General features: G+C 66.5%; 214 protein-coding genes, 5 tRNA genes and 5 pseudogenes (2 of these 224 cut by a window edge). 130 read left to right on the top strand and 94 right to left on the bottom strand.

From position 1 onward, the window contains the following. From ABS642_RS11395 to ABS642_RS11380, 4 genes are all read left to right on the top strand, one after another. Positions 1-240: the 3' portion of a site-specific integrase gene (locus tag ABS642_RS11395; protein ID WP_350353428.1), read on the top strand. The gene continues 321 nt to the left of window position 1, outside the view; the window shows 240 of its 561 coding nt (coding positions 322-561); its start codon lies off the left edge, out of view; it ends in the stop codon at positions 238-240. Positions 241-554: 314 nt separating this feature from the next. Then, entirely contained in the window at positions 555-884 is a 330-nt protein-coding gene (locus tag ABS642_RS11390) for a hypothetical protein (RefSeq protein ID WP_350350146.1), read from the top strand. Next, the gene (locus ABS642_RS11385) at positions 881-1,252 is read left to right on the top strand and encodes a hypothetical protein (protein WP_350350145.1); all 372 of its coding nucleotides are present in this window, start codon (positions 881-883) and stop codon (positions 1,250-1,252) included. The genes ABS642_RS11390 and ABS642_RS11385 overlap by 4 nt, the downstream gene beginning before the upstream one ends. Before the next feature lie 115 nt (positions 1,253-1,367). Then, positions 1,368-2,198: a hypothetical protein gene (locus ABS642_RS11380; protein WP_350350144.1), complete on the top strand. Its 831-nt coding sequence runs from the start codon at positions 1,368-1,370 to the stop codon at positions 2,196-2,198. A 212-nt stretch (positions 2,199-2,410) separates the two neighbouring features. Here ABS642_RS11380 and ABS642_RS11375 read toward each other — a convergent pair. The 3 genes from ABS642_RS11375 to ABS642_RS11365 form a co-directional block, all read right to left on the bottom strand. Then, a tRNA-Phe gene (locus tag ABS642_RS11375) sits at positions 2,411-2,483 on the bottom strand. Between the two features lie 68 nt (positions 2,484-2,551). Next, positions 2,552-2,625 (bottom strand) — tRNA-Asp (locus ABS642_RS11370). Between the two features lie 29 nt (positions 2,626-2,654). Continuing rightward, positions 2,655-2,727 (bottom strand) — tRNA-Glu (locus tag ABS642_RS11365). Positions 2,728-2,936: 209 nt separating this feature from the next. Between ABS642_RS11365 and ABS642_RS11360 the strand changes: the two genes are divergently transcribed. After that, the gene (locus ABS642_RS11360) at positions 2,937-4,286 is read left to right on the top strand and encodes a M23 family metallopeptidase (protein ID WP_282214695.1); all 1,350 of its coding nucleotides are present in this window, start codon (positions 2,937-2,939) and stop codon (positions 4,284-4,286) included. 82 nt (positions 4,287-4,368) lie between these two features. On the opposite strand, the gene ABS642_RS11355 is transcribed toward ABS642_RS11360, so the two are convergent. Genes ABS642_RS11355 through ABS642_RS11345 form a run of 3 tightly spaced genes read right to left on the bottom strand, consistent with a single transcriptional unit; the run spans position 4,369 to position 6,590 of the window. Continuing rightward, positions 4,369-4,860: an inorganic diphosphatase gene (locus ABS642_RS11355; RefSeq protein ID WP_116634191.1), complete on the bottom strand. Its 492-nt coding sequence runs from the start codon at positions 4,858-4,860 to the stop codon at positions 4,369-4,371. A 43-nt stretch (positions 4,861-4,903) separates the two neighbouring features. Next, positions 4,904-5,590, bottom strand: coding sequence for a TMEM175 family protein (locus ABS642_RS11350; RefSeq protein WP_282214694.1), 687 nt, complete (start codon positions 5,588-5,590; stop codon positions 4,904-4,906). 31 nt (positions 5,591-5,621) lie between these two features. Then, a complete protein-coding gene (locus ABS642_RS11345) occupies positions 5,622-6,590 on the bottom strand; it encodes a LysR family transcriptional regulator (protein ID WP_350350143.1) in 969 nt (322 codons plus the stop codon). A gap of 116 nt (positions 6,591-6,706) precedes the next feature. Here ABS642_RS11345 and ABS642_RS11340 point away from each other — a divergent pair, with 116 nt between their 5' ends. From ABS642_RS11340 to tilS, 3 genes are read left to right on the top strand one after another with little or no spacing between them, the layout of a single operon-like run. Next, positions 6,707-8,080 (top strand): MFS transporter, encoded by a 1,374-nt coding sequence (locus ABS642_RS11340; RefSeq protein ID WP_350350142.1) that lies wholly within the window; start codon positions 6,707-6,709, stop codon positions 8,078-8,080. Continuing rightward, the gene (locus ABS642_RS11335) at positions 8,077-8,850 is read left to right on the top strand and encodes a 3-hydroxybutyrate dehydrogenase (RefSeq protein ID WP_350350141.1); all 774 of its coding nucleotides are present in this window, start codon (positions 8,077-8,079) and stop codon (positions 8,848-8,850) included. Before ABS642_RS11340 ends, ABS642_RS11335 begins: the two co-directional genes overlap by 4 nt. Positions 8,851-8,887: 37 nt before the next feature. Continuing rightward, entirely contained in the window at positions 8,888-9,880 is a 993-nt protein-coding gene (gene tilS, locus ABS642_RS11330) for a tRNA lysidine(34) synthetase TilS (RefSeq protein ID WP_350350140.1), read from the top strand. 96 nt (positions 9,881-9,976) lie between these two features. Here the strand turns inward: tilS and ABS642_RS11325 are convergent, their stop codons facing one another. After that, positions 9,977-10,573: a DUF937 domain-containing protein gene (locus tag ABS642_RS11325; RefSeq protein WP_350350139.1), complete on the bottom strand. Its 597-nt coding sequence runs from the start codon at positions 10,571-10,573 to the stop codon at positions 9,977-9,979. 87 nt (positions 10,574-10,660) lie between these two features. Here ABS642_RS11325 and hpt point away from each other — a divergent pair, with 87 nt between their 5' ends. From hpt to ABS642_RS11275, 10 genes are all read left to right on the top strand, one after another. After that, complete coding sequence (gene hpt / locus ABS642_RS11320) at positions 10,661-11,212, top strand: hypoxanthine phosphoribosyltransferase (protein ID WP_282214688.1); 552 nt, start codon at positions 10,661-10,663, stop codon at positions 11,210-11,212. A gap of 88 nt (positions 11,213-11,300) precedes the next feature. Then, positions 11,301-13,301 carry an ATP-dependent zinc metalloprotease FtsH gene (gene ftsH, locus ABS642_RS11315; RefSeq protein ID WP_282214687.1) on the top strand — a complete coding sequence of 667 codons (2,001 nt, stop codon included), beginning with the start codon at positions 11,301-11,303 and terminating at the stop codon, positions 13,299-13,301. 1 nt (position 13,302) lies between these two features. Next, positions 13,303-13,929 (top strand): GTP cyclohydrolase I, encoded by a 627-nt coding sequence (gene folE, locus ABS642_RS11310; protein WP_350350138.1) that lies wholly within the window; start codon positions 13,303-13,305, stop codon positions 13,927-13,929. After that, complete coding sequence (gene folP, locus ABS642_RS11305) at positions 13,926-14,735, top strand: dihydropteroate synthase (RefSeq protein WP_350350137.1); 810 nt, start codon at positions 13,926-13,928, stop codon at positions 14,733-14,735. Before folE ends, folP begins: the two co-directional genes overlap by 4 nt. A gap of 31 nt (positions 14,736-14,766) precedes the next feature. Beyond that, entirely contained in the window at positions 14,767-15,162 is a 396-nt protein-coding gene (folB, locus tag ABS642_RS11300; RefSeq protein WP_350350136.1) for a dihydroneopterin aldolase, read from the top strand. Beyond that, on the top strand, positions 15,159-15,698 hold the full coding sequence (gene folK, locus ABS642_RS11295) for a 2-amino-4-hydroxy-6-hydroxymethyldihydropteridine diphosphokinase (RefSeq protein ID WP_350350135.1): 540 nt from the start codon (positions 15,159-15,161) through the stop codon (positions 15,696-15,698). Before folB ends, folK begins: the two co-directional genes overlap by 4 nt. Continuing rightward, the gene (locus ABS642_RS11290; RefSeq protein WP_350350134.1) at positions 15,695-16,168 is read left to right on the top strand and encodes a DUF3180 domain-containing protein; all 474 of its coding nucleotides are present in this window, start codon (positions 15,695-15,697) and stop codon (positions 16,166-16,168) included. Before folK ends, ABS642_RS11290 begins: the two co-directional genes overlap by 4 nt. Next, on the top strand, positions 16,128-16,709 hold the full coding sequence (locus ABS642_RS11285) for a PH domain-containing protein (protein ID WP_282214681.1): 582 nt from the start codon (positions 16,128-16,130) through the stop codon (positions 16,707-16,709). Before ABS642_RS11290 ends, ABS642_RS11285 begins: the two co-directional genes overlap by 41 nt. Further along, entirely contained in the window at positions 16,706-18,730 is a 2,025-nt protein-coding gene (locus tag ABS642_RS11280) for a PH domain-containing protein (protein ID WP_350350133.1), read from the top strand. Before ABS642_RS11285 ends, ABS642_RS11280 begins: the two co-directional genes overlap by 4 nt. A 4-nt stretch (positions 18,731-18,734) precedes the next feature. After that, positions 18,735-19,427 carry a DUF2520 domain-containing protein gene (locus tag ABS642_RS11275; protein WP_282214679.1) on the top strand — a complete coding sequence of 231 codons (693 nt, stop codon included), beginning with the start codon at positions 18,735-18,737 and terminating at the stop codon, positions 19,425-19,427. A 19-nt stretch (positions 19,428-19,446) separates the two neighbouring features. On the opposite strand, the gene ABS642_RS11270 is transcribed toward ABS642_RS11275, so the two are convergent. Next, positions 19,447-21,339: a DUF2207 domain-containing protein gene (locus ABS642_RS11270; protein ID WP_350350132.1), complete on the bottom strand. Its 1,893-nt coding sequence runs from the start codon at positions 21,337-21,339 to the stop codon at positions 19,447-19,449. A gap of 81 nt (positions 21,340-21,420) precedes the next feature. Between ABS642_RS11270 and lysS the strand changes: the two genes are divergently transcribed. Further along, positions 21,421-22,953, top strand: coding sequence for a lysine--tRNA ligase (lysS, locus tag ABS642_RS11265; RefSeq protein ID WP_350350131.1), 1,533 nt, complete (start codon positions 21,421-21,423; stop codon positions 22,951-22,953). 13 nt (positions 22,954-22,966) lie between these two features. Here lysS and ABS642_RS11260 read toward each other — a convergent pair whose 3' ends face one another. Beyond that, complete coding sequence (locus tag ABS642_RS11260) at positions 22,967-24,085, bottom strand: DUF4192 family protein (protein ID WP_350350130.1); 1,119 nt, start codon at positions 24,083-24,085, stop codon at positions 22,967-22,969. A 112-nt stretch (positions 24,086-24,197) separates the two neighbouring features. On the opposite strand from ABS642_RS11260, the gene ABS642_RS11255 reads away from it, so the two are divergent. The 3 genes from ABS642_RS11255 to ABS642_RS11245 all read left to right on the top strand — a co-directional run bounded on the left by ABS642_RS11255 (position 24,198) and on the right by ABS642_RS11245 (position 26,721). Continuing rightward, the gene (locus ABS642_RS11255; RefSeq protein ID WP_282214675.1) at positions 24,198-24,371 is read left to right on the top strand and encodes a hypothetical protein; all 174 of its coding nucleotides are present in this window, start codon (positions 24,198-24,200) and stop codon (positions 24,369-24,371) included. 90 nt (positions 24,372-24,461) lie between these two features. Then, positions 24,462-25,922 (top strand): cardiolipin synthase, encoded by a 1,461-nt coding sequence (gene cls / locus ABS642_RS11250; RefSeq protein ID WP_282214674.1) that lies wholly within the window; start codon positions 24,462-24,464, stop codon positions 25,920-25,922. Positions 25,923-25,983: 61 nt separating this feature from the next. Further along, positions 25,984-26,721, top strand: coding sequence for a hypothetical protein (locus tag ABS642_RS11245; protein WP_350350129.1), 738 nt, complete (start codon positions 25,984-25,986; stop codon positions 26,719-26,721). A 24-nt stretch (positions 26,722-26,745) separates the two neighbouring features. Here the strand turns inward: ABS642_RS11245 and ABS642_RS11240 are convergent, their stop codons facing one another. Then, a complete protein-coding gene (locus ABS642_RS11240) occupies positions 26,746-27,744 on the bottom strand; it encodes a diacylglycerol kinase family protein (RefSeq protein WP_350350128.1) in 999 nt (332 codons plus the stop codon). Between the two features lie 205 nt (positions 27,745-27,949). On the opposite strand from ABS642_RS11240, the gene ABS642_RS11235 reads away from it, so the two are divergent. The 9 genes from ABS642_RS11235 to ABS642_RS11195 all read left to right on the top strand — a co-directional run bounded on the left by ABS642_RS11235 (position 27,950) and on the right by ABS642_RS11195 (position 36,371). Next, the gene (locus ABS642_RS11235) at positions 27,950-28,909 is read left to right on the top strand and encodes a MetQ/NlpA family ABC transporter substrate-binding protein (RefSeq protein ID WP_350350127.1); all 960 of its coding nucleotides are present in this window, start codon (positions 27,950-27,952) and stop codon (positions 28,907-28,909) included. A 44-nt stretch (positions 28,910-28,953) separates the two neighbouring features. Then, a complete protein-coding gene (locus ABS642_RS11230; protein WP_350350126.1) occupies positions 28,954-29,979 on the top strand; it encodes a methionine ABC transporter ATP-binding protein in 1,026 nt (341 codons plus the stop codon). After that, positions 29,973-30,647: a methionine ABC transporter permease gene (locus ABS642_RS11225; protein WP_350350125.1), complete on the top strand. Its 675-nt coding sequence runs from the start codon at positions 29,973-29,975 to the stop codon at positions 30,645-30,647. The genes ABS642_RS11230 and ABS642_RS11225 overlap by 7 nt, the downstream gene beginning before the upstream one ends. After that, positions 30,644-31,600, top strand: a complete 957-nt coding sequence (locus ABS642_RS11220) for an FAD-dependent oxidoreductase (RefSeq protein ID WP_350350124.1) — start codon at positions 30,644-30,646, stop codon at positions 31,598-31,600. Before ABS642_RS11225 ends, ABS642_RS11220 begins: the two co-directional genes overlap by 4 nt. Before the next feature lie 16 nt (positions 31,601-31,616). Beyond that, the gene (locus ABS642_RS11215) at positions 31,617-32,810 is read left to right on the top strand and encodes a PLP-dependent aminotransferase family protein (protein WP_350350123.1); all 1,194 of its coding nucleotides are present in this window, start codon (positions 31,617-31,619) and stop codon (positions 32,808-32,810) included. A gap of 30 nt (positions 32,811-32,840) precedes the next feature. Next, positions 32,841-34,181 carry a serine--tRNA ligase gene (gene serS, locus ABS642_RS11210; RefSeq protein ID WP_282214671.1) on the top strand — a complete coding sequence of 447 codons (1,341 nt, stop codon included), beginning with the start codon at positions 32,841-32,843 and terminating at the stop codon, positions 34,179-34,181. Beyond that, complete coding sequence (locus tag ABS642_RS11205; RefSeq protein ID WP_350350122.1) at positions 34,178-34,999, top strand: HAD hydrolase family protein; 822 nt, start codon at positions 34,178-34,180, stop codon at positions 34,997-34,999. The genes serS and ABS642_RS11205 overlap by 4 nt, the downstream gene beginning before the upstream one ends. A gap of 42 nt (positions 35,000-35,041) precedes the next feature. Next, positions 35,042-35,126: transfer RNA gene (locus tag ABS642_RS11200), tRNA-Ser, on the top strand. A gap of 24 nt (positions 35,127-35,150) precedes the next feature. Continuing rightward, the gene (locus tag ABS642_RS11195) at positions 35,151-36,371 is read left to right on the top strand and encodes an LCP family protein (RefSeq protein WP_350350121.1); all 1,221 of its coding nucleotides are present in this window, start codon (positions 35,151-35,153) and stop codon (positions 36,369-36,371) included. Here ABS642_RS11195 and ABS642_RS11190 read toward each other — a convergent pair. Next, positions 36,368-36,952 (bottom strand): TetR/AcrR family transcriptional regulator, encoded by a 585-nt coding sequence (locus ABS642_RS11190; protein WP_350350120.1) that lies wholly within the window; start codon positions 36,950-36,952, stop codon positions 36,368-36,370. The two genes, ABS642_RS11195 and ABS642_RS11190, sit on opposite strands and share 4 nt — an antisense overlap. A gap of 93 nt (positions 36,953-37,045) precedes the next feature. On the opposite strand from ABS642_RS11190, the gene ABS642_RS11185 reads away from it, so the two are divergent. Continuing rightward, positions 37,046-39,334, top strand: a complete 2,289-nt coding sequence (locus ABS642_RS11185) for a glycoside hydrolase family 3 C-terminal domain-containing protein (RefSeq protein ID WP_350350119.1) — start codon at positions 37,046-37,048, stop codon at positions 39,332-39,334. Positions 39,335-39,417: 83 nt separating this feature from the next. On the opposite strand, the gene ABS642_RS11180 is transcribed toward ABS642_RS11185, so the two are convergent. From ABS642_RS11180 to rhaI, 3 genes are read right to left on the bottom strand one after another with little or no spacing between them, the layout of a single operon-like run. Then, positions 39,418-40,827 (bottom strand): rhamnulokinase family protein, encoded by a 1,410-nt coding sequence (locus tag ABS642_RS11180; RefSeq protein ID WP_350350118.1) that lies wholly within the window; start codon positions 40,825-40,827, stop codon positions 39,418-39,420. Beyond that, positions 40,824-42,860, bottom strand: coding sequence for a bifunctional aldolase/short-chain dehydrogenase (locus ABS642_RS11175; RefSeq protein ID WP_350350117.1), 2,037 nt, complete (start codon positions 42,858-42,860; stop codon positions 40,824-40,826). The genes ABS642_RS11180 and ABS642_RS11175 overlap by 4 nt, the downstream gene beginning before the upstream one ends. Before the next feature lie 44 nt (positions 42,861-42,904). Beyond that, entirely contained in the window at positions 42,905-44,071 is a 1,167-nt protein-coding gene (gene rhaI / locus ABS642_RS11170) for an L-rhamnose isomerase (RefSeq protein ID WP_350350116.1), read from the bottom strand. A 107-nt stretch (positions 44,072-44,178) separates the two neighbouring features. On the opposite strand from rhaI, the gene ABS642_RS11165 reads away from it, so the two are divergent. After that, positions 44,179-44,961 carry a nucleotidyltransferase domain-containing protein gene (locus tag ABS642_RS11165; protein WP_350350115.1) on the top strand — a complete coding sequence of 261 codons (783 nt, stop codon included), beginning with the start codon at positions 44,179-44,181 and terminating at the stop codon, positions 44,959-44,961. Between the two features lie 6 nt (positions 44,962-44,967). Here the strand turns inward: ABS642_RS11165 and ABS642_RS11160 are convergent, their stop codons facing one another. From ABS642_RS11160 to ABS642_RS11150, 3 genes are all read right to left on the bottom strand, one after another. Continuing rightward, on the bottom strand, positions 44,968-45,807 hold the full coding sequence (locus ABS642_RS11160; protein ID WP_282217530.1) for a carbohydrate ABC transporter permease: 840 nt from the start codon (positions 45,805-45,807) through the stop codon (positions 44,968-44,970). 68 nt (positions 45,808-45,875) lie between these two features. Then, on the bottom strand, positions 45,876-46,787 hold the full coding sequence (locus tag ABS642_RS11155; RefSeq protein ID WP_282214662.1) for a sugar ABC transporter permease: 912 nt from the start codon (positions 46,785-46,787) through the stop codon (positions 45,876-45,878). Between the two features lie 73 nt (positions 46,788-46,860). After that, positions 46,861-48,177, bottom strand: a complete 1,317-nt coding sequence (locus tag ABS642_RS11150) for an ABC transporter substrate-binding protein (RefSeq protein ID WP_282214661.1) — start codon at positions 48,175-48,177, stop codon at positions 46,861-46,863. A 295-nt stretch (positions 48,178-48,472) separates the two neighbouring features. Here ABS642_RS11150 and ABS642_RS11145 point away from each other — a divergent pair, with 295 nt between their 5' ends. Together ABS642_RS11145 and ABS642_RS11140 are read left to right on the top strand one after the other, a co-directional pair. Continuing rightward, entirely contained in the window at positions 48,473-51,004 is a 2,532-nt protein-coding gene (locus ABS642_RS11145) for a family 78 glycoside hydrolase catalytic domain (RefSeq protein WP_350350114.1), read from the top strand. Positions 51,005-51,060: 56 nt separating this feature from the next. Then, positions 51,061-52,068, top strand: coding sequence for a LacI family DNA-binding transcriptional regulator (locus ABS642_RS11140; protein WP_350350113.1), 1,008 nt, complete (start codon positions 51,061-51,063; stop codon positions 52,066-52,068). Positions 52,069-52,141: 73 nt separating this feature from the next. Here the strand turns inward: ABS642_RS11140 and ABS642_RS11135 are convergent, their stop codons facing one another. Further along, positions 52,142-54,766 carry a glycoside hydrolase family 78 protein gene (locus ABS642_RS11135; RefSeq protein WP_350350112.1) on the bottom strand — a complete coding sequence of 875 codons (2,625 nt, stop codon included), beginning with the start codon at positions 54,764-54,766 and terminating at the stop codon, positions 52,142-52,144. A gap of 92 nt (positions 54,767-54,858) precedes the next feature. Between ABS642_RS11135 and ABS642_RS11130 the strand changes: the two genes are divergently transcribed. Further along, on the top strand, positions 54,859-55,722 hold the full coding sequence (locus ABS642_RS11130) for an NAD(P)-dependent oxidoreductase (protein WP_350350111.1): 864 nt from the start codon (positions 54,859-54,861) through the stop codon (positions 55,720-55,722). A 38-nt stretch (positions 55,723-55,760) separates the two neighbouring features. Here the strand turns inward: ABS642_RS11130 and ABS642_RS11125 are convergent, their stop codons facing one another. Both ABS642_RS11125 and ABS642_RS11120 read right to left on the bottom strand, forming a co-directional pair. Further along, positions 55,761-56,720, bottom strand: a complete 960-nt coding sequence (locus ABS642_RS11125) for a DUF4862 family protein (RefSeq protein WP_350350110.1) — start codon at positions 56,718-56,720, stop codon at positions 55,761-55,763. Positions 56,721-56,723: 3 nt separating this feature from the next. Further along, entirely contained in the window at positions 56,724-57,608 is an 885-nt protein-coding gene (locus ABS642_RS11120; protein ID WP_350350109.1) for an SMP-30/gluconolactonase/LRE family protein, read from the bottom strand. Positions 57,609-57,685: 77 nt separating this feature from the next. Here ABS642_RS11120 and ABS642_RS11115 point away from each other — a divergent pair, with 77 nt between their 5' ends. From ABS642_RS11115 to ABS642_RS11100, 4 genes are read left to right on the top strand one after another with little or no spacing between them, the layout of a single operon-like run. Next, positions 57,686-58,609 carry an aldo/keto reductase gene (locus ABS642_RS11115; protein ID WP_350350108.1) on the top strand — a complete coding sequence of 308 codons (924 nt, stop codon included), beginning with the start codon at positions 57,686-57,688 and terminating at the stop codon, positions 58,607-58,609. After that, the gene (locus ABS642_RS11110; protein ID WP_350350107.1) at positions 58,606-61,602 is read left to right on the top strand and encodes a glycoside hydrolase family 2 TIM barrel-domain containing protein; all 2,997 of its coding nucleotides are present in this window, start codon (positions 58,606-58,608) and stop codon (positions 61,600-61,602) included. Before ABS642_RS11115 ends, ABS642_RS11110 begins: the two co-directional genes overlap by 4 nt. A gap of 31 nt (positions 61,603-61,633) precedes the next feature. Further along, a complete protein-coding gene (locus ABS642_RS11105; RefSeq protein WP_341946420.1) occupies positions 61,634-62,038 on the top strand; it encodes a VOC family protein in 405 nt (134 codons plus the stop codon). Continuing rightward, a complete protein-coding gene (locus ABS642_RS11100; protein WP_350350106.1) occupies positions 62,035-62,316 on the top strand; it encodes a helix-turn-helix domain-containing protein in 282 nt (93 codons plus the stop codon). The genes ABS642_RS11105 and ABS642_RS11100 overlap by 4 nt, the downstream gene beginning before the upstream one ends. 22 nt (positions 62,317-62,338) lie before the next feature. On the opposite strand, the gene ABS642_RS11095 is transcribed toward ABS642_RS11100, so the two are convergent. From ABS642_RS11095 to ABS642_RS11085, 3 genes are read right to left on the bottom strand one after another with little or no spacing between them, the layout of a single operon-like run. Beyond that, positions 62,339-63,598 carry a four-carbon acid sugar kinase family protein gene (locus ABS642_RS11095; RefSeq protein ID WP_350350105.1) on the bottom strand — a complete coding sequence of 420 codons (1,260 nt, stop codon included), beginning with the start codon at positions 63,596-63,598 and terminating at the stop codon, positions 62,339-62,341. Positions 63,599-63,606: 8 nt separating this feature from the next. Further along, entirely contained in the window at positions 63,607-64,863 is a 1,257-nt protein-coding gene (locus ABS642_RS11090) for a RuBisCO large subunit C-terminal-like domain-containing protein (RefSeq protein WP_350350104.1), read from the bottom strand. A 5-nt stretch (positions 64,864-64,868) separates the two neighbouring features. Then, positions 64,869-66,860, bottom strand: a complete 1,992-nt coding sequence (locus tag ABS642_RS11085) for a beta-L-arabinofuranosidase domain-containing protein (RefSeq protein WP_350350103.1) — start codon at positions 66,858-66,860, stop codon at positions 64,869-64,871. 210 nt (positions 66,861-67,070) lie between these two features. Between ABS642_RS11085 and ABS642_RS11080 the strand changes: the two genes are divergently transcribed. The 4 genes from ABS642_RS11080 (at position 67,071) to ABS642_RS11065 (ending at position 70,942) form a co-directional block, all read left to right on the top strand. Beyond that, complete coding sequence (locus tag ABS642_RS11080; RefSeq protein WP_350350102.1) at positions 67,071-68,411, top strand: extracellular solute-binding protein; 1,341 nt, start codon at positions 67,071-67,073, stop codon at positions 68,409-68,411. Positions 68,412-68,476: 65 nt separating this feature from the next. Next, complete coding sequence (locus ABS642_RS11075) at positions 68,477-69,358, top strand: sugar ABC transporter permease (RefSeq protein ID WP_350350101.1); 882 nt, start codon at positions 68,477-68,479, stop codon at positions 69,356-69,358. A 2-nt stretch (positions 69,359-69,360) separates the two neighbouring features. Continuing rightward, positions 69,361-70,275 (top strand): carbohydrate ABC transporter permease, encoded by a 915-nt coding sequence (locus tag ABS642_RS11070; RefSeq protein WP_350350100.1) that lies wholly within the window; start codon positions 69,361-69,363, stop codon positions 70,273-70,275. Positions 70,276-70,279: 4 nt separating this feature from the next. Continuing rightward, positions 70,280-70,942, top strand: coding sequence for an aspartate/glutamate racemase family protein (locus ABS642_RS11065; protein WP_350350099.1), 663 nt, complete (start codon positions 70,280-70,282; stop codon positions 70,940-70,942). Between the two features lie 19 nt (positions 70,943-70,961). Here ABS642_RS11065 and ABS642_RS11060 read toward each other — a convergent pair whose 3' ends face one another. After that, the gene (locus tag ABS642_RS11060) at positions 70,962-71,942 is read right to left on the bottom strand and encodes a sugar-binding domain-containing protein (RefSeq protein ID WP_350350098.1); all 981 of its coding nucleotides are present in this window, start codon (positions 71,940-71,942) and stop codon (positions 70,962-70,964) included. Positions 71,943-72,098: 156 nt separating this feature from the next. On the opposite strand from ABS642_RS11060, the gene ABS642_RS11055 reads away from it, so the two are divergent. From ABS642_RS11055 to ABS642_RS11035, 5 genes are read left to right on the top strand one after another with little or no spacing between them, the layout of a single operon-like run. Next, a complete protein-coding gene (locus ABS642_RS11055; RefSeq protein ID WP_350350097.1) occupies positions 72,099-73,601 on the top strand; it encodes a DUF4038 domain-containing protein in 1,503 nt (500 codons plus the stop codon). 3 nt (positions 73,602-73,604) lie between these two features. Next, a complete protein-coding gene (locus ABS642_RS11050) occupies positions 73,605-75,698 on the top strand; it encodes a beta-galactosidase (protein WP_350350096.1) in 2,094 nt (697 codons plus the stop codon). 31 nt (positions 75,699-75,729) lie between these two features. Continuing rightward, complete coding sequence (locus tag ABS642_RS11045; RefSeq protein ID WP_350350095.1) at positions 75,730-76,650, top strand: NAD(P)-dependent oxidoreductase; 921 nt, start codon at positions 75,730-75,732, stop codon at positions 76,648-76,650. Further along, on the top strand, positions 76,647-77,564 hold the full coding sequence (locus ABS642_RS11040; protein ID WP_350350094.1) for a 5-dehydro-4-deoxyglucarate dehydratase: 918 nt from the start codon (positions 76,647-76,649) through the stop codon (positions 77,562-77,564). Before ABS642_RS11045 ends, ABS642_RS11040 begins: the two co-directional genes overlap by 4 nt. After that, on the top strand, positions 77,561-78,637 hold the full coding sequence (locus tag ABS642_RS11035) for a mandelate racemase/muconate lactonizing enzyme family protein (protein ID WP_350350093.1): 1,077 nt from the start codon (positions 77,561-77,563) through the stop codon (positions 78,635-78,637). The genes ABS642_RS11040 and ABS642_RS11035 overlap by 4 nt, the downstream gene beginning before the upstream one ends. Here the strand turns inward: ABS642_RS11035 and ABS642_RS11030 are convergent. Then, positions 78,634-79,656, bottom strand: a complete 1,023-nt coding sequence (locus ABS642_RS11030) for a LacI family DNA-binding transcriptional regulator (RefSeq protein WP_350350092.1) — start codon at positions 79,654-79,656, stop codon at positions 78,634-78,636. The two genes, ABS642_RS11035 and ABS642_RS11030, sit on opposite strands and share 4 nt — an antisense overlap. A 159-nt stretch (positions 79,657-79,815) precedes the next feature. Here ABS642_RS11030 and ABS642_RS11025 point away from each other — a divergent pair, with 159 nt between their 5' ends. From ABS642_RS11025 to ABS642_RS11000, 6 genes are all read left to right on the top strand, one after another. Continuing rightward, positions 79,816-81,009 carry a Gfo/Idh/MocA family oxidoreductase gene (locus tag ABS642_RS11025; protein WP_350350091.1) on the top strand — a complete coding sequence of 398 codons (1,194 nt, stop codon included), beginning with the start codon at positions 79,816-79,818 and terminating at the stop codon, positions 81,007-81,009. Between the two features lie 34 nt (positions 81,010-81,043). After that, complete coding sequence (locus ABS642_RS11020) at positions 81,044-82,261, top strand: ABC transporter substrate-binding protein (protein ID WP_350350090.1); 1,218 nt, start codon at positions 81,044-81,046, stop codon at positions 82,259-82,261. Between the two features lie 158 nt (positions 82,262-82,419). Further along, positions 82,420-83,268, top strand: a complete 849-nt coding sequence (locus tag ABS642_RS11015) for a sugar ABC transporter permease (protein ID WP_282217529.1) — start codon at positions 82,420-82,422, stop codon at positions 83,266-83,268. Positions 83,269-83,280: 12 nt separating this feature from the next. Next, positions 83,281-84,141, top strand: coding sequence for a carbohydrate ABC transporter permease (locus ABS642_RS11010; protein ID WP_350350089.1), 861 nt, complete (start codon positions 83,281-83,283; stop codon positions 84,139-84,141). Between the two features lie 63 nt (positions 84,142-84,204). Next, on the top strand, positions 84,205-84,993 hold the full coding sequence (locus ABS642_RS11005) for a ThuA domain-containing protein (protein WP_350350088.1): 789 nt from the start codon (positions 84,205-84,207) through the stop codon (positions 84,991-84,993). Further along, the gene (locus ABS642_RS11000) at positions 84,990-86,069 is read left to right on the top strand and encodes a Gfo/Idh/MocA family oxidoreductase (RefSeq protein WP_350353381.1); all 1,080 of its coding nucleotides are present in this window, start codon (positions 84,990-84,992) and stop codon (positions 86,067-86,069) included. The genes ABS642_RS11005 and ABS642_RS11000 overlap by 4 nt, the downstream gene beginning before the upstream one ends. Positions 86,070-86,196: 127 nt before the next feature. On the opposite strand, the gene ABS642_RS10995 is transcribed toward ABS642_RS11000, so the two are convergent. Genes ABS642_RS10995 through ABS642_RS10970 form a run of 6 tightly spaced genes read right to left on the bottom strand, consistent with a single transcriptional unit; the run spans position 86,197 to position 92,226 of the window. Beyond that, positions 86,197-87,051, bottom strand: a complete 855-nt coding sequence (locus ABS642_RS10995) for a phosphogluconate dehydrogenase C-terminal domain-containing protein (RefSeq protein WP_350353380.1) — start codon at positions 87,049-87,051, stop codon at positions 86,197-86,199. Further along, positions 87,048-87,845 carry a TIM barrel protein gene (locus ABS642_RS10990; RefSeq protein WP_350353379.1) on the bottom strand — a complete coding sequence of 266 codons (798 nt, stop codon included), beginning with the start codon at positions 87,843-87,845 and terminating at the stop codon, positions 87,048-87,050. The genes ABS642_RS10995 and ABS642_RS10990 overlap by 4 nt, the downstream gene beginning before the upstream one ends. After that, positions 87,842-88,669, bottom strand: coding sequence for a triose-phosphate isomerase family protein (locus ABS642_RS10985; RefSeq protein WP_350353378.1), 828 nt, complete (start codon positions 88,667-88,669; stop codon positions 87,842-87,844). Before ABS642_RS10985 ends, ABS642_RS10990 begins: the two co-directional genes overlap by 4 nt. Then, positions 88,669-89,139, bottom strand: a complete 471-nt coding sequence (locus ABS642_RS10980) for a ribose-5-phosphate isomerase (protein ID WP_350353377.1) — start codon at positions 89,137-89,139, stop codon at positions 88,669-88,671. Before ABS642_RS10980 ends, ABS642_RS10985 begins: the two co-directional genes overlap by 1 nt. Beyond that, on the bottom strand, positions 89,132-90,871 hold the full coding sequence (locus ABS642_RS10975) for a dihydroxyacetone kinase family protein (RefSeq protein ID WP_350353376.1): 1,740 nt from the start codon (positions 90,869-90,871) through the stop codon (positions 89,132-89,134). The genes ABS642_RS10980 and ABS642_RS10975 overlap by 8 nt, the downstream gene beginning before the upstream one ends. After that, complete coding sequence (locus ABS642_RS10970; protein WP_350353375.1) at positions 90,868-92,226, bottom strand: MFS transporter; 1,359 nt, start codon at positions 92,224-92,226, stop codon at positions 90,868-90,870. Before ABS642_RS10970 ends, ABS642_RS10975 begins: the two co-directional genes overlap by 4 nt. 120 nt (positions 92,227-92,346) lie before the next feature. On the opposite strand from ABS642_RS10970, the gene ABS642_RS10965 reads away from it, so the two are divergent. Both ABS642_RS10965 and ABS642_RS10960 read left to right on the top strand, forming a co-directional pair. Continuing rightward, the gene (locus ABS642_RS10965; protein ID WP_350353374.1) at positions 92,347-93,075 is read left to right on the top strand and encodes a FadR/GntR family transcriptional regulator; all 729 of its coding nucleotides are present in this window, start codon (positions 92,347-92,349) and stop codon (positions 93,073-93,075) included. An 86-nt stretch (positions 93,076-93,161) separates the two neighbouring features. Beyond that, a tRNA-Ser gene (locus tag ABS642_RS10960) sits at positions 93,162-93,250 on the top strand. Positions 93,251-93,520: 270 nt separating this feature from the next. Here ABS642_RS10960 and ABS642_RS10955 read toward each other — a convergent pair. Beyond that, positions 93,521-94,645: a tyrosine-type recombinase/integrase gene (locus tag ABS642_RS10955; protein ID WP_350353373.1), complete on the bottom strand. Its 1,125-nt coding sequence runs from the start codon at positions 94,643-94,645 to the stop codon at positions 93,521-93,523. Beyond that, positions 94,642-94,842 carry a hypothetical protein gene (locus ABS642_RS10950; protein WP_350353372.1) on the bottom strand — a complete coding sequence of 67 codons (201 nt, stop codon included), beginning with the start codon at positions 94,840-94,842 and terminating at the stop codon, positions 94,642-94,644. The genes ABS642_RS10955 and ABS642_RS10950 overlap by 4 nt, the downstream gene beginning before the upstream one ends. Before the next feature lie 1,013 nt (positions 94,843-95,855). Between ABS642_RS10950 and mobF the strand changes: the two genes are divergently transcribed. The 5 genes from mobF (at position 95,856) to ABS642_RS10925 (ending at position 103,742) form a co-directional block, all read left to right on the top strand. After that, the gene (gene mobF, locus ABS642_RS10945; protein ID WP_350353371.1) at positions 95,856-99,413 is read left to right on the top strand and encodes a MobF family relaxase; all 3,558 of its coding nucleotides are present in this window, start codon (positions 95,856-95,858) and stop codon (positions 99,411-99,413) included. A 350-nt stretch (positions 99,414-99,763) separates the two neighbouring features. Further along, positions 99,764-100,417, top strand: coding sequence for a GntR family transcriptional regulator (locus ABS642_RS10940; protein WP_350353370.1), 654 nt, complete (start codon positions 99,764-99,766; stop codon positions 100,415-100,417). Continuing rightward, positions 100,414-102,531 carry an Ig-like domain-containing protein gene (locus ABS642_RS10935; protein ID WP_350353369.1) on the top strand — a complete coding sequence of 706 codons (2,118 nt, stop codon included), beginning with the start codon at positions 100,414-100,416 and terminating at the stop codon, positions 102,529-102,531. The genes ABS642_RS10940 and ABS642_RS10935 overlap by 4 nt, the downstream gene beginning before the upstream one ends. Next, positions 102,528-103,490 carry a DUF4436 family protein gene (locus tag ABS642_RS10930; RefSeq protein WP_350353368.1) on the top strand — a complete coding sequence of 321 codons (963 nt, stop codon included), beginning with the start codon at positions 102,528-102,530 and terminating at the stop codon, positions 103,488-103,490. Before ABS642_RS10935 ends, ABS642_RS10930 begins: the two co-directional genes overlap by 4 nt. A 36-nt stretch (positions 103,491-103,526) precedes the next feature. Further along, the gene (locus tag ABS642_RS10925) at positions 103,527-103,742 is read left to right on the top strand and encodes a hypothetical protein (RefSeq protein ID WP_350353367.1); all 216 of its coding nucleotides are present in this window, start codon (positions 103,527-103,529) and stop codon (positions 103,740-103,742) included. 76 nt (positions 103,743-103,818) lie between these two features. Here the strand turns inward: ABS642_RS10925 and ABS642_RS10920 are convergent, their stop codons facing one another. From ABS642_RS10920 to ABS642_RS10905, 4 genes are all read right to left on the bottom strand, one after another. Then, a complete protein-coding gene (locus tag ABS642_RS10920; RefSeq protein WP_350353366.1) occupies positions 103,819-104,208 on the bottom strand; it encodes a hypothetical protein in 390 nt (129 codons plus the stop codon). 590 nt (positions 104,209-104,798) lie between these two features. Then, positions 104,799-104,993, bottom strand: coding sequence for a hypothetical protein (locus ABS642_RS10915; protein ID WP_350353365.1), 195 nt, complete (start codon positions 104,991-104,993; stop codon positions 104,799-104,801). A 148-nt stretch (positions 104,994-105,141) separates the two neighbouring features. Continuing rightward, on the bottom strand, positions 105,142-105,540 hold the full coding sequence (locus tag ABS642_RS10910) for a hypothetical protein (RefSeq protein WP_350353364.1): 399 nt from the start codon (positions 105,538-105,540) through the stop codon (positions 105,142-105,144). 330 nt (positions 105,541-105,870) lie between these two features. Further along, positions 105,871-106,473, bottom strand: coding sequence for a helix-turn-helix domain-containing protein (locus tag ABS642_RS10905; RefSeq protein WP_350353363.1), 603 nt, complete (start codon positions 106,471-106,473; stop codon positions 105,871-105,873). A 77-nt stretch (positions 106,474-106,550) separates the two neighbouring features. On the opposite strand from ABS642_RS10905, the gene ABS642_RS10900 reads away from it, so the two are divergent. The 5 genes from ABS642_RS10900 to ABS642_RS10880 all read left to right on the top strand — a co-directional run bounded on the left by ABS642_RS10900 (position 106,551) and on the right by ABS642_RS10880 (position 111,322). After that, a complete protein-coding gene (locus ABS642_RS10900; protein ID WP_350353362.1) occupies positions 106,551-107,318 on the top strand; it encodes an ABC transporter ATP-binding protein in 768 nt (255 codons plus the stop codon). Further along, the gene (locus ABS642_RS10895; RefSeq protein WP_350353361.1) at positions 107,315-108,640 is read left to right on the top strand and encodes an FtsX-like permease family protein; all 1,326 of its coding nucleotides are present in this window, start codon (positions 107,315-107,317) and stop codon (positions 108,638-108,640) included. The genes ABS642_RS10900 and ABS642_RS10895 overlap by 4 nt, the downstream gene beginning before the upstream one ends. A 303-nt stretch (positions 108,641-108,943) precedes the next feature. Continuing rightward, positions 108,944-109,519, top strand: coding sequence for a hypothetical protein (locus ABS642_RS10890; protein ID WP_350353360.1), 576 nt, complete (start codon positions 108,944-108,946; stop codon positions 109,517-109,519). 188 nt (positions 109,520-109,707) lie between these two features. Then, entirely contained in the window at positions 109,708-110,559 is an 852-nt protein-coding gene (locus tag ABS642_RS10885; RefSeq protein ID WP_350353359.1) for a PHP domain-containing protein, read from the top strand. A 241-nt stretch (positions 110,560-110,800) separates the two neighbouring features. Continuing rightward, a complete protein-coding gene (locus ABS642_RS10880) occupies positions 110,801-111,322 on the top strand; it encodes a GNAT family N-acetyltransferase (RefSeq protein WP_350353358.1) in 522 nt (173 codons plus the stop codon). 110 nt (positions 111,323-111,432) lie between these two features. On the opposite strand, the gene ABS642_RS10875 is transcribed toward ABS642_RS10880, so the two are convergent. Beyond that, complete coding sequence (locus tag ABS642_RS10875; RefSeq protein ID WP_350353357.1) at positions 111,433-112,281, bottom strand: alpha/beta hydrolase-fold protein; 849 nt, start codon at positions 112,279-112,281, stop codon at positions 111,433-111,435. Between the two features lie 80 nt (positions 112,282-112,361). Here ABS642_RS10875 and ABS642_RS10870 point away from each other — a divergent pair, with 80 nt between their 5' ends. After that, positions 112,362-112,859 carry a GNAT family N-acetyltransferase gene (locus ABS642_RS10870; protein WP_350353356.1) on the top strand — a complete coding sequence of 166 codons (498 nt, stop codon included), beginning with the start codon at positions 112,362-112,364 and terminating at the stop codon, positions 112,857-112,859. Positions 112,860-112,997: 138 nt separating this feature from the next. On the opposite strand, the gene ABS642_RS10865 is transcribed toward ABS642_RS10870, so the two are convergent. Next, positions 112,998-113,609: a hypothetical protein gene (locus ABS642_RS10865; protein WP_350353355.1), complete on the bottom strand. Its 612-nt coding sequence runs from the start codon at positions 113,607-113,609 to the stop codon at positions 112,998-113,000. Positions 113,610-114,065: 456 nt separating this feature from the next. Between ABS642_RS10865 and ABS642_RS10860 the strand changes: the two genes are divergently transcribed. Further along, positions 114,066-114,677, top strand: coding sequence for a LysE family translocator (locus ABS642_RS10860; RefSeq protein WP_350353354.1), 612 nt, complete (start codon positions 114,066-114,068; stop codon positions 114,675-114,677). A 384-nt stretch (positions 114,678-115,061) separates the two neighbouring features. On the opposite strand, the pseudogene ABS642_RS10855 reads toward ABS642_RS10860, so the two are convergent. The 3 genes and pseudogenes from ABS642_RS10855 to ABS642_RS10845 all read right to left on the bottom strand — a co-directional run. Continuing rightward, a pseudogene (locus tag ABS642_RS10855) lies at positions 115,062-115,340 on the bottom strand (IS30 family transposase); the annotation flags it as partial. After that, positions 115,295-115,825, bottom strand: a complete 531-nt coding sequence (locus tag ABS642_RS10850; protein ID WP_350353427.1) for a helix-turn-helix domain-containing protein — start codon at positions 115,823-115,825, stop codon at positions 115,295-115,297. The pseudogene ABS642_RS10855 and the gene ABS642_RS10850, both read right to left, overlap by 46 nt. Positions 115,826-115,903: 78 nt before the next feature. Then, positions 115,904-116,392 (bottom strand): hypothetical protein, encoded by a 489-nt coding sequence (locus ABS642_RS10845; protein ID WP_350353353.1) that lies wholly within the window; start codon positions 116,390-116,392, stop codon positions 115,904-115,906. A gap of 787 nt (positions 116,393-117,179) precedes the next feature. Here ABS642_RS10845 and ABS642_RS10840 point away from each other — a divergent pair. Continuing rightward, positions 117,180-117,746 carry a TetR/AcrR family transcriptional regulator gene (locus ABS642_RS10840; protein WP_350353352.1) on the top strand — a complete coding sequence of 189 codons (567 nt, stop codon included), beginning with the start codon at positions 117,180-117,182 and terminating at the stop codon, positions 117,744-117,746. A gap of 56 nt (positions 117,747-117,802) precedes the next feature. On the opposite strand, the gene ABS642_RS10835 is transcribed toward ABS642_RS10840, so the two are convergent. Beyond that, on the bottom strand, positions 117,803-118,726 hold the full coding sequence (locus tag ABS642_RS10835) for an NAD(P)-binding domain-containing protein (RefSeq protein WP_350353351.1): 924 nt from the start codon (positions 118,724-118,726) through the stop codon (positions 117,803-117,805). A 55-nt stretch (positions 118,727-118,781) separates the two neighbouring features. Between ABS642_RS10835 and ABS642_RS10830 the strand changes: the two genes are divergently transcribed. Further along, complete coding sequence (locus ABS642_RS10830; protein WP_350353350.1) at positions 118,782-119,159, top strand: MerR family transcriptional regulator; 378 nt, start codon at positions 118,782-118,784, stop codon at positions 119,157-119,159. 216 nt (positions 119,160-119,375) lie between these two features. On the opposite strand, the gene ABS642_RS10825 is transcribed toward ABS642_RS10830, so the two are convergent. The 4 genes from ABS642_RS10825 to ABS642_RS10810 are packed head-to-tail and all read right to left on the bottom strand — an operon-like array spanning position 119,376 to position 122,258. Then, positions 119,376-120,608 carry a PEP/pyruvate-binding domain-containing protein gene (locus tag ABS642_RS10825; RefSeq protein ID WP_350353349.1) on the bottom strand — a complete coding sequence of 411 codons (1,233 nt, stop codon included), beginning with the start codon at positions 120,606-120,608 and terminating at the stop codon, positions 119,376-119,378. Beyond that, positions 120,605-121,210 carry a histidine phosphatase family protein gene (locus ABS642_RS10820; RefSeq protein WP_350353348.1) on the bottom strand — a complete coding sequence of 202 codons (606 nt, stop codon included), beginning with the start codon at positions 121,208-121,210 and terminating at the stop codon, positions 120,605-120,607. Before ABS642_RS10820 ends, ABS642_RS10825 begins: the two co-directional genes overlap by 4 nt. Then, positions 121,210-121,836 carry a transcriptional regulator gene (locus ABS642_RS10815; RefSeq protein WP_350353347.1) on the bottom strand — a complete coding sequence of 209 codons (627 nt, stop codon included), beginning with the start codon at positions 121,834-121,836 and terminating at the stop codon, positions 121,210-121,212. The genes ABS642_RS10820 and ABS642_RS10815 overlap by 1 nt, the downstream gene beginning before the upstream one ends. A 17-nt stretch (positions 121,837-121,853) precedes the next feature. Continuing rightward, the gene (locus tag ABS642_RS10810; protein WP_350353346.1) at positions 121,854-122,258 is read right to left on the bottom strand and encodes a hypothetical protein; all 405 of its coding nucleotides are present in this window, start codon (positions 122,256-122,258) and stop codon (positions 121,854-121,856) included. A gap of 642 nt (positions 122,259-122,900) precedes the next feature. Here ABS642_RS10810 and ABS642_RS10805 point away from each other — a divergent pair. The 7 genes from ABS642_RS10805 to ABS642_RS10775 all read left to right on the top strand — a co-directional run bounded on the left by ABS642_RS10805 (position 122,901) and on the right by ABS642_RS10775 (position 128,298). Further along, positions 122,901-123,245 carry a hypothetical protein gene (locus tag ABS642_RS10805; RefSeq protein ID WP_350353345.1) on the top strand — a complete coding sequence of 115 codons (345 nt, stop codon included), beginning with the start codon at positions 122,901-122,903 and terminating at the stop codon, positions 123,243-123,245. A 224-nt stretch (positions 123,246-123,469) separates the two neighbouring features. Further along, on the top strand, positions 123,470-123,784 hold the full coding sequence (locus ABS642_RS10800) for a hypothetical protein (RefSeq protein ID WP_350353344.1): 315 nt from the start codon (positions 123,470-123,472) through the stop codon (positions 123,782-123,784). 114 nt (positions 123,785-123,898) lie between these two features. Beyond that, positions 123,899-124,333 carry an SRPBCC family protein gene (locus ABS642_RS10795; protein WP_350353343.1) on the top strand — a complete coding sequence of 145 codons (435 nt, stop codon included), beginning with the start codon at positions 123,899-123,901 and terminating at the stop codon, positions 124,331-124,333. Then, entirely contained in the window at positions 124,326-124,757 is a 432-nt protein-coding gene (locus tag ABS642_RS10790) for a MarR family winged helix-turn-helix transcriptional regulator (RefSeq protein WP_350353342.1), read from the top strand. The genes ABS642_RS10795 and ABS642_RS10790 overlap by 8 nt, the downstream gene beginning before the upstream one ends. Continuing rightward, entirely contained in the window at positions 124,754-125,755 is a 1,002-nt protein-coding gene (locus tag ABS642_RS10785; protein ID WP_350353341.1) for an IS481 family transposase, read from the top strand. Before ABS642_RS10790 ends, ABS642_RS10785 begins: the two co-directional genes overlap by 4 nt. Before the next feature lie 521 nt (positions 125,756-126,276). After that, positions 126,277-127,041 (top strand): methyltransferase domain-containing protein, encoded by a 765-nt coding sequence (locus ABS642_RS10780; RefSeq protein ID WP_350353340.1) that lies wholly within the window; start codon positions 126,277-126,279, stop codon positions 127,039-127,041. A 27-nt stretch (positions 127,042-127,068) separates the two neighbouring features. Beyond that, complete coding sequence (locus ABS642_RS10775) at positions 127,069-128,298, top strand: glycosyltransferase (RefSeq protein WP_350353339.1); 1,230 nt, start codon at positions 127,069-127,071, stop codon at positions 128,296-128,298. 40 nt (positions 128,299-128,338) lie between these two features. Here ABS642_RS10775 and ABS642_RS10770 read toward each other — a convergent pair whose 3' ends face one another. The 4 genes from ABS642_RS10770 to ABS642_RS10755 form a co-directional block, all read right to left on the bottom strand. Beyond that, positions 128,339-128,971 carry a TetR/AcrR family transcriptional regulator gene (locus ABS642_RS10770; protein WP_350353338.1) on the bottom strand — a complete coding sequence of 211 codons (633 nt, stop codon included), beginning with the start codon at positions 128,969-128,971 and terminating at the stop codon, positions 128,339-128,341. Positions 128,972-129,240: 269 nt separating this feature from the next. Beyond that, positions 129,241-129,861 (bottom strand): zinc-binding dehydrogenase, encoded by a 621-nt coding sequence (locus tag ABS642_RS10765; RefSeq protein ID WP_350353337.1) that lies wholly within the window; start codon positions 129,859-129,861, stop codon positions 129,241-129,243. 392 nt (positions 129,862-130,253) lie between these two features. Continuing rightward, positions 130,254-131,225, bottom strand: a complete 972-nt coding sequence (locus tag ABS642_RS10760; protein ID WP_350353426.1) for a LacI family DNA-binding transcriptional regulator — start codon at positions 131,223-131,225, stop codon at positions 130,254-130,256. A gap of 96 nt (positions 131,226-131,321) precedes the next feature. Then, positions 131,322-133,649 (bottom strand): FGGY family carbohydrate kinase, encoded by a 2,328-nt coding sequence (locus ABS642_RS10755; RefSeq protein ID WP_350353336.1) that lies wholly within the window; start codon positions 133,647-133,649, stop codon positions 131,322-131,324. A gap of 88 nt (positions 133,650-133,737) precedes the next feature. Between ABS642_RS10755 and ABS642_RS10750 the strand changes: the two genes are divergently transcribed. After that, positions 133,738-134,286 carry an AAA family ATPase gene (locus ABS642_RS10750; RefSeq protein ID WP_350353335.1) on the top strand — a complete coding sequence of 183 codons (549 nt, stop codon included), beginning with the start codon at positions 133,738-133,740 and terminating at the stop codon, positions 134,284-134,286. A gap of 20 nt (positions 134,287-134,306) precedes the next feature. Here ABS642_RS10750 and ABS642_RS10745 read toward each other — a convergent pair whose 3' ends face one another. Further along, positions 134,307-135,035, bottom strand: coding sequence for an SDR family oxidoreductase (locus tag ABS642_RS10745; protein WP_350353334.1), 729 nt, complete (start codon positions 135,033-135,035; stop codon positions 134,307-134,309). Between the two features lie 221 nt (positions 135,036-135,256). Between ABS642_RS10745 and ABS642_RS10740 the strand changes: the two genes are divergently transcribed. From ABS642_RS10740 to ABS642_RS10720, 5 genes are all read left to right on the top strand, one after another. Next, complete coding sequence (locus ABS642_RS10740) at positions 135,257-135,970, top strand: nucleoside/nucleotide kinase family protein (protein WP_350353333.1); 714 nt, start codon at positions 135,257-135,259, stop codon at positions 135,968-135,970. Beyond that, positions 135,967-136,740, top strand: a complete 774-nt coding sequence (locus tag ABS642_RS10735; RefSeq protein ID WP_350353332.1) for an ATP-binding cassette domain-containing protein — start codon at positions 135,967-135,969, stop codon at positions 136,738-136,740. Before ABS642_RS10740 ends, ABS642_RS10735 begins: the two co-directional genes overlap by 4 nt. Then, positions 136,737-137,816 (top strand): ABC transporter permease, encoded by a 1,080-nt coding sequence (locus ABS642_RS10730; RefSeq protein ID WP_350353331.1) that lies wholly within the window; start codon positions 136,737-136,739, stop codon positions 137,814-137,816. The genes ABS642_RS10735 and ABS642_RS10730 overlap by 4 nt, the downstream gene beginning before the upstream one ends. 55 nt (positions 137,817-137,871) lie before the next feature. After that, complete coding sequence (locus ABS642_RS10725; protein WP_350353330.1) at positions 137,872-138,855, top strand: ABC transporter substrate-binding protein; 984 nt, start codon at positions 137,872-137,874, stop codon at positions 138,853-138,855. A gap of 67 nt (positions 138,856-138,922) precedes the next feature. Further along, positions 138,923-140,455: a mannitol dehydrogenase family protein gene (locus ABS642_RS10720; protein WP_350353329.1), complete on the top strand. Its 1,533-nt coding sequence runs from the start codon at positions 138,923-138,925 to the stop codon at positions 140,453-140,455. Between the two features lie 96 nt (positions 140,456-140,551). Here the strand turns inward: ABS642_RS10720 and ABS642_RS10715 are convergent, their stop codons facing one another. From ABS642_RS10715 to ABS642_RS10700, 4 genes are all read right to left on the bottom strand, one after another. Next, positions 140,552-140,803, bottom strand: a complete 252-nt coding sequence (locus tag ABS642_RS10715) for a hypothetical protein (RefSeq protein ID WP_350353328.1) — start codon at positions 140,801-140,803, stop codon at positions 140,552-140,554. 715 nt (positions 140,804-141,518) lie between these two features. Next, positions 141,519-141,839, bottom strand: a complete 321-nt coding sequence (locus ABS642_RS10710) for a DUF1330 domain-containing protein (protein WP_350353327.1) — start codon at positions 141,837-141,839, stop codon at positions 141,519-141,521. A 238-nt stretch (positions 141,840-142,077) separates the two neighbouring features. Then, positions 142,078-142,179 (bottom strand): helix-turn-helix domain-containing protein, encoded by a 102-nt coding sequence (locus ABS642_RS10705; protein ID WP_350353425.1) that lies wholly within the window; start codon positions 142,177-142,179, stop codon positions 142,078-142,080. 62 nt (positions 142,180-142,241) lie between these two features. Next, a complete protein-coding gene (locus ABS642_RS10700) occupies positions 142,242-143,210 on the bottom strand; it encodes a zinc-binding dehydrogenase (protein ID WP_350353326.1) in 969 nt (322 codons plus the stop codon). Between the two features lie 207 nt (positions 143,211-143,417). Here ABS642_RS10700 and ABS642_RS10695 point away from each other — a divergent pair, with 207 nt between their 5' ends. Beyond that, entirely contained in the window at positions 143,418-143,990 is a 573-nt protein-coding gene (locus tag ABS642_RS10695) for a GNAT family protein (protein WP_350353325.1), read from the top strand. A 1,082-nt stretch (positions 143,991-145,072) separates the two neighbouring features. On the opposite strand, the gene ABS642_RS10690 is transcribed toward ABS642_RS10695, so the two are convergent. Beyond that, a complete protein-coding gene (locus tag ABS642_RS10690; protein WP_350353324.1) occupies positions 145,073-145,750 on the bottom strand; it encodes a TetR/AcrR family transcriptional regulator in 678 nt (225 codons plus the stop codon). 104 nt (positions 145,751-145,854) lie between these two features. On the opposite strand from ABS642_RS10690, the gene ABS642_RS10685 reads away from it, so the two are divergent. The 9 genes from ABS642_RS10685 to ABS642_RS10645 all read left to right on the top strand — a co-directional run bounded on the left by ABS642_RS10685 (position 145,855) and on the right by ABS642_RS10645 (position 154,803). Next, complete coding sequence (locus tag ABS642_RS10685) at positions 145,855-147,174, top strand: NtaA/DmoA family FMN-dependent monooxygenase (RefSeq protein ID WP_350353323.1); 1,320 nt, start codon at positions 145,855-145,857, stop codon at positions 147,172-147,174. Then, positions 147,174-148,169: an amidohydrolase family protein gene (locus tag ABS642_RS10680; protein WP_350353322.1), complete on the top strand. Its 996-nt coding sequence runs from the start codon at positions 147,174-147,176 to the stop codon at positions 148,167-148,169. Before ABS642_RS10685 ends, ABS642_RS10680 begins: the two co-directional genes overlap by 1 nt. Next, the gene (locus ABS642_RS10675; RefSeq protein WP_350353321.1) at positions 148,166-149,536 is read left to right on the top strand and encodes an aminomethyl transferase family protein; all 1,371 of its coding nucleotides are present in this window, start codon (positions 148,166-148,168) and stop codon (positions 149,534-149,536) included. The genes ABS642_RS10680 and ABS642_RS10675 overlap by 4 nt, the downstream gene beginning before the upstream one ends. Beyond that, positions 149,536-150,858 carry a hypothetical protein gene (locus ABS642_RS10670; RefSeq protein WP_350353320.1) on the top strand — a complete coding sequence of 441 codons (1,323 nt, stop codon included), beginning with the start codon at positions 149,536-149,538 and terminating at the stop codon, positions 150,856-150,858. The genes ABS642_RS10675 and ABS642_RS10670 overlap by 1 nt, the downstream gene beginning before the upstream one ends. Further along, the gene (locus ABS642_RS10665; RefSeq protein ID WP_350353319.1) at positions 150,839-151,756 is read left to right on the top strand and encodes a methylenetetrahydrofolate reductase; all 918 of its coding nucleotides are present in this window, start codon (positions 150,839-150,841) and stop codon (positions 151,754-151,756) included. The genes ABS642_RS10670 and ABS642_RS10665 overlap by 20 nt, the downstream gene beginning before the upstream one ends. Before the next feature lie 379 nt (positions 151,757-152,135). Beyond that, entirely contained in the window at positions 152,136-153,326 is a 1,191-nt protein-coding gene (locus tag ABS642_RS10660; RefSeq protein WP_350353318.1) for a cytochrome P450, read from the top strand. Between the two features lie 10 nt (positions 153,327-153,336). Beyond that, entirely contained in the window at positions 153,337-153,870 is a 534-nt protein-coding gene (locus tag ABS642_RS10655; protein WP_350353317.1) for an NAD(P)H-dependent oxidoreductase, read from the top strand. Positions 153,871-154,160: 290 nt separating this feature from the next. Then, a complete protein-coding gene (locus ABS642_RS10650) occupies positions 154,161-154,466 on the top strand; it encodes a CGNR zinc finger domain-containing protein (protein ID WP_350353316.1) in 306 nt (101 codons plus the stop codon). A gap of 133 nt (positions 154,467-154,599) precedes the next feature. Next, positions 154,600-154,803: a GNAT family N-acetyltransferase gene (locus ABS642_RS10645; RefSeq protein ID WP_350353424.1), complete on the top strand. Its 204-nt coding sequence runs from the start codon at positions 154,600-154,602 to the stop codon at positions 154,801-154,803. A gap of 127 nt (positions 154,804-154,930) precedes the next feature. On the opposite strand, the gene ABS642_RS10640 is transcribed toward ABS642_RS10645, so the two are convergent. The 3 genes from ABS642_RS10640 to ABS642_RS10630 form a co-directional block, all read right to left on the bottom strand. Then, positions 154,931-155,281: a GNAT family N-acetyltransferase gene (locus tag ABS642_RS10640; RefSeq protein ID WP_350353315.1), complete on the bottom strand. Its 351-nt coding sequence runs from the start codon at positions 155,279-155,281 to the stop codon at positions 154,931-154,933. Positions 155,282-155,732: 451 nt separating this feature from the next. Next, positions 155,733-156,758, bottom strand: a complete 1,026-nt coding sequence (locus ABS642_RS10635) for an NAD-dependent epimerase/dehydratase family protein (RefSeq protein WP_350353314.1) — start codon at positions 156,756-156,758, stop codon at positions 155,733-155,735. A gap of 12 nt (positions 156,759-156,770) precedes the next feature. Continuing rightward, positions 156,771-158,831 carry an MMPL family transporter gene (locus tag ABS642_RS10630; protein ID WP_350353423.1) on the bottom strand — a complete coding sequence of 687 codons (2,061 nt, stop codon included), beginning with the start codon at positions 158,829-158,831 and terminating at the stop codon, positions 156,771-156,773. Positions 158,832-159,008: 177 nt separating this feature from the next. Here ABS642_RS10630 and ABS642_RS10625 point away from each other — a divergent pair, with 177 nt between their 5' ends. Beyond that, positions 159,009-159,647, top strand: coding sequence for a TetR/AcrR family transcriptional regulator (locus ABS642_RS10625; protein ID WP_350353313.1), 639 nt, complete (start codon positions 159,009-159,011; stop codon positions 159,645-159,647). Between the two features lie 40 nt (positions 159,648-159,687). Here the strand turns inward: ABS642_RS10625 and ABS642_RS10620 are convergent, their stop codons facing one another. After that, positions 159,688-160,095 (bottom strand): helix-turn-helix domain-containing protein, encoded by a 408-nt coding sequence (locus ABS642_RS10620; RefSeq protein WP_350353312.1) that lies wholly within the window; start codon positions 160,093-160,095, stop codon positions 159,688-159,690. A 105-nt stretch (positions 160,096-160,200) separates the two neighbouring features. On the opposite strand from ABS642_RS10620, the gene ABS642_RS10615 reads away from it, so the two are divergent. Next, on the top strand, positions 160,201-161,109 hold the full coding sequence (locus ABS642_RS10615) for an NADP-dependent oxidoreductase (protein WP_350353311.1): 909 nt from the start codon (positions 160,201-160,203) through the stop codon (positions 161,107-161,109). Between the two features lie 177 nt (positions 161,110-161,286). Here the strand turns inward: ABS642_RS10615 and ABS642_RS10610 are convergent. Beyond that, a pseudogene (locus ABS642_RS10610) lies at positions 161,287-161,533 on the bottom strand (leucine zipper domain-containing protein); the annotation flags it as partial. 310 nt (positions 161,534-161,843) lie between these two features. After that, on the bottom strand, positions 161,844-162,623 hold the full coding sequence (locus tag ABS642_RS10605; RefSeq protein ID WP_350353310.1) for a DeoR/GlpR family DNA-binding transcription regulator: 780 nt from the start codon (positions 162,621-162,623) through the stop codon (positions 161,844-161,846). 166 nt (positions 162,624-162,789) lie between these two features. Between ABS642_RS10605 and ABS642_RS10600 the strand changes: the two genes are divergently transcribed. The 12 genes and pseudogenes from ABS642_RS10600 to ABS642_RS10545 all read left to right on the top strand — a co-directional run bounded on the left by ABS642_RS10600 (position 162,790) and on the right by ABS642_RS10545 (position 176,249). Beyond that, positions 162,790-164,337 carry an ABC transporter substrate-binding protein gene (locus tag ABS642_RS10600; RefSeq protein ID WP_350353309.1) on the top strand — a complete coding sequence of 516 codons (1,548 nt, stop codon included), beginning with the start codon at positions 162,790-162,792 and terminating at the stop codon, positions 164,335-164,337. A 13-nt stretch (positions 164,338-164,350) separates the two neighbouring features. Then, entirely contained in the window at positions 164,351-165,298 is a 948-nt protein-coding gene (locus ABS642_RS10595; protein WP_350353308.1) for an ABC transporter permease, read from the top strand. After that, positions 165,295-168,006 (top strand): dipeptide ABC transporter ATP-binding protein, encoded by a 2,712-nt coding sequence (locus ABS642_RS10590; RefSeq protein ID WP_350353307.1) that lies wholly within the window; start codon positions 165,295-165,297, stop codon positions 168,004-168,006. The genes ABS642_RS10595 and ABS642_RS10590 overlap by 4 nt, the downstream gene beginning before the upstream one ends. Continuing rightward, positions 168,006-168,791 (top strand): alpha/beta hydrolase, encoded by a 786-nt coding sequence (locus tag ABS642_RS10585; protein WP_350353306.1) that lies wholly within the window; start codon positions 168,006-168,008, stop codon positions 168,789-168,791. The genes ABS642_RS10590 and ABS642_RS10585 overlap by 1 nt, the downstream gene beginning before the upstream one ends. Next, entirely contained in the window at positions 168,788-169,756 is a 969-nt protein-coding gene (locus ABS642_RS10580; RefSeq protein WP_350353305.1) for an aldo/keto reductase, read from the top strand. Before ABS642_RS10585 ends, ABS642_RS10580 begins: the two co-directional genes overlap by 4 nt. Before the next feature lie 22 nt (positions 169,757-169,778). Beyond that, positions 169,779-170,546 carry an aldolase/citrate lyase family protein gene (locus ABS642_RS10575; protein WP_350353304.1) on the top strand — a complete coding sequence of 256 codons (768 nt, stop codon included), beginning with the start codon at positions 169,779-169,781 and terminating at the stop codon, positions 170,544-170,546. Further along, positions 170,543-171,778, top strand: a complete 1,236-nt coding sequence (locus ABS642_RS10570) for a sialidase family protein (protein WP_350353303.1) — start codon at positions 170,543-170,545, stop codon at positions 171,776-171,778. Before ABS642_RS10575 ends, ABS642_RS10570 begins: the two co-directional genes overlap by 4 nt. Continuing rightward, positions 171,771-172,898: a four-carbon acid sugar kinase family protein gene (locus ABS642_RS10565; protein WP_350353302.1), complete on the top strand. Its 1,128-nt coding sequence runs from the start codon at positions 171,771-171,773 to the stop codon at positions 172,896-172,898. The genes ABS642_RS10570 and ABS642_RS10565 overlap by 8 nt, the downstream gene beginning before the upstream one ends. Beyond that, a complete protein-coding gene (gene pdxA, locus ABS642_RS10560) occupies positions 172,895-173,947 on the top strand; it encodes a 4-hydroxythreonine-4-phosphate dehydrogenase PdxA (RefSeq protein WP_350353301.1) in 1,053 nt (350 codons plus the stop codon). The genes ABS642_RS10565 and pdxA overlap by 4 nt, the downstream gene beginning before the upstream one ends. Beyond that, positions 173,916-174,308: pseudogene (locus tag ABS642_RS10555) on the top strand (MFS transporter); the annotation flags it as partial. The gene pdxA and the pseudogene ABS642_RS10555, both read left to right, overlap by 32 nt. A 67-nt stretch (positions 174,309-174,375) precedes the next feature. Further along, positions 174,376-175,326, top strand: a complete 951-nt coding sequence (locus tag ABS642_RS10550) for an MFS transporter (protein ID WP_350353300.1) — start codon at positions 174,376-174,378, stop codon at positions 175,324-175,326. Positions 175,327-176,084: 758 nt separating this feature from the next. Next, entirely contained in the window at positions 176,085-176,249 is a 165-nt protein-coding gene (locus ABS642_RS10545) for an NAD(P)H-binding protein (protein WP_350353299.1), read from the top strand. A 1,250-nt stretch (positions 176,250-177,499) separates the two neighbouring features. On the opposite strand, the gene ABS642_RS10540 is transcribed toward ABS642_RS10545, so the two are convergent. Next, on the bottom strand, positions 177,500-178,684 hold the full coding sequence (locus tag ABS642_RS10540; protein WP_350353298.1) for a helix-turn-helix domain-containing protein: 1,185 nt from the start codon (positions 178,682-178,684) through the stop codon (positions 177,500-177,502). 134 nt (positions 178,685-178,818) lie between these two features. On the opposite strand from ABS642_RS10540, the gene ABS642_RS10535 reads away from it, so the two are divergent. The 3 genes from ABS642_RS10535 to ABS642_RS10525 are packed head-to-tail and all read left to right on the top strand — an operon-like array spanning position 178,819 to position 183,813. After that, entirely contained in the window at positions 178,819-180,573 is a 1,755-nt protein-coding gene (locus ABS642_RS10535; RefSeq protein ID WP_350353297.1) for an aldehyde dehydrogenase family protein, read from the top strand. Between the two features lie 31 nt (positions 180,574-180,604). Then, the gene (locus tag ABS642_RS10530) at positions 180,605-182,194 is read left to right on the top strand and encodes an AMP-binding protein (RefSeq protein WP_350353296.1); all 1,590 of its coding nucleotides are present in this window, start codon (positions 180,605-180,607) and stop codon (positions 182,192-182,194) included. After that, entirely contained in the window at positions 182,191-183,813 is a 1,623-nt protein-coding gene (locus ABS642_RS10525; RefSeq protein WP_350353295.1) for a GMC family oxidoreductase N-terminal domain-containing protein, read from the top strand. The genes ABS642_RS10530 and ABS642_RS10525 overlap by 4 nt, the downstream gene beginning before the upstream one ends. Positions 183,814-185,311: 1,498 nt before the next feature. Here the strand turns inward: ABS642_RS10525 and ABS642_RS10520 are convergent. Further along, positions 185,312-186,013: a nucleotidyltransferase domain-containing protein gene (locus ABS642_RS10520; protein WP_350353294.1), complete on the bottom strand. Its 702-nt coding sequence runs from the start codon at positions 186,011-186,013 to the stop codon at positions 185,312-185,314. A gap of 41 nt (positions 186,014-186,054) precedes the next feature. Between ABS642_RS10520 and ABS642_RS10515 the strand changes: the two are divergent. Continuing rightward, positions 186,055-186,150, top strand: a pseudogene (locus ABS642_RS10515) (ATP-binding protein); the annotation flags it as partial. Between the two features lie 156 nt (positions 186,151-186,306). Here the strand turns inward: ABS642_RS10515 and ABS642_RS10510 are convergent. Further along, complete coding sequence (locus ABS642_RS10510) at positions 186,307-186,873, bottom strand: ABATE domain-containing protein (RefSeq protein WP_350353293.1); 567 nt, start codon at positions 186,871-186,873, stop codon at positions 186,307-186,309. A gap of 266 nt (positions 186,874-187,139) precedes the next feature. On the opposite strand from ABS642_RS10510, the gene ABS642_RS10505 reads away from it, so the two are divergent. From ABS642_RS10505 to ABS642_RS10475, 7 genes and pseudogenes are all read left to right on the top strand, one after another. After that, entirely contained in the window at positions 187,140-188,237 is a 1,098-nt protein-coding gene (locus ABS642_RS10505; RefSeq protein ID WP_350353292.1) for an MFS transporter, read from the top strand. After that, entirely contained in the window at positions 188,230-189,588 is a 1,359-nt protein-coding gene (locus ABS642_RS10500) for an MFS transporter (protein WP_350353291.1), read from the top strand. Before ABS642_RS10505 ends, ABS642_RS10500 begins: the two co-directional genes overlap by 8 nt. 415 nt (positions 189,589-190,003) lie before the next feature. After that, a pseudogene (locus ABS642_RS10495) lies at positions 190,004-190,321 on the top strand (recombinase family protein). 21 nt (positions 190,322-190,342) lie between these two features. Then, positions 190,343-190,549 carry a hypothetical protein gene (locus ABS642_RS10490; protein WP_350353290.1) on the top strand — a complete coding sequence of 69 codons (207 nt, stop codon included), beginning with the start codon at positions 190,343-190,345 and terminating at the stop codon, positions 190,547-190,549. A gap of 117 nt (positions 190,550-190,666) precedes the next feature. Beyond that, a complete protein-coding gene (locus ABS642_RS10485; protein ID WP_350353289.1) occupies positions 190,667-192,481 on the top strand; it encodes a translation initiation factor IF-2 N-terminal domain-containing protein in 1,815 nt (604 codons plus the stop codon). After that, positions 192,478-193,584, top strand: coding sequence for a hypothetical protein (locus ABS642_RS10480; RefSeq protein WP_350353288.1), 1,107 nt, complete (start codon positions 192,478-192,480; stop codon positions 193,582-193,584). The genes ABS642_RS10485 and ABS642_RS10480 overlap by 4 nt, the downstream gene beginning before the upstream one ends. Before the next feature lie 430 nt (positions 193,585-194,014). Beyond that, positions 194,015-194,926 (top strand): hypothetical protein, encoded by a 912-nt coding sequence (locus tag ABS642_RS10475; RefSeq protein WP_350353287.1) that lies wholly within the window; start codon positions 194,015-194,017, stop codon positions 194,924-194,926. A 53-nt stretch (positions 194,927-194,979) separates the two neighbouring features. Here the strand turns inward: ABS642_RS10475 and ABS642_RS10470 are convergent, their stop codons facing one another. From ABS642_RS10470 to ABS642_RS10445, 6 genes are all read right to left on the bottom strand, one after another. Further along, positions 194,980-195,774, bottom strand: a complete 795-nt coding sequence (locus ABS642_RS10470; protein WP_350353286.1) for a toll/interleukin-1 receptor domain-containing protein — start codon at positions 195,772-195,774, stop codon at positions 194,980-194,982. A 202-nt stretch (positions 195,775-195,976) separates the two neighbouring features. Further along, entirely contained in the window at positions 195,977-196,588 is a 612-nt protein-coding gene (locus ABS642_RS10465) for a hypothetical protein (RefSeq protein WP_350353285.1), read from the bottom strand. A gap of 352 nt (positions 196,589-196,940) precedes the next feature. Further along, positions 196,941-197,546: a hypothetical protein gene (locus ABS642_RS10460; protein ID WP_350353284.1), complete on the bottom strand. Its 606-nt coding sequence runs from the start codon at positions 197,544-197,546 to the stop codon at positions 196,941-196,943. A gap of 331 nt (positions 197,547-197,877) precedes the next feature. After that, entirely contained in the window at positions 197,878-198,129 is a 252-nt protein-coding gene (locus tag ABS642_RS10455) for a hypothetical protein (protein ID WP_350350995.1), read from the bottom strand. A 404-nt stretch (positions 198,130-198,533) separates the two neighbouring features. Beyond that, the gene (locus ABS642_RS10450) at positions 198,534-198,908 is read right to left on the bottom strand and encodes a hypothetical protein (RefSeq protein ID WP_350353283.1); all 375 of its coding nucleotides are present in this window, start codon (positions 198,906-198,908) and stop codon (positions 198,534-198,536) included. 280 nt (positions 198,909-199,188) lie between these two features. Next, positions 199,189-199,812 carry a histidine phosphatase family protein gene (locus ABS642_RS10445; protein ID WP_350353282.1) on the bottom strand — a complete coding sequence of 208 codons (624 nt, stop codon included), beginning with the start codon at positions 199,810-199,812 and terminating at the stop codon, positions 199,189-199,191. Between the two features lie 384 nt (positions 199,813-200,196). Between ABS642_RS10445 and ABS642_RS10440 the strand changes: the two genes are divergently transcribed. Further along, the gene (locus tag ABS642_RS10440; protein WP_350353281.1) at positions 200,197-200,514 is read left to right on the top strand and encodes an NUDIX domain-containing protein; all 318 of its coding nucleotides are present in this window, start codon (positions 200,197-200,199) and stop codon (positions 200,512-200,514) included. 165 nt (positions 200,515-200,679) lie between these two features. Here ABS642_RS10440 and ABS642_RS10435 read toward each other — a convergent pair whose 3' ends face one another. Then, positions 200,680-201,222, bottom strand: coding sequence for a GrpB family protein (locus ABS642_RS10435; protein ID WP_350353280.1), 543 nt, complete (start codon positions 201,220-201,222; stop codon positions 200,680-200,682). Between the two features lie 558 nt (positions 201,223-201,780). Here ABS642_RS10435 and ABS642_RS10430 point away from each other — a divergent pair. Next, complete coding sequence (locus ABS642_RS10430) at positions 201,781-202,248, top strand: GNAT family N-acetyltransferase (protein ID WP_350353279.1); 468 nt, start codon at positions 201,781-201,783, stop codon at positions 202,246-202,248. Between the two features lie 171 nt (positions 202,249-202,419). On the opposite strand, the gene ABS642_RS10425 is transcribed toward ABS642_RS10430, so the two are convergent. Genes ABS642_RS10425 through ABS642_RS10415 form a run of 3 tightly spaced genes read right to left on the bottom strand, consistent with a single transcriptional unit; the run spans position 202,420 to position 204,613 of the window. Beyond that, complete coding sequence (locus ABS642_RS10425) at positions 202,420-203,058, bottom strand: HD domain-containing protein (RefSeq protein ID WP_350353278.1); 639 nt, start codon at positions 203,056-203,058, stop codon at positions 202,420-202,422. 25 nt (positions 203,059-203,083) lie between these two features. Next, positions 203,084-204,016 (bottom strand): NADP-dependent oxidoreductase, encoded by a 933-nt coding sequence (locus tag ABS642_RS10420; protein ID WP_350353277.1) that lies wholly within the window; start codon positions 204,014-204,016, stop codon positions 203,084-203,086. A gap of 24 nt (positions 204,017-204,040) precedes the next feature. Then, positions 204,041-204,613, bottom strand: a complete 573-nt coding sequence (locus tag ABS642_RS10415) for an HD domain-containing protein (protein WP_350353276.1) — start codon at positions 204,611-204,613, stop codon at positions 204,041-204,043. 188 nt (positions 204,614-204,801) lie between these two features. Here ABS642_RS10415 and ABS642_RS10410 point away from each other — a divergent pair, with 188 nt between their 5' ends. Further along, positions 204,802-205,803, top strand: coding sequence for a GlxA family transcriptional regulator (locus tag ABS642_RS10410; protein ID WP_350353275.1), 1,002 nt, complete (start codon positions 204,802-204,804; stop codon positions 205,801-205,803). A 371-nt stretch (positions 205,804-206,174) separates the two neighbouring features. On the opposite strand, the gene ABS642_RS10405 is transcribed toward ABS642_RS10410, so the two are convergent. The 3 genes from ABS642_RS10405 to ABS642_RS10395 all read right to left on the bottom strand — a co-directional run bounded on the left by ABS642_RS10405 (position 206,175) and on the right by ABS642_RS10395 (position 208,740). Beyond that, positions 206,175-207,059: a helix-turn-helix domain-containing protein gene (locus tag ABS642_RS10405; protein WP_350353274.1), complete on the bottom strand. Its 885-nt coding sequence runs from the start codon at positions 207,057-207,059 to the stop codon at positions 206,175-206,177. A gap of 959 nt (positions 207,060-208,018) precedes the next feature. Continuing rightward, positions 208,019-208,300: a hypothetical protein gene (locus tag ABS642_RS10400; protein WP_350353273.1), complete on the bottom strand. Its 282-nt coding sequence runs from the start codon at positions 208,298-208,300 to the stop codon at positions 208,019-208,021. 125 nt (positions 208,301-208,425) lie between these two features. Next, on the bottom strand, positions 208,426-208,740 hold the full coding sequence (locus tag ABS642_RS10395) for a hypothetical protein (RefSeq protein ID WP_350353272.1): 315 nt from the start codon (positions 208,738-208,740) through the stop codon (positions 208,426-208,428). A 140-nt stretch (positions 208,741-208,880) separates the two neighbouring features. On the opposite strand from ABS642_RS10395, the gene ABS642_RS10390 reads away from it, so the two are divergent. After that, a complete protein-coding gene (locus ABS642_RS10390) occupies positions 208,881-209,210 on the top strand; it encodes an ATP-dependent DNA ligase (RefSeq protein ID WP_350353271.1) in 330 nt (109 codons plus the stop codon). 80 nt (positions 209,211-209,290) lie between these two features. Here ABS642_RS10390 and ABS642_RS10385 read toward each other — a convergent pair whose 3' ends face one another. The 3 genes from ABS642_RS10385 to ABS642_RS10375 all read right to left on the bottom strand — a co-directional run bounded on the left by ABS642_RS10385 (position 209,291) and on the right by ABS642_RS10375 (position 212,570). Then, complete coding sequence (locus ABS642_RS10385; RefSeq protein WP_350353270.1) at positions 209,291-210,238, bottom strand: manganese catalase family protein; 948 nt, start codon at positions 210,236-210,238, stop codon at positions 209,291-209,293. 43 nt (positions 210,239-210,281) lie between these two features. Beyond that, positions 210,282-210,947, bottom strand: coding sequence for a hypothetical protein (locus ABS642_RS10380; protein WP_350353269.1), 666 nt, complete (start codon positions 210,945-210,947; stop codon positions 210,282-210,284). Between the two features lie 630 nt (positions 210,948-211,577). After that, positions 211,578-212,570: a diacylglycerol kinase family protein gene (locus ABS642_RS10375; protein WP_350353268.1), complete on the bottom strand. Its 993-nt coding sequence runs from the start codon at positions 212,568-212,570 to the stop codon at positions 211,578-211,580. A 468-nt stretch (positions 212,571-213,038) separates the two neighbouring features. On the opposite strand from ABS642_RS10375, the gene ABS642_RS10370 reads away from it, so the two are divergent. Then, positions 213,039-213,395: a hypothetical protein gene (locus tag ABS642_RS10370; RefSeq protein ID WP_350353267.1), complete on the top strand. Its 357-nt coding sequence runs from the start codon at positions 213,039-213,041 to the stop codon at positions 213,393-213,395. Positions 213,396-213,557: 162 nt separating this feature from the next. On the opposite strand, the gene ABS642_RS10365 is transcribed toward ABS642_RS10370, so the two are convergent. The 4 genes from ABS642_RS10365 to ABS642_RS10350 form a co-directional block, all read right to left on the bottom strand. Then, on the bottom strand, positions 213,558-214,463 hold the full coding sequence (locus ABS642_RS10365) for an NAD(P)-binding domain-containing protein (protein WP_350353266.1): 906 nt from the start codon (positions 214,461-214,463) through the stop codon (positions 213,558-213,560). A 46-nt stretch (positions 214,464-214,509) separates the two neighbouring features. Beyond that, positions 214,510-214,866: a hypothetical protein gene (locus tag ABS642_RS10360; RefSeq protein WP_350353265.1), complete on the bottom strand. Its 357-nt coding sequence runs from the start codon at positions 214,864-214,866 to the stop codon at positions 214,510-214,512. 29 nt (positions 214,867-214,895) lie between these two features. Next, positions 214,896-215,120 carry a DUF2795 domain-containing protein gene (locus ABS642_RS10355; protein ID WP_350353264.1) on the bottom strand — a complete coding sequence of 75 codons (225 nt, stop codon included), beginning with the start codon at positions 215,118-215,120 and terminating at the stop codon, positions 214,896-214,898. Positions 215,121-215,233: 113 nt separating this feature from the next. Beyond that, on the bottom strand, positions 215,234-215,662 hold the full coding sequence (locus ABS642_RS10350; RefSeq protein WP_350353263.1) for an Hsp20/alpha crystallin family protein: 429 nt from the start codon (positions 215,660-215,662) through the stop codon (positions 215,234-215,236). 475 nt (positions 215,663-216,137) lie between these two features. Here ABS642_RS10350 and ABS642_RS10345 point away from each other — a divergent pair, with 475 nt between their 5' ends. After that, the gene (locus tag ABS642_RS10345; protein ID WP_350353262.1) at positions 216,138-216,425 is read left to right on the top strand and encodes a MerR family transcriptional regulator; all 288 of its coding nucleotides are present in this window, start codon (positions 216,138-216,140) and stop codon (positions 216,423-216,425) included. Positions 216,426-216,488: 63 nt separating this feature from the next. Here the strand turns inward: ABS642_RS10345 and ABS642_RS10340 are convergent, their stop codons facing one another. The 3 genes from ABS642_RS10340 to ABS642_RS10330 all read right to left on the bottom strand — a co-directional run bounded on the left by ABS642_RS10340 (position 216,489) and on the right by ABS642_RS10330 (position 218,103). After that, positions 216,489-216,692, bottom strand: coding sequence for a hypothetical protein (locus ABS642_RS10340; protein ID WP_350353261.1), 204 nt, complete (start codon positions 216,690-216,692; stop codon positions 216,489-216,491). A 168-nt stretch (positions 216,693-216,860) separates the two neighbouring features. Next, the gene (locus tag ABS642_RS10335) at positions 216,861-217,538 is read right to left on the bottom strand and encodes a DUF6766 family protein (protein WP_350353260.1); all 678 of its coding nucleotides are present in this window, start codon (positions 217,536-217,538) and stop codon (positions 216,861-216,863) included. A gap of 253 nt (positions 217,539-217,791) precedes the next feature. Beyond that, positions 217,792-218,103 (bottom strand): hypothetical protein, encoded by a 312-nt coding sequence (locus ABS642_RS10330; protein ID WP_350353259.1) that lies wholly within the window; start codon positions 218,101-218,103, stop codon positions 217,792-217,794. Positions 218,104-218,233: 130 nt separating this feature from the next. On the opposite strand from ABS642_RS10330, the gene ABS642_RS10325 reads away from it, so the two are divergent. Continuing rightward, positions 218,234-218,557 carry an ATP-dependent DNA ligase gene (locus tag ABS642_RS10325; RefSeq protein WP_350353258.1) on the top strand — a complete coding sequence of 108 codons (324 nt, stop codon included), beginning with the start codon at positions 218,234-218,236 and terminating at the stop codon, positions 218,555-218,557. Between the two features lie 18 nt (positions 218,558-218,575). Here ABS642_RS10325 and ABS642_RS10320 read toward each other — a convergent pair whose 3' ends face one another. After that, a complete protein-coding gene (locus tag ABS642_RS10320) occupies positions 218,576-218,911 on the bottom strand; it encodes a hypothetical protein (RefSeq protein WP_350353257.1) in 336 nt (111 codons plus the stop codon). Between the two features lie 256 nt (positions 218,912-219,167). On the opposite strand from ABS642_RS10320, the gene ABS642_RS10315 reads away from it, so the two are divergent. Then, a complete protein-coding gene (locus tag ABS642_RS10315; RefSeq protein WP_350353256.1) occupies positions 219,168-220,748 on the top strand; it encodes a LuxR C-terminal-related transcriptional regulator in 1,581 nt (526 codons plus the stop codon). Between the two features lie 4 nt (positions 220,749-220,752). On the opposite strand, the gene ABS642_RS10310 is transcribed toward ABS642_RS10315, so the two are convergent. After that, the gene (locus tag ABS642_RS10310) at positions 220,753-221,298 is read right to left on the bottom strand and encodes a hypothetical protein (protein WP_350353255.1); all 546 of its coding nucleotides are present in this window, start codon (positions 221,296-221,298) and stop codon (positions 220,753-220,755) included. A 182-nt stretch (positions 221,299-221,480) separates the two neighbouring features. Between ABS642_RS10310 and ABS642_RS10305 the strand changes: the two genes are divergently transcribed. Together ABS642_RS10305 and ABS642_RS10300 are read left to right on the top strand one after the other, a co-directional pair. Continuing rightward, on the top strand, positions 221,481-222,092 hold the full coding sequence (locus tag ABS642_RS10305) for a hypothetical protein (protein WP_350353254.1): 612 nt from the start codon (positions 221,481-221,483) through the stop codon (positions 222,090-222,092). Between the two features lie 130 nt (positions 222,093-222,222). Continuing rightward, the gene (locus ABS642_RS10300) at positions 222,223-223,131 is read left to right on the top strand and encodes a hypothetical protein (protein WP_350353253.1); all 909 of its coding nucleotides are present in this window, start codon (positions 222,223-222,225) and stop codon (positions 223,129-223,131) included. Positions 223,132-223,197: 66 nt separating this feature from the next. Here ABS642_RS10300 and ABS642_RS10295 read toward each other — a convergent pair whose 3' ends face one another. The 3 genes from ABS642_RS10295 to ABS642_RS10285 all read right to left on the bottom strand — a co-directional run bounded on the left by ABS642_RS10295 (position 223,198) and on the right by ABS642_RS10285 (position 225,797). Beyond that, positions 223,198-224,058, bottom strand: coding sequence for an ADP/ATP-dependent (S)-NAD(P)H-hydrate dehydratase (locus ABS642_RS10295; protein WP_350353252.1), 861 nt, complete (start codon positions 224,056-224,058; stop codon positions 223,198-223,200). After that, the gene (locus ABS642_RS10290; protein WP_350353251.1) at positions 224,051-224,770 is read right to left on the bottom strand and encodes a histidine phosphatase family protein; all 720 of its coding nucleotides are present in this window, start codon (positions 224,768-224,770) and stop codon (positions 224,051-224,053) included. The genes ABS642_RS10295 and ABS642_RS10290 overlap by 8 nt, the downstream gene beginning before the upstream one ends. Before the next feature lie 94 nt (positions 224,771-224,864). Beyond that, positions 224,865-225,797, bottom strand: a complete 933-nt coding sequence (locus ABS642_RS10285) for an NAD(P)-dependent oxidoreductase (protein WP_350353250.1) — start codon at positions 225,795-225,797, stop codon at positions 224,865-224,867. A 220-nt stretch (positions 225,798-226,017) separates the two neighbouring features. Here ABS642_RS10285 and ABS642_RS10280 point away from each other — a divergent pair, with 220 nt between their 5' ends. Continuing rightward, positions 226,018-226,792 carry the 5' portion of a TIGR03885 family FMN-dependent LLM class oxidoreductase gene (locus ABS642_RS10280; protein ID WP_350353249.1) on the top strand. It continues 191 nt past the right edge of the window, so 775 of the gene's 966 nt are visible here — the first part of the coding sequence; it begins with the start codon at positions 226,018-226,020; its stop codon lies off the right edge, out of view.

The following is a 226,792-nucleotide window of genomic DNA, read 5'->3' as shown; positions in this document are numbered from 1 at the left end:
CGAGCCGTGGATTGGGATGCCCTGCGGCGGAAGCTAGATCGCCCGGATCTGCGTATTCACGATCTCCGCCACACCTTGGCAACCCTGCTGTTTGACGCAGGAGCCTCAGCGAACGATGTGCAGTCAATTCTGGGGCACTCCTCGCTGCAGGTCACCGAACGCTACAGCCGGGCGCGGGCGGACGTGGCGCTTCGAGCGAATGCGGCACTGGACTCACTCACCTGGACGGAGGAATCATGAGCGTTGTTTGGCAGCGGTTCAAGGAAAGGACGGGACTCGCGCTGCGGGCGGATCGCCTTCCGCACACCGTATGGGGATCGAACTTGCGAGCGTTTCTCCCGCGATCCAGATGGCAGGACCTCAGCCGCCGTACCGCCGAGCGTGCGGACCAGGAGTGCGAGGTGTGTGGGCGCGGCCAAGAGGGCGGATCTGGCCTCGAATGCAACGAGATGTGGGAATTTCTTGAGGCGGAAGGTGTGCACGTTCAGCGCTTGGTGGGGGTCATTGCTATGTGCGAGTGGTGCCATCTCACGCAGCACTCTGGGCGTGCAGACATGATCGGACGATACGACGACGTGGTGGCTGTGCTGATGGGCGTCAATCGCTGGACTGAGCTACGGGCTGTGCGGGACATCACGGCATCAACAACGGAATTCAAGGAGAGGTCTCAATTCGACTGGGACTTGGACTTGAGGGTGCTTGCTGGATGGTTCGACCTTCCGGACGAACCGAGTTTGCTGATCCCGGCGGATCGTCGTGGCCTGTTGGGCAACGCGCATGCCAACGTTCGCGCCGAGATCCGCCCAGTGTTCAATGGCGAGGTTCCCGTCGGTGTCTGGGAGTGGGACGAGCGGCTCCCGATGAGGCCGAAGGATGCGCGATGAGCGGTCCCGAGGATCTATCCGGCAATGGCGAGTGGAGGTTGCTCCGTGTGCAGGCAGGAGAGAGGCTTCTCTGGCTCTGCCTAGTGAATCCGGAGCTGTGGACGTACGTGTACATCCCGGACTCCGGACGCTTTCATCTCAACAAGGGCGTGTTCGTCGACTACGTGTGGGACGGCGAACTGACATACGTACCCATCGACGTCCAGGAAGCGCGAGGCCTGATCGCAGCCAGAGTCGGGGCCTTGCCTCCTGAGATGACGAGCGACCAGCGCCGACGCTATCTGACCGACGAGCAACTCGATGCCGAGGTCGCGCTTACCCATGTTGAGCGGGCCAGCCGGGAGCGTGACGTTAAGCCGGAGTCATAGCGGCCCACGCTACCCTTAGACTGCGGACCCGCCCAGTGAACACTGGTCAACGGGTCCAGCTTCTTTTTCGCGCTGATGTCGCGGGTATGTCCGAGGCTCTCGCTACGGTCACCCCATGGAACTAGCAACGGTGAGAAGCACGAATCAGTCCTATTTGGCCAGAGACTTCGCTGAACTCGATGACGCGCTCCGCGAAGAGCTGAGACGGGACTTGATCTGCGCAGGCTGCGGCGCGGACGCATACTACGTCCGACCCTCCCGAAACGGACGACCTGCCTGCTTCGGGGCACGTCCCCACAATGAGCCCTGCGACTTAGCCTCCCAGACAACCGACACCTCAACGGTCGAGAACCTCACGACAGAAGAGGAGCGGGCTGCCAAGAAGGACGGCTTCACGCTACGCGGCGCTGATGCGTCAGCGATTGGACACACGGCCCTCGACACTCCCCCTGTCGACTCGGACCGCCCCGGACGCAGCTACACTGAGCGCGACGGTGCCGCCCGTGGCTCGTATCCGGGTCTCAAACTGAACCGGCTCCTGCGGCTGCTCGTTACGGTGCCGACCTTTGGGGAGGAGAGGACCGCGCTCCACCTGGCCAACGGAACCCGCACGACGGTGCGTGACTACTGTGCGCACATGTCTCGCGTCGATCTTGAGTACCGGGATCGTGAGCGGGTGTACTGGGGCACGATTCGCTACGCGAAGGCAGTCGACGACGGAGCCTGGTTGAACACCGGCAGCAAGACAGAACCAAGCATTCGCATCAGTAATGAGATGCTCGGACGGTTGCTTGATCACTGGGAACTCGACTCTGTGGAGGATCTTGCCGGCGCTGCGTTCGCGCTGTGGGGAAAGATCAGGCGAGGCCGCAAAGCACCCGACAAAATGTTCCTGTTCGTGGAGTCGTTGACAACATTCGCGATCATTCCGGATGAACGAATCTGAGGGCGAACCGGCACAAAACCGGCACAACCTCCCGGAGAGCGCGTTTGGGCTCGCTTCGCTTGCTCAACGATCGGGAGTTCTGATCGTCCAACGACCAGGCTGGAACAGCCCAGGGGAGCGGCTCGGAAACGGCTTCTCACCAGGGCAAAGCAAAACCCCCACCATGTTAGAAGCTAGGTGGGGGTTTCTAAGGTGACGTAATGATCACCCTGTGGCTCCGACGGGCGTCGATCCCGTGACCTCACGATTTTCAGTCGTGCGCTCTACCAACTGAGCTACAGAGCCGAGCGACGGCGATGCTGCCGCTTCCTAGACGAAGAGCCCCCTCCGAAGAAAGAGCTCGTCACTTAGAGCGACCCTGACGGGACTTGAACCCGCGACCTCCGCCGTGACAGGGCGGCACGCTAACCAACTGCGCTACAGGGCCATACTTGTTTTCAATTGTATCGGATGGAGTGACCCCAACGGGATTCGAACCCGTGCTACCGCCGTGAAAGGGCGGCGTCCTAGGCCGCTAAACGATGGGGCCGAGTCAGTCCCGGGGGACTTCCTTGCCGACGCTCAAGCATAAGGGATGTGTCGGGCAAATCGCGAATCGAGGGCGCGGCGGCTTCCTCGACGGGCCGAACAGGAGGACGATGGACACGTCAGACGTGTCACGCTTCCGCACTCTCACCCTGTTGCGGAAGTGAATGTTGTTGTTAGTGTGACATGTGTGAAACCGGCGGAAGGGGCCTGGTGAACGACAGGAACACGCTGGATGCTGCTGAGGCGGCATCCGCGGAATGCGGCTGTGCACCCAGCCCGACAGAACAGCGCGCCTTCTCGAAGCCCGGGATCAGCCGTCGCGGTGCGCTCGGGCTCGGCGTGCTCAGCGTCGTCGCGCTCAGCGCTTTCGGCGTCTCGTCCGGTGTCTCCGCCGCGTACGCCGCCTCGTACCCCAGCTGGGAGGACGTGCAGGCCGCGAAGCAGAACGAGGCCGCCGCCGCCGCCGAGGTCGCTCGCATCGAGGGCCTCATCCAGGCCTTGACCCAGAAGGTCGCCGAGACCCAGGCCGCCGCGAAGCTGGCGTCCGACGAGTTCTACGCCGCGCAGCAGGCCTACTTCGCTGCCATCGCCGAAGCCGACACGCTGCAGGCCAAGGCCGACGAGCAGTCCGCCATCGCCATCGAGTCGGCGCGTAAGGCCGGCCAGGTCGCCGCCCAGCTCTACCGCAACGGCGGGGACGACACGTCGCTCGAGCTGTTCTTCGCCGGATCCGCCGACAACGCCGACGAGCTCCTCGCCCGCCTCGGCACGATGGACAAGCTCCTCGAATACAACCAGTCGGTCTACGACGACGCCGTCGCGGCTCGCAACTCCGCGCAGTCCCTCAGCGACCAGGCCGTCGTCGCCCGCAACGAGCGGGACCGTCTGCAGAAGGTCGCCGAGGAGAAGATGCAGGCCGCGCAGCAGGCTGCGGATGCCGCCCAGGCCGCACTCCTGGAGCAGTCGACCAACCTCGCGACCATGCAGGCGCAGCTCGCCGCCCTCAAGGACACCACCGTCACGACCGTCGCCGGTTACCAGGCCGGCGTCGAGGCGGAGGCACAGGCGCAGCGGGACCGGGAAGCAGCCGAGGCCGCGGCCAACGCCGGCGGCAACAGCGGCGGCGGCGGAACTCCCGGCACGGGAGGCTGGGTACGCCCGCACGGTGGCGAACGCAGCTCGGGCTACGGCCCCCGCTCGCAGCAGTGCAACTCCAACGGATGCTCGTCGAGCTGGCACTACGGCATCGATCTGGCGAACGGCTGCGGCGCGGCGATCTACGCGGCCTACTCCGGGACCGTCGACGCGGCGTTCTACAACGGCGGCTACGGCAACTACATCCGCATCCAGCACGGCTACGGGGTGGCCACGGGCTACGCGCACATCAAGCCGGATGGATTCGCGGTCGGCCACGGCCAGTGGGTCGAGGCCGGTCAGGTCATCGCCTATGCGGGCAACACCGGCGGCTCCTTCGGATGCCACCTGCACTTCGAGGTGTACATCGACGGCCGCTACACGAACCCCGCCGACTTCATGGCTGACCGGAACATCTGGATCTGAGCGCCGTCCTCCTGATGCCAGAAGACCCCCGGCCGCTGAGCGGTTCCGGGGGTCTTCTGCGTCGACAGCGTGCGTCAGCGGGTCAGTGGCCCTGCTCGCCGAAACGGACGATCGCCTCGTCGAGGATGCGCTGCGCCTCAGCGGCGTCGCCCCACTCGTCGACCTTGACCCACTTGTTGGGCTCGAGGTCCTTGTAGTGCTCGAAGAAGTGCGCGATCTCCTTCTTCGTGAACTCGGCGATGTCGCCGATGTCCTGGATGTGCGCCCAGCGCGGGTCCTTGGACAGCACGGCGACCAGCTTGTCGTCGCCGCCGGCCTCGTCGCTCATCTTGAGCACGGCCACGGGACGCACCTCGACGACGACGCCGGGGTAGATGGCGTGGTCGAGGAGCACGAGCACGTCGAGCGGGTCGCCGTCCTCGCCCAGGGTGTTGTCGAAGTAGCCGTAGTCGGCCGGGTACCCGAAGGTTGTGTAGAGCACGCGGTCGAGGTGCACTCGTCCGGTCTCGTGGTCGACCTCGTACTTCACGCGGCTGCCGCGCGGAATCTCGATGACGGCGTCGTGTGCGCCCATGCGTGTGCTCCTCAGAAATGACGGTTGGATGCCGCGGACCAGCCTACCTGCGTGTACGGGGACCGCCCGGTTCGTCGTCTCCGACGGTCTCATCCTCCGATCCAGGAGCCCGCCGCGACCAGAGCCGGTTCAGAGCGCGCGCGAGGATGCCGGTGAGGAAGAGCAGGAAGAGCGCGAAGTACCCCTGATCGACCATGACGACGGCGATCCCGAGCGCCAGGCCGAAGAGGATGATCGCGGCGACGTCGCCGGCCACGTCCTGCCGGACGCGTGAGATCGGCGTGCTGGTGAGATCCGGATGCCGCAGCAGGTACAGCTTCGCCGCGAGCGTGGCGACCTGGGTGAGGATCAGGGTGCCGATGTAGACCGTCTCCTGCAGGGGATCCGTGTCCATCTGCCCGAGCATCGCCGTCGGCACGGGCAACCAGACGATCGTCGCCAGCCACGCGATGTTGATCCAGAGAAGCGCGGGGGTGATCTCCGTGACCTCGGTGTACTGCCGGTGATGCTCCATCCAGAAATTCGCGATGAGCAGGAAGCTGAGCGCGAAGCTGAAAAGCTGGCCGCCGTTCTCGGCGAAGAACTCTCCGGTGGTCAGGTGCTTCGCGCCGGCATCCGACACCGCCTCCAGGAGCGGGAGGATCAGCAGGGTCATCGCGATCGCGACGACGGCGTCGGCGAACGCCTTGAAGCGCTCGGTCGAGAAGCGGAGGCTCGTGCGATCGGTCACGGCGCCAGACTAGACCGCCCGCAGGCGAGTGTCAGGCATCGATCGCCGTCACGGCGCCCAGCAGTGCGTCCTGCATGGCGGCCGTGCGTCGCCGCAGCGCATCCGCGACCGCGGCCACGGCCGGTTGGCGCAGGGAGTCCGGCCGCAGCACGAGCCAGTACGGCAGCCGCTCGGCGAACTCTCCCGGGAGCAGGCGCACCAGATCGGGGTGCCGGTCGGCGAGGAAGCAGGGCAGGAACCCGATTCCCGCTCCGGCCCTGGTGGCCTCGACGTGCACGAAGACGTTCGTGGAGCTGAGCGAGTCCCGCATGCCGGGGACCAGGCGCCGTGGTGCGTCGAGAACATCGACCTGCAGCATCGAGTCGACGAAGTAGACCAGCGGATGCTCGCTCAGCTCCGCGATGCCGGCGGGTGTGCCGAACTCGTCCAGATAGCTGCGCGCGGCGTACATTCCCAGCGTGTAGTGACCGAGCAGGATCGCCTCGGCCCGATGCACCTGCGGCTCGCCGACCACGACCTCCATGTCGAGACCGGAGCGATGCTGGAGAGCGCGGCGGGTGACGTTGACGATCTCGACGCTGAGACGCGGATGCCTCCGATGCAGCTGCGCGAGCGCGGGGGCGATGATGAATGCGCTGAACCCGTCGGTGGCGGAGATGCGCACGACGCCGGCGATCTGGTCGGCCTGTTCGCCGTCTTCGTGGATGCTCGCCAACGCGGTCTCGACGTCTTCTGCGGCACGCACGGCGCGGCGTCCCAGGTCGGTCAGCTCCCATCCGCCCGGGGTGCGGGCCAGCGCCCGACCGCCGAGACCGACCTCCAGCGCGGCGATCCGGCGAGAGACCGTGGTGTGGTTCAGCCCGAGGCTCTCTCCGGCGGTCGTGAAGCGACCCGTGCGCGCGACTGCCAGCAGGATCAGCAGATCGTCGGGACTGGCGGCGGTTCCGAGCGATGTGGTCACATCTGCAATTCTGCACCATGCCTCTGCTCGACTGGTCATTGGTGCACAGCATCCGTCGTGCCCATACTGGCGGGGGCCTCCCCCTCCCGATGGGTCGCGGGGCTCAGGGCAGCAGCTGTCGATGCGGACACTGCAGAACACGAAGGAGTGCACCCATGAGCGTCAACAAGACGACGACCGCCCAGGAGACGGAACCACGGACATCCGGGCTGAAGAGGATCGTGGCCGCCTCGATGGTCGGCACCGTCGTGGAGTGGTACGAGTTCTTCCTCTACGCCACCGCCGCCTCGCTGGTCTTCGGCACCTTCTTCTTCCCGGATGCCGGCACCGAGCTCGACGGCATCATCGCCGCCTTCCTGACCTACGCGGTGGGCTTCGTCGCGCGTCCGCTCGGCGGCATCGTGTTCGGTCAGATCGGCGACCGGCTGGGGCGCAAGCACACCCTGCAGATCACGATCATCCTGGTGGGCGTCGCCACGTTCCTGATGGGGTGCCTGCCGGGCTTCGACACCATCGGCTACTGGGCGCCCGCGATGCTCGTGGCGCTCCGCTTCATCCAAGGCTTCGCTGTGGGCGGGGAGTGGGGCGGTGCGGTGCTGCTCGTCGCCGAGCACAGCCCGGACAAGTCTCGGGGCTTCTGGTCGAGCTGGCCGCAGGCCGCCGTCCCCGTCGGCAACCTCCTGGCCACGCTCGTGCTCCTCGGGATGTCGTGGCTCCTGCCGTCCGATCAGTTCCTCGGCTGGGGCTGGCGCGTGGCCTTCTGGCTGTCAGCGATCGTCGTCATCATCGGCTACTACATCCGGACCCACGTCAGCGAGGCGCCGATCTTCCTCGAGGCCCGTGCACAGGTGGAGGCGGACAAGGCCGCCGGCTACGGCGTGCTGGAGGTCGTGAAGAAATACCCGCGGGGCGTCTTCGGGGCGATGGGCCTGCGTTTCGCCGAGAACATCCTCTACTACATCATCGTGTCCTTCACGATCGTGTATCTGAAGACCGTGCACCAGTACGACACCAGCCAGCTGCTGCTGGCGCTCCTGATCGCCCACGTCATCCACTTCCTCGTGATCCCGCAGGTCGGTCGGCTCTCCGACGCCTTCGGCCGTCGCCCGGTGTACCTGGCCGGAGCCGTGCTCGGCGCCACCTGGGCGTTCTTCGCCTTCCCGATGTTCGACACCATGAACCCGTTCCTGATCATCGCCGCTGTCACCATCGGACTCTGCTTCCACGCCCTGATGTACGCCGGCCAGCCCGCGATCATGGCCGAGATGTTCCCGACGCGCATGCGCTACTCCGGTGTCTCCCTCGGCTACCAGGTCACCTCGATCGTCGCCGGATCCCTGGCGCCGATCATCGCGACCGCGCTGCTGCAGCAGTACGGGTCGTGGATGCCGGTGGCCGTCTACGTGGCCGTGGCCTGCGCTGTCACCGCCTTCGCGGTGATCACGATGAAGGAGACCCGCGGGATCTCGCTGCTCGCCGTCGACCACGCCGACGCACGCACGCACGGCCTGGCCAGGGTCGCCCGGTGAGCGCCGCACCGCAGCCGCTCGCCGGCCGGCGGGCGCTCGTCACCGGCGGTGCCAGCGGGATCGGGCTGGCCGTCGTGCACGAGCTGGCGGCTCGCGGCGCGCACGTCGTCGTCGCCGACCGGGATGCCGAAGGCTGCGAAGCCGCGGCGGCGGCGGTGGGCGGGTCAACCTGGGCCGTCGACCTGCTGGACCCGGAAGCGCTCGCGGACGACCGGCTGACGGAAGCGCTGGCCGGGGTGGACATCCTGGTGAACAACGCCGGGATCCAGCACGTCAGCCCGATCCAGGACTTCGAACCCCGCGAGTTCCGCAGGATCACGACCCTCATGCTGGAGGTGCCGTTCCTGCTGATCCGCGCCGTTCTCCCGGCGATGTACGCGCAGCGATTCGGACGGATCATCAACGTCTCCTCTGTGCACGGACTGCGCGCGTCGCCGTACAAGTCCGCGTACGTCGCGGCCAAGCACGGGCTCGAGGGGCTGTCGAAGGTCACCGCGCTGGAGGGCGGTGAGCATCGGGTCACGAGCAACTGCGTCAACCCCGGGTACGTCCGGACACCGCTGGTCGAGAAGCAGCTCGCGGACCAGGCCCGCGTGCACGGCATCCCCGAGGCGGAGGTCCTGGACCGGATCATGCTCACCGAGAGCGCCATCAAGCGGCTGGTCGAGCCGGCCGAGGTCGCAGGACTCGTGGCCTGGCTCGCGAGCGAGGAAGCGGCCATGGTGACCGGGGCGAGCTACACGATGGACGGCGGCTGGTCGGCCCGGTGAGCGGGACAGCGGCGGCGCACCCCGCTAGCGTTGAGTCGTGCCGTCGCTGAAACCCGCAGTCGCCGAGATCCGCCTCGCCGTGCGCTCCGCGCTCGCCGAACTCGCCGAGGGCTCGACGGTGGTCGTCGCCCTCTCCGGAGGCGCGGATTCGCTCGCGCTCGCCGCGGCCACGGCGTTCGAGGCAGCGAAGCGGCGGATGCCGGTGACATCCGTCACCGTCGACCACGGTCTGCAGGACGCCTCCGCGGAGGTCGCCGCGCGTGCGGCGCGCATCGCCGCAGGTCTCGGCATCGAAGCTCTCGTGGTGCGCGTCGACGTCGACGGCGACGGCGGTCCTGAGGCGGCGGCGCGTGCCGCGCGCTACCGGGTGCTGCGGGATGCCGCGGCCGATGTCGGCGCATCCGCGGTGCTCCTCGGGCACACGCTCGACGACCAGGCCGAGACGGTGCTGCTCGGACTCGCACGCGGTTCCGGGGCCGCGAGCCTTCAGGGCATGGCGCCGGCGCGGGACGACGAGGACGGGCTGCGCTGGCTGCGGCCGCTGCTCGGCGTGCGGCGGGAGACAACGCGCGCGTTCTGCGCGGCATCCGCTCTGGACCCGTGGGACGACCCCCACAATCTCGACGACCGGTTCGCCCGGGTGCGCGTGCGCGAGACGGTTCTCCCGGTGCTCGAGGCGGAACTCGGGCCCGGCATCGCGGAGGCGCTCGCCCGCACCGCGGAGCAGCTCCGCGAGGACGCCGAGGCGTTCGACGACATGATCCACGAGACGATCGAGGACATCGTCGAGCACGCGGAGGCGGGCATCTCGGTGAGCGTCGCCGCCCTCGCCGCGAACCCCGCGGCCCTGCGGAATCGCATCATCCGCTTCGTCGTCGACAGCGAGTTCGGCGTGAGCCTGACTCGCACGCAGACCGTCGAGGTCGCCCGGCTCGTGACGGACTGGACGGGGCAGGGGCCGATCGACCTGCCCGGCTGCTCGGCCGTGCGCCGAGGCGGGCAGCTGGTCTTCACGGCATCCGCTCGCTGACTCCCGCGGGCGACTTCTGCGGCCGGAACGAACTTCTGCGGCCTCCTGGGTTGCAGGAGGCCGCAGAAGTGCGAAGTGGCCGCAGAAGAGCGCTGACTACTTCTTGCCGCCGAGCAGTCCGCCCAGGAGGTCGCCGATCCCGCCGCCGCCGGAGTTGCCGCCGCCGCCGAGCAGTCCGCCCAGCACATCGCCGATGCCGCCGCCGCCCGCGCTCGAGCCGCTGTTGCCGCCGCCGAGCAGGCCGCCGATGAGGTCGCCGATGCCGCCGCCGGACTCCTGACCGCCGGCATCCGCCTGCGGGTTCTTGCTCTTGTTCGCGTTCGCGATGAGACCCATCACGATGGGCGCGAGGATCGGGAGGAGCTTGCCGAAGTCGATGCCCGGAGTCGCCTTCGACTCGGTCAGCTTCGTCGTGACCTCCTTCTCCTTCCCGCCGAGGATGTGCGCCACGATCTTGCCGCCATCGGCCTGATCGACGTCGTCGACCTTCGACGCCCCCGTGGAGCCCTCGTGCTTCTGCAGCGCCTTCTGGATCGCCGCGGAGCCCTCGGCGGTCTCGGCGTTCTTGGCCAGTCCGCCCAGCAGAATGGCACCGCCCTGCTCGATCGCGACCTTCGCCTCGTCATGCGAGACGCCCAGCTTCTCGGCGATGTCGTCGATCGGCACCTGCTTGAGGATGTCGTCAAGAGCCATGGTGATTCCTTCCGTCGTTCGGGCGTCCGCCCGTCTCACCGCTCACAGTAGTGCGGATGCCCGGTCGTCGTCGCCTAAAATCGATCCATGCGCGCCGCGGAAATCCAGGACGACCTTGCCCAGATCCTCGTCACAGAGGAGCAGATCCTCGCCAAGCTCGACGAGCTCGCGGCGCGGGTCGCCGTCGACTACGCGGGGAAGGAGCTCGTGCTGGTCGGTGTGCTCAAGGGCGCCGTGATGGTGATGGCGGACTTCGCCCGGGCGCTGCCGTTCCACGCCCCGATGGACTGGATGGCCGTGTCGAGTTACGGCGCGAGCACCAAGTCCAGCGGCGTGGTGCAGATCCGCAAGGACCTCGACACCGACCTCAACGGCAAGCACGTGCTGATCGTGGAGGACATCATCGACTCCGGCCTGACCCTCAGCTGGCTGCTCGAGAACTTCGAGTCCCGCGGGGCGGAGTCGATCGAGGTGCTGGCGCTGCTGCGCAAGCCCGAGGCCGCGAAGGTCGTCATCGACTGCCGGTACGTCGGATTCGACATCCCCACCGACTTCGTCGTCGGGTACGGACTGGACTACGCCGAGCGGTACCGCAACCTGCGCGACGTGGCCGTGCTCGCGCCGCACGTCTACAGCTGACGGGGGTGGTCCCTGAGCTTGACGAAGGGTACGCCGTGGGTGAACGCACAGCGGGTGCCTAGTCCACGCGCGATACGCTGATCCGATCATGGATGTGAAGAAGCTCACCCGGAATCCGCTGATCTACGTCGCGCTGATCGGCGTGCTGCTCTTCGGCGGCTTCCTCCTGATCTCGAACCTCGGGGCGCCCAAGCAGATCACGACCCAGGAGGGGCTGAAACTGCTCTCCGGCTCCTCGGTCACCGAGGTCGTGAACACCGACGGCGACCAGCGAGTCGACATGACGCTGTCGAAGCCGTTCGAGGGTTCCGAGAACGTGCAGTTCTACTACGTCGACGCCCGTGCCGACGAGGTGGTCTCCGCGATCAACGAGGCCGCCCCGAAGGACGGCTTCAACGACGCGGTGCCGCGTGCGACGTGGTTCGACGGCTTCCTCTCGCTCCTCCTGCCGCTCGTGCTGCTCGGCCTCCTCTTCTGGTGGCTGCTCTCGTCCATGCAGGGCGGCGGCGGCAAGGTCATGCAGTTCGGCAAGTCCAAGGCCAAGCTCGTCAACAAGGAGACCCCGACGGTCACCTTCGCCGACGTCGCCGGCGCCGACGAGGCCATCGAGGAGCTCCACGAGATCAAGGAGTTCCTGCAGGACCCGGCCAAGTTCCAGGCGATCGGCGCCCGCATCCCGAAGGGCGTGCTGCTGTACGGCCCTCCCGGAACCGGAAAGACGCTGCTCGCCCGCGCGGTCGCCGGTGAGGCCGGTGCCCCGTTCTACTCCATCTCCGGATCCGACTTCGTCGAGATGTTCGTCGGCGTCGGCGCCTCGCGTGTGCGCGACCTCTTCGGCCAGGCCAAGGAGAACGCCCCCGCCATCATCTTCATCGACGAGATCGACGCCGTCGGTCGTCACCGCGGCGCCGGCATGGGCGGCGGCAACGACGAGCGCGAGCAGACCCTCAACCAGATGCTGGTCGAGATGGACGGCTTCGACCCCAACGCGAACGTGATCGTGATCGCGGCGACCAACCGCCCCGACATCCTCGACCCCGCACTGCTGCGCCCCGGCCGTTTCGACCGCCAGATCGGCGTGGACGCCCCTGATCTCAAGGGCCGCCAGAGGATCCTCGAGGTGCACAGCAAGGGCAAGCCCCTCGCGAAGAGCGTCGACCTCGAGGTCGTCGCCCGCAAGACCCCCGGCTTCACCGGTGCGGATCTCGCCAACGTGCTGAACGAGGCGGCGCTCCTGACCGCGCGCTCGAACGCGCAGCTGGTCGACAACCGCGCCCTCGACGAGGCCATCGACCGCGTGATCGCCGGTCCGCAGCGTCGCACCCGTGTGATGCGCGACAAGGAGAAGCTCATCACGGCTTACCACGAGGGCGGACACGCGCTCGCGGCCGCGGCGATGAACTACACGGATCCGGTCACCAAGATCACGATCCTGCCCCGCGGCAAGGCGCTCGGTTACACGATGGTGCTGCCGCTGGACGACAAGTACTCGGTCACCCGCAACGAGCTGCAGGACCAGCTGACCTACGCCATGGGCGGCCGCGTCGCCGAGGAGATCATCTTCCACGACCCGACGACCGGCGCCTCGAACGACATCGAGAAGGCGACCTCGATCGCCCGCAAGATGGTGCTCGAGTACGGCATGACCACGCAGGTCGGTCCCGTCAAGCTCGGCACCGAGGGTGGCGAGCCGTTCGCGGGTCGTGACATGGGTCGCGGCCGTGAGTACTCCGAGCGGGTCGCCGAACGGGTCGACGCCGAGGTGCGCGCTCTCATCGAGCAGGCGCACAACGAGGCCTACGAGGTGATCAGCGCGAACCGCGACATCCTCGACAAGCTGGCCCTGGCGCTGCTCGAGCAGGAGACCCTCGACCACAACCAGATCGCCGAGATCTTCACGGAGATCAAGAAGCTCCCCGAGCGGCCGCTGTGGCTGTCGAGCGAAGACCGTCCGGTCTCCGAGCGCCCCCCGATCGAGGTGCCGAAGAAGGACGTCTCGCTCGCGGCATCCGTCGAGGCGCCATCGGCGACCCCGCGCGCCCAGCAGGGATCGGCCGGAGTGAGCAACCCCCGCCCCGCGACGGCGTGACGTGACCGTCGACAGGCAGCGCGTCGAACGGCTCACCAGGGAGCTGCTCGAGGCGATCGGCGAAGATCCGGATCGCCCCGGCCTGAAGCAGACCCCGGCCCGGATGGCCGAGCTGTACTCGGAGTTCTTCGACGGCGTCGGCGAGGATGCGGCGGAGCCGCTGGCGCGCACGATCAGCGTGGCGCGCGGACCCGCGCCCGACACGCTCCCCTCCGGCGCCGTGCTCCTGCGCGACATCCGCTTCCGCTCCGTCTGCGAGCACCACCTCCTGCCGTTCGCCGGTCACGCGCACCTCGCGTATCTGCCGGGCGAGCAGGTCGTCGGGCTCGGCGCGCTCGTGCGCGTCGTCGAGATCCTCGCCGCCCGTCCGCAGGTGCAGGAGCGTCTGGGCGAGCAGATCGCCGACACGATCGCGGAGCACCTCGACACCCGCGGCGTCCTCGTCGTGCTCGACGCCAGCCACGGTTGCGTGACGATGCGCGGCGGCCGGCAGACCGAGGCGTCGACGCTCACGATCGCCGCACGCGGCGAGTACACGGATGCCGCGGCGCGCGCCGAGCTCATCACACTGATCGGCGCTTCGACGAGCTCAGCGAACCAGGCCAAAGGTTCCGGGACGTCTGGATGACCGGGATCTGGGGCATCGTCAACGTGACGCCCGATTCCTTCAGCGACGGCGGGCGCTATCTCGAGGTCGACCACGCCGTCGCACACGGGCTGCGGCTGCGTGCCGACGGCGCGAGCGTGCTCGACGTCGGCGGCGAGTCGACCAGGCCCGGCGCGGAACGCGTCGGCCCCGATGTCGAGCAGCAGCGCGTGATCCCGGTGATCGAGCAGCTCGCGGCGGCGGGCGTGCCGGTCAGTATCGACACGCTCAGCGCGGCCACCGCCACGGCGGCCGTGCGCGCCGGTGCGCGGATCGTCAACGACGTCTCGGGCGGCCTCGCCGACCCCGACATGCGCGCGGCGGTGGCCGAGTCCGGCGCGGACTACGCGATCGGTCACTGGCGCGGATTCTCCGCTGACATGTACGCCAACGCCGAGTACCGCCGTGCGGCCAGGGAGGTCGCCGGCGAGCTGCAGGAGCGCATCGGCGAGGCCGCGGCCGCCGGCATCGCCCCCTCGCGCCTGATCATCGATCCGGGCATCGGCTTCGCCAAGGCGGGCGCCCAGAACTGGGACGTCCTGCGCGGGCTCGACGAGATCGTGGCGCTCGGCCCCCGGGTGCTCATCGGCACCTCCCGCAAGCGGTTCCTCGCCGAGACGCTGCAGGCCGAGGCCGGCGAGACGGACGGGATCTCGGAGGCCCGCCGCGACCTCGCCACCGCCGTGACCAGCGCCCTCGCCGCACGCGCCGGGGTCTGGGCCGTCCGGGTCCACGACGTCGCCGCGACGCGCGACGCCCTCGCCATCGCCCACGCCTGGACGGGGTGAGGCGGTCCGACCGCCCACGTACGCTAGGGACATGGACTTCCTCGACGAGATCTCCCTCACCGGGCTGACCGTGTTCGGGCGCCACGGCGTCTACGACCACGAGCGCGCGGACGGCCAGGAGTTCACGATCGATCTCCGCCTTCGCCTGGCGCTGGACCAGGCCGCGGCATCCGACGACGTGCGTGACACGGTGCACTACGGCGAGCTCGCCGAGAAGGTCGCCGCCGTCGTCGCGGGGGAGCCGGTGAACCTCATCGAGACGCTCGCCGAACGGATCGCCGTCACAGCCCTCGAAGACCTCCGTGTGCAGGGCGTCACCGTGACCGTCCACAAGCCGCACGCCCCGATCCCGCTCACGTTCACCGACGTGGCCGTCACCGTGCAGCGCACCCGCACCACCCCCGGCCTGGAGGACATCACCGCATGAGTCGGAATCTCGCCCAGCCCATGGATCCGCCGGAGCGTCGGCCCGGCCGACCGGAGGCCGTCGCGGTCGTCGCCCTCGGCGCGAACCTCGGCGAGCGTCCCGCCACCATCCGCGCCGCCGCAGAACGGATCGCGCGGCTGCCGCTGGTCCGCGAGGTGCGGCTGTCCCACCTGTTCGAGACCGTCGCGCTGCGCGTGGACGGACCCGACCCCGAGGCCCCCGGCTACGTCAACGCCGTCGCCCTGGTCACGACCCGGCTCGCGCCCGAGATCCTGCTCGGGATGCTGCACGCCATCGAAGACGAGAACGGCCGCGAACGCCGCGAGCGCTGGGGGGACAGGACCCTCGATCTCGATCTCATCGCCTACGGAGACGTCGTCTCGGACGAGCCGCATCTGCAGCTCCCGCACCCGCGCGCGGCGGAGCGCCTCTTCGTGCTCGACCCGTGGCTCGACCTCGACGCCGATGCGGAGCTCATCGGGCACGGCAGGGTGGCCGACCTCGCGGCGGGCCTGCGCGCCGGGGGCGATGGATGAGACGCACATCGCCCGGCCTCCTCGCCGTGCTCGCCCTGCTCGGAGTCGGGCTCGGCTACCTCGTGGATCATCTGCTGACTGCGAGCGGTCGCGCCACGTTCACCCCGTCGCTGCTTCTGCCCGTCCTGCTCCTGCTCATCGCGGGGGCATCCCTTGGCGTCGCGTGGCCGGTGCGGCACAGCGTGCGCTCCGGCATCCGGATCGACCCGTTCCGCGCGCTCCGTGCGGCCACCCTCGCCCGCGCCTCGAGCCTGCTCGGCGCGATCATGGCGGGCCTCGGTGCCGGCCTCCTCGTGTTCCTCCTCACCCGCCCCATCGATCCGCCGGTAGGGTCGACTGTGGCCATGCTGGCCCTGATCGGGAGCGCGATCGTCCTCGTGATCGCCGCGCTCGTCGCCGAACAGTTCTGCACCCTGCCGAAGGATCCTGATGACTCAGAACCCAGAGACCGCGCCCCTGAACCCGGCTGAGGGCACTGACCTCGACGCCCTCGACCAGGGCACCTACACGCGTCTGCGCACGGCGCGGAACGAGGCGCGGCTGGAACTGGACGGCACCTGGCACCAGATCTCGCCCCGCTACGTCGTCTCGCAGATCGTGCAGAACGTGATCTTCATCGTCGTGGTCGTCGTGGCCGCCGTCGTGCTCAACATCTTCATGGAGCAGGACTGGGTGTGGATCCCCGCCGGTGCGATCCTGCTCTTCACGGTGATCGCGCTGATCATCCTCCCGCGGCAGGCCAGGGCTATCGGCTACATGCTCCGTGCCGACGACATCGTCTTCCGCAAGGGCATCCTGTGGCAGCGGATGATCGCCGTGCCGTACGGACGCATGCAGCTCGTGGACATCACGCAGGGGCCGCTCGACCGCGCCTTCGGCATCTCGCAGTTGAAGATGGTGACCGCCGCCGCCACCACCGGCGTGCAGATCCCGGGCCTCACCCAGGCTGCTTCCGAAGCACTGCGCGACACCCTCATCGAAGTGGCCGAGACCCGCCGGACCGGCCTGTGAGCGAGCAGCAGTTCCCCGCCGCGCCGAACGCACCGGCGCCCACGCAGGTCGGCGACCCGTCGACGACCCTCGCGGACGGCGAATGGCACCGGATGCATCCGCTGACGCCCCTTTTCAAGGGCGGGCTGGTGCTGATCATCGTCGCCGGCGTCCTGATCGCGAACATGCGGGACCGGATCATCACCTGGCTGGTGACGCTCTTCACGCCGGAAGAGGTGCACTACAGCGACTACGCCGGTCGAGACCCGGTCGACTGGGTGTTCGAGAACAACCTGATCCTGCTGGTGCTCCTCGGAGTCCTCGGTCTCGTGGTCGTGCTGGTGCTCGTCTTCTGGATGCTGTGGCGGTTCCACCAGTTCCGCATCACCGGCGATCACGTCGAGGTGCGCAAGGGCATCGTCTTCCGCTCGCACCGGCGCGCGCCGCTCGATCGCGTGCAGGGCGTCAACCTCACGCGTCCGTTCCCCGCCCGGATCATCGGACTCGCCAAGCTCGAGGTGGTCGGTGCGGGCAACGACGCGAACGTCGACCTGGAGTACCTCGCGACGACGCGCGCGGAGTCGGTGCGCGCCGACATCCTGCGCCTCGCCTCCGGGGCACGGGCCGCGCGTCACGCGGCGCTCAACCCGCAGGCGCCGACCACGGGGGCGGATGCCGCGGCAGTCCCGGCCTCCACCCGGGCGCAGCTGCGCGGCTCGGTCAACGAGGGCGTCACGAGCCTCATCGCCGGTGTCGACCTGGCCGACGTCGCCCCGGAGAGCGTGGTGAAGATCCCGACCGGACGTCTGATCGGGTCGCAGCTCATCTCGGGTCTGCTGTGGCTCTTCTTCTTCGGGGTGATCTTCGCGATCGCGCTCGGCAGCACGATCATCGGCCTGGTCGCCGACGGCGACACCGGCGGAGGAGTGGTGCTGCTCGGCATCGGCCTCGCCATGGGCATCCCCATGGTCATCGCCGTGGTGGGTATCACCTGGGCCCAGATCTCCAAGTCGCTGCGCTACTCGATCGCGCCGACGCCCGACGGCGTGCGCATCACGTACGGTCTGCTCACGACGGTGACCGAGACGCTCCCGCCGGGACGCATCTTCGCGGTCGAGGTCTCGCAGTCGCTCCTGTGGCGACCCTTCGGCTGGTGGACGATCAAGATCAACCGCATGAGCGGCAAGAGCGCGGCGGCGCAGCAGTCCGGCAACGCCCAGCAGTTCAACGTGGTGCTGCCGGTCGGCAAGCGCGCCGACGTGGAGCGTGTGCTCGGCCTGGTGCTGCCGGATGTTCCGGCGGCGAGCATCCCGTTCCTCTGGGAGCAGGGCATCGTCGGCCCGGCCGAGGGCGACCCGTTCCGGCGGATGCCGCGACGGGCCGGATGGCGTCGCCCGTTGTCGTGGAAGCGGCACGGGTATGCGATCGCCGACTTCGGACTGCTGCTGCGCCGCGGATTCGTGTGGCGCAAGCTCGCGGTCTTCCCGCTCGCCCGTCTGCAGGGCGTCTCGCTCTCGCAGGGACCGATCGACCGGGCACAGCGCGTCTCCGGTGCGCAGGTGCACACGGCACCCGGCCCCATCACGGGGTACCTCTCCGGACTCGAGCGCGCGGATGCGCTGGCGCTGCTCGGGGACGTCAGCCGTGCCGCCGCCGAGGCCGCGTCGAGGGACACCAGTCATCGATGGAGCGAGCACGCCGGGGTGGCGCCGTCTGCGCCCGCCTCTCCGCCTGCTCCTCCGGCCTCCGCGCCGCCGGCGTACACGAACCTTCCGGCGCCCTCCGGACCGCCCGTCGCGCTGCCGGCGCCTCCGGTGACGCCTCCGCCTGCGCCGCCGGTCGCGCCGCCGCCTGCGCCTCCCGCGCCGCCGGCACCGCCGACGTATGCGCCTCCGCCCGCTCCTCCGGTTGCGCCTCCCGCGCCGCCGGTCGCGCCGCCGGTTGCGCCTCCTGCGCCTCCCGTCGCGCCTCCGGCTCCTCCGGTCGCGCCTCCCGCGCCGCCGGTTGCACCTCCCGCTCCGCCCGCGACGAACGGGGAGTGACGCCGTGGTGCGCGACGGGCGTCTCGGCGTCGGCATCATCGGCGCGGGCCGTGTCGGACCCGTGATCGGGGCGGCGCTCGGCGGCGCCGGTCATGCGATCGTCGGCATCACGAGCGGATCGGATGACGAGCGCGCCTCGGCCGTCCTGCCCGAGGTGCCGGTGCTCGATGCCCTCGAGGTGGTGCGCAGGGCGGAGCTCGTGATCCTCGCCGTGCCGACCGACCAGCTCGCCTCGCTCGTCGCGGGCATCGCCGAGGTCGGCGGGTGGCAGATCGGCCAGCTCGTGCTGCACACGGATCCGGCGCACGGCACGGATGTGCTCCGGCCGGCCGCAGAGCGCGGGGCGATCCCGCTCGCCGTGCACCCCGCCATCACGTTCACGGGGACCTCGATCGACCTGCGGCAGCTGCAGGCCGGCTTCGCGGCGGTGACGGCCCCCGCCCCTGTGCTGCCCATCGCGCAGGCGCTCGCCGTGGAGATGGGCTGCGAGCCGATCGTGATCGCCGAGGAGGATCGCCCCGCCTACGCGGACGCCATCCAGGCCGCGACGGAGTTCTCCCGGTCGATCATCGGGCAGTCGACGGCACGGCTGCGCGAGATCGGCGTGGAGAACCCCGGTGGTTATCTCTCGGCGCTCGTGCAGTCGACGGTCGAGCGCGCCCTCCGCGAAGCATCCGATCCTCCGCCGCTGATCTGACGCGCGCGCAGGTCCCGCGTCAGCGTCCCCCGGAGAACCCTCCGCCGCCTCCGCCGCCGGAGAAGCCGCCGCCGAACGACCCTCCCGAGCTCGACGAGGTCCCCGCGGATGGCGAGGTGTAGGTCGCGGCGGCGTGCGACGACGACGTGAAGGCGGAGAGGTACACGCCGAGATAGGGGGAGGTGGGGTCGCCGATCCAGCCCGGGCCGCGCTGCTCGAGGGAGTAGGCGCGCTCGAGCACGTCGCCCCACTCCTTCTCCATGCCGAAGAGCATCGCGTAGGGGAGCAGATGCTCGTACACGTGGATGACGTCGGCGGTGCCGTCCTGACGGCGTTCGGCGCCCCTGTAGGACTGCAGCATGCGCAGCCGGTCGGCGTCGGCGACGCGGATGAACTCCTCGACGCCCTTCAGGTACTCGAGTTCCCGGGCGCCTTCGGGGGTCAGCATGGTGTGCTTCGCGAACGAGTAGAAGCTGCCGATGAGGACGAGGACGATGACGAAGGAGATCACGACGAGTGCGGGCACAGCGGAGAGGCGCCCGCCGATCACGCCCCACAGCGCGAGCCCCACGCCCACCGCGGCGACGGCGATCGCGCACCACTGCATGATCGCTGCTCCGCGACTGCGCGCCGTGGTGGTCAGGCCGCGCGATTCGGCAGCCTTCTTCCCGCTCTGCTCCAGGGCGCCCATCCGGCCGGCGAACGCCTCGCTGGCACTGGGCACGTCGACCACCCCGCCGGCGTTCGCCTGCAGGAAAAGAGCGTCCAGCGCTTCGACGTCGAGCTGGTCGGGGATGCGCGAGCCGGGGATGCGTCGCAGGCGCGGGTTCTCCGGCGAGCCGCCCTCTTCGATGCGCAAGGTGCCACGCACGGCGAGGTGCACGATCTCGGCCGGGATGGCGTCCTTCGCGCCCGGCACGATCGCGGCAGCGAGCAGCGGCGGCATCGAGTCCGGCACGTCATACTGCGCGACGACGATGCCGGTGGCGGTGCGGCGGCGGCGTTGGAGGGCCGACACGCTCACCCAGGCGCCCACCGAGAGGCCCGCGGCGCCGATCGCCGCGACGAAGGGCGCGAAGTCGGCCGCCGGGTTCGGCGTCCGGGCGGGCGGCTGCACGGCCGTCCCCGGTTCGAAGCCGATGGCGACGGTCACCCCGTCGCCGGGTGGGCGCTCGCCGGATTCGACCCGGAACGTCGCCACACCTCCGTCGACCGCCGGTCCCTGGATCGGGCATTCGGCGGTCGATCCCGAGAATCCGGTGTAGCAGCTCGCGGATCCGGTGAGCCGGTCGCTCATGGCGGGGTCGAAGACGACGTCGGCGCGGAAGCGCTCGATGGGCTGCGTGCTGTCGAGGGGGAGGAGGTCCCAGTAGAACTCGTCCACCCGAGGGGTTCCCTCGCGTTCGCCGCGCGCACCTCTCGAGGCGTCCGCGGCCAGGATGACGTCGCGCATCTCGTACTCGATCACATACGTGGTCAGTCCCCGCACGTAGTCATCGTCTCCGGTCAGCACGAAGAGCAGACCGTCTTCCCCGTCGGTCTCGTACGGCACGGCCGCGCCCTCCGCGTCTTTCACCGACAGCACGCGGGTGTCGAGGTCCGCACCCTCGTACGTCGTCGGCAGGCCGCGGACGATGCCGCGGTTCTGGTCGTCGTCGGGGAAGCGGGCGACGAGCGTCTCGGTGACGTGCATACGTGCGCGGCCGTCGTCGTCGAGTCCGACCTCGTAGATCGCGTCCCAGGAGGCGTAGGAGAAGTCATCGACGTCGGCCTGCACTGCGGCGTGCGCGGCTGCCCCCGGTGCCCGTGCGGCGACGGGTTCGGATGCGGCGACCGCCGAGGCCGGGGCGACGACCGCGGCGACGGCGAGGGCGAGGGCGGCGAACGCGCGGATGATCCGGGTGACGGTCATTCTTCGAGGCTACCCAGCCAGCGCGAAGGAGGCGGTACGTCGGCTCGGTAAACTGGGGACGACTTCCAAGGAGCCCCGCACATGACTGACGCGTCCGCCGCGCCCGAATCGGCCTCGGCCGACCCTTCGACCGAGGAGGACACTCACGAGCAGAGGACTGTCCGCCTCGCCAAGCGCGAGCGCCTGATCGAGAAGCGGGCGGATGCCGCGGGCGGTGCCTTCCCGGTCGCCGTTCCGGTCACGCACAGCATTCCGGCGCTCCGCGCGCAGTACGACGCGCTGGAGGCAGGAGCCGAGACCGGCGTCGTCGTCGGCGTCGCGGGACGTGTCGTGTTCAGCCGCAACACCGGCAAGCTCTGCTTCGCGACGCTGCAGGCCGGAGACGGCACCCGCATCCAGGCGATGATCTCGCTGGCGAACGTCGGCGACGAATCGCTCGCGGAGTGGAAGGAGTTCGTCGACCTGGGCGACCACGTGTTCGTGCACGGCGAGGTGATCTCGAGCCGTCGCGGTGAGCTCTCGATCATGGCTGACGCTTGGGCGATCGCATCGAAGGCGATCCTCCCGCTGCCCAACGCCTACTCCGAGCTGAGCGAGGAGGGCCGCGTCCGCAGCCGCTACCTCGACCTCATCGTGCGCGAGCAGGCCCGGACCACGGTCAGGGCCCGTGCGGCCGTGAACGCGAGCCTGCGCGCCACCTTCACGGGGCACGACTACCTCGAGGTGGAGACGCCGATGCTGCAGGTGCAGCACGGCGGAGCATCCGCCCGCCCGTTCGTCACCCGCTCGAACGCCTTCGACACCGAGCTCTACCTGCGCATCGCGCCCGAGCTCTATCTGAAGCGCGCCGTCGTCGGCGGTATCGAGCGCGTGTTCGAGATCAACCGCAACTTCCGCAACGAGGGCGCCGATTCGACGCACAGCCCGGAGTTCGCCATGCTCGAGGCCTACCAGGCCTATGGCGACTACAACCAGATGGCCGCGCTCACGCAGGAGCTGGTGCAGCAGGCCGCGATCGCGGTGACCGGGTCGACCACGGTGACCTGGGCCGACGGCACCGAGTACGACCTCGGGGGCGAGTGGGACCGCATCTCGATGTACGAGTCGCTCTCCGCGGCATCCGGTCGCACGGTCACTCCGCAGGACGCGGTCGAGGATCTGATCGCCTTCGCCGAGGCGAGCGGGGTCGACCTCCCGCCGCAGGCCACGCACGGCAAGCTCGTCGAGGAGCTGTGGGAGCACTTCGTGAAGGGCGACCTCGTGCGTCCGACCTTCGTGATGGACTTCCCCGTCGACACCTCGCCGCTGGTGCGCGAGCACCGCTCCATCGCCGGCGTCGTGGAGAAGTGGGACCTGTACATCCGCGGCTTCGAACTGGCGACCGGATACTCCGAGCTCGTCGACCCCGTGATCCAGCGCGAGCGCTTCCGCGAGCAGGCGAAGCTCGCGGCTCGCGGCGACGTCGAGGCGATGCCCATCGACGAGGAGTTCCTGCGGGCCCTCGAGCACGGCATGCCGCCGTCCGGCGGCATGGGCATGGGTATCGACCGTCTGCTGATGGCCATCACCGGGCTCGGCATCCGCGAGACGATCCTCTTCCCGCTCGTCAAGTAGCGGCTCGGCGCGATCATTCCACCGGACCGCGCCGGAACGCCCACTCGGGAAGCATCGCGCCGCCGATCATCGTGCCGAGCAGTTCGGCGAGCCCGTACTGCGGGTCGATCTCGTGCACCATCTCGAGGTAGCGGCCCGCGTGCGTCGACCGTCCGAGGGCCCACGACAGCCACGCCGCCGCGGTGAGCGGCGCGGGCCTCGAAGCGCGGGGCGCTCGTGCCGCCGCCGTCCGGACGACCGAGAGGGCGACACGGAGCCGTTCGACATCGGGAGCGGGACCGCGGCCGAGGAAGACGAGGCCGAGATCATCGGGGACCGTCGCACCGGAGCCGGCGAAGCTGAGCTGCGCGTCGAGGGTGCGCATGCCGCCGGCCAGATCCGTCGCCCACTGCGTGATCGCGACATCGCGGAACAGCGGCCGGTCGAGGCAACAGAGCAGTGCGGCCGTGGCGAACGGCGGCAGCTCGTCCGGCGTGCGCAGGACCGACTCGAAGAACGCCGGGATGTCTTCCAGCATCCCGAGCGACGCGAGCAGGAGGGGATTCTCACGGCCGGTCAGGGGGCTGTGCCCTTCACGACCGAGCAGGTCGGTCAGCTCCTGCAACGCCCGGCCCACGCGCTCCTTCTCGGCGAGGTCGGCGGTCGGCAGCTCGACGCCGGCGAACTGGTCTCCGGACACGTCAGCGTCGGACCGCGGCACGGGCGCGGCCCCGATATCGGAGAGCGCGCCGACCACGGGCTCGTCGACGAGGTAGCTCGACCAGCCGCCCGGGGTCACGCAGAGGGCGTCCACGACGCGGAGCCCTGCGTCGTCTGCGCAGCCGAGCAGCTCGTCGACCGCCACGGCGAACGGCAGGACGAGACCGTCGCGCGTCGGGTGCGCCTCCGCATCGGTGTACACGACGAGGGCGACGGCATCGGTCCCCTCCACGCGGGAGAGCAACCCGACCGCGGCGTCGGCGTACTCCTCGAGGGAGAGGCCGTCATCGGGAAGGTCGAGGCGCATCGCCCCGTAGCTGCGCGAGCCGCGGAAGGGGAGGAGCACGATGCTCTGGCGAGGCGTGAAGCCGGCGAGGGTGGGGACGACGCGGAGGAAGTCGGCGGAATCGGAAGCATGGAGCACGGTGGTCATTCCAGGAGTGTGCGCGAACGGCACAGCCCCGTGGCGCGAAATCGCCTCCTGTGGAGGAGTTCCCTGAACGGCGACGACTGTGCACGAAGAGTGGCTCGCGTACCATGGACCCATGGAGAACTTCTGGCTCGCTGCCGCATGGTCGATCCTGCCGACCATCGGAGTGAGCGTCGTGTTCTTCTTCGTGCTCCGCGGCATCCTCCGCTTCGACCGCACCGAGCGCAAGGTGCACGCGCAGATCGAGGCCGAGGAGCGCGCGGCGCGCGGCCTCCCTCCCCGCCTCTGATCGCGTCCGAGCCATCGGCTACTGTGTAGCCAATACGCGGGTGACCGCGCGAGCCCCCGGTGATCGACGCCGTGGGAGCAAGGGGAGACGATGACGCCGGAGAGCGTGGCCTGGTGGATCGCCGCGTTCCTGCTGCTCCTCGATCTCGTCATCCGCACCACCGCGATCATCGTGATCCCGCGCAATCGCCGCCCCACCGCCGCGATGGCCTGGCTCCTCGCCGTGTTCTTCATCCCCTTCATCGGAGTCTTCCTCTTCCTGCTCATCGGGAACCCACGCCTCCCTCGGGCCCGCCGGCGCAAGCAGGATCAGATCAACGAGTACATCGCGCAGACGAGCGAGCACCTCCACTTCGGGACTCTTCGCCCGCATGCGCCCGGCTGGTTCGGCCCGATCGTGGAGATGAACCAGAGGCTCGGCGCCCTGCCCCTTTCCGGCGACAACGGGGCGCACCTCATCTCGGACTACCAGGAATCGCTCGACGCGATGGCCGACGCGATCCGCGAGGCGCAGGACTACGTCCACATCGAGTTCTACATCCTCCAGTCCGACGACTCGACCGACAACTTCTTCCGGGCGATGGAGGAGATCGCGGCTCGTGGCGTCGAGGTCCGCGTGCTCCTCGACCACTGGGCGAACCGCTGGAAGCCGCGCTACCGCGCGACCGTCAAGCGGCTGAACGCCATGGGCGCCGACTGGCAGCTGATGCTCCCAGTGCAGCCGCTCAAGGGCAAGATGCAGCGGCCCGACCTGCGCAACCACCGCAAGCTCCTCGTCGTCGACGGGAAGGTCGCCTTCCTCGGGTCGCAGAACGTCACGGCATCGACCTACAACCTGCCGAAGAACATCAAGCGCGGCCTGAACTGGGTCGACCTCATGGTCCGCATCGACGGGCCGGTCGTGCTCAGCGTGAACGCGATCTTCCTCAGCGACTGGTACAGCGAGACCGACGAGGTGCTCGAGGAGATCGACATCGCCCATGCCGACATCGGCTCGGGCAACCTGGACTGCCAGGTGGTGCCATCGGGTCCCGGCTTCGAGGTCGAGAACAACCTGCGTCTGTTCCTCGGCCTGCTCTACGCGGCCAAGCACCGCATCATGATCGTCAGCCCCTACTTCGTCCCCGACGAGGCGCTGCTGCTCGCCGTCACCGCCGCGGTCGACCGGGGTGTCGAGGTCGAGCTGTTCGTCTCAGAAGAGGGCGATCAGGCGATGGTGTACCACGCCCAGCGCAGCTACTACGAGGTGCTGCTCAAGGCGGGGGTGCGCATCTGGATGTACCGCAAGCCCTACATCCTGCACACGAAGAGCCTCACGATCGACGACGAGGTCGCCGTCATCGGCTCCAGCAACATGGACATGCGCTCCTTCGGTCTAAACCTCGAGGTGTCGATGCTCGTGCGCGGCGAGGAGTTCGTCTCGGAGATGCGCGCTGTCGAGGACAAGTACCGCTCGTTGAGCCGTGAGCTGACGCTGGAGGAGTGGATGCAGCAGCCGCTCCGATCGACGGTGCTCGACAACCTCGCCCGCCTCACCTCCGCCCTGCAGTAGCAGCCATGCCCCTGTCGGGCTCGGGGGTGAAACCGGAATATCGGACGGGTACCCTGTGACCATGGCCACACGCACGCGTCTCGCAGCCGTCCTCTCGTCCCTCGCCGCGGTCGTGCTGCTCAGCGCGGGCTGCACGGCGACGCCAGGTGCCGTGACGCCGACGAACTCGCCGGTGCCGAGCTCGACGACCGGTGACGATGCGGGCGACATCGAGGGCGTGCTCCTCGACGAGGGTCGCATGTTCGCCGTCGTCACCTGGGGATCGTCCAGCTGCATCCCGCAGGTCGACGAGGTCTCGGCGGACGGCCAGACGGTCACCCTGAACCTCGTGGATCTCGACGCCGAAGACGGCAAGGAGAAGGTCTGCACCGCCGACTTCGCTCCGCGCGCGAGCATCGGGGCTCTCCCGGAGGGCGTCGATCCCACGGCCGAGATCACCCTGCAGGTCACCTACGGGGACATCGTGGACGATGTCGAGCTCGACGGCGACCCCGCCTTCACCGGGAAGCCGGGAACCTCGACGGAGTATCAGCCGTCGGCCGGCTGGTTCGACGACGAGAGTCTGGTGCTGCTCACCTGGGGTTCCTCGGGGTGCCCTCCGGTCGTCGAGTCCGTCGAGGGAGCAGGCAATGCGGGCACGGTGACGTTCGTCACGGATGCCGACCAGATGTGCACCATGGACATGGCGCCGCGGCTGACGATCATCGCGTTCCCGGACGACGACGTGGACGATGACGACTTCACCCTGACGCTCTCCGGCGGCGGCCTCGAGGGCGCCGTGAAGGTGCACAGCAGCTGACCGACGCCTGGGGGTTCCGCGGACTCAGAGCATCGACACCGGGTGCCCGGCGGGCAGCGCGAGCAGCAGCGCGCCGGGGTCGGCCCGACAGGTGATGCGCACCGCCTCGCCGAACTCGTCTCCGTCGAGCTCGACGGGCGTCGGACCGGGCGCCGCGGCCTCCGCCGCCGCCCCGCGGAAGTAGTGCACCGAGGCGTCGCGGCCGCGGCGCTCCAGGACGCGGCGTCCGGCCCGGGAGCGCCGCAGGACCGAGTTGTCCCACCAGATCTTGCGCCACACGCCGAGCCAGCCGAGCACCCCCGTCGGCTGGATGACGGCGACGTCGAGCGTCCCGTCGGTGATGGAGGCGTCGGGGATCAGCGCGATCCCGGCCGGGAGCGTCCCGCAGTTCGCGAACAGGATGCTGTGCACCTTCGTCGAATGCAGGCGTCCGTCGTCGATCTGGTAGACCGCGCGGAACGGCCGGGCCCGCGGGAGCGACCGGGCCGCCCCGTCGACGTACGCGATCCAGCCGACGGACTTCTTGAGGTCGGAGCGCGTGTTCGCGATCATGTCGGCGTCCAGGCCGATGCCGGCGAGCACCACGAACGCGTGCTCGGACTCCTCGCCGTCCGCGCGGCTCACCCGCGCCCAGCCGATGTCGATCGGATGCCGGAAGTCGCCGAGTGCCGCGCGGATCATCTCCCGCGGATCCCCGAGCGGGAGTCCCAGGTTGCGCGCCAGCAGGTTGCCCGTGCCGCTCGGCAGGATCGCCAGCGGCACGCCGGTGTTCGCGATCGCCTCGGAGACCGCGCGCACGGTGCCGTCACCGCCCGCCACGAGCACGACGTCGACGCCACGGGCCAGGGCCTGCGCGGTCGCCGTCTGTCCGGCATCCTCGATGCTGGTCGGGTAGAAGGCCGGATGCTCCCAGCCGGCTTCCCTCGACAGATCGCGCACCGCGGCGCGGAGACGCTTGCCGTCGACCTTGATCGGGTTGTAGACGAGCGCCGCCTGTCGTCGGGCGGAATCGCTCGTGGTCATGGCGCTACTCTAATCCCGCCATCCGCCCCTCCTCTCCGGCGGCGCGGGCCCCGTGTTTCCGTGCATTACCTCCGGGATCGTGCCGCCCCACGCGGCGCAGCTAACGTCGGAAGCCATCCCGCACCTCTCGCACAGCCGTCCCGATCGGCTGGCCGCGCACGATGGACGCACTCCCGACGATCCGCCCACCTCGCAGGAGCCCGACATGTCAGAGCAGAACCAGACCCAGAACGAGATCGACGCGCACCTCGCGAAGCAGAAGTCGCGCACGCGGCTGTGGCTGATCGGCGGCGCCGTCGCGGTCGCCGCCATCGCCGCCGCGATCGTGATCCCGATCGTCGTGCAGAACTCCGCGCCGCAGGCGGAAGGTGACGGTGCGGAGGAGCTGATCCCGCTGACGATCGCCGACACCGCGCAGAGCGATTTCCAGGACGCCATCATCGAGGTCGGCAAGGAGAACGGGCTCGACCTCACCTTCGTGAACTTCGACGACCCCTACCTGCCGAACACCGCCCTCGTCGAGGGGGAGGTCGACGGCAACTCGTTCCAGCACGTCGCCTGGCTCAGCCAGTTCAACAAGGAGAACGACGCCGACATCACCCCGGTCTTCTCGACCGTGATCTCGGCATGGGGGCTCTTCTCGGACGATCTCGACTCGGCCGACAGCATCCCGGACGGCGCCAAGGTCGCGGTTCCCGACGATCCCGCCAACTTCTCCCGCGCGCTCTTCATCCTGCAGACGGCCGGGGTCATCGAGGTCGACGAGAACGCCGGGGTGTTCCCCACCGAAGAGGACATCACGGCCAACCCGCGGGGCATCGAACTCGTGCGCATCGCCCACGAATCGGTCCAGACCAGCTATAGCGACCCGACGATCGCCGCGGTCGTGATCGCGACCGACGACTTCGACCCCGCCCTCGAGATCACCAGCGACGACGCCCTCGTCCTCGAGGATTCCTCCGCCACCACGTCGAGCCCCTACGTGATCGTCGTCGCGACGACCGCCGATCGTGCCGACGACCCGGCGTGGGCGCTGCTGGAGAAGACCTACCGCGACAAGCGCGTCGTCGCTGCGCTCGAAGAGGAGAAGCGCGGAGAGGCGACGATCGTCGAACTGCCCGTCGATGACCTTCGCAAGGCGCTCGCCGAGCTCGTCGCCCAGTAGTCCACCGCGGTGCGGAACGGCCGCGCGACCAGACAGAGGATCGAATGACAGAGCGCATCCAGCTGTCCGGGGTGTCGAAGGACTACCCGGCCCGGGGGAAGGGCGACCCCGTCCGTGTGCTCCGCGACGTCGATATCTCGGTGCGCGCGGGCGAGGTCTACGGACTGATCGGACGATCGGGAGCCGGCAAGTCGACGCTGCTCCGCATGATCAACGGACTCGAGGCTCCGACCGAGGGGCGTGTGCTCGTCGACGGCGTCGATGTGCAGGCGCTGCCGCCCGTCGAGCTGCGCACACTGCGGCACAGCATCGGGATGGTGTTCCAGCAGTTCAACCTCTGGAACTCGCGCACGGTCTTCAGCAACATCGCCACCCCTCTCAAGCTCGCCGGCTGGAAGGACGACGAGATCTCGCGGCGGGTGGCCGAGCTGCTCGACTTCGTGGGACTCGGCGGCAAGGCCTTCGCGCGTCCGCGGCAGCTCTCCGGCGGTCAGAAGCAACGCGTCGGCATCGCTCGCGCGATCGCGGCGAAGCCATCGGTTCTGCTGGCCGATGAGGCCACGAGCGCGCTGGACCCCCAGACGACGACCGAGATCGTCGATCTGCTCCGATCAGTGAACCAGGAGTTCGGGATCACGATCGTGGTGGTGACGCACGAGATGGACGTGATGAGCCAGCTCGCCGACCGCGTCTCGATCCTCAGTGACGGCGACGTGGTGGAGTCGGGCGACATCCACCAGATCCTCGCCCGACCCCAGCATCCGGTGACGGCGAACCTCGTCGGCTCGTACACACGCACCTTCCTCAGCGATGATCAGCGCGCGGAACTCGCCTCGAGCTTCGCCGGTCGGCGCATCTCGGTGGCGATGGACGGCGCGGTCGCGGAAGGCCCGCTGCTCTCGTCGCTCGCCCGCATTCACGAGGTCGACTTCTCGATCATCCAGGGCGGCGTCGCGCGCGTGAAGAACCTGCCGTACGGCCAGCTCAGCCTGGCACTGCACGGCGAGGACGCCGCCGTCGACCGGTTCGTGGCGGCGCTGTCGACCAAGACGGAGGTGACAGCATGGTGAGCTTCGACGTCCTCGACCTCGAGGTGGTGATCCCCAAGGTCGCCCGCGCTCTCGGGGAGACGCTCTTCATGGTCTCGGTCGCGTTCTTCCTCGCCTCCGTGATCGGCCTGATCCTCGGGATCTTCCTGTACGCCACCCGCCCGGGGCAGCTGCTGCACAGCCGCATCGTGCACACGACCCTGAACATCGTCGTGAACACGCTCCGACCGATCCCGTTCATCATCCTTCTCATCGCCCTGACGCCCCTCACGCGCGCCCTCATCGGTACGAGCATCGGCCCCGCCGCGGCGATCCTGCCGTTGACGATCGCGGCGTCCGTCGGCATCGCGCGCGTGGCGGAGTCGAACCTCGTCGCGGTCGATCCCGGCGTCATCGAGGCGGCGAAGTCCTTCGGCGCCTCGCCCCTGCACATCCTCTTCGGCTTCGTGGTGCGCGAGGCTTTCGGGCCGCTGCTCCTCTCGCTGACGTTCATCTTCGTGGCGCTGATCGACGCGACAGCGGTCGCCGGTGCGGTCGGCGGCGGCGGACTCGGAAACCTGGCTCTCACTTACGGCTATCAGCGCTTCGACTACGCCGTCATGATCCTGATCATCATCGTGCTGATCGCGCTCGTGCAGCTGGTGCAGTTCATCGGCAACCGGATAGCCCGACACTTCATTGACGGATGACGTCGACAGCGCGCCGCGACCGTGCCGCCCGCCGACGTGTCGTCGTCGTGGGTGCGGGGGTCGTCGGCGCGTCCGCGGCAGCGCGGATCGCCGAGCGCGGGTCGGATGTCGTGCTCCTCTCCGCCGAGCCGGCCGGGAGCACGGCGGCGTCGCGCGCGAGCTTCGCCTGGGTGAACGACCACGGCAAGGAGCCGGAGGCATATCGGCGGCTCAACGCCGACGGCCGACGCCGGCACGTCGAGCGGTCGGCTGCGCACAGCATCCCGTGGTTCGTCCGCACGGGCGCCGAGATCGACGGCGTCACGTACCCCGACGACGGCTACGTCGACGTGGCTGCCTTCCTGGCAGCGCAACTCGACGACCTCCGCCGCGCCGGCGGCACCGTGCGCGACTCCACGCCCGTCGCCTCGCTGGAGCAGGTGCGCGTCCTCGTCGGCCCGGTGGACGCGATCGTCGTGGCTGCCGGCACGGGCACGGCGGCGATGGTCGCGCCCGTCGCCCCGACGGTGCCGCGGCTCTCCTCCTCGACCGGTGACGACGGGTTCCTCGCGCGGATCGAGGTCGGCGAGCATCCGATCGACCGCATCCGCTCGCTCGAAGGTCTCCAGGTGCGCCCCGACGGCGACGGGCGGATCGCCGCGCAGAGCCTGCGCATCGAAGCGGACTTGCGGCGCGCCGGCATCACGGCGTCCGTACGGACCGTCTGGCCCGCTCTGCGCGACGAGATCGAGGGCGCTCTCGGATGGCACCTCCCGACGGGGGCGTGCGTGCGGGTGGACCACGCCGTGCGGCCGCACGCCGCCGACGGTTCGCCGCTCCTCGGTATCGTCGCGGAGGATGTCTATGTCGCCCTCACCCACAGCGGCGTGACGCTCGCCGCTCTGCTGGGCGAACTGATCGCCCGAGACCTCGACGGCGATGCCGATCCCCGGCTCGCCCCTTTCCGCCCCTGAACCGATCGGACGCTCCATGACCGACTCCGCACCGACCCCGAGCGCCCTGCTGGCCGGGCTCCCTGCGCGCCAGGGATTCGGCGACGCGACCCTCATCCGACTCGCACCGGGCTCGATCGACCTCGGCGGCGGCAACCCGGCCACGGAGCTGCTTCCCCTGGACATCTACCGCGACGCCTTCCGCGCCGTCACCGAGAGCGCGTCCTTCGGACCGCTCCTCAAGTACACACCGGCGCCCGGGCTCCCGCAGCTCCGCGCGGCCATCGCCGCACGCGAGGGCGTATCTGCTGACCGGATCCTCGTGACGAACGGCGGGGCGCACGGCCTCGCGCTCGCCGTGCTCAGCACACTCGATCCGGGCGACCTGATCGTGGTCGACGATCCGGTGTATCCGCTCTTCCTCCGCGTGCTCGACCTGATCGGCGTCGAGGTCGCTCCGGTCGCGGTGGGGCCGGACGGTATCGACGTCGACGAGCTGGAGCGCCGCCTTCGCGCAGGACTCCGCCCGAAGGCGCTGTTCACCGTCCCGACGTTCCAGAACCCGTCCGGCGTCACCCTGAGCGCCGAGAAGGAGGCGGCACTCGTCGGGCTCGCCGAGACCTACGGGTTCACGATCATCGCCGACGATCCGTATCGCGCGATCGCTTTCCCCGGCGTCACGGTGCCCGATCGTCGTGCCTTCCGCGAGTCCGACAGGGTGATCGCGGTGAACACGTTCTCGAAGACGCTCGGGCCCGGACTGCGGCTCGGCTGGATCGTGGCGGCGGCGGCGCTCTCGGAGCCCGTGACCCGTCTGCGCAACCGCCTCGACGGTCAGACCAGCGGCATCCTGCAGGCGGTCGTCGAGCGGATGCTGGGCGACGAGCGGCTGGACGCATCGATCACCGCGGCGAGCACCGGCTACGCCCGAAAGGCCCAGGTGCTGATCGCAGCGCTGCGGACGGAGTTCGGCGACGCGGTCGAGGTGGCGGAGCCTCAGGGCGGGTTCTTCGCCTGGGCGCGCGTGCGCGGCGACCTCGACTTCGCGCAGCTGTTCGAGGCCGCGCAGGATCGCGGCGTCACCTATCAGAGGGGCGAGTGGTTCGCGGCGGCGGGGGAGGGGTTCCGCGGCTTCGCGCGACTGTCGTTCTCGGAGGTGAGCGAGCAGGATCTGAGCGAGGGCGTGTCGCGTCTCGCTCGGGCGTGGCGGGAGCTCGCCGGGCGCGGCTGAAGCCCCGGGCACGCGCTCTAGACTTGGTGGATGATCGACCTCGCACTCCTCCGCGACAATCCGGAGATCGTCCGCCGTTCGCAGGTTGCCCGTGGAAACGACCAGGGCACCGTCGACACCGCGCTCGAGGCCGACCGATCGCGCCGCGCCGCGCTGACGACGTTCGAGGAGCTGCGCGCCGAGCAGAACGCGTTCGGCAAGCAGGTCGCGAAGGCGCCGAAGGACGAGAAGGCGGCTCTCGTCGCCCAGGCCAAGGAGCTCGCCGAGCGGGTCAAGCAGGCCCAGGTCGCGGCGAACGAGGCGGTGGAAGCGGCATCCGTCGCCCTCGCCCGGATCGAGAACGTCGTGATCGACGGTGTGCCGGCCGGCGGCGAGGCCGACTTCGTCGAGCTGCGCCGGGTCGGCGACGTCCCCGCGTTCGACTTCGAGCCCCGCGACCACCTGGAACTCGGCGAGCTCCTCGGTGCGATCGACATGGAGCGCGGTGCGAAGGTGTCGGGCGCGCGCTTCTACTTCCTCCGCGGCATCGGCGCCCGCCTCGAGATCGCCCTCATGAACCTGGCGCTCGACAAGGCGCTGCAGAACGGCTTCGTGCCGCTGATCACGCCGACCCTCGTGCGCCCGGAGATCATGCAGGGCACCGGCTTCCTCGGCGAGCACGCCGACGAGGTCTACCACCTCGACAACGACGACCTCTACCTCGTCGGGACCAGCGAGGTCGCGCTCGCCGGGTACCACAAGGACGAGATCGTGGATCTGAACGACGGCGCCCTCCGCTACGCCGGCTGGTCCACCTGCTACCGCCGGGAGGCCGGTTCGCACGGCAAGGACACCCGCGGCATCATCCGCGTCCACCAGTTCAACAAGCTCGAGATGTTCGTCTACACGAACCCCGAGGACGCCGAGGCCGAGCACCTCCGCCTCGTCGCGCTGCAGGAGGAGATGCTGACCTCGCTCGGCCTCGCCTACCGCGTGATCGACGTCGCGGCCGGCGACCTCGGATCGAGCGCCGCGCGCAAGTACGACATCGAGGCCTGGGTTCCGACCCAGGGCGCGTTCCGCGAGCTCACGTCGACCTCGAACTGCACGACGTATCAGGCGCGGCGACTCGATGTGCGGCATCGTCCGGCCAGCGACCCTTCGACAGGCTCAGGGACCCACGACAACAAGACGCAGCACGTCGCGACGCTCAACGGCACCCTCGCCACCACGCGCTGGATCGTCGCGCTGCTCGAGACGCACCAGCAGGCCGACGGCTCCGTGCGCGTGCCCGAGGTGCTGCGACCGTACCTCGGAGGACTCGACGTCATCCGCCCGCTCGGGTGGGTCGACGATGCCGCCCTTCGACAGGCTCAGGAACCCACTTCATGAGCGAACCCTGGCTCGTCGGCCTCGATGTCGACGGCACGATACTGCTGCAGGACGAGACGATGAGCCCCGGCGTGCCCGAGGCGATCACCCGTGTCAGGGAAGCCGGGCACGAGGTCACGATCGCCACCGGCCGCAGCTGGATGGCGACGCGACGCTACGTCGAGGAACTCGGCCTGACGGCGGAGTACGTCGTCTGCTCCAACGGTGCCGTGACCATGCGCCGCGTCGACGGGGAGTGGGAGCGCTGGAAGATCGAGACCTTCGACCCGCGGCCGGTCCTCGCGCTGCTGCAGGAGCGCCTGCCCGACGCGCGCTACATGGTCGAGCTCGCATCGGCGCAGCGTCTGTACACCGCCCAGCTCGACGACTGGACCCTCGACGGCGGCCGTCAGGTCGACTTCGACGAGCTCGGAGCCGAGCCGGTCTCGCGCATCGTCGTCGTCTCGCCGGGGCATGACGAGGAGGACTTCCACCGGCTGGTGTCGGATGCCGGACTGAACGAGGTCTCCTACGCGATCGGCTGGACCGCTTGGCTCGACATCGCGCCGCAGGGCGTCGACAAGGGCACGGCGCTGGAGCAGGTGCGCACCGCGCTCGGCGTCGACGGCAGCCGCGTGTTCGTGGCCGGGGACGGCCGGAACGACATCGGCATGTTCAGCTGGGCGCGGTCCCACGGGGGCCGCGCGGTGGCGATGGGGCAGGCTCCGGACGAGGTGAAGGATGCCGCGGGCGAGATCACGGACGACGTGGTCGACGGCGGCCTGGCGGCTGCTCTCGACACGCTTCCAGCACCCGCCCAGGTCGACGCGTCAGAATAGAACTCGGCTAGACTCACGCGTTGTCGGCAGATTCGTCTGTCGGGAGGGTTGTCCGAGCGGCCGATGGAGCTGGTCTTGAAAACCAGTGGGCAGAGATGTCTCGTGGGTTCGAATCCCACACCCTCCGCATACTGAACCCGAAAGGCCACGAGTGAGCGAGAACTCCCGACGGCGTCGCACCATCGCGCGACACGGTCAGCAGCGGACCCCCGGCGCGGTCGGTCAGCTGATGAAGTTCCTCGCCATCGGCCTCGCCGTGGTGCTCGTCAGCGGGTTCGGCGTCGGTGCGTACATCCTCTACGACTTCTCCAGCACGGTGTCCGCGAACGCGGTCGATCTGGAAGGTCAGGAGCAGGTGCCGCCGGACATCGGCGAGTACAAGGAGGGCTTCAACCTCGTCCTCACGGGTGTCGACACCTGTGAGGAGAACTACAAGGAGCTCTTCGGCGACCGCTGCACCGGAGCGGACTCCGAAGGCACGCTCAACGACGTGAACCTGCTGGTGCACGTCTCGCAGGAGCCTCGTCGCATCACGGTCATCAGCTTCCCGCGCGACCTGATGGTCCCGATCCCGGAGTGCACCGACCCGGAAGGTGAAGTGCACTCGGGCATGAGCAAGCAGCCCATCAACGTCGCTTACACCGACGCCGGACTGAATTGCGTCGCGAAGACGATCTCCGCGCTCACGGGGCAGGAGGTCCAGTTCGCGGCCTCCGTCACCTTCGGCGGCGTCATCGAGATCACGAACGCGATCGGCGGCGTCGAGGTCTGCCTCGCCAGCCCGATCGACGACGTCTACACGGGCCTCGACATGGAGGCGGGAACGCACTACCTCCAGGGGCTTCAGGCGCTGCAGTTCCTCCGCACCCGGCACGGCGTCGGCGACGGCAGCGACCTCGGCCGCATCGGCAACCAGCAGCAGTACATGTCGAGCCTGACGCGCGCGCTCATCAGCAGCGACACCCTCGGCAACGTGCCGGTCATGCTCAAGCTCGCGAACATCGGCCTCAACAACCTCGAGACCAGCACCTCGCTCGCTGATCCGATGAAGATCGTGCAGATCGCGCTGGCGGTGAAGTCGGTGCCTTTCGATGACATCGTCTTCCTGCAGTATCCGACCGTCGGCGACAGCGACGATCCCAACAAGGTCGTGCCGAACGAGCAGGCGGCGAGCGTCATGTGGGATGCCATCGCGGCGAACGCGAAGCTGCAGGTCACGCACCAGAACACCAGCAATGACGGCGTGGTCGTCCAGGACCCCGCGGCCCCGGTCGAAGGCGCGACTCCCGACCCGTCCGTGGTCGCGCTTCCCGACACGATCAAGGGAAACTCCGCCGCGCAGCAGACCTGCTCGAACGGAAACGTCCGCTAGTCGGTCGTCTTCGCGGCCGCCGGTTGCAGGGCGTCGATCAGCGCGGCCATGATGCCGGGCATGTCCACGGTGGGGTCGATCATCCACTGCAGCTGCAGACCGTCGGACGCGGCCTGGATGATCCGTGCCAGCGTGTCGGGGTCGAGCGTGCTGCGCTGCTGCTCGGAGGAGAAGCTCTCGGCGATGGTCGAGCGCAGCCGCTCGCTGCGCTCGAGGAAGTAGTCGTGGGCGGGATGCGCGGGGTCGGCGGCGTCGACCGAGAGGCGTGAGAACAGGGCGACAAGACCAGGGACCTGGGTGTTGTGGCGGATGACCTCGAGGAAGCCCTCGACGGCATCCTGGGCGTCGAGCACGGAGGGCTCGAGTCCGTCGTGCTCGTCGCGTTTGCGCAGCACCGCGGTGAAGAGCTCCTCCTTCGAGCCGAAGTAGTGCAGGAGTGCGGCGGGGGTCACGCCGACGACCTCGGCGATCTCCTTGAGGGAGGCGTTCTGGTAGCCCTTGCGGCCGATGACGTCGAGGGCGCTCTCCAGGATCTCCTCGCGTCGTGCGACGCCTTTCGCATAGGAACCTCGGGCAGCCATGACTCGAGACTAATCCTGAATGACGTTTGGAATCTAATACTGAAGCGCATATAGTTTTCGCAAGGACACCGCCGTCGCTGCGAAAGGAAGACCATGACCGAGATCTCGGCCTCCGACCTGACCCTCGAGGAGAAGGCGTCGCTGACCAGCGGCGCGGACTTCTGGACCACGAAAGCGGTCGACCGAGCCGGCATCCGGGGCGTGATGATGACCGACGGCCCGCACGGCCTCCGCAAGCAGAGCGGCGGCACGGATCACCTGGGTCTCGCCAGCAGCGTCCCGGCGACCTGCTTCCCGCCCGCGGTCGGCATCGGCTCGTCCTTCGATCCCGAGATCGTCGAGCGCGTCGGCGCGGCGATCGGCGTCGAGGCCGCGATCGAAGACGTCGCGGTCGTCCTCGGGCCGGGCATCAACATCAAGCGCTCACCCCTGTGCGGTCGCAACTTCGAGTACTTCTCCGAGGACCCGATCGTCTCCGGCATCCTCGGCGCCGCATCCGTGCGCGGGGTGCAGTCGCAGGGCGTCGGCACCTCGCTCAAGCACTTCGCCGCGAACAACCAGGAGTTCGACCGGATGCGTGCGAGCTCGGACGTCGATCCTCGCCCGCTGCGCGAGATCTACCTGCGCGGCTTCGAGCGGGTCGTGAAGGATGCTGCGCCGTGGACGGTCATGTGCTCGTACAACAAGCTCAACGGCGTCTGGACCTCGGAGGACCCGTGGCTGCTCACGAGCGTGCTCCGCGATGACTGGGGCTTCGACGGGCTCGTCGTCTCGGACTGGGGCGCGGTCAACGACCGCGTCGCCGGCGTCGCCGCGGGGCTCGACCTGGAGATGCCGGCATCCGGCGGCCGCACCGACGCGCAGCTGGTCGCGGCGGTGCGCGCGGGAGCACTCGATGAGAGCGTGCTCGACACCGCCGCCGCGCGCGTGGTCGACCTCGTGCGCAAGGCCGGAGAGCGGCCCGCGGTCGCCGGCCCGCTCGACGTCGATGCGCACCATGCACTCGCCCGCGAAGCCGCCGGTCGGTCGATCGTGCTGCTGAAGAACGACGGGGCGCTGCTGCCGCTGGCTCCCGCGCAGAAGGTCGCCGTCATCGGCGCGTTCGCGACCGAGCCCCGGTTCCAGGGCGCGGGGTCCTCGCTCATCAACCCGACACGTGTCGACGCGGCGTTCGACGAGCTGCGTGCCGTCGGGGGCGACAACGTCTCCCACGCTGCGGGCTACGCCGTCGAGGGCGGCGCGATCGCGGCATCCGGCCGTTCGGCGGATGAACTCCGCACGGAGGCGGTCGCGGTCGCCGCGGCCGCGGACGTCGCCGTCGTCTTCCTCGGGCTGCCCGCGGCGGAGGAGTCCGAGGGCTTCGACCGTGAGCACATCGATCTCCCCGCGGTGCAGCTCGCCCTGCTCGACGCGGTGCTCGAGGCGAACCCGCGCACCGTGGTCGTACTGTCCAACGGCGGCGTGGTCGCCCTGCCCTTCGCTGATCGCGTGCCGGCGATCGTGGAGAGCTGGCTGCTCGGCCAGGCGGGCGGCAGCGCCGTCACTGACGTGTTGTACGGAGCCGTGAACCCCTCGGGCAAGCTCACCGAGACGGTTCCGGTGCGCCTCGAGGACAACCCGTCCTTCGGCAACTTCCCCGGCGAGTTCGGTCACGTCCGCTACGGCGAGGGCCTGCTGGTCGGCTACCGCTGGTACGACGCCAAGGGGCTCGACGTGACGTTCCCGTTCGGCCATGGGCTGTCGTACACGACCTTCGGATACGGGCCGGCGACGGCACAGGTCGACGGGGCCGGCGACATAATCGTGCGCCTCGACGTCACGAACACGGGAGACGTCGACGGCCGCGAGGTCGTGCAGGTCTACCTCGCGCGGACCGGATCGATCGTGCAGCGCGCGCCGCGCGAGCTCAAGGCCTTCGCCTCGGTGCCGCTCGCCGCGGGGGAGACCCGCACCGTGGAACTGGTCGTGCGTCGCGAGGACCTCGCCTACTGGGACGTACGGGTCGACAGCTGGATCGTGGAGGGTGGCGAGTACACGGTGGATGTCGCCGCGTCGAGCCGCGACATCCGCTCGTCGGCATCCGTGCAGGTCGACGGCGACGACGTCCTGCTGCCGCTCACCCTCAACTCCTCGATCGGCGATGTCGTGGCGCACCCGGTCGCAGGCCCGATCGTCATGGGCGCGCTCGGCGGCTTCCTCGGCGAGCTGTCGGGCGCCGACTCCTCCGCGGCATCCATGATGCCGAACGACGAGGCCATGGAGAAGATGATGGCCTCGTTCCCGATCGGGCGTCTCATCGGGTTCCCCGGGGTCGACGTGTCGCACGAGCAGGTCGAGCAGCTGCTCGCGGCCGCGAACGCCGGCGGAGCCGCCGCGGACTAGTGGCGGAAGTGACACCTGTTGTCGCTATGGGCTGCTGACAGCGGCAACAGGTGTCAAGGGCGGCGCGAGATGCTCCGCCGATGTCAGGGATGCGGTGTGAAGCGCCGCGGGGCATGAGTGGCGGCGACGAGCGCGCGCATCTCCTCCAGCGTCGCGGGCGCAGCACCCAGGGCCCTGGCCTGCACGAGGACGTTGCCGAGCGCCGTCGCCTCGACAGGACCTGCCAGCACCGTGAGCCCGGCGCGGTCGGCGGTCGCCTGGCAGAGGAGGGCGTTCAGTGAGCCTCCTCCGACGAGGTGGATCACGTCGATCGGGCGTCCGGACAACCGGGCAGCCGTGGCGATCGCCTCGGCGAAGGCGGCGGCGATCGACTCGACGATGCTGCGGGCGAACGCGGCCCGGTCGGTCGGCGGTTCAGCGCCGGTCGCGCGCAGGAGTGCCGCGATGCGCCCCGGCATATCACCCGGGGCGTTGAGTGACGGATCGTTCGCATCGAAGAGCGGCACAGTCCCGTCGACGGCGGATGCCGCGGCCAGCAACTCCGGCAGATCGACGGGGGCGCCGTCTTCGGATTCCCAGGCGCGCACCGTCTCGCTGAGCAGCCAGAGCCCTGTGACGTTGTGCAGGAAGCGGTAGCGGCCGTCGACGCCCAGCTCGTGAGTGAAGTTCGCGTCGCGCGCGGCATCCGTCAGTACCGGATCCGACAGTTCGAGCCCGACGAGTCCCCAGGTACCGCACGAGATGTAGGCGGCAGAAGGCGAGGTCATCGGAACGGCCGCGACGGCGGAAGCGGTGTCGTGCGACCCGACCGCGATGACGGGCAGCGTCGCGCCGATGCGGTCGGCGAGCTCCGGACGCAGTTCGCCGATCACGGCCCCCGGGTCGACGAGCGTGGGCAGCAGCGCCGACGGGATGCCGAGGCGGTCGGCGAGCTCCGTGTCCCACTCGCCGCTCTCGACGCCCAGCAGACCGGTCGTCGACGCGTTCGTGCGCTCGGCGACGCGCGCGCCGGTGAGCAGGAAGGCGAGGAGATCCGGGATGAGCAGGGCTACGTCGGCGTCGGCGAGACGGGTGTCGACGCGGTACTGATAGAGCGTGTTGAACGGCAGGAACTGCAGGCCGTTGCGGCGGTAGAGCTCGGCGAACGGCGCGATCGCGTGCACCTCTTCGACGCCGCGCGCGGTCCGCTCGTCGCGGTAGTGGAAGGGCTCCGCGAGCAGCTCTCCGCCGGCGAGGAGGCCGTAGTCGACGGCCCAGGAATCGATCCCGATGCTCTCGATCGCCGGCTCACGGCGGACCGCCTGGGCCAGGCCCTCGACGATGTGCTCGTACAGGGCTGCGAAGTCCCAGTGCAGGCCGTCCTCGCGCTCGACGGGCCCGTTGGGGAAGCGCGTGACGAGCTCGAGCTCGAGCACGCCGTCGCCGACGCGCCCGATCATGACACGCCCGCTGGTCGCCCCGAGGTCGACGGCAGCGACGGCGCGCACGGTCATCGCAGGAAGGCCGCGGCGACGCCGGAGTCGACCGGGATGTGCAGCCCGGTCGTGCGGCTGAGCTCGGGTCCGGTCAGTACGAAGACGGCATCCGCGACGTTCTCGGGGACGACCTCGCGCTTGAGGATCGTGCGGTTCGCGTAGTACTGGCCGAGGTCCTCCTCGGCCACGCCGTAGGTCGCGGCGCGGTTGGCGCCCCAGCCCGAGGCGAAGATGCCAGAGCCGCGCACGACACCGTCGGGGTTGATGCCGTTCACACGGATACCGTACTCCCCGAGCTCCACCGCCAGCAGTCGCACCTGGTGGGCTTGATCGGCCTTCGTCGCCGAGTACGCGATGTTGTTCGGTCCGGCGAAGACCGAGTTCTTCGACGAGATGTAGATGATGTCGCCGCCGAGCTTCTGGTCGATGAGCGCGCGGGCCGCGGCCTTCGAGACGAGGAACGAGCCCTTCGCCATCACGTCGTGCTGCAGGTCCCAGTCCTTCTCCGTGGTCTCCAGGAGCGGCTTCGACAGGGAGAGCCCCGCATTGTTCACCACGAGGTCGACGCCGCCGAAGGCGATCACGGTCGCATCGAGCGCGGCCTGGATCGCATCGGCATCCGCGACGTTCGCGGCGACGCCGATGGCGACGTCGGTGTTCCCGAGCTCCGCCGCGGCGGCCTGCGCCTTCTCGAGGTCGAGGTCGGCGACGACGACGCAGGCGCCCTCGGCGGCGAGCCGGGTCGCGATGGCCTTGCCGATGCCGGATGCCGCGCCGGTCACGAACGCGATGCGTCCCTGGTGCGACTTCGGCTTGGGCATGCGCTGCAGCTTCGCCTCCTCCAGCGCCCAGTACTCGATGGCGAACTTCTCGGCGTCGGAGATGGGGGAGTATGTCGACAGCGCCTCGGCGCCGCGCATCACGTTGATGGCGTTGACGTAGAACTCGCCGGCGACGCGGGCGGTCTGCTTGTTGGCTCCGTAGGAGAACATGCCGACGCCGGGGATCAGGACGATGAGCGGGTCGGCGCCGCGGATCGCCGGAGACTCCGCCGTCGCGTGCGCGTCGTAGTAGGCCTGGTAATCGGCGCGGTACTCCGCGTGCAGCTCGTGCAGGCGCGTGACCTGCTCCTCGACGGAGGCCGTGGCGGGCAGATCGAGGATCAGCGGCTTGACCTTGGTGCGCAGGAAGTGATCCGGGCAGCTCGTGCCGAGAGCGGCGAGCGCCGGCGCCTTCTCGGATGCCAGGAAGTCGAGCACCACGTCGGCGTCGGTGAAGTGGCCGATCTGCGGGCGGTCGTGCGAGGCGATGCCGCGGATGGTCGGAGCGAGGGCGGCGGCGCGCTCGCGGCGCTCGGTCTCGGGCAGCGCCTCGAAGCCGGTGCGAATTCCGCCGAACTGATCGGCCTTGCCGTGCGCGGCGATGTAGGCGGCGGCGGTGTCGATGATCCACAGGGAGTTCGCCTCGACCTCCTCGGAGGTGTCCGCCCACGCGGTGATCCCGTGCCCGCCGAGGATGCAGCCGATCGCCTGCGGGTTCCGCTTCTTGATCTCGGCGATGTCCAGCCCGAGCTGGAAGCCGGGACGGCGCCACGGGACCCACACGACCTTGTCGCCGAAGATGGCCGACGTCAGCGCTTCGCCGTCAGCGGCGGTCGCGATCGCGATGCCGGAGTCGGGGTGCAGGTGATCCACGTGCGCGGCGTCGACGAGTCCGTGCATCGCCGTGTCGATCGAGGGAGCCGCGCCGCCCTTGCCGTGCAGGCAGTAGTCGAAGGCCGCCACCATCTCGTCCTCGCGCTCGAGGCCGGGGTAGACGTCCGTGAGTGCCCGCAGGCGGTCGAGGCGCAGCACGGCGAGGCCCGCCTCCTTCAGCGTGCCGAGGTCTCCGCCGGAGCCCTTGACCCACATCAGCTCGACGGGCTGTCCCGTGACCGGATCGGTCGCGGCGCCCTTGGCCGAGGTGTTCCCGCCGGCGTAGTTCGTGTTCTTCGGGTCGGCGCCCAGGCGGTTGGACCGCGCGAGAAGGGCGGCAGCGGTGGGGGTCGTCATGTTTTGCATCCTCGGTTCGAAAAGTTTCGGTGGGTGGCGGGCGCTCAGGCGCCCCAGCCGGCCTGCACGCCGCCCACGCGGTCGGCGGCGATCTTCTGCTGGTAGCCGGATGCCGCGTAGGCGGCCATCGGGTCGCCGGCGAGGCCGCGCGACTCGCGCCACTCGGCCAGGGCCGGACGCACGTCGGTGTAGAACGCGTCCATGAACACGGCGTTGGCGGCCAGCACGTCGCCGGACTTCTGTGCCGCCGTCAGAGCGTCGCGGTCGACGAGCAGGGCCCGCGCCGTCATCTCCTGCACGTTCAGCACCGAGCGGATCTGGCCGGGGATCTTGTCCTCGACGTTGTGGCACTGGTCGAGCATGAAGGCCACGTCGGGGTTGTTGAGGCCGCCGCCGCGGATGACCTCGAACAGGATGCGGAACAGCTGGAACGGGTCGGCAGCGCCCACGATGAGGTCGTCGTCGGCGTAGAAGCGCGAGTTGAAGTCGAAGGAGCCGAGCTTTCCGAGGCGCAGCAGCTGCATGACGATGAACTCGATGTTCGTGCCGGGGGCGTGGTGGCCGGTGTCGAGGCAGACCATGGCCTTGTCGCCGAGCGCGCTCACCTGGGCATAGGACGTTCCCCAGTCCGGAACATCGGTGTGGTAGAACGCCGGCTCGAAGAACTTGTACTCGAGCACGAGGCGCTGGTCGTCGCCGAGCCGGTCGTAGATCTTCTGGAGCGACTCCTGGAGCCGGTCCTGGCGTCCGCGCAGATCGGCCTGGCCCGGGTAGTTCGAGCCCTCGGCGAGCCAGATCTTGAGGTCGCGGCTGCCCGTGGCATCCATCACGTCGATGCAGGCGAGGTGGTGATCGATCGCCTTCTGGCGGATCGCCGCATCCTCGTGCGTGAGGGCGCCGAACTTGTAGTCGTCGTCCTGGAACGTGTTCGAGTTGATCGTGCCGAGGGTGACGCCGTGGTCCTCGGCGTGCTTGCGCAGGTCGTCGAACGAGTCGACCAGGTCCCACGGGATGTGCAGCGCGACGGAGGGCGCGAGTGCGGTGTAGGCGTTCACCTGCGCGGCATCCGCGATCTTCTCCCACGGATCGCGCGGCGTGCCGGGCGTGCCGAAGACCTTGAAGCGGGTGCCGGAGTTGCCGAACGCCCAGCTGGGGAGCTCGATGCCCTGCTGCTCGAGGGCGGCGAGGTTTTCGGTCGAGAGGATGCTCATGGGGCGCTGCCTTCGGTGTCGGCGCGGTCGACGTCGACCGCGAAATGAATCGTTTCAAGTGTAGGTCGGATGGGGGGACGTTGCAACTGCGGCGCTACGGTGTCGCTATGGAGCATCAGGAACGCGCGCTGGCCGCGTACATCGCGCAGGTGGCCGCCGACCCGCAGGTTCTCGGCGTCGTCCTCATCGGATCGCTGGCCCGGGGCACCGAGCGGGAGGACTCCGACGTCGACGTGTACCTCGTCGTCACCGAGGAGGCTTTCGCCCTCGCCGGCGCGGAAGACCGATGGGCGTGGATCGATCGCCACGGCGTGGACTACCCGGGGTCGTACATCGACGTGAAGCTCGCCGACCTCGCCTATCTGCGCGCGGCGGTCGACCACGCTGATGATCCGACCAGGGCGTCGTTCGCCGGAGCGCGCGTCGCGTTCAGCCGCGCTGAGGAGCTCGAGCCCCTCGTCCGCGCGATCAGCGCTCTCGGCGACGACGTCTGGGCCGGCCGCGTGCGCTCGCACATCGCCCAGGCGCACCTGCACGGCGGGTACTTCCTCCGCCAGGCCGAAGAGCACGGCGACCCCTTCCTGCTCCAGCACGCGGCCGTGCACCTGGCGATCGCCGCAGCGCGCGCCGCGATCGCGGCCGACCACCGCCTGATGCCGGGGCCGAAGTACATCCACGGGCTCGTGCGCGAGGTGCCCGCTCCCGACGGATTCGTCGCGGCCTGGGACCGCCTGGTCGCCGAGCCGTCGACGGCATCCGCGGAGGCGCTGACGACGATTCTGGACGACTGGCTGGGTGACGGTCAGACGCGCGACGAATCCCTCTCGATCTTCATCCGCGACAACGAGCTCGCGTGGCTGCGCGGCACGACGCCGGCGGAATACTTCTGACACCGGTCAGCCCTTGACGGCGCCGCTCGTCATACCCGCCACGATCTGCCGGTTGAAGAAGACGTACATGACCAGCGGCGGGATGGTGATGAGCAGGATGTTCATGAACAGCAGGTTCCACTGACTCAGGCTCTGACTCTGGAAGTTGTACAGGGTCAGCTGCACGGTCGCATTCGCATCGCCGGGCAGGAAGTAGAGCGGTCCGGTGAAGTCGTTGAACACCGCGACGGACTGCACCACGATCACCGTGATCGCGACCGGCTTGAGCAGCGGCATCACGACGGTGAAGAACAGGCGCAGGGGACCTGCTCCGTCGATCACCGCCGCCTCGTCGAGCTCGCGCGGTATCGTCGAGATGAACGCGCGGAACAGCAGGATGCAGAAGCTCAGACCGAACGTCGCCTCGATGAGGATCATGCCCGGCATGGTCTTGAAGAGCCCGATGCCCTGCAGTACCCAGATCGTCGGCACCACGGCGGGCGGGACGATGAGGCCGGCCAGCACGAAGACGTTGATGACGTGGTTCCACCGCGACTTGCGCCGCTGCAGGATGTAGCCGACCATCGCAGCGAAGACGACCATGATCGCGACGCTCGCCACCGTGAGGACGGTCGAGTTGATGAACGCGCGCACCAGCATCCAGTCGCGCGTCTCGAGGACCGTCACGACGTTCTCCCACAGGTACCAGCCCTGCGCCGGCAGCGAGAACTCGAACAGCGAGGCCTCGGCCGGGTTCTTGGCAGCCGTGAGCACGATGAACGCGAACGGGACGATGAAGACCACGATCGACGCGATGATCGCGAGGATCCCCACCACGTAGCGGCTGAGGAATCGTCGAGGGGTCATCGGGCGGCGGTCCTGACGGCGGATCTTCGCCTTCGAGGCGCCGGCCGTCGTGATGGTGCGGGTGAGGGTCATTGCTCCACCTGCCTCTTGTTGAGGATGTACTGGACCGGCACGATGATCGCGGTCACCACCAGGAAGAGGACGACGTTGCCCGCCGTCGACAGGCCGTAGAAGCCCGCCTGGTACTGCTTGTAGATGACCGAGGCGATCACGTCGCTGGTGAATCCGGGTCCGCCCTTGGTCATGGCCCAGATGAGTTCGAAGGACCGTAGTCCGCCGATCAGGGACAGCAGGATGACGGTCGCGGTGGCGGGCTGCACGAGCGGCAGCGTGATGTTCTTGAATCGCGCCCAGGCGCCGGCGCCGTCGACCTTGGCCGCTTCGAAATACTCCTGCGGGATCGCGACCAGCCCGGCGATGAAGATGAGCGTGGCGATGCCGACGCCCTTCCAGACGTCTACGAGTGCGACGGACAGGAGTGCCCAGGCGGGATCGGTGAGCCATCCGGGCCCCTCGACGCCGATGAGGGAGAGGGTCTGGTTGATGAGACCGTCGAACGGGTCCATCAGCACTTTGAACGTGATGCCGATGCCGACCGTGGAGACGAGAACGGGGAAGAAGATCGTGGACCGCAGATAACCGCGACCGAGGATCGAACCCGTCAGCAGCAGGGCGAGCGCGAGCCCGAGGACCACCTTGAGAGCGGAGGTCACGAAGCCGTAGACGAACGTGTTGACGAAGCCCTGCACGAGCATGGGTTCGGTGAAGAACTGGACGTAGTTGTCGAAGCCGATGAACTGGATGTCGAACAGCGACCAGCGGGTGAGGCTGAAGTAGAACGAGGCGAAGGTCGGGATGGCGAACAGGACGATGTAGAGCACCGCCGACGGGATGTAGAACCACGTCGGGTAGGAGCTCCTGATCCCCTTTCGCCCGCGGGGCGAGGTCTTGGCGGCGGGTGGCGTCGCAATGGCGGTCATGGGTCTCTCCGTCGAGTGAGGTCGGCGGGTGCGGGCCCGTGCATCGGGCCCGCACCCCGGGATCAGTCGGCGATCACCAGCCGTCGAGGCCCAGCTGCTGGGCCTGCTTCTTCACGTCCTCGTCGTAGAGCGCGGCGCCGTCCTCGGCGGGGCGGATGCCGCTGCCGACCTCGACCGTGATGTTCTCGAGGTTCGGTCCCTTGATGGGCGAGAGGAACTCGAGCGCGGGGTTCGTGTTGCCCTCGTCGAAGTAGACCTGCATGTCCTTCAGCAGACCGGGCACGTCGTCGCCGAGTTCGCACGTGCTGATCGCGTAGGGACCGGAGGGGACCATCGCGGTGTTCTGCACGTCGCATCCGGCCGGCGAGTTGATGAACGCGACGAACTTCTTCGCTGCCTCGAGCTGGGCGCCCTCGGTCGTCTTGGGCACGTACACGGCGTTCGGGAGCCAGACGGTCAGCTTGGTGTCCTCGGCCTTCTGCGCGGGCAGCGGGAAGACGCCGATGTCATCGATCTGGTCGGGGAAGTTCTGCTGGAAGGTCGAGACGATGCCGGTGAGGATCGGGTAGTGCGCGCCCTCGCCGGTCGCCACCATCCGTGCGCCGTCGTCGTACAGGGCGGAGGCGAAGTCCTCGTTCCACCAGCCCGACTCGAAGCCCTCCTGCTGGTTGGCGAAGCCGGCCAGGGCGGGCTCGTCGACGTACTTGCGCTCGCCCGCCGTGTACTCGGTGCCCCAGTCCTCATCCTGCGCGAGCACGTTGCCGAAGTCGCCGAGGACGAACAGCTGGCTCGTCCAGGTGTCGCCGTAGGTCTGGATGACCGGGGTGATGCCGGCCGCCTTGATCTTGTCGTTGTTGGCCGCGAACTCGTCCCACGACGTCGGCACCTCGAGGCCGAGGTCGGCGTAGATCTTCTTGTTGTAGACGACGGCACCGGCCTGGGTCGCACCGAACGGTGCGCCGTAGACGCCGTTGTCGGTCTCGACGACGGCCTTCATGGTGTCCTGCATGTCGCCGACCCAGGACTCGTCCGTGAGCGGGGCGAGGTTCTGGTCCGGGTTCAGCGCCTGGAACAGCGAACCGGAGTTGTACCAGAAGACGTCGGCCATCTCGCCGGTGGCGAGCTTGGTCTTCATGAGGTTGTCGCCCTCGGTGCCGGCCGGCTGCGACTCCACCTTCACGGTGATGTCGTCGTTCTCCTTCTCGAAGGCCGCGACCATGGCCTCCGCGGACTCGATGTTGGTCCCTGCGGTCGGAACGAGGAAGGTGATCTCGACGCTGCCGTCGGCGCTTTCGCCTCCTCCGCCGGTGCTGCAGGCGGCGAGGGGGATGGCGAGGGCTGCGACGCCTGCTGCGGCGAGGAGGACCCTCCGACTACGGGTGTTGTCCATTCTTTTACCTCCATGTAAAAGCTGACTCTTGAGTGACGATCTCCGCACCGAGAACGTCTTTTCGTCGATGGGTTGAAACCATTCAACGTCGGTAACGTACGACGATCCGGAGCGAGTGTCAACGATTGTCACCGAATCGTCAGAACCCGAGTCATCCGCGGTGCGACCGATCCGGCACCGGTGTGCGTCCAGACCTTGACATCCGATCATGAATCGTTTCAGGATCATCTCGTGTGCAGCGAGGGAGCGCATGCGGGGAATGACAACCGTGGACCTCGGCAAGAAGGCGGGAAGAATGACTCTGACAGTGGCGCGCGTCGACGTGGATGCGCCGTACCGCAGCGATGTGGTGGCCGTGGAAACTCCGGCGATCAGCTGGGTGACCGAGTCCTCCGTGCCGGGATGGACGCAGGACGCCGCGGAACTCGAGCTCACCGGCGACGGCGTGCAGACGCACGTCGTCCGCGGCCGCGAGTCGGTCCGCGTCCGCTGGCCGTTCCGCCCGCTGCGTCCCCGCGAGGAGGTGCAGCTGCGTGTGCGGGTGACGGGCGCCGACGGTGAGGTGTCGGACTGGAGCGCCCCGCGTCGCATCGTCGCAGGCTTCCTCGCCGACGGCGAATGGCAGGCGAAGACCATCGGCGTCGCGGCACCGGCATCCGCGGCGGAGCCGGCCGAGCTGCGGGGCGTGTTCGCGCTCGAGGGCGACGTGCGCCGCGCCACGCTGTATGCGACGGCGGTCGGCGTCTATCAGGCATCGATCAACGGCGTCGATGTCGACGACCAGGTGCTGAAACCGGGCTGGACGCCCTTCCAGGCCCGCACCGTGCATGAGAGCACCGACGTGACGGGACTTCTCGCTACGGGGGAGAACACTCTCTCGGTGCGGCTGGCGGGAGCGTGGGCGACGGAGCGCTACGGCTTCCGGGACGAGGCGGCCACCGTCGACGGCGATCAGCCGCGCTTCGCCGCGCAGCTTCTCATCGAGTACGCCGACGGGCGCACGGAGACCATCGCGACGGATGCCGACTGGCAGAGCGCCCCCGGCCCGATCACGGCCAGCGGCCTGTACGCCGGGGAGGACCACGACGCGCGTCGCACCGCATCGACGTGGGTGCCGGTCGCGGTGGTCGAGGACGTGCCGGTGCCGGGCGCCCGCGTCTCGCCGTTCGTCCGACGGATCGAGGAGCTGCCGGTCGTCGAGGTCATCACGACGCCGTCCGGGAGGACGGTCCTGGACTTCGGGCAGAACCTCGTCGGGCGGTTGCGCATCCGGGTCGACGGTGAAGCGGGCCAGGTGGTGACCCTGCGGCATGCGGAGGTGCTCGAGCACGGCGAGCTCGGCACGCGTCCGCTGCGCGCCGCTGCCGCGACCGACCGGTACACACTCGCCGGAGGGGGCATCGAGGAGTGGGAGCCCGAGTTCACGTTCCATGGGTTCCGCTACGCCGAGATCGACGGCTGGCCGGGGGTGTTCGATCCGGCCGACGTCACGGCCGTGGTGATCCACAGCGACATGGAGCGCACCGGGTGGTTCGACACCTCGCATCCGCTCGTCCGCCGACTCCACGAGAACGTCGTGTGGGGCCTTCGCGGCAACTTCCTCTCGGTGCCGACCGACTGCCCGCAGCGCGACGAACGACTCGGGTGGACCGGGGACATCCAGGTGTTCACGCCCACCGCGAGCTTCCTCTACGACGTCCGGGGATTCCTCGACTCCTGGTTGCGGGATCTCGCGATCGACCAGGTCGACGGCGTCGTGCCGTTCGTCGTCCCGAACGTGCTCGGCCCGGCGCAGCCGGCCGCGGCCTGGGGCGACGCCGCGACGGTGGTGCCCTGGGTGCTGCACGAGAGGTTCGACGACCTCGAGACGCTCGGGCGGCAGTACGACAGCATGAAGGGCTGGACCGACGCCATCGTCGCGCTGTCCGGCGAGCGGCGTCTGTGGGAGGGCATGTTCCAGTTCGGGGACTGGCTCGACCCGGATGCTCCGCCCGAGCAGCCGGCAGATGCGAAGACGTCGGCCGACATCGTCGCGACCGCCTACGTGTTCCGCTCCGCCGACCTCACGGCGCGCGCGGCGGCGCTGCTGGGTAGGGACGACGAGGCGGCGGAGTATGCGCGGATCGCCGAAGACGTGCGGCTCGCGTTCCTCGAGGCGTACGTCTCATCGGACGGACGGATGACCTCGGATGCGCAGACGGCGTACTCCCTCGCGATCGTGTTCGACATCGTGGACCCGGAGCAGCGGCAGGCTCTGGGCGACCGGCTGGCCGAGCTCACGGCGCAGGGCGACCACCGGATCGGCACCGGCTTCGTCGGGACGCCCATCATCGCGGACGCCCTCACCCGCACGGGGCACATCGATGTCGCCCAGCGGCTGTTGACCCAGACCGAGAACCCGTCCTGGCTGTACCCGGTCACGATGGGGGCGACGACGATCTGGGAGCGCTGGGACTCGATGCTGCCCGACGGCACGATCAACCCCGGGGAGATGACCTCGTTCAACCACTATGCGCTGGGGGCGATCGCTGACTGGCTGCATCGCACCCTCGCCGGACTCGCGCCGGCGGCACCGGGCTACGCGCGTCTGACGATCGAGCCCCATCCACTGGACGGATTCGACTTCGCCGAAGCCGCGCACCTGACCCCGTACGGGGAGGCGCGGGTGCGATGGGAGCGTTCCGACGAGGGGGTCGTCGTCGAGGCGCAGATCCCGGCGAACACCGAGGCGGATGTGAAGCTGCCGGACGGGCGGATTCAGGTCGTCGGCTCCGGACGCCACCGTTGGTTCTCGGCGACGACGAGTGCACGGCGGGCCGCGGACTAGGCGGGCCGAGGCGTGCCGTACACTCGCGGACAGTGCACGACAGGAAGGGGCACCCGGTGGCAGTGAGCGTGCGCGAGGTGGCGGCTGCGGCCGGCGTCTCCGTCGGCACCGTGTCCAACGTCCTGAACCGACCGGACAAGGTCGCCGAGGGCACCGTCCAGCGCGTGCGCGATGCGATCGACGAGCTCGGGTTCGTGCGGAACGACGCCGCGCGTCAGCTGCGCGCGGGTCGCAGCCGCAGCATCGGTCTCATCGTGCTCGACGCCGGCAACCCCTTCTTCGCCGACGTCGCCCGCGGCGCCGAGGCTCGCGCGGACGAAGACCGTCTCTCGGTCCTGCTCGGGAACAGCGACGAGGATGCCGCGCGCGAGAACGGCTACCTCGACCTGTTCCGCGAGCAGAGGGTGAACGGGGTGCTCATCACGCCGGCATCCGATGATGTCGCTGGGATCCAGAGACTCGCGGATTCGGGGACCCCGGTGGTCCTGGTCGACCACGAGATCCCGGGCAGCGGGTTCTGCTCGGTGTCCGTCGACGATGTCGAGGGCGGGTACCTCGCCACGAGGCACCTGCTCGAGATCGGCCGCAGGCGCATCGCCTTCCTCGCCGGGCCCGGGTCGATCGCCCAGGTCGCCAACCGTCTCGAGGGGGCCCGCCGTGCGGTCGCCGAAGAGCCCGAGGCCGAGCTCGAGGTGATCGAGGTGCCGGCGCTGACCGTGCTGCACGGGCGGGAAGCCGGCGAATCGATCGTCGCGCGGGCAGCCGCGGAGCGTCCCGACGCGGTGTTCGCGGCCAACGACCTCCTCGCCGTGGGCCTGATGCAGGCGCTCACGATCCTCGGGAGTGTCCGTGTGCCGGAGGATATCGCGCTGATCGGCTACGACGACATCGACTTCGCCTCGGCCACTGTCGTGCCGCTGACCTCCATCCGCCAGCCGGCGCGGCTCATCGGACACACGGCCGTCGACCTCCTCCTGCGGTCGATCGACGACCCCGAGGGCGACTACGAGCGGAACGTGCGCTTCCGTCCCGAGCTCGTCGTGCGCGCCTCGACCGCCGGCTGACCGAGCCCTGACGTCTCCCGGAGGAGATGACGTTCCGCGGAGGACTTCGCGCGGTGTCCTCCGCGAGACGTCATCAGTTCCGTGATCCGTCGCCGGATGCGGCGCTCCAGGCTCCCTCGATGCGGTGACTGCCGCTGCCGATCTCGTGGCGCTCGCCGCCGGGCAGCTCCACGGTCGCGGTCGTGCCGGTCGGGACGACGACGTCGACCCGCAGCACCTCGCCGTCGATCCGCCACGCGATCTCGGCCCGGCCGTACGGCGTCTCGTGCGCGGCGCGCGCATGTGTGAATCCGCCGCCGGGCTTCGGCGCGAAGCGGATCGCACGGTAGCCCGGCGCCGCGGGGGCGAGTCCGGCGACGGTTCGATGCAGCCAGTCGGCCACCGCGCCGAGGGCGTAGTGGTTGAACGAGGTCATCGTCCCGGGGTTGACCGTGCCGTCGGGTCGGAGGCTGTCCCAGCGCTCCCAGATCGTCGTGCCGCCCTGCAGCACCGCGTACAGCCACGATGGCGCCTCGGTCTCCAGGAGCAGGTCGTACGCGGCATCCGCGTGGCCGGTGACGGTGAGGGCGTCCGAGACGAGCGGCGTGCCGACGAAGCCGGTGGCGATGCGGTGGCCTGCTTCCTCCACGAGCTCGGCCAGGCGGGCGCCGGCGGTCGCGAGGTGCTCATCCGACACGAGCTCGAAGGCGATCGCGAGCGAATACGCGGTCTGTGCATCGCTGGTCATGCGGCCGTCCGGCAGCACGTACGCCGCCGTGAACGCCGCGCGCACCTCGGCGGCGAGCTCCGCGTAGTGATCCCGGTCGTCGTCGTGACCCAGCACCTCGGCCATCCGGGCGACGCGGTCCGCGGAGCGCGCGAAGTACGCCGTCGCCACGAGGTAGCGGTCGGTCGTCGCATCAGCGGGGTCCTCGGGCGGGGCCGCGGGGTCGAGCCAGTCGCCCAGCTGGAAGCCCTCGTCCCAGAGCCGGTCCTCGCCGGCCAGCCGTTCGAGCAGATCGACCCACTTCTTCGCGCTCTGATACTGATCGCGGAGGATGCGGGTGTCGCCGAAGCGCTCGTAGAGCGTCCACGGGGTGAAGGTCGCGACATCACCCCAGGCGGCGCCGGGCCGGATGGGCGTCCACTGCTTGTCGGCGGGGATCACCGGGACGTACCAGGGCACCGTGCCGTCGGGCAGCTGCTCGATGGCGACATCCTTCAGCCAGCTCGAGAGCATCCCCGACACGTCGTAGAGGAACGACGCGGTCGGGGCGAACACCTGCAGATCGCCGGTCCACCCGATGCGCTCGTCGCGCTGCGGGCAGTCGGTCGGGATGTCGAGGAAGTTGCCCCGCATGCTCCAGACGACGTTCTCGTGCAGCCGGTCGACGCGGGCGTTCGACGACTCGAACCACCCGGTGCGCTCCATGTCGGTGTGGTAGACCCGGGCGACGATGTCTCCCGCGGCGACCGCGGCGTCGAGGGCATCCGCTCCGCCCGGCCATTCCACCTCGGCGTACCGGAAGCCGTGGAACGTGAATCGCGGCTCCCACTCCTCGACTCCGCCGCCGGCGAGGATGTACTCGTCCGTCGACTTGGCGTCGCGAAGGGGGCGGGTGTAGATCTCGCCCTGCTGCAGCACCTCGGCGGTGCGGAACCGAACCATGTCGCCGGCCTGCCCGGTGACGCGGAAGCGCGGACGGCCGACGAGGTTCTGCCCGAAGTCGAGCACGCGCCGGCCGCTCGGCGTCGTGAGCAGCTCGACCGGCGGCACCTCCTGCGTGCAGCGGACGGGCGGGCCCTCGGGGGCGGTGAGGGTCGCGGGGTCGCGATGGGCCGCGACGACGCGGGACCAGTCGCGGGCGTCGAATCCCGCCTCCGACCAGCCTGCGATCTCGGCGGCGACCCGTGCGTCGTAGGTCTCGCCGTCGTAGTTGCCGGTGTGCAGGATCGGGCTCGGCGCCGCGCGCCAGTCGCCGTCCGTCACGACGGTCTCCGTCGAGCCGTCGGCGTATCGGAGTTCGAGCTGGGCCAGCAGCGACAGGTCGGTCCCGAAGACGTTGCGGAAGCCTCCGCGCCAGCCCATGCGTCCGCGGTACCACCCGTCGCCGAGCCAGGCGCCGATGGCGTTGGGACCCTCGGTGATCGCGTCGGTCACGTCGTAGGTGTAGTAGCGCAGCTTCTGCCGGTACGGCGTCCAGCCGGGAGACATGGCGTCGTCTCCGACGCGGCTGCCGTTGATCTCGACCTCGTAGACGCCGTGCGCGGTGACGTAGAGGCGCGCCGACACGAGTCCCTCGCGCGCCGCGAAGTCGCGCCGAAGCACCGATGGCCGGCGTTCGTCGCTGAGCGGATTCTCGTTCGCGTTCGAGCCGACGGCCATCGCCGACCAGTCCGGGGGGTCGAGCAGTCCGGCTTCCACCGCGGCGGGCTCGCTCCAGTCCGAGACCGAGCCGTCGCCGCCCGTGACGCGGACGCGCACGACCGCGCGTTCCCGAGAGGAGAGCGGATGCGACGGCCACGGGCGCAGCACCGAGTCGGCGTCTTCGGCGGACGCGGTGGACACCTCGTCCGCACGCGTCACCTCGAGTTCGTACGATGCCTGCGTCCAGCCGGCCGGCGCCTGCGTCTTCCAGGAGATGCGGGGCGTGGATTCGCCGATGCCGAGGGCGTGGCGGTGGTGCTCGAATGTGGGCGCAGCGACGACGATGCTCATGAGTCTCCAGATCGGGGTGTGTCTCGATCATTCCTGATCGATTGACACGTTTCAAGGGTGGGCGGGAAGATGGAGGAAACGAAAGGATCCCCATGCGCGTCGTCGTCACCGGCAGTTCGGGAAAACTCGGACGTGCCACCGTGGAGCGGCTGCGCGCCGACGGCCACGAGGTCGTGGGATTCGACATCGTCGGCTCGCCCGGTCCCGGCTTCGTCCGAGTGGACCTGCAGGACTACGGCCAGGTGCTCGATGCGCTGCTCGGCGTCACGGCCCGTCACGACGGCCTCGACGCCGTCGTGCACCTCGCCGCTCTGCCGGTGAACGGGCTCGTTCCGGATGCCGCCACCTTCACGAACAACATGAACGCCACGTTCCATGTGCTCCACGGAGCCCTGCGCGCCGGCATCCGCACCATCGTCCAGGCGTCGAGCATCACCGCGATGGGCTTCCCCGATTTCGCGAACCTCACGTCGCTCCCGGTCGATGAGGCCTACGTCGAGGCGAACAACACCTATGCGCTGGGCAAGATCGCCGAAGAGGCGATCGCCGCGCAGCTGGTGCACTGGGCCGAGGGCACGAGCATCACCGCGCTGCGGTTCACCAACGTCGTCGCGGAAGGGGAGTACGCGACCTTCGAGCGCGCCGGCGTCGCCGACTACCGCCGCGACCTGCTCGGCACCTATGTGGACGCGCGCGATGCCGCCACCGCTGTCGCCCTCGCGCTCGATCACGCGACCCCCGGCTTCGAGGTCTACAACGTCGCGGCGTCCGACTCCGGCGTATCGACCCCGACCGCCGAATTTGCGGCGCGCAACTATCCGGGAGTGCCGCTCAGAGAGGGGCTCGGCGAGTTCGAGACGCTGATGTCGATCGACAAGGCGCGCGACCGGCTCGGGTTCGAGCCCGTGCACCTGTGGCGTCAGGAGTACGCGGCGACACCGCAGCCGGCGTCGTAGGCGACCGGCACCGCGTCGGTCTCGCCGGTGGACCGGCGTCACGGACCCGCGTCGACGTGCGCCCAGGCGTCGGCCAGAGCGTGCAGGGTCGCGAGACCCGGCGCCAGCCTCTCCTCCAGCGTCGTCGGTGCGGCCGGTGCGCCGACCTTCACCCCCACCTGCAGCGGGCTCGCCCGCCGCGCGACCGCGACGGCATCGACGAGTGCGGCCGTGGTGAGGAGCGACTCCGGGTCGACGTCCGCGATCGCGAGATGCACGTCCTCCCACGGAAGACTGCGGGAGGTCGGCTGTCCCGACACCCCCGAGACGGTGAACCCGCAGAGCGTCCCCGCCGTCCGCAGTCGTTCGAGGTGCTCGACGGCGCCGCGAGGCGCGCGCGTCTCGATCACCGAGCGTCCCCAGTTGACGGCCTGGCCGATGGGTGCGGCGGTCCGGGCGGATGCCGTGCGCACGGCATCGATCTCCTCATCGAGGGGCAGCCAGCCCTTGGCCGGCGCGTGTACCGGGGTCGCCGCATCCGAATGCTCGACGAGGAGCCGCACGCCCGCCCAGTCCCAGCCGGCGATCTCGGTCAGCGAGGCGGCGAGGTGCGTGCTGCCCGCCGCGCCGGTGGCGGCCGAGGGTGCGCACTGCAGCTCGACCGCGGTCACGGCGAGCGGTCCGAGCGCCTCGCGCAGCGCGAAGACCTCGTCGCGCAGCCGCGCGACATCGTCGACCGCGCGACGGCGACCGTCCGCGTCGGCGGAGGCGAGGCCGTAGGCGGGGTTGACGTCGACCGCCGCGAGCGTGTGGGGCATCGTGGTGGCGATGTTCCGCCACCCGGGGTCGAGCAGGGCGGAGAGCCGCTCGATGCCGTGCGGGTGCAGGCCATGCAGGAAGCCGAGTTCGAGCCCGCCGATGAGCGGTTCGGTGCGCAGGAGGCGGTACCACTCGCCTTCCTCCTGTGCGGACGCGGCGAGCTCGGCAGGTGCGGCGTTGTAGGCGGCGTACGTGAACATCGCTCAGGCCGCGGTCGTGGTGGTGCGGATCCGGTAGAGACTCGTCGACGCCGTGATGAAGAGGTCGTGGCCGTCGTCGCCGCCGAAGGTGCAGTTCGACACCGTCTCGGGCACGGGGACGTGATGGAGCAGCTCGCCGTCGGGCGCGTAGACGTAGATCCCGTCGCCGGCCGAGCTCCAGAGCCGGCCCTCGCGGTCGACCGCGAACCCGTCGGAGGCGCCGACCGGAGGCTTCGCGAACTCCGTGCCGGGCCCGACGACGGTCGCCCCGTCGACCTCGAACACGAGGATCTGCTGGGCCTCCGGACGGTCGGCGTAGAACCCGGTGTCGGCGACGTAGAGCCGCGTGCCGTCGGGGGAGAAGGCGATGCCGTTCGGGTGCACCATGCTCGTCACGACGGCCACCGCTTCGCCGGTGACCGGATCCCAGCGGAACACGTAGCAGGCGTCGTACTCGGAGGTGCCGGGGTGACCCTCGCGACCGCTCGGGTCGATGCCGTAGGGCGGGTCGGTGAACCAGATCGCTCCATCGGACGCCACCGCGAGATCGTTCGGGGAGTTGAAGCGGCCGCCGCTCCAACGGTCGACGATCATCTCCGGGCCCTCCGCCCCCTCGCGCTCGATCGCCCGGCGCCCGTGACTGCACTGCACGACCCGGCCTTCGTGGTCCAGCGCCCTCCCGTTCGTGTACTCGGCGGGCTGGCGGAAGGTCGAGACCTCGCCGGTGCGCGCATCCCATTCGAGGATGCGGTCGTTCGGGATGTCGCTCCAGCGCAGGCGTCGGGTCTCGGGCAGCCAGACGGGGCCTTCACTCCACACGGCGCCGTCGGCGAGGCGCTCCAGTTCCGCTCCCGACGCGATCAGCGCCGGTGTCGATGCCGTTGACATGTGAATTCTCCTATGAATAAACTTGCGCTGAAACGGTTCATGACCGACCGTAGCACTCGCGGCGAGGAGATCCCACGATGACGTCCCGGCAGCGGCCGACTGTTCTGGTGCTCGGCACCTCGGGGCTCGGCTCCGGCGACGAGGAAGCCGCGGTCGAGACCGCCGTGGCGCTGCTGCGCAGCGAGCACCTCATCGACACCTCCAACAACTACTCCGGTGGAGCATCCGAACGCATCCTCGGGCTGGGGCTGGCCGCGCTGGCTCCCGAGGAGCGGATCGCGGCAGCGCGCAGGATCATCACGAAGGTCGACCGGGATCCGGAGACCGGCCGCTTCGACGCCGACCGCGTGCTGCGCTCGGTGGAGGAGAGTCTAGGACGGCTCGGCATCGACACGGTGCCGCTGCTGCATCTGCACGATCCCTACGTCGTCACGGTCCGTGAAGCTCTGGCTCCCGGCGGGGCGGTCTCTGCGCTTGTCCGGCTGCGTGAGGAGGGCATCGCGGCGACGATCGGCGTCGCGGCCGGTCCCGTGCCGCTGCTGCAGCGCTACCTCGACAGCGAGCTGTTCGACGCTGTCCTGTGCCACAACCGCTACACGCTCGTCGACCGCAGCGCCGCGTCGATGTTCCGCGATGCGCACGAGCGTGGATGGCAGGTCTTCAACGCGGCGCCGTTCGGCGGCGACCTGCTGGCCCGCGGGCCGCGTGCCGGTGCGCGGTACCACTACCGGCCGGCATCCGAGGAGCTCGTGGACTGGACGGCGCAGGCGGAGCTCGTGTGCACCCGTCACGGGGTCTCGCTGCCCGCCGTCGCCCTCGCGCTCTCGCTGCGAGAGGAGACGATCGACGGCACGGTCGTCGGCGTCTCCTCTCCGGCGCGCCTCGACGCGCTCCTGCAGCTCGCGGCGACGCCGGTCCCCGACGCGGTGTGGGACGAGCTCGACGCGCTCGGTCCGGCTCCGTCGCCCATCGACGACAGCGGATACGGGGACGACGAATGACCGGTCGCTACTGGGAGAGCACGCTGCCCGGTGCCGGCAGGCGCGCCCCGCGCGCGGATACCGTGAGCGATGCCGCCGTCCGCAGCCTGAACGGCGTCTGGCGCTTCCGGCTCGCGCCGACCGCCGCCGGGACGGGCGACGACTTCTTCGCGACGGAGTTCGACGACACCGACTGGGACGCGATGCGCGTCCCTTCGCACTGGGTGCTCGAGGAGTTCACGCCGCTGGCCGGTGGTCCTGCGCGCCGCATGCTCGGCACCGAGGAAGGCCCGCTCTACACGAACACCGCGTATCCCATTCCGCTGGATCCGCCGCACGTGTCGACCGAGAATCCGACGGGCGACTACCGACTGGTGTTCGACGTTCCGGACGACTTCGGAGCGGCCGTGCTGCGCTTCCAGGGCGTGGACTCGTGCGCGAAGGTCTGGCTGAACGGCGAGGAGCTCGGCTGGTCGACGGGCAGCCGCCTGCCGTTCGAGTTCGACGCACCGGTGCGCGCCGGCCGGAACGTGCTGGCGGTGCGCGTGCACCGCTGGTCGGCCGGGACGTACCTCGAGGACCAGGACATGTGGTGGCTGCCCGGCATCTTCCGCGACGTCGAGCTGCTCGCGCGGCCGGCCGGTGCGATCGACGACCACTTCGTGCACGCCGACTACGACCCGGTGAGCGGAGTCGGAACCCTGCGCGTCGACGCCTCGATCGATGCCGTGGTGGAGGTCCCCGAGCTGGGGATCTCGATGCCGACCGGCCAAACCGTCGCGGTCCCCGTAGAGCCCTGGAGCGCCGACAGCCCGCGCCTCTACCGCGGCACCCTGCGCGCGGCGGGGGAGTCCGTCGAGCTCGCGATCGGATTCCGCCGCGTCGAGATCGTCGACGGGGTGTTCGTGGTCAACGGCTCTCCGCTCACGTTCCGGGGAGTGAACCGCCACGAGCATCACCCCGACACCGGGCGCGCGCTCGACCGCGAGACGATGATCCAGGACATCGTGATGATGAAGCGCGCGAACATCGATTCGGTGCGCACGAGCCACTACCCGCCGCACCCCGCGTTCCTGCGCCTGTGCGACGAGTACGGACTGTGGGTGGTTCTCGAGGTCGACCTGGAGACCCACGGCTTCATCTACGAGGGCTGGGAGCACAACCCGCCCGCGCTTCCGGAGTGGCGCGAGGCGATCATGGATCGCCTGCATCGCACGGTCGAGCGCGACAAGAACCACCCCAGCATCGTTGTCTGGTCGCTCGCGAACGAGAGCATGTCGGGCGACGGCTTCACCGAGATGCGCCGCTGGCTCGCCGAGCGCGATCCGTCGCGCGTCGTGCTGTACGAGCGCGACCCGAGCTATCGCGACTCGGACTTCTACTCCCTGATGTATCCGTCGCTGGAGCTGTTGGAGAGCATCGGGCGGCGCGAGGAGCCGCGCGGCGGCAAGCTGAGCATGCACGGGATGGTGTTCGACGGCCCCGACGAGCCGCTTCCCGCCGGGGTGACCGAGGCTGAGGAGGAGCGCCGTCGGGGGCTGCCGTTCCTGCTGGTCGAGTACGCCCACGCGATGGGCAACGGACCCGGCGGGCTGCAGGACTACTGGCGCGTGCTCCGCTCGTACGACCGGCTCTGCGGCGGTTTCGTCTGGGAGTGGATCGATCACGGCATCAACGCGGTCGACGCCGAGGGTCGCGCGTTCATTCTGCAGAGCGAGGACATCGACTACGAACCGCGCGGCGGCCGATTCAGCCTCGACGGCCTGGTGCTGAGCGACCGCACGCCGAAGCCGGCGCTCGCCGAGCTCGCGAAGGCGCACGAGGTGATCGACATCGAGGTCGGCGAGCGCGTGCGCATCGCGAACGAGCGGCACACGGCCGACACCTCGGATCTGCGGTTCCGCTGGTCGGTCGAGGCGGACGGGCGGAGCGTCGCCGACGGACTGCTCGACGTGCCGACGACCGCCCGCGGAGAGCGCGTCGAGATCGCGATCCCGGATGCCGCGGCATCCGCTCTGCGTGCGACGGACGCGGTGCTGACGGTCGAGGCGACGCTCGCGGCGGAGAGTCTGTGGGCGCCGGAAGGTTACGTGATCGCCTGGGCGCAGAAGATCGCGGCGCCGGTCGAGGATGCCGTGCGCCGAACGGGGAATCCCGCAGGGGCGACCTCGCGCGACGGTGACGTCATCCGGGTCGGGGAGGCGTCGTTCGATGCCGCCACCGGCCGCCTGATCGAGCTCGGCGACCTGCAGATCGACGGCCCCTGGATCGACCTGTACCGGGCGCCCACCGAGAACGACCGCGGACAGGGAGACAACAACAACCTGGCGGCCGTGTGGCACGCCACCGGCCTGCATCGTCTGCTGCATCGGGTCGATGACGTCGGGCTCGACGGAGAGCGCCTGGTCGCGCGCGGACGGACCGCGCCGCGCACGCACCCGCACGGTGTCACCTGGACGATGACGTGGGTGCCGGACGGCGACGGGGTGCGGTTGGAGACCTCCGTCGACTTCGTGGGGCCCTGGGCGGACACTCCGTACAAGCACCGGGACATCTGGGTGCCGCGAGTGGGGCTGCGCTTCGCTCTGCCGGCCGCCGCCGACCGAGTCGCGTGGTTCGGCCGGGGGCCGGAGGAGACCTACGTCGACTCGGTCCAGGGTGCCCGCGTCGGCCGCTTCGCGCGCACGATCGACTCCGTGCAGACGCCGTATCCGATCCCGCAGGAGAACGGCAACCACACGCAGACGCGCTGGCTCGACGTGTCGGGAGAGGAGATGGCCACGCTCCACGTGGACGGCGACCCCTTCGACTTCACGGCGCGGCGGTGGACGTCGGAGCAGCTCGAGCAGGCGCGTCGTCCGAGCGATCTCGTCGCCGGCGACCGGGTGTGGCTGAACGTCGATCATCGACAGCAGGGCATCGGCTCGGCATCCGTCGGTCCTGCACTCCCCGAGCAGTACCGCGTTCCGCGCGAGCACACCGTCTGGAGCGTGCGGCTTTCGACGCCCTCTTGACGCGGCACTTGTATTTTGCAAGTATGAGCGCATGAGCCTCTTCATCACCTGCCCGGTCGAGAGCGTCGAACGCGCGACCGCCTTCTACACGGCCCTCGGCTGGACCCTCAATGCCGAGATGTCGGATCACAACGTGTCGTGCTTCGCGATCGCGCCCGAGCAGTACGTCATGCTCGGCAGCCGCGAGATGTACGCGAGCGTCGGAGGAGTCGAGGAGCTGATCGGCGGCCCCGACACGCCCTCCAAGGTCACGGTCTCGTTCGACCTCGGCAGCCGCGAGGCGGTCGACGAGTTCGTGGAGCGCGCCGGAGCCGCCGGTGGACGCATCGGCGACACCGACGACTACCCCTTCATGTACCAGCGCCAGTTCGACGATCCGGACGGCTACCACTACTCTCCGTTCTGGATGAAGCCGGCGGACGAACCCGCCGCGTGAGCGATCTCGCCGCGGCCCTCGACGTCGTCGGCGCGCGGTGGGCACTGCTCATCGTGGAGCGGCTGCTCGACGGGCCGCAGCGCTACGGCGACCTGCAGCGCGACCTCGGTGCGCCGACGAACATGCTGGCGACGCGCCTGCGCGAACTCGAGGCGGCCGGAGTGCTGACGCGGTTGCCGCTCCGGCACAACACCCGGGCCTACGCGCTGACCGAGCGCGGAGTGGCGCTCAGCGAGGCGATCACGGCTCTCGGACGATGGGGCGCGGGGAGCGCCTAGAGCCCGCGGTCCGGCTTCGCGCTCAGGCGTCGAGCGCCTCCACGTCGAGGAACAGGGTGTCGGCACCGACCTGGCCGCCCTTGAGCAGCAGCTCCAGCCCGTCGATCGCGGGGTCCGTGGCGTGCGGCCGCAGCAGCACGACGTTGCCCCACGGATTCGCGGCGATGGACAGCGCCTCGATGCCGAGCAGCCGCGTGATGCGACTGGACGTGTCACCGCCGCACACGATCACGCGGCGCGCGGCCCGCGCCTGCGCGGCGGCCTTGACGATGATCGCGGATGCTTCCGCGATGGCCTCGAGGATCGGACGCTCACCAGCCCCTGACGCGTCGGCGTCGGCGGAGGTGAAGACCACTCCGCGGCCGGAGGAGAGCGCCACCACGGCATCCTGCGCGGCTTCGGCCGCGTCGGCGACGTCGAGAGGAAGCGGCTGGACCAACCACCCCGCGGCCGCGGCGGCCTCGGCCTGCCGACGCGTCTGCGGCGAGCGGCTGCCCGAGACGACCAGCACCGCACCGGCGGCCGGTGTGGCGACGGGAACCGGCGCGCTCGTGCCGGGCGCCGCTGCGGCGATGCCCTGCGAGAGGCCCCCGGAGCCGATCGCGAACACGGGAACCGGGAGGTCGCGAAGGGCGGCGCCGACGGTGACGAGATCCGCGTCCGTCACGGCATCCAGGACGACGCCCGCCGCGTCCGCATGGCGGAGGCGCTCGGCGAGGTCGGCGTAGACCGTGAGCGACACGGCTCCGATGGGCAGGGCGGTCTGCCGGCCGATGTGGATCGCGAGATCGGCCTCCGTCATCGGGGTGGACGGGTGACTCGACATGGTCGGCTGCCGGTCCAACCGGTGCACGACGCCGTCCTCGGACGCGAAGTGCGTGCCGAACAGGGTGAAGCGCCCGAAGTCCGGCTGGGCGAACAGCATCGGCACCGGATGCGGCGCGACGATCTCGCGCCCGAGCTCGATCACGCGTCCGAGGCTGCCGACCTCCGGCGCGGAGTCGGCGGTGGAGCACGCCTTGTACTGCACGATCGGGGCGCCGGTCGCGACCAGAGCCCGCAGCGCGGGGATGACCTCGGCATCCATCTGCTCCGGCGAGAGCGATCGCGCGATGCCGGCGATCCCGACCACGTCGACGGCCTGCGCCGCCGCGTGCAGAGCCTCGGGCGTCGGGAGCGTGGTGAAGAGACGCCCCGACCATCCGCGCCGCGCGAACTGCAGCAGCGCGTCGACGCTCCCGGTGAAGTCGTCGCCGTAGAACGCCGCCCGGATCTCAGGCATACCGGACCTCAGACACGGACCGGGCCGAAAACCTCGGTCGCCCGGCGCAGAGCGGCCGATCGGTCGACCGCATCCTGAGCCGTCTCGCCGCGGGCCGCCGACGCCCAGGCGTCGCGCATGCTGCTCACGCCGGCCGCCGCGCCGTCGGGGTGGCCGTGGATGCCGCCGCCGGCGAGCACCAGCAGATCCGTCGTGCCGACCGCGCGGTAGGTGGCGTGCGCGAGGCCTCCCCATTGGCCGCTGGAGAGCACCGGAACGGTCGGGGCGATCCCCAGAAGTGGTTCGCGCACCGCGGCGATGGAGTCGAGCACCTCGTCGTCCGTCTCGTAGAACTTGTTGCTGATGCCGTTGGTGTGCAGATGATCCGCGCCCGAGAGGCGGGCGATCTTCTGCCACGCGCGAAAGCCTATCCCGACCTGCTCCGACCGGCCGATCGCACCGAACATGGTGCGGTGCCCGTGGATCGGCACGGCGGTGTGCGCGCTGAGGAATTCGAGGCCTGCGAGACCGACGAGGTTGACGCACGCCATCACGCAGGTGCCGCCGGCGGCGACCACGAGATCGTGGTTCGCCTCGAGGCGCGAGATGTCGTCGGTGATGTTGAACGCGTACATCGGCATGCGGCCGGTGCGGTCGGCGTACCGGTGCAGCACCGGCATGACCGCGGCGACGCGTGCCGACAGCGGCGAGGACGGGCCGTTCCCCTGCAGCTCGTCGTCCTTGATGAAGTCGATGCCGGCCTCGGCGAGCTCTCCGACGACCTCCGCGAGCTCGGCCGGGGCGAGGCCGATGCTGGGCTTGATGATCGTGCCGATCATCGCGCCGTCGGACGCGCCCATCAACCGGCGTGTGCCCGCCACCCCGAAGCGCGGACCGCGGTAGCGCTCGGCGAACGCGGGCGGCAGATCGAGGTCGATCAGGCGCACCGCGGAGAGCTCCTTGATCTCGAAGAGGTTCCCGGCGACGGCCGCGAGCAGGTTCGGGAGCGAGGGCCCGAAGTTGTCGAGGGGGAAGCGCAGCCGCAGCACGGCCCTGCGCCGTTCGGCGGGGTCGCCGACCGCGCCGGGCAGCGGCGAGGCTCCGGTCAGCGGAATCTCCTGGAGGGACTCGACCTGGGCGGCGAACCGTGCCCGGAGGTCGTCGGACTCGCGCTGCACGCGGACGAACGTGCCGGTGGACTGCTCCCCGGCCAGCACCTCGGCCGCGTGCTGCAGCGGAAGCGAGGTCTCGATGACATACGTCGCGATGACGTGGTGCGTGCTCATGCGAGTCACCACACCAGGGGGAGCCACACGGACATCTCGCCGGCTCCCCGGTTGCCCCACGTGTAGTACGGCACGAGGCGGGCGGGAGCCGTGGCGACCTCGGCGTCGCCGAGCAGATTGTAGAGCGAGTCCTCCGACGTGGTCGGCAGCACGGCGATCTCGGTGTCGAGGGCGACGACGCGGTGACCGTCGATCTCGGTCGGCACCGGCGTCAGTTCGAACTCGCGCCGGAGCGCCGCCTGCTCGAGCACGACCCCATCGGGCAGATCGGCGCTCTCCAGGGCGTAGACCACGGGTCCACGGCGCACCGCGACCTGGTTGGCTGTCTCCTCGGCGAGGCGGTGACCGCGCAGCATCCGCACCGGCATCGGCAGCGTCAGGACGACCACGTCGCCCTCGACCCAGTCGCGCTCGATCCGCGTGTACGTGCTCGGTGCCGACACCGCGACCTCGGCGCCGTTCACCGTCGCGGTCGCGCCCTCGCTCCAGCCGGGGATGCGCAGATGCAGAGGGAGGCCGCCGCCGGATGCCGCGGTCACGGTGAACGTGAGCGTCTCGCTCCAGGGGTAGTCGCTGTCCTCGCGCAGGGCGAGGGAGCGGCCATCCTCCGTCGTCACGTTCAGCTCGCTGCCGCCGTACTGGTGCACGTACAGGCCGTCGTCGCCGAGACTGGCAGCGCGCTCATGGAACCGGGCGAGCGTGCGCGCGATGTTCGGAGGGCAGCAGAAGCAGGCGAGGTAGCTCTCGCGCAGGCGCTCATCAGAGGGCGGCGGCGGGGGAGTCGGATGGATCGCGGTGTCGCCGGGACGACGCAGCGGATACGGGAGGTCGCGGACCTGGCGCAGGGCGTTCGTGTAGAAGTACTCGGAGCCGCCGAGGCTGATGCTCGCGAGCAGGCTGTTGTAGGCGACCTGCTCGATCACATCCGCGTACTTCGCGTCGCCGGTGAGGGCGAGCATGCGCTCGCTCCAGAAGATCATGCCGATGTTGGCGCACGACTCGTTGTGCGCGGTGGTGTGCGGCAGCTGATACGCGCGGCCGTAGGCCTGGTGCACGCGGCTGATGTCGCGCTGCCACGGGGAGGCGTCGGGGGAGGCGCCGTCGTAGAGCGCGCCGCATCCGCCGGTGATGTAGAGCTTGGTGTCGACCACGTCCTGCCACAGCCGCTCCAGCACACCCTCGAGCTCGGCGTCTCCGGTCTCGAGCACCAGGTCGGCGAGGCCCGCGTAGAGGTAGTTGGCACGGACGGCGTGACCGGCCACGACCGTCTGCTCGCGGATCGGCACGCGGTCCTGGTTGTCGTCTCCGCCCTCGAAGTCGTCACGCACGCGCACGAACGCCTCGGCGAGGCGCAGGTAGCGCTCCTCGCGCGTCACCCGGTACAGCTCGATGACGGCCATGTAGTGCGAGGGGCAGATGGCGCTGCGGGCGAGCTCCAGCGGCCTGTTCGTGGCGAGGTCTTCCAGGAAGCCTGCTGCTCTGCGCGCCGCGTTGAGAAGAGTGTCCGACCCGGTGACCTCGTGGTGCCGCACGCCGGCGGTGATCAGGTGGCCGAGGTTGTAGGTCTCGAAGTGGAAGCGGTCGGCGAGGGCTGCGACGTCCAGATCGTTTCGATCCGCGATGATCGTCGGGGTGTGCAGGTAGCCGTCGGGGCGCTGCACGGAGGCGATCAGCGCGGCGATGTCCTCGATGCGCGCGGCGAGCTCCTCGTCGGGGTCGGTCTCGAGACTGGCGATCGCCGCCTCCAGCCACTTGTAGAAGTCGCCGTCCATGAAGGAGGGGCCGAGGTGCTCGCCCTCCTCGAGGCCGGCGGCGATACGGAAGTTCGCGAGCCCCGGGCTCACCGCCGGATCGCTGAGCGACGACCAGATCTGCGGGACCGTGACGTCACGCGTGCGATCGTGGATGCTGCCCCAGAAGCCGTGGGTCCAGCGGGCGCTCTGTGCTCCGAGCGGCCGCAGCGGGCCCGATTCGCGCAGAGTGTTCGTCGTCGACATGACGTGTTCCTTCCGAGGCGGCTGCCGTCGATGGCAGCAGTCAGATCGTGCATTCTGCAAGTCATCGCAGGACTGCATGATCATGCATGCTAGCGCGAAATCAGGGTCGATGTGAATAAATTTTCAATACTGATTGTTGACACACCGTTGAAACGATTCTATTCTCATGTCATACCCCGCATCGCCCTGCACTTCGTCAAGGAGGACGTCATGAACATCCACAGCACCCGCAGCCGGAAGTGGCTCGCGCTCGGAATCGTCGTCGCGGCGGCCCTGCCGCTCGCGGCCTGCGGCGGCTCCGGCGACAACGGCGGCGGCGGTGGTGGTGGCTCGTCCGACGGCGGCACCGACCCCGAGGCCTTCACCGTGATGACGGCCAACGAGAACACGGTCATCGGCCCGACGCTCGACGCTCTCGCGGCCGACCAGTGCAAGGCCGAGAACGAGGCGCTCCCCATCGAGCACCAGAAGATCGCTCAGGCCGACACCGTGCAGCGCATCACGCTGCTGGCCAGCCAGGATGCCCTTCCCACGCACACGATCGCCGGCACCGCGCTCATCCGCCCCACCGGCGACCTCGGCGCTGCGGGCCTGGTCGGAGACCTGAAGGCGGCGCTCGAGGAGAAGGACGCCTGGGACAACGTGCTGCCCGCTGCGGCATCCACCGTCGAGCAGGTGTACGGCGGGTTCGTCTCGCTGCCGTACCAGTACAACATCGAGGGCATCTTCTACAACAAGCAGATCTTCGAAGAGCTCGGCCTCGAGGAGCCCCAGACCTGGGATGAGCTCGCCGAGGTCTCCCAGGAGCTGCAGGACGCCGGGTACACGGCCATGGCCCAGGCAGGTGCCGCGGGCTTCCCACTCACCCGTCTGCTGGGCATGTACATCTTCCGCAACGTCGGACCCGAGGCGATGCAGGCTGTCGCCGACGGCGACGCGAAGCTGACCGACCCCGAGTACGTCGCCGGTGCCGAGGCGATCGCCGAGTACGCCGAGAAGGGCTACTTCGGTGAGGGCTTCTCGACCCGCGACCCCGACGCCACGTCGAACCTGTTCCTCACGGGCAAGGCCGGCATGGCCTACGACGGCACCTGGCTGCTGAGCGCCATCAACGACCCGGAGCGCAACCAGATCGGCGGAGAGAACGTCGGCTTCATGCCGTTCCCCGCGGTCGGCGGCGGCAAGGGCTCGATCGACCAGTACCCCGCCAACGCGGGAGCGCCGATGATCATCGCGGCCGGGCAGTTCGGACCGAAGGTCAAGGACTGGGTCGCCTGCATCGCCGAGAACTACGGCCAGCAGGCGCTGCAGGACACCGGCTCGATCTCGGGCTTCGCCGTCAACGGCGAGGTGTCCGACATCAGTGAGAACACGCTCGAGATCCAGGAGCGCATCTCCGGCATCGACGAGACCGTACTGTGGTTCGAGGCGCTGATGGACCCGAAGAGCAATTCGCTCGCGTCCACCAACGGCACGCTCCTCACCACCGGTCAGATGTCTCCGGAGGACTACATGGCGGCGCTGCAGGACAGCATCGACGCCAACCGCTGACCCGGAAGCCGACTCCTCGCCGTCCGGGTGAGGAGTCGGCCTCTTTCCGAGAAAGGACCGAGCGAATGAACTCGATCTTCGGAGATCGCAAGACGATCTTCATCCTGCTCGGCCCCGCGCTGCTGCTCTACACGCTGCTGAAGATGGTGCCGGTGCTGTGGTCGTTCGGCCTCTCGTTCTTCGAGGGCAACACGCTGCGCGGGTTCGACTTCGTCGGCATCGAGAACTTCACCACGTTCTTCACCGACAAGGCCGCGCTGCAGTCGCTCGGCGTCAGCGTCTTCTTCGCCATCGTCGCCACGATCGGCCAGGTCGCCCTCGGGTACGGACTCGCGCTCCTCTACGTCTTCGTGCTGCGCAAGGGCTCCTCGCTCGTGCGCACGATCGTCTTCTTCCCGGCGATCCTCCCCACCGTCGCCGTCGCGCTGCTCTTCAAGAGCTTCGTGGCCGTGGGCGACAACCAGGGGCCGGTCAACGACATCATCAACTTCTTCGGCGGTGAGAGCGTCGAGGTGCTCGCGTCGACGGCCGGAACGATGGCGACCGCGATCGTCATGACGCTGTGGAGCTCGATGGGGTTCTACGCGGTGCTGCTCTACGCGGGCCTCCTCGACATCCCCGAGGAGATCATCGAGTCCGCTCGGCTCGATGGCGCCAACGGTCTGCGTCTGGTGAAGAACATCATCCTGCCGCTGTCGCTCCCGATCCTGCTGTCGTCGATCATCTTCAGCCTGAACTCCACGCTCAAGGTCTTCGACAGCCTCCTGGCGCTGAACAACGGTCAGCCGGGCACCTCGACAGCACCGCTGACCCTGTACATGTACCGCACGGCCTTCGAGTACGCCGAGTACGGCTACGGATCGACCATCGCACTCGTGCTCACGATCCTGTGCCTGGTCTTCACCCTCGCGATCTTCCGATCGCAGCGACAGAAGGCGGAGGTCTGATCATGACGACGCTGCAGACGCAGACACAGCTCACGGTCGCCACGCCCACGGTGCAGCGGCCCCGACCGGGTCAGGGGCGCCGCGCCGCGATGCGCGCCATCCGTCGCATCCCGGTCTGGATCCTGGTCGCGCTCCTGATGGTGGTCGTGCTCTATCCGCAGGTGTGGATGGTGCTCGGATCCTTCAAGACGCAGTCGGAGTTCCTCTCGGACCCGGCGCTGTCGCTCCCGAAGACCTGGCAGTTCGACAACTACATCTCGGCGCTCACGAACGGCGATGTGGCCCGGAACTACCTCAACAGCATCATCGTGACGATCCCGTCGGTGCTGCTGATCGTCTTCATCGGCGTCGCCGCCGGGTACGCGCTCGAGGTGATGATCTGGAAGGGTCGCAACGCGGCCCTGCTCTACGTCCTCGCCGGCATCATGGTGCCGGGGCAGATGATCCTCGTCCCGCTGTTCATCGTCTACTTCCGGCTCGGTCTCACGAACACGATGCTGCCGATGATCATCACCTACACCGTGATGGGTCTGCCGCTGACGACCTTCCTGATGGCGACGTACTTCCGCGCCGTGCCGCGGGAGATCTTCGAGGCCGCGACGGTCGACGGCTCGGGTCCGCTGCGCTCGTTCTTCCTGATCGGCATGCCGATGATGAAGAACGCCATCCTGACGGTCGGGATCGTGCAGTTCTTCAGCGTCTGGAACGATCTGCTGATCGCGCTGACGTTCACCACCAGACCCGAGCTCGCGACGATCCAGGTGGGACTGCTCAGCCTGAGCGATGAGTACGGCTCCACGCAGTACGGTCCGCTGTTCGCGGCCGTGAGCCTCAACATCCTCGTCCTGATGATCGTCTTCCTGGCGCTCAACAAGAAGATCATGGCCGGCATGGCCGGCGGTGCCCTGAAAGGATGATCCGGTGACCTCCTCCAATCCGCGTGTCGCGTTCATCCACACCGGTGCCGTCGTGATCCCGCCGGTCGCGGACCTCGCGCGCGAGCACCTCGCCGGGGTGACCACGGTCAACTACCTCGACGACAAGATCGTCGCCGATCTCGGGGATCCCGAGCGCGCGGCATCCGTTCCGGAGCGCCTGATCGACCTTGCCCAAGCGGCCCGTGCAGGCGGGGCCGATGTCGTCATGTTCACGTGCTCGTCGATCTCGCACCTGGCAGGTCCCACAGCGGATGCCGCGGGCATCCCCGTGCTGCGGATCGACGAGGCCATGGCCGATGACGCCGTGACCGCGGGGGACCGGATCGCCGTCCTGGCCACCCTCCCGACGACGTTGACCCCCACCCTCGCCCTGCTCCGCGAGCGCGCGGAGCGAGCGGGACGAGCGCCGGAGTTCGTCAGCGAGGTCGTGGAGGGAGCCTTCGCGGCCGTCTACGGCGGCGACAGGGCCACGCACGACCGGCTGGTCGGCGCCGCGATCGAGCGGTTGGCCGCGGATGCCGACGTCGTCGTGCTCGCGCAGGCGTCGATGGCCAGTGCGGCCGCAGGCGTCGACGTGTCGGCGCGGGTGCTCACGAGCCTCGACCCCGGCATCCGGCGACTGAGCGAGGCCGTCGCGGCGCTCTAGGAGCGGTGCCCCGGCGTCGTCAGATCGTCTCGGCGAGGCGCTCTGCCGTGTGCAGGTCGGTCACCAGCGCGGTGACCCACCCGCCGGCGATCGCACCCCGGATCGCATCGAGCTTGCGCTCGCCGCCGGCGATGCCGACGCGGCGCGGGATGCGCAGGAGCTTGTCGACGGGGATCGCGATCACGCGGTCGTCGATCTCGCCGGTCACCGCGGATCCGTCGATGCGGAGGACGTGGTGGCAGATGTCGCCGACCGCGCCCTCGGCGAGCAGCTGGGCGCGCTCGTCGTCGGCGAACGCATTGCCGCTGGTGGACAGCACGTCGGAGGGCTCGATGCTGCCGATCCCCATGATGGTCATCGTCAGCGACTCCCAGTGGCGCATGGTCTCCTGCATGGACGGGTCCTTGAGCAGGCTGTCGCGCACGGCCGGGTCGGCCACGATGCCGGGGGCCTGGACGTATATCGGGTCGGCGCCGAGCATCCGCGCGAGCGAGCTGAGGAGGCGGTGCGAGTGGCTCTGCGCCTCGGGCGCGCCCGTGCCCCCGAGCAGCTGCACGACCTCGGTCGCCCCGCGCGTCGGGAGCGGCCGCATCCGGTCGGTCATCGCCAGCACGGAGCGGCTCCACGACGAGACCCCGATCCGGTCGGTGCCCGACAGTGAGGCCTCGAGGTAGCCGGCGGCTCCGGCTCCGATGGCGGCGAGCAGCTCGGCTTCGTCGGCATCTGGCTCGACGTCGACGATGACCGCCTCCGCGAGCCCGTACCCCTCCTCGAGCCGCTCCTCGAGTTCGGCGTGCACGCCGGGGGCGACCGTGACGATGGTCCGCACGATGCCGGCGGTCTCCGCGCGCTTGAGGAGTCGGGACACCTTCGCCTGCGAGATGCTCAGTGCTGCGGCGATCTCCGACTGGCGGATGCCGCGCTCGTGGTACATTCGCGCCACCTTGGTGAGCAGGCGCAGCTGTCCGTCGACGGGGGTGGCGAAGGGGGTCGACGACACGGTGGTCCTCCTGCTTCAGCGCGGATCGGATGGAGATTCGCTGATGAAAGTATATTCTCTCAGATTCTCGATGAATAGAGATTCATCAGGCGCAAATTATGCAAGACTGGGGATCATCGACGCCCGACGACGGGTGGCCGCCGACGCAGGAGGATGATGATGTTCCCCAGGTACGACACCGTCGAGCTCGTCTTCGAGGGTGCCGATCGTCTGCCGATCGGTGCGGAGCCGCCCTTCTCGGTGCGCCTGCGCAACGGCGCGGAGGAGATCGTCGTCCCCGGGTTCTGGGACGGCGGGACGACCTATCGCGTGCGGGTCTGTCCCGAGTCGGACGGCGCCTGGACGTGGGAGGTCGAGGGCGCGCGCACCGCGCTCGACCGATCGAGCGGGAGCTTCGAGGTCGCGCCGGGAGCCGCGCACGGTCCGGTGCGGGTGGCGCACCGCTTCCACTTCGCGCACGCCGACGGCACGCCCTACCGTCCGGTCGGCACGACCGCGTACAACTGGCTGCATCAGGACGAACCGCTGTTCACTCAGACCGTCGACGACATCGCCGAGGTCGGGTTCGACAAGCTTCGTTTCATGGTCTTCCCGCAGGGCGGCGGCTACATCGAGCACGTGCCCGCGCTGATGCCGTTCGAGAAGACGGACGGGCACTGGGACGTCAGCCGTCCGGTGCCGGAGTTCTTCCAGCATCTCGACGGTGCCGTCGAGATGCTCGGCGCGCGCGGCATCCAGGCCGACGTGCTCATCTTCGACGCCTACGACCGTGGCCAGTTCGGGCTCGACGCCCTGACGGAAGAGGAGGATGCCGTCTACCTGCGGTACCTCGTCGCGCGGCTGTCGGGATACGCGCACGTGTGGTGGTCGCTGTGCAACGAGTTCGACCAGCTCGAGCGGCCCGACGATCGCTGGGACCGCACCGGTGCGCTCCTCGCCTCCGTCGACCCGCACGAGCACCTGCGCTCGATCCACAATTGGATCGAGATCTACGACAACAACCAGCCGTGGGTGACGCACGCCTCGATCCAGAACGGCGCGGCGACAGAGGACTTCGGCCGAGCCAACCTGTATCGCGACGTCTGGAAGAAGCCCGTCGTGCTCGACGAGATCAAGTACGAGGGCGACATCCCCGATCGCTGGGGGCACCTCGACGGCCCGGAACTCGTGCACCGATTCTGGATCACGACGGTGGCCGGATGCTACGCCTCGCACGGAGAGAGCTTCCTCACCGAGAGCGGCAGCCTGCACATGGTCGAGGGCGGTGTGCTGCGCGGCGAGTCCCCGGCGCGGATCGCCTTCCTGCGCGGCATCCTCGACGATCTGGTCGTACCCGGCCTGGACCCGATCGACAAATGGGACGACCCCGCGTACGTGGCCGGCTGGCATCGGCAGCAGTACGTGCAGTACCTCGGGCGCTCCGCGCCGGCGTCGTGGTCGTTCCGGCTCCCGGTCGGACAGCCCGGGGAGAGCCCGGAGGAGGGCGACGTCTTCGAGGTCGACGTCATCGACACCTGGAACATGACCGTCACGCCGGTGGGGCGCCGCTTCGCCCTCACCGAGGTCGCCCGCAACGAGGCCTTCGACCGCGACTCCGCGCCGGTGGACCTGCCCGCGGGGAAGCCGATCGCGCTCCGCATCACGCGCGTCGAGGTCTGAACCGTGGCCGAGAGCGGGTCTCGCCGCCGGACCGCATGGGCGGACGGCCCGCGGCTGGGCACGGCGTACTACAACGAGTACCTTCCAGACCCCTCCCGGCGGACGACGGACCTCCGGCTCATGGTCGAGGCGGGGATCACCTGCATCCGGGTGGGGGAGTCGGTGTGGTCGACGTGGGAGCCGCGCGACGGCGAGTTCGACCTGGAGTGGCTCGCGCCGGTGCTCGACGGTGCAGCGGCGCACGGGATCGACGTGATCCTCGGCACCCCGACCTACGCGGTTCCGCCGTGGCTCAGCAGGCTCCACCCCGAGTTCGCGGTCGTCCGCAAGGACGGGTCGTCGGTCCCGTGGGGCGGGCGGCAGGAGGTGGACTTCACCTCCGAGGTCTTCCGCGGGTACGCCGAGCGCGTGATCCGCGCGGTGCTCGGGCGCTACGGCAGGCATCCGGCCGTCATCGGCGTGCAGCTCGACAACGAGGCGGGTCTGCACCTCATCCACAACGCGCACGTGGTCGCGCGTTTCCGCCGCTGGGTCGCGGAGCGCTATGGCGACGTCGAGACGCTCAATCGCGAATGGAGCCTCGCCTACTGGTCGCATCGGATCTCCGAGTGGGATGAGTTGTGGGCCCCGGCGGGCAACACGACGCCGGCGTACGACCTCGCCTGGCGACGCTTCCAGGCCGAGCTCACGGCGGAGTTCATCGGCTGGCAGGCCGGGATCGCGCGCGAGCTGGTGGCCGATGACACGGTGCTCATGACCTGCATCGCCTATCAGCGCCCCGCGATGGACGACGTCGCCGTCGGCGCGCACCTCGACATCGCCAGCGGCAACGCCTACTACCTGGCGCAGGACTCCCTCGATTACGAACGCGAGGGGGCCGGCGGCCAGTGGTACGCCGACGACGTGCCGCAGCTGATCCTCAGCGCTGACCGGATGCGGGCGACCAGGCAGGCGCCCTTTCTCGTCACCGAGACCGGAGCGGCGTCGATCGGCGCGGCCTCGCTGACCCGGCCGCCGTACGACGGGCAGCTGGCGCAGGCCGCGTGGCTGCTCGCGTCGCGCGGGGCGCGCCTCGTCTCGTACTGGCACTGGCACACGCTCCACTCGGGCGCGGAGGTGCACTGGGGTGGCATCCTCGGGCACGATCTCCAGCCCGGCCGGGTGTACGAGGAGATCGCGGAGATCGGACGGCAGTTCGCCGTGGCGTCGGAATGGCTGGCGGATGCCGTGCCGGATGCCGACATCGGCATCGTGTACGCGCACGACAGCGAGTGGATGATGGCGTTCGAGCCTCCACTGGCAGCGCCCGGCGGCGCCCCGGACCGCGGCTCCTACGCGCGGATCGTCGGCGCCTTCGGCCGTGCCGCGATCGATGCGGGACTGCAGGTCGAGTACGTGAACGAGCGGCAGCTGACGGATGCGGGGGAGCTGCTGTCGCGGTATCCGACCCTGATCGCGGCCGGGCTCATCGCGGCATCCGATCGCACGCTCGAGATCCTCGCCGAGTATGCGCGGCTGGGCGGTCGTCTCGTCGTCGGACCGCGCACCGGCTACGCCGACGATCAGGGGCGGATGCGGGCGGTCACGGCGCCGGCGGTGCTCGGGCCGCTCGCCGGGGTCGCCTACCGCGAGTTCGCGGCGCCGCCGACGCCGGTGCCGATCGAGCGCGATGGGGCGGTCGTCGGCGAAGCGCGCGGCTGGATCGACGCCCTGGAGCCTGACCAGGCCGACGTGCTTCTCGGGTACCGGCATCCGCACTACGGGCGCTGGGCCGCCGTCACCCGTCGATCTGTCGGGGAAGGCACGATCACGGTCGTCGGCACGCTTCCCGACCGCTCGTCCCTCGCGGGCGTCATCGCCGAAGCCGCCCCGCCTCCCCGGTCGTCGGGAATGTTCGGCGACCGTCCGAGGTCGGTCACCGCCCACTCGCTGACCGGCGTGCGCGGGCGCGTGTGGGTGCTGCACAACTGGTCGGGCCGAGCGCAGACGATCCGTCCGGAGCGCGCCGTCTCGTCGGTGCTCGACGGCGCCGCCCATGACGCCGGCGCCCTCGTCGAGCTCGATCCATGGGACGTGCGGGTCTGGTGCGAGAGCTGATGGGGAAGCAGAATCACGGGGGAGGAGAGACATGCGAGTAGCAGTCACCGGCGCATCGGGACGGCTGGGGCGCGCGGTCGTCGACGTGCTCGTCGCCGCGGGACACGAGGTGCACCGTCTCGACCGTGCCCCGGGCGAGGAGATCACGCCGATCGACCTGACCGATGCGGAGGCGACGGTCGACCTGCTGCGCGGCACCGCACCGCAGGCGCTCGTCCACCTCGCCGCGATCGCGGTGCCGTTCAGCGCGCCGGAGCGGGACATCTTCACCGTGAACACGGGCATGGCCTTCACCGCCATCGAGGCCGCCGTCGCCGCCGGCGTCACGCGGATCCTCGTCGCATCGAGTCCGACGGTGCTCGGCTACGGCGCCCCGGATTGGACCCCGGAGCGGCTGCCGCTCGACGAGTCGGCGCCTACGGCCCCCGCGAACGCCTACGCCCTGTCGAAGGTGTGCGTGGAGGAGACGGTCGCCGCGTTCGCCCGCTCCGCACCGTCCGTGCGTCTCGCCTCTTTCCGCCCCTGCTACGTCATCACGCCCGAGGAGTGGGACGGGGCTCCCACCCAACAGGGGCACACGGTCCTCGACCGGCTGCAGGACCCCGCGCTCGCCGCCGTCTCGCTGTTCAACTACGTCGACGCCCGCGACGTCGGCGTCTTCATCGACGCCTGGCTCGCGGCGGATGCCGCACCGAGCGGGGCCCGCTACTTCGTCGGCGCGGCGGATGCCCTGGCCGTCGACCCGCTCGACGAGCTGCTGCCACGCTTCCACCCCGGCACCCGCGACGCGGCCCCTGCGCTGCGCGGAACCTCCAGCGCCTTCGACAGCACGGCAGCGACGCGCGACACGGGCTGGGTCCCGCGACGCTCCTGGCGCACCGAACTCCACCCCGACGCCCTCGCGGCTCTCGCCGCATCCACATCCGCTCCCGACGGAAGGACCTCTCGATGACACTCACATTCCGCGACGGCCCCCTCTACTTCCCGGTCACGGCCTTCGACGCCGACGGCGAGGTGGATCTCGTGACCACGGCGCGGGTGCTCGCCGAAGGGATGGAGCACGGACCCGGCGGAGTTTTCCCCGCCTGCGGCACCGGCGAGTTCCATGCCCTCTCCGCCACGGAATCCCTCAGCGTCGTGCGCGTCGCGATCGACACGGTCGCAGGGCGCGTCCCGGTGGTCGCCGGCGTCGGCGGACCGGTCGGGCAGGCGATCGCGTCGGTCCGCGAGCTGGCCGGGATGGGGGCCGACGGCATCCTGCTGCTTCCGCCGTATCTCGTCGGCAGCTCGCAGGAGGGGCTGGTCCGCTACGTGAGCGCGGTCGCGGAGGCGTCGACCCTCCCGGTCGTCGTCTACCACCGCGGCAGCGCGCGCTTCACTGCCGAGACGTTCGCGCGCCTGCTGGCCGAGCAGCCCACGATCGTGGGGTTCAAGGACGGGATCGGAGACGTGGCCCTCGCCCAGGAGATCGTCCTCGCGGCGCGCCGCGTGCGCGACGACGTGCAGTTCTTCAACGGCCTGCTCACCGCTGAGGCCAGCCAGGCGGCGTACCGCGCGATCGGGATCCCGCTCTACTCCTCCGCCGTCTTCGCCATGGCGCCGCGGATCGCCTCGGGCTTCTACCGCGCGTACGTCGACGGTGACAGCGCCGCGTGCGATCGTCTGCTCGAAGGGTTCTACCATCCGCTCGTCGCCCTCCGTGACACGACGCCGGGCTACGCGGTCTCGCTGATCAAGGCGGGGCTGCGCCTGAGCGGAGCCCCGGTCGGCGGCGTCCGTCCCCCGCTGACCGACCCGGGTGATGCCCACTCGGAGGAGCTGCGCCGGATCCTCGACGCCGGCGAGCGGATGATCGGCGGCTCATGAGCGAGATCATCCGGATCGACGTTCGGCCCCTGTCGGTGCGGATGCCGCGGCCCTGGGTGCCGGAGGCCCCCGACCTGCATCTCGTGCGCGTCGACGTGGAGGATCGCGACGGAGGTACGGGGAGCGGCTTCTCTTGGACGCCGACGATCGGAGCCCGTGCGGTCGCCGCGCTTCTGGAGGACGACATCCGCCGCTTCGCGCTCGGTCGCGACAGCGACCCGACAGTGCTGTGGCCCGCGCTGTGGGCTCATCTCCACGAGGCCGGTGGAGGCGGAATCACCACGATCGCCATGGCAGGCCTCGACCTCGCGCTCTGGGACCTGCGCGCGCGTTCACGCGGGGTCGGCGTGCCCGACCTGCTCGGCCGCACGCAGGAGCGGCTTCCGGTCTACGGCTCGGGGGTCAATCTGCACTACACAGAGGGCGAGCTCGCCGCACAGGTCGAGCGGTGGGTCGAGCGCGGCATCCGGGCGGTGAAGATCAAGGTCGGGCGGCCGGACCTCGGTGAGGACGTGGCGCGGGTCGCGCTCGTGCGCGAGATCCTGGGTGCCGACCGGCAGCTCATGATCGACGCGAATCAGCGTTGGGATGTCGATCGGGCCACGCGCGCCATGAGTGCACTCGCCCCCTTCGATCTCACGTGGATCGAGGAGCCGCTGCGCTCCGACGACACCGCCGGCTACCGCGAGCTGGCCCGGCGTATCACGACGCCGATCGCCCTCGGTGAGAACCTGCACACCGTGCACCGCTTCCGGGAGGCGCTCGACGCGGGATTCGCCGCGGTCGTCCAGCCGAATGTCATCCGCGTCGGAGGGATCACTCCCTTCCTCGAGATCGCCGGCCTGGCCGAGGAGCGCGGCGTCACGCTCGCTCCGCACCTCCTGCCCGATCTCTCGGCGCAGCTCGCCGTGACGCTTCCGCGTGCGACCTGGGTCGAGGACGTGGAGGATGCCGGATTCGACGCACTCGGCATCCTGGCCGCGCCCTCGCCCGTGCGCATCGAGGGCGCCTGGGCGACGGTGTCCTCGGCTCCGGGGCTCGGGCTCGACCTCATCGAGCCCGCCGTCGCCTAGGCGCGGCCCGGGGCCTCGGCGATGGAGCCGCCCGGCACCATCTCGCACGGGATGAGCACGGCGGGCAGCCCCGCGTCGGGATTCTCGATCCGGTCGATGATGGTGTCGACGCCGAGGCGCCCCAGCTCGTCGGCCGGTGAGCGGAGGAATGTCAGGGCGGGGTCGACCATGTTCGCCATGTGGGCCGAGGAACCCAACGAGATGATCGAGAGGTCTTCGGGCACGCGCACGCCGGCCTCGCGCAGACCGATCACGATTCCCGGCGCCGCGTGCTCGTTCAGCAGCAGCATGGCCGTCACGTCGGGGTGCTCGTCGCGGAACGCGCGTCCGAACGCCCTGCCCTCGCGCGAGTCCTCGAGGCAGTAGCGCACGGCGCCGGTCAGTCCTGCGGCCTCCATGTCGGCGAGGAACGCGGCACGCGAACGCTCGGCGGGACCGTGCTCCTCGAATCGACCGGCGCGGGAGCCGCCCGTGACCAGGCAGAAGTCGCGGTGTCCGAGGGCGACGAGCGTCTCGACCGCGGTCGTCACGGTGGCGCCGAAGTCGACGTCGACGTACGCGAGCCCTTCGGGGTCCGCGGTGCGTCCGATGAGGGCGAACGGGGTGCGGCCCTGGACCAATGCCGGCACGCGATTGTCGTTCAGCTGCACCTCCATCAGCAGCACGCCGTCGACCAGCCCGGTGTCGGCCAGCGCCATCGCCTCGTCGGACTCGTTGCTGATCGGCCACAGCACGAGCTGATAGCCGCGCTCCTGCGCGCGGACAGCGGCGCTGGTGAAGAACCCTCCGACGGTGCCGCTCAGCGGGCGCTGCAGCGCGGGGTACAGCATCCCGATGATCTTGGTGCGGCCGCGGGCGAGGGCGGCTCCGACCGGATTGCGACGGTAGCCGAGCTCCCGCATCGCCTGCTCGACGCGCGACGTCGTGGCGGGCGAGATCGGCTTGGTGCCGTTCAAGACGAACGAGACCGTCGCCACCGAGACGTTCGCTCGGGCGGCGACGTCGTGCATGGTGACCATGGTCGATCCTCTCGGGGCGAGGCGATCCCGCGGGGTTACGGGTGCGTCCATCATCGCTGATGAATATGTTGACAAGTCCAACATATGTCTGCATACTCGGACAACGGTGAGTTTAAACGCTTAACCGAAACTCTGGTGCGATGACGAACAGGAGTGGTGATGACAGAGATGTCTGACGGCCGTGAGCTCGGCGTAGGTCTCGTCGGCACGTCGTTCATGGGCCGCGTGCACGCACAGGCCTGGACCCTGGCATCGCGGGCGTTCGACCTCGCGCTCACCCCTCGGGTCGTCGCCGTCGCGGGTCAGGATCCGGAACGGACAGCCGCTTTCGCCGCGCGGAACGACATCGCCCGGTCGTCGACCGACTGGCGGCAACTGCTCGACGACCCCCGCGTCGACGTCATCGACGTCTGCGTGCCCGGCGACCTGCATGCGGTCATCGCCGAGGAGGCGCTCGCCGCTGGCAAGCACGTGCTGTGCGAGAAGCCACTGTCCAACTCGCTCGCCGAAGCCGAATCGATGGTCGCGGCCGCACAGTCGGCGCGCGAGCGCGGGATCCAGTCGATGGTCGGATACAGCTACCGCTTCGTGCCGGCGCTCGCCCACGCCAGGGCCTTGGTCGGAGCCGGGCGGCTCGGGACGATCCGCCACATCCGGGCCCAGTACCTGCAGGACTGGATCGTCGCGGAGGACTTCCCGCTGGTGTGGCGCCTCGATCGCGAGCGCGCCGGCTCCGGCGCGCTCGGTGACATCGGGGCGCACATCGTGGATGCGGCCGTCTTCGTCACCGGCCAGCGGCTCACCGGGGTGAGCGCACTCACCGAGACGTTCGTCAGAGAGCGCCCGCTTCCGGCCGCGACGGGTGCGCTCGCCGCGACGGCCGGCACCGGATACGGCCCGGTCACCGTCGATGACGCCGCCGTGTTCATCGGCCGCACCGACGGCGGCGCCCTCGCGACCTTCGAGGCGACGCGCTTCGCGGCGGGACGCAAGAACGCGATGCGCCTCGAGGTCAACGGCTCGCTCGGCTCCGTCTCCTTCGATTTCGAGAGCGCCGACGAACTGTGGTTCCACGACCACACCGTCGATGCGTCGGAGGCGGGGTTCCGTCGGATCCACGTGACGGAGCCGTCGCATCCGTACGCCGGTGCCTGGTGGCCGGCCGGCCACGGACTCGGCTACGACCACGCGTTCGTGCACGAGGTCGCCGACTTCGTCCGTGCGATCGCGGAAGAACGCACGCCGGAGCCCTCCTTCGAGGACGGCCTCTACGTGCAGCGTGTGCTCGACGGCGTCGAGCGCAGCGCAGCAGCCGACGCCGGCTGGACGCCGGTCGACGCGGATCGACCCTGAATCACATCCTGCATCACACACGAAGGAGTAGACGATGCGCACACGCAAGACACTGATCACCCTGGTGGCGGGGGCCGCCGTCCTGCCGCTCGCCCTGGCCGGCTGCGGCGGGGGAGGCTCCGCATCCAGCGGCGACCCCGACACCCTCACGATCCTCGACTACTACAACAACGAGCCGGACAAGACGCTGGTGCAGGACCTGCTCGACCAGTGCGCCGCCGACATCGACGTGACCATCGAGCGCGAGTCGGTGCCGGGCAAGGACCTCATCCAGAAGGTGCTCCAGCGCTCCTCGTCCAAGACACTCCCCGACGTGCTGATGCTCGACAACCCCGATGTGCAGGAGATCGCCGCGACCGGCGGACTCGCGCCGCTGAGCGACTTCGACGTCGACACCTCGGGCTTCGCCCAGGGGATCCTGGATGCCGCGACCTACGACGGCGAGGTGTACGGCCTCGCGCCCGTCGTGAACACCCTCGGCTTGTTCTACAACGTCGACCTCTTCGAGCAGGCCGGTCTCCAGCCGCCCACGACCTGGGACGAGCTGAAGGAGACCGCTGCGGCGCTGACCTCCGGCGACCAGTACGGCATCGCCTTCTCGGCGATCGCGACGTACGAGGGCAGCTGGCAGTTCCTCCCGTTCATGTGGACCAACGGTGGAGACGAGACCGATCTGCAGACCCCGGAGAACGCCGAGGCGCTGCAGCTCTGGGTCGACCTCGTCGGCAGCGGATCCGCCTCCGAGAGCGTCATCAACTGGAGCCAGGGCGACGTGAAGGACCAGTTCGTCGCGGGCAAGGCCGCGATGATGGTGAACGGCCCCTGGAACATCCCCGCTTTGAACGAGACCGACGTGAACTGGGCCTCGGTCCAGGTGCCGGTGAACAAGGTCGGCCAGACGCCCGTCGCACCGCTCGGCGGCGAGGTGTGGACCGTGCCGCAGACCGGTGACAAGGCGAAGCAGGCCAAGGCGGCGGAGTTCGTGGAGTGCATGTCCGGCGACGACATCGAGCTGCAGGCGGCGGAGTCGCGGTTCACGGTCCCGACCAGGACCGACCTGATCCCGGAGTACGTCGAGAAGGTGCCGTCGATGGAGGCCTTCGCCGAGCAGGTCGTCAACGCGCGTTCGCGCACGGGCGAGCTCGGCGAGGACTGGCCGGAGCAGGCGACCGTGATCTACAACGCGATCCAGCTCGCTCTCACCGGCAAGGCCACCCCGGACGAGGCCTTCGAGCAGGCGGCCAAGGGCTGACCCGATCGGCATCCGATGGTGCCCCGCGGCGATCGCGGGGCACCGAGGAGGGAATCGACCTGATGACGACGACAGCGACAGCACCCGCGGTGAGCGCACAGCGCACGCCCACGGCCCGACCGGCCCGCCGATTCCGGCGGGAGGGCGTGGTGAAGGCGATGTTCCTCGCGCCGGCCGCGCTCTACATCCTGCTCTTCTTCGGCTATCCGGTCGTGAAGAACCTGGTGATGAGCTTCCAGGAGTACACGACGAAGACCTTCTTCACCGGCGAGGCGCCGTGGGTGGGCTGGGAGAACTACGCGACCGTCGTGAACAGCGGGCTGTTCTGGCCCGCGATGCTGAACACGGCGCTCTTCACCGTCGGGTCGATCGCCGGACAGTTCGTGATCGGGCTCGCGCTCGCCGTGTTCTTCCGGCGGCGGTTCCCGCTCAGCGGGTTCCTCCGCGCGATGCTCCTGCTGCCATGGCTGCTTCCGCTCATCGTCTCGAGCGCGACCTGGCGATCCATCCTCGACCAGGACAGCGGCATCCTCAACGAGTTCCTCGCCTCGGTCGGGCTCGGGGCGGTTCCCTGGCTGAACAGTCCGGATGTGGCGCTGATCGCCGTCATCCTCGTGAACATCTGGATCGGCATCCCGTTCAACGTGACCATCCTGTACGGCGGTCTCCAGGACATCCCGGAGGAGCTCTACGAGGCGGCAGCCCTCGACGGGGCGACCGGCTGGAAGTCGTTCTGGCACATCACGCTGCCCAACCTCCGCCCTGTGATCAACGTGGTGCTGGTGCTCGGCGTGGTCTACACGCTCAAGGTGATCGACATCATCCTGGGACTGACCAACGGCGGGCCGGCGAACGCGACGCAGACGATCGCGATCCGCTCCTATCAGTCGTCGTTCGTCGACTTCGAGTTCGGCGTCGGCGCCGCGTTCAGCAACATCCTCATCCTCATCTCGCTGGTGTTCGCGATCTTCTACCTCCGCGGGAACCGCAAACAGGTGGACGAGTAGGAAGGCAGAGCAATGACCACCATGGCCATCGTCACCGACGGCGCCGCGAACCGGCGGGCGACGCGTCGCTCCGGGCGCGACATCCTCTTCACCGCGCTCGGCGTCGCGTTCCTCGCGATCATGCTGTTCCCCGTCTACTGGATGTTCAACGCCTCGCTGCAGCCGTCGGGCAACACCCTCACCGCGTCGCTCCTTCCCCTGAACCCCAGCTTCGCGGGGTATGAGAAGGCGTTCGCCGACCAGGGGCCGAACCTCGTCACGAGCCTCATCATCTCGGTGGGTACGGTCGTCTTCAGTCTCGCGATCGCTGCCCCGGCCGCGTACGCGCTCGCGCAGTTCCGCTATCGCTGGATCAACGTCGCGCTGCTCGCGGTGCTGATCGCGCAGATGATCCCCGGGGTCGTCATCGCGAATGCCCTCTACGCGGCCTACAACGACCTCGGCATGCTCAACTCGATCCCCGGGCTCATCCTCGCCGACGCCACTCACGCGATCCCGTTCTCGATCATGATCCTCCGGGCCTTCATGATGAGCGTGCCGCCCTCGATCATCGAGGCGGCGCGCGTGGACGGCGCCGGGCACGTTCGTGCGTTCTGGTCGATCGTGCTGCCCGTCGCGAAGAACTCGCTGATCACCGCGGGGCTCTTCGCGTTCCTGTTCTCGTGGAGCGACTTCCTTTTCGCCTTGACCCTCACGACCACCGACGACATCACCCCGGTCACCCTCGGCATCTACCAGTACCTCGGCACGCAGGTCGCGAACTGGAGCGCGGTCATGGCGACCGCGGTGCTCTCCTCGATCCCCGCGATCGTGCTGCTCGTCATCGCGCAGCGGTACATCGCCGCCGGCGCGACCGGAGGGGCCGTGAAGTAGTTCCGAGACACCCGATACCCCGCAGAAGATCCCCGCACCCGAGCGCAGAAGGAAGAAGAGAAAATGAGCGGCACCACCACCCCCGAGCACCCCATCCGCGTCGTCGTCTGGGGGGAGAACCGACATGAGCAGGTCGAGCAGAAGGTGCGCGACATCTACCCGTCGGGCATGCACACCACCATCAAGGAGGGCATCGAGGAGAACCTCGGCGAGCGGGCGGTCGTCACGACGGTCACGCTCGACGACCCGGAGCACGGCCTGACCGAAGAGGTCCTGGCCGACACGGACGTGCTCGTGTGGTGGGGGCATGCGGCGCACGACGAGGTCTCCGACGAGGTCGTGGACCGCGTGCAGCGCCACGTGCTCGAGGGGATGGGGCTCCTCGTGCTGCACTCCGGGCACTGGTCGCGCATCTTCGGCCGCCTCATGGGCACGACGTGCACCCTGCGCTGGCGCTCGAAGGACGACCGCGAGATCGTCTGGACGGTCGACCCGACGCATCCGATCGCGCGCGGCATCCCGCATCCTTTTGTCATCCCCGCGCAGGAGATGTACGGAGAGTTCTTCGACGTGCCGGCCCCGGACGAGCTCGTCTTCCTCTCGACGTTCTCGGGCGGGGAGGTGTTCCGCAGCGGGATGACCTACCGGCGCGGCTTCGGGAAGATCTTCTACTTCAGCCCCGGCGATCAGGACTATCCGGTGTATCACCAGGCCGAGGTGCGGAAGGTGATCGCGAACGGGGTGGAGTGGGCGAAGACGCTGCGTCCGAAGCGTGAGATCCCCGTCCTGCTGCGCTATGAGACCGAGGACTTCTACAACGGGCGCGGGTACGAGGGGGCGATGGAGCGATGACAGGCCTGGTGCGCCTGGTGCAGGTCGGCGCCGGTGGGATGGGGCGCGCGTGGCTGCGTACGATCGCCGAGAGCCCGGAGGTCGAGCTGGCAGGTCTCGTAGACCTCGACCTCGACGTCGCCCGCGCCGCGCTGGCGGATGCCGGACTGCACGGCGTCGAGGTCGGCAGAAGCACGGCGGAGATCGCGGATGCCGTCGGTGCCGACGCCGTCGTGAACGTCACGGTGCCCGAGGCGCATCTCGTCGTGAACGAGGAGGCTCTGGGCGCGGGGTATCCGGTGCTGTGCGAGAAGCCCGCGGCGCCGACGGTGGCGACCGCCCTGATCCAGGCCGGGATCGCCGAGCTCTCCGGTCGGCTGCTCATGATCAGCCAGTCGCGGCGGTACTTCGCCTCCCTCAGGGAGCTGCGGCGGCAGGCTGAGGCGCTGGGGACGATCGGCACCGTGAGCACGGAGTTCTTCAAGGCTCCGCACTTCGGCGGTTTCCGCGAGGAGATGCCGCACGTGCTGCTGGTCGACATGGCCATCCACGCCTTCGACGCCGCACGCTTCGTCATCGGCGCCGAGCCCGTCTCGGTGTACTGCGAGGAGTACAACCCGTCGTGGAGCTGGTACGCCGGTGCAGCCAACGCGGCCGCCGTGTTCGAGTTCGAGGGCGGCACCCGCTACGTCTACAACGGCAGCTGGTGCGCGCCGGGGCAAGAGACGTCGTGGAACGGTTCATGGCGTGTGAGTGCCGCCGAGGGCACGGCGACCTGGGACGGCGAGGGCTCGCCGATCGTGCATCGACCGGACGCGGGTGAGCCCGTGACGGTCGCTGCGCCGCCGATCCGCGAGGAGATCGCCGGGTCGCTCGAGGCGTTCGTCGACGCCCTGCGCTCCGGAGCCGAGCCGGAGAACAGCATCCGGACGAACATGCGGAGCCTCGCGATGGTCGAGGGGGCCGTGGCGTCGGCGGAGACCGGTGCGAGGGTGCGGATCGATGACGTGCTGGAGCAGGCGCGCGAGACGGCGAGCGCTCAGACCCGCCGGGATGACGTGAGCGAGTGGCTCCGGGGGGCGTCGATCGCGCGCTGAGGAAGGGTGGGCGACCCGGCATCCGCGCGCTTGCCAAGGAGATGTGCGTTTCCCTCGGACGTTTCTGCGGAAATCGTCCGGGGGAAGCGCACTTCTCCTGTCGAGGTGCTCGGGCAGAGTGTCCGGGTCAGCGCTCGATGGCGTCGAGGTGCAGCATCCGCGCAAGGTTCTTGTCGAGCTCGTCGTCGCGGAAGATCTTCTTCCAGTCGTCCTTGATGATGCTCTCGCGGCCGTAGTCCATCGCGATCAGGCACGCGTCGGAGAACGGGTTGTCGCCGCGCAGTCCGTTCGCGAGCGCCACCTGCGTGTGACCGTAGAGGATGCTGCGTGCCGCCGCCTCCGGAACGCCCATGGTGTTCACGGTCTCCTGCAGGGCCTCGTTGAGCAGGTCGCCGATCATGCAGGCGACGGTCTCGACGAGGGTGGGCTCGAGCTGCGCGAGCTGCTTGATCGTGACCCAGTGCACGTCGATGACGGGGGCGTAGATCGCGCGGACGGTCGCCTCGACGATGTCCTTCTTGGCCTCGTCGTCGCTCTCGATCGCGGCGATGGCGTCCTGCGGGGCGGCGATGCCGCCGAACGTGTCGGCCCACTGCTCCGGCGTTTCCCGCTGCAGGAAGATCGACGGGTGGCACGGGTGGGCGACGGCCTGGATCACGTCGTCGCGCGTCGTGAGGAGTCCCGCGTACGCGGCTGCCGGGTCGAGGGTGAGCACGATGGCTCCGCTCCTGGCCTGCGGCACGAGCTCGGCGGTGACCGGCCCGAGGGCGAGGTCGGGAACGGCGAGCACGAGGATGTCGGCGTCGGCGACGGCCGTCGCGGCATCCGTCAGTTCGCGCCCGGCGTCGATCGTGCGCTGCTGTCCGGCGGGCGAGTTCTCGACGTACCAGACGGTGTGATCGGTCTTCGCCAGGTTGTTCGATACGCGCATGCCCATCTTGCCGCCGGCGCCGATGACGGCGATCTTGTAGGTGGTGCTCATGATGTCGTGCTCCTCAGGTATTCGAGTGCGGTGCGGGTCCATTCCCGCTCGGTTCGGATGGTGGTCTCTGCGTCGTCCTGCCAGGGCAGCCAGTGCTCGACGATCTCGTTGATGCCGCGTTCGCGCGGCTGCACGGCGGCGAGCAGCTGCGCGTAGTCGTGCAGCCCGGTGCCCATGGCGGCACCGGAGTAGGTGAAGCCGACCCAGCCGGGCTGGCGGGCGAACGCGAAGTCCTTCACATGGACGTTCTTCGTGAGCGCCGCGGTCTGCTCCACGCAGGTCTTCGGGTTCTCCAGCTGGGCGACGACGTTCGCCGGATCCAGGCAGATGCCGAGGTTCGGGCTGCCGACGCGTTCGATGATGCCGATGAGATCGGCGGTCGGCACCTGCTCGTAGGTCTCGAGCGCGAGTGTCACGCCGGCGGCCTCGTAGGAGCGGATGCTGTCGCGCAGCCAGGTCTCCGCCTCGTCGAGCGTCGGCCGGGAGTCGGGTCCGTACAGCATGCTCCGCACGAGCCGCGCGTCGAAGATCGCGGCGAGCTCGAGGAAGCGCGAGAGGTGCGCGGGGACGATGCCCTTCGTGCCGAGCTCGATCGTGAGGCCGAGGTCACGGGCGGCCGCGGCGGCGTCTCGCACCTCGTCGTCGCTCATCCGCTCGAGGGGCGCGTAGTCGCAGATCTGGAACAGGTCGACGCCTTGGGCGCGGGTGTCCTCGAACGCACCCACCAGGCTCAACGGCTCGGGCGCGCGGTCGGAGTGCTGCCAGAAGTAGGCGTAGGTGCCGAGGCCGATCATGAGTCGCCTCCGCTGGGTCCCTGAGTTCCGCTGGGTCCCTGAGCTCCGCTGGGTCCCTGAGCTTGTCGAAGGGCCGCCAGCTCCGCCGCCTCGTCCAGCACGGCGACGAGGGCATCCGGATCATGCGCGAATCGGCCGAGGAAGACGCCGTCGACGTCGTCGCCGAGCGCGGTGAGAAGGCCGGGGCCGGCGGCTCCGCCGTAGATGACGGTGGAGTCCGTGCGGTCGGCATCGCCATCGAGCGCGGCGCGCAAGGCGGCCGCGACGACACGGATGTGGTCGTGCGGCGCCGGCTCGGGGGCTCCGATCGCCCACACGGGCTCGTAGGCGACGATCACGGCGCCGGCGGGGGCGTCGGTGAGGGCGGCACGCAGCTGGGCGACGGCGACGGCGGCGGCATCCGACGGCTCCTGATGCGAGGTCTCGCCGATGCACAGCAGCGGCGTGAGCCCGGCGCGCAGGGCGGCGGCGGTCTTGTCAGCCACGACCTCGTCGGTCTCGGCGAAGAGGCGACGGCGCTCGGCGTGGCCGATCTCGGCGATCGAGGCGCCCACCTCGGCGAGCTCGGCAGCCGAGACCTCGCCGGTGAACGCGCCCGTGTCGGCTGCGGCGACGTCCTGTCCGCCGATCCGCACGGGGGTGCCGGCGAACGCCTGGATCGCCGGCAGCACCTGAAGGAACGTCGGCGTGATGAAGACCCCGACCGCTCCGGACTGCACGGCGTCGTGCGCGCGGACCCGCGTGGCGACCGCGTCGAACCAGGTCGCCGCCTGCCGATGACCGAAGTACATCTTCAGGCTCACGCCGACCGTGACCTTGGCCATCAGCAGGATCCGGTGGACTCGTATTCGCCGATGACCGCGACCTTCTCGGCCGAGGCGCTGCTCGGGTCGAAGCGGTACGTCAGCCACTCGCGCACGAGGCGGCGGGCGAGCTCGATGCCGATCACGCGCTGACCCATCGTGAGGATCTGCGCGTCGTTGGAGAGCACGCCGCGCTCGACCGAGAATGAGTCGTGCGCGGTGACCGCGCGGATGCCGGGGACCTTGTTCGCGGCGATCGCGACGCCGAGTCCGGTGCCGCAGATCAGCAGGGCGCGGTCGGCTTCGCCCTTGGCGACGAGCTCGGCCGCGGCGATCGCGACGCGCGGGTACGCCGTGTGGCCGTCGGCATCCACTCCGACGTCGACCACGCTCGCGACGATGCCGTTCTGCTCGAGGTCCTGCTTCAGGATCTCCTTGTAGTCGAAGCCGGCGTCGTCGCTGCCGATCACGAGGCGGAGGGTGTCAGTCATTGCTGTTCCTTTCGAGGTCGGCGAGCAGGTCGCCGACGGCGGTCACGATCAGGGCGAGAGAGTGCGCGCCGGGATCGGGTGTGCCGACGCTGTGCTGCCCGTGGGCGCGGGCGCGGCCCATGCGGGGGAGCAGGTCGGCCGTGGCGGCGGCGGCGCGGGTGGCGGCATCCGCAGCGGTCCGCCAGGCGTCCACGAGGGAGGAGCCCCCGTCGACCGCGGCGGTCAGGGTGCTGCTGAAGGGCACGAGGGCGTCGACCAGGGTCTTGTCGCCGACCTCCGCCTTGCCGTACTCCATCACTCCGCGCGCTCCGGCGGCGACGCCCGACGCGACGGCAGCGGCATCCGGTCGTCCGGCATCGCCGAGGCGTGCGGCGATCGCGTTCAGGATGACGCCCCACAGGGCGCCCGAGGTGCCGCCTGCCCGGTCGGCCCAGGCGTCGGCGGCGTGCGACAGGGTGGTCGCCGCGCCGGCGCCCGCCTGAGCCGCCGCGGTGGCGGCGACGAGCGCGGCATGCGAGCCGCGCTGCATGCCGATGCCGTGGTCGCCGTCTCCGGCGATGGCGTCGATGCGGCCGAACTCCTCGACGTGCTCGTCGACAGTGTCCACGATGCGCTGCACGGCGGCCTGCACGACAGTGGCAGCGGCGACCGACTCGTCGTCACCGCGTTCGATCGCGGCCTCGGCGACGGCATCCGCCTCGGTGACCTCCGCGCGCGCGGAGGCGATCACGGAGCCCCGACGGTAGGCGGGGGTGTCGACCGGGGTCTCCCAGAGATGCTCGAGCTCGTCGTCCAGCCAGAAGAGCGTGAGGGAGGTACCGGCCATGTCGAAGCTCGTGCAGTACTCGCCCACGTGCGGATCGACGAGGACCAGACCCGCATCCGCGAGCAGCTGGGCGATGCGGCGGTAGACGACGAACATCTCCTCGTACTTCAGCGAGCCGAGGCCGTTGAGGATGGGCACGACGCGGGCACCGGAGGTCTCGACGCCGTCCGGAACCTCGTCGAGCAGACGGCTGACGAGAAGCTCGGCCAGGCCGTCGGCCGTCGGGATGTCGGTCTCGTCGATGCCCGGTTCACCGTGGATGCCGAGGCCGATGGCCATCCGTCCGGCGGGGACCGTGAACAGGGGCTCGGGGGCTCCGGGGAGCGTGCATCCGCTGAAGGCGACGCCGAGGGAGCGCGTGCGCTCGTTGGCGAGCGTCGCGACGCGGGTGACGCCGGCCAGGTCGTAGCCCGCCTCGGCGGCGGCGGCAGCGGTGCGGAACACCGTGAGGTCGCCGGCGATGCCGCGTCGCTTGTGCTTCTCTTCTGCCGAGGCGCTGAAGATGTCGTCGGTCACGGTGACCGTCTCGCAGGCGATGCCCTCGGCGCGGAGCTTCTCCTGCGCGGCGTCGAAGTTCAGCACGTCGCCGGCGTAGTTGCCGTAGCTGAGGAAGACTCCCGCGCCGCGGTCGGCCGCCTTGGCCACGGTGTGCACCTGCTGGGTGGAGGGCGAGGCGAACAGGTTGCCCATCACGGCACCATGGGCGAGACCCTGGCCGACGAGTCCGCCGAACGCCGGGTAGTGGCCGGAGCCGCCCCCGATCACGACGGCGACCTGCCCCTCGGGCACGACCGTGCTGCGCACCACGCCACCGGGAACCCCGCGCACCGAGCGCTCGTTCGCGGCGATGAAGCCCGCGATCATCTCGTCCGCGAAGTTGGCGGGGTCGTTCCAGAGCCTGGTCATCGCGTCTCCTCCACGGCGGGCGTGGCGGCGGTGGCACCGGGGAGGACGCGGCTCCGACGGGCGAGGATCACCATCAGCACGGCCGAGAGCAGCATGAAGCCGCCGACGATGAACATCGGCACCTGGTAGCCACCGGTCCAGTCGTGCACGGCACCCGTGATGTACGGAGCGCTGAAGCCGGCGAGGTTGCCGATCGTGTTGATCAGCGCCACGCCCGCCGCGGCTGCGACACCGGTGAGGAACTGCGTCGGCAGCGTCCAGAAGTTCGGCAGTGCGGCGAAGATCGCGCAGGCCGTGACCGTGATGACGGCGATCGTCGCCACGGGGGACCCGGTGAATAGGGCGAGCGGGATGGAGACCGCGCCGGCGAGGGCCGGGACCGCGATGTGCCAGGTCTTCAGGCCGCGCTTGCCGGCGTCCCGCGACCAGAAGTACATGACGATGGCGGCGGGCAGGTACGGGATCGCGGTGATGAGGCCCTTCTGCAGCACGTCGAAGGTGCCGCCGGTCTCGGTCTGGAAGCCCTCGATGATCGTGGGCAGGAAGAAGGCCAGCGCGTACAGGCCGTAGATGAAGCCGAAGTAGATGAAGGACAGCATCCAGACGCGTCCGCTGGAGAAGGCGAAGCGCACGGAGACGTGCTTCTGGCTCGCGGCGGTCGTCTTGCGCTCGGCCTCGAGAGCGGAGGTGAGCCAGGTCTGCTCCTCGAGGGTGAGCCACTTCGCGTCGGAAGGCTTGTCCTTGAGGTAGAACCAGGCGATCACGCCGACGACGATCGCGGGGATCGCGACGCCCATGAACATGAAGCGCCAGCCCTCGAGGCCGAAGAAGACGCCGTGCTGCTGGATGAGGGCGCCGGCGAGCGGGGCGCCGATCACGGTGGTCAGCGGCTGGGCCAGGTAGAAGAGCATGAGGATGCGCCCGCGGTACTGCGACGGCACCCAGAGGCTGAGGAAGAGGATCGCGCCGGGGAAGAAGCCGGCCTCGGCGACGCCGAGCAGGAACCGCAGCACGACGAGCTGCTCGAAGTTCCCCACCCAGGTGAAGAGGAGGGCGACGATGCCCCAGCTGACCATGATGCGGGCGAGCCAGCGACGCGCTCCGAACTTGTGCAGGGCGAGGTTCGACGGCACCTCCAGCAGGATGTAGCCGATGAAGAAGACCCCCGAGGCGAAGCCGAACTGCGCGGCGCTCAGGGCGAGGTCGTCGTTCATCCCGTTGGGGGAGGCGAATCCGATCGCTGTGCGGTCGAGGTAGTTGATGAAGAACATCAGCGCCACGAACGGTACGAGGCGGATGGAGACCTTGCGGATCGCGGACTTCGCGACAGGCGTTTCGGTCTGGGTGGTGTCCACGGTGACTCCTGTATCGACGGTGATCGCGCAGGACTTCGTTCTGTGCGCACATCCATATTGGCGAACCGGTTGACCAATTGCAAGTCCGTCTTCTGCGATGGTGCCGGTAAGTTTGCTCCCATGCCCGCTTTTCCCGGAGAACCGGTGGATGACATCGCCGCCGCCCTGACGGCCATGCCGTCGGGTACGCCGGTGTCGGAGGTGGCCCGTCGCCTCCTCGACCTCTTCACCGGAGGCTCCATCGCCCCGGGTACCCGCCTGCCTCCCGAGCGCCAGCTCTCCGCGTCGCTCGGCGTCGGACGATCCGCGGTGCGTGAGGCGCTCGCCGCCCTGGAGATCCTCGGGATCATCGACGTGCGGCCCGGTTCCGGCACGTATCTCCGAGGGGCGGCGAGCGAGCTGCTGCCGCAGACGCTCCGCTGGGGGCTGCTGATCGGGGAGCGCAACACCGCCCAGCTGCTGGAGCTGCGCGAAGGGTTGGAGATCTTCGTCGCGCGCCTGGCCGCGGCCCGCGCCGATGCCGCGATCATCGCGCGCCTCGAGAAGAGCGTCGAGCGGATGCGAGCGAGCATCGACGACCTCTCCACGTTCGCCCGCGCCGACCTGGACTTCCACCACGCGCTCGCCGAGGCCGCGGGGAACGAGACGCTGACCGATCACGTGCACGTCGTGCGGTCGCTGCTGCAGGTCTACGCCGACCGTGCCGTGCACGACCCCGCACACGCCGAGCAGGCGGTCGCCGAGCACGGCGCCGTGCTGGATGCCGTGCGCGCCGGCGATCCGGATGCCGCGGCGTCGGCCATGGCGATCCACATGTCGACCGCCACCAAGCGCCTCCTCGACGCCTGACGCCGGCGCTCATCCGCTCGGTTCGTACCTGCCCATCGGACCCGTTATGATGGCTAAGTGCATCCGTGCTTTCGGGTCGGATGCCTGGAGACGTCGCATAGTCCGGCCGAGTGCACCACCCTGCTAAGGTGGAGTCCCCTCACGGGGACCAGGGGTTCAAATCCCCTCGTCTCCGCAGTGAAAATCCCCGCTCAGGCGGGGATTTCTGGGTTCCGGGGTTGTGGGGTTGACCTGGCGCGATTGCCGCGTTTCGGCCGCCAGGTGTCCCCCAGGTGTCCCCCGATTGGGTGACGGGTTCCACTGACTGCCCGAGCGCCGCCGCTCGTCCGCCTCCATGCGTCGCGAACGTCCCTCTTGCGAGCAGAGCCCTTGAGGCCATAACGCTCGCAGATAGCAGCGCACTGATACGAACAACTCCGCATTGCGTTGTCGAGCGGGAAGAGTGTCAGTTGCCGAGCCCTGGAAGTCGATCACCAGGTGAGCGTGGCGCACGTCGGTGTTCGAAGGGTTGGTTCTCGGAAGCAGTGAGGCGTCGCAGGTGGGCGCGCCGCTGGTCGTCTCCTAGTACGTGGGCGTATACCGCGAGCACGGTGCGGGGGTCGTCGCCGAGGTACTCGGCGACCTCGTTTACGGGTGTTCCCAGCCGTAGCCAGGTGGATGCGGCGTAGTGGCGCAGGGCGTGGCGGTGGAAGCCGAGTGGGAACTTTCGGACGACTCCGACGCTCAGCTGCTCGTCACGGCGGTTGGTGAACAGGTAGGCCTCGGGTGGCTTTCCTCGGGCGTGTTCGCGGAAGATGGCTACGGCTCGAGGGGAGAGCGGGATCAGACGCGTGCCGCGCCAAGACTTCGGCTCCTTCTCCTCGTAGCCGTCGGAGTGTGAGCGCTCGACGATCAACTGCGGGAGTGGAACGTCCGACATCGCGTTCGTGCGGAGAGCGCGGAGCTCACCCCAGCGCAGTCCCGTGAGCGAGAGGAACTCGAAGACGTCAGCGATATCCGAGCGGCGCCCTCGGAGTTCGGTGAGAGCCGATGCAACGATCCGCGGCGTCGGGATGGAATGGGGGCTGACGGGACGGAGCGCGGGTGCTGAGAGCTCGGGGATCCGGGCCATCGAGCGCACGGGATGCGGCTGATGCAGAAGGTCTTCGGTCGCGGCGAATGTGAAGAGGGCGCTCAGCGTGGTCTTTGCCCTTGCGACGGTGGACGGCTTCTTTCCGGCACGCAGCTGATCGAGTAGATGGGCGCGGATGTCGCTCGCGTTGATGGATGCGAGTGGGCGTTCGAGCAGGTGCGCTGGCAGCGCATTCAGGTTGTTCACGTCAGTGTCGATGCTGTGCGGGTTCCCGCCTGCGCGTGCCATCTTGAACTGCGTTACAAGCTTCCCGAGCGTGAAAGTCCGGGGAGGAGGCACGGAGCGACCCGTCTCGACGAGATGCTTCTGTGTCCGTTCCCACACCTCTGCGTCTCGCTTGACATCGAACGCCTTGGACGCCACCAACCGGCGACCCGATTTCACGCGAACGAAGTAGTAGGGCTTTCCGGCCGCTGTCCGACGAATCTCTATGCTCACTCCGCTACTCCGCCCAGCCGTTCGAGATCGCGGAGACGATAGATCCGCTTATGCGCGGTCAGACTGACGGGCTCGATAGGGGAGCGGCCATCTAAGGCCAGCGCGCGCAGCGTCGTGCGGTGGATGCCGAGCTGTGCTGCAGCCTCTTCCTCGGAAAGGAACAACCGAGGCGAGTCCGCGCTGTGATCCGCGCTCATCGCGTTCTCCTATCTCGTGCGACACCGTTCGTGGTCCAGGTTGCGATTCCCACGTCGGCGGGGCGTGACTATAGCTCTGCAACGGATAGGTGCACGCGCAGCTCCCACGCGTCTCGAGAAGCTCGCTCGCGCTTCGGGGCCTTCTCTCAAATCGTGCGAGCTGATCACGTGATGCGAAATTATCGGTCGGCAACTCTCGGCGCCTGCCTGCTCACGCGGGAATGTCTTGCCAGCGCCTACATTCGCGACGTTTCCCTCCATACGCCGCTTCGGGCAAGTCGGATACATCGCTGGTAGCGCCGCCGAGCGTTGGCATACCTCGAACCGCCGAACGTTCGGCTTGACCGACTCAGCTACGCGGTTCACTTCGCGGCACTGACGTGCACCAACGGCGCCAGCTGTTTCCCTGTTTTAACAGCTGAATCTGACGCAGACCGCGTGCCTCATGCCGCTATTGACTCCAGGGGGCGGCGGCGTACCTTAAGAGGAGGGACCGCTGGCCCTGACGCAATATGGACGGTGCCGCAAATTTTGCGGCACCGTCATCACAAGCACACGATCGTTCGCATCGGCCGCAAGCCGCCCCCGGTATACATCGGCCTCGTCGAGTGCCCCAGCGATGCCCGCGAACTCAGCCAGCCCTGCGGTGAGGTCCGAGACGATCTCTCGAGCTTCGACCTTCAGTGACCGGCAATGAGTCGAGCACGTCCTTTTGGGCCGCGGCGGGGGTCATCTGATCCCGGACCATCAGCTCGTCAAGTGAGCCACGCCCTCGCCCTGGTTCGTCGTCGGAGGCATCCTTGCCGAGGAGATGCTCGCACGTCGCGCTCGAGGTCAAGTTGGCACGCACGCACGTCCCTCAGAAAGCAGTCCATTTCGGCCATCGAACGTTGCTGGATCTCGACCCCGCCACGGTCCAGCGTCGAAGCTGCCACGCCTCTTGCAGATCGAGGGTGAGCCCGCTTTCAGCGGGCTGTTGCTCACCTCGTGAGCAGGAGGAGAAGGGTGGCCGCATGACGGTGTCGATGCGCGTGATGAGCGCGGGCGACGGGTACAGGTATCTGCTGCGCACGGTCGCGGCCGGCGACGGCAACAGGTCGCTTTCTACCTCGTTGACGCGCTATTACAACGCTGAGGGTACCCCGCCGGGTCGCTGGCTTGGGGGCGGGGTGACAGTGCTCGGTGGCGGGAGGATCGGCGTGGGTGATCAGGTCTCCGAAGCTCAGCTCCAGCTCTTGGTCGGCATGGGCCGCGACCCGATCACCGGTGAACCGCTCGGCCGTGCGTATCCGGACTATCTGAGCGTGGCCGAGCGCATCGAAGCGCGCACCGCGGCACTCGATCCGGCACTCCGCCCCGCGTCCCATGCCGAAGCCGTCGCCGCGATCGAGGCGGAGGAGTCCGAGCGCGGGACGCGGCGGGCGGTGGCGGGCTTCGACTTCACGTTCTCGATCCCGAAGTCCGGGAGCGTGTTGTGGGCGGTCGCGGATGCGGGGACGCAGGCGTTGATCGCGGACGCGCATCATGCGGCGGTTGCGGAGGTGGTTGCTTTCATGGAGCGGGAGGTTGCAGCCACCCGCACGGGTGCAACCGGCCGCGACAGTGCGGTTGCGCAGGTCGACGTCCGCGGTCTGATTGCGACGGCGTTCGATCACTACGACTCGCGGGCGGGTGATCCGCACCTGCACACGCACGTCATTATCAGCAACAAGGTGCAGACCGTCCTCGACAACAAGTGGCGGTCGTTGGACGGGCGGCCGATGCACGCCTCCGTGGTCGCGCTCTCCGAACTGCACGAGGCGGTTTTCGCTGACCACCTGACCCGGGTGCTTGGTGTCTCGTGGGAGGCGCGAGACAGGGGCCGCGACCGGAACCCGGCATGGGCAATCGCCGCGGTGCCGGAGCCGTTGGTCACGGAGTTCTCTACCCGGGCCCGGCACATCGACACCGAGACCGATCGCCTCATCGGCCAGTACGTCGCGACGCGCGGGCGGCGGCCGTCACCGGCGACGATCATGAAGCTCCGCGCCCAGGCCACGCTTTCCACCCGGCCCCAGAAGGAGGTGCGGTCGCTGGCCGACCTCACCGCATCCTGGAGGGAACGAGCCGGACGGGCGCTCGGGTTGGACGCGACCGCGTGGGCGCGCACCGTGACCGTGAACGAGGAGCCGTTGCTGCTTCGTGCGGATGACGTGCCGTTGGACGTGGTCTCCTCGCTCGGGCAGGGCGTGGTGGCGGCGGTGGGGGAGAAGCGCTCCACCTGGCATCGCTGGAACCTCACCGCTGAGGCCGCTCGGCAGACGATGGGCTACCGGTTCGCATCAACCGAGGACCGAGAAGCCGTCCTCGGACTGATCGTGGATGCCGCCGAGGCCGCGTCGCTGCGCCTGACCCCGCCCGAACTCGCATCGAGCCCGGCCGCTTTCCGCCGGCCGGATGGCACGAGCGTGTTTAGACCGAAGCACTCCGCGCTGTTCTCCTCCGAGGTGCTGCTGGCCGCCGAGGATCGCCTTCTCGAGCATGCCCGCACCACCACGGCACCGACCGTCCCGCTAACGGCCGTCGAACGCATCGCGAAACGCCCCGTCAGCAAGGGGCGGACGCTCGGAGACGACCAGGCGGCCGCGTTGACGAAGATCGCGCTCTCGGGCCGGGTGGTCGATGTGCTGGTTGGTCCGGCGGGGGCGGGGAAGACGACGGCGATGTCGGCGTTGCGGCGGGCGTGGGAGCACGAGCACGGGCGCGGCAGCGTGGTCGGGCTCGCGCCATCGGCGGCCGCCGCGCAAGTCCTGGCCAATGACCTCGGCATCCAGACCGAGAACACCGCCAAGTGGCTCGACACCCACGACCGCACCGGCAACACCTTCCTCAAGGGTCAACTCGTCATCGTCGATGAGGCATCGTTGGCGGGCACCCTCTCCCTCGACCGCATCACGACCCTGGCTTGGGAGGCCGGGGCGAAGGTGCTGCTAGTCGGAGACCACGCCCAACTCCAGTCCGTCACCGCCAGTGGTGCGTTCTCCCTCCTCGTCCACGACCGCGACGACGCTCCGGAACTGGCTGACGTGCACAGGTTCATCAACCCGTGGGAGAAGACCGCCTCCCTCGGCCTGCGGCACGGGCGCACCGACGTCATCGACACCTACGCCAAGCACGGCCGTGTGATCGGCGGGGAGACCGAGGGCATGATTGATGCCGCCTACACCGCCTGGCGCTCCGACACCCTCGCCGGGCGGGCCAGCGTCCTCGTCACCGACTCCAACGAGTCCGTCCAGGCGCTCAATAACAGGGCGCGGGCTGACCTGATCCTCGATGGCACCGTGAACGCCCGCCGCGAGGTCGAACTGCACGACGGCACGAGCGCCGCGGCCGGGGATATCGTCATCACCCGCCGCAACGACCGCCGCCTGCGCGCCGGGCGGTCCTGGGTCCGCAACGGCGACAGGTGGACAATCGCCGAGGTCCGCAACGATGGCGCCCTCACCCTCCGACGGTCCGGACGCAGGTGGGGCGGTCCGGTGGTGGTCCCGGCCGAGTACGCGGCAGAACATCTCGACCTTGGCTACGCCGTCACCTCCTACCGCGCGCAAGGCATCACGGTGGACTCCTCGCATGTCCTCGCGGATGCGTCGATGACCAGGGAGACGTTCTATGTCGCCATGACCCGCGGCCGCGAAGAGAATATTGCCTACGTCGCCGTCGACAAGCCCGACCCTTCCCACGACGGACCGCACCCCGGCGACGATACCGAGGCAACCGCTCGGTCGGTAATGTGCGGGGTGCTGCAGCACATCGGCGCCGAGCTCTCCGCGCACGAAACCGTCATCGCCGAGCAGGACGCCTGGGCCTCGATCGGCCAGCTCGCCGCCGAATACGAGACCCTGGCCGCCGCCGCACAGCACGACCGCTGGGCCGCACTCATCAGATCCTCCGGACTCAGCAATGAAGATGCCGAGGCCGCGACCGCCTCGCCCGCGTTCGGGGCGCTGACCGCCGAGCTACGGCGGGCAGAAGCAAACCAGCACGACCTCGAAACGCTGCTACCACGCCTGGTCAGAGCGCGCGGATTCGGGGACGCCGAGGACATCGCCGCCGTCCTGCACGACCGCGTCGCGAAAGCGACGTGCCGGCCAGCAGGGTCCGGCCGCGCTCGCAAGGCACCACGCCTGATCGGCGGTCTCATCCCGGAAGCCACAGGCTTCATGCCGTCCGAGATGCGGCGGGCGCTCACCGAGCGGCGCGACCTCATCGAAAACCGCGCCGACGCCCTCCTCAACACCGCGCTCACAGACAAACACGAGTGGATCACGAAACTCGGCACGCAACCGAAGCAGGCACGAGCGGCCCGGGCATGGCGCTACAGTGCCCGCACCATCGCCGCCTACCGCGACCGCTACGGCGCCACCGGACCGTCACCACTCGGGGCGCCCGCCGAGGCCGAGACGCAGAAAATCGATGCCGCCCGCGCCGGTGCCGCTCTCCGCTGGGCGCAGAACCTCGCTCATGCTGACCCGCCAGGGCAGGCTGGAGCCCGCCGCACAGGAGCGCAGCGGGTCAGGCCGTCGCTGTAACTGCTTGCTACGACCGCTCGGTTCGACCCGGAGGTTGGATCGTCTGCACGATCGACACGCGATCCTTGTTCACGCAGTCTTGACCGAGGAGGTGAACATGCTCGCAACAGCCAAGGTCCGCCGTCGCATACACGGTGCTTTCGGCATGTGCGTACCGATGCAGAGGCGTGGGCGACACCGTTGGGCTGGAGCGCCATACCGAAAACGCTACCCCCCAAGGTTTTGGCATGTTTGGGCCTCGGCCGAGGGCTCGGATTGCCAGTCCAGACCGGTCTCATATCCGGCAATCCAGGCTTCCGCCGAGGACCGGTATACCGGTATATTTTCCCCGCGGGGGGTCATGAATGCCAGTGCCAACATCGCCTTCGTCGATCAGATTCGGCGACAGCACGCTGACTGATGCCGTCTTCACGCAGTTGTCGAACGCGATTGTCGACGGGGTTCTTGAGCCCGGGGAATCGGTACGGATCGCCGAGTTGAGCGACTGGCTCGGGGTGTCGCGAACACCGGTCCGCGAAGCGCTCGCACGACTAAGCGTGCTCGGCCTCGTCGATACGGTTCCGAGCAAGCACACCAAGATCTCCACGATCGACAGTGAGACTGTGGCCGAAACCCTGGAGTACACCGGCTATCTGGCAGGTGTTGCTGTTCATATGGCTGTCCGCAAGATGACAGAAGACGAAGCTCGCGAGTCGCTGTGTCTGCTGGATGTGATGATCGAGGACAACCGTCGCGGTGATGACGGGGCTCTGTATGAATCCAGCGCTCTGTTTGTCGCGTTTATCGCCGCTCGCGCGCACAACCGCATCTTTCTGCGGGTGATGGCTGAAACCGGCGCGTTGACGCGTCGAAACCTCCGCAATCACCAGCCGATGATCGGCTCGCAGCAGGAGCGCGATGACTGGTACACGACGTTGCGCAGTGCGATCGTAGAACGCGATGCGGATTACGCGGAGTTCGCTTTTCGCGGGCAACACCACATCACCCGCGAGGCTGGGCAGTGAAGCGCCGCCACCTGCTCGCTACCGCAGTTGCAACAGTGCTGGCTGTTGCGGTAACTCTGCTCGGTCCCCTAGCCCCGGAGCCCGTCGCTGCTGCGACGTCGTGCACCCCAACAGGCGGGGCAAACAACTGCCTTTTGTTCTCTTTCAGCGGCGGGGCGGAATCGTTCACGGTCCCTGCAGGGGTGACGTCGATCCAAGTGACGCTCAACGGTGCGGGCGGCGGCAACGGTGCCGGGGGAGCGATCTCCCAGGGCGGACAGACCACCGGAACGGTTGCCGTGACCCCCGGCAATATTCTCGCGATCACCGTCGGCCGTTTCGGGGACTACGGCGGCACGCCCGCGTATGGCGGCGGAGGCGCCGGCGGCGGATGCTTCGGCGCAGGTCTGTGCGGGCAGGGTGGCGGCGGTCTCACGGGTCTGTGGGCGAACAACACCGCTTTTGACCGCGGTAGCGCGCTTCTCATCGCCGGCGGCGGTGGCGGCAGCGGTGGCGCGACGAACGCTGGCGGCGTCGGCGGGGGAGCCGTCGGCGCGAACGGAGCAAATGGGACCGTGGGCGGTGGTGCGGGGGGTACCGCGACAGCCGCAGGGTTCGGCGGGAGCGAGTTCACGGGCGGCAATGGCACCGGCAGCACATCCGGCGGTGGCGGAGGTGGAGGCGGCTGGTACGGCGGCGGCAACGGCTTCGGCACCGAGACTCCCACGGGTGCAAGTGGTGGTGGCGGCGGATCGGGATACATCGGAGGGGCTGGGGTGACCGCGGCAACAACGACACCTGGTGCGGGCGCGGTGGCGAACGACAACGGCAGCGCGATCATCCAGTGGACTGCTCCGGCAACACAACTCACCACCCCCGTCAGCGGCGCGGTCTCAAATCAGCAGACCCCCGCGATGGGCGGCACGGGCTCCGCAGGTAACACCGTCACGGTCACCGATGGGCCTGGTGGACCGTCGGTCTGCACGGTAACGGTGCAGCCGAATGGAGCATGGTCCTGCACTCCCGGCACACCGCTCATCGCAGGCGCCCACACGCTGATCGCAACGGAGACGAACCCTGGCGGGTTCTTCTATCCCGCCTCATCGCCCAGCACCTACACGGTCGATCTCACACCCCCAGCCGCACCGACGATCAACGCGCCATCGACAACGGAGAACACTTCACCGACACTGTCCGGTACCAGCGACGCCGGGACTGCCGTGACGATCAGGAACGCTGACGGGGCGACGGTCTGCATGGCCACAGCGACAACGCAATCCACCTGGAGCTGCACCCCGGTAACCCCATTCCCCCTCGGCGCGAATCCGGTCACACCCACAGCAGTGAACACGCTCGGCAACAGCGCCATCGGCGCCGTGTTCGTCGTCACCGTCGTCGAACCCCCGCCTGCACCCGAGCCGCCCGTCCCCGAGCCCGGAACTTCCGTCCCTCCGAGCGTTCGCCCCCCGGCCTCCCGGCCACCGCAACCCGCGCCGACCCCTCAGCCCGAGGTCACACTGGCCCCGGTTCCCGCGGAAACGAACGAGCCTGCGCCGCAGCCTTCCGCGCCGTCGCGGGCGGAATCGTTGCCGATGAACTTGCGTTTCCCCGCAGCCCAGCTCACTCCGGGAACGGTTACGAGCATGCGGGGCACGCTGGGCCCCAATGCCTCGGCGGAGGAGGTCACGGTGACATTTACCGGTCGGGTCGGACAAGGCATGATCTACCGCACTGTCACTGTTGTCGTCGATGGTGAGCCCACCGAGCCCTGCGCGGTTTTGACGCGGGAGTTCACCTGCACCCTCACACTGGGCGCTGACGAATCCGCCGACATCGAGGTGCGACTGGTCGCTGACGCGTTGAACGCCCCGGACACAGCGATCCAACAGCTCGCGGTCGCATCGAGTGACCCGCAGCAGGACAACGCGGTGACCGTGTCGACTCCCGTCACCAGCACGAGCGACACCGACGAGTGGGCATCGATGTTCCAGCTGAACATGTCGAGCCTCCCAGGAGCGTTCCTCCCTCTACTCGCACTCCTTTTGCTCGCTCTTGCTGCGAGCGTCGCCGAAGCCGAACGGCGACGAGCCAGCCCTACACCCCCGCCCACGCTCGAACCGGGAGCCTCCTCATGAGCACCACACGCACCCAGAACCGCACCCGGCGCAATCCTGCACCGATCATCCTCGGCGTCGTCGGGGTCCTCCTCGTGATCTACTACGTCGTCGTCGCTTTGTCCGGCGTTCTACAAACGTCGACAGCCGTGAAGATCTCAGGCGAGAACAAGGCTCCGGGCGATACCTATGTGACGCTGCGCATGTCGACCCAGGACGTCGACCTCACGAATCGGGTCATCCAAGCCAACGTCCTCCCCATCCCGCACGGAGACCTCGAGGGCACCCAACCAGGAGAGATTGCGGCGAACCTTCGGATCGAGGTACGCAGCGGCGGGGTGACAACCTCCGTCGTCGCCATCCCCGGCGAGTCGATCGTCGACGCCACCTCTCTCACCCTTGCCTTGGACCGAGGTGACTCGGACTACCCGTTCGATCGGCCCTTCGCAGACTTCCAGCTCAGCGTCGAGAACACCGACACCGGCCGGCCCGTCCCGTTTGAGCTCGAACTCTCCAACTCCGCCCGCCCCTGGATACTGACCGCAACCCGAGGTGAAGCATCCGAAGAAGGTGGCCACGCCCTCTACCCGATCCAGATCGACGGATCCCGAGACGCACTCACGGTCACCCTCGTCCTGTTCTACGTTCTGGCGATCCTGCTCACCACCCTGATGGCGGTCGTAATCATCGGTAGCGCGATCCTGCGCCGCAAGCTCGAGTTCTCCAACGTCATCTGGCTCTCCGCGACACTGCTCTCCTTCCCGGCGTTGCGCTCCGCCATGCCCGGTGCGCCACCGATCGGCACCGCCCTGGACTTCATCGTCCTGTTCCCCTGCTTGTGCCTCATTGCGGCGATGTTGGTCTGGACCGGCGCATACCTCCTCTGGAGAGAAAGCCACGTGCTGCGCCGACGCACTCTCGAAGACGAAGAAGAAGCCGCCGCAGCCACCTCCGCCGCCGCCCCCACCGCAGACGACTAGACCACCGCCTCACCAGGCAAACGGAAGGAAACGCAAATGGGTATCGACGACCTCGTCAACAAGGGAAAAGACTTCCTCGAGCAGAACAAGGATCAGATCAGCGACATCCTCAAGAGCGATAAAGCCGAGGGCGTCAGCGACACCGTCCTCGGAGCCGGAGCCGACTTCGTCAAGAAGCTCGCCCCCGACGAGCACGATGCCACGATCGACGACGTCCGCGCCAACATCGACAAGTCCATCGGAAACGAGTAGGGCCGTAGGACTCGCTTCACGGGCATCACAAGAAAGACCCCCACCCGGGAACCGGGTGGGGTCTTGTGCGTCGGGATCAGGTCAGTGTGACGGAGATCGTCTCTGTGAAGGGAGCGATGGGCACATTGGTCGTGATCGCGTAGCCCGATCCTGATGGGCCGGTCGGGCGGAACCGGATGCGGACGTTCGTGACGTCGGCCGCGGCGATGACCGCGGTGATGGTGCCGTCCGGGTTGCTGGTCACCACGATCCCGAGGGCGCTGACGAAGGCGAGGGTCACGCCGGCGTCGGGAGTGATCGTCACCGTGCTCCCGACGGGAAGCACCGCGAGCTCTCCGTCGGCGTCGCTGCCCTCGAGCGTGTAGTTCGTGGCGTTGCCGCTGACGACGCTGACCGTAGCCCCTGTCGCCCAGAAGGCTGCGGGCGGAGCAACGGATGCCGCCGCGAGCGGCGTAGCGACAGCCACAGCAACAACAGGAACGGACCAGGCCGCGCCTTTGACGAGTGTCCTGCGGGAGAAGCCCGACGAGGGGCTAGGGGTCTGGTTTTCTTCGTGCATGATCATCCTCCGGTGCGGGTCTTCGCAGAGCCAGCGTCGTGCGCGGCCGCGATGTGCACGCCCAGGCTACTGGTATATCGGTTCGGGCCGTTCGGACGTATCCGCCCATTCGGCCATACTCGCGATAGCGGGGCTGATCATCCGTCGCGAGTCCCCGACGAGCCGAGTCGATACGCGAGCGATTCTCGGCGCGTTCCCGCCTCCCGTACAGAGGAATCACGCGCTGGTGATCTTCTTTGCGTCGTGCGGATTGAGCAGGCCGAACAGGACCGCGGCGATCACGGCACCGACGACCGGGGCGACGATGTGCAATCGAGACCGGCGTATTCGAGCGCCAGCGTCGGCTGCGTCCCTCCAAGCGGCAGCGCCACAAACGATCGTTAACGGCGAGGTGACTTGTACAGCGCTGAACAGCGGTCCAGAAACGTGCGCCGTAGGAGGGTTTCGGCAGGCGTATTCAGTGGAGAGCGTCGAGTTTGGCCTCCGCTCCAGTCAGCTCAGCGCTTGAGTCGTTTCCGGACCGCGCGTTCGGTGAGCACGGCGAAGTAGTCCGTGACTTTGCTGTTCGAGATCTTCTCGAGTTCCTCGGCCGCGAGAGCGGCGATCGTCTCATGACTGGTATCGGGATAGCGCTCGGCGAGGCGCGTTGTGACCTGCTTGACGACTTCGGCCGGATCAATTTTCGTTGCCACGCGCTCATGCTACGCCGAGTAGGGGTGGACGATGCCTTTTCACGCCAGGAGACAGAGCGCTCGAAGAAGGGCCGAGCACCCGCACGCCAGGGCGGAAGCCGTCCTGGAACAGGACGGCACGAAGATCAACGTCATCGAAAATGATCGTTTACGGTGCGATCGGGTTCACGCCGTGAGTCCTGAGCCGACCCCAAAGCCATGGCGCCGTGGCGATAACAAGGAGTCCGAACATCATCTGCAAGACGAGACCGAACGGGGACAGGCCGCCGTGCACTACGAGCACAGCCGTGTTAATCCCGACGTCGCAGACGACGATCATCACAGCAAGCACAACAGCTGCCCGCAACCGCCGCCAGAGCAGCACGACGACCAACGCATCGAGCACGGTGAGCGACACCCAGAACACACGAACTGGTGGCGGGAAACCCGCGTACACGTTGAGCCCACCTAGCGCGAGGTCGACTGTGTGCGTCACCGTTCCCACCAGAAAACCTGCCGACCACAGCGCCAGGACGAAAGTTACCCCGTGCTGCCGTGATACTCCCATTCAGCCAAACTAGCTCCTCGCAGACCAAGGACTACCGGGCGGAAGCCGGAAGACGCGGGTGCCCAGAATCCTGTGGCAAGCCTCACCGAACTAACCGTGGTGTACCCACCGGAAACGATCGTTTTCGGAGGACCGTTCGACTCCGGCCGCCAGGTGCGTGTGACCTGCGTCGTTAAATGGCCGCCTGTTCGCAACAGTAAATGTCACCCGGCTGTTGACGATCGTCAACCATGCGGGAGATTGCGACCACCGGCTCGACTCTGCCTTCGCCCGCACGAGCGGCGTTGGAGCAACCTACGGAGAGAGATTGTGGCGTGCCTCCGGCCCCGCCTAAGTGGCGAGAGGGTCTTCTGGGGAGCTAATCGGCCGGCCGGTTTCAAGGATTTGGCTTGCGGTGGGGGCGTTGTCGGGGTCGGTGAGCATTTGCAGGGCAAGTCCGATGAGTAATGAGTAGTAGTGCGATCCGACCGTGCGTCTGGTGTCTGGGTCGCTGTCGTTGCCGAGCCCTGCGAAGGCGAGGGAAAGCACGTTTCGGGAGATGGCTTGGCCGGACGCGTTCATCTGACGGATCTCGGGGTCGTGTTGAACGAACGCGATCGATTCGAAGTTGACGAACCACAGCTTCTGGTTCGCGTGAATCGATGAGATCACGCGATCCCACAGCTCCTCGGTGGCGTGTCGATCCGGGGCGACTGTTGATGGTCGATCAGATCCTGGATCCACGCCGAGGGCTTCGAAAAGTCGCACACCCCACTCGCGGTTGAGGTCGAACAGGGCCTGGTTCAGGAGCCGATCTTTCGATCCGAAGTGGTAGTTGATCGATGCCTGGTTCGCTCCGCTCTCCTCGACGAGGTCGCGCACCGTCGTTGCCGCGTAGCCCCGGTCGAGTAGGCAGCGGCGTGCGGCGACGAGGAGGTTGTCTCTGTGTCCCATGACAGCTAGTGTAGCCATCAGTAATCTAAACGTTCGTTTCAAACATACGTTTTAATCTGGAGGATGTTGTGGAATCAGTGACCCAAGACACGGTGGCGCTCAGGACGACTGCCCTGAGTTGCGTCTACGAGAGCGGCGGCGCGCCGATTCATGCGCTGCGCAGCGTCGATCTGACGATTGCGAAAGGGAGTTTCACCGCGATCATGGGTCCGTCGGGGTCGGGAAAGACGACGCTGATGCACTGCGCGGCGGGGCTGCAGAAGCCGACATCGGGGTCGGTGCGACTCGCGGACATGGATGTGACGGCACTCGATGAGAAGAGCTTGGCTCGGTTGCGACGTGTCGCTCTCGGGTTTGTGTTCCAGTCCTTCAATCTGCTTCCGGCGCTGACGGTCACGGAGAACATTGAGCTTCCTCTGCGGTTGGAGGGCCGCCGACCCGACGGGGCTGCGACGGAGCGACTGATCGCGCGGGTGGGTCTTGCGGAGCGTGCGTCGCATCGACCGCCGCAACTTTCCGGTGGCCAGCAGCAACGCGTGGCCATCGCCCGGGCGCTGATCGCCCAGCCGGCGGTCGTCTTCGCCGACGAGCCGACGGGTGCACTGGACCTCCGGAGTGCCCGCGAAGTGCTCGTGCTTCTTCGTGAGCTCGCCGATGCCGGCCAGACGATCATCATGGTCACCCACGACCCCGCTGCCGCCGCCTACGCCGACGAGGTGCTCTTTCTGGCCGACGGACGAGTGGTCGATCGCCTCTCAGACCCAACCAGCCGCGACGTCGCCGTGCGCATGACCACACTGCTCGACCAGGCAGAGAGCGCCACCCAGGCGAAGGCGGCATCATGATTCGGCTCGCTTTGTTGTCGATCGCACGCCATCGTGCAGGTGTGGTCCCGACCGCGCTCGTCGTGCTCGTCGGGGTGATACTCCTCTCCGGGATGGCAGGGGTGATGGCCACCGGTCTCGCTCCGAGCACCCCAGATGACGATCGCGCATTCCTCGTCCAGTTCCCCGCGATCCTCGGCAGCTGGATCCTCGGCATCGTTGTCTTCGCCGTCATCTCCACCGTCGGTGTCGCCCTCGGCGGACGCACCGATGAGATCCGCGGACTCCGCCTCATCGGCGCCACCCCCGGACAGGTACGACGCATGGTCGCCGTCGAGACTCTGGTGGTATCGGCCGTGGCCACCATTCCAGGCGTGCTCCTCGGCTACGGTCTCGGTGCGGGTATCGTCGCGATGACCGCATCCACCGGGGTGATCTCCGGGACCGCGCCTCTCGCCCCCGGCGTGCTCTTCCCTGTCGTTGCCGGCGTGATCGTGATCATCGCTGCAACGGTCGGTGCGTTCGTCGGCAGCCGTGAGGCGGCGGGACGCAGCCCGGTCGGTGAGCCGTCCGCCGTGAAGCGGGCGCGCGCCGCTCGTCCGCGCCGAATCACGGCCGCCGTCCTTCTCGCCGTGGGACTCGGATCATCAATGACCGCACTCGCGATGGACCCGGACTCCGTCTACGCCACCGCCGCCACCGGACCGGGATGCGTGCTCGTGGCAATCGGCGCCGCTCTCTTCGCCCCAGAACTCCTCCACCTCGCAGACCGCACTCTCATCGTCGTTCTCCGGAAGTTCGGCGGGCCCAGCGCCCGCCTCGCCGCCACCAACCTCCGCATCGCACCCGCCCGAATCCGACCGGCCGTCACCTTCCTGATCCTGTTCATCGGGGTCGCGGCAGGAACCCTCAGCATGCAAGCGATCGAGAACCAAGCAGCGGCATCCGGCTCAGGAATCGGACAGTTGATGGCAACCATCAACTACCTCGTCGTTTTCCTCATTGCAGCATTCATGTCGATCGCGCTGATCAACAACCTGGTCGCCTCAATCCGCCAGCGCCAGGGAGAACTGTCCGTGATGTCGTCCGTGGGCGCGACCATCGGCCAATCAACACGCATGCTCGTCGCCGAGACGACAATCGCCACCATCATCGCCATCGTCGCCGGCCTCATCGGGTCGATCGCCGTCGTCATCCCCTTCGCGATCCTGAAAACCGGATCAGCGACCGCCGCATTCCAAGGCATCCCGCTGCTCGCGGTCGCACTAGTTGCCGGGGGAATCGCGCTGCTCACCACCCTCGCATCAGGAACAACAACCGCACGAGCAGCCCGAATGGCCTGACGAGAACACCACGCGGCGGACCCAAACCCCACCAGCTGGAGTATGCGATGAGAGCACGCTTCCGATTCGGCCACACCACAGGTCCTCACATACGACCGTTCATGAGTCAGTCGGCACTTTCCTCGCTCAGTTCGGCGAGTCGTGTCTCATGACTTGTGGAGTTGATAGCTCCGTGGCGGCATTGTGTGATCGCTCAGTGGCGGCAGCGTCGATGGCGAGGGTGAGGGCCTCAGCTGCGATGAAGTTGTCCGTGATGTCCGAGCAGATCTACCGAGCGTGGCGTGGATTGGCTAGCCTCGGATGATGGTCAGCATTCATCGCCTGAGCGTGACGAATACCGACGCGCACGGAGTGGCCCTTGTGCTCCCGGGGGCCGGGTACACCGCTCAAGCACCATTGCTTTACTGGCCGCTTCGCGCTCTCACCCAGGCCGGCTGGGATGTCTGGGGCATCGATTGGCACAGCGATATCGATGAAACCACCTTCAGGGACGTGCAGGGGTTCGTCGAGGAGGCTCTGGCTCGCGCAGACGAGGTCTTGCCGAAGGCCCCGCAGGTCGTGCTCGCGAAATCGTTCGGCACCTTCGGTCTCCCCTACTTCGCGCACCGCGACGTGCGCGCAGCCTGGCTCACGCCCATCCTCACCGACCCAGTAGTCGCGGACGCGCTGGCGAACGTTTCCGCAGGAGCGCACCTCGGGGTGGGAGGTACGGCCGATCCAGCATGGCGGCCCGACCTCGTCGGCAACACCGGCGCACGACTTGTCACAGTCAAGGACGCCGATCACGGCCTCGAGGAGACCACTGCGCCCTGGCGCGAGGCATCAGCGCGGCAACTCGGCATCATCGGAAAAGTGGTTGGTCATCTCCTGGAATACTAAGCAGCGGCGGACCCGGGGTTGGGTTCGTCGTTGCGCTGATTGTCACCCCACGTCGTTGCCAGCGGGCGTCGTACCGTGACTCAGCGTTGCTTCATCCGGCCGACGAAAGAGTGGATGCCCGACTCCTCGCCTCTTGAGTCGGGCGCAGACCATGCGGGGCCCACGCGATGGCGCGTAGGTTGTGCGGTATGACTCTGACGGCAGATTCTCATGTTCATAGCGAGTGGTCGTGGGATGCCGGGTCGGACCCGTCGTCGGTCGGAGCAATGGATCGGATCTGTGAGCGGGCGGTCCACATTGGACTTCCAGCGGTCGTGTTCACTGAGCATCTCGATCTCGATGATTCGTGGAAGGTCGAGACCGGGGATATCGGACATCATGGGCAGAGATACGTCGATGGCGACGGGTATGTCCGGCTCCCTCCGTTCGACATCGATGGCTACTTGGCCGCTATCGATCGGTGCAGGCATACACACCCTGAGCTCCGGATCCTGACAGGGGTCGAGTTCGGGCAACCACATCTGTGGGACGATCAGGCCGCTTCGTTGTTGCGGAGCGGCCTGATCGATCGCGTGAATGGTTCTCTTCACATGCTCCCGTTCTCTGGCGGAGACCGGACGGAACCGACGACGCTGTATCGGCACAGTTCGGCCGACGCGGTGATGTGGGCATACCTCGAAGAGATCCCAAAGATGGTGAAAGGATCGGATTCGTTTTCCGTTTTCACTCACATCGACTACGCAGTCCGGTCCTGGCCGGTGGTGACAGCAGGGCCGTTCGATCCGCGCCGGTTTGAAGAGGGGTTCCGTGAAGCGATGCGTCCCATCGCGACTTCGGGCAGGGCGCTGGAGATGAACACCCGTCGTCTTTGGCCCTGGATTCCGCAGTGGTGGGCAGAGGAGGGAGGCCGCGACGTCTCGTTCGGTAGTGACGCCCACGAAGCCGGGTCACTTGCGGCGAACTTTCCGGAAGCCATGGCGATGGTGGAATCCTTCGGCTTCCATCCGGGGCGCAATCCTGAGGACTTCTGGGCGCGCTGACGGCGAGGCCGGGTGGCGGAGAAGCAATGCTCGTTCGGGTGCCGGGTCCGCACCTCCGGGCCGACCGTTCGCCGCTTAGAAGCATCTTTGCGATGACGCACGAGTGGGAGCTACCGGCCCCTGGCTGGGGAACATAATCTGTGCGCTGGAAAACGCCGGTGACTTCGGGTCGGATGATCACACGAGCGAGTCGACCTGATGACCTTGAACCGCGGCGGGTGGAGGTGCGAGACTGCGAGGCGTGAGTAGACGAGTCCTGATCCGCCTGTGCGGCTCGGGCGACCCGGCGAAATTGCATGAGGCGTTCGCAGAGGTCGGCTGGGACAAGCCTGTCGCGCTTTTTGAGAGATACGTTCAAGAGCACGCCGCGATGTCACGCCATTTCTTGCTCGCGGAGGTCGACGGGGCAGTAGCCGGGTATGTGACTCTGGTGTGGAGGTCTGCGTACCCGCCGTTCGCCGAAGATGGCATACCTGAGGTTTCCGACCTCAATGTGCTCCCGCGCTTCCGCAGATCTGGCATCGCGGCTAGCCTGCTGGATCACATCGAGCAGGTGGCGGGGCAGCGCTCGCCCGTTCTCGGGCTCGGCGTCGGTTTGTACGTGGACTACGGAGCAGCACAGCGGATCTACGTACGCCGCGGCTACCTTCCTGACGGGCGCGGCTTGATGTACGCAAACCAACCGGTGCCCACCGGCGAGACCGTGCCCCTAGATGACGACGCGACCCTGATGTTCACAAAACAGATCGATCGTCACTCGTAGCGGACCGCCTTCACGCGACGCGGAACTCAGCGAGCGTGGTGCGCTCATGACTACGCGGGAAGTTTGGACGCAAGCACGCCGGAGGTCGCCTTTAGCGAGGTTCCATCTCCCTACGACGTTTCGGACCAGAGCCACCGCAGAGCGTCGGGTAGGAGAACGCCTCCGTGGTTCGGGCTGTGCCCTCCGTCGCCGGTTACGAGTCTGAAGTCGTAGCCTGCTCGAGCGAGAGCTGCCGCCGTCTCGAGGTTCTCGGCGAACCAGTTGTCGTCGGCCGAGTTCCAGTTCAGGTCACGATGGGCGGCGTGAAGCAGCACGCGCAGGGACTTTCGCGGTTCGCTCGCGATGAGTGTGGGAAAGGGATTGCCTCCGGGCATCTGTGCGAAGCTCGCGTTCAGAGCGATCACCCGCCCGATGCCGTCGGGTCGCGTCCATGCCGCGGTCAGTGCTGCGTTTCCGCCGCTGCTGCCGCCGCAGATTCCGCGCATCCGCGGGTCGGCAGAGACGGCGCATCGCTGCTCGACCCGCGGGAGGACCTCTTCGAGAAGGAATGTTGCGTACCGTCCGTCGAACGCGTCATACTCGGCGTTACGGTGCTTGGTGGGAACGCCGTCGACGTCGAGGACCCCTGGGTCGACGAACACACCAACCATCTGCGGCAGTTCGCGTGCGGCAGCGAGGTTGTCGAGGACTATCCCCGCGCGTACATCTTCAGCGGGGTCCAGGTACCACCAGCCGTCGTTGAAGAACATCACCGCACTTTCCTGCGACGGCGAGTGACCGGCTGGGCGATGCAACCACACCTGCCGTGACGTCCCGGGAAACTGATCGCTCGCATCGATCGAGAACTGTTCGATAGATCCGGGTTGCACCCCGTCCCGGCGTGCGGAGTCTGGGCCATATTCGTAGGTGACATCAGCCTGCGAGACGGGTAGCGAAACGTAAGGCATCGTATGGGCCATGCGGCGACTTCACCGAGCATCCACGGCCTGATCGGCATCCAGCCGATCGCGAACAGCCCCCGGCCCGTAGTGTTGAAACCGTGAGCGCGATATCAACGGCGATTCCCTCTGTACGACTGGTTCCTTTGAGCGCAGCGGACGCGGGGCTACTCCGAGACGTGGTCGCGACCAATCGGAAACACCTCACCCGCAACGGGGATTATCTCGACCTGGTCGCCCTCGATGAGGCCGGCGTAGCTGAGATGCTGGAACGCGACGGCATCCGCGACTTCACCTATGGTGTGGAACTCTCGGGGTCGATCGTCGGAATCGTGAGCCTTGTCCCGGTCGATCCGCCGAGGTTCGGGTGTGGCTACTGGCTCGCAGAGTCAGTGACGGGTCGAGGGATTGCAACCGAGGCGATGCGATCCCTCATCCAGCATGCGCGCAGATCACACGGCGCGACCGACATCTTCGCGGGAGTGACGCTGGGGAACTTGCCCAGCATCGCTGTTCTAGAACGTCTTGGTTTCTCCGTCAGCCAGCACTTCCCCTCGTACACCCGCTACCACTTGAGACTCGCAGAATCGCAGGACTGAGCAGTGATGACCGCTCTCGGCGTTGGGTGTGCGTGGCCCGCGGAGACATGAGCGGTGCCAAGCAGGGCCCAATGCCTTGCGAACGCAGGATCCGAGAACAGGCTACGCGGTGTCATCGTCCGCTTCAGCGATCGCCGATCAGCTGAGTGCGTTCGCCCAGGGGTGTTCCGGGTGGGCTGTCTGGAGCGCAGTTCGGAGCCAATGTCGGGCTGGCGCATCGAGGAGGGGAAGTGCCGCATCGAAATCGAGCTGATCCTGTCGACGAAGCCCGGGCGCCTTGAATAGAAGCTGGACTTCGGGTCGGAGGTAGCGGACTCCATCCTTCGTCCAGAGGATCTGATCGAAGGGTAGTCGGACCCGAGGATCCCGCTTATAGAACCAACCGGCGGGGCCCGCGTCCATAAGAAGAAGGTCGTATTCCCACAGCTTTGACTGACTAGCGCGCAACCAGAGATTGTTGCAGCTCAGCGGGACGCCGCCGCTCAGGCCCTCGAGCGGGCGCAGTGAACCCTGGTCAGCGACCCAGATGTCGTAGCGCTCATGAAAGTGCGCTCGAAACAGACTCGTGTCCGAGCGAGGGATGCTCGGATCTATGTCGCTATGAGGGCGCGCGATGTTAGTGAACGCTTCGATTGCCCACCCGCCAGCGATCCACCACTGACCGGAATAGCCTCGGAAGAGCTCGACGACGTCCGCCACCGTGCGGGAAAGCCAACGCCCGTGAAGCCGGAAGCTTTCATCGTGATCCATACGGCCATGTTAAAGAGCAGGCCCCTGAGGCCTGGCCGGGTCGACAGTCCGCCAGGCGCCCGCGTCTCGATTATCTACAGCTTTCTAAGACACCTGCCGGGTCGCGGCTGCATCATCGTGCTCCGGGTTGTGAATCGCGGCGGTAGACGTGGCGTTATTCGCGGCAATAGATGTCGCACTTGGTGCGAAATATGGGCGGATGCCCGGTCGGTCGATCCGGAAATGATGACGGTCTCAACCGATCAACGCACCACCCGTCACATTCGAGCGTAGGACTCCGCCGACCGCTGATCAGACGCCAGCGAACGCAAGCGAGCTTCGAACTGGCGGCGAAGGCGCGCCGTGGCTTTGGCCGCGACCTGAAAACGAGCAGACGCTGCGCTCGAACGATTGGTCCACGGCTTGGTATCCGTCCACCGAGCGGAAGCGCGAGACTGAACGGGGAAGGGACGACTGATGAGCTGGGAATTCCTCGTGGTTGTGGTGCTGGTAGTCCTGGCACCGGGAGTTGACCTCTTGATGGTGCTGCGCAACACCGTGGCAGGCGGTCGCCGCGTCGGCGCCGCAACCGCGGCTGGCATCGGTGTGGCGTCGATGCTTCAGGGTCTCCTGGTGGCGATCGGCGTTGGCGCTCTGATCGTGCAGTCGCAGTGGCTCTTCGAAGCCTTGCGTTGGGTGGGTGTCGCCGTGCTGCTCGTGCTCGGCGTGCAAGCGCTGTGGGCGGCGGTTCGACGCGATCTGCCCAAGATCGTCTCGGACCGACCTACTGAACGGCGGTGGGCTCGCGGATTCGCGCAGGGATTCCTCTGCAATGCGACCAACCCGAAGATGCTCGTGTTCTACCTCTCGCTGCTACCGCAGTTCGTCGCCGCCGGCGCACCGCTCGAGACCTGGCTGTTCCACGCATGGATGCTGCCGCTCATCGGCACCGCCTGGCTGCTCATGCTTGCAGTCCTCGCGGGAACCGTTCGCGAGTTCCTCCTCAAGCCGCTCGTGCGCCGCCTCATGGATGCGGTCAGCGGTGTCGCCCTGATCGGCTTCGGTGTGAAGCTGGCCACCGACCAATGAAGGTCGCGCCCGAGCCATCCGCCCGGCAGGAAGAGTCCCGCGGGAGTCGCCGAGACCGCTGCGAAGGAGTCGTCTGCGTGATCGCACCGAACGGCTGATCAGACGCCAGCGAGGGGGCTGCGAGCCGGTGGTGACGGCTCGCCCTGGAGGTGGGTCAGGAACGCCTCGGACACGCTTGCCCATCCGAGCACGCGACGTGGGCGTGTGTTGATGCGGTCTGCGATCCCCGCGAGGTCGATCTGGGAGAACCGCCGCATGTCGGCCCCTTTGCGAGGTACCGCCGCAGGAGCCAGTTCGTTCTCGTCGCTGCCGCGCTGCCGCGGTACGCGTGGTGAGCGTGGATCGCAGAAGTACACGTCCAGGCCCAGGGTCTGTCGAGATCTGCTGATGCTCGGCCATCTCCCGCCCACGGTCCCACGTGAGCGTCTTCCGCAGAGCCGGCGGCAAGAGCGCGAGATCCGCGGCGATCGCCGAACGCCCCGCGGCCGCCTTGTAGCCGTCAGTCAATGGCACGACTCGGACGTAGCGGGTCGAGCGTTCGACGAGTGTCGCGACGACGGAGGGGCGTGCTCCCATGACGAGATCGCCCTCCCAGTGGCCGATCTCGGTGCGCTCGGTCACGCCGGTCGGCCGGTCGCGGATCGAGACCATGTTGCGCAGCACCTCAAGCTCATGTGCGCGCTGTGGCACCTCGCACGCCGCACCGATCGTCCCGAGCGCAGATGCTTCGCAGACCCAGGTCCTAGCTCGCGGCGGTCAGCGAGGGAGATCGAGCGGTAGATCGTCTCGTGCGAGATGCGCAGCAGCGGATCGTGCGGATGTGCGCCCCGCAGCCAGTGGGCGATCTGCTCCGGCGACCAATCCAGCGCCAGCCGTTCCCGCACGATCCGCGACAGCTCTGGGCGAGACTCGAGGCGCGATGCCTTCGGCCGCCCGGCCCGCTCCCACGCAACTCGATCCGCAGATGCGGCACGGTACCCGGCGCATTCACCATTGAGGGCGATCTCCCTCGAGACCGTCGACGGCGCCCACCCGATCGAACCGGCGATTACCCTGCTCGACAGGCCAGCCGCGATCCCGCGCGTGACTTCCTCACGCTGCTCGAGCGTCAGATGCCTGCCACTCCGTCGACACGCGGGAGGCCGCACTCCGCCGTGCGTCGCGATCGTTAGCTCGCGCACCAACTGTGAAGCGCAGGAGCCTAACAGCCGGTCTACCGCCTCACCTCATTGGTACGCAACGACCCGGATTTCGACATCTGCCTGGATCGTGGCCCCGAGACAGTCAGGGACCGGCCGGTCTCGACCGGTGAAGATCACGTCGAAGTCGTACACGCCTCGGCGTTCGATTCGCGTGCCGACGAGGTGGTTTTCGAGCTTGGCTTGCACGCCGGCGCGACTCGCGCCTGTGCACTCCGGCCCGCCGCCCTCGACGCGCACGTACGTGATCTCGGCCGAAGAAATCTCGACCGCTTCATCAGTGCGATTCTCCACCGAGTAGATCACAGTGACCTCGTCGCCGTGTGGCACTTCAACGCCCGGCGCCCGATCGACCTGCATTTCCTGGCCAGTCCGGTCTGCTCGATCAGAGCCCCCGAGCAGCCCGGGCGCGAACATCTGCTGCAACACGAAAAGAAGCCCAGCGATCACTATCACCACCCACGTGATCGGCTTCTTCAACCAGTCGCCAAGAATGCCCACGTTCTTCTCAGTCATGATCCTCCACTCGCGGCAATCCTATCGACGGGTCATCCGTCGCCAGCTCACGGCCACGCAATTCCAGCCACCCAATCGCCGCCCCTCCGTACCTTCTGCGGTTGTCAGCGGTGCGGGCCCGACGGCGCGATCGTTTGGTTGACGCAGGTGATATACGAGCGTATGGTTTTCGCCATACGAACGTATGACTGGAGGCATGATGAAGGTTGTGGAACTGTTAGGCCTGCTCGCGCCTGTCGTAGGTGCGGTGATCTTGATTCTGTATCGGCGGCGTGCGCCCGGCCCAGTCGCCATTGGGCTCGTGGGTTGCGTTGCTGCTGGTGCGGCGTCTGTTGTCGGATTGGTCGGATCTCGGGCGATTTTCTTCGGCGGAGGCGGTGTTGAGGGAATGACGCACCGAGTCGAAGACTGGGGACTCCTGAGGCTGTCGCTGCTGGCGATTGGACTCGTTCTGCTCATCGTGGCGGGGTGCATGGGGCGCCATGTATCTCGGGGCTGGGTTCCGCTGCTCGCAGCCGGCGCGGTCGCGGTCATCGTCTCGACGGCACTGCGCCTGGTGCCGTCCGAGATCGAGGGCGAAAGCGGACTATCGCTGTTGCTCGCCATGGGCCTGGAAACGGTGCAGTTCGGGATCCTCGGTCTCGGAGTGCTTGTACTGTGCGTTGCGGTAGTCAGCTCACGACCGGTGCGTGATGAGCGACCAGAGCCAACCGCGCTCGCGGGACGGGTTGCGTCTTCGGCTTGGCGGTCCTATAGGTCGATTGTTCGACGTCGATAGGCTCGGACGATGTCACGAGAGCTGATCTTGAAGCACCTGGTCGGGGTCATCGCAGCCAAGGGCACGGGCGGGCTGAGCGTGCGCACGGTCGCCACCGCCGCAGGCGTTGCCATCGGCACCGTCCAACACCATTTCCCCACCAAGTCGGCAATGCTGCTGGCGGCGATGGAGACGATCCGTCCGATTGCCGTCGACGCCTATGCCGAAGCCATGACGGCCACAACTGCTGACGAGCGCCTGCGCAACGTCGTCGACCTCCTCATCCCGTCCGCCCCCTCCAGCGTCGTCGGTAGGGTCTGGCTTGCGTTCGCTGCGCATTCGATCACCGATGCTGAGGTCAGTGCGAAGTATCAGCAGCTCTGGTCGTCAACGCGAGACGGCCTCGCCACACTCTTTGCCGCCGCGGCACCCTCAGCAGCAACTGAGGCGATCGAGGGTGCAGCTCTGGAGATGCTCGCGCTTCTCGACGGACTCTCCGTCACCGTTCTCACAGAGCCTGGCCGGCTTTCACGCGGGCAGGCGCGAACCATCGCGGCCCGGCACGTCGATAGCCTCCTTCGCTGGTTGAACGAATGATGAGTCGCACCGCAACAGGCGACCCCGCGGGAGAACCCCGTCAGTGAGGGTGTGCGTCATCGCGGTACCCGCTGCGAGGCGTTGCTGGCCGCGAGGGTTTCTGAGAGAACGACGGGCGCGCTCGAGCCTCGCCCGTCGTCGACTGCCTTAGCGACGATCGTTGCAATTGCGTCCAGCACCGTCGTGGACACGCGAGCGTCCTGGAACGCCGCGCGGAGGTGGGAGATGCTTGCCTGGAGGGAGTCAACGGATGCTGTCTCGGCGCCGGCGAACCTGCGCTCCGCGGCATCGCGGGCGAGTGTCGGGAGAAGATCGACAGTGAGTTGACTCGTCGCGATCGCGTGCGGGGTGAACGTCTCACTGTCGATGCCTTCGGTTTGGACGAGAGCCAGGGCTTGGGCGATGCCAGCGAATGATGTCCAGAACAGTGAAAGCAGCGCAACGTCGTAGGTGGCGGCTGAAGCGATGTCAGGCCCGAGGTAGAAGATCTCGCCAAGGGCCCGCAATCCTGACTCGCGCGACTCCCACACGTCCTGGGGGCCGGCGACCAGCACTCGCGCGGCGTCGGTTCCGATCGTGGCTGCTGGCGTCATGATGGCGCCATCGAGGTAGGTCAGGCCCAGGGAGCCCATCTGCGTAGCCAACATTCTCGTTCTGGCGGGGCTGTCTGCCGTGAGGTTGAGCACGACGGGTGACGCATCCAGCCAAGGCAGGTCAAGGGTGCCAACGATCTCCGAAACTGTGTCGTCGTCGACAACGCACACCACGACGAGACTGCTGGTGCGAAACGCGTCCGCAAGGGAGGGTGCGAGGGAAGCGCCAGCAGCCACCACGTCGGCGGCTTTCTCGGGCGTCCGATTCCAGACCTTCACCACCTGCCCGTCGAGGAGGAACGCCCGCGCGAGTGCCCTCCCCATCGGGCCGAGCCCGACGACAGAAACAGTCTGAGGTGATACGTGATGGTCGTGTTGAGTGGTCATGGGCTTACCATAAACATTCACGTTTACGTCAATGTCAAGCCGAGGAGCTGCGGAGATGCGAATCAGTGAGCTCAGCAGAGCGTCGGGCGTCAGTACCCGCGCGTTGCGCTACTACGAGGAGCAAGGACTCCTGCAGCCGCAGCGCCAATCGAACCGCTACCGCTCATACGGTCCTGAAGACATCGAGCGGGTGCGACGGATTCGATTCATGCTTGCCGCGGGCATCAGCACGGAGCTCGCAAGCGAACTGCTGCCGTGCATGGTGGATGACGGAGACTTCCTCGTGCCTGCATGCGAGGACCTCTTGTCTGAGTTCGAACGCGAACACGCGCGCATCAGTGCGCAAGTTGCAGAACTCGAATCCGCCAGGCGAGCACTGGCCGGCATCATTACGGCCACTCGCACCTCACTACGCGTCGCGTCACACAGCTGACCACCAGCGACCGCCTAACGTCTGCCGAATGCTAGTTCCGCGCATCGTTTCTGGCAACACGTCCGAGGGCTCAAAGCCCCGCCCACCGAGAACGATTGTTTTCCGCGCTGTCCAGAACTAAGGCTTAGGAGGCCTGCCGCAAACGTTCGTCATAACCAGCGAACGGCAGGGGTTTCCGGCAGGTGTCGCAGAGAGGTTCTCGGTCTGTCGATGGGGTTACTGCTCCACGACGATGTGCCCAGTGTTGCCATTGACGGTCACTGTGGACGATGGGGTGAGGAGCTCGGTCGCTCGTGGGATTGCGAGTACAGCGGGTATGCCCACTTCTCTTGCGACGATCGCAGCGTGGGAGAGCACTCCACCTGTTTCGGTCACCACTGCTGAGGCGATCGTGAATAGTGGTGTCCATGCAGGGTCGGTGTGCTGGCAGACCAGGACGTCCCCCCGTTTGACCTTCGGGAAGTCGGCCGGTCCGCGAACCAGGCGGACAGGACCGGTGGCTATCCCTGGGCTGGCTGGCTTTCCAGTGGTGGTGATGCAGCCGTCAGCCGTCGAGGCCAGGGCCGGGGCTGGAGAGTCAGGGACGAGCGCGGTGATGGGGCGGGCTTGGAGGACCCATATCGTGTCGTCTCCGATCGCCCACTCGATGTCTCTGGGACCGCCCAATGTACTGGAGACCTCCTCCCCGAGAGCGCGCAAGCGTAGGACGTCGCGGTCTGTGAGGCACAGTTCTTCTTGCTCTGTCGAGGCCGTGTGTCGGGTGACGAGTTGCCCATCGCGACGGTCGGTTCGCTCGGTCTTGGATCCTCGTCGGCGCTCAACGATGCCGGAGTCTGTAATGCGCCAAGAATCCGGGGTGATGTGGCCGGAGACGAGTCGTTCTCCGATGCCCCATGTGGCTTCGATGGCGGTCGTAGCACCAGTGAACATGACCCCGGAAACGTTGGCATCCACGAATCGTTGAACGATCACAGCCATGCCGAGCGCAGCCTGCGAGGCTTGACGAGCTTGGTATGCGACAGCGCGCTCGGTCCAGAGCGAGGCCCAGCAGGTGAGGATCGCCTGGCACACCTGCTCGGTCCCGCGCAGCGCGAGGACACTGTCATGCTGTCCCGCGGCAGAGGCGTCGTCGCTGTCTTCCGCTATTGAGGATGAACGCACGGCCACGTAGTCCGTGGACGCACCCTCCGTGATGCGCTTAAGCGCTCGAGAGACGTCATCGGTAACGCCGTCGGGGAGGCGCGAGCTCAGGATTCGTGATCGAGCCTCGTCGGCGTGATCGTTGGAAAGTTCGGTGAGGCCGAGCGCCGTCGCGGCGGCTTGGTAAGTAGTCGCTGGCACCACGAAACCGCTGGGGACGTCGAAGCCGGCCCGTGCCAGTTCCGCTAAGGGAGCGGCTTTGCCGCCGACTGTCGAGTGCTCGGCATCGATGAGATCCACGATGTTCATAGCGGCCTCCCGCCAGCGAAGCCTGTCCACCGCAGCTGCTCGGGCAGGTGCGACATGTCATTGACCATCACCACGCCCGGGGGTTCCCCGTCGGTGTGCTCAATCACCGTCAGTCCGGTGTTTGCGACACCGGCTAGCGACATCCATCGGGCGGGTGGGGCGTCGAGTGCTTCGCGGATCATCCAGGCGATCGGGTACGCGTGAGTCACGACTACTTCGTGGGTCGGGCGCTGAGCGCGAGCGTTTGGTCTGCCGAACCGTGCCGCCAAGCTGTCCGCGGTCCGGCGGCCGGCATCGGCTTCGCTGCGGTCGTAACCATCGAAGAAACCCGCCCACGAAGGGGAGAGGTCTTGACGGTCGGGGACAAACGGAACGTGGTCGACGACTTCGGCAGCCTCGTCGACGAAAACTCGCGGCATCTCGTTAGCGATGATCTGGGCACTCTCGACCGCGCGTGGCAGCGGGGAATGCCACACGACGTCGATGGGCAGCCGTGCGAGTCGCTGCCCTATCAATCGAGACTGCTCCCGGCCCTCCTCGGTCAACTGGCCCCAGGCGTCAGCCGCCCCGTGGCGCACGAAGTAGATGGTTCGAGCAGCCATCACCGGCCCCCTTGATGCAGTTCTGCGGACCGGTCGCGGCCCAGACTGGACAGTAGGTCCTCGTGGAGCTCTGCCCACACGATGTGGCAAGAGAGCCGGCCCACGCCGGCCACCCACTGGTGATCACCCGCACGAGCCTTTTCCAACGCCGTCGAGAACTGCCGCTGGTATCGGCTGAATCGCGGAAGGCGTGCGTCTAGTTCCGCCATGAGGCTGCCGAGAGCATCGGCTAGGTCGGTCAGCTCTCGCAGGACCTCTACGCTTCGGTTCGTACGGTCACCGGAAGAATGAAGCTGCCATTCGGTCACCGCCTGCACGAGACGGGGGTTTACGCCGCTCTCGAAGTCATCGACCGTGGCTTGGAGAATCGGGCGCGCGCCGGCCACCTCGAGTTCCTCCTGTAGCAATTCGCCATCTCGCCTCTTTCCAGCCTCCATGAGGATCCAACCGCCTGAGTCGGCGAACGTCATGCGCTCGACGAGGTGCCGCGCGTCAAGGATGCGGAGCGTTTCACCGACAATGCTGGCTCGCAGGTCGAGGCGGTCTGCGACCGCCGTGGTGTCCGCGAACCCGGCGAGGCGGACCGCGTGAAGCACCAGCAGCTCGTCACTGGACCGCCACGTCATATCAGATCGTTCAGCCGTCACTCCGATCCCTCCGCGGCATCGCCGGTCTGGGTGCGAGTCGACACCCTCTGAAAGCGCTGTTGTGCTGCCTGCGGTGACTTCACTCCGAGCTGCTGGGCAATGTCTGGCCAGGTCAACCCCTCTGCCCTCGCGATCAGCATCAAACCGGCTTCGAGAGAATCGAGGCCAGCTCGTGCCGACTCCACCAATGCCAGCGCAGCACGAAGATCGTCGTGAGAGGCCTCACCAACCGCGGCGTTCGCCCGCCACATAGCAAAACGCAGCAGGGTCACATCGTCCGGTACGGCCCCCGACGGGAGCCAAGGGGGCACGGGCAGCCGGTCGGCACCGGACTCGCACAGACGTCGCCGCGCGGACTCCACCACGCTCAACTCACTGAAACTATCTCGAATGGGAGTCATGCGGCAACCCTCGCAGTATCAACGTCATGTTGTCAACATCGTGTTGGTAACTCGGCGGTGATAGATGCCGCCCCGTAAACGATCGTTTCCGGCACGACCACAGGGGTGATGCTTACGGCGGCTGGAGCGAGGCCGCAATCTGCCTCGCGGGGTACGGCTCCGCGTGGCGCGCGAGCTCTAGCGCGTCGGATCCCCTGGGTGGCTAGCGAAGTCCGCGGCCCTCTGAAACAAGGTCGGCGTAGTAGCTCAAGCCGCACTTGCGGAGCTCCTAAACATAGATGGCCACGGCGGGACATTGCTCATGTACGGCTCGTCGTCCGGACCCTCCCAGAGGCCGCCGCCACGTAGCGTTGACAGCCCACCACCGCTGAGGGCCGAGAGGCCGCCACCCCGAAGGGTGGATAGGCCCCCTCCTCGAAGCGTCGACAGGCCGCGGGTGTAGTCCGGTCATCGTCGCCTCGTAATCGGCGGCGGAGCCAGCGATACTTCCGCGGGGGAGGCCGAGCGGCACGCGCGTGATCAGCGGACAGACTCCTGCAGACTGTGTCCTCCATTCGGCCTACAGACACCGATCTTGGCCAACTATACGATGCCGGAAAACAGACCTACCAGAAGGTCGCAAGATAGTCGAAGGAGAGAAAAATGAAGACAAAGCGTGTTCGACAGACGACTCTCGTCGCACTGATCGCTGCCGTCTTGACCCTTGGGGTCGCGCCAAGTGCTTCCGCCGACACCTGGCTCGGATACGGAGACAACTACAAGACGAAGGAGACTTGTACGAATCGGGGCGTCTACCTCCTCCGTGCCCAGCCTTACCCGAACACCCGCTTCATGGACTATCACTGCCAGGGAAGCAACATTCCTGGGCGCTGGTCGCTCCTGATGTTGGTACAAGACAATCAAGGATGCCGCGTGGCAAAAACCGAGGATACGCACAGCCCGCAGGGCGAGACCCTGAGTCAGGTAGCGGTCCCGGCCGACTGCTGATTCCATCATCGAGACCCACATACGGCGTCTCGACGCCATAGTGGGTCTCGATGTGAACCGAAAGGAATGAGATGTCATCGCTGACTACAGCCCTCTCGCGAGGACGTGTGGAGTTCCTGCTTCGTTCCGCCTGGCCGACTCTCGTAAATGAGGTTGATGGCTGGCTCAGGAGCGCACCCGAGGGGAGACCGACAGATCCTCCCGCCGACAGTCAGATCACGCCGGTGACCGTGAATATCCACGAAGGCCAGGTATCCGGTTTCAGCTGGTTCGCTAGCTATTCGGATCCCGCGCGTCTTGTCGAAGCGCACGACGAACTAGGCGAACTGATCACCACCCTGCTCGGCGTTCCGGGCGTCCAGGAGCGCGAGCGCGATCATTCCAGCTATTGGGTGACACCAAAGTTTGCGGTTGAAACGTATGCGCACGAGATATCACAGCGGGAGGACGCCCCCGCACTGGAGCCCACGTTGCAGGTGAACGTCGCAGATTCCACGCTGGCCGCATCCAAAGAGGCCGTTGCTCGGGGCTCCGCCTGACTGCCGACCTGAACAGCTACCAACTAGCTGTTGCTGGCCATGAGGTTGTTGACGACGATTGAGTAGTGGACTTCGGTGACGGTTTGCGAGATAGTATGTGCGCATACCGTTTGATTGGAGTTCAAGATGTGGGTACGAGAGATCACTGGCGAGTGCGACGCGACGCCGGCGGAGGTGTTCGCGGTTCTGGCCGACGCGCGTGCGTGGTCCGAGTGGAACGACGGCGTTGCGGACGTCCGCATCGACGGCCCGTTTGAGGCTGAGACGAGTGCAGTAATGGTGTTTCCAGACGGAAGCGAGCTGCCCTTCGAGTTGACGTGGGTCGAGGCTGGGCGCGGATATGAGGACCTCACGCCGGTGCCGGATGCCGGGGTGTCGGTCCGAGTCCGCCACGAGATTGAAGCGTTGGGGACCGGAAGTCGGGTCACCTACCGGTGCACCGTGGAGGGGCCTGACGAGGTGGCGGCCGAGGTCGGAGCCGGGGTGAGCGAGGACTTCGCCGACGTCATTGCGGCTCTCGGAGTACGCGCCGAGCAAATGCATGGCTGAATCGCTAGAGCCTGGGCAGAGCCCTGGATTGCTGCTGTGGCGAGCGACGTTGAGTTGGCAGCGAGACATTACGGCTGCGCTGAAGCCGTTGGGCCTGACTCACGTGCAATTCGTCCTTCTCGCCAGCGCCTGGTGGCTGACTCAGGTAGCTGGTGAACAGCCGAGTCAGAGACGGATTGCGGAGCATGCGAATACCGACGCCATGATGACGTCCCAGGTGATTCGCACGCTCGCAGACAAAAGACTTCTGCTGCGCTCGACCAACCCCGATGATGCTCGAGCGCGCGTCATCGAGGTCACCAGGGAAGGCGTGGAACTGGCGGTTCTGGCGGTTCGGGTAGTGGAAGAAGCCGATCGCCTGTTCTTCGAGGCGGCTGGTGATCAATCTGCGCTGATGGCGGTTCTGAAAGCGCTCAACCGGTGACGCACAAGAACGCTCCGCTGACGCCGCAGGGGCGCAGACGGCTCATAGAGCGCTGTCGTACCCGGCCGATCACGCATGTGGCTACAGAGATGGGGGTCTCACGCGCGACAGCATCCAAATGGGTGAACCGATACCGTCGCTACGGCGAAGCCGGCCTCTACGACCGTTCCTCTGCCTCCATCCGGCAACCGACCGTAACACCCGGCGAGACGGTGGCGCGGATCGAGGCGATGCGACGCACCCAGAAGTGGTCTGCCGCGCGTATCTCCTTTGAGTTGGCGGCAGACGACATCACGATCAGCCGCCGCACTGTCACGAGACATCTCGCTCAGCTCGGACTGAATCGACGGCGATTCATCGACCTGAACGGGGAAACCAATCGCGAGGTGCGCAAGATCGTGGCTAACCATCCAGGGCACATGGTCCACCTCGACGTGAAGAAGACCGGCCGCATCCCCGACGGGGGCGGATGGCGCGCCTTCGGGAAAGATAGCAACGAGGCGAGAGCCGTGGCCCCCGCCAAGACGCGCGGCGCACGCGCCGGGTACGTCTACCTGCACTCAGCGATCGACGGGCACACCCGCCTGGCCTACACCGAAGCGCTCGAGAACGTGCAATCGGCGACCGCCGTTGCGTTCCTCGACCGCGCCCGCGACTGGTTCTCACAACACGGGATCACGAACATCGAGCGGATCATCACCGACAACGGCTCCTGCTACCGTTCTGCCGCATTCGCCGACGCACTGAAAGGCGCGGAGCACCGACGAACGAGGCCGTACACACCCAAGCACAACGGGAAAGTAGAGCGGTACAACCGCATCCTCGCCGAAGAGTTCCTCTATGCGAGGATCTGGACGTCAGAAATCCAGCGCGAGAGAGCCTTGGAAACCTGGAACCTGCATTACAACTACCACCGGCCCCACGGCGCTCACCGCGGAAAGCCGCCGGCTTCAGCGACACCGGCCCATGTCAACATCGTCCTGGCCTCCTACAACTAGCGAACGGCCCGGCCGCCCGATTACTTATCGAGACAGTGGCTACTTGGCGTGATAAGCGCATCAAGGGAGTATCTCCAAGTTGCTCCCCGAAAGTCCCTACCTGCCGGGCGCCATAGTGCTGATCTGCGGTTAGCCGGCTGCCAAGTTGTCGAGCGGACACTTCGACCTCGCATCCCCGGTCCTCAGCTACTCGCCCCCTCTTTGTTGGCGGGATCGGTGTCTACGCGCTAGTGGCATTGGAGGGGCGCCGTGCGGGACAGCGTGTATCGAGCCGTGAGGGATGCTCCTGCTATCGCAGCGGGATCATGGCGAGGGTTGACCTGTCGATCCTCGCCACGAACGTGATGGAGATCATCCGGCCGCGTATGAATGTATGCTGCGCGGCCCGGTCTGCATCGCTGATTGTCGCAACAGTCAGCGGTCGCTGGTTGACAGGCATGGTCGACGCCGCTTGAGTGTAGGTGCGAGCGGCGGCCCTGATCTTCAGTAGTGGCCACCGTCACATACCGGAGGGGGTATTCGTGGTTGCGGAGTGGGATTGGTCTGACCCGCGTGTGGCAGACGAGAGCGTCGAGCAGATCATGGACGACTTGGCCACGTTCGAGTCTGTCTCGCCGTCGCCCTTGGAGCGTCCGTTCCGTCGCGATGACATCTCCGACCTGGGGATCGATGGTATCGAATTCGCGACGTTCAAGACATCTCACCCTTCGGGGCTGAGCAGCGATATTGTCCCAGCGCGGTCTACGGCCACTGCGACGGAACCTGGACGTATGTACCTGATAGACGGCCGCTGGAGATTCGTTCAGGCGGACGTCACCGATCCGTTGCCATTCGATGATGACACCTTCGATTGGATTTACGCCGAGCATCTCTTAGAGCACCTCTCTCTCCGCGATGCAATCGCCTGGCTCACGGAGGCGAGACGGATCCTTCGCCCTGGGGGTGTCCTTCGACTGTCAACACCCGACCTTGAGCTCTACATGCGCGGATACCTCTCGGGGAGCTTTTTTGATGATCACCGTCGCATCGTCGATGAGAACCTGCCACTTCCAGCGATGCCGACAAGGCGCGCATTCATGGTCAACCAGATTTTCGCCTTCTACGGGCATCAGTGGATCTACGATTTCGACGAGGTGGTTTTCGCGCTAACGGAAGCAGGATTCCGGGCAGCAGAAGTAGAACGCATGTCTTTCGGCCAAGGTGCTCGTGCGGACGTCGCAGCGCTCGATCAGGCTCATCGAAGCGACGAGTCGATGTACATCGAAGTTGTCCCAGGAGCCAACTGAGCCCGCGAAGGAGAGGCGGCATTCTAGATGCGCGTGACCCTGCTTGCCTTCGGCACCCGAGGGGACGCCCAGCCAATGAGCGTGCTGGGGTCAGAGCTTCAGCGTCGAGGTCACATAGTGCGCCTTGCTAGTTCCCCGGGCACGCACGACATCCCGCAGGCGTTCGACCTGACAACCCTTCCGCTCGGGCGAGACATGCGTGAAATGGTTGTTTCGGAAGAGGGCGCCGCAATCATGATGGCTCGTTCGGGCCGAAAGCTGTCGCGCGCTGTAGTTCGCGCGCTGTACGACGGCACCAGTGTCATCCGCGATGCAATCGCTGCCTGTAGCGACAGCGACGTCATCATCGCGTCCTGGCTCACCCAGCACATCGCCGAGGTGATTGCAGCACAACGGCGCGTACCTCTCGTAGCTATACAAACCATCCCCGTTCGACCATCGCGGGCAGTCCCACATCCGCTATCGTTTGATCGCGATTCTGGCTCTTTTCGAAACTGGCTCTCCGGCGCAAATCTTCGGCTCCACTGGCGCCGGGCCATGCGTGGCCACATCCAGCTGACGAGGGCGCTCTCCGGTTTTCGCGGGCGAACGCCGCCGCCGGCCCTGGAGATTCAGGCGTTCGATCATGCTCTGGTGCCCGCGTTACCTAGCGAGCAGACCACGCCGATCGTGGGGTCTCTCATCATCCCCGGGGAAGTTCGTGAAGCGCTCGGCGAGACGGATGTCGATGACGTCGTTGTCCGATGGATCCAGGGTGGCGAGGCGCCCGTTCTTTATGGATTCGGCAGCATGCCCGTAGGAGATCCACACGCGGTCATGCAAATGATCGAGCGGGTCGCTCACGAAACGGGTACTCGCGCCATCGTCAGTTCAGGATGGGGAGGCCTGTCCGCCGCCGGGATCTCGGACGACCGAATACTCGCGGTTGGTGCCGTCAATCACGAACTGTTGATGCCCATGTGCGCTGCAGTCGTGCATCACGGCGGCGCCGGCACGACTGCGGCTAGCTCGCGGGCCGGGATACCCGCTGTGATTTGCTCGGTGAGTTACGACCAGCCATTTTGGGGTGGCCGCATAGCGGCACTCGGCTCCGGGACAACTTTCGAATTCAGCGAGCTTGACTACGACCGGCTCTTGCAGGCCGTAACGCACGCTTTGGCGGAGGAGACGAGAGCTCGAGCCCGATTGGTCGGGCACTCCATGAGGCGAGATGCGGTGCAGTCTGCCGCAGACCTCATTGAAAGTGCGGTGAGATGAGACACGAAACCGCTTCCCCGGCGCGGTCTGTCTCTATTAGTTAGACCGTCGGTGGTGACAGTTCAACGCCCTCACGCAGCAGCCCGGTGAAGAAGAGGCGGACTTCGCTGGCGGTATCCACCACCTCCCGGTCGTACAGCCACTGGATCTGCAGCCCGTCCCACAGTGCTACCGCTCGGGAAGCTGCGATGTCGACATCGACACCATCTCTCAACTCGCCTCTTTGGTGCATCACGGTGAGTGCCCGAGAGATCATCCCGCGCACCTGCACGTAGCGATCCTGAAAGTACTGGTGGGCGGGGTGTCGTGGCGATGTCGACTCGGCCGCGAGAACGCAGAAGAGTTCGACCACCCCCGCGATCGTCGTGTTGAACCGGGCCAGGGCAACAAGCTCGCCCAGTGCCTGGCGGCCGGTTTCAGGGTCGAAGCCGAATGTCGCCCGGGCTTCGTCATCGCGGTGCCTCAGAACGGCGATGAGGAGATCAGCTTTGGAGGGGAAGTGGTGGAGCAGGCCCGCTTCGCTCATGTTCGCCTTGGCAGCGACGTCTCGAAGAGAGCCATTGTGATAGCCCTCCATGGCAAAGGTCTGGAAGGCGGCGTGCACGATCGATTCACGGACCTTCGCGCTCTTCGCGTAAGAACCCCTCGAGCCGGTGCCAGTTGTTGACGTCATACGTCCAGTTTGACCAATCTGAGGTCGGGATCCGGCAGCCGCAACGATATTCCTGCAACACAGCCATGCGCCTATGCAGTGGGGCTTGGGGAAACCCGGCTCGAGCCATGGCGTTGTCGCTGTTGAACTCTAAGCCCCATTCGTGGCGGGAGCAACTGACGCGCGTCTACGATGGCTCGAACCACATAATTCGCTTGCCCTGGATGCCAACGGTCAGGTTGTGAACGCGGCGGGATCGTGCGACAGCGCGCGGCGCCAATACTCGCCGTTCACCCGGCGTTTCCGTGAGGTTCGAGCAGGATGCGCCCGAAAACCTCACCGGCATCCATGAGTCGGTACGCCTCGGCGGCGACGCCCAGTGGGAAGGTGTCGTTAACCACAGGGGAGAGGGTGCCGCGAACGGCGTCGTCGAATATCTCACCGCGTACCCGGGTGAGCTCGTCGCGTGGCACGGTTTCGAGGCTGAGCGTTCCGAAGGTGATCAATCGGCGGAAGCCGGACAGAAGTGCCGTACCGAAGTCAGCGGGCTGCAATCCGCCGACCACGCCCACGGCGATCAGGCTGCCATTGGGCGCGAGTCGCTCGATGAACCGGGGAAGATCGGCACCGCCGACGATGTCGAGGATGACGTCGAACTCGGCCGGGGCCGTCGGGTCGCCCGTGCCGGCGCGGGCGCGCACGTGGGTGGCGCCGAACGCGCGCAGTCGCTCTCCGCGTTCGGGAGACGACGTGGTGACGGCGAAGGTCGCGGCGCCGATGCGAGTACCCAGCTCAACGCCGGCCAGGCCGATGCTCCCGGCGGCGCCCCGCACGAGCACGGATTCGCCTTCGACAAGGTGGGAGCGTTCGAGCGCGAAATGCACGACGGGTGCCGCGCCGCCCAGGGCCACGGCCTGGCGGTGGCACGGGCCGCTCATGGAGGTGCGAGGATCGCAGCACGCTCCGGTGCGTCAAGGCACGGCGACTCCGCTGTCTCTTGGCGGTATCCACTATTCCGAGGCATCGAACGCCAGCGTCGGCCGCTCGCACGCAGCGGACCGTGAGTGTAGATGCGCTCCTTGGTCGGTGCGGTCGTCGGTTGCGAATCGTGCCGACAACGGGATTCCGATCGGTCGGAACTCGTGGTCAGCGCGCGCGAAGCCGATGCGCGAGAAGACAGGCACCACCGTGACTGGTCGGGCGTATTGATGCCGCCCTGGAACTGCTTGGTTCGGGCAGTTCTTGATCCGGAACGTTGAGAGACGGCACGATCCATGCTCGCCGACGATCAGTCTCATCGCGCTCAGCTGACGCGGCAGGAATCCCGTTCCACCAACGCGACATCGATCACGTTGACCCGCTCGAGTTCGGCCGTCGGGTCCTGCAGGCGTGCGAGCACCCGCTCCGCTGCGAGGGTGCCGATGCGCGCCGGGTCCTGATCGATCACCGTGATCGATGGTGTGAGGATGTCTGCCATCGGGAAGTCGCCGAAGCTGACGAGCGCGAGCGGGTCGTCGCGCAGCACGTGGACGAGCGCCATGGTGCAGCGGGCGTTGGCCGAGAAGATCGCCGTCGGTGGATCATCCAGTGAACGAAGCTGCTCGACAGCGGCCCTGGTCGTTGCGACGTCCGAGGCGTGCACCGCGACGAGGTCGTCATGACCCACAAGGCCGGCCTCGGTGAGAGCCCTGCGCCAGCCGCCGAGTCGCTTGGTCTCGGTGGACAGGTGGATGGCGTCACCCAGGTAGGCGATGCATCGGTGTCCGTGCTCGATCAGATGCTGGGTCGCCAGGTAGGCGCCCGTTGCATCGTCTTCGGTGAAGGTGTCAGCGGTCAGCCCGATCGGCGCGCGGTCGACGCAGACGATGGGCGTGTGCTCCTGCCAGCGCTTCAGCCACGAGTGATCCGTGCCGACGGGGGCGACGACGAGCCCGGAGAGCTGACGGCTGAGAAGCGACTCGAGAGTCGGCCGCTCATCGTCCGGGTCATCTCCGACACTCGTGACGATCGTGGACATGCCCTGTTCCCTGGCGACCTTCTCGACGGCGCGAGCGATCGCGGCGAAGAACGGATCGACGATATCCGGCACGGCGACGCCGATGACCGAGGTCCGACCGGAGCGGAACGTCGTCGCCAGCACATTCGGCACGTAGTTGAGCTCGCGCATGACCCGCTCGACGAGTGCTCTGGTCTCCGGCAGCACGTGCGGATCGTCGTTGAAGACGCGGGACACGGTCTTCGCGCTCACGCCCGCTCGCGCTGCGACCTCACGCATCGTCGCCACGTGCACCTCCGCATTCCTTCGGTTCGGGCCAGGCCCAGGGGAAACGTTACCGTCTGGGTCCGGCGCCCCCGGCCGGACCCAGACGAGTCAGGCCGCTGAGCCGTCGACGGCCGCTCGCAGTTCGTGCAGTCGGGGCAGCGCACGGTGGACGAGAAGATCCTCACGGGAGGTTTCGTCGAACGAGAGACTGTCCTTCCACAATGAGCGACCGGCCATCGCTCCGCTGGCGCCGTTGGCCATCGCTGTTGCGACCTGGACGATGAACGTCTCGTGGTCGACGCCGGCCGAGAGCACGGCCCACGGAACACCGGCCGCGGCGGCCGTCACTGCAGCGGATGCCTCGGCAGAGCCGGGGTACTGCAGCTTGAGCACCTTCGCACCGGCATCGGCGGCGAGCTTCGCGCCGTCGATCACCAACGACGGGAACTTCGCCGCGTACTCCTCGTCGCTCTCGCCCTCGAGCTGATAGGTCAACAGTTCGACGATGAGGAGCACCCCCTCTTCGTTGCAAGCGGCGACGAGGTCACGGATCTCCCGAGCGACGCGGGAGTCGGCATCCTGCCGATCCGGACGCGTGTAGAAGAGCATCTTCGCGACGCTGCCACCCAGGTCGCGCACCGTGCGAGCGGTGACACCCGGTACGTAGCGCGTGTACTTGAGCCCGTCGACGGTCTCGAAGCCGGATGCATCCATGCCGACGACGAGCGCGGTGCCGCGTCCGAGTACCCCGGCGTCGATGATGGCGGGGAGCGCGACCTCGGGGTCCAGCAGAATCGCGGGGGCGTTGTTCGCGAGATGACGGACGAGGTCGGCCTTGATCTCGGCGAGCTCGCTGCGGGTGATGGCGTCGGAACCGTTCGGGGCATCCTTCACGACGGCCTTCATGCCGTTGCGCTGATCGGCGGCGACGATGAGCATGTGGCCGTCTGCCGTCGAGATGGACTGCATCGCGCGGCGTTCGAGGGTGGTGAGCGTTGACATTCTGGTATCTCCTCTGTGGTGGTCTGGAGTCTGTTTCGACGTGTGATCGAGCAGGCGGGATGCCGTGAGCGCGGCACCGTAGGCGGTGTCCTGCTCGCGGGTTGAGACGGTGATGTTCGGAAGGACACGGGACCGAGCGCGCTGGACGGATGCCATGCCGGCCCATCCTCCGGTCAGGGTCGCCGCGTGCGCGGCCGGGACCTCTCGATCCATCGCGTCGATGAGGATCTGGATCTCGTCGTTGCTGTGGCGGAGCACGGCGTTGAAGACCTCGGCCGGGCTGACGCCGTCGCTCCGGAGCGTCAAACCGAGGACGCCGTCATCGTTCCGAGCACCGCTGACTTCGATGCCGCCGGCGGCGACGTCGCCTTCGAACGGAAGCGCCATCACTGCGGCATCCAGCGCGTCTCGGCCTGCCCGGTCGTTGATGCCGGCGAGCTGCAGCACCCGCCGCAGTAGCAGTCCTGTCTTCACGCCGGCCACGAGCACCTGCCTGCCCGGTACGACATGGCGCACCTCGTTGATCAGGTGCTCGGCGAGGCGCTGTCTGGCTTCGAAACCGAGTGGACCGTCGATCACCCGAAGCAGTACCTCGGCTGTGCCGAGCGAGACGTGGTGATTTCCGGAGTCCAACGCCCCGCTGGCCTGAGCTGCGACCAGATGGTCGTGGCCGGCGACGGTGAGCCGTGCCCCGGCGAACGTTCGACCGTACGATTCGGAGACGCGACCCCAGTCCGCTCCGGCATCGCGCAGCGGCGGCAGGAACGACTCGTCGACGCCGAGTGCACTGAGCATCTCCGCCCAGGCGACGCCACGATCCTGGTCGAGCAGTCCGGTGCGAGATGTGAGTGAGTACTCGAGGGCGATGTCTCCTCCGAGCGCGGCGGCGAGAAACTCCGGAAGGTTCAGCCAGCGCCGACCGGCGAGCGGAAGCCCGCTGTCGCGGAGGTACGCGAGTTTCGTCGCGGTGACCTGGACGCCCAGCGGGAGTCCGGTGCGCCCGGCGAACGACTCACGAACGGATGCCGGGAATCCAGCGACCTGCTCGGCGCCTCGCGGATCGAACCAGGCGAAGGCCGGAGCGATCGCCTCGCCGCTCTCATCGATGACCATCCCGGTCTCACCCATGCCGGAGATGCCGATCGCGCCGATCGGGTGCGGCGTGATCTCGGCGAGGCGCTCGGACACGCGTCGCAGGAGTACCTCCACGGCTGACAGCAGGCTCGCGGCATCCATCTCGGTCGTTCCTCCAGCGCCCGATCGCCAGGGTGTCGGCACCTGCTCGACGAGCACCTCGGCACCTTCGCGATCCAACACCAGGAGCTTCATCCCCGTGCTCCCGAGGTCGATTCCTGCCACCAGTCGGCTGGGTGCCGAGGGGGCTGTCGGAGGCGGTGATGGCACGCCGAACAGCGCCTTCACGTCATCGGTCACGGGCGGGTCCTTCGTCTAGGTCAGAATCTGAAAGAACACCGGAAAATCAGCCATGACACCGGTGTCTCGATAGGTCTATCGTGAGTGTATGACCACAATCTGTCAACTGTCGAATCCGATCGCGATCGCAGTGACCGGGATTGCCGGCAGCGGTAAGACCACACTCGGGCGCGCAATTGCCGTCGCCCTGCGTGCTCCGCTTCTGGATCTGGACTCGCTCACGAATCCACTGCTCGATCACCTCGAAGGCGCGCTCGGAGGGCACTGGTTGGGAGGCGCCTACGCGGCTCAGGTCAGGGCAGGTCGATACGCGGTGATGCGTGAGACGGCGAAGGATGCGCTGCGCGGTGCAGGGGCTGTCGTGATGGTCGCACCGTTCACCGCAGAACTGCAGGGCGGCGCCGGGTGGGCGGCGCTCACACAGGCGCTCGCGCCGGCCGAGATCCGCGTCGTGCACATCGACGGAGACCCGGAGTTGTTCGCGGCTCGACGTGCGCAGCGTGGAGCCGCGAGAGACGCCCATCGGCCGGAAGATGCTGCCCCGCGGATCGGTGTGGACGTCATCAGGGTCGACGCACGTCTGTCAACCGACCGGCAACTCGACTGTGTGCTGGCAGTGCTCCAGTCCGAGAGCTGACTCCCGGACTGGAGCACTCCTCAGCGGCTGCTGTAGCCGCCGTCGATGGGGAGCGAGATGCCGGAGATCATGGCGGCGCCGTCGCCGAGCAGGAAGACGATGGGCGCCGCGATGTCCTCTTCGGTCGCCCAGCGGTGCAGCGGCATGGCCTCAAGGAACGGGCCCTCGATCTCGGGCCGACCCCAGTACCAGGCCGACATCGGGGTCATCACGACGGTCGGGTTCACGCTGTTGACGCGAATGCCATACTGCCCGAGTTCCAGGGCCGAGACGCGGGTGATGTTGTCGAGTGCCGCCTTCGATGAGCCGTACGAGATATGGCCACTGAGCGCGACCAGGCTCGCCTGGCTCGACACGTTGACGATCGATCCGCCGTTGCCCAGGCGGATCATCTGGCGTGAGGCGTACTTGGTGACCAGGAGCGAACCGCGTGCGTTGATCGACATGACCTTGTCGAAGACGGCGATATCGGTCTCCATGGGCGTGGCGATCTCGCCGCCCCAGCCGCCGCAGTTGACGACGCCGTAGAGGTTGAGCCCTTCGATGGCCGCGGCGATCTCGCCTTCGGATTCCAGGTCGAAGACCAGTGGGCGGGCTCCGGTTTCAGCGACGATCGCCTCGACGGAGTCCGCGGTACGACCAGCGGCGATGACGTCGAAGCCCTCGTGGACGAGCTGGCGGACTGTAGCGCCGCCGATTCCACCCCCCGCTCCGGTGACGAGGATGGTGCGACCGGTGGAAACGTTCATGGGCTTGTTCTCTCTGTTCGACGCTGAAGCGTGAGGTGGGCGGATCCGCCCCCGCGGAATGGGGCGATGTCGTCGTCATACTAGTCAGAGATCGACAGGGAAGACACCGGTGACATGATTTTCCTGGAACCAGGCTTGACACCGGTGACATGGACGGCGTACGTTGCTCAAAACCCACTTGTTGAGCGATGTAGCCACCATCGGGAAGGAGACACGGCGTCGTGAGTACCAACTCCCCGTCAACGACGGCACCCGTCAGTGAAAGCGTCGCAGCGCTGGTGCGTCGTGCCCGTGCGCTCAGCGCGCTTGGCGGGCGGCGGATCCTCGGCATCACTGGCGCTCCCGGCGCCGGCAAATCCACCCTCTGTGCCGCGTTGATCGCAGCCCTCGGCGACAGCGCAGTGCTCGTCGGCATGGATGGATTCCACCTCGCCAACAACGAGCTCAACCGGCTCGGACGCCGCGAGCGCAAGGGTGCACCAGACACCTTCGATGTCGGCGGCTACGTGCACCTGCTGGCCCGGCTGAGCGCGCAGACCGAAGGTACGATCTACGCCCCGGTGTTCGACCGCAGCCTCGAGGAGTCGATCGGCGGTGCGGTCGGCATCTCGGCATCCGTCCCGCTCGTGATCACCGAAGGAAACTACCTGCTGCACGGAACGCACGGGTGGGATGCCGTCGCTGAGAACCTCGACGAGATCTGGTACCTCGATGAGCCGGCCGACGTGCTCGAGGAGCGCCTCGTGCTCCGCCGCAGGGCGCACGGCGACTCGATCGAGGCTGCGACAGCGTGGGTGCGTGATGTCGACCTCGCCAACGCTCACCTGGTGGAGCAATGCCGTGACAGAGCCGACCTGATCGTCCACGTCACACAGACTTCCGACCTGCCGAACCCGGCAGCGTCCCCCACCACCGACGAAAGGGTTGCGCGATGACGACCGCAGCTGTGCCTGTCCTCGAAGCCAGGGGTCTCTCCCGGCAGTTCGGGCACGTTCGTGCCTTGAGCAACACCGACTTCGAGGTCTATCCGGGCGAAGTGACAGCACTGATCGGCGACAACGGTGCTGGTAAGTCCACGCTCGTGAAGGCACTCTCCGGCAACCTCGCGGTCGATTCGGGAACGATCAAGTTCGACGGCAAGGAGCTCGACATGAGCACGCCGTCAGCGGTGAGCGCACTCGGGATCGAAACGGTCTATCAGGACCTCGCTCTCGCACCGCACCTCGACCCGGTGCAGAACATGTACCTCGGCCGCGAGCTCGCAGCGGACGGAATCGGCGGGTTGCTCGGCTTCATGAAGAAGAAGGAGATGCGGGAGCAGTCCCGCGCTGCCTTCGATGAGCTCGGGGCGACCGTGCGGTCGCTGTCGTCGCCCGTCGGAGACATGTCCGGAGGCCAACGCCAGGCGATCGCCATCGCCAGAGCGGTGCACTGGGCGAGCCGCGTGGTCTTCCTCGACGAGCCGACAGCCGCGCTCGGTGTGCGCCAGACCAAGAACGTGCTCGACACCATCCGGCGGGTACGGGACAAGGGCATCGCCGTCGTGTTCATCAGCCACTCGATGCCGCACGTGATCGAGGTCTCCGACCGTGTGCAGGTGCTGCGTCTCGGGACGCGCGTCGCGAACGTCAAGACACAGGACACCAGCATGGAGGAGCTCGTGGGGCTCATGACCGGCGCGGTCACGAAAGAGGAAAACGCATGAGCATCAAGCTGCCACCGACCGAGACGGTGACGATCGGCACGCTCGAGCCGAAGGTCGGCTTCGCTCGGCGCACTCTGCGGACGCAGGCCTTCCAGATCCTCCTCGTGCTCTTGGCCATCGTCACCATCTTCAGCTTCCTCGCCCCTGACACCTTCGCGCAGTGGTCGAACTTCCGCCTCATCATTCAGAACGCCTCGATCCTCGCCGTGCTCGGCGTCGGTATGGCCTACGTCATCATCACAGCCGGAATCGACCTCTCCATCGGATCGGTTCTCGTGTTCTCCGGCGTGATCTCGGCAATCGTCATGCGCGAGATGGGCGGACAGGGATGGGGAGTCGCCGCAGTCGGCGTCCTGGTCGCTGTCGGCTCCGGTCTCGCCTGGGGACTGCTCAACGGCTTCCTCATCGCGAAGGCGAAGATCCCACCGCTGATCGTCACCCTCGGCTCACTCGGCATGGCGCTCGGCCTCGCCCAGATCATCACCGGCGGCGTGGACATCCGCGAGGTCCCGGCCGTCCTCACGCAGAGCATCGGATACGGAAACGTGTTCGGCACCGTTCCGACCATCTCGGTCATCGCCCTCGTTGTAGTGGTGATCGGTGCGATCGTGCTCGCGTTCACGAAGTTCGGCCTGTACACGCTCGCCGTCGGGTCGAGCGAGGTGGCCGCCCGCCGCGTCGGCGTGAAAGTCGATCGTCAGCTCATCAAGATCTACGCCATGTCTGGTGCTCTCGCCGGTCTCGCCGGCATCCTGTCGCTGTCGCAGTTCAGCACCACGGCGATCGCCGGACAGTCGCAGACGAACCTCAACGTCATCGCTGCGGTCGTGATCGGCGGCACCTCGCTGTTCGGCGGCGTTGGCACGATCATCGGCACCGTCGTGGGCCTCTTCATCCCCGCGGTGCTGCAGAACGGCTTCGTGATCAACGGCGTGCAGCCCTTCTGGCAGCAGGTTGCCGTCGGTGCGGTGCTGATCATCGCGGTCTACGTCGACCAGCTGCGTCGGTCCGCCGCACTCCGGGGCAACACGCAGAGCCTCTGGCGAAGACTGCTCGGCCCCGGCAACTCCAGCTAGCCCCCAAACGTTTCACCCTCCCTCCCAACCATCAAGACAAGAACGGTAGATCACAATGAAGTGGAGCAAGACAGCTTTCAGCATCGGTGCTGCGGCAACTCTCGTCCTCGCGGGATGTTCCTCGGCGACTCCGCCAGCAGGTGGCGGCGACAGCGGCGATGACGGTTACACCATCGCATTCATCCAGGGCGTTGCCGGGGATGAGTTCTACATCTCCATGCAGTGCGGAGTCGAAGAGGCGGCAGAGGCCGCTGGCGCGACAGTGACGACGCAGGGTCCGGCCGAGTTCGACCCCACGCTGCAGAAGCCGGTTGTCGACGCGATCGTCGGCTCGAAGCCGGACGCCCTGCTCATCGCGCCGACAGATGTCGCGGCGATGCAGGCGCCGATCCAGGCGGCAGCGGATGCCGGTATCAAGGTCGTCCTCGTCGACACCACACTGGATGACCCGTCGATGGCGGTGTCCCAGATCGCGAGCGACAACGTCGGCGGCGGCGAGGCCGCGTTCCAGGCGATTCAGGAGGCTCATCCTGAGGGCGGCAAGGTGCTCGTCGTGTCCAACGAGCCAGGCATCTCGACGACGGATGCTCGGGCCGAAGGCTTCGAGGGCGCCGTAGCCGATGACTCGAAGTTCGAGTCGCTCGGGGTGCAGTACAGCCACAATGACCCGGCAGAGGCGGCGCGCATCGTCACGGCCGCACTGCAGAAGGACCCTGACATCGTGGGCATCTTCGCCGCGAACCTGTTCGCCGCAGAGGGCTCGGCCACCGGCGTGCAGCAGGCGGGCAAGACGGATGACGTCACGATCGTCGGGTTCGATGCGGGCCCCGCGCAGGTCGAGGCGCTGCGCAACGGCATCGTTCAGGCGCTCGTCGCCCAGCAGCCGGCGACCATCGGCGCCGACGGTGTCGCGCAGGCGATCGCAGCCCTCGATGGCGACGCGACCGAGGAGAAGATCCAGACCGGGTTCACCGTCCTCACGGCCGAGAACATCGACAGTGAAGGCGCGGATGCGGTCTACCGCTCCTCCTGCGATTGAGTCCAGATCGAAGTGATCCGCCCGCGGCTGCTCCGGCAGTTGCGGGCGGATCTGTGAAAGGAACGTCATGGTCCAGCTCTCTGCAAGCGCACTCGCCTCGCTGCCGCCCAGCGTGCACGTGCCGACGTACGACACTGCACGCGTCCGCGCGGGGATCGTCCACTTCGGGGTGGGCGGGTTCCATCGTGCGCATCAAGCGATGTATCTTGATCGCCTGCTGGAGCGGGGCGACACCGAGTGGGGAATCTGTGGTGTCGGCGTGCTGCCTTTCGACAGCGCAATGCGGGATGCCCTGAGCGCGCAGGACAACCTCTACACCCTGGTGACGAAGTCGCCGGACGGGGAGAGCCGCGCGCAGATCGTCGGCTCCATCGTCGAGTACCTGTTCGCCCCGGACGATCCGGGCGTGGTGCTCGCGAAGCTCATCGACCCCGCAACCAAGATCGTGTCACTCACGATCACTGAGGGCGGCTACTCCGTCGACGATGCCACGGGTGCTTTCGACCCGCGCGACGAGGACACGCTCGCCGATCTCGCAGCTCCCACAGGGGCGGAGCCGCGCAGCGTGCTCGGATTCTTGGTTGCGGCCCTTCGGGAACGTCGCGCTGCCGGGACGGTGCCGTTCACCGTGATGTCGTGCGACAACATCCAGGGCAACGGACACGTCGCGCGCCGTGCCGTGCTCGGATTCGCCGAACATCAGGATGTTGCGTTCGCGGCATGGATCGCCGACAACGTTGCCTTCCCGAGTTCGATGGTCGATCGGATCACGCCGGCCATGACAGATGAGACCCGCACCGATATCGCGGCGGAGTTCGGCGTGGAGGATCTCTGGCCGGTGCGGTCGGAGTCGTTCGAGCAGTGGGTGCTCGAGGATTCCTTCACGGCTGGGCGCCCTGCGCTCGAAGACGTCGGCGTGCAGATCGTGGCTGATGTCGAGCCGTACGAGCTGATGAAGCTGCGTCTGCTCAACGCCTCGCACCAGGCGATGGGGTACCTCGGCATCCTCGCGGGCGTGGAGTTCGTGCATGACGTCTGCACCGATCCGTTGTTCGTGGAGTTCCTGCTCGGGTACATGCACGAGGAAGCGATTCCCACTCTGCGCCCGGTGCCGGGGATCGTGCTCGATGAGTACTGCCAGCCGCTGATCTCGCGGTTCAGCAGCGATGCCATCCGAGACACGCTCGCCCGCCAGGTGGTGGACGGGTCTGATCGCATCGCGAAGTTCCTCGTGCCGGTGGTCCGCGATCGGCTCTCCGCAGGGCAGAGCATCGATCGCTGCGTGCTCGTGATCGCCGCGTGGAGTGTGTTCTTGGAGGGTCGCACGGAATCGGGTGAGCCGACCCCGATGGTGGATCGCCGTGTCGAGGAACTGCGCGCACACGTGCGCCTGGAGCTCGAGCATCCGGGGAGTCTCCTCGACTACGCGCCAGTGTTCGGCGAGCTGGGGAAGGACACCCGGTTGCGCGAGCAGTTCATCTCTGCGCGCACGGCACTCAAGAACCAGGGAGTTCGGGCGGTACTCAGCTCGCTGTCGCGCGGGCAGCGGGTACCGAAACCCCCAACACCTCCGGCGACTCTGCGAACGACGACACGATGAACTCCGCGCCGGGGCTTTCGGCTGGTGTCGCGACCGCACGTGCTAGCGGTCGAGCTGAGGAGGGCGCATTGCAAGCAACTAGGTCCCTCCGGTGCGTTACCCTCCGACGAACCCGGTCGTGACAACCGTGAACCCCGCGGCTTCGCACGCTGCTAAGAGTTCAGCCCCGGGGGCGCCCTCTTCTGCGGAGAGGAGAATGTCGCTGGGCGTCAGGAGCGACTGCGGCTCGGTGGCAGCGTCCTGCACGACGGCGAGGGCGTCGGCGACCTGACCGTCGTCAGCGGCAGGGATGTTGTGGAGAATCCGAAGAGCAAGGGCCGCCCACTGGTCCAGCTCGTCTTGTTCCATGCGTTCGCTGTAGAACGCGGATTGGACGTTGTGCAGGATGGTCTGCACGTCGCCCACTCCCGCACAGGTTCTTTCATCATCGGCTGCGGTTGACTCCGCCGTCGCCCCGCTTGTCGGGGTTTCTGTTGCCGTTACGGGCTGTTCAGTTGAGCCACTGTTGGTCACGTCGCCGGATGCGCTGCAACCGGTCGCACTTGCGAGGATGAAGGCGCTAGCGAGGATCACGGTAAACCGACGTGAACGGTGACCAGGTCGAGAGCGCGTCATGGCGTGAGCCTACTTGTCGAACCGGTCGTCGGTCGTGGCAGCGATGGGTACTTGCTCGGCGCGCCGGACGCTGACGCACCTTTCGTCTATTCGGTCGAACACCGCCACGCAGAGTGTCTCAGCGAGATGACGCGGGGGGTTTTGCGAGGCACAATGGCTGTGATCTACGGAGAAGAATGCCTCATTGTCCGCGGCGCTACATGACACGTCGGACGACGCAGCGCGGTTGGCAGAGCTTGCCCACGGAAACTTCCTCGTGCCCGCATGCGAAGATCTCTTGTCTGAATTCGAACGCGAACACGCGCGCGTCAGTGCGCAAATCCCAGAACTCGAATCCGCCGGGCGAGCACTCGCTGGCATCCCGTCGCACGACTGACCGCCAGCGCCACTGGAGTGCGGTCGTCCTGCTCCGACGTCAACAACGTCATGGCCAGCAACACTTAGGCGGTCACCCCGCTGCCCCGCCGGAGGCTCGGAGCGAGAATGGCAGTACCGTGAGAAAGACCAGCTGTTCGGAGCCCTGTTTCCGAGCTTTGACAGCTTCCTGATATTCCGAGCCGAAATACCAGTCGCGGGCAGCGTGCTCGCTTTCGAACTCAACGGCGCCCAACCACTGGGTTGGCAGACCGTCGATCTGCGTCGCATACGGGGCCAGATCGACCATGTGCCCGCCAGCCTTACGAAGTGACTCCGTGCTCAGAGTTCGATAGCGCGCCATTGCGGATTCATCCGTGATTCCAAGAACGAGATAGACGACGAGGGCTCTCATACCCCGTTGAACGACACGGTTACACCGCCTATTCCCCAAGATCGATGAGTCTCGCCGCCCGCGGGGTCGACCTCGGAGATCATGGTCGAGACTCCGCAGGCCAGGCAGCTGACGCGAATCGCAGATCATCCTCCGGCGATCTTCCTTCCAGGGAGGCACAGGCACGGACCCGACCGTTTGCGGCCGAAGACGGGGAGCACGGTCTCTCGAAGTCGCTACTTGAGGACCATGAGACCGATCAAACTTCGGCTCGGAGGTAGGCAAAGACCGTTTCCCGACTGATCCCGTACTGGCGTGCGAGCGCGGCTTTCGGAATCCCCGCCGCGGCCTTCTCACGCAGAGTCGCTGCGTCCTCCGCGTTCAGGGATCGTGCGCGGCCGGCCCGTTGGCGCGCCGCCGGACCTATGGTCCGGTAACGGAGAGGACGGTCTTGACGGGTGCTCTCCCGGTGGCGAGCGCGGCGTGGACGTGAGCGGCTTGGTCGAGGCGTGCGATCACGGGCCGGTTCGCCAGTACCTCTAGCGCACTGAGCGCTCCCTGGCGGACGAGCGAGGGGTGGAGGTGGGCGATTCCGCCGAGGCTGATCCCCGAGACCTGCAGGGAACGGTGCCAAATCAGGTCGGTGGAGAGCTGTACGTCATTGCCGCTCGCGGTGCCGACCATGACGAGCCGACCTAACGGAGCCAACGCATCGATGGCAACCTGCCGCGCCACCCCTCCGACGGGATCGATGACCACCGTGATGCCTTCAGGGGCGATGCTGGCGAGGTCCTGCTCGAGCTGCGCCCTGAGCGCGACCTTGGCGCCGGCTGCTCGGAGCTCTTCGCCGCGTTCGACGCTGCCGACCACGGCGATGACGGTCGCCCCGGCAGCGAGGGCCAGGTGCGCGGCTGCCGAGCCGATTCCTCCGGACGCGCCAAGCACCACCACGGTGTCGGTCTCGGTCAGACCTGCCAACCGATGCAGCGCGATCCAGGCGGTCGCGCCGTTCACCATCGATCCGGCAGCGATCGCCGAGTCGATGCTGCTGTTCAGTGGGATGACGAGGTCGGCCGATGCGAGAGCTGATTCGGCGTAGCCACCCGCAACAGCACCGCGACCGAAGTCATTGAGAACAGCAGCGACAGGGTCGCCAGGCTCGAAGCCTGCGACACCTGCACCTATCGACCTCACACGGCCGGACACCTCAATACCCGGCGTGAACGGCACTGCTAGGGGGAACGTTCCGTCGCGGAAGAGCGTGTCGACGAAGCCGACACCGGCGTACTCGACATCGATGAGGACTTGTCCCTCGCTAGGTTCGGGCGTGGGAATGTCCTCGATGCTCAGGACTTCAGGGCCGCCTGTGGCGTTGACACGGATAGCGCGCATGACCCGATCATCTCACCGCGTGCCTGAAACGATTGTTTCGCCGCCAGGTCGAGCACCACACGTGACATTCCTCACCGCGAAGAATGCGACATCTACTGCCGCGATTCACAGGTCGATGAGCGGCCCGTCGCCGAAAACGATCGTTTCCGGCAGGCCGTCTGCTGCACCGTTCCTCGTGCTGCGCAAACTCGCATGCCACCATGAAGGATGACTTCGAGCGTGCCGTCCCTGCCGACGCTGACCGGTGAGAAGGTCACACTTCGGGCATGGCGCCGTTCGGATACTGCGATCGTCGTTGAGGCCTCGCAGGACCCCCTAATTCCTCAGCTGACCAGCGTGCCAACGAACTCGGATGAGCTGGCAGCGTTGGCCTTCATCGAACGACAACACAAACGCCTTCACGACCGAGCTGGCTACGCGTTCGCGATCGCTGATCATGACGACATCGCGGTCGGGCACATCGGACTCTTCTTCATCCCGGGCGGGTCCGGTCGGGCCAGCGCCGGCTATTGGATCGCCAGCTCGCGGCGACGCCAGGGACTCGCAAGGGATGCACTGACGACCCTCACGTCATGGGCAATCACGCTCGAGGAACTCGATCGCGTGGAGCTCTATGTCGAGCCCTGGAACGAAGGCTCTTGGCGTGTAACTGAACAGGCGGGCTACGAGCGTGAGGGTCTACTCCGCGCCTGGAAACAGGTGGGTGGCCAACCGCGCGATATGTACATGTACTCGCGATTGACGCGACGAGCCTCTGTGGCCGACGTTTGCGGTGACTAAGCGTGCCGCGGGACCTCTGCGCGCCGTTAACGATCGTTTCTGGCACGCGCTCGAGCAACCGTTGCGTCGGGCCGTCGCAAACGTAGTCCGAATCGCAAACCACTTTTAGGGCGATGGGTTGCGGCCCGTAGCTCCGTTCCGGATCGTTGAGTCGAGTTTTCTCAGGAGTTGCGTGGCTTGTGAGATGCCAGATCCGGGATACGGATAGAAACACATGACCCATCGTCTTGTGCAGTAGCTCCAGTACTGAAACGAACTTGAAACACCACGCTCATCGGTCTGTAACACGCATTCGAAGCGCGCGTCCATGGGCGGGCGCGTGACGGAGATACTTTTGCGGCGTCATCGAACACCGGCGCGAGGGGGCCTGCCTGGAGGTCGGGGGCGAGCTTTGTGGCAACTTCGGCGGCGCACCTCGTGTATTTGTCGGCGCCGGTGCGGGCGGTTGTCATGGGCCGGTGCCAGGCGAGGGACCCTAAGGGGCCGAGGTAATTCGGTGCTCGTAGTCGAGCACGATCCCGACATCATGGCCGAGCGCATAGGTACCGGGGCCGGATGCCGCTCGCCCTTATCACCGGGAGTGCGAACAGCATCATCTCCGTCTGCGCGCCGCAAGATAGGCCGCCGTTACGAGCGACCTCCGCGACGCGGATCACCCTCGAACGTGTAGTCGTGACAGTTCCGGACGCTCGAAAGTGATCTCGGCGCGCGACTATTCGATCGTGACTCCTGAGGACCGCCCTCACGGACGTAGGGAGCAGCTACTCGAGAGCGAAAGTCGATCGTTGCGGCGGGCAGACCCTTCAGGGCGTCAGTGAGATTCTGGAGTATCCCTCAATGGCACGTAGCTCGGTCGACAGCTCAGGGCGGCGACTGTCGCCAGTAGGGTCTCTACCGTATGCCCATCGGGAGATCACCGCGCTTGAATCATGGAAACGAGATATCCGCGGGTATGAACATTCCGGCGCTTTCGTGTTCTTCGAGATTGAGCGGTCGGGACGGCGTTGACGTCCGGAAAAACGTGTCTCCGCTGATCAACTGTGACGCGTAGCCGCCGTGATCGAGCCCCAGGGCGCCAGCGGTTAACGCTTGCGAGCAACGATGGGATCGTCCGCCGCTTGAGCCGGAAACAGGTACGACGTGCCTACGTCGGTGAGGCGTTCCCCGAATCGATCCCAGTCGCCGACACTCGATCCGGTGGCATAGTCATCGCCGTGCGTGATGCGCCGGATCGTCATGTCGAACACCATGCGAAATGTGAAATCGGCGGCGGCAGTTGGATCGTCATGCGGCATGGCGTCGCTGAAGCGGAGCATCACCGTGCGAAACCAATCGCTGTACGCATGGCTAATGCGGGCTAGGCGTGCCAGCATCTCAGAGTCGAGGGCCGATTGCGCGCCCAGCACCCGGGTGCGGTCCTCTTCGCCTCGCATGACCTCGATGAATGCCATGATCGCGCGGTGTAGTGCATCACGCGGTCCGAGGCGCGCCCAAACCGGCTCGTCGGAGAGGAGGGCCGCAACGCCGGCCGCAGCTGACTCTAGCCAGCGGTCCTGCAGCGCGATCAGCAGGTCTTCACGTCCGTGGAACCGGCGGTAGATCATGCCCACGGAGACCCCGGCCCGCTCGCACACGCGGGCGATAGTGAACTCCTGCCATCCGCCCTCAGCGAGCACCTCTAAGCCAGCCTCCATAACGCGTTCAAGGCTCTCGCGACTGCGATCCTGTTGGGGCTCGGCGACCCGGCTCGAGTTCTTCATCGACTCAACTTTACGCAGAGGATCCGCCCTTGACACGCTGGCGCTCCACTGGCTATGGTCGCCGAAAGCGAACGCAAAGTAGCGTTCGCATAATCTGACGACAGATGGAGCAGGCATTGGCGCACACAAAGTTCCACCTCGGCTATTTCACGAAGTTCGGCCCACCCGCGTGGCGCGCGGAGAGCGATCGTACGCACGGAGACGATTGGTGGACGGGACAGCACTTCGCCAAACTCGGTCGACGACTCGAGAAGAGCTTCTTCGACTTCATGTTCTTCGAAGACTCAGTCAACGTCTCCAGGGTCTACCAGAATTCGATGGACGCCGACCTCAAGTTCGCCATTTACACGCCGAAGCACGACCCGCTGCAATTGCTGCCCTACCTCGCGGGGCAGACGGAGCGCATCGGCCTGATCGGCACAGCATCCACGTCGTTTTACCCCCCATACTTGCTTGCTAGAGCACTCTCGACGGCAGACTCGCTCAGCAGCGGGCGCGTGGGATGGAACATGGTCACCTCAAGTGAGCGTGATGCGGCCCGCAATTTCGGAATGGACGCTCTGCCTTCACCCATTGAACGCTATGATCGCGCGGACGAGTTCGTTGAACTCGCTAAGGCCCTCTGGGACTCCTGGGAGGAGGGCTCGCTCGTCATCGATCAGGAGACCAACACCTATATCGATCCATCCAAGGTGCATGCGATCGACTACGTCGGGAAGTATCACAGAAGTCGCGGGCCGCTCAACACCCTGCGCTCGCCGCAGGGGCGGCCGGTGCTGGCACAGGCTGGCGCGTCCGACCGCGGTCGCGATTTCGCAGCCAAGCACGCCGATGCGGTCTTTGCGCTCACCGGAAGCGGCATCGAAGAGATGAAGGCGCTGCGTTCCGATCTAAGGGCACGGGCGAAGTCTCATGGGCGCAACCCCGACGATCTCAAGATCTTCTGGGCAACGCCGGCGTACATCACTCAGGGTGGCGGCCCCGTGGATCGTAGCTTCAGCGATAGCGAGTTCGTGCGCATCGTCGCGTGGTGGTCGACCTTCTTCGACCTCGACCTCAGCAACTACGACCTCGACAACCCGATGCCCGAGGGCGTCACGGCGATGGGGCATACCAGCATGATGAACCAACTCCAGACCTGGGGTCGCGACATGGGAGTCACCCTTCGCCAGGGCCTCACCATGATGGCTCAGGGGTCGGACGAGATCGGGATCGCCGGCCCGGCCGAGAAGGTCGCCGCCAACCTCGTCGCCGCGATGGACGAGGTGGGCGGCGACGGCATCATGATCTTGTCGAATGACGTGGGAAACGAGCGCTTTGTTTCGAGTATCGTCGATGAACTGGTCCCTGAGCTGCAGCGCCTCGGCGTCGTGCGCACTTCCTATTCCGGGGCCACCTTGCGCGAGAACCTGCGGGCGTTCTGATGATCGTCAACCATCAGGCGCACTGGTACCCGCCTGCGTACTTCGACCTGGTCTCGGGCCGCGATCAAGACAGGTACCCGCGTGCGGAGAGGCGTGATGGCCGACGCTACCTCTATGAGATGGGGGACAGCCCCGGGGCCTGGCGTTATGAGATCGCGTCTCATTTCGTGGATCTCGACCAACAGATCAGGGCAATGGACGACGCGGGGATCCACGCCGCGGCGATGAGCCCCAACATGGTGGCCGAGCTCGCTCTGCTCGATCTCGCCGAAGCTCGCGAAACGGCGTCCCTACTCAACCGCGAGCTGTCCGCTGCGCAGGATCGCTATCCCGGACGAATCGCCGGCATCGCTACCCTCCCCTGGCAGAATACGGACGCGGCCCTCGAAGAGCTCGACCGCGTGGCCGAACTCGATCTGCGCGGCGTTTTGCTGCTCTCCAACATTGGGGGGAGGCCCGTTGCCGAGCCGGAAAGCTGGCCGATATTCGAACGCATCGACGAGCTCGGGCTGCCGATCTTTCTGCATCCCGCGAGCAACTCGATGATTCACGACAAGGGGCTCATCCCGATCATCGACTCCAGTGCGGGGTGGATGTGGGAGACCAGCGCCGCTGCCTTCTCCCTCATCGTCTCAGGGTTGCTTGACCGCTACCCCAGGCTAGAGATTCTCCACCACCACCTCGGTGGAGTCGTGCCGTATGTGGTTGGCCGAGTTTCCCGCTACGAGCATCACTTCCCCGTGAAGCTTGAGCAGCCGGTCGAGGCGTACTTGCGAACTCGCTTCTACGTCGACTCCATGACCAACACTCCGGCCGCGATCCCGCTCGCAGTGCACACCTACGGCGCCGACCGCATCCTGTACGGCGACGACTATCCCTGGCATACCCACGACGAGCATCGAGCGTTCATCGACGGCGACTTCGAAGCCGAGCTCGCTCAGAAGGTGCTTCACGAGAACAGAATGCCCTCGCTGAGGTTGGAAGGACGACGATGAATTTCACAACCCTGCAACAGAGGCTTGATGCTGCCGGATCGGCCGTGGCCATGTTGAGTGCCCCGATGCCTCCCTACACCAGCTTCCCGTATCCACCGGTGTACACGAACTGGCAGGAGGAACAGCGTGCGTCGAAGACGACAGCCGTTCTGTTCGATCAGTCGTACCACATGACCGACTGCTATATCACAGGGCCTGACGCCGTACGGTTACTCAGCGACACTGCTGTCAACAGCTTCGCAACTTTCGGGCCGGGAAAGGCCAAGCAGTATTTGGCGGTGAACGAGGATGGCTTCGTTATCGCCGACGGTCTGCTCTTCGGGCTGGCCGAGGACGCAGTGGTCGTCACCGGCAACGAGATCGCTTCGAACTGGTTGAGATATCAGGCAGAGCTTGGCGGATATGACGTCCAGATCGAAGTCGAGGATCGCGGGAACGACGGACCAGTGCCCAAGCGCATGTACCGGTTCGAACTCGAGGGGCCCTGGGCCTGGAAGATCCTCGAGAGCGCGCACGGCGGGCACGTTGAGCGTATCCCGTTCTTCGCGATGAGCGAGGTCCTCATCGGCGGTTTGCGGGTAGGTGTCCTCAACCACACCATGGGGGGAACTCCGGGAGACGACGCTTCGGGCCTCGAACTGTTCGGGCCGATGGAGGAGAAGGAAGCGTTCCTTGCCGCCATCCTCCAGGCGGGCGCCCCGTTCGGCCTGCTGCGAGGTGGCGCGTTGGCCTACCTGTCCGCCGCGGTGGAGTCCGGCTGGGTGCCGTTGCCCATCCCCGCCATCTTCGGCGAGAACATGCGTCCGTACCGTGAGTGGCTGAGCGCATACTCCACTGAGAACTGGGTGCCCATCAATGGCAGCTTCCGCTCCGATCGCATCGAGGACTACTACGGCACACCCTGGGACTTCGGCTGGGAGCGTTTCGTGAGGTTCGACCACGATTTCATCGGTCGGGCGGCGCTCGAACGGCTAAGCGCCGAGCCGAACCGCACCAAGGTCTGGCTCAGTTGGAACCGGGATGATGCCGCTCGTGTCATCGGCAGCTCCTACGTCGATGGGGACGATCGAGCCAAACCGCTCGAGATCCCGACAACGATGCTGCCCCACGACGAAGTGCGGCTGGATGGGCACACGATCGGTATCGCGCGCATGCACGGCTACACCGTGAACCTTGCGGGATGGACTTCGATCGCGAGGGTCGACGTATCCGAGGCTATTGATGGACGTGAAGTGGAGCTTGTCTGGGGCGATCCCGACGGCGGGGCGTCGAACCCGTTTGTGCCACCACACCGCCAGACAATTATCCGGGCCACCATCGCGACGGCTCCGCCCATGGCGCGAGCTAGCTCTGACGAAGGACGATGATGACACACGAATCAATCCGCCCACAGCGCTCCATTGGCGCCGTTCCCGACTATTCCGACATTCATACGTATGTTAACGACGTTGGATCTCTCAACATCTGGGAGGGTGACGGCTGGAAGAAGGAGTCACTCTCCTGGAAGACGGGGTGCTATCTGGCCATCAACCTGGCTGGGCCCATGGAACTAACAATCCACGGGCCCGGTGCTCAAGAGTTCCTCTCGAAGCTTGCCATCAACAACGTCAACAACTGGTCGTTGGGCACCTCAAAGCACCTCGTGATGACTGACGAAGAAGGCCTGATCGTAAGTCACGGACTCAGCGTTCGCGACTCCAAGGACAGCTTCCGACTGCTCGCGGCGCTGCCATGGCCAGCCTTTTACGCCCAGCAGCATGGCGCAGATGGGCTCGAGGTGCAGTTCTCCTGGCGGGACATCTTCATCCTGCAGCTCGCCGGACCCGCGATAGTCGAGGTCGTGGCCGCTGCGGCGGGGGAAGAGATCAGGGAACTGCCATTTCTCGGCACGCGACCCATCGAAGTCGCTGGGGCCGAGGGCATCGAGCTGGAGCTGGGGCGCATCGGTATGACGGGGAGCATTGCCTATGAGATTCGTGGCGCGTATGAAGACGGGCCCGCGGTGTTTGACGCCCTGTACCGCATCGGCCAGGAGTTTGGCATTACCAGGCTGGGCTACCGCACCTATCCGGTGAACCACACCGAGGGAGGTTTTCCGCAGATGGGATTTCATTTCGTCTCATCGGTGTATACCGATACCGACTACCGCAACAGCGAATTCGCACTGAGTCTCACGCATGAGTTCTCGGGCAGCATCGACCCAACTGACGTCCGCGCCCGCCTCCGCACGCCGAGCGAGGTGAACTGGTCCTGGATGGCGAAGTTCGATCACGAGTTCATCGGCCGAGCCGCGGTGGAGGCTGAGGTACAAAACCGGCGGCGCAAGACCGTCATCCTGCGATGGAACGCCGACGACGTGCTCGACGTCTTTGCCTCCTATCTGCGTCCGGGGGAGGAGTACGCCTACATCGAGTTCCCGTCGACGCCGCAGGCTCCGGCAGGCGGACATGCAGATCTGATCACCAAGAACGGCGTTCCGGTCGGCATCTCATCTGCGGCGGTCTACAGCTATAGTTCGCGCGAGATGATCTCCCAGGCGACCATCGATTTGGCTGAAACCGAGGTCGGCACCGAGCTAGTGCTGCATTGGGGCGATTATGGCGGGCGTATCAAGGAGATTCGGACGACGGTCGCGCCCTTCCCCTACCTCGAGCTTCCAAGGAATGCCGATGTCGATACCCGCCGCTGACGGCCCCCCAACCGTCGCGGCCGTAGTGCGCGAGCAGCTATTGGCAGGCAGCTCGCTGGAGATGACGGGAGATGACGCCGGGGCGCTCGTCGCGGCACGTCACCTCTTGACCGATGGCACCCGAGTGAACATCACCTTTCTCGCCAGAGAGGACTTGGCCATCCGGATTGAAGCAGCCCGGACGGTAGTCGCTCTCGGCCTTACTCCAGTTCCGCACATCGCCGCTCGCCGAATGCGATCGGAGGAAGACCTGCAGGAGCACCTCAGCGCCTTTCGTTCTGTCGGGGCCGCGAACAATCTGCTACTCGTCGGAGGCGATCCGGCGTCGCCGCTGGGCCCGTTCGCCTCGGTGGCTGAGCTGCTCAGGGCGACGTCGCTCGCGGACCTTGGCGTGCAGGCAGTCTCGCTCGCCGGGTACCCCGAAGGTCACCCCAAGATCGATCCTTCTTACCTGGTAAGCGAACTCGCGACAAAACTGGACCTGCTTCGGCAGCAGGGCATCAGCGCGGACATTGTCACCCAGTTCTCCTTTGATGCGGATGCGATACTCGGTTGGATCGAAAGAACCCGCAAAGCCGGAGTCCAAGTACCGATCCGTATAGGCGTTCCAGGGCCCGCCGGAGTCAACCAGCTTCTCCGATTTGCACGTCGGTTCGGCGTCGCTTCCTCGGCGGCGGTGGTTCGGAGCTACGGCCTCTCGCTAACCGGCCTACTGGGTACGACCGGCCCTGATCGTCTGGTGGCGGCGATCAGCGAACGATACTCGCGCGCGCGGCACGGCGAGATCGCCTTGCACTTCTACACATTCGGGGGTATCGCCGCGACCGCCCGCTGGATCATGGATGCGCGCGACGTCCGTGCTCTTGACATGTCGGGCGAAACGGAGGAACGACAATGAAGACCTATGGACCCGCCCATCTCAACCCTCTCGCTTCAGTCGCTGCCGCTGACGTCCTCAGCTTTCTGAGCGGCGTCGTGAACTTTGGAGGCCTAGTAGTTAATAACGCGAGGGCTATCGTTATCTCGGGGCAACAACTGCTCGCCGCCGGTGCGGGCTTTCTCCCTGACGGCGTCCATCACCGTAATGTGGTTGTGGGCCGCACCCACATCGAACAGGTTAGCCAGGTCACGCGCGAATGGACCCCCGAACCGCGAGCGGCCCGAGCGATTCAAACGGTCCGCGAGTTAGTCCGTCCATTCTCGGAGTTCGAGTTGGAGCTGCCCTCTCATCGGGGGACAGGGTCTGCGCCCACGGTTGTCGACGCCCTGGAAGAGCGATGACCGCGGCTCCCGTTGCCGACTGGGTCGATCCAGCAACTATGGCAGCGGACCCGTACCCGACTTACCGTCGCCTCATCGAGGAGTCGCCGGTGGCGTGGGTGCCAGCGCTCCGCCGCTACCTTGTGACTTCATACGAGCTCTGCAACGCGATCGAGAACGATCAGCAGACTTTCACCGCTTCGGTTACTGGGCCGGGCGCGACGATGGAACGGGCGCTCGGCGGTCGACCGATGTTGCGTAAGGATGACCCCGAACACGCCGCCGATCGAGTCGCTATTAACCCTACGCTGCGGCCTCGCTCGCTCCGTACCACATGGAAGCCCATCTTTGAGGCAACTGCCCGCCGCTACCTCGCTGTTCTCTTGGAGAAGGGGCCCGATGCGGCGAACCTCGACCAGGACTTCGCGGCCCCGGTCGCCTCGCAGAACCTGATCGACCTCATCGGAATCCCGCAGGCCACGCCGGAGGACATGCGCCGCTGGTCGAGCTCATTGATCGCTGGAATCTCCAACCTAGAAGACGACGCACAGATCTGGGCGAGATCCGAACAGGCACAAACCGAAATCGAGTCTGCGCTCGACGAGCTAATCCCGCGCTACCGGGCGACCCCGGATTCCTCAATCCTGTCCGCGTTAAGCAACAGCGGACTACCGCGAGAGAACATAGCTGCCAACGTGAAGCTCGCCATCTCGGGCGGAATGAACGAGCCGCAGCATGCGATCACGACCTCGGTCTTCGCCCTGGATGGGCACCCGGATCAGCTCGCAGCAGTGCGTGCTGATCCGGGCCTCTGGCCAGTCGTTTTCGATGAAAGCATCCGATGGATTTCACCCATCGGAATGTACCCTCGGCAGACCACAGTCGACACGAACCTGGGCGGAGTGAAGCTGCCGGTCGACGCGTCAATCGGTGTCGTCGTCGGAGCCGCGAACCGCGACCCGGCGTCCATCGCCAATGCGGGCACGTTCGACTTGGGCCGGACGAAAACACCTCATCTCGCTTTCGGCAGTGGAGTGCACCTCTGCGCCGGACATTGGGCCGCGCGTATCTCCATCGGCGAGGTCGCCCTGCCTTTGCTCTATGACGAACTTCCCGGGTTTCGTATCGATTCCCGCCGCGAGACGACATTCACCGGCTGGGTGTTCCGCGGCGCCAGCCAGCTGCCGGTGACTTGGAACACCCACTGAGAGGCGTGCAATGGCACTGACAGCGACAATCGTCGTCGGAAACCCGAAACCCCGGTCCCGAACCCGAGCGGTAGCAGAGGCTCTGCTCGAAAGGCTGCTGACACCGGGTTCTTACGACCTCGAAGTGATCGATCTCGCAGATCACGTTGATGAGGTTTTCAGATGGCCTTCGGTGACGATGGACACTTTGAACACTCGTGTGGCGGAGAGCGACCTTGCGATCTTTGCTTCGCCGACCTACAAAGCAAGCTATACCGGACTCCTGAAAACCTTCCTCGATCGATACCCGACAAACGGGCTCGCGGGCGTGATCTCGATCCCCGTCCACACAGGAGGCGACCTCACCCATGCTCTGGCGCCCACGGCGAACCTTGCACCGTTGCTCATGGAGCTCGGTGCCGTCGTCCCGGGACGCGGCTTCTACGTCGTGACCGGCGAGCTCGATCGACTCGACGAGCTTGTGGACGCCGCCGCCGCCGAGTACACCGCCAACCTTGCTCGCATGGCCACCCTTTCGATCAGCATGACGGCGCGATCTCGATAAACTGGGATCGCCGGCGCTCCCCACTTCCTGTGCCCATCTCACACCTAGTGCGGGTGCTGGTGCGATTGAGCACGGCAGCGACGCCCCTCGTCGCGGTGGAGAGGGAGACAATTCCGAACCAGAGTCCGCGTCGATGGGTGCCCGGGTCGGCTCAGCCTCGTTGAGCGTACATGTCGTTGTCCCGTGAAGCCCGAACGGCGTGCGATCCGTCTTCCCGACGGGTTAGGGGCCAGCGATATCCGGCTCAGGCATGGACCTGATATTCGAGTATCCGCTGTAGCGTTCCCGGGGTGATCTGCGATCGGTGCCCTGGCCCGGTCCTCGCCAGTTCCGCGATCGTCCTGCGCCCGCACCCGGTGAGCCGCGCGATCTGGAGTAGAGAATGCCCCCGGCGCGGAGCGCCCAGTTCCGGTCGGACGCCGGCAGAGATTCCACCAGTATGCGTCGGCTATGATTGCAGCCGCGTCTTCATCGACATCTCGCGCAACGCGAATCGGCGATGGTGCGGCATGCGCGAGTGCGGAGACAAGGCCAAAGCCAAAGCATATCGCGCGCGTCGAAAAATGGCAGCGCGCCCGTCTACGACATCGCCGTGACACGTCCCGCAATCGGCGGGACCGATTTCGCTATCGAGGCGAGCTGGACTCAACAGAACGTTGGGATGTCCCTGTCGGCCACGCGTCGCTCACATCCGACGTCGCGACATAGACGGGTGAGCGGTTCGGTCCTCTGGACTGTCTATATGTAGCGGAGTCGCATCGCGGGAGGGGCCTCGGCAAGCTGCTCCTCAATGCAGTTCGGGCGGCGGCCGCTTCCCGCGGCTACGCGGAGCTCCAATCGCAAACCCCTGAATGGAACGCCGCGGTGATCGATTTCTACGAGCGGGTGGGAGGATCCCGCCGGACAAAGGAACGCTTCACCCTCCCCGTCTAGCTTCTGATCGCGATAGCGGCCGAGAAACGACGCTCGCCTGCCGCCCGCCCACCGTGCAGCACGAGGATCTCCGCAGCGTCCTCGTGCCGGCAACTAGCGGCACGGAGCTCTTGCGGAATACCGCCGCTCAGCGACCACCTCCGTAGATCCCGGGCGTGTTCTTGGTGACCGATGCGGTGGCGTAGTCGCTCACGACAAGGCCCGGTAGGACCTCTCGGTCAGCGACATGGATGAAGCCAGCCGTCTCATACAGCCAGCGAGCCGGACCATTCTCCCGTCCCGTCGAGACGATGGCACCGCCACCGTCACCTTCTGTGAGGAACCGCATGACGAGCCGTCTCCCGGTGCCCCGCCGATGATGCCCGGGGTCCACGACGAGGCGGTCGATCACCGCGACACCGTCGCTAGTGTCATAGCCGAGGGCACCGACGATTTGTTCGGCTTCTACTTCGATGAGCCAGTGGAGTTGGGCTGCCACGAGGTCGTCCGCTTCTCGTGCAACGCCGGTATGCGGTTGTCTTGGATGAGCACCGCTTCCACGGCATACGCGGCGTGCTGCAACTCCAACAGAGCGGACGCGTAGGGAAGAACGTCCTCCGGATTGAGCTGAATTTGCGTCATCGCCCTATCTTTTTTGTCATTGCTTCATCGCCTGCCGCCAACAGTTCCGTCAGACCAGCTCGTTTGAGTGTCTGGTGAGCATCGATGATACGGGCGGCATGTCTGCCCGACTCGTCACACGGTTCGGGGTCGACGACACCTCCCGCGCCGATCAGGCGTGTATCCACCTTGATGCGCGCGATCGGGAGCGCTTGTGCGCGACACTTCGTATCGAAGTGGGAGTTGGACGTCGCGCCCGGATCCCCGGATGGGTCACGAGGTCCCTGCGGGGGCAGTTGCGTCGCGCACTCGGAGTTTCTTGAGTCGTTCTAGATGTGGTTGTCGGGAGGATTGTGAGCGGTTTTGTGGTGCCAGTGCGCGATGTCGCTGATCGTGTCCTCCAACGGCCGAAAGGTGATGCCGAGCTCTTTTAGCGCGTCGGTCGAGTCGATGCGGTTGTGATGACCGTCAAGGAGAACGCGCACTGCTGCTCGGGTGGTGGCGGGTGTGGTTCGGCGTGTGCGAGCGAGCCATTCGACGAGGCCGGCAAAAAGCATGGCCATGCTGGATGGGATGGTGCGAGGGTGCGGAATCTGTTCGGTGTCCGCGATCAGTGCGGCGACGTCCGGCAGGGGCGTCCAACGGCCTGCGAGGACGTACCGTTCGCCGCTTGTGCCGCGTTCGAGCGCGCGCACGGCGCCGAGGGCAACGTCTCGGGAATCGACGATGTGATTGCCCGCTCGTGGGATGGCGGCTATCTGTTGTCGAACGATGCTGCGGTAGAGACGACCCGCGGCTGTTGGGCCGGTGTCGGCTGGTCCCCACATCCAGCCCGGGAGGATCATCGGGATTCGGACGGTTCCTCCGTCACGGACGTAGTTCTGTACGGCTGTTTCCGCGTCGACTTTGCTGGCGCGGTAGAGGTTGCGTCGGTCTGAGTTTTGTGGTGAGTTTCGGCCTGCTGGATGGGCGAGGGTTCCTGGTGCGAGGACGGTGGTGGAACTGGTGTGCACGATGACGGGGACGGCGTGCTGTTCGGCGGCGCTGATGAGGGTGGTGAGCGCTGTCACATTGGTGTCGTGGAGGACGGTTGTGTCGGCGTCCTGTTCGTAATATTCGCGGAAGAAGGCAGCCGCGTGGATAACACCGTCTACCCCGGGTAGTGCCCGGTTCCAGATGTCTGGGGAGGTGATGTTACCCGTAACGATGTCGAGATTGCTGTAAAGGTGTGGGACGGTCGCCATGAGCTTGGAGGGATCTCGAACGAGCACGCGAACGGTGTGTCCTGAACGGGTGAGTTCCTCGATGAGGGCGGTTCCGAGTAGACCGGTCGCGCCGGTGACGAGAACAATCATGTGGGTTTCCGATCAGGATTCGCTGAGGCCGAAGCGGGCGTGGAGTGCGCGCAAGGGTTTGGGCGCCCACCATGTTGCGGTGCCCGATGCGCGGAACAGTGCGGGAAGGAGGATGGCGCGGACCAGGGTGGCGTCGACGAGGACCGCGACGGCCATTCCGATAACCAGTTGCTGGAGGAAGACAACCTGGCCGGTCGCGTAAACGAGGAACGAGGCGGCAAGGGTGACTGCGGCGGCGGTGACCAGGGGGCCCGATTTCGCGATCCCGAGGGGCACGGATCCGAAACTGTCACCGGTGCGGTCGTGCTCTTCCTTGATTCGGGCGACGAGGAAGACGGAGTAGTCCATTGACAGTCCGTAGGCGATGCAGAACATGAGGATCGGGATGCTGGGTTCGATAGACCCGGTTGGTGTAAAGCCGGTCAGCCATGCGAGGCCGCCGTTCTGGAACCCCCAGACGAGGACGGCGAACATGACCGCCATGCTGAGAAGGTTCAACGCGGAGACCTGAAGAGGCACGACGACGGACCCGGTCATCAGAAACAGCACAATAAACGTTAAGAGCACGATCAGCACAGCCACCGCGGGCAGATACGATGTGACTCCGTCCCGGTAGTCCACGAGCTCTGCGGGGTAACCCCCGACGAGCACGTCGGCCGGAGCATCAACGGCTCGAACGTCTCGAACCAGTCCGGCGACATCGCTATTTAGGGCCGCGGAGGAGGGAATGACCGAGAGCCAGGTACCCGGGTCAGACATGTTGAACCGTGCACTGGGATTGCCGTCCACGGGCGCACCGTCTACGTAGGATCCTTCGCGGGTGTCGACGCGGAGGGCTCCCTCGACTCGAGAGAGCGCCGCTGCATATGAGCCCAGGTCATCGTCAGTGACCTTTTGGTCACTGACGATGAGCAACGCGTCGGAGTCCTGCCCCGCGAACACCTCCCGCTCGAGGTTGTATGCGTCGCGCACCGGGGCCGTCGCTGGGAGGACTCTGTCGTCGGCCACTCCGAACGCGACTCCGACCACGGGGGCGGCGAGTGCGAGGACGACGATGAGTCCCGCTCCGCCCAGGAGGACGGGGTGGCGCATGACTGCGGCGGGAACCCGGTACCAGATCCCCGATTCCAGGGGTCGTTTGCGCGGACGCCGGGGGAGCACTCGGGTTCCCAGGACTGCCAAGGCCGCGGGGAGCACGATCAACGCGGCGGCCACCGCTACGACGACTACGGCGATCCCGGCGTAGGCGAACGACGAAAGGAACGGGTAGGGAAAAACGAACAGCACCGCCAACGCCGCCGCGACAGTCAAGCCCGAGAAGAACACCGTGCGGCCGGCGCCGCGGAGCGTCGCTGCGATCGCATCGGGGATCGAATCGGTGCGGCGCAGCTCTTCGCGATAGCGGAAGATCATGAACAGCCCGTAATCGACCCCCAATCCGATTCCGAGGACCAGGACGATGTTCGAGGCGAAAGTCGACACCTCCGCGAACGCCGTCACCCCGCGGAGTATGGCAAGTGATCCAAACACCGCGAAGAACCCGAGCACGAGGGTCAAAAGAGCCACGCGGAACCGGCGATAGATCGCCCACAGCAGGAGCAACACGAGGGGAAGAATGATCAGCTCGGCACGAAGGAAGTCGGAGCGAGACTGCTCGGCCACCTCTCGGAAGACCTCGTCAGCCCCCGCTACGACCACGCGCACAGGCCCATCGCTGACAGTGAACTCCTCGACCAACCCGGGCAGAATTTCCGAACGAACCCGGTCGGCATCGCCGGGGACATACGCGAGAACCCACGCCGCGGAACCATCTTCCGCTCGCAGCATCGATGCGCTCTCAGTCCAGTAGGACCACGATTCCGTGACACCCGGCCATGAACCCAAGCGTTCAGTGAGCCTTGAGCCTTCGGCGGCGACATCGGCATCGTCGACGGACCCTTCCTGGGGAATCACCATCAGGGCAACATTGGGGCTTCCCGTGCCGGACTGGTCGGCCAGAAGCCGCGCAGCGCGGTCCGACTCCGAACCAGCCGCGGCAAACCGACTCAAAGAGAGGGCCTCAATCGTCCCCACCCCGACCACAGCGCTCGCAAAGAGAACAATCGCCGCAACGGACAGCACCCACCACCGACGACGCACGACAACACCCGACCAACCTCGTTGATTCATCTCGCTCCAATGTGAGTAAAAGCTCGTAAATTGATAGTACGAGTATTTGCTCACAAAAGCGATCATGGTTAACGTTGTCCCATGAAGAGGCCCAGGGACGACCAGGTTCAGCCAACCCCGGTACGTCGCCGGCGCGGTCTTGCTCGGATGGCGCTCGTACTGGACGCGGCGGCGACTGAGTTCGCTGCCGTCGGGTATGACCGAGCAACGACCAACTCGATCGCGGAACGCGCACAGATTTCCCCGGGCTCCCTTTATCAGTACTTCAGCGACAAGGCCGCGATCGCGTCAGCCCTAGCTCAGAGGTACGTGAATGAACTTGTGGTCAGCCAGGCAGGCACCTTCAGCGAACTCGGTGACGAACTAGCCGCACTTCCCCTGCCAGAGGTCATTGAACGGATCATTGACCCATTGATCGCGTTCAACGTGCAGCACCCCGCTTTCCTCATCCTGTTCGCACGCAAGGACGTACCGGAGTTGCTCTCCGGCGCTGTGCAGCCCATGGAAGACGCATTCGCTGGACGAATCGCAGATGTGATTCAACGACGCAACCCCTCTATACCGAAAACGCGAATCGACGCTGTGACGGAAACCAGCATCTTGGTCTTTCGCGGCCTCATGATCGGAGTGTCGACGCTGGTCCCAGAGGATCGAGAGAGGAGAGCGACCGAAGCAAAGGCCGCGATCACGGGGTACTTGCAGCACCGCAGTATTCTCTGAGTGAAGCAGAGGGCGCCAGCCTTGCTCGCTACGTGTCAGGTCAGACCTTGCCTACGGCCGCGTCGTAGACCAGACGCGCGGCGGTCACGGATCGCATGTTGCCCTCGGCCCAGGACTTGAGCTGGGCGACAACATTGTGGAGCGACACCCCGAGGGAAGTGATTTCGTACGTCACTGTGACTGGGACCGTCGCGATCACCGTGCGCGTCACAAGCCCGTCACGTTCGAGGCCGCGCAGCGTCTGTGTAAGCATCTTCTGGCTGATCCCGGCGATCCGACGGCGAAGGTCGGAGTAGCGCGCGGGTCTGTCGTGGAGAGCACTCAGCACGAGCACCACCCACTTGTCTGACAGGGTCGTGAGCAGCTGTCGGCTGGGGCAGGTCGCGAGGTATGCGTCGTACGCGACCTTCGCATCGAGTCTGCGCTGCCGTGCGGTCTGAGTTGGCATGTTGTTCCGCCTCTGGAGGCTAACGCACCTGCGGGTGCCTACTTCCCGTCGGAGAGTAGTTCGACCAGCATTGCAGTTTTGACACTCAAACGAAAGGACTGCTCGATGCGCGCAGCAATCGTCACAAATCCCGGAGGACCGGAAGCCATCGAATTGGTCGATCTCGCCGACCCTGTGCCGGGCAAGGGGGAGGTACTGCTAACGCTGCAGGCGGCGGGAGTGAACCCCGTGGACGCTCAGACCCGCAGCGGCATCTACCACAAGCTCGGATGGGTCTCAGCGACTTCCGTGGGCCTGGGATGGGATGCTGTTGGCGTCGTCGTGGCGCGCGGCCCAGGCGTCTCGACACTCGTTGTTGGGCAGCGTGTCGCTGCCCTCATCGGAGGTGTCGACCGGGCGTACGGACCCTACGCAGAGCGGATGGTAATAGCCGCCGATGATTGCGCGCTCATTCCCGCGTCTCTGAGCTCCGACCTCGCGGCGACCATCCCGCTCAATGCCACCACGGCACATCAGGCACTCGCGCTGCTCGGTGACCCAGGGGGTCGTCGTCTGTTGGTCACGGGTGCTGCGGGCGGCGTAGGCGGCTATGCAATCGAGCTTGCTCGCGGCCTCGGGTTCGCCGTGACAGGCCTTGCCCGCGCGGCAGACGCCGATTCGGTGGGCCGCACGGGCGCGCTGTTCACCGACTCTCTTCCCGGCGACACCTTGTTCGACGCAGTGCTCGATGCTGCAGCCATCGGAGACGAAGCGCTCGCGAGCGTACGCGATGGCGGAGACTATGTGGGGGTCATCCCGGTGGCCGTACCGGAGCCCCTCCGAGGCATCCGCACGCAGGCCGTAATGGCGGCTCCCGACGGGGAACTGCTCAAGAAGTTACTCGATGCCGCGGCGACTGGCGCGCTCACCCCGCGCGTACACACTTTGATGCCACTGAGCGAGGTCCACGAAGCCCACCGCCTACTCGACGCAGGCGGGTTCCGAGGACGCATCGTGCTCGACCCGCTACGCTAAGCACAACCGCCTTCGCCGAATAGCCGTCGTCTCATTGCCCCGGGTCACGAGTCCGGCTGGGGAAGTAGAGATCCGGCTGCCCATGCTCGAGGCGCCCACGCGCACATCGGTATGTGCTTCGTATTGCTGCCAAGCCATCACCTACATGGCCGTCTGACCAGATTTGAGTATGCGTAGTCTCGTGAACCGCAACGCGATGATCCGCCGCTCGAGGCGTTGCGCGGTGCGCGTAGGACCGTGATTAGGACGCGAGGAGTGACCGTCATCGAGGACCCCGAGCGGGCTCGCTGGGCCCACTTCGATGCCGTTACCGGCACACCTGGAACCGCTCCGCCGCCCGGCGGACCGACCAGCCTTGGGTGTTGATCCAGACGGCCAGACGAGCCCGACCGACAGGCGTCAGGGGTGCATTAGCGTGAGTCATGAAGACCTCCGTGTTCGGAATGTGAGTGTGGTAACCCACATCCTGCCCGGAGGTCTTCGCTAGCTCACCCGTTCACAACGTCCCGAGGAACTACATTTAGCCCGGTTGGACGAGACCCTTTGAAGTACTGGCAGAGGACGGATTCCCAGCCGCTACGCGGATCGCACCCGAATGCTGCACCCGGCCTAGATTGGCGTATCCGACCGGCTGCCGAAGTATCCTCGCTGCCGGACGGGATCTCGGATCATGCGATTTTTGGCGAAGGCGCGGTGTGCTTGAGGGTGGTGATCAGCTCGCGCGAGCAGTCCGATCAGGCGGCCGCAGCATCCACGGGGGCAAGAATGACGTCGATGCCCGCCTCTCGGAAGGGGGCGAGTTGCGCCGCGGTGGCTGTCCAGTCGGTTACGAGCGTGTATGCCCCCACTTGCGCCCAGGCGTCGAAGGGAGCGAGGCCCAATTTCGAGGAGTCCGCGAGAACATAGACCTCACGTCCACGCTGTGCCATCAGCTCCTTGGTGCGGGTCTGTTCGAGATCGGCCTCGCAGATGCCGAACGTCGCGTGGATCGCGTCCGCCCCGAGGAAGACTCGATCCGCCGTGACCCGCGACAGCGTCAGGTCGGTCATCGCGCCGACGAGGCCCTGGCTGATGTGTCGCAGGCGTCCGCCGAGGAGGATCACCTCGACGCCCTCGGCCGTGGCGAGCTCCAGCAGAGATGTCACGCCCGTCGTGATCACGGTGATCTCCGCGCGATGGCGCAGAGCGGCCGCCACGCGACCGGTGGTCGTGCCCGCATCCAGCATCACCGTCTCGCCGGGGCTGATGAGGTCCGCGCACCAGCGGCCGATCGCGTCCTTCTCGGCGCGCGATTCCTGCGATCGCTGAGCGAGCGTCTGCTCGGTGCCGGTGGTTCCGGGGAGGATCGCGCCGCCGAGCGTGCGAGTGATAGCACCTTCTGCGGCGAGTCTCTGAAGGTCCCGCCGCACTGTCGACTCGGTGACGTCGAGCAGGCCGGCGAACTCCTCGACAGTGAGGGGTCCCCGGGAGGCGAGGAGTTCGAGCGTCTTCGCGCGTCGTGCAACACCGTTCATGGCGTCAGTGTATGCCGACAATCCGCGGTGGTCGTGCTTTTAGCCGCAGTTTTCGCGTGAAAAACGCAATTTGAGTATTCGATGTTGCGCAAAACACGCAGAGAGGTCATGATGAAGACGTCGCGAAGAAGCGACGAACACCCCATCGACGGTGATAGGAGGCGCGATGTCCGCGCAGAGCAGGATTTCCAGGAGAGCAGGACTCATCGCTGCTGCGGTGACCTCGTTCGCGCTGGTCTTGACCGGATGTGCAGGCGGAGGGGGCAATGGTCAGAGCGATACTCTCACCATCGCCATCAACGGTGAGCCGCAGAGCCTCGACCCGGCGACGAACGGCGGCGACTTCCAGCAGATCGTGCAATGGCTCTCGTACGAGCCGCTCATCCGTCAGGAATCCGACGGCTCCTTCAGCGCGGGTCTCGCGGAGTCGTGGGAATACGTCGGCGATGACAACACCGTCTTCGAGATGACACTCCGGGCTGATGCCGCCTTCGCCGACGGCGAGCCCGTCACCGCCGAAGCCGTCGTCGACACCATCGAATACTACGTCGCGACTCCCGGAACGCTGCACTCGACGATCGACGCGCTCGAGAGCGTCGAGGCCGTTGATGACGACACCGTCCGCATCACCTACAGCGAGCCGAACCCGATCCTCCCCTACGTCTTCAGCCAGATGACCAACTACGGCAACGTGATCAGCCCCGCGGGGCTGGCCGACCCGGATGGTCTCGGCACCGCGACGTTCGGAGCCGGGGCGTACGTCCTCGACACGGCGGCGACCGTGAGCGGCGATCGTTACGTCTTCACCCCCAACGAGAACTACTGGAACCCCGAGACGCAGAACTACAAGAAGGTCGTGGTCCGCGTCATCCCTGATGCCCAGACGGCGCTCAGCGCGCTGAAGACCGGGCAGATCAACGTCAGCACCGTCACTTCGCAGGCGCAGGTCAGTGAGGCCGAATCCAGCGACATCGACGTCCTCACCGGCAAGCCCCTGTCGATCGTGGTGTGGCTCATGGATCGAGATGGACGAGTCGACCCGGCGATGGCGGACCCCCGGGTGCGTCAGGCGCTCAACTACGCCGTCGACCGCGAAGCGATCGCCTCCGCTCTGGGGGAGGCGTACACGCCTCTCAACCAGTACGTCGCAACCGGCGGTCTCGGGTACTCCGCCGATCTGGAGGACGCGTACGCCTACGATCCGGAGAAGGCGAAGGAGCTCCTCGCCGACGCAGGCGTGCCCGACGGCTTCTCGCTGGCGTTCGCGACGAACACCGACAACCGTGACGCAGAGGTCTCGCAGATCCTCGTCGAGCAGTGGGCGGCGGTCGGCGTGCAGGCGGAACTGACGACGTACAACAACCAGCCCGGCGAGATGTTCGGCGCGATCGCCGACGGCAAGGTCGCCGCGATCACCTTCGCCCTCAACGCCGACGTCACCACGCAGCAGGCGCTGCTCACCGCGGCATCCGTCTTCAACCCGTTCGGTCTCACCGCACCCGAGGTGACCGCGGCGTACGACACGCTCTCGCTGACTTCGGACACGGACGTGGCGGGCGCGGCGAAAGCCGTCAACACGGCGCTGTCGGAGGATGCCTGGTTCGTGCCGGTCGTCAGCATCGACAGCTTCCTCTTCGCCAAGGGCGTCGATGAACTGGGCGAACTCGCATCCAACGGCGCGCTCGACATCCTGTCCTGGGCTCCGGCCTCCTGATCCGAGAGCTGTCATGAAGATCCTGATTGTCCTGGGCCGCCGACTGCTGTGGTCGATCCCGCTGCTGTTCGTCGTGTCGATCATCACCTTCGCGCTCGCCTCGCTGATGCCGGGAGACGTCGCCAGTGTGATCCTCGGCACCGGCGCGACGCCCGAGCAGCGCGCGCAGGTCACCGAGCAGCTGGGTCTCGATCAGCCGCTCGTCGTCCAGTACGGCTCGTGGCTGATCGGGGCGCTCCAGGGCGATCTGGGATCTTCCGTGTTCAGCAACGAGAGCGTGGCGGGGATGCTGTCGTCCCGACTCCCCGTCACCCTCTCGCTCGCCTTCCTCACATTGATCGTGTGCGTGCTCCTCGGAGTGCTGCTCGGAGCAGTCTCGGCGATCCGGGGAGGCGCGCTGGCTCGGATCCTCGATGCCGCCTCGTTGATCGCCATGAGCATCCCGAGCTTCTGGTTCGCGGCCGTCATGATCATCGTGTTCGCCGTCGCGATCCCTCTCTTCCCGGTCTCCGGCTTCGTGCCCTTCGCGGACTCTCCGCAACTGTGGCTCGCTTCGCTGGTGCTCCCGGTGTTCTGTCTCGCGACGAGCAGCGTCGCGGGCCTCGCGCTCCAGATGCGCGGTCAGATGGTGGCCACCTTCCGGAGCGATTTCGTCAAGGCTCTCCGCGCGAACGGCATCTCGCCTCGCTCGATCCTGTACAAGCACGTCCTCAAGAACGCCGCAGGCCCGGTCGTGACGCTCACCGGTCTCCTGGTCGTGACTCTGCTCGGTGGAACGGTCTTCATGGAGAAGGTCTTCGGCATGGCGGGGCTCGGCACACTCGCCGTCAACGCCACCGCACGCCATGATCTGCCGGTGATCCAAGGTGTCGTCGTGTACTTCACCCTCGTCGTCATCGTCGTCAACCTGATCACCGACGTCGCCTACGCCGCCCTCAACCCGAAGGTCGTGACCTCGTGACCGACACCGAACTGCTTCTCGCCGAGGAGACCGCGCAGACGCCGCGACGCACGCACTTCCTGCGAGCGATGCTGCGGCGCCCGAGCGCGAGCGTCTCCCTCCTCTTCCTGCTCCTGGTCGTGATCTCGTGCGTGTTCGCCGGGGTGATCAGCCCCTACAGCCCGTTCCAGCAGAACCTCGATGCGGTGTACCAGGGTCCGAGCGCCGTTCACCCTCTGGGCACGGATTCCCTCGGACGTGATCTGCTGTCGCGCCTGCTGCACGGAGGGCAGGTGACGCTGTCCGGTGCGATCGTCGCGGTGCTCGTCTACGGCACGCTCGGCGTGCTGATCGGCATCCTGGCCGGTACCGCGCGCGGTCGCATCGACGCCGTCATCATGCGCTTCGTCGACCTGATGCTCTCGATCCCCGGGCTGATCGTGCTCCTCGTCGTCCTGGCGATCTTCGGGTCGAACGAGATGGCGGCGATGATCACCCTCGGCGTGCTCTCGGCGCCCAGCCTCATCCGAGTCGTCCGCGGATCCACCCTCGCCGCGAAGACCGAGCTGTTCGTCACCGCCGCTCGCGTCGCCGGGCTCACGCCTGCGCAGGTGCAGCGCCGACACATCCTGCCCGCCATCAGTGGTCCGGCGATCACCCAGATCACCCTCTTCGCCGCCGCCGCGATCCTCACCGAGGCGGGCCTCGGCTACCTCGGTCTCGGCGTGCAGCCGCCCCAGCCCAACTGGGGAAACCTCATCAACGACGCGCAGCAGGCGATGATGACCTCGCCGTGGATGCTCGTACCGACGGGCGGCGTGCTGGTCCTCGTCTCGCTCGCGCTGGGCATGCTCGGAAACGCGATCCGCGATTCGTACATGGGCCGCGGCGCGCGATCGGACGACGGGGAGCAGAGCTGGAAGTCCATGGCCGCTGATGTCCGTCGCTCGTCGGATGCATCGCAGGCGGTCCCTGCCGCTGACACTGCGCTGTTGAGTGTGCGCGGACTGAGCGTCACCCTGGGTGACGGCGCGAAGACCATCGTCTCCTCGGTCGATCTCGACGTCGCACCCGGAGAATCGGTGGGCATCGTGGGCGAATCGGGGAGTGGGAAGACGATGTTCGTCACCGCCCTGCTGCGCATGACGCCGCCGGGGTCGACGATCACCGCGCAGACCTGTCGATTCGACGGTCGTGAGCTGTCGGACCTCGACGAGCGCGCGATGAACGCCATTCGCGGCAAGCAGATCGCCTACATCACACAGGAGTCGATCTCGAGTCTCGATCCCGTGTTCACGGCGGGGGAGCAGGTGGCGGAGGCCGTGCGGCAGCATCGTGGAGTGAGCCGGCGCGAGGCGCGGCGCATCACGCGCGAGCTCTTCGCGATGGTCCGGCTTCCGGATCCCGATGCGGTGGCCGCTCGCTACCCCCACGAGCTGTCCGGCGGCATGGCCCAGCGCGTGTGCATCGCGAGGGCTCTCGCCGGCGAGCCGCGGCTGCTCATCGCCGACGAACCGACGACGGCGCTCGACGTCACCGTACAGGCAGAGATCCTCGACCTGTTGCGCGACCTCCGCGAGCAGACCGGGATGGCGCTGCTGATCGTGACCCACGACTGGGGTGTGCTCGCAGACTCCTGCGACCGCGCGCTCGTCATGTATCACGGCGAGGTCGTCGAGCAGGCGCCGGTGATCGAGCTCGTGCGAACACCGCAGCATGCGTACTCCGCAGCTCTGCTCGCGGCGAACCCCTCCGAGGTCGCGGCGGGTTGTCGATTGCCCACGGTGGCCGACACGTATCCGGAAGCGGGTGCGGCGCCGATGGCTCGTACCGAGCCGCGTCCTGAGGGGGCGGCCGAGACGGTGCGCATCGACCTCAGCGGTGAGCCGCTGCTGCGGATCGAGGATCTCTCGGTGACGTACCCGGGTCGGGGTCGCCGAAAGGCGCATCCGGCGCTCGAGGGCGTCTCGATCGACGTCGGGCGCGGGGAGACGGTCGGCGTCGTGGGTGAATCGGGTTCGGGCAAGTCGACCACCGGCAATTCGGTGCTCGGGCTGACGCCGATCTCCGGCGGCCGCATCGTGTTCGACGGCGAGGACATCACCGGACTTCCGTCGACCGGAAGACGCGATCTGAGCCGCCGGCTGCAGGCGATCTTCCAGGATCCTTACAGCTCGCTCAACCCGCACCGCACCGTCGGACAGAGCATCACCGAGACGCTCGAAGCCGACCGCGATGACGACCGCGGCACGCGACGAGACCGCGCGATCGAGATGCTGGCGAGCGTCGGCCTCGACGCCGAGGCCTACGATCGCTACCCCGGGCAGTTCTCCGGCGGACAGAGGCAGCGCATCTCGATCGCGAGGGCGATGCTGCCCTCGCCCGAGCTGATCGTGTGCGATGAGGTCGTCTCGGCCCTCGATCTGTCCGTGCAGGCGCAGGTGATCAATCTGCTCGTCGATCTGCAGCGCGAGAACGGATTGTCGTACCTGTTCATCACGCACGACCTCTCGGTCGTGAAGCACCTCTGTCAGCGAGTGATCGTGCTCCGCAACGGGCAGATCGTCGAAGAGGGGCCGACGCAGCAGGTGCTCAACGACCCGCAGACGGCATACACGAAGCGTCTCGTGCTCGCAGCGCCTGTCATCGATCCCGATCGTCAGCGCGAGCGTCGCCTGGAGCGCCTCACCGCCATGACCACCAACATGCCGAGCCTCAAGGGAGCCTGATGCCTTTTCTCGATATCAACGAATCCGACATCTACTACACGGATCAGGGGTCGGGCGATCCGCTGGTGATGCTGCATGGCCGATCCGCCTCGGGGTCGTGCTGGGACTGGCACATCCAGCAGCTGCGGGACCGGTACCGTGTGATCGCTTTCGACAGCGTGAACCACGGCTTCTCGAGCAACTCGCCCGTCGACGAGTTCGAGCCCGACCGTGTGGACGAACTCGACGCCGTACTCGATGCACTCGGCATCGAGCGCCCGATCATCGTGGGGCAGTCGATGGGGGCGATGACGACTCTGCGGTGGGCGAGCCGCAACCCCGAGCGTGCACGGGCGATCATCGCCACCGGGATGGGATGGCCCATCCCTCCGGTCGGCACGATCTCGCCGGCCCCGCTGACCGACGGCCTGTGGCTCGAATCGCGCAACTTCAACGCGGACTGGGCCGCGCAGAATCCGCGCGTCATCGCGCAGTACTCCCGCATCCGGTCGACCGCCACGGCGATCGAGAACTCGCTCCGGCCGCGGCAGTGGGGGAGCAACGAATGGCTCGATGAGGACTTCGGTGAGAGGCTGGCGGGCATCGTGTCGCCCGTCACGCTCTTCGTCGGTGCGGACGACTTCATGGCGGACCCGGTGCGCGACCTCGCGAGCATCATCGGCCATGCCCGGCTGGAAGTCGCTGAGAACGCGCATCACAACGCCAATCTGCAGTGCCTCGACCAGTTCATCGGCTTGATCGACGACACCGTCGCCGAAGGACGTGCGCGGGAGGCGACGGCATGAGCTCAGATGCCACGGCATCGTCGTACGGTCCCCTGGCTCTCGGCACGATGACCTTCGGCGACACGGTCGATCCGTCGGATGCCGGGGTGCTGCTCGACCGGGCACTCGGGGCGGGCGTGACCATGATCGACACCGCCAACGGGTATGCGGGAGGTGCGACCGAGTCGATCCTCGGCGATCTGCTGGCGGGGCGGCGCGATGACGTCGTGCTCGCGACCAAGGCGGGAATCCCACATCCGGATGCGGACGGTCGGCCTCCGCTCTCGCGGGAGGGACTGCGCGCGAGCCTCGAAGGCAGCCTCCGACGTCTGCGCACCGATCACGTCGATCTGTTCTACCTGCACCAGCCCGACCGCGAGACGCCGCTCGACGAGACGCTCTCCGTCATCGGCGAGCTGCGCGCCGAAGGAAAGATCATCGACTACGGGGTCTCGAACTTCGCCGCGTGGCAGATCGCGCAGATCGACGCGGCAGCAGACGCGCAGGGGATCCCGCGACCGCGGGTCGCGCAGCAGGTCTACAGTGTCGTCGCCCGGCGGATCGAAGAGGAATACCGCGAGTTCGCCGCCACGACGGGTCTGAGCACGATGGTCTACAACCCGTTGAGCGGCGGTCTGCTCAGCGGCCGCCACCATCTGGACGAGCGCCCCAGCGACGGGCGATTCGGCGACTCGCGTCTGGCCGCGATGTACACCGAGCGGTACTGGAACGCCGAGATGTTCGAGGCCATCGCCGACCTCGCCCGGATCGCGGACGACTCCGGCCTGCCGCTGCCGGAGCTGGCCCTACGCTGGCTGCTCGGTCGCCCCGGCGTCGACACGATCCTGCTCGGGGCCTCACGGCTCGCGCACCTCGATGCCAATCTCGCGGCAGTGGTTCGCGGTCCGCTCGCCGCCGACACGGTCGCCGCGTGCGACGAGATCGGATCCCGGCTCCGCGGACCGATGCCCGCCTACAACCGATGAACGCGATCGCCACGGAGGAATCATGACAGCCACAGACTTCGCGCACCGACTGCGCTCGGGCGGTACGGCACTCGGCTACTGGGTCGTCACCGACAGCCCGGTCTCGACCGAGCGCATCGCACTCACGGGCTACGACTACGTCGCCCTCGACGGGCAGCACGGGTTGCTCGGATACTCGGGACTGCTGACCGGGCTGATGGCGATCGAGGCAGCCCACGGCCCCGCGGGAGTCGTGCGCGTGGAGGCGAACAACGCGACCCCGATCGGTCGCGCGCTCGACGCCGGCGCCTCGGTGGTCATCGTGCCGTTGGTGAACACGGCTCAGGATGCCGCGGACGCCGTGGCGGCGACGCGCTATCCGCCGGCAGGCACCCGTTCCTACGGTCCGATGCGCTCGGGTCTCCGGATCGGCCCCACTCCGGCAGAGGCGGATCGCAGTGTGCTGGTCTTCGCCATGATCGAGACGCCCCAGGGTCTCGCCGAGGTCGAGGACATCGCCGCAGTGCCCGGTCTCGACGGTCTGTACATCGGCCCCTCCGATCTGACGCTCGCGCTCGGCGGCACGACGTCGACCGATACGACGGTCTCGGAGGCCTTCGACGCGGCTCTCGACCGCGTTCTGCGGGCCTGTGATGCCAACGGCATCATCCCCGGCATCCACTCACCGTCGGGCGAGGTGGCGCAGTCGCGTCTCGCCGAGGGATTCCGGTTCGTATCGATCGCCTCCGACCTCACCCACCTCGAAGCGGCTGCACGCTCGCATCTCGCCGCGGCGCGAGGTGGCGTATGACTTCGCGGTATGCGGCGCAGCGCGACGTGGCGACGCCCGTCGACCGCACGCTCTTCGACGGGGTGCTGCGCGAGAACGACGGCGACCTGCCGCGTTCGGACGCTCTGCTCGCCGTCTCGACTGTGCAAGCGCACGCCGCGATGCTCGCGCGCCTGCCGAACGGCGACCTCGGGCTCGTCTGGTTCGGCGGCACGCAGGAGGGAGTCGACGACATCTCCATCTGGTTCGCGCGTCTCCCCGAGGGGGAGCGGATCTGGTCGACGCCGCGGCAGGTCACCGATGATCCGACCCGTTCCGAACAGAATCCGGTGCTCTTCTCCACTCCGGGAGGGCGACTGTGGCTGCTGTACACCTCGCAGACCGGCGGCAACCAGGACACGGCTCAGGTGCATCGACGAATCTCGGACGACAACGGTCTCACCTGGAGCGCCGCTGAGGTGCTCTTCGACGCCACGGACGAGGGCGGCGTCTTCATCCGTCAGCCCGTGGTCATCAGCCGCTCCGGCCGGTGGCTGCTGCCGATCTTCCAGTGCGTGCGCGAGGAAGGGCGGCGATGGGTGGGCGACTACGACACCAGCGCCGTGATGCTCTCGGACGACGAGGGCCTGTCCTGGCGACGCGTCTCGGTGCCCGACAGCCTCGGCGCTGTGCACATGAGCATCGTCGAACGCCCCGACGGCAGCCTGAACGCGCTCTACCGCAGTCGGTGGGCCGATCGCATCCATCGCTCGGTCTCGACCGACGACGGCCAGAGCTGGACCGTGCCGGTGCCGATCGCTCTGCCCAACAACAACTCCTCGCTGCAGCACGCGGGTCTTGCCGACGGCGACCTGGTTCTCGTGTACAACCACAGCAGTCGGGACGACGCCGACGGTCAGCGCGCGTCGCTCTACGATGAGATCGACGACGACGGACTCGTGGAACCGGCCTCTGCGCCGGTTCTCGCGGCCGAGCTCGACGGAGATCACAGGCGGGCCTTCTGGGGTGCGCCGCGCGCACCGATGTCGCTCGCGGTCTCGACGGACGGCGAGGACTGGACAGTGGTCGCCGACCTCGCCCAGGGTGACGGATACTGCCTGACCAATAACTCGAAGGACCTGCGCAACCGCGAGTTCTCGTACCCCGTCGTGCTGCCGAACGCCGACGGCTCGATCGACATCGCCTACACGCTGCATCGGCAGACCATCACCCATGTCCGCCTCGCATCCGGTTGGCGGCGAGCGAATGGCTGACCTCTCCGCTTCCACCTGGGCGGTCGTCGCCGACGACCTGACCGGAGCGGCCGACGCCGGAGCACGGTTCGCGGATGCCGGTCGGGCGGTGCGCGTGCATGTGTCGGCGAGCACGGACAGCACCCTGTTCTTGCACCCCGGCACCGTCCAGGTGCTGGTCACGGAGTCCAGGGGGCTCGATCCTTCCGCCGCGGCGAACGCGACGGCGGACGCCGCCGCCCGACTTCTGGAATCCGGTGTCGACCGCCTATACGTGAAGATCGATTCGGTGGGCAGGGGGCCCGTCGCCGCCCAGATCGACGGCGCGCTGCGCGCATGGAACACCCGTCACTCCGGAGCTCGCGTGTTGGTGTGCCCCGCCTATCCGGCCCTGGGTCGCACGGTGCGGGACGGCATCATCCATGTCGACGGCGCGGTGGCGACCGCGTCTGCGGCGGCGAATGATCCCGTGTCGCCGGTGACATCATCGGATCTGCGTGCGCTCCTCGAGCGCATCGTGAGCGTCGTCGTCGCCGATGCGGTCGACGACGACGAGCTGCAAGCCCTAGCACGTGCGGTGCTCGATTCGCCCTCGGTGCTGCCCGTCGGATCGGCCGGATTGCTCGGCCAGATCGTGAACGCTCTGCCCGCGAACGCGCCGGCGGACGGGTCCCCCGCAGGGCCGGCCGGCCGGATCGTCGTTGCGTGCAGTTCGCTGCACCCGATCGCGCTGGCTCAAGTGGCCGCGCTCGAGTCGCACGGCGACAGCGGCGTGAGCATCATCACCGCTCCTGAGGAACGGATGACCGCTGAGACCGCCGCGGACGCCTTCGGACGGACGGTCACGGCTGCGATGGCCGCGGAACCCGCAGCCGCACTCGTCCTCGTGGGTGGCGACGGGGCGCTCGCCGCGCTGCGGCACCTCGGCGCGACGCACGTCGATCTCGACAGCAGTCTCATCGACGGATGTGCGACCGGCATCGTGGGCGGCGGCGTCTGCGACGGCCTCCGCGTCGTCACCAAGTCGGGCGGATTCGGCGGGCCCAGGGTGCTCGTCGATCTCGTCACGCTTCTCCGCCGCAACGCGGACTCAGTGATCGACCTCGCGAGTGAATCGCGACGAAAGAAGGAAGAGTCATGACCACGACTTCTGCATCGCTCCCGATCCTCGCCGTCACGCTCGGCGACGTCGCCGGCGTCGGGCCGGAGATCACGGCGAAGACGCTGCTCGCGCACCCGGAACTCCGCGAGATCTGCGTACCCGTGGTGATCGGTGATCTCGATGCCATGCGCCGAGGTCTCCGGCAGGCCGGACTCGACGAGGACGCCGTGCGCGTGATCGGCTCGCCACGCGCGGCGATGAACGATCCGGGTGTCGTTGAGCTGATCCAGGTGGGGGCATCGCTCGCAGACGTGCCGGTCGGCGAGCTCAGTCCGGCTGCGGGTGACGGGGCGTACCGCTTCGTCGTGGAGGCGTGCCGCCTGGCGCGCGACGGCGAGGTCGACGGCATCGTGACCGCCCCTCTGAACAAGGCCGCGATGCACGCAGGAGGGCACAAGTGGCCCGGGCACACCGAACTGCTCGCGCATGAGTTCGACGTGAAGAACTACAGCCTGGTGCTGTCGGCCGGCGACCTCTACCTCTTCCACCTCACCGCGCACGTGTCGCTGCAGCAGGCGATCGCCGATTGTACGCCGGAACGCGCAGACGATGTGCTGACACTGGCCGGCGCATTGGTCACCGCACTGGGCAAGCCGGACACAGGCATCGGACTCTGCGGTCTCAACCCGCATGCCGGCGAGAACCGGATCTTCGGCGATGAGGATGCGGATGTGCTGGCTCCCGCTGTCGAACGGGCGCGGCTGCGCGGCCTCAACGCGCACGGCCCGCTGCCCGCCGACGCCGTGATCCCCGCTGCTGTCCGCGGCAAGTGGGATGTCGTGATCGCGTGCTATCACGACCAAGGCCACGCGCCGTTCAAAGCCGTGTACGGCGACGACGGGGTGAACATCACCGTCGGATTGCCGGTCGTCCGTGTATCGGTCGACCACGGCACTGCCTTCGACATCGCCGGTCGCGGCATCGCCCGTGAGGCGAGTCTCGTGCTGTCGTGCCGCCGAGCCGCCGAGCTGGCGCCCGGATGGAGCGCTGTGTGGGATGCGGCGCAGGTCACCGCCGGCGTTGCCTGACGGAGAGCATCGCCCGAGCGGGGGCACCGGCCGAGGACTGGTGCCGGTGCTGGCCGTGGCGGCATTCGGCTACGGTCTCATGCAGTCACTGGTCACGCCTTTGTTGCCCGTGCTCCGCGAGGAATGGGGCATCGACAAAGCTCAGGCGGCGTGGTTCGTCAGCGGATTCCTGCTGTCGGCCTGCGTCGCGACACCGATCGCCGGTCGTCTGGGCGACATGTTCGGACGCGTCAGGGTGCTGCGTGTGGTGCTCGTCTGCTTCACTCTCGCGTCGATCATCGCGGCGTTCGCGTCGGATTACCGCGTGCTGCTCGTGGCGCGAGTGTTGCAGGGGATCGGGGGAGCGGTGTTTCCGCTCGCGTTCGGGCTGGCGCGATCCCGCGTGTCCGGGCCGCGTCTGTCGAGCGCGATCGGCATCATCATCGTCGATGATCGCGGTCGGGAGCGGCATCGGCATCGTCGTCGTCGGCCCGGTGCACGACGTCTTCGGAATCCATGGGGTGTTCACACTCGGGGCAGCGGTCGTCGGGATGGCGACAGTGGCCGTGTGGTTCGCGATCCCGAAGGATCGCACGGTGGCGCTCGGCAGGATCGACGTGGTCGGGGCGGTCCTGCTCGCCTTGTGGACGACGGGTCTGCTAGTGGTGATCTCCGAGGTCCCGCGCGCAGGGTGGGGCGTGGTGGAGCTGCTGGCTACCTCAGTCGCGCTCGTGGTCTTCCCCGTCTGGGTGGCCGTCGAACTGCGGGCGCCGCTGGCGATCATCAACCTGCGGCTGATGGTGACCCGGCCAGTTATGTTCGCGAACCTCCTCGCGCTGCTGTTCGGATTCATCCTCTTCGGAGGGATGGTGACACTGCCCACCTTCGTGCAGGCCCCGATGGGCGGTGGGTACGGGTTCTCGGCGTCAATCCAGGACTCTGGTCTGTATCTGCTGCCGCAGACCGGGATGTTCCTCGTCGTGAGCCTGTTGGCGTCGCTCATGCAGCGGTGGCCGGGCGAACGCGCGTGCCTCGTCGCCGGTGCCGTTCTCACGACCGCCGGTCAGGTTCTGCTGTTCGTCCTGCATACTGAACCCTGGCATGTCGTGCTCGCGAGCACGGTCGCCGGTGCCGGGATCGGGCTCGTCTACACGCACTTGGCCGTGCTCGTGGTCCGGGTCGTGCCGTCTAGCGAGAGTGGATCCGCTAGTGGCACCAACACGAACATTCGCAATATCGGCGGCAGCCTCGGTGCACAGGTCACGGCCGCACTGGCGTTCGCTGTGTCCGGAGAGCCCGGCTACGCCGCGGTGTTCGGCGTGCTCGCGCTCGTTGGTGCACTCGCCGTTCCAGTGGCGATACTGCTAGCGCGTGCCGTCCGACCTCGTCCAAGTGGCTAGGCGCTCGGGTGGCCGACAATCGATCTCGGAGCCAGACCGAGAAGAGTGTGGCGGACGTCGACGACGCGCATCCCGCGTATCAGGAGCCCAACCGTTGGTTTCGGATGGCCCAGGGCATTTACGCATCAGATGCGGGGAGTCACACTTGGCGCTTGGGATCTAGCAACGTTGATGTGCTGGTGATCCGTTAGTACAACGGCGTCGGCGACGAGGAGGAAGCCACGGCCTTGGCCCGCGGCGATCGCCGTATAGCCGCACATTGGCCCGTGTATACCGATACCGTCAACTTCACTGACGAGGCGAGTAGGTGCGCGTCGTCCGCGCTTAGTTGCCCTGATCTCGTATCGAACCGCTGAGCCGTCGCCCCTCGCCGGAGACCCCACTGTGTGGTCCCTTTTGCTCCCACTCGGCGTCGTCGGTATCGGTATGGGCCTGGCGATCGCGCCGTTCTTCGACATCGATCTCGCTGGCGTTCACGACGCTGAGGTGGGCTCAGCCTCAGGCAGTCTGACCGCCGTCCAACAGCTCGGAAACGCCGTCGGAGCGCGGCTCTCGGAACCATCTTCTTTACAGCGCTCACCGGCACCGCGGCAGACGAAACCGCCCACGCCAACGCCCTCAGTGCCACCCTGGATGGTCGCGGCGACGGTAGGCGTGAGGAACGTGGGTCTACTTCGCCGAACCGCTTCGGGCGCGGGTGGCAGCGCCTCTGCGCTGCGCGAAAGCGCCTGCGGCGTCGCCTCTAGTGACGCCGCACGATGAACCAGCCGATGAGGAATCGAGTGGCGGTTCTGGGCGCTGGTGGACGTGCAGGCAGATCCATCGTCCAGGAGGCGGCTCGTCGCGGTCTGCCCGTGGTTGCCGTTGTGCGGGATCCGAGTCGTCATGCTGGTTTCGCCACGGATGGAGTCGAAGTTGCTTAAGGTGACGCGCTCGATGCAAGCTCCCTTGCTGCGATCATCTACGGGTCGATCTCGGCCATCGTGAGCGCAGTGACACCATGCACAGTCCCTCCTCGCGACTTTGCGACCCTCGAACCGCAGTTCTGCTCACGTGCAGCCACCGCGACCACGGCCGTGGCGGCCGAACGTCGTACTATCATCGTCGGACTATTCGCGATACTGCAGACGGCGTCCGGCGACCTCGTTATGGACGACGCGGACGCTTTCCCGCCTGCACTGCGCCCGTTTACGGTGAGCCACCATCGAGGCGTCGAAGCGCTACGCCGAAGCGATTCTCACATCGAATGGCTGGAGCTGGCCCCGCCGCCTGAACTCGCTGACGAAGAGGCAGCGATGAGCCCTCCGGTGCTGGGCGACGAGACTGCCGAGCAAGCCCTCTGGGGACGCTCCTTCTCTTACGCCGATTTGGCCAGCGCGGTCGTCAACGAGATCGTCACCCCGGCGAGACACAGAGAGCTGGTCGCACTCACGGGCGCTTACCCGGAATTGAGTCCGAGTAGATAAGCGACGGTTGGCCCGACGCCCGACGTGAGCGCTCACCGTGTGAGCGCGAGCGGACGGGCGCGGACGGATGCTGCGTAGATATGGTGACCCAGTCACACTTCGAGATGCGCGCGACCGAGCGACGGGAGAGTGGAAGGGCATGCGATTTCGTGTCCGCTTAAGAAGTTATGGGAGCCGACTGTCGCCGCTGCATGAAGTCCATAGTGACGAACACGGCAGGACCCGTCGCCCAAGCGGTAACGCGCGGATCACGTTCGGGATTGTCGTCGAAGAGACGGTGTCCCATTTTTTGCGCGTGGCCTGGATGGATGAGACGTCGCGCTCGCCGGGTCCCGGCCCATCGATCTGTGCGGGACGATCATCCGCGCCGAACGGCGATTGCGCGCACTGCAGGGTGATGACAGCGGCGGTCACGTTGTTCTCGTCCAGAGGCGATCTTGTTGGCGCAATGGTGGACGTGCTGGAGAGGCCGGTAACAAAGCTTGGTCGTCGGTTCAGTTGGCAGCCGGGACCGACGGTGAGCGCTATTCTCGACACGTACGCTCGCTCGCTTGAGGCTTGGGTTTTCCCCAGGCATTCGGAGTCGGACTTCGCCGGGTCCCTCTACGCGCGGGGCAGCCTCGCTACCCTGCTCGATCAGCTCACTGAGTCTTCCGCCGAGCCCGGACGACCTGAATTAACCGGCCGTAGCCAGCCATCGTAGGAAGCTAACCGCCTGAGAGTCGCACGGAGCGGACGGCGGTGAATAGCTCGGCGACGTCCGACGGGCGCGACACGGAGCGACCAGTAAGTTCGGCGATTCGTCCTAGTCGGTAGCCGACAGTGTTGCGGTGGCAATGGAGTATGCGACCTGCCTCGGAGGTCGAGCCTTCCGCGGCAAACCAGGCTTCAAGGGTTTCGATGAAGGAGTCGGCCTCCGCACTAGCGAGGATCGGGCCGAGCACGTCGCGCCGTAGCTCGGCTGCGTATTCGGGCTGTCCGGCGAGGAGGGTGTCGAGTGGCGCGGAGCCGTACGAGTGCACCCCCACGCGTGCAGGGGGCACGCACTCGAGGGAGATGCGCCCCTGGCGAAGCGCTTCCGGTGCATCCTGCATGGACGTGAAGGGACGGCTGGCACCGACGCGAGTCATCGCCGACGACGCGATGGCCGCTGCGGCTGCCGCGGTGTCGGACCAGGTCTCGCACGCGAGCAGACCGACGTGCTCACCCTTCCATGCCGCCCACGTCGACGCTATCCCGGCAGCTCGAAGGCGAGCGGGGATAGAAGGGAGTGGGTCGGCGCCAGTTCCGCTCAATTCGGCAACAACTACAAGGTAGGTTGCGCGGTCGGATAGGCCCAGTCCCCGGAGTATGCCGTTGGCATCCCGCTGAATTGCTGTGCCATCCAACAGGCTGAGGAGCATGACACTGCGGGCCTGTTGGTCGCGGCGGTCCTTCTCGTCTGTCACCTCGCGATACGACTCGGCGGCGGCGCTGGAGAACCTGTCGATGATTCCCCACACGTCGGACGAGACCCTCAGCAGGGATTCTGAGCTGTTCGTTGCGGCAGACCTGTTGATCATCTCGTCCCATAGTGCGAGCCCAGCCAGTCGGTAGGCGTGGAGGAGGCTTGCCATGGGGATGCCATACTCGGCTTTCAGCCGACCGGCCGTGCGCGGGGCCTCCAGCGAGTCCAGGACACCGACGAGTGTCTCCAGCAAAGCTTGCACGTTCAGACGCACGATCCGGCGCAACTGCTCGGACGAGATCGCCGCTTCGAGGTATGCGTGCTCGCCGCTGAGGATTTGCTGGACGACCCGGTCGCTGAGCACGTCGACTGAGCCCAGCAGTTCGGTGAAGAGCTCAACCGGAGCGTCGGTGGTGGGCTTGGCTACATCCTCGTAGATCGACATGCGATGACGATAGCCGAATTAGGGCCAACTTCGTTGTGCTGGGGCATAAAAGGTCGGGTGGAACTGGGGGCGCGCGCCCATTCGTATCTGAGCAATTGACGTGGAGACTGGGCGTCATCGATCAAAGGAGATCCATGACACTCACCGAGCCGGCCCCATCGGCTAAAGCCGACTACGCCGCCTTCTCCGACACAGACCGCAAAGGCCTTGACGCTGTCATCGCCGAACTTGCCGTAGGGGAGAAGGCGTGGTCCAAGCTTTCCCTTGCCGACCGCGCCGCACTTCTTGGTCGAGTTCATGCTGCCGTGGCCGATGCGGCCAAGGACTGGGCGGAGACGGCGAGTGAGATCAAGGGTCTCGACCCGCGTTCGCAGGCCGTGGGGGAGGAGTGGATTTCGGGCCCTTACCCAGTGCTTACCGGTGCCGGTATGCTCGCCCATACAGTGCAGGCTCTTGTCCAGAAGAAGAGCCCGCTCGCGGGAGTCAAGTTCGGTACCGCCCCAGGGCGCCGCGTGACGGTGCCCGTGCTGCCGTACAGTGCGCATGAAGCGATCCTGCTGCACGGCTTCAGCGCTGAAGTGTGGATGCCGCCGGGTATCGGTGCCTCGACCGTGCTCTCGCACGCGGGCCTGGCCGAACATCGGCCCTCTCTCACGCAGGGCATCGGGCTCGTCCTCGGTGCCGGCAACATCACCTCTATCCCGCCCTTGGACGTGCTTTATGAGCTGGTTGCCAACAACCGAGTGGTGCTGCTGAAGCTCAACCCAGTGATGGCGAAGATGGGGTCGGTGTATTCCCGGGCGCTTGCACCTCTGATCGCGGCGAACGTGTTGCGGATCGTTCAGGGCGGCGCTGAAGCTGGCAGCTACCTTGCCCACCATCCGAGCATCTCGCACGTGCACATCACGGGAAGCGCGGCGACCCACGACGTAGTCGTCTACGGCCCGGGCCAGGAGGGTCGCGAGCGCAAGGCGGCCCGCACGCCCCTACTCGACAAGCCGATCACGAGCGAGCTGGGCGGTGTCGCCCCGATCATCATTGTTCCCGGTAACTGGACGAAGAACGACCTGAGATACCAGGCCGAGCATGTGGCCACCATGCGACTGCACAACGGCGGCTACAACTGCATCGCGGGCCAGATCGTGCTTCTATCCAGCGATTGGAAGCAGAAGAAACAGTTCCTCGACGAACTACGATCCGCCCTCGAACGCACGCCACCGCGCACGGCGTGGTATCCCGGCAGCGATGATCGGGTCGCGCAAGCACACGAGGCTTACCCGAACGCCGAACGCCACGGCGACAGCGGTGGGCGCCTGCTCATCGACATCGAGGCCGGCGACGACGCTTCGGCGATACAGACCACCGAATACTTCTCTCCGGTGCTCGGCGTCATCGAGCTCCCCGGCACCGGGAAGAAGTTCCTCGACGCGGCCGTAGCCACCGCCAACGACGAGTTGCTGGGTACTCTCGGCGCGAACATTATCGCCGGGCCAAAGGACATCAAATCCATGCGCAACGGATTCCGTGAAGCGATCGCAAACCTCCACTACGGCACCATCGGTGTCAACGCATGGACAGGAGTGGGCTTCCTCACCGCGGCCGCACCGTGGGGTGCCTTCCCGGGGCACACCCTCGATGATGCGCAGAGCGGGCGCGGATTCGTGCACAATGCGCTCTTGATCAGCGAACCCGAACGAACCGTGGTGAAAGGGCCGTTCCGGCCCTTCCCCCGCTCTTTCGCTCACGGCGAGTTCGCCCTGTTCCCCAAGCCCCCGTGGTTCGTGACGTCGCGCAGCGCTCAGAGCACCGGCCGGTTGCTCAGTGGCTTCGCCGCCAAGCCGGGGTGGTTGCGGATGCCCGCCGTCTTCGGCGCCGCATTCCGCGCGTAACGACCCCCAGACACGACCCAAGGAGATTTTCATGCCCTTCACGAGCCCACTGGCCGACGTCGAGATCCCGAACCTCAGCGTCTACGACTACCTCTTCTCTTCCATCACGCCGACCGACCTCGAACGAACCGTCGCCATCGACGGTGCCTCCGGAGCCGCGACGACGTACAGCACACTCCTCGGGCAGATCGACGGAATCGCCGGTGCCCTTGCGGCCAGGGGTATCGGTGTGGGGGACGTTGTCGCCCTGCACTCGCCCAATCTGCCGATCTTCCTCGCCGTGTTTCATGGCATTCTCCGGTCGGGTGCGACAGTCACGACTGTCAACGCGCTCAATACTGCTGAGGACATTGCCTCGCAGTTGAGGGACTCCGGCGCGAAACTCGTGTTCACGGTTTCTCCGCTGGTGGCGCCTGCCGCCGCGGCGGCAGCATCCGTGGGCATCGGGAAAGAAAGCGTCATTGTGATTGACGGCGCGCCAGAGCATCCATCGCTAGGGGATCTGTTGGCGCTCGACGCGACAGCTCCGATCGTGACGTTCGACCCCGCGACGCACCTGGCTGTACTGCCGTACTCCTCGGGAACAACCGCGCGTCCCAAGGGCGTGATGCTCACGCATCGCAACCTGGTCGCTAACGTCGCACAGGCCGCGCCGTTGATCGGGGTGGTGCCCGAAGACCGTCTGCTGGCGGTGCTCCCGTTCTTCCACATCTACGGGATGACGGTGCTCCTGAACCTCGCGGTGTACCGTCGCGCAGCCTTGGTCACCATGCCGAAGTTCGACCTGGTTGAGTTCCTGCGCATCATCCAGGATCAGAAGTGCACCTATGTGTTCATCGCTCCTCCGATCGCCCTGGCCATGGCGAAGCACCCGCTCATCGATGATTATGACTTGTCGAGCGTGCACACCGTGTTCTCAGGGGCGGCGCCCCTCGATGGCGGGATTGGCGCTGCGGTCGCCGAACGTCTAGGTTGCCGCGTGCGGCAGGGCTATGGCATGACGGAGATGAGCCCCGTGTCGCACGTGATCCCGCTGGACCGCGCGGACATCCCGCTGAGCTCGGTCGGTGTCACGCTCCCGAACATGCTGAGCAAACTCATCGACCCCGCGACCGGTGAGGAAATCCCCGTGCCTGCGTCAGGGGTGAGCACGCCGGGTGAGCTGTTGTGCGCCGGCCCGAACATCATGGCCGGCTACCTGGGCAATGCCGAAGCCACGTCGGAGACCCTCGAGGCCGACGGATGGCTGCACACGGGCGACATCGCCACGGTGAGCGCGGAAGGCTTCGTTACTGTGGTCGACCGCCTCAAGGAACTCATCAAGTACAAGGGCTATCAGGTAGCCCCGGCTGAGCTCGAAGCCGTACTTATCAGTCACCCCCGCATCGCCGACGCCGCGGTCATCGCAGGGCACGACGACGACGGTGAAGAAGTGCCCAAAGCCTTCGTCGTGCTCCAGCCCGGAGCCGAACTCGACGATCAGGCCATCATCGCCTACGTCGCCGAACGCGTGGCCCCCCACAAGAAAGTAAGACAGGTCGTCATGATCGACAGCATCCCCAAGTCCTCGTCAGGCAAGATCCTTCGCAAGGACCTCCGCACCGCGGAGGTGGCGGCATGACTGCCACGGCGACATCTGCGGCCAGTGGCGTCGCTGCCGCAACCGAAACCCACGACTACGTGGTGGTCGGCGCCGGTTCGGCCGGTTCGGCTTTGGCTGCCCGATTGAGCGAGAACGGCAAGAACACTGTGCTTCTGCTTGAGGCCGGGCCGGTGGACAAGAAGATGGAGATCCACATCCCGGCAGCATTCTCGTCGCTGTTCCGTTCCGACCACGACTGGAACTACGACACCGAGCCGCAGGTGCAGCTGGGGGGTCGGCGCATCTTCTGGCCCCGCGGAAAGATGCTTGGCGGGTCGTCATCCATGAACGCGATGATGTGGGTGCGCGGATTCCCCGAGGACTACGATGCCTGGGGCAAGGCAGCCGGCCCCGGCTGGTCGTGGAAGTCCCTACTGCCCTACTTCACCAAGGTGGAGAAGGTCGAAGGAGCGAGCGGCCCCGAAACCGGGGCATCCGGGGCCATCAGCGTTTCTGTGCAGCGGAGCCCGCGTTCGCACACCGCGGTGTTTTTGAATGCCGCCAAGGAGCTCGGGCTGAAGATCGTCGACGCCAATGGCAAGGACCAGGAGGGCATTAGCCGGACCCTGGTCACGCAGGCAAAGGGCTCGCGCGTCAGCACGGCCGACGGGTACCTGAAGCCCGCGCGCAAGCGCAAGAACCTCGTAGTGCGTACCGGCGCCCAAACCACTCGCGTCCTGTTCAAGGGCACGAAGGTAGTCGGCGTCGAATACGTGACTGGAGGCGTGACCAAGGCCGTGCACGCTGCCAAGGAAGTCATCCTCAGCGGGGGCGCAGTCAACACCCCGCAGCTTCTGTTGCTCTCGGGTATCGGCGATCGCGTGGAGCTCCAGAAGCTGGGCATCGCTGTCGTCGCGCACTCCCCGGAAGTTGGCAAGAACCTACGCGACCACCTCGTCTCACTCCTAGCGGTCGACACCGACAAAGACACCCTCTTCCTCGCTCAAAAGCCCGGCCAGCTCGTGAGCTACTTGTCTCAGAAGAAAGGGATGCTCACCTCTAACGTCGCCGAGGCCTATGGGTTCATCAAGACCGACTCGAAGCTCGACCTACCCGACATCGAGCTGATCTTCGCCCCCGTGGCCTTCATTGGTGAGGGACTGATCGGCCACACCGACCATGGTCTTACCGTGGGTGCGATCCTCCTGCAGCCCGAAAGCACCGGAACTGTTTCGCTCGCAACCGCCGACCCGTTCGACAAACCACTCATCGACCCGAACTACCTGAGCGACCCGAACGGCAACGACCGGGCTGCCCTCACCGCGGGTCTGGCCGTGTGCGAGGAACTCATTGCGACCAAGGCGCTGGGTGCGGTCACGAAAGGCAAGTTCATTCAACCTGAAGGCGCAGAATCGATGTCACGCGCTGAACGCGATGCGCTCGCGATCAACCAGTATTCCCACACCCTGTACCACCCCGTCGGTACCGCACGAATGGGATCAGACGCTAGTTCAGTAGTTGATGAAGAGCTGCGGGTGCGTGGCGTCCAAGGGCTTCGAGTCGCGGACGCATCGATCATGCCAGGGATCATCCGTGGTCACACCAACGCTCCTTCGATCGTGATCGGAGAGAAGGCGGCAGCCTTGATCCTCAGGTAGCGCGGGGTACCGGGGAGGCTGGGTCTCGCTAGCCGCGACTCATGGCGAAGAAGTGCAAGCTACGGGACGTCGCGTTAGCCCCGTGGTGTGAGTCGGAGGAACGAGTTAGGCGTTGACACCGACAAACTGTCGCTTCATTCACTCTGTCGCTGCCCGAGAGTTACGCGTTCCTCACCACCCACGAGGCCGGCAGCACCATCGTCCGGGGGCACTGGATGCCGCCGTGGCTGACGCAGGTCTTCTAACGCACTAGCCGTGGTCCCCACTGCGTTCTACGGGTTGCTGCCTGATTCGCCGACCGAGCAGAGCTTCCTCTTTTGCAGCGCTATCAGTATCGGCTTCTGCGCGTTGCTCGCCTCGCTCTCGTTTCGTGCAGGCATTAAGTCTGAGCGCCGCGTCGTCCCTGCCGGTCATGCCCTGAGCGGCTGCTGAAACGTCTGAGTGCGAGACGGCGGCCCTGTCTCCCGTGGTGTTAGAGCAGCGGGAAACCTCGCAGCAGCGCCTGAGTCCGCATGGCTTGACGGGGAATGTATTCCGCGATTGTCAGCCCCACGACATCAGAGTGCTGCTGGATGTCTTGCACGAGTCGGCGGAGCTCGCCTGATGTACGCAACCCGACCGGTGCCCGCCGGCGAGACCGTGCCCCTAGATGACGACGCGACCCTGATGTTCACAAAAGAGATCGATCGTCACTCGTAACGGACCGCCCTCACACGGCGCGAAACTCAGCGAGCGGAGCGAGCGTGGTGCGCTCATGACTACGCATGGAGTTTTGACGCAAGCACGCCGGAAGTCGCCTTTAGTGAGGTTCCGTCTCCCTATGACGCCGCGGCCCTCGCTCGAGCAGGCTACGACTTCAGACTGATAACCGGCGACGGAGGGCACGGCCCGAACGATGGAGGTGTTCTCCTACCCGACGCGCTGCGGTGGCTCTGGACCGAAACCACCTCATAGCGAGCCCGAACCTCCCGAACGCAGACGCTCGGCAGCAGATCGAACCATCTCGCACCCTGGGAACTCACTACTCCAGCACCATTCTCGGTTTGCCATGCTCAGTACTCAGCCACAACATCTCCCGAACGGCAAATGAGGCGGCCGCAGGCGTGCTTGCGTCCAAATTTCATGCGAGTTAGTAGCGCTCCACGTTCACGTCCCTCGATGAATCGTGCACCGTGTGGGGGCGGTCCAGCAGAACATGTCGCCACAGAGCGATCGACTGCACCCGCAACCGCCGAACACCGCTACGAGAGTCGTGTGAGTCCGTGGATAGGCTGGTCGAGTAAATGTAGGGAGCCGATCCTTGCTTGGAGTCGCCCTCGTTCTCGGCGTTGCGAGGTTGCTGTTCGCAGAGCGCCTTCCGCAATGGTGGCGTCCGGCGTCTGTGATCTTCGTGGTGCTGTCCGCGGGCATGTCCCTGGCATGCTCTATTAGCGACTACCGCCGCAAGCGCTCCCGCTCGCAGGACGCCGTTTCCGGAGGGCCTGCGGGATGCCTCAGCTCAGTCTGGGCGTCGGTCTAGCTTCGCGCGGATCGCTTCCACGAGATCATCGATGAGAATTAGCTTCTCTTGCGCGCGGGTACGCACATCCGGATGAGTGAGCATCGTTCTCAACCGAGCATCAAGACGTTCAGGAGCAGGAAGGTGGAGCAACCTGTCGAACGTTCGCATGTTCGATACGGGCGAAGGAACGACGTCATTCATGAGAAACAGCGACTCCACCAGTCGCTGCATCGACAATCCCATGGAGTACCCGATTTCGGTGTCGTCACCCCGACTCGCAGCCTCTGCAAGTTTTGGTCGCACGTGCTCCCAGAACTCCACGTGCTCGACCAGAGAGGACCGTCGCGGACGATACGACTGGAGGGCCCTTGTGCCGGCGGCAACCAGGGATTCAGCGTTACGTCCGGACTGGACGAGAACAACGCCGTCAGTCCACGCGTAGGCCCAGGCGGGGACCTCTCTGGCAAAAGCTTCCAGCCAGCCGTCGAACGTTCGGGTGATGAGTTCTATCCGCAGGCCGTTGACCTCGAGGATCTCAAATCCGACAGAAGTTGGACCGATCGCAACGAGGTCCACGTCCGAAGCAGGCCGGTGAGCGTTCTGCGCGACGGATCCGTGCAGAACAACGCCGGTCGCACGCCCGTCACCCAGGAGTCTCGCCGCAACTCGCTCAGCTGTTCGATAATGACCGTCCGCCATGTTACTCACGATAGAGGTCCGGTGCTCCAGTAGGCCAAACGCCTCAAATCGGCCGAGTGCTGAAGATCAACGAACTCGAGACCATCACGGACGATGTCATCGAAGCCGCAGCCAGCATCCTCGTCACCGGCAACTAGCGCCACGAAGCGATCGCAGAACACCGCCACCTAACGAGCAACTTCACAGCGAGGAGAGCGTCGACTGACTCATGAACGGTCGTTTGCGAATAGCCCCGTATGGTGTGCTCGAAGTCACGGCGAGATGGGTGACGCTCCCGCCCACGAAGGGACGTGTCACGGTGACGGCGTAGGTGGGCGAACTGTCATTTTGCGCCGCGCGCGGTATGCCTTGGCCTTGGACTTGTCCCCGCACTCGCGCATGCCGCACCATCGCCGGGACGCGTTGCGCGAGATGTCGATGAAGACGCGGCTGCAGTCGTCGCCGACGCATACCTTGATTCGGTCAGACGGCCATGTCTCGAGCACGTGCAGGGCATCGCGCGCGAGGGACGACAGTAACTGCGAGGCGTTTCCGGTGCGCCAGAGCTTGTCATCTTGCCAGGACACAGTGAGCGGAGGAGACGCCGCGATCTGGTTCACCAGATCGACGGCCTGTCGCGGCAGGCGGTCGTCGCCGCGAGCGCGTATGGAGAGCAGTCGGTAGATGGCCTCGCGCAGCTCCTTCGCCCGCTCGAGATCGGCGGGCGTGGGGACCAGCCCAGTCTCGACCAGCCCTGCGTCTGAGGCCCATCGCGCAAGGTCGTCCGGTGCCGAGAGGAGTTCGTGGGGCTGATCATGGTGCCTGTAAGCGAGGGTGGCCGTCAGATCCGCTGCCGCCGTTCCCGAAACGAACGTGAACATGTCACCAGCTTGACAGGTGACGCCGTACGCGTCAAGGCTGGAGTCACCACACAAGCCAGTGATGCGAGCTAACGAAAAGGAACGGGTGATGAACCGCGAGACCGCATCGGAGCTCTTCCACCCGATCGCCGCGCATGCCAGAACGCGCGAGAGCGACCGCGATGTCACGTGAGGTGTTGCGGACACATCGACGTCGGGCACTGGCGGTCTATGCGTCCGCGGCGTGCTTGCTCCGTGGAGCGGATGCAGCGGCTATCGTCGGGGTCGTGCTCGCCGCGCAGACTGTCAGCGTTGGAGCGGGGACCGGAATTTTGGCCGCATGCTTGACGCTTCCGCACCTCGCCGGTCCGCTCGTCGCGCCGCTTCTGGACCGGTGGACGGCGAAACGGGCCCTGCTGGCGACGGCGGGAGTCGTGTATGGCGTGGCTCTGCTTGGGGCTGCGATCCTCTTGGTGTCTTCCCTGGTCTGGGCCTCGGCGGGATGTCTGGTCGTCGCCGGTGCCATGGGCCCGATGCTTACCGGCGGTCTGAGCAGCCGCCTTAGCGATCTCGCGGGGCGTTCCTCGCGAACCGCCCGCCGTGTCCAGGGGATGGATGCGCTGACGTACGGCATTGGCGCATCGATCGGCCCGGCCTTTGTCGGAGTGTCCGCGGCGGCGTTCGGCCCGTTCTCGGCGATCGGCGCGACCGCGGTGGTCGCCATCATCGGTGCCGCGTTGATTCTGACACTACCGCGGGTGGTCGACGGCAAGAAGGAAGGCACCACGGCAAATCCTTGGCGTGCGGTGTCGGTCCTTTTCCGCGAGCCGGGCTTGTTCCGGACGACGATCATCACCGCGATCACGGCCATCCCTCTCGGCGCCATGCCGCTCATCGCGGTCGCCAGCGCTGAGCAGGCCCGGATGCCCGCCGCGAACACCGCCGGATTGATGACCGCGTTCGGTGTGGGCAATCTCCTCGCGTCTCTCGGGGTGATCATGGTTCCGCTTCGGGGCGAGGCTAACCGGCTCGTCATCCGCACCGGAGCGGTCGTTGCCGCCACGTTCGGGCTGGGTTTGCTGGTCACCTGGCCACCGATCGGATATGTCGTTTTCGCCCTCATCGGTGCGGCATCCGGGGTGCTTTTCACGGCGAGCCTCGCCGCGCGCTCTGCGTACTCGCCCCCGGGTGCGGCTGGACAGGTCTTCATCTCGATGGCCGGAATCAAGGTCGCGTGCTCCTCGAGCGGAGCCGCTCTTGCCGGGGCGTTCCTCCCGATCGGTGGTTTCGCGATGTTCGCCATTGCCACCGTCTTCGCTTTCGGTGCTCTCGGGATCGCTGCTCTCGATCGTCGACGCCCGCTCGACCCCGCGACCGATGTCTGATTCACACGCTCGTCGCGCGATGCTGGCGATACCTGTCCTCTGTCTGATCCAGTTCGTGGACGTGATGGGGGTGACCAGTGCGACCACGGCCATCCCTGCGATTCTGATCGGGCTCGACGCTCCTCAATCAGCGGCAGGCCCCCTGGTAACCACGTACGCCGTGTTCTTCGGCGGTCTGCTTGTGGTCGGTGCCCGCTTAGGCGATCGGTTCGGACACCGCCGTATCCTCGCGCTAGGGGTGGTCGGGTTCGCGCTGGTATCGGTCATCGGCGGGCTTGCCGAGTCGCTTCCGCAGCTGCTGGTGGCTCGGTCCGTCCAAGGCGCCGCCGCTGCAATCTCGGTGCCGTGCGCGCTCCGTCTGCTCCTTCACGTCGCACCGCAACCCGCGGCTCGCCGTAGCGCCCTGGCCGCATGGAGCGCCGCCGGTGCAGCCGCCGGTGCCGCCGGGTTCGTCGTTGGCGGCGTCCTGGTGGAGGGGTGGGGTTGGCCAGCCGTCTTCTGGATAAATGCCCCGCTCGGGAGTGCGCTTGCCCTTGCGCTGCTGCTCACTGTACCCCGGTTGCGACCCGATACCGCGGGGACAAACCTGGACCTACTGGGTGGGATACTCCTGATCGGTGCGGTGATGCTCGCCGTCGCCGGGGCAGCGAGCATCGAGCAGAGCACGAGCATCACCCTGGCCGCAACGCTGATCGTAGCCGCTATGCTCGTCGCCGTAGCGTTCGGGGCACGGATGCGGCGCGCAAGCCAGCCATTGATCTCGCCCGCCGCATTCACGTCACGAAACCTTCGCCACGGAACACTCCTGTCTTTCGTCAATACAGCCACCACGAGCAGCTCGGCTGTCCTGGCCACCCTCTACCTTCAGGGCACGCTCGAACTCAGCGCCGTCGCCGCAGGCCTGACACTCATGACCTTCAGCCTCCTCGTCGTGGTCGGCTCTGCCGTGGCGAAACCGATGCTCTCCCGGGTTTCGACTCATCGTGTCGCAGGGGCAGGCCTGGGAGTGATTGCCCTCGGGAATCTCGCCCTCGTCATCGCCGGGACCACGGCAGCAGGAATTGCCATCAGCCTCGGACTTGCCGGCCTGGGCATCGGACTCGCGTCCGTCGCCGCAACCAGCCTCGGCACCGACGTGCCCGAGCGAATCGCCGGTAGCGCCAGCGGAATCCTCAACACCGGCGCACAACTCGGCACCGCTTTGGGAACGGCCGCCATCGTCGCCATAGCCGCGCTCAGCAGCAATTCTGTCGGCTGGATCGTCGCCGCGATCGGTGCCGCAACGACCGCTCTCTGGGCTGGCGTCCCGCCGCATCGACCCAGAATCCGCCGAGAAGAGACAACTGCCTGAGGGACACGTCAACGCACCACTACTGCTGTGAGCAGTCAACTCGCCGCACCGCGGACCCCCTCGTCACGACTGTATCCGCGTCTCTCGGACGCGATAGGTGAAGTGGGTCAACCCTGCGGCGATCCGGAGAGGTGGCTGTCAGCGCCGATCCAAACCACGGGAACGCGGTGCGATCCTCCCGCGCGTGCGCTGGTCAATATTGCGTAGCGTCTGCCTCCGCGTCACCGATGCCTTGACTCTCAATCTCGCGTAATGAAACTCCGACATGGGCAGACGTGCCACTATTTGACGCGCGCATTGAGCGACATCTATCGTCGCGAGTCACACTAGGTGCGCGACACGCCGACGCTTGACCTGCCGAAACCCCCTGCCGAAACCCTAAACGCGCCGGAACTATGGCGGTACCGTTTTCGGCATGGCACACGAAGTCGGTTACGCCCGCGTCTCGAAGCGAGAGCAGAACCCCAAGGCGCAGGAAGCGGAGCTGCGCGCCGCGGGCTGCGAACGGGTGTTCGTTGACCACGGCGAGTCCAGCCGCGTCACCGATCGGCCGCAGTGACTGGCCTGTCTCGACTACCTCCGGCCGGGGGACACCCTCAAAGCTCGCCGCCTCGATCGGCTCGCTGGTAGTGAGCGCGTTCTGATCGAGACATTGCAGGACCTCGACGCCCGACAGGTGAACATCGTCAGCCTCACTGAACCGCTGATCGACACGACGACGCCGATGGGTTGAGCCCTCTATAGCATTGTCGCGGTGTTCGCACAGCTCCGCGTCGACACCATCCGAGATAACACGCAGCGCGGCCTCAATTACGCACGCAGTCAAGGCCGCGTTGGAGGGCGGCCGAGCGTGATGACGCCCGAGCGCATCGCGACCGCACAGCGGATGCGCGCCGAGCAGCAGAGCTGGGACAGCATCGGGCGCGTGCTCGGAGTAGGAGCCTCCAGCGTTCGCCGTTGACTTTCCGTCGTTGACTAGTGAGATCAGCCGAGAATCTTCAGTAGTTGTTGCGATGATGATTCACAGGCGAACCGCGCGGGAACTCTCGATGTCGGCGTGCCCCGAGAAGCGGAGACAATGATGTCCAAGATGCGTGTGCACGAACTGGCGACCGAGCTGGGCCTCGACGCAAGAGTGGTCATGCAACGCCTTCGCGATCTCGGTGAGTTTGTGAAGTCGCCGTCGTCGACCATTGAGGCACCCGTCGCGCGAAAAGTGAGAGTGTCCTTCGGCGCACGACCTCCGAGACCCGGCTCGCCTCGCCCATCGCCCGTCCGGCGAGAACATCTCTATCCGCATGTAGATCGACCTGATTTCGATCCGACAGCCCCCTCCGCCCGGCAATTTGGGTGGAGGTCGGGAGCAGTCCCCGCTCCCAACAGCCCAGATCTGAAGGCGAATATCGAGCGGGTTCGCTCGAGGTTTCCCATCTTTGGGGATCACCTTGATGCGTTCCAAAGCCTGGGCTCTCAGGTGGTGTACGCAGGGTTCTGCCGACAAGAGGGATTCAAGGACTGTGCTGTTGTACATGTGCGTTTCAGCGCAGCCATCGAAGCGGGATTTGGGTTCACCCGTGAGGTGATGATCTTCTACTCACCCCATGAAGATCTGCAAGGACGCACGCTGCACTTGGCGCTCAAGGAGCTGGCAAAGACTGACCGATCCGTCACGCCGGACATCCTCTTCATGTGGTCACCAGACCAGCGACTGCGCATCAAGCTAAACGATTGGTCACGACCCGCGAAGCTCGCGATCCCCCTCTTGATCGATGACGAAGATGAACTGTCCTTGATCACTCTGCTCCGCAACTACATCTACGCCAGGGATCTGTTCTACATGACAACTCCCGTCCACGGCGCGAGCTTCTTCGGCCGACGAACTCTGCTTCAGTCGTTGCGGGACGACGTATTCAGCCAGCAGGTGGCAGGCGTGTTCGGCCTCCGAAAGTCGGGCAAGACCAGCATTCTCATGCAGTTGAAGGAGGAACTGAAGGAAGACAAGGTAGTCACGGTACTCATGGACCTGGAGACGTTTCCCGCACCGCCTGAGGACCCCACAGACGATATCGTTAGCGATCTTAGGCGTCGCCTCATCGAAGAGCTAAAGTCCCACAGCTTGCGAACGCAGGAGCTGTCTCAGCTACCGGATCGACCGAGCATCCTAGAGCTGAAGAACGCTCTGCAGGCGATACTCAAGCGACTTCACAAGGATGGACACCGAGTTCTCGTGCTTCTCGATGAGATCGAGTACCTGACTCCCGCTGATCGCATTGATATTGCGGAGGGGGACATGCCGCGGGTAGCGCAGTTCCTGTCCGCGCTCAGAAGCATCGTGCAGGAGTCAGAGAATTTCACGTTCATACTCGCCGGTCTGACGAGCGCGATCGTCGAGGGCGGACGCTTGTACGGCCGGCCGAATCCGTTGTTCTCGTGGGCGAAGGCCGTCTACGTGAAGCCGTTGGAACGGGAGGAAGCCGACGTTCTAGCTAGCACGGTCGGCGGAAAGATGGGGATACAAATCGAACCGGGCGCGCTTGAGGCACTTCACGAGGCTTCCGGCGGCCATGCGTTTCTTTATAGAAACCTGAGCTCGGCGGTCGTCGGACACCTGCCAACGGACGATTTCCAGCGGACGATGACCCGAGCGTCCGTGCTGACGGAACTCACCGACTGGAAAAGTCGTATGCAGGGCCACATCGAGGAGATCGTGCAGCACGTCAAGCGGTACTACGCCAACGAGGCGGTGATGCTCGACGTGTTGATGGAGAGCCCCGCTGACTTCAAAGAGTTGGCGCCATCGGAGCGTGTAGCGGTCCGACGGCTGAAGGATCTCGGGTTGGTTCATGAACACGATGGAGAGTTTGAGGTTAGCGTGCTCTTGGAATTGGTATGACTGCGGTCGATTACTCCAGCTGGGTTGAGGTAGTCCACCGACGAGCACGACAGTTCGGACTAGTTTTCCTGCAACTAGGTTCTAGCAACGAGCCCGCACGTCGTGCGTTGTTGAACTCGCCCGCCGTTGCCATGACGGCCAGGGAATACCTCGACGAAAGTCACTCGGCCGACAGCGTCGCCACAGTTGTCCTAGACGGAATGGAGTCGATGGCCATTCCGGATTCCTCGATTCCGATGGGCGTCCTCCGTGAACGAGTGTTGCGGGACGTCGACGAGGGCACGCGAATCGTGCTGCTCTCACGCGCGCCGCGTGTCGCGTTCCCTCCTGCAGTAGGAAGCCAGCTTCTCGACGACGCGAGCTTGGTGCATGCGCCGCCCATCGAAGGTTCGACGGTCGAACAATGGCCAACGTGCGCCGACGACGGGATCCCTCCGGGCGAAGTGCTCCGTCGCACTGTGGCGGAATTGGGGATAGACGTGTGCGCGTCGCTCGATCGAGTGATCTATGAGAGTTCACTGACCGGGGATCACGCTCTAAACTCCTTGAGCGCACGCGAACTGGAGGCGCTCGATGGAGCCGGTGTCACCGTAGCTGAGGGCATGACCCGCAAGTGGAACTTTCCCCAGCATCTCGTCCCGCTGAGGAAGGCGCTCGATGAGGCCCTGGCTGATGCGCTCGAGCCGCAGCGACAGCTAGCAGAGGTTTCCGCCGGTCTTTGGAAAATCGAGCGCTCGATCCGCCAGGTGATTCGTCGGCGGGCTCTTGCAGCGTGGGCCACAAACTGGCGCTCTCAGTGTTTGAACGGCGACCTAAGGACCAAGGTTCTCGAACGCGCCACCGACTCGGCGTACCTCGGGGCCACGACCATAAAGCAACTTCGAGACCCTCTTGAATGGCTTTCTCTTGGGGAACTGCTGCAGCTGAGAGATCGAGCGGAGATCGGAGCCCTCGGGCTCAGCCCTGCTCACTGGCGCCAGTTCGGCGTTCAAGTGGTGCCGATCCGAAATCGACTTGCTCACATGCGAAATCTCCGGCCTGAAGATGCAACGGAGATCATCAAGTGGCAGCGCATTCTCGATCTCAAGCTATCGGCTGACTGAACATAATCAGCCCGCCCCTGAGCCAGGGGCAGCTTGCGCGAGCCGCGGCACGGGCGATCTGGTAGACGCGGCGAGTTGGCCGCGAGCAAACCGTCGGGACGCCGAATGGCCCTCGAACCTGCCGCCGCGGCGCAGAGTCGAGGACCACCCAGTTCGTAGCAGAGGCAGGTTGCACAACGCACTCTTGCCCTTGCTCCCTGTCCGTCAAGTTCCGGGAAGTCCTGACGGGGCTTGGCTGCTACAGGAGATACTGTAGCAGCGATGGTCGTCGAGCGCAACATAGACATTGCTAGTATAGCACAGTCGGGCCGAAAGGCGACCAAAATATGGTTTGAGTGTGGGCCTACCCATCGCTTGTGTGATGTGGCAAAGATCGTCTGCGTGGCGTACTATGAAATACCTCAAGGTAATCTCCGGGAAGAAGGCGAAGATGGGCGATCTGGCCGCCGCGCGGCACATCGCGGAGTTACTCAATGCTCGCCTGCAGCGTCCGAGGATAGCCGTGCGGTCATCCTTCATCGTCTCCTCGGACCCGGACACGCCACCCCCCATGACTCTCATGCTGCGAGGAGGTCGAGGGGGAGAGGTCAAGCTGAAGCTCTTGCTCTCGATGCTCTGGGTTGCCGTGAGAGAGCCCTACGATGTGTCACAGCCGGCACGCGTCTGGGCTGAACTGATCGGTCTGGATGAGCCAGAAACTAAGGGCGCCGCTCGCGTTAACGCAGCTATACGACGCCTGGTGGAAGGTGGATTCCTTGCAGCCGAGAGGCGCCCCGGGAACCCCTCACGTCTGTTCCTTCGGGAAGAGACCGGTTCTGGAGCGCCATACTCGCACCCTGGCAGTCACTGGATAACGAAGAAGGCCAAGAAGGATAAGGACGCGCCGCGCTACACACAGTTGCCCGCAACCCTTTGGTTGAACGGCTGGATCGCAGCGTTGTCTGCCCCCGCCCTGGCCATGCTGCTGATTCTTCTCGAGCAGACGCGAGGGAAAACATTCGAAGGGCTGTGGTTCGCACCCTCAGTTGCGGCGAAGCGATACAAGCTGAGCGAGACCACGCGGCGTAAGGGCATCGACGAACTGGTACAGCTCAACTTGGTATTCGTCGATCGCGTCCCGATCGGGAGGGGGACGCTGGGCGCGATTCGTGAAAGAAACACTTTCACGGTGAACCTGCCCCGCCTCGAAGAGCACCCAGAAGATAACCCGGAGATACTTCGGATCGTGAGTGCTGGCGTCCGCCCGCGCCGACGCGCCAGCGTGCTTGAGGACCGGCTCGACAAACTAGCCGCAACGACCGTCAAGCCGCCCGCGCCTGCCGACAACTCACGTAAACCCTGAGATCGTCCACACGTTCTCAGCGTCCCCGCCCACTTGCAGGTGCCTGCACCAGCTCACGAAGTAGGGAGAATCGCGGCGGCGATCTTCGCCGCAATATCCTGAACGCTGTCACGGGCGGTCTCGAACCCGGCGAGGTCGGGAAGGATGCCGCTGTACTCGGCTACCTGGGCGAATGTCACGTTGTGAAGGACCGGGATCAGAGTCTCTTTGTGCAGGAGAGCTCCTAGTTCCCGCTCGGTCCAGAAGCGGCCAGTCAGGTAGGCCGGAGTCAGAAGTGCGATGCCGCAGCGCGCGGATCGCAGGCCCTTATCCATCTGGAGGGCTTGGCTCTTGCCCGGGGTGATTGCCACCTCGTCGAACCACACAGATGCTCCGAGCTGGTCGAGTTCCTCGCGGAGCGCAATGCCGACCTCGCCCCCATCAATACGTGCGTAGCTCAAGAACGCGTCGTACTCACGCTCGGGGTGCTCCGCAGCGCGTTCTTGCAGGCGGTCGACCAGCTCAAGCTCGGAAGACGTGTACCGAGGACCAGTGGTGGCGACGGACCGCAGCTGGCGGTTGATCTCAGCGACCATGGCGCGATTACGGTCGTTGACTCGCTGATTGTTCGTGTTGACACGCTGATTGTGGGAGTTGACGCGCGCGACCTCAGCGTTGTAGGCGTCCACGCGGCGCTGCTGGGCCTGGACGACCTGTTGATTGTGTTGCGCGGCTCTGCGGTTGTGCTCGTCCACGCGACGCTTATTCTCGCGGTTCACGCGGTCCACTTCAGCTTTGTACTTGCGCTCTGCTTCACGCTGAGCGGCGCGCAGCTTGGCTTCGATTTGCGCTCTGCTGAGTCCTGCCATGTCGTTGCCTCTCGCGATGGGAGCTGGTTGGGTTGATGATAGGGCTCCCCTCGGACACCATGTCCCCTACTGGTGACCCGGCGTAATCAAGACCGGCGTATTTGAGCGCCAGCATCCCCTGCATCCCTCTGGGTAACCGCGCCACAAACGATCGTTTTCGACTGCGTCGCGCTCCATCGACGCCCTGGCGCTTTCGCGTAGTTCAGCGCGGCCAGTAGGGCCGAGCGCGAGCGGCGAGTGCCGGCACCATGCTCGCATCGATCTTCACACGCGTCTCGTCGATGCCGAGTGTCGGCCATTGCATGACCAGTTCGACCGGTCCGGCTGGCGGCAGAGGCCATAGCCACAGGTGGTCCGCGGAGGAGTACGTGCTCCCTCCTCCGCCGCCTCCTTGCTCCCGACGGCTGAGAGTATGCCCCTTGGGTTCGATCATCGGATCGCTGCCACCGAAGAACGGGGATGCGTCGGTCACGATCTTCTCACCGTCTGCGAGCACGACCCCGAAACGCAGCCGACCGGCTACGTCGACCAGACCGCCGTACGACATGTGCCCCATGAACGCGCCGCACAACTCATTCCACTCCGTCAGGGGGAGACCCTTTCGACGGAGGCGCCGCTCCACCCGGAGCTGGACCCCCTCACGGTGAACGTCGATCCCCACGAGTGCGATCGCGACGTGGTCTGTCACAGCCAGGAGCTCGGAGACGGCCAGCAGTTCAGGCAACTCGTCCTCGGGCGCCTGCCACCAGGTCGGCTGCGACGATTCGGTCTCTTCCGGTTCGGGGATTACGGGGTCTGGCGGAAAGAACGACATGCCGCCAGCCCACCATGCCGCTTCCGGCTCCGCAAGGGCAGCGTGAATCCGGCTCTTCTCTGGCAGCTTCCCGCGCCAAGATCGGCGCATCGACCTGAGGGTCCGTTGATCGCCCCGATCCGGTCACGAAAGGTGATCTCCAGCCCTGCCGAAAACGATCGTTTGCGGCATAGTGGGCCGACAAGCGCTGAATCGAACTCCAGAAACGTGCGCCGAAAACGGGTTTCGGTGAGCGTATTCGGCGGGGCAAGCTAAAGGCGCGCTGGCGATCCCCTATCTCGCACGAAGGGCATCGGCGGCTGCGCCGAGAGCTTCATCGTTGAGCGGAAGCAGGCTCACTGTTGTCCGAAGCTCAGCCCGCATCGATCGCTGGAGGCTTGGTGGTATCGAAGGTCACTGCGATCCCACGAGTACGAAGCTTCTCAACCGAGGATGCAAGCGCCTCCTTTGAGGATTCGTCATTGCGCACGGGAGGGGCCACGATCAGCCCGGATCCGTCTTCCTCAAGCGACACGCTCATTCCAGCGAAATCCGGTACAGCCTGAGCCAGTTCCATCGCAGCGGCCAGCAGGTCTTCGCGACTATGGGCGGATCGTGCTATCTCAAGGTTGATGCCTTGATCCCCTGCTACGGCAACCAGGTCGGCAAGTTCACGCGGTACTTCGCCAGCCCAGGTGACGGCGTATCGTTTCGCTGAAACTTCGATCTTGCCAGAAACCACATGCCCCGAGTCGCTCTGCGCCGAGATCTGCGAGACCTGGTTGGCTAGTGCCGAGTAGGGTTCCTGAGCGGCTTGGCGCGCAGCTTCTTCGGGGGTGAGCTTCGACCCGTCTTCCGATGGGGTTTCTTTGATGTCGGCCGGTACTCCGGCCGATGGGGGTGCAGCGAAGGCCGCGCTACTTCCCCAGAGCATGAGTCCGACGGCTACTGTCACAGCGACCACTCGCGATGCTCGCATGTCTTTTCCTCGTCCCTGAACTTCTCGCGCGTTGGGCGAACTGTATCTGAGTTCTATCCTCTGGGGAACCCATGATGGCCAAACGTACGTTCACCGAGGCAGGACATAGGTCTGAGCCGTCCTCGTCGTACACGACGCGGGTATCTGCAGGTCAGAGATCCCGCCAGAAACGATCGCTTGCGGCGCGGTACCACTCGGTTCCCCGGGCGGTCGCCGCTAGTGGGGTCCGGAACTTGGTTCTTGCAGAGGCTTTCGGCTGGTGTCGCGACCGCACGTACTAGCGGTCGAACTGAGGAGGGCGCATTGCAAGCAACTAGGTCCCTCCGGTGCGTTACCCTCCGACGAACCCGGTCGTGACAACCGTGAACCCCGCGGCTTCGCACGCTGCTAAGAGTTCAGCCCCGGGGGCGCCCTCTTCTGCGGAGAGGAGAATGTCGCTGGGCGTCAGGAGCGACTGCGGCTCGGTGGCAGCGTCCTGCACGACGGCGAGGGCGTCGGCGACCTGACCGTCGTCAGCGGCAGGGAGGTTGTGGAGAATCCGAAGAGCACGGGCCGCCCACTGGTCCAGCTCGTCTTGTCCCATGCGTTCGCTGTAGAACGCGGATTGGACGTTGTGCAGGATGGTCTGCACGTCGCCCACTCCCGCACAGGTTCTTTCATCATCGGCTGCGATCGACTCCGCCGTCGCCCCGCTTGTCGGGGTTTCTGTTGCCGTTACGGGCTGTTCAGTTGAGCCACTGTTGGTCACGTCGCCGGATGCGCTGCAACCGGTCGCACTTGCGAGGATGAAGGCGCTAGCGAGGATCACGGTAAACCAACGTGAACGGTGACCAGGTCGAGAGCGCGTCATGGCGTGAGCCTACTTGTCGAACCGGTCGTCGGTAATGGCGGCGATGGAACGTGCCCTGCGCGCCGGACCCTGACGTACCTTTCGTCTATTCGGGCGGACGCCTCCACGCAGCCGTGTAAGCGACGCCGTTGAGCGGGCTAAGCGCGGTTCCACTCCGGAGGCGGGTACTCGCTGAGGGGAGGCGGCGTAGCGAGCACTGCGATCAGCGTCCCCAGCACGAGGACCGTGCTCAGTCCCACGACGATCCATACCGTGGCACGCCGCGCGCGCGTCGGGCGGCCGCCGCGCAGCCCCACAAGCACGGCAGGGAACAGCAGCACGTGCCAGACCACAAGCGCGATGATGCCCATCCCGATACCGATCGCCCGCTCGATATCATCCGAATCGGTGTACTCGATGACCGTGACGCCTGGACCCGCCAAGCTGAGGCCGGCTAGGCCCAGCATGAGATTGCCGAAAAGTCCGATAAGAGTGGCTGCGGTGGCCAGGGAGACACTTCCGACGATCCGCACGGCCCCATATTGGCACGCGACAGCGCGTCAGCCAACGCCCAGCCATTCACCGTCCGAAACGTCCGGCCACGGCTTTCATGGCCAGAGTGTGATCCGCCGCCGCGACGTAAACTGGGCGCCGCGTCGTATGAGGCCATGACGACGGATTCCGGTCGTTGCGTGGTGTTTGGTACTGCGATACTGCCAAAACGCTCGTTTGCGGCTCAGATGCGTAACTCGCAGACGGGCGTGCTCGAAAATGGTCGCCAGATCTCACCGTGTTCTGCAGGACTCACGTGACTCATGAGCCGAGGTGGGCGGTGTCGTTCAGGTGAGCGACCGTGCGGTTGTGGAAGTAGTCGTCTTCAACCAGTCGGGTGATGCTGCCGGAGTCCACCTTGAAACTCGCGTGGGTGAGAGCATCGAGCGGCATGCCGATCCAGCGAGCGATGACCAGGGTCGCGGATCCTCCGTGGGTGACGATGATCTTCTGCCGAGGGGAGTCGGACAGGATCGTCTCCATGCCTGCGTAAACGCGACGCGCCCATTGAAGTTTCGTTTCGGCTCCTTCGAGACCTTCGTCATGGTCCATTCGTTCGCCGTCCAGCGGTGGCGGCACGAATCTCTCACGGAACCAGGCATCGGGCTTGCCCTCGCCGGCGCCGTAAGACTTCTCGCGTAGCTCGGCCAGCCATATCGGCTGAAGATCCAGTTGCTCCCCGATAGCAGCCGCGGTTTGGGCGGTCCGGCGAAGGTCGGAGCTATAGAGCGCTGGGTCCGGCTGCACGCTCGTTGCAAGGGCCGATGCAATTCGTTGAGCCTGTTCGACTCCGCGCTCTGTCAGTTCCGAGTCGAACCATCCTCCGACGCGATGTTCCACGTGATGGGTTGCTTCGGGGTGAGTCACGACGAAGAGTTCTTTCACATCCGCGATCTAAGCACGCCAGTGCGCATCAGCTTGCGCCCACTCGGTGTTCGCATGGCCTGCCGCAAACGATCGTTTCTGGTGACCTTGGTCGAGCGACTCGGTCGCTATCTAGGGTGGGCAGATGGAAGGTCAACTCGAAACCCGGTGGAGAACAGTCGGACGGACGGTCGTGCATCAGGGGCGCGTGACGTTGGTCGATCACGAAGTACTACTTCCAGACGGCTCCCGCTCGCAGTTCGTAGTCGACGAGAGTTTGCCGTTCTCGGTCGCGGCGCTCGTCGTAGACGGAACCGATGTGCTTCTCTCTCGCCAGTATCGGTACCCGCTTGACCGCTGGATATACGACCTCCCAGGAGGAGGCGGTCATCCGGACGAAAACCCATGTCGGCGGCGCGACGGGAGCTCGAAGAGGAACTGGGGGTAGTTCCGGAAGATCTGCGACATCTGCACACCTTCTTCCTGAATCCCGGCCGCGCCTCGTGGCCGACGCACCTCTTCATCTCAACTGGGGCACTCAACCCGGGAATCGCTGACACTTCGGATCCCACCGAGCAGGTGCAGCTGGCGAGGATGCCTCTTGCGAATCTTGATGACCTCATCCGCCGGGGCGACATTGTGGATCCGCCGCTGATCGTCGCTCGAGCTATTGCTGCGGCAACGGGTGATCTTCCCCCACTTGGCCCCGCGAGGACAGGATGACCGATTTGCCGGTTGCGGGTTGTGAAGGACGTTTGCGAGCAGTCGTCGGAGCCTGAAGCCCCCCGCCCGAAACGATCGTTTGCGGCGAGTTAGGGGAAACGGCCCCAGAACGCATGCCAATAACGTCAACCTCAACCGTGTATCGGTGGGGAGTTTCGGTGGCGTCTACTGCTGAGAGCCTAGGTGCCGCGCGACGACCTCGAGGATGAACGATTCCTTGCCGAGGTTATAGTCAGCGCGCTCAACAACAGTCTCCGCCAGACGTCGTTTCAGACCCTCGTACTCTCGGGCGAGAGAGACATCCCCACGGAGCGCGTCACGGAAGGCCAAATGTTCCTCAGCCCAAGCTGAGCCGGCCTCGCAGACATGGATGTGCACGTTGCGCGCGCGTCCCGCTGGCGGCCGGAGGAAGCGAAAGTCAGCTCCGCGAGCCCGCAGTACCATTCCCAGGCCCTTCAACGCGGGCAAGTAGGCACGTTCATCTGCGAGATTCGGCACTTGGACCTGCATGTCGATGACCGGCTTAGCTGCGAGCCCCGGCACGGAAGTCGAACCGACGTGATCCACCCGAACGGGGAGCGGCGAAAGCGCCTGCCCGAGGCGCTCTTCCCAACTGCGTCCGATCGCAGCCCATTCGCCGGACGGATCGTGAACCTCCACAGCCTCACCGATCGGTTGGTCGAACCACTCGACGTCCGCTTCGCTCATCGCTCCAGTTTGCCCGAGAACCGTTCCCCAAGGTTGCCCCGCACGATCAGGGCTTCAATCCTCTGCCGTGGTCGACACGTCGCCGTAAACGATTGTTTTCGGTGAGGTTGCCGCCCCGGTGACCGGGCGCGCGACACGCCGAGGATCAATCCGCCGAAACTCCCCGCCGAAATCGAATCGCGCCGAAACCTGGGCGGTAGCGTATTCGGCGGTCGCACTCGCCTCAATCGCGACAGGCACTCACACTGGAGGATATGGACTTCAACGGAGTGGTTCCCGTCGACGCAACCGATCCAAGCATTGCGGCTGAGGCCCGCATCCAGGCGCTGCCATACCCAGTGATCGAGCTGCAGCCCCAACCTGCCGTTACACGGGCGCCAATTCCGGGTTTCATGGAGAGCGCCGGCACCCTCGGTCTAGAGTCCTCGTCGGTGTCATTCACATACACGCTCTGGCGTCACCCAGAGAATCACGCCGACCCCCGCAACGAGATCGAGCTCGTCAGTGCTGATCGATGCGTGACCGACCGAAGGCGGCCGCAGTGAATATGCTTCGGTCATGTCGGTACGCAGAGCATTAGAGGCGGACGTTGATCGGTTGGGTTCCCTCAGCGAAGGCATCCAACGGCTGCACGCGGAAGGAAGGCCCGACCTATTCAGAGCGCCTGATCGTGAGGTGCTGCGTGCGTTCCTTGCTGAGCAACTGGCCAGCGGGGCGATCCTCCTCATTTCAGAACTTGACGGTGCGGCCGCGGGCTACCTGCTCGCAGAGATTAGCGCGCGACCCGCGAATCCATTCCGGCAGGCGTCCAAGAGCCTGTATGTGCACCACATCGCGGTTGACCCTGCCCTGCAGCGTCGGCGCATCGGCCAGGAGCTGATGGACGCTGCTGTGGCTATCGGGCTAGCAGAGAACGTTGATGCCATGAGACTCGACTCGTGGTCTTTCAACACGAGCGCTCATGCGTTCTTCGAGTCGGAGGGATTCACGCCACTCAATGTGGTCTTCGAACGAAAGCTGCTCTGACAGCCAGCAGCGGTAGCTCGGGCGCACCGAAACCCGTTGCCGAAATCGGGTTCCGCATAACCTTTGCGGCATCCCGTTCCGCCAACGCGGTGCGGCAACGCCGCAAACGATCGTTTCTGGCGAGTATGGCTTGATTTCTGTGTCCCCTGTGCCGCACGGATAATCGGCGTGTTATTCAGGCCAGGCGTTGCCTCGTATGGTCTCGACGAAGTCCTGGCGCACGAATCCGGGCTGGAAATGGGCGAGGACATCGGCATTCACATTGCCGAAGGTGGTCTCCGGGCGACGGGCGTTGCCCTTGGTGAACGCGGCGAGGATGCGTCGTTTGAAGTCGGGGCGTGGGTGCGCGGCCGTGACGGCTGCTCGATCGGCGTTCGTCAGGGCACCCAGATCGAGACCGAGCACGTCGGTCTCGACTCCGGCGGTGAGGAGAGCGATCTCGGGCGCGAGGAACTCAGGGACTCCGGGGGTGGTGTGCAGGGCGATCGCGAGCCAGACCGCTCCGGCGTCGTCTTCCGACGCCCCGTGAGCGATGAGGAAATCCCGTGCGGCGTTCGCTCCGTCGACCTCGAATCTGAGATGCGAGGGGCGGTATGCCTCGGTCAGCCCGATGTCATGGAAGAGGGCCCCGACGTACAGCAGCTCAAGATCGGGATCGAGTCCGCGGGCGCGGCCCTGCAAAGCTCCGAACAGGAAGACGCGGCGGGAATGGTCGAACAGCAGGTCGTCCTCGTGCTCCCGGATGTAGGCGGTCGCTTCCTTCACGAGCGTGGTGTCGGGGATGGTGATGCCCGCGATGACTTCTGGCATGAGCAATTCCTTTCGATGAGGGCGGTCAGTGTGCGATGTCGGGTTCGACCAGGCGAATGATGGTCTTGCCGCGTGTCCGCTCACGCCGCACGAACGCCTCCACAGCCTCAGCGAGCGGACGCACGGTTCCGATCAGAGGAGCCAATCGCCCGTGGCGCACCTCGTCGGCTATCGCTGAAAGCGCTGCTCGATCGGGCTCGACGACGAAGAAGACGGCGCGTCCGTTCAGCGGGGTCGTCGCCGGCTGCTCCGCGATCGAGACGACGACCCCACCGTCTCGGACGAGCGCGACGGATCGAGCGAGGATGTCGCCGCCGATGACGTCGAAGAGCACGTCCGTGGGTCCTGCAGCGTCGAGAGGCTGCGTGTCGAGATCCACGAACCTGTGAGCGCCGAGACGGACAGCCGTCTCGCGGTCGGCCGCGCGGCCCGTCGCGACGACGAAGGCACCTGCCGCTCGAGCAAGTTGCACCGCGATCGAGCCGACACCACCGGCGCTGCCGTGGATCAGGACAGTCTGCCCAGCCGCGAGCCGCGCGTGATCGAACAGGCCCTGCGAGGCGGTCAGCGCCGAGATCGGCAGAGCCGCGGCGGTCTCATGCTCGATGTCTGCTGGGAGGGGAGCGAGATTGCGCGCCTCGACGGCGATGTACTCGGCGAGCGAGCCGTCTCTCGCCCAGTCGGCGAATCCGAAGACCCTCTGGCCGAGCGTGAGACCCGTCGTGCCGTACCCCAGCCCGACGACCACTCCGGAGAGTTCGTGACCCGGGATGCTCGGGGTTCGGTCGCGCCCCGCGCGGTCGGTCCAGGTCGCCGGCCAGTCGAGTTCGCCCGGAGTGAAGCCGGCCGCATGCACGCGAACGACGACGTCGTTTTCCGCGGCGTGGGGGTAGGGCCGTTCCGTGAGCGTCAACCCGCTCACCCCGGCTCGGCGATCGGTCACCGTCACTGCACGCATGATCTGTCCTTTCATCGATACTGCTCAGCTCGCCCAGCGTGAGCCGAGCACGCGATCCACGGTGCTCGTCAGCACGAGCTCGGGAAGGAAATGGGTCAGGATGTCAGCGTTGACGGTTCCGTTCGCTGTCTCCGGCCGATCTCGCAGGCCGCGCACGACGGCGGCGAGAAAGCCGTCCTTGAATGCGCCGCGGGGATGGGCGGCGACGACCTCGTCGACATCGTCGGTACGCAGGAGGTCGAGTCCGAGGCCGATCGCGTCGGTCAACACTCCCAGGTGAAGCGCAGCGGTCTCGGCTTCCATGCGGCGGGGGATTCCGGGCGTCGTGTGCAGCGCAATGGCCTCCCACACCCGCTTCTCCGCCTCAGCGCTGAAGCCGCGTTCGTGAAGGAAGCGCTGGCCATGGTCCGCGCCATCGACCTCGAACCGCTGCGCCGCCGATTCCGACGCGGCGAGACCCGTGTCGTGGAAGAGCGCCGCGATATAGAGCAGCTCCGGATCCGGTTCGATGCCGAGCCGCTGAGCATGCAGGTGGGCGAAGTAGAAGACACGCTGAGAATGCTCCACCAGCAATGGCTCGAGCATCTCGGCAGCCACGACCAGGGCTTCGCCGCTCGCGTCTGTATTCGGCCGCGTGATCCCTGCGATCTGTGGTGACATGAGACGTCCTCTCCTCGGATACTTCATGGTCACTCCGCGAGGAGCTCCTCCGCTGCACGAATACGGCCCGAAACCCCTCGCATTCGGACGCGACGAGTGATGCCCAAGAGTGCTACCAATGACGTGTGGCTGCCACCCCGAACGCTCCCGACGAACGAACGCGGTCGATCACCGTCGCCTTCCTCGTGTACGAGGGCGTGACCCTGTTCGACGTCGCAGGGCCGGCTGAAGTGTTCCACACGGCCAACAGGTTCGGTGCCCGGTATGACATCTCGTTGTGCTCGCCCGACGGCGCGGACGTGACCGCGAACATCGGCATCCGGATGGCGTCGGGCGGCGACGTCGAGGCCTTCGCGCCGCCGGATATCTGCGTCATACCCGGAGCCGACGCCTATCCCGATGCGCGTGTTCCGCCAGAACTGGCGGAAGCCGTACGCAGATTGACTGACGGCGCGCGTCGAATCGTGTCGATCTGCACCGGAGCGTTCCTGCTCGCAGAGGCCGGGCTCCTTGATGGGCGACGAGCGACGACACACTGGCGAGCAGCGCATGAACTCGCCACGCGATGGCCCACGACGCTCGTGGAACCCGATGCCATTTTCGTGCGCGACGGCCCCATCTCGACCTCGGCCGGGGTCAGTGCGGGCATCGATCTGGCGCTCGCACTCGTCGAGGAGGACCAAGGGCCCGACCTCACCCGCGATGTCGCTCGGGCGATGGTCGTATATCTCCAGCGTTCCGGCGGGCAGTCTCAGTTCTCGGCACCGCTGGCAGTGCCACTACCCACCGGGCCGGCATTGCGGCAGATCGTCGATCGTGTGATCGCCGACCCCGCGGGTGACCATACCCTTCCACAACTCGCACGAGCCGTGAATCTCAGCACCCGGCACCTGGCCCGGCTGTTCCGCGACGAGCTGTTCACGACACCGGCACGCTACGTCGAGAGCATCCGATTCGACCTCGCCCGATCGCTGCTCGATCAAGGACACACCGCGTCGCGTGCGGCGGAGCTCGCCGGTTTCCCAAGCTACGAAAGTCTGCGCCTCGCATTCGCTCGCCGTGTATCGATGAGTCCAGCAGCTTATCAACGGCGATTCCGCACGTCCCAGCGAGACCTCCACGGATGACCTTTTCGCACGATGGGGACGCCGGCACCACCCATTCTCTCCTCATCATGGCTGCTGACGCTCGCGGCGATGTGATCGCGCGCCCGTCGCCCTGCGGGGTCTTGGCACCTGTCGATCGGGTGAGCACCGTTTGCCGACCAACGTCCACCATTTCGACCGCACTCGAGCTCGACCAACCCCTCGATGAGCCAAACCGCGGCCTATGCGGGTGGAGATTCCAGGAAACGGACGACGCAGGCGGGTGCTTCGCGTTCGATGTCTATGAGGGCAGGATGGCTGGCACGTCCATCGCATGTATGAGTGAGCGGGACCATTTAGTCGAAGGGGTGGTCCCGGTAGTGAGCTAGGGCGGCGTGCGATACGAAGAGTCGCTAGGCGTGTCGCTGGGCGCGAAGTGCGCGGGGCGTTGTCTTGTAGGCCTCGGCGAGAGCACGGCGTAGGCTCATCGGCGATTGGAACCCCGCGCGCTTCGCGACCTGCTCGATGCTGAGGACGTCGTAGCGGCTGTCGCCCAGGAGGGTCCGCGCGAGGCGGGCACGCTGGCGGCGGATCTCGTCGGCAACGCTGTTCTCCGCTTCGGCAAAAACGAGCTGGAGCTGGCGCAGGGACGATTGCACCTCCCGTGCAACTTGGCTGGGCGTCAGGCTGGGGTCTCCGCATTGCTGCGCGATCACTGCCATTGCCCTATCTCGGAGTACGGCACGTGGGGAGCCGAGGCCCGGTGCCGCCCCCACGCGATCGAGGAGGATCGCGCCACTCATCTCCACGATGAGCTGCTCGAGGGCGTACCGCTCGATGGCGGTCGCGCGCTCGTCGCCGCTCAGCAGCCCTTCGATGAAGGTCTGCATGGCCCGGTCGAGAAGGCGTCGGTCGGGGAAGATCTGCATGTCGGGCGGTAGGGCGGGCACGAACGACGCCATCGCTTCGCGCGGCACGAACGTGATGGCGGCGCGCCAGGAGCCCTGGCAGCGCAAGGTGCGGACTATTCCCGGTGCAGCGATCACCAGGCCGCTCCCGATCTGCAGCCACGGCTCGCCCTGGTTCCTCGACCACAGCGCCTCAGCCTTCACAAAGGCCAAGACCGCGGCCGCAGTGGTGTCGATCGAAAATTCGGTTGAGGTGCCGCGCAGTGCCAGCAGAATTACGGTGCCAGGTGTCCGCTCGCGAACCGAAAGCGCGGCGCGACCGGCGAGATAATGAATGCCATGCTCGGCCAGCCCACGAGGGCTGATAGCCCGCACCCCTCCGAGCTCCACCCGTCACACTCCGATACGCCGAACCACATCAACCTACGCGCGAGGCCGCACATAGGGGTGGTCCCGGCAGGTCTGGGGAACCCTCGGGACCACCAGCCGGCGTAGCTGGGGACTTCGCCGGCCGTAGATCGCGCATCACGTGCGATCTACGCTCAACATACCGACGGAGACATCGCATCGGTAGTTGCAGATACTTGCAGACTATTCGCGCCGAGTTCCGAACCCTCCGCCGAGCGAGCCCCGGGACGGATCACGGGGCGGAAGGCTCCCGGGTGGTCCCGACACGGCCGGGGAACCCTCGGGACCACCCGCCGGTGTAACTGGGGACTACACCGGCCCACGCGATCACACGTCGCGTGCAATCACTGCACAATATATTGGCGACCGCAGTCATCGAACAAGCCTGATGATCCAAGGAAACTCATCGGGTTTACCACTGACTGGGAGGTCGCGCCTGGAGAATCTCGCGAGCACGGCTCATGTTTTCTCTGTCAATCCCCTAGCCGTGTCAGCACCGATGGCCAATTATTTTCAGCTGCAGCGGAAGTGTGCCGTTCTGGGGAACGACGCGCGAAACCCTGCAATCTCGCGGCCTGTCGTCGTGTGAAGGGATACGACGACAGGCCGCTCCCATTGACAGCCCCGGGGTCGATCTAGACCGCGAGCGGTTTGACGGCGTACTCTGCTCCCAGAACCGCGACGCAGGGCAGCTGGGGAAGATATGCGCCGCGTTCTGAGCCTTCCGCCGAGCGAGCACTGGGGCGTGTCGCGGAGTGGAAGGCACTCAACACGTTCATCTGGGATCGACGGCTCTTCCGTACTCGGCGGTTTCGCTGGCTAGCCTCGCAGAGGCCAGCCGACGCATCGCTGGATGACGGACAAGTGGGCCCGCTTGACAACTTCAACCCTCGACAGATTTCCAGCGACGTCTCTGCCGAAGTCTTGCGCGCGCTAGCTGGTCAGAAAGTGTCGTAGAACCCGCCATAGGGAAAGTCCACATCTCCTGTGTCGCGCGCATCGTGCAGCACTGTCGCGACAGAAATGGAAGCACGACTGGTGGGGGTGACGAGCACACTCACCTGCCGATTTCCGACCACGATGAGCCGGACGAACCTGCCTGTCGTTGTGGTTGCTTCTTCTATCTGGCGGATGACCTCATCGGGGTCTTGATCTTGGGCGAGGAGACACACCACTCCGTCGATGATCACCTCGGTTTGTACCATCATCTTCGGATCGGTCATGCCTGCATGCTACGCCGACCCGCTTCACCTGTTTCGGGGGTTGCGGGCGCTCGATTCGTGTGGCAAACGGACGCCCAGCCATTGGTGATCGGTTACAGGAGATCCCACAACTGCGGGCTCGGTATCTAGTCCGTCGGTGTCTCTAGCATCTCGTCGATCAGCTGAATGCCACCGCTGGAGTTGGCAGAGTGCATCAAGTCTTCAATCCACTTCACATTCAACTGCGGGGTCTCAGGTTCGTCGAATGTGAAGCGCAGCGGGATTGACGGGTGCAGCCAGATCGTGGAGCGGCCCCTAACATCGTCGTCGTGATGGACCCAGGACAGAGTGAAGCTCTCGTTGCGCCGGAGCTTCGTCGCGATCGCGACCTTGAGGTGTGCGAGAGCACGATCGTCGATATGGATCGCTTCGCCCGCACCGCCGTATTGGATGGTTCCCATGCCTGAACCATAGCTCGCTCGTGACACCCCAAACGGACCGATGCGTAACAGGCCGCGAGATGTAAAACTGTGTGTACCACGCAGCGACCAGTTCGGTTGCGCCTCATGGCACGGATCCCGTGGTGAGTCGAGGACATCCTGTGGGCAATTTCATCTATGAGGGTGGCGTGAAGACCGAGATCGAAGATCGCGCCCTCACCCACCTCCAGCTCGTCATCACCGCAAAACTCCGCCGCGGGGAACCATTCAGCTTCACCTGGCGAGAAGACTTGAGTATCGGCGGCGGCCGCACCACCGTCTGGATGCACGCCAGCAGCTCCCTCGTCTTCAAGTACAGCTCGGGCCGCCAGCCCTCGATCAACCGGAACTGGATCGAAGCCTTGGCCTACACCGCCAGCGCCCCCAGCGGTCTTTACCTCGTCCCCGAGCCCACGGAAGGCACGACCGGGAACGTTGACGGGCCTGCGTAAGAGGATCGGCCTGCAGCGGTGCCCGCCGCCACGATCGATACCTCGGAGGCGTGCGCACGCATCGCGCACGCCCCGTGTGATCAGAGGCGGCCGAAGGTGGCGTCGATGTCGGCCATTTCAATGGCCGCCGTCGCCTCGATAAGCGCGCGGAGTTCGTCATCCGCGCCGGGCGAGAACTCCTCGAGACGCTCCGGCGAGATCGTCATCGGAGCGCCGACCGGCGCCTGCTCGGTGGCGTCGAGCTCTGTGCCGTCGTTCGAGGGCGAGGCTCCCTGGAAGATCTTGCCCGCCTCGGACTGTGCGGTGAGGTCGAACGAGTACTGCTTGCTCTGCAGCCCCAGATCCAGGAGTTCCTTGACCTCAGGGAAGCTCTCGGCGTTCGTCTTCGGGATCGGCAGCGATGTGCGCCAGTTCACGCCGAGGGTCTCGAGCGCCTTGGCGTAGGCGTTCTCGTGCGCCTGGTCCCGCACGATGAGGTACGAGATCGTGCTGCGAGCCATCTTGTTGTCGGTCATCTCGTACAGTCGGCATTTCTGCAGGCGCCCCGTCGACTCCAGCATCAGGTTGTAGAGGAGATCGAGCACGAGGTTGCCGGAGTTGTACACGTAGCTGCCTGACCACGGGTTGCCCACGGCGTCGACCGGAAGCGCGCCCTGTGCGCCGACCAGGTAGTGGTGGATGTTGCTCGTGTCCACGGCGATGCTCAGCGGCGTCGCGCCGCCGGCACCCGGCTTGTCCACCGGGTCGGTCGGCTTGCCCTGGTACTGCGGTGAGCCGTCGAGCAGGCGCGAGATGGTCGTCCCGATCAGCTCGACGTGGCTGATCTCCTCGGTGCCGATGCCCTGGATCAGGTCCTTGTATGGCTTGCCGGAAGGTCCGCGGAAGTTCATGCTCTGGAAGAGATACTGCATCATCGTGCGCATCTCGCCGAACTGTCCGCCGAGACCTTCCTGCAGAGCGTTCGCCGCGGCAGGATCCGGCACGTCCTGTGCGATCTCATTGATGAACTCTTGAACGTGGAAGTACATGGGGAGCCTCCGTCGGCATTGGGTGGTGGTTTGAATCGAGGCGTTAGCGACCGAGGCCGACGCGATCGACCTTGCGGTGGAATCGCATCCCGGCGATGCCGCCGAGGATCGCGCCGACGAGGGTGACAATCGCAGCGCCGAGGGCCGTGAGGACGCCCGTGAGTGTCGCAGTCTCCGGCGTCACGGGGATGCGCGGGAAGCCCTGGAGGTTCCCGAGGATGTCCCACCGGGAGCCAGCGATCGCAGTGATCACCGCGACGATGACGGCGACGACGATCGCCCAGATCCACACGGCCACGCCCTGCTTCGCACCGCTGAAGCGCGCCATCCGTCCCGCGACGTAACCGCCGGCAAAGTAGGAGACGAGCAGCACGATGCCGATGACGATCACGGCTGCGATGCCGACGGCTCCGAGCGCAGCATCGGTCGCCTCCTCAGGATCCGCTCCGCTGCCGAGACCGATCGCCGCGCCGATCGCCGTCACCAGGGCGGTGAGGAGGACAGTGGTGCCCATGGCGGTCAGCCAGCCGAAGAAGGCCGTCCCGAACTTGAACCCGCCGAACTCCGCCTTCTCGCGTGCATGGACATCTTCCCGAAGAGTATGAGCGTCACCGACGCGCGCCGAAGCTAACGGCGTTGTTGAGTCCGCGGCAGACGCGGCGAGGTCTCGGGCCACGCGGGGCTCCGGAGTGCTGTCCGATGTGCTCATGCTCAGACGGTACGGGCACTCAGCTGCTCAGGGAGGGTGGTTGTCACCCGCCGCGATCGCGCGTACTGTTTGCCGATTTACACCGTAAGCGACGTAGGGAGACGGCCTAACGCTTACGCCGTAAGCCGGAGGGGTGCAAGGGACCGCGCGAAAGGCCGCAGGCGGTCTAGACAGAGCAGGCACGTCGGATCGATCGGTCCGCGATAAGGAGCGCCAATGTCGGATAACTATGAGACGATGAGCCCGGGTGGTTCGGACGTGCACTCTCCCGATTCGTCGGGAACGATGGATACTGCCAAGCCGGAAGCCGCTGACCTGAAGGACACCGCCGCGACGCAGGCGAAGGCCACCGAAACCGGGAAGATCGATCGAATGCACCTCCGGTCTGCCGACAAGGCATCGAGCAGTTTTCTCATCTATCGATGCGAGGTGCCGATGCCATGGATGAGCACGAACACCCTCCCCCGGACGTGGCGTTGCGGGTCGAAATCGCGCGGAAGGCGAGCGCGTCGATCTCCAGCATCCGCGCTGACTTGTCGACTGCTGCAAGGTTAGGCGCAGTCGACCCCGAGGTAGGTCGAACACGACGACGGGTTACCGCTTTGTGAAGGTCGGCGCCTGCCCGATAAGTCATTCGTCGTGGACGCCGGCGGGGACGCGCACGGTGAGCGCTCCGGGTTCGATCCAGGCGTTGAACGCGATGGCCTTCCCGAATCCGTCGCCATCGAGCTCGATCTGTTCAGGCCGGGCCAGGCGCGCGGTGAAGCGCGTGCCGGTCTCGTAGCGCAGGTCGCCGTCGTCGCGATGCTCGCCGGCTAACGCCCGCCCCGCTTTCGTGCGGCGCAGGACCCCGTTCGTCCAGACGACCTTCCACCACACGCGAATCCAACCGACAGCGCTCCCGGGACGCATCAACAGCAGATCCAACAGGCCGTCGTCCACGACCGCGTCCGGCAGCAGCAGGATGTTCCCCGGGAGCGACCCGCAGTTTCCGAGGATGACCGTGTGCACCGTCGCGCGCCTGAGCTCGCCGTCGTCCAGGCGGAATCGTATCCGCAACTCGTTCGGGTCGCGCAGCGAAGCGACGATCGCCTTGAGGTACGCAGCCCACCCGGCCTTGGCCTTGAGGTCCTCGTCGGTGTTGTCGATCATCTTCGCGTCGATGCCCATCCCAGCCATGACCACGAACACATGCCGGGTTCGACTGCGATCCTCACGCTCAATGTCGATCACGCCGAGATCGATCTGACGGTCGACACCGGTGAACGCAGCCCGGACCGAATAGGGCATGTCGTCGAGTGTGAGGTCAAGGTTGCGGGCGAGCAGGTTGCCCGTGCCCGACGGCAGCAGGGCGACGCTCGTACCGGTGCCGCGGGCGGCTTCCGCGACCGCGCGCACCGTGCCGTCGCCACCTGCGGCGATGATCAGATCCGCGCCGTCATCCAGCGCCTGCCGGGTGACGCCCTGGCCGACGTCGTCGACCGCGGTCTCGTACCAGGTCGGCTCGGCCCACCCCACGGCCGCTGCTTCTGCGGTGACCGCAGCACGCAATGCGTCGATGTCCACCTTCACGGGGTTGTAGACGACGGCGGCAGTCCGCGGTGAGGTTCCGAGGGGGGTCACAGGCAAGTCTTTCTATCCGGAAGGTCAACGGAGTACGGGGGCGTGTGATCAGCGGGGCGAATCGACAACCTGAGAACTGGCCGATAACCTCCCTTTCGTTTCGACGACGTCGAGGTGCCGGTGCTGCATGAGGTCACCGCGGGCACACGATGCGGAGCGGTTCCCCCCAATACGATCGAAGGGTGGGTGCCCGCCCCCCCTCCTGAGGTAATCAAACTGTCCGACTTTTAGTGATGCCCTTGCTTTTTCGATTCAGGTCAGGGCAAGGGGGCGTGTTCCTTTTGCGAACGCCAGCTTGTGGGCCGATTCGGTGCTGACGAGCTGCCCCAGCCCTGGAGAACGGAAGCTAGGCGCACCCCCCCTGAACGAGCTTCGAACCTGCCGGAAGCGATCGTTTTCGGCAATCGGAGCGAGGGCGTGCACGGATGACCCTATCCCCGCCGTGTGGGTTGCAGTTAGCGTTGACGCGTGGGCGTAACAGGGTGGGGGTTGAGCGATTGGGTACTGATCGCTCTTAACGTCGGGCTGTCGGTCTCTTTACCGATCATCACCAGACTCAAGCTCGCGACCTCGGCCCGCCTTCGCGAAGCCGTGCTCTATTCGAAACCGGGGCGCATCGCGGCTTGGACAGTGATGTTGTCGGGGGTCGCCTGCCTGAGCGGCCTCCTGTTCGCGTTCTTCGCGGTGCAATACCCGGTGGCTTGGAGCTCGCTGTTACTCGCTGTAGGCGCATTGAGCGCCGGTTTTTGGTATGCGAGCAGGTATCACCGCACGCTCCAGCAAATGGTGCGCGAGCACCAAACTCAAGTCGAGCCTCCGGCCTGAGCCCGCAGCAATGACCTGGCCAGTCCGACCGCGCGGGCATCAGACACGTCGCCCGAACTGGGTTCCGGGCACCGATTCTGACCAAGCGCGTCAGGAAGTGGAACCTGCAGCACCGAAAACGATCGTCTGTGGTGGGCACGCCCGGGAGTTCGTCGCGGTGAGCTAGCGCCGCAGGGGGCGGCCTGCGGCTTCCTCAAGCAGCTTGACCGCGAGCAGTTCGCCGATAGCCGGTCCGAATCGGTCGAATGCTGCGTGATGAAGCTGCCTGGATGTGTTGAGCAGGGGGGTGGTCACGCCCGCGGCCTCGCTCATCGTCCGGATGGTGTTGAGTTCTTCGACGACGCGGACGATACCGAGTGTTTCAAGGTAGTCACCGTCCAGCAGCCTGACGAGGTGCTCGTCGAGGAACCGGCTGCCGTCGGCGCTGCCCTGCAGCAGACTGTGAAGGTCGGCTGTGGCAAGGCCGAGTCCCTGTCCGATCAACAGCGCCTCGGATGTGGCGACCGCGTTAGCGAACCACAGCCCGTTAGCGAGGAGCTTCACGATCTGCGCGTCCTCAACTCTTGACCCCGCTCGACGCACACCGTCCTCGCCGGATAACGCCTGCAGGATCGGGAGCGCCCTGGCCACGGCTCCGTGGGTGCCGCTAGTGAAGAACACCAGTTCCCCGGCGGCTGCTTCTGCGACGGAACCGGCCATCGGTGCGGAGACAAGCTCGATGCCGCGACGTTCCGCCTCTTCGCCGAGGACACGGGACACTGCCGGATCGCCGGAGGTGAAGTCGAGCCACAGCGTCCCCGGCAGCAGTGCGGGGAACGCGTCCGTCATGCACTGACACAGTTCCTCCGGTCCCGGCAGGACGGTGACAAGGACGTCGATGGCGGTGGTGAGATCAGACAACGAGGACGCGCAACCGATGCCGGGTATGACGGCCTCGCGCTTCGCATCGATGTCGAAGGCCCTGACCGTTAACGTATGGCTCAAGATGGCCTCGATCGGTGAGCCCATGCGGCCGAGCCCGACCGCACCGATCCTGGGGTACCTGACATCGATGCTGGACGTCTCCATCCCCGCACTCTGCCACAGTGCTTCGCTCGCAGCGTCTCCGCGATGCCTATGAGGCGAGGCGAGGGGGATGGTGCGGAATGCTGATGGGGCGCGTTGCCCGGCTCTGCTCGTGCAGTCTCCGCACGTCGTCGAGCGCCTCGACGGGGGACATGTACCTTGTCGCGACGGGCAGGGCACGCATCCACATCACTTCGACTTCGTACGGGTCGACCTCATAGACGCAGCCGACAGTACGTCGGGGGTCGTTGGCTCCGTATTTGTGGTCGAGGATCAGCCATTCTTTCTCCGCGACCTTGCGGAGGTCGAACCGCGCCTGGGCCAGTTCAGCCATTTGGTCCTCCATCTCGACATGCTCACCGTCGCGGTGCGTGGGTTCGGGGAAAAGGTCCTTGACAGCATCCATCCGTCATCGGCGGGTACCCGCTTACGCTCTCAGGCGTTCACGAGTGAGGGTGTCAAAGTTTCGGACAGGATCCCTTGGGTGAGCTTGAGGCGGAGGTGCCAGGCGGCGCCGTAGTTCTGTTCGGGGAGGTCCTGCAAAAGCGCACGGTCGTCTGTGCCGAGCCCATCACGGGTGGCCTCGCGGAGGAGATCGTCCCGTGTGGCGGGGTATTCCATTTCGGCGAGGAATCGTTCGAGCGACGGTGAGAGTGACATGGGTTTTCCTTTCCGAAGGGTGTCGGGCCACGGTGGGTGGTCGCGAGTCGTGCGACCACCCACCGTCGCTGCGGTGCCGCGAGGATCAGATGAGTTAGGGAGGATCAGATGAGTTAGGCGGTCACGGCCTTGGTGTCATGAGAGCCAACCGATTCGATCTGGACCTTGCGCGGCTTGGCACGTTCAGCGATCGGGATCATCACGCTGAGCACACCGTTGTTGTAGGTGGCGCTGATGCCCTGGGCCTCGACGTCGTCGCCGATGGTGAAGCGGCGAACATACGAGCCGAAGGGGCGCTCCTGTGCCAGCCAGCGAGAATTGTCGCGGCTCGCCTCCGTGCGTTCGGCGCGGATCGTGAGGAGGTGACCGTCGACATCCACGTCGACCGAACCGGGGTCGACCCCGGGAAGGTCAGCGTTGAGGACGTATCGGTCGCCTTCGCGGAACAGATCCACGGGCATCAGACGCGGCTGCCTGTTGGTGTCGAACACGCTCTGCGCGATTCGGTCCAACTGGCTGAAAGGATCAAATGACATCGACATGTGAAAAATCTCCTTCCGAGAGTGAACGGCGTGACGCCGTCCGACGAATGATGATCAGCGGAGGAGGCCGCGCGCGGCCACATCACACGGAGGCGCTCGCACCCGCTCGGGAAGCTCGTCTGCCCGCCGGACGCCCACACACACCGCCAGGGCTCGCGTCCGAGGGGTGGGAGCTGTTGCGTGAGGTGGCACCTCGGCTGTCATGGTCGACAATGCGGGGATGCCGGCCACCATCCGATCGAACTCGGTACGGACCCACTCGGGATCCGCGCAAACAATGTCCGCGAACACGACCCCCGTGTCGTCGACCCGGCTCAGTACTGTCACAGTGAATCACCTCCATACCTGTCATCGCTAACTGCTGCCGGCGTCGGAGATCCCAACACTCGCAACCCCGAAAGATCTGGATCACTTGATGCATATTTTATAACTCGATTGCTTGACCTGATGCAAGCCCTTCGAGCAGAATTTCTGCATGGAATCGAGCCCTCAAGAGCGACCGGTATACACGATGGGGATCGCGGCCGAGCTCCTCGACCTTCCCCCGGCGACGCTGCGACTTTACGAGCGCAAGGGCCTGATCGAACCCGCACGCACGGACGGCGGGACACGCCGCTACAGCGCGAACGACATCGACCGGATGCGCCGCATCGCGGACCTTCAAACCGACGGCGTCAACCTTGCGGGGATCGGCAAAGTGATGGGCCTCCAAGACGAGAACGCCGAACTGAGGGCGTCACTCGATCGCGCGGACCCCGAGTAGGCTCATCCGATTCCGTGCTGCCGGGCATCTTGGACTCCGGAGGACCTCATTGTGCTGCGGGACTTAGGACGCGATCAACGGCGGCTGATGCGGAATCGGAATGGGCCGCGTCGAGCGGCTCCGTGACTCGAGTTGGCGGACATCCTCCAGCACGTCGATCGGTGACATGAAGCGCGTCGCAGCCGGGATGTCGCGCATCCACATGACTTCGACCTCGTATTCGTCGACCTGATAGATGCAGCCGACTGTTCGGCGAGGGTCGTTCACCTCGTATCGATGATCAAGGATCAACCACTCGTGCTCCGCGACTTTGCGAAGCTCGAACCGGGGATCAGGAAGTCCAGTCATCTCACCCTCCAATTAAGGAGCAGTATCAATCAGGCTGGACATCGCCTGATAGCACCTTGACAGGAAGAACTCAGGAAGGTAGCTGCCTCAGTTTGATTCCGTGCTGCTCGTCGCGTGTGGAGTGCCCACCGGTTTGGACTCGCTCGATCCGCGCTGACGCAGGTAGATGCTGAAGACGACCATCGCGCCGACTGCGAGGAATTCGGACTGCCAGTTCTGCAGCGTGCGATTCCAGAACTCTGGGGAAGAGACGTACTCGACCCAGGAGACCGGCGGCATCCCGTGCTGCGCGTTCTCCTCGCTCGCAACGATCCGACCGGCGAGGGACTGAGCGAACCACGACAACAGGAAGACCGAGCCCATCAGGATCAGGAGAGAGTTGGAGTAGACCCATAGCCGGACGCCTCCCGCGCGCGCCCACGCTGGCGAATCCGGGCGGGCGTGCACTCCGACCATCTGGTCTTCGTCGCTGCCGAGGCCTTCGTCGCCGGGCTTCTTGGACTCCGGGGAACCGCGCTGGATCAGCCACACGGTGGCGAGGATGAACAGGAAGAACTGCAGGAACTCTGACTGCCAGTTTTCGGCAACATCGACGAGGAAGTCGGACGAGGAGATGTAGTCGAGGTACCCGACTGCCGGTTGGTGATGTTGCTGGAGCTGCTCGTTTGTGTCGGCGTGCCCAGCGATAGATTGTCCCAGCAGGGCGAGGACGAAGATCGTCAGGAAGGCGACACTCAGCCCGTTGTCGCGGACTACCTTGCGCATCGCTCACCTCCCAGCGAGCGGCAGCACTATCATGACCGCGAGCCCCACGCCGATGACCACAATCCAGACCCAGAACGCGGCCCGTCCTTGTCGATACTCGTCGGTCGCCACGGCTCCATCCCTTCACCGTCTTATCCCGAATCGCACTGTGCGCAGGGGTGATGAATCACGACACCAAAGCTACGACGCAGTGGAGGGCGACGAAAGGGGTTGCTATAGGGTGCTCCGGGCGCTATCCGCGGTACCGGGTCGCTCAGACGTCGGATACCTCGGCCACTTCGTCGACGAGTTGGATACCGCCGGACGAGTTTGCCGAGTGCATGAGATCCTCGATCCACTTCGCGTTCAGCTGTGGCGGCTCCGGTTCGTCGAACGTGAAGCGAAGCGGTATCGAGGGGTGGAGCCAGATCGTGGATCGCCCGCCTGGCTCGTCGTCGAGATGCCGCCAGGAAAGAGTGAAGCTCTCGTTGCGGCGCAGCTTCGTCGCGATCACAACTTTGAGGTGGGCCAGCGCGCGATCCTCGATGTGAAGAACACCTGTGCTGTCGTAGTTAATGTAGCCCATGACGCGGAGATTAGACCGGAATCGTTGCCGATGCCAGAGGGGTCGCGAGCGTGTTGCTGAACGGCATGATGGCTGGCATCGGGAACGGCCCAGGGTGCTTGAGCCTCGGCGGCAACGTGGAGATCGGGGCTTGATCACGGGGAAGTTCATCTACGAGGGCAACGTGAAGGTCGAGTTTCCAGACCGCGCGCTTGCTCACCTCCAACTTGCCATCACCACGAAGATCAGGCGTGCCGAACCGTTCGCCTTCTCGTGGAAAGAGGATGTCAGCACGGGTGGCGGACGCACCATTGTCTGGATACACCCCGGTAGCTCACTCGTTTTCAAATGGGAGGGCAGCCAACCATCGACCATGGACCGAACTTGGGTTGAAGCCCTCATCCTGACAGCAAGTTCACCGTCGAGCCTGTATCTGGTCCCTGAACCGGCAAAGAACTCACCCGCAGCTGAATAGGTGCACTGTTGATGAGATTCAGAGGGTTCCGTCGGGTTCGAAGTGTGAGACGTCGTCGCTACCGAGGGGTGCGCTCGTCGGCCTTTCGATCGAGATCGTTAGCCGGTGCAGCCGCTCCACCAGTTCGATGTCAACGAGTTCGGGGCTGGGTACGTCGACCGCTTCCGTTACGATTTGGCTCGCTGGCCCGATGAGGAACTTCGCAGAGACGACTTCCCCGTTCTCGTTCCGCACTGGGATCTCGATGATCTCTGCCCGATCGTCATCCCCGAGCGCTCGACTGTACTGGAGTAGCGCGTCGGCGATGTCGTCACCTGTCAGATATTCGTCTCCCGCGTAAATGATGATCCGCATATTGCGTTTTTACGCTCAGCCCGTGATGTAGGTGACGCCCCTTGTCAGAGGCGGTGAGCGGGTGCTATCTGGTGCGGTCGCGATCACGATCGGGAGTCTCTCGCTCCGGAAGACCGACGCTGTGACAGGTCGACGTTCGTGTAAGAGGGTGCCCGCTCGCCGATCGGGTCGCGCCACGTTACCGGGAGGCCCATACGCTCAATCTCTGTTTCCGTGTTGGCAATATCCTGGTTCCGGGCTTAGAAGGGGATTGTTAATGGGGATCGAGATGGGTGAAGAAGCGGAGGGGTCGCAGAACACTCCTCTGGATGCGCTTCGTTCGGCCGTGGAGGCCGACGATCTCGCGCTGGCCGCCCGGGTTGTGCTCGCCGGGTGGTATCAGTTACTCGAGCATCATGGTCGCGCTGTGGTCGAGATGCTGGGGCCGTTGCCCATATCGCAGATCAAAGATCAGCCCTTACTCGTGATGCTGCTCGCGATCTGCTACTTGAGCACCCGAGTCAGGCGTGTCCGCGGTCTTCACCTGTTGCGAATGGCGGTCGCTTCGGCGGATTCGCCCCGAGGTACGGTCTCCCCGTTGGAGCGGCTTTACATTTGGACGGCGCAGAGCGTCGCCCTGCGCCTTGTCGGACGCAACCGAGGGTCCGGTGAAGTCGCCCTGCGTGCTCTCAAGTTGTTCACCGGGATGCCGGAGAGCGAGTGGGAACCATATGGAGACGAGATCCCTCGTGTTTGCACACAATTGGGACTCTCTCTTTTCTACTCGGGTCAGCGACGGTCAGCGATGGAGGCATGGGCGCAGGCCGCCGCGCTTGCCACCGCACGGGGCACAGACAATGCCTTCCACAGCCTCGCGCTGCTCGCCGGCGCGCATGCGTTGGACGGTGATATGCCCGAAGCCGAGTACTACGCAGGCGTGATCCGAGCGGGTAACTGGAGCCGCGAACTTCTCGACGGCTACCAGGGCACCTTCTATCGCGCCGCGGAGGCACTCCTGGCGCTTGAGCGCGGAGACACGGAGGCGGCGTCCGTCCATGTGAGCGCATTCGGCCCGCACCGCGAGACCAGCGAGCATTGGGTAGTCATGGCCGCGGTCGAGACCCGGGTTTTCCTGCAGGCCCATGCGCCAGAGGCAGGTCTCGAACGACTGGAGTCGTTGGTGGCGGCACGCGGACGGGAGGCGTCGCGGGGGCCATCGCGGCAAGGACTGAGCGCTTCACGAATCCATCTACATCTCGCTCTCGGGTCCATCGCCCGCGCGAAACGAACTTGCGAGCAGGACGCGGCAAACATGGGGTTCGAAGGAGTCGTGCTTGCGGCGCGCGTGGCTCTGGCCGACGACCGGCCGTTCGACGCCTTGCGCCTGGTCTCGCGCACGGAGTTCGTGGCACCCAGCTCACGTCTCCGCGCCGAGGCGGCTGCGATTGTCGCGGCCGCAACTGTCGTGACCGGTGGGGCATCCGCGGCGTCCCGCTCGCTGCGCGTCCTGGCGGCAGTACTGGGCGACCGGCAGCTTCGCACTCCGCTCACCTATCTCCCTCCTAGCGATCTGGCCGCTATTTCCGAAACACTCTTCCTCGGCAGTGATGGATCGGCCACGGCCGTCAGCGTTTTCCCGCAGAACCCGCGGCTGCCGCGTCTGTCCAGACGCGAGCGCATCGTTCTGCAGGCGCTGCATTCCGGGGACCCTATACCGGCGATTGCCGACGATCTCGGGGTTTCGGTGAACACAGTCAAGACGCAGATGCGCAGTCTCTACCGAAAACTCGACGTAATGGACCGAGCATCCGCGATCTCACGCAGCCATCAACTGCGTCTGCTCGACACCGACTTGTAGCCGCCTATCGACCGACACCCGCACGCCGCAGCAATCGGACTGTGGCGCTCACGGTCACAGCAATCACTGCTTCACCTGCCAGACGCCCGATCAGAGTCGCCATCAGCATCCCAGGCACGAGATGCTCGGGAGAAAAGACAGCCAAAGAGATCACGAACAGTGCTACTCCCACGGCGGCAGCACCGAGAACGAGGCGACGCGTCGAGACAGCCCCCTTCCACGCGACGAGATCGAAGACGGCGCCAGCCGTGAGCAGCGGTACCGCTGACAGGATGCCAATCGGTGAAAACGCGACCACCATGACCGTTGTGATTCCGGCCGTGATCGTCGCTGTGCCTGCACCGCGGGTGAGGATGCGGGCAAGCATAGGCAACGCGGTGTTCGCTGAGGCGACCAGCGCGTAGAGCGGGGGCGCGGCAGGCGCCAGCGTCGCGAGCGCCGGCAACAGCAGGAGGAAGAGACCGGTCTGCACCGCCGCAAGAGCTGCCGACACGAGAAGGGCCTTCGTCGGCGTCGACGCAGCGACGGAGGAATAGGGAGCGGCGTGCACGCGTCGAGCATACGTCGGATGCTCGGGGTGAAGTCTCGGGGTGAACAAAATCTGGCCGCCCGGAGGGGAAGTTCAGCCGGCCATAGGCTCATCGCGCCCGGGTGGAACGTCCACCGTGCCCGGCATGCCTCCCGACAACGACGCCACCGCACCCCTATGCCTGAAAGCGAGCACGAACAACCGTGAACGACATCTCCACCGCTGCACCATCATCGCCGCCAGGACCCAACCGCCGCACGGTTATGAAGGCTGCCGCTTGGTCGGTGCCCGTGATCGCCGTTGCTGTCTCGACGCCCCTGGCCGCGGCGAGCACCCCCGAGCCTCAGCCCGCCCCGGGAGGGGGCCTCTCGGTGTGGCAGGGCGGCACCTCGGTGCAGACCTGGACCCTGACCCAGCCCAATCGAGTGCAGGTCAACACGGGACAGAACGTCGGCTTCGAATCTTTCAACCCGGACACCGGGGACGCCGAACCTGCCGGCACCTTCCGCTCCGGCGTTGTGACCGTCACCATCCAGTGGGGTGCCGGCAACGGTGTCACCGACCCGACGAGCTACAGGCTTGAGGAGCGCAACCTCAACGGTTGGACTCGCGTTGGCGGCGTCCCCGCTGAGGGCACCAGCGGCCTGGTCCAGTACACCTACACCGGGATCCTCAACGGCACCTCGAACATCGTGCCTCTTCCCGTCGTCTGGCTGTACCCCTCTGCTGGCGGCTCCCTGACTCCGACCTATGTGAACACCGCGCTCTCTTCGGAGTATCTGAGCGAGAAGACTTCCGGCTCCCGCGTTCCCTAAATCCGACGCGGTTGAGGCAATCCTCGCCTAGCTCACGCTGAGCACGGATCGACCTCGTTAGTCCGGACATCTATGTATCGAACAGGGAAGGCTGCGTCCGGTGAGCCGCGGCTGGGAAGAGGGAAGCAGAATGACGACCACCGAATCATCGAACGCCCTAGCCGAATCGAAGGGCTTTTCGCGACGCACCGTTATCAAGACTGCGGCATGGTCGGTCCCTGTCGTGGCAGTCGCCGTCTCGACGCCACTGGCCGCAGCGTCTGTAGGGGCTGCGTCGCTAACGTTCGCTGTTGCGCCGATCGTGGCCGTCGAGGCACCGTATGGGGCTCAAGCGCTTACCGTGACCAACGCTGGCTCGGAGCCCTTCACCGGTGCGATCGTGTTCTCGACGCCGGCGTGGGCGACGATTGCCCCGTTCACCTCAGCGGTGATGGTGCAGGGCACGGATGGATCGAACATCACCTGGACGCTTCCGGCCGGATTCCTCCCAGCAGGTCAATCGCTCCAGATCGATCTGGAATGGACAACAGGAGCATGGCCCCTCACTGCTGAAGTGCAGCCCCTTTCTGCGTCGATCGATTCGATTCTGGGGACCATCACCCCGGCGGGTGGTGCAACCGTGGCATCGCCGTACCAGCTGCTGTGGTTCGGGGTCACCCCCGGCGGCTTGGGGAACACCGCGGGTACGCCGTCGCTGTTCATCGCCAACACCACCGAGGCGCCGTTCAACGGAGTCGTGACGACGCGCTACACGCCGAGTTGGACGTTTCCCCTGGTGTCGGCCACGCCGATCGTGATCAACGGCACGTCCTACGGGTCCCGACAGGCTGAGAACGGTGTCTTCGTCAGTCGTTACACCAACATGCCGGTCAGTGTCGCTGCACGTGGGGGAGAGCAGACTCTCCCCTTCTCGTGGGTTTTGCCGGGCGGGCCGACCATCGCACAGCAACAGCGCAACTTGGGCGCGACGACGACGGGCGCGGGCGAGACGCTGCCCGTGCTCGGCTCCCCGACTATCTACTCCGCTTACCGGGTCTAGTCGTGCTTCCGAGCTGACAGTTCAGCTCGTAGACGACGGAACCCGGAAAGCCCGAGCAAGACGACGTCAGGTCCCGGATCGGCGGCCGCGGTCGACTTCGTGAAGCGCAACAGGGAGTTCGTGTGTGAGTTCGCGGGCCAGGAGCCCTAGACCCATGCGCTCGGTGAGACGGTCGCCCGCATGGGCATGGCACCACGAGCCCCACACGGCGGCGTGTTCCGGGCTCAGCCCGCGGGCTGCGAAGCCGGTGATGGCGCCGGCCAGCACGTCGCCAGATCCGGCCGTTCCCAGTCCGGCGCCGCCCGCGTCCATCGTCCAGACGGCGCCGGACGGTGAGGCGGTGGTCGAATAGCAGTGAACCACGGCGTCGAGTTCCTGCGCGATCCGCGGAAGGTCGGTGACGAGGTTGTCGACCTGTCGTCCGAGCAGGAGGGCGACCTCATCGAGGTTGGCGTTGACGATCAGCGACCGAGGGAGCTCGGATCGCGGTACGTCACGGAGCACACCCACTGCGAAGGCGTCGATCACCAGGCAGGCGATCTCACGTCCGGACAGGCGCTCTAGCCACTCCCGGGCCCGCTGAGGGTCGTCGAGTCCCGGTCCGACGAGGACTGCGTCGGACTCGTCGCAGGCGACGCTCCAGGAGTCTTCCACCGGTTCACCCACGCTCGGCGATTCGTACACGCCGGCCTCTGGAAACGCGGCCCGTACAACATCGGCGACCGCGGCTTCCGTGGTCACTCCGACCTTTCCCGCCCCGACACGCAGCACCGCCTCGCCTGCCAGGACCACCGCGCCGACCGACAGGCGTGAACCGCCGATGATCATCGCCGTGCCGCGCGAGTTCTTCGAGTCGCCCGGGTCGGGTAGCTCCCACCCACTGAGCAAGTCGGCTGTGACCGTGGTCGCCTCCTGCCGGTCAGGCATCGGGACTTCCCGGGTGCACGGTGACCTCCGCGCCGAGCTGTTCAAGGTGTCGCACGTCGGAGAAGTCGACGAGTTCCCACTGCGTCCCGTCGTGGCGCAGCCGCGTCACGGATGCGTTGAGGACGGTGTTCGCGGCAGCGAACCGCATGAGACGGGGCTCGTCCATTCCGGTCAGCAGGGAGATCAGCAGCATGACGACGGCGTCGTGTGCCACGATCAATCCGCCGCGTGCGTCCGCATCCAGAGCGTCGTGGAGGAAGGATCTCAGACGAAGCGCCACATCCGCCCAGGACTCACCACCCGGCGGACGGTGGTAGTACTTACCCAGCCGCGCGCGCCGCTTCGCCTCCTCCGGGTACCGGGCCGCGACGCCCCGCCAGGTTAGGAGATCGAGGATGCCGAGTTCCCTGTCCCGCAGCCGCTCGTCAGTGAGAACCCGCCCGATGGCGGCACCGGATTCCATACTCAGGGCGAAGGTCTGCTGAGCTCGAAGGTATGGTGACAACCAGGCGACCTCCGGCACCCCATCCGCCCCAGCCAGGGGAACCGCGAGCGCCCTCGCCTGCTCGACACCCGTTTCCGACAGAGGAACGTCAGCATCACGAAGGGTGAGTTCGATCACCTCGGCGCCTGCCGTTTCCGCTCCGGTGGCGGCGACGTTGCCGACGCTCTCGCCATGACGGACCAACCACAGCTCCTGCAACGTCACCATGCGGGACTCCCTCCATCGAACTCCTCGAGGGTCGCACGCCGCGGCGGGGCCGAGGCACCGGGTTGACCCTGTGCTCGCCAGCAGGTATCCGCGTTCATTCGCGGGGATCGCCGCGTTGAGCGGGGTCGCGGCGCAGCTGTTGCCCGGCCGACGTCTCCAGCAGTCGGACGGCGAGGAGCTCGCCGAGAATGGGTCCGAACCGGTCGAGCGCTTGGTGATGCAGTGCGGCCGAGGCATCGAGCATCGGCGTCGAGACCCCGGCGGATGCGCTCATTGCGGCGATCGTGTCGAGTTCTTCGACGACGCGGTCGATGCCGAAGGTGGCGAAGTAGTCGCCCTCGAGAAGCTTGTCGAGGTCGTCGTCGAGGAAGCGGCTGCCTCCGGCGCTGTTGCGCAGCAGCGCGTGTAGGTCGGACGAGGGGATTCCGAGACTCTGACCGATGAGCATCGCTTCCGAGGCTGCGACTGCGTTGGCGAACCAAAGAGCGTTGGCGAGCAGCTTCACAATCTGGCCGTCCTCCGCTCGTGCCCCCGTCCGTCGGATGCCGTCGCGGCGGGACAGCAGCCGGAGGATGGGGATCGCTTTCGCGGCGGCGCTATCCTGTCCGCCGACGAAGAAGATGAGGTTGCCGGCTTTCGCTTCTTCGACGGATCCGCCCATGGGCGCGGAGACGACGTCGATGTCGAGGCGTCGGCTCTGCTCGGCGAGGTCGCGAGTCACAACGGGATCGCCGGAGGTCAGATCGATCCACAGCGAGCCCGGTCTGAGCGCCGGCAGCGCGTCGGCCATGCATGCACTCACCTCGCGTGGTCCGGGCAGAACAGTAATCAGGACATCGACCGCTTCCGCAAGCGCCGGAAGGGTGGGGAACCACCGTGTGGCGGGCACCGCGCGCTTCCGGTCGATGTCGGTATCGAAGACACCGACAGGGAAGTCTCGACGGAGGGTCCCCGTGATCGGGGCACCCATTCGCCCCAGGCCGACGACACCGATCATCGGACGGTCGTCGACTCCTCTGATCTCCACCTCCGCACTATGGCACACCTCCACACCGTCGCCGTCACCGGGTACGCCCGAAGGTCGCGTCCATGTCTGTCATCTTCATTGGGCCGTCGCCTCAGTTCGCGCAGCTCGTCGAGACGCTCGGGGGCGATCGTCATCGGAGCGTGAAGTCCGGCATTTTTGCAGGCCGGACATGAGGTGTCCACCTCTACCGAAGATCACCGCCGGTTGTAAGACTCGACATATGGTGTTCATCGGATTCCACGCGTCGCACGAGCAGATCGCCCCCAGCTCCCTCCTGGATGCGGTGATCGAAGCTGAGCGCGCGGGTTTCGATGGAGCGATGTGCTCGGATCACCTCGCGCCGTGGTCACCGAGACAAGGTCACTCCGGTTTCGCGTTGAGCTGGGTCGCGGCCGCGCTCGCTCGCACCAGCTTTTCGATCGGCATGGTGAACGCGCCCGGGCAGCGATATCACCCGGTGATGATCGCGCAGGCGTTCGCGACCCTGGCTGAGATGTTCCCGGGACGGTTCTGGGCCGCGATGGGAAGCGGCGAAGCGCTCAACGAGCATGTGACGGGCGATGCCTGGCCGGTCAAACACCTCCGCAACGAACGACTGCGGGAAAGCGTGGATGTGATCCACCGTCTCCTCGGCGGCGAGGAGGTCGATCACGACGGCCTGGTCCGGGTCCACTGCGCCAGAGTATGGAGCCTGCCGGCAGAGCCGCCCCCTCTGTTCGCGACCGCGGTGAGCGCCGAGACCGCGGCGTGGGCTGCATCGTGGGCGCAGGGTCTGGCGACGGTCGCACAGGAGCCGGAGTCGTTGCGACGCGTCGTCGACGCGTACCGATCGGAGGGAGGCGCGGGCCCATGCATCCTGCAGGTGCACCTCAGCCTGGCGAAGACCGACGACGAGGCGTTCGCGATCGCCCGCGAGCAGTGGAAGAACGGCCTGCTGTCACCGCCCGTCACCTGGGATCTCGAGCAGCCGGAGGACTTGGACGCCGCCGTGGCCG

The organism is Microbacterium sp. A8/3-1 (assembly GCF_040267695.1).
Taxonomy (GTDB): domain Bacteria; phylum Actinomycetota; class Actinomycetes; order Actinomycetales; family Microbacteriaceae; genus Microbacterium; species Microbacterium luteolum.
This window is presented reverse-complemented; position numbering and strand designations above follow the sequence as displayed.

What these genes read in the sequence shown, in the direction of transcription:
- ABS642_RS11390 (WP_350350146.1), top strand. Translation starts at nt 555, where the DNA reads ATGATCGGACGATACGACGACGTGGTGGCTGTGCTGATGGGCGTCAAT.
- ABS642_RS11385 (WP_350350145.1), top strand. Translation starts at nt 881, where the DNA reads ATGAGCGGTCCCGAGGATCTATCCGGCAATGGCGAGTGGAGGTTGCTC.
- ABS642_RS11380 (WP_350350144.1), top strand. Translation starts at nt 1,368, where the DNA reads ATGGAACTAGCAACGGTGAGAAGCACGAATCAGTCCTATTTGGCCAGA.
- ABS642_RS11355 (WP_116634191.1), bottom strand. Translation starts at nt 4,860, where the DNA reads ATGGGCGCACACGACGCCGTCATCGAGATTCCGCGCGGCAGCCGCGTG.
- ABS642_RS11345 (WP_350350143.1), bottom strand. Translation starts at nt 6,590, where the DNA reads ATGACCAGTCGAGCAGAGGCATGGTGCAGAATTGCAGATGTGACCACA.
- ABS642_RS11340 (WP_350350142.1), top strand. Translation starts at nt 6,707, where the DNA reads ATGAGCGTCAACAAGACGACGACCGCCCAGGAGACGGAACCACGGACA.
- ABS642_RS11325 (WP_350350139.1), bottom strand. Translation starts at nt 10,573, where the DNA reads ATGGCTCTTGACGACATCCTCAAGCAGGTGCCGATCGACGACATCGCC.
- hpt (WP_282214688.1), top strand. Translation starts at nt 10,661, where the DNA reads ATGCGCGCCGCGGAAATCCAGGACGACCTTGCCCAGATCCTCGTCACA.
- ftsH (WP_282214687.1), top strand. Translation starts at nt 11,301, where the DNA reads ATGGATGTGAAGAAGCTCACCCGGAATCCGCTGATCTACGTCGCGCTG.
- folP (WP_350350137.1), top strand. Translation starts at nt 13,926, where the DNA reads ATGACCGGGATCTGGGGCATCGTCAACGTGACGCCCGATTCCTTCAGC.
- folB (WP_350350136.1), top strand. Translation starts at nt 14,767, where the DNA reads ATGGACTTCCTCGACGAGATCTCCCTCACCGGGCTGACCGTGTTCGGG.
- folK (WP_350350135.1), top strand. Translation starts at nt 15,159, where the DNA reads ATGAGTCGGAATCTCGCCCAGCCCATGGATCCGCCGGAGCGTCGGCCC.
- ABS642_RS11290 (WP_350350134.1), top strand. Translation starts at nt 15,695, where the DNA reads ATGAGACGCACATCGCCCGGCCTCCTCGCCGTGCTCGCCCTGCTCGGA.
- ABS642_RS11285 (WP_282214681.1), top strand. Translation starts at nt 16,128, where the DNA reads ATGACTCAGAACCCAGAGACCGCGCCCCTGAACCCGGCTGAGGGCACT.
- ABS642_RS11270 (WP_350350132.1), bottom strand. Translation starts at nt 21,339, where the DNA reads ATGACCGTCACCCGGATCATCCGCGCGTTCGCCGCCCTCGCCCTCGCC.
- lysS (WP_350350131.1), top strand. Translation starts at nt 21,421, where the DNA reads ATGACTGACGCGTCCGCCGCGCCCGAATCGGCCTCGGCCGACCCTTCG.
- ABS642_RS11260 (WP_350350130.1), bottom strand. Translation starts at nt 24,085, where the DNA reads ATGACCACCGTGCTCCATGCTTCCGATTCCGCCGACTTCCTCCGCGTC.
- ABS642_RS11255 (WP_282214675.1), top strand. Translation starts at nt 24,198, where the DNA reads ATGGAGAACTTCTGGCTCGCTGCCGCATGGTCGATCCTGCCGACCATC.
- cls (WP_282214674.1), top strand. Translation starts at nt 24,462, where the DNA reads ATGACGCCGGAGAGCGTGGCCTGGTGGATCGCCGCGTTCCTGCTGCTC.
- ABS642_RS11245 (WP_350350129.1), top strand. Translation starts at nt 25,984, where the DNA reads ATGGCCACACGCACGCGTCTCGCAGCCGTCCTCTCGTCCCTCGCCGCG.
- ABS642_RS11240 (WP_350350128.1), bottom strand. Translation starts at nt 27,744, where the DNA reads ATGACCACGAGCGATTCCGCCCGACGACAGGCGGCGCTCGTCTACAAC.
- ABS642_RS11235 (WP_350350127.1), top strand. Translation starts at nt 27,950, where the DNA reads ATGTCAGAGCAGAACCAGACCCAGAACGAGATCGACGCGCACCTCGCG.
- ABS642_RS11230 (WP_350350126.1), top strand. Translation starts at nt 28,954, where the DNA reads ATGACAGAGCGCATCCAGCTGTCCGGGGTGTCGAAGGACTACCCGGCC.
- ABS642_RS11225 (WP_350350125.1), top strand. Translation starts at nt 29,973, where the DNA reads ATGGTGAGCTTCGACGTCCTCGACCTCGAGGTGGTGATCCCCAAGGTC.
- ABS642_RS11220 (WP_350350124.1), top strand. Translation starts at nt 30,644, where the DNA reads ATGACGTCGACAGCGCGCCGCGACCGTGCCGCCCGCCGACGTGTCGTC.
- ABS642_RS11215 (WP_350350123.1), top strand. Translation starts at nt 31,617, where the DNA reads ATGACCGACTCCGCACCGACCCCGAGCGCCCTGCTGGCCGGGCTCCCT.
- serS (WP_282214671.1), top strand. Translation starts at nt 32,841, where the DNA reads ATGATCGACCTCGCACTCCTCCGCGACAATCCGGAGATCGTCCGCCGT.
- ABS642_RS11205 (WP_350350122.1), top strand. Translation starts at nt 34,178, where the DNA reads ATGAGCGAACCCTGGCTCGTCGGCCTCGATGTCGACGGCACGATACTG.
- ABS642_RS11190 (WP_350350120.1), bottom strand. Translation starts at nt 36,952, where the DNA reads ATGGCTGCCCGAGGTTCCTATGCGAAAGGCGTCGCACGACGCGAGGAG.
- ABS642_RS11185 (WP_350350119.1), top strand. Translation starts at nt 37,046, where the DNA reads ATGACCGAGATCTCGGCCTCCGACCTGACCCTCGAGGAGAAGGCGTCG.
- ABS642_RS11180 (WP_350350118.1), bottom strand. Translation starts at nt 40,827, where the DNA reads ATGACCGTGCGCGCCGTCGCTGCCGTCGACCTCGGGGCGACCAGCGGG.
- ABS642_RS11175 (WP_350350117.1), bottom strand. Translation starts at nt 42,860, where the DNA reads ATGACGACCCCCACCGCTGCCGCCCTTCTCGCGCGGTCCAACCGCCTG.
- rhaI (WP_350350116.1), bottom strand. Translation starts at nt 44,071, where the DNA reads ATGAGCATCCTCTCGACCGAAAACCTCGCCGCCCTCGAGCAGCAGGGC.
- ABS642_RS11165 (WP_350350115.1), top strand. Translation starts at nt 44,179, where the DNA reads ATGGAGCATCAGGAACGCGCGCTGGCCGCGTACATCGCGCAGGTGGCC.
- ABS642_RS11160 (WP_282217530.1), bottom strand. Translation starts at nt 45,807, where the DNA reads ATGACCCCTCGACGATTCCTCAGCCGCTACGTGGTGGGGATCCTCGCG.
- ABS642_RS11155 (WP_282214662.1), bottom strand. Translation starts at nt 46,787, where the DNA reads ATGACCGCCATTGCGACGCCACCCGCCGCCAAGACCTCGCCCCGCGGG.
- ABS642_RS11150 (WP_282214661.1), bottom strand. Translation starts at nt 48,177, where the DNA reads ATGGACAACACCCGTAGTCGGAGGGTCCTCCTCGCCGCAGCAGGCGTC.
- ABS642_RS11145 (WP_350350114.1), top strand. Translation starts at nt 48,473, where the DNA reads ATGACTCTGACAGTGGCGCGCGTCGACGTGGATGCGCCGTACCGCAGC.
- ABS642_RS11135 (WP_350350112.1), bottom strand. Translation starts at nt 54,766, where the DNA reads ATGAGCATCGTCGTCGCTGCGCCCACATTCGAGCACCACCGCCACGCC.
- ABS642_RS11130 (WP_350350111.1), top strand. Translation starts at nt 54,859, where the DNA reads ATGCGCGTCGTCGTCACCGGCAGTTCGGGAAAACTCGGACGTGCCACC.
- ABS642_RS11125 (WP_350350110.1), bottom strand. Translation starts at nt 56,720, where the DNA reads ATGTTCACGTACGCCGCCTACAACGCCGCACCTGCCGAGCTCGCCGCG.
- ABS642_RS11120 (WP_350350109.1), bottom strand. Translation starts at nt 57,608, where the DNA reads ATGTCAACGGCATCGACACCGGCGCTGATCGCGTCGGGAGCGGAACTG.
- ABS642_RS11115 (WP_350350108.1), top strand. Translation starts at nt 57,686, where the DNA reads ATGACGTCCCGGCAGCGGCCGACTGTTCTGGTGCTCGGCACCTCGGGG.
- ABS642_RS11110 (WP_350350107.1), top strand. Translation starts at nt 58,606, where the DNA reads ATGACCGGTCGCTACTGGGAGAGCACGCTGCCCGGTGCCGGCAGGCGC.
- ABS642_RS11105 (WP_341946420.1), top strand. Translation starts at nt 61,634, where the DNA reads ATGAGCCTCTTCATCACCTGCCCGGTCGAGAGCGTCGAACGCGCGACC.
- ABS642_RS11095 (WP_350350105.1), bottom strand. Translation starts at nt 63,598, where the DNA reads ATGCCTGAGATCCGGGCGGCGTTCTACGGCGACGACTTCACCGGGAGC.
- ABS642_RS11090 (WP_350350104.1), bottom strand. Translation starts at nt 64,863, where the DNA reads ATGAGCACGCACCACGTCATCGCGACGTATGTCATCGAGACCTCGCTT.
- ABS642_RS11085 (WP_350350103.1), bottom strand. Translation starts at nt 66,860, where the DNA reads ATGTCGACGACGAACACTCTGCGCGAATCGGGCCCGCTGCGGCCGCTC.
- ABS642_RS11080 (WP_350350102.1), top strand. Translation starts at nt 67,071, where the DNA reads ATGAACATCCACAGCACCCGCAGCCGGAAGTGGCTCGCGCTCGGAATC.
- ABS642_RS11075 (WP_350350101.1), top strand. Translation starts at nt 68,477, where the DNA reads ATGAACTCGATCTTCGGAGATCGCAAGACGATCTTCATCCTGCTCGGC.
- ABS642_RS11070 (WP_350350100.1), top strand. Translation starts at nt 69,361, where the DNA reads ATGACGACGCTGCAGACGCAGACACAGCTCACGGTCGCCACGCCCACG.
- ABS642_RS11055 (WP_350350097.1), top strand. Translation starts at nt 72,099, where the DNA reads ATGATGTTCCCCAGGTACGACACCGTCGAGCTCGTCTTCGAGGGTGCC.
- ABS642_RS11045 (WP_350350095.1), top strand. Translation starts at nt 75,730, where the DNA reads ATGCGAGTAGCAGTCACCGGCGCATCGGGACGGCTGGGGCGCGCGGTC.
- ABS642_RS11040 (WP_350350094.1), top strand. Translation starts at nt 76,647, where the DNA reads ATGACACTCACATTCCGCGACGGCCCCCTCTACTTCCCGGTCACGGCC.
- ABS642_RS11035 (WP_350350093.1), top strand. Translation starts at nt 77,561, where the DNA reads ATGAGCGAGATCATCCGGATCGACGTTCGGCCCCTGTCGGTGCGGATG.
- ABS642_RS11030 (WP_350350092.1), bottom strand. Translation starts at nt 79,656, where the DNA reads ATGGTCACCATGCACGACGTCGCCGCCCGAGCGAACGTCTCGGTGGCG.
- ABS642_RS11025 (WP_350350091.1), top strand. Translation starts at nt 79,816, where the DNA reads ATGACAGAGATGTCTGACGGCCGTGAGCTCGGCGTAGGTCTCGTCGGC.
- ABS642_RS11020 (WP_350350090.1), top strand. Translation starts at nt 81,044, where the DNA reads ATGCGCACACGCAAGACACTGATCACCCTGGTGGCGGGGGCCGCCGTC.
- ABS642_RS11015 (WP_282217529.1), top strand. Translation starts at nt 82,420, where the DNA reads ATGTTCCTCGCGCCGGCCGCGCTCTACATCCTGCTCTTCTTCGGCTAT.
- ABS642_RS11010 (WP_350350089.1), top strand. Translation starts at nt 83,281, where the DNA reads ATGACCACCATGGCCATCGTCACCGACGGCGCCGCGAACCGGCGGGCG.
- ABS642_RS11005 (WP_350350088.1), top strand. Translation starts at nt 84,205, where the DNA reads ATGAGCGGCACCACCACCCCCGAGCACCCCATCCGCGTCGTCGTCTGG.
- ABS642_RS11000 (WP_350353381.1), top strand. Translation starts at nt 84,990, where the DNA reads ATGACAGGCCTGGTGCGCCTGGTGCAGGTCGGCGCCGGTGGGATGGGG.
- ABS642_RS10995 (WP_350353380.1), bottom strand. Translation starts at nt 87,051, where the DNA reads ATGAGCACCACCTACAAGATCGCCGTCATCGGCGCCGGCGGCAAGATG.
- ABS642_RS10990 (WP_350353379.1), bottom strand. Translation starts at nt 87,845, where the DNA reads ATGATCGGCCTCGGCACCTACGCCTACTTCTGGCAGCACTCCGACCGC.
- ABS642_RS10985 (WP_350353378.1), bottom strand. Translation starts at nt 88,669, where the DNA reads ATGGCCAAGGTCACGGTCGGCGTGAGCCTGAAGATGTACTTCGGTCAT.
- ABS642_RS10980 (WP_350353377.1), bottom strand. Translation starts at nt 89,139, where the DNA reads ATGACTGACACCCTCCGCCTCGTGATCGGCAGCGACGACGCCGGCTTC.
- ABS642_RS10975 (WP_350353376.1), bottom strand. Translation starts at nt 90,871, where the DNA reads ATGACCAGGCTCTGGAACGACCCCGCCAACTTCGCGGACGAGATGATC.
- ABS642_RS10965 (WP_350353374.1), top strand. Translation starts at nt 92,347, where the DNA reads ATGCCCGCTTTTCCCGGAGAACCGGTGGATGACATCGCCGCCGCCCTG.
- ABS642_RS10950 (WP_350353372.1), bottom strand. Translation starts at nt 94,842, where the DNA reads ATGAGCGCGGATCACAGCGCGGACTCGCCTCGGTTGTTCCTTTCCGAG.
- mobF (WP_350353371.1), top strand. Translation starts at nt 95,856, where the DNA reads ATGACGGTGTCGATGCGCGTGATGAGCGCGGGCGACGGGTACAGGTAT.
- ABS642_RS10930 (WP_350353368.1), top strand. Translation starts at nt 102,528, where the DNA reads ATGAGCACCACACGCACCCAGAACCGCACCCGGCGCAATCCTGCACCG.
- ABS642_RS10925 (WP_350353367.1), top strand. Translation starts at nt 103,527, where the DNA reads ATGGGTATCGACGACCTCGTCAACAAGGGAAAAGACTTCCTCGAGCAG.
- ABS642_RS10910 (WP_350353364.1), bottom strand. Translation starts at nt 105,540, where the DNA reads ATGGGAGTATCACGGCAGCACGGGGTAACTTTCGTCCTGGCGCTGTGG.
- ABS642_RS10905 (WP_350353363.1), bottom strand. Translation starts at nt 106,473, where the DNA reads ATGGGACACAGAGACAACCTCCTCGTCGCCGCACGCCGCTGCCTACTC.
- ABS642_RS10895 (WP_350353361.1), top strand. Translation starts at nt 107,315, where the DNA reads ATGATTCGGCTCGCTTTGTTGTCGATCGCACGCCATCGTGCAGGTGTG.
- ABS642_RS10890 (WP_350353360.1), top strand. Translation starts at nt 108,944, where the DNA reads ATGGTCAGCATTCATCGCCTGAGCGTGACGAATACCGACGCGCACGGA.
- ABS642_RS10885 (WP_350353359.1), top strand. Translation starts at nt 109,708, where the DNA reads ATGACTCTGACGGCAGATTCTCATGTTCATAGCGAGTGGTCGTGGGAT.
- ABS642_RS10875 (WP_350353357.1), bottom strand. Translation starts at nt 112,281, where the DNA reads ATGGCCCATACGATGCCTTACGTTTCGCTACCCGTCTCGCAGGCTGAT.
- ABS642_RS10865 (WP_350353355.1), bottom strand. Translation starts at nt 113,609, where the DNA reads ATGGATCACGATGAAAGCTTCCGGCTTCACGGGCGTTGGCTTTCCCGC.
- ABS642_RS10860 (WP_350353354.1), top strand. Translation starts at nt 114,066, where the DNA reads ATGAGCTGGGAATTCCTCGTGGTTGTGGTGCTGGTAGTCCTGGCACCG.
- ABS642_RS10845 (WP_350353353.1), bottom strand. Translation starts at nt 116,392, where the DNA reads ATGACTGAGAAGAACGTGGGCATTCTTGGCGACTGGTTGAAGAAGCCG.
- ABS642_RS10840 (WP_350353352.1), top strand. Translation starts at nt 117,180, where the DNA reads ATGTCACGAGAGCTGATCTTGAAGCACCTGGTCGGGGTCATCGCAGCC.
- ABS642_RS10835 (WP_350353351.1), bottom strand. Translation starts at nt 118,726, where the DNA reads ATGACCACTCAACACGACCATCACGTATCACCTCAGACTGTTTCTGTC.
- ABS642_RS10830 (WP_350353350.1), top strand. Translation starts at nt 118,782, where the DNA reads ATGCGAATCAGTGAGCTCAGCAGAGCGTCGGGCGTCAGTACCCGCGCG.
- ABS642_RS10825 (WP_350353349.1), bottom strand. Translation starts at nt 120,608, where the DNA reads ATGAACATCGTGGATCTCATCGATGCCGAGCACTCGACAGTCGGCGGC.
- ABS642_RS10820 (WP_350353348.1), bottom strand. Translation starts at nt 121,210, where the DNA reads ATGGCTGCTCGAACCATCTACTTCGTGCGCCACGGGGCGGCTGACGCC.
- ABS642_RS10815 (WP_350353347.1), bottom strand. Translation starts at nt 121,836, where the DNA reads ATGACGTGGCGGTCCAGTGACGAGCTGCTGGTGCTTCACGCGGTCCGC.
- ABS642_RS10810 (WP_350353346.1), bottom strand. Translation starts at nt 122,258, where the DNA reads ATGACTCCCATTCGAGATAGTTTCAGTGAGTTGAGCGTGGTGGAGTCC.
- ABS642_RS10805 (WP_350353345.1), top strand. Translation starts at nt 122,901, where the DNA reads ATGAAGACAAAGCGTGTTCGACAGACGACTCTCGTCGCACTGATCGCT.
- ABS642_RS10790 (WP_350353342.1), top strand. Translation starts at nt 124,326, where the DNA reads ATGGCTGAATCGCTAGAGCCTGGGCAGAGCCCTGGATTGCTGCTGTGG.
- ABS642_RS10775 (WP_350353339.1), top strand. Translation starts at nt 127,069, where the DNA reads ATGCGCGTGACCCTGCTTGCCTTCGGCACCCGAGGGGACGCCCAGCCA.
- ABS642_RS10770 (WP_350353338.1), bottom strand. Translation starts at nt 128,971, where the DNA reads ATGACGTCAACAACTGGCACCGGCTCGAGGGGTTCTTACGCGAAGAGC.
- ABS642_RS10760 (WP_350353426.1), bottom strand. Translation starts at nt 131,225, where the DNA reads ATGCGTGAGGTCGCAGCGCGAGCGGGCGTGAGCGCGAAGACCGTGTCC.
- ABS642_RS10750 (WP_350353335.1), top strand. Translation starts at nt 133,738, where the DNA reads ATGACCACAATCTGTCAACTGTCGAATCCGATCGCGATCGCAGTGACC.
- ABS642_RS10745 (WP_350353334.1), bottom strand. Translation starts at nt 135,035, where the DNA reads ATGAACGTTTCCACCGGTCGCACCATCCTCGTCACCGGAGCGGGGGGT.
- ABS642_RS10735 (WP_350353332.1), top strand. Translation starts at nt 135,967, where the DNA reads ATGACGACCGCAGCTGTGCCTGTCCTCGAAGCCAGGGGTCTCTCCCGG.
- ABS642_RS10730 (WP_350353331.1), top strand. Translation starts at nt 136,737, where the DNA reads ATGAGCATCAAGCTGCCACCGACCGAGACGGTGACGATCGGCACGCTC.
- ABS642_RS10725 (WP_350353330.1), top strand. Translation starts at nt 137,872, where the DNA reads ATGAAGTGGAGCAAGACAGCTTTCAGCATCGGTGCTGCGGCAACTCTC.
- ABS642_RS10720 (WP_350353329.1), top strand. Translation starts at nt 138,923, where the DNA reads ATGGTCCAGCTCTCTGCAAGCGCACTCGCCTCGCTGCCGCCCAGCGTG.
- ABS642_RS10715 (WP_350353328.1), bottom strand. Translation starts at nt 140,803, where the DNA reads ATGGAACAAGACGAGCTGGACCAGTGGGCGGCCCTTGCTCTTCGGATT.
- ABS642_RS10710 (WP_350353327.1), bottom strand. Translation starts at nt 141,839, where the DNA reads ATGAGAGCCCTCGTCGTCTATCTCGTTCTTGGAATCACGGATGAATCC.
- ABS642_RS10700 (WP_350353326.1), bottom strand. Translation starts at nt 143,210, where the DNA reads ATGCGCGCTATCCGTGTCAACGCCACAGGCGGCCCTGAAGTCCTGAGC.
- ABS642_RS10695 (WP_350353325.1), top strand. Translation starts at nt 143,418, where the DNA reads ATGACTTCGAGCGTGCCGTCCCTGCCGACGCTGACCGGTGAGAAGGTC.
- ABS642_RS10690 (WP_350353324.1), bottom strand. Translation starts at nt 145,750, where the DNA reads ATGAAGAACTCGAGCCGGGTCGCCGAGCCCCAACAGGATCGCAGTCGC.
- ABS642_RS10685 (WP_350353323.1), top strand. Translation starts at nt 145,855, where the DNA reads ATGGAGCAGGCATTGGCGCACACAAAGTTCCACCTCGGCTATTTCACG.
- ABS642_RS10680 (WP_350353322.1), top strand. Translation starts at nt 147,174, where the DNA reads ATGATCGTCAACCATCAGGCGCACTGGTACCCGCCTGCGTACTTCGAC.
- ABS642_RS10675 (WP_350353321.1), top strand. Translation starts at nt 148,166, where the DNA reads ATGAATTTCACAACCCTGCAACAGAGGCTTGATGCTGCCGGATCGGCC.
- ABS642_RS10670 (WP_350353320.1), top strand. Translation starts at nt 149,536, where the DNA reads ATGACACACGAATCAATCCGCCCACAGCGCTCCATTGGCGCCGTTCCC.
- ABS642_RS10665 (WP_350353319.1), top strand. Translation starts at nt 150,839, where the DNA reads ATGTCGATACCCGCCGCTGACGGCCCCCCAACCGTCGCGGCCGTAGTG.
- ABS642_RS10660 (WP_350353318.1), top strand. Translation starts at nt 152,136, where the DNA reads ATGACCGCGGCTCCCGTTGCCGACTGGGTCGATCCAGCAACTATGGCA.
- ABS642_RS10655 (WP_350353317.1), top strand. Translation starts at nt 153,337, where the DNA reads ATGGCACTGACAGCGACAATCGTCGTCGGAAACCCGAAACCCCGGTCC.
- ABS642_RS10635 (WP_350353314.1), bottom strand. Translation starts at nt 156,758, where the DNA reads ATGATTGTTCTCGTCACCGGCGCGACCGGTCTACTCGGAACCGCCCTC.
- ABS642_RS10625 (WP_350353313.1), top strand. Translation starts at nt 159,009, where the DNA reads ATGAAGAGGCCCAGGGACGACCAGGTTCAGCCAACCCCGGTACGTCGC.
- ABS642_RS10620 (WP_350353312.1), bottom strand. Translation starts at nt 160,095, where the DNA reads ATGCCAACTCAGACCGCACGGCAGCGCAGACTCGATGCGAAGGTCGCG.
- ABS642_RS10615 (WP_350353311.1), top strand. Translation starts at nt 160,201, where the DNA reads ATGCGCGCAGCAATCGTCACAAATCCCGGAGGACCGGAAGCCATCGAA.
- ABS642_RS10605 (WP_350353310.1), bottom strand. Translation starts at nt 162,623, where the DNA reads ATGAACGGTGTTGCACGACGCGCGAAGACGCTCGAACTCCTCGCCTCC.
- ABS642_RS10600 (WP_350353309.1), top strand. Translation starts at nt 162,790, where the DNA reads ATGTCCGCGCAGAGCAGGATTTCCAGGAGAGCAGGACTCATCGCTGCT.
- ABS642_RS10595 (WP_350353308.1), top strand. Translation starts at nt 164,351, where the DNA reads ATGAAGATCCTGATTGTCCTGGGCCGCCGACTGCTGTGGTCGATCCCG.
- ABS642_RS10585 (WP_350353306.1), top strand. Translation starts at nt 168,006, where the DNA reads ATGCCTTTTCTCGATATCAACGAATCCGACATCTACTACACGGATCAG.
- ABS642_RS10580 (WP_350353305.1), top strand. Translation starts at nt 168,788, where the DNA reads ATGAGCTCAGATGCCACGGCATCGTCGTACGGTCCCCTGGCTCTCGGC.
- ABS642_RS10575 (WP_350353304.1), top strand. Translation starts at nt 169,779, where the DNA reads ATGACAGCCACAGACTTCGCGCACCGACTGCGCTCGGGCGGTACGGCA.
- ABS642_RS10570 (WP_350353303.1), top strand. Translation starts at nt 170,543, where the DNA reads ATGACTTCGCGGTATGCGGCGCAGCGCGACGTGGCGACGCCCGTCGAC.
- ABS642_RS10565 (WP_350353302.1), top strand. Translation starts at nt 171,771, where the DNA reads ATGGCTGACCTCTCCGCTTCCACCTGGGCGGTCGTCGCCGACGACCTG.
- pdxA (WP_350353301.1), top strand. Translation starts at nt 172,895, where the DNA reads ATGACCACGACTTCTGCATCGCTCCCGATCCTCGCCGTCACGCTCGGC.
- ABS642_RS10550 (WP_350353300.1), top strand. Translation starts at nt 174,376, where the DNA reads ATGATCGCGGTCGGGAGCGGCATCGGCATCGTCGTCGTCGGCCCGGTG.
- ABS642_RS10545 (WP_350353299.1), top strand. Translation starts at nt 176,085, where the DNA reads ATGAACCAGCCGATGAGGAATCGAGTGGCGGTTCTGGGCGCTGGTGGA.
- ABS642_RS10540 (WP_350353298.1), bottom strand. Translation starts at nt 178,684, where the DNA reads ATGTCGATCTACGAGGATGTAGCCAAGCCCACCACCGACGCTCCGGTT.
- ABS642_RS10535 (WP_350353297.1), top strand. Translation starts at nt 178,819, where the DNA reads ATGACACTCACCGAGCCGGCCCCATCGGCTAAAGCCGACTACGCCGCC.
- ABS642_RS10530 (WP_350353296.1), top strand. Translation starts at nt 180,605, where the DNA reads ATGCCCTTCACGAGCCCACTGGCCGACGTCGAGATCCCGAACCTCAGC.
- ABS642_RS10525 (WP_350353295.1), top strand. Translation starts at nt 182,191, where the DNA reads ATGACTGCCACGGCGACATCTGCGGCCAGTGGCGTCGCTGCCGCAACC.
- ABS642_RS10520 (WP_350353294.1), bottom strand. Translation starts at nt 186,013, where the DNA reads ATGGCGGACGGTCATTATCGAACAGCTGAGCGAGTTGCGGCGAGACTC.
- ABS642_RS10510 (WP_350353293.1), bottom strand. Translation starts at nt 186,873, where the DNA reads ATGTTCACGTTCGTTTCGGGAACGGCGGCAGCGGATCTGACGGCCACC.
- ABS642_RS10500 (WP_350353291.1), top strand. Translation starts at nt 188,230, where the DNA reads ATGTCTGATTCACACGCTCGTCGCGCGATGCTGGCGATACCTGTCCTC.
- ABS642_RS10485 (WP_350353289.1), top strand. Translation starts at nt 190,667, where the DNA reads ATGATGTCCAAGATGCGTGTGCACGAACTGGCGACCGAGCTGGGCCTC.
- ABS642_RS10480 (WP_350353288.1), top strand. Translation starts at nt 192,478, where the DNA reads ATGACTGCGGTCGATTACTCCAGCTGGGTTGAGGTAGTCCACCGACGA.
- ABS642_RS10475 (WP_350353287.1), top strand. Translation starts at nt 194,015, where the DNA reads ATGGGCGATCTGGCCGCCGCGCGGCACATCGCGGAGTTACTCAATGCT.
- ABS642_RS10470 (WP_350353286.1), bottom strand. Translation starts at nt 195,774, where the DNA reads ATGGCAGGACTCAGCAGAGCGCAAATCGAAGCCAAGCTGCGCGCCGCT.
- ABS642_RS10465 (WP_350353285.1), bottom strand. Translation starts at nt 196,588, where the DNA reads ATGTCGTTCTTTCCGCCAGACCCCGTAATCCCCGAACCGGAAGAGACC.
- ABS642_RS10460 (WP_350353284.1), bottom strand. Translation starts at nt 197,546, where the DNA reads ATGCGAGCATCGCGAGTGGTCGCTGTGACAGTAGCCGTCGGACTCATG.
- ABS642_RS10455 (WP_350350995.1), bottom strand. Translation starts at nt 198,129, where the DNA reads ATGGGACAAGACGAGCTGGACCAGTGGGCGGCCCGTGCTCTTCGGATT.
- ABS642_RS10440 (WP_350353281.1), top strand. Translation starts at nt 200,197, where the DNA reads ATGTCGGCGGCGCGACGGGAGCTCGAAGAGGAACTGGGGGTAGTTCCG.
- ABS642_RS10435 (WP_350353280.1), bottom strand. Translation starts at nt 201,222, where the DNA reads ATGAGCGAAGCGGACGTCGAGTGGTTCGACCAACCGATCGGTGAGGCT.
- ABS642_RS10430 (WP_350353279.1), top strand. Translation starts at nt 201,781, where the DNA reads ATGTCGGTACGCAGAGCATTAGAGGCGGACGTTGATCGGTTGGGTTCC.
- ABS642_RS10425 (WP_350353278.1), bottom strand. Translation starts at nt 203,058, where the DNA reads ATGCCAGAAGTCATCGCGGGCATCACCATCCCCGACACCACGCTCGTG.
- ABS642_RS10420 (WP_350353277.1), bottom strand. Translation starts at nt 204,016, where the DNA reads ATGCGTGCAGTGACGGTGACCGATCGCCGAGCCGGGGTGAGCGGGTTG.
- ABS642_RS10400 (WP_350353273.1), bottom strand. Translation starts at nt 208,300, where the DNA reads ATGACCGATCCGAAGATGATGGTACAAACCGAGGTGATCATCGACGGA.
- ABS642_RS10395 (WP_350353272.1), bottom strand. Translation starts at nt 208,740, where the DNA reads ATGGGAACCATCCAATACGGCGGTGCGGGCGAAGCGATCCATATCGAC.
- ABS642_RS10385 (WP_350353270.1), bottom strand. Translation starts at nt 210,238, where the DNA reads ATGTACTTCCACGTTCAAGAGTTCATCAATGAGATCGCACAGGACGTG.
- ABS642_RS10380 (WP_350353269.1), bottom strand. Translation starts at nt 210,947, where the DNA reads ATGAGCACATCGGACAGCACTCCGGAGCCCCGCGTGGCCCGAGACCTC.
- ABS642_RS10365 (WP_350353266.1), bottom strand. Translation starts at nt 214,463, where the DNA reads ATGGAGACGTCCAGCATCGATGTCAGGTACCCCAGGATCGGTGCGGTC.
- ABS642_RS10360 (WP_350353265.1), bottom strand. Translation starts at nt 214,866, where the DNA reads ATGGATGCTGTCAAGGACCTTTTCCCCGAACCCACGCACCGCGACGGT.
- ABS642_RS10355 (WP_350353264.1), bottom strand. Translation starts at nt 215,120, where the DNA reads ATGTCACTCTCACCGTCGCTCGAACGATTCCTCGCCGAAATGGAATAC.
- ABS642_RS10350 (WP_350353263.1), bottom strand. Translation starts at nt 215,662, where the DNA reads ATGTCGATGTCATTTGATCCTTTCAGCCAGTTGGACCGAATCGCGCAG.
- ABS642_RS10345 (WP_350353262.1), top strand. Translation starts at nt 216,138, where the DNA reads ATGGAATCGAGCCCTCAAGAGCGACCGGTATACACGATGGGGATCGCG.
- ABS642_RS10335 (WP_350353260.1), bottom strand. Translation starts at nt 217,538, where the DNA reads ATGCGCAAGGTAGTCCGCGACAACGGGCTGAGTGTCGCCTTCCTGACG.
- ABS642_RS10330 (WP_350353259.1), bottom strand. Translation starts at nt 218,103, where the DNA reads ATGGGCTACATTAACTACGACAGCACAGGTGTTCTTCACATCGAGGAT.
- ABS642_RS10320 (WP_350353257.1), bottom strand. Translation starts at nt 218,911, where the DNA reads ATGCGGATCATCATTTACGCGGGAGACGAATATCTGACAGGTGACGAC.
- ABS642_RS10315 (WP_350353256.1), top strand. Translation starts at nt 219,168, where the DNA reads ATGGGGATCGAGATGGGTGAAGAAGCGGAGGGGTCGCAGAACACTCCT.
- ABS642_RS10300 (WP_350353253.1), top strand. Translation starts at nt 222,223, where the DNA reads ATGACGACCACCGAATCATCGAACGCCCTAGCCGAATCGAAGGGCTTT.
- ABS642_RS10295 (WP_350353252.1), bottom strand. Translation starts at nt 224,058, where the DNA reads ATGCCTGACCGGCAGGAGGCGACCACGGTCACAGCCGACTTGCTCAGT.
- ABS642_RS10290 (WP_350353251.1), bottom strand. Translation starts at nt 224,770, where the DNA reads ATGGTGACGTTGCAGGAGCTGTGGTTGGTCCGTCATGGCGAGAGCGTC.